The following is a 221,573-nucleotide window of genomic DNA, read 5'->3' as shown; positions in this document are numbered from 1 at the left end:
CGCTCGCTGAAGGCGCTGTTCAACACCGGACTGTTCCAGGACGTGACCATCCGCCGCGAGGGGGACCAGCTGGTGGTCCGCGTGGTGGAAAATCCGATCATCAACCGGATCGCCTTCGAGGGGAACAACCGCATCAAGGACGAGCAGCTGAACTCGGAAATCCAGCTGCGCCCCCGCACCGTCTACACCCGCTCCAAGGTCCAGTCCGACGTCAAGCGCCTGCTGGAGCTTTACCGCCGGTCGGGCCGCTTCGCCGCCACGGTGGAACCCAAGATCATTCAGCTGGAGCAGAACCGCGTCGATCTGGTCTACGAGATCAGCGAGGGCCAGCCCACCTATGTGCGTCGCATCGCCTTCGTCGGCAACAAGCGCTACGACCAGGACAAGCTGCGCGAGGTGCTGCAGACCAAGGAAGAGCGCTGGTACCGTTTCCTGAGCAGCGACGACACCTATGATCCCGACCGGGTGACCTATGACCGCGAATTGTTGCGCCGCTTCTACCTGAAGCGCGGCTTCGCCGATTTCCGGGTCAGCTCGGCCATCGCGGAGCTGACGCCGTCGCGGGAAGGCTTCTTCATCACCTATACCATCGACGAGGGCGAGCGCTACAAGTTCGGAACCTCGACCATCGACGCCAATCTGCGCGACCTGAAGCCCGAGGATCTCCAGCCGCTGCTGATCAGCGAGCCGGGCGAGTGGTACGACGCGGACCAGGTGGAAGACATCGTCCAGAAGCTGACCGACGCGGTGGGCACCAAGGGCTATGCCTTCGTGGACGTCAAGCCTCAGGTGCACCGCAATCGCGAAACGCAGACCATCGACATCACCTACAACATCCAGGAAGGCCCGCGCGTCTTCGTCGAGCGCATCGACATCTCCGGCAACGTCCGGACCCTGGACGAGGTGATCCGCCGCGAATTCCGGCTTGTCGAGGGCGATGCCTTCAATTCCGCCAAGCTGCGCCGCTCGCGCCAGCGCCTTAAGGACCTCAATTTCTTCGAGAAGGCCGAGGTCACCAACATCCCGTCCGATACCGCCCCGGATCGCACCATCATCAAGGTGGACGTCCAGGAGAAATCGACCGGCGAGCTGACCTTCGGCGTCGGCTGGGCCTCGTCGGCCGGACCGATCATCGAGGCGTCCCTGCGGGAACGCAATCTGCTGGGTCGTGGCCAGGACCTGCGTCTGGGCGCCGGCCTCGGCACCAAGCGCAGCAACCTCGACCTGTCCTTCACCGAGCCCTATTTCATGAATCGCGAGGTCTCGGCAGGCTTTGACGCCTTCATCATCGACCGCAAGCTGCAGCGTGAAAGCTCGTACGATTCCTCGTCCATCGGCGGCGACGTCCGGGCGGGCTACCGCCTGTCCGAGAACCTGCGCCAGGACTGGATGTACACCCTGAAGCAGGACACGGTGAAGGGCGTCAACAGTTCCTCCATCTACATCCAGGAGCAGATCGGCTCGAGGGTCAGTTCCGTCATCGGACAGACCCTGCTTTACGATCGCCGGGATTCCCGCATGGAACCCACCGAAGGCTACTTCATCCGTCTGGGAACGGAAGCGGCCGGTCTGGGTGGCGACGTGCGCTATCTGCGCGGCATGCTGAGCGCCGGACAGTACTACACCCTGACAGACAAGTGGGTTCTCGGCCTGACCTCCTCGGTCGGCTACATCCACGGCCTTGATCAGCGGGTGCGTATCACCGACCGGTTCTTCGTCGGCGGCGACAACCTGCGAGGCTTCGCCAATGGCGGTATCAGCCCCCGCGACAGCGGTACCGGCGATGCCCTGGGCGGCCTGTGGCAGGCGGTGGGGTCGGCGCAGATCAAGTTCCCCCTTGGCCTGCCCGAGGAGTTCGGCATTTCCGGCCAGGCCTTCACCGACGTGGGCACCATCGGCGAGACGGATACCCGCGACACCGTGTCGGTGAATCAGTCCAGTTCGATCCGTGTCGCTCCGGGCATGGGCGTTGGCTGGAAATCGCCCATGGGGCCGGTTTCCGTCGATCTGGCCTACCCGCTCATGCGGGAAAAGTTCGACAAGAGGGAATTCTTCCGGTTCAACTTCGGAACCAAGTTCTGACCGTGCTCGCGGACGCTTGGCGGGCTCAAGTGGAAGAGATGTCGTGAAGAACAGCGTGTCGCGCCGCCTTGCCCTGGCCGCTCGTCTGGCGTCGCTGTTGCCGATGGCGGCCCTGGCGCTGCTTTTGTCCGGTGGCCCCGCCCTGGCCCAGCGGGCCGGCGGGCTGCCCATGAGCCTGATCATCGTCGATATCCAGCAGGCTCAGCGGGAATCCATGCCGGGCAAGGCCCTGGCCGCCCAGCGCGACAAGTACCAGCAGAACTTCCAGGCCGAATTCAACGCCGCCCGCCAATCCCTGCAGCGCAGCGACCAGGATCTGGCCAAGCAGAAGGGCGCCATGCCGCAGGAAGCCTACGACCAGAAGGTCAAGGCTCTGGAGCTGCAGGTGGTGGCCTTTCAGAACCGGACCCAGATGGCGGTGCGCGCCCTGGAGAAATCCACGGATTCGGCCATGGCGGAGCTGATGAACGCCATTCTGACCATCACCGGCGAGATCGCCGCCGAGATGGGGGCCAATCTGGTCCTGCCCAAGCAGCAGGTGGTCCTGCACGAGCCGCGCATGGACGTCACCGCCCAGGTGATCGAGCGGCTGAACAAGCGGCTGCCGACCGTCAATTTCCCCGTTCCCGAGGTGGATTCCCCTCCGCCGTCGGAGCCCGCCCTCTCAAAGCCCGGCAAGAAGTGACATCATGGCCGATCCGCGTTTCTTTACCAAAGCCGGTCCCTTCACCCTCGCCCAGTTGGCCGAGTCGTCGGGGGCCGCACCGGCCGAGGGTTGCGACCCGGCGGCGGTCTTCACCGACGTGGCGTCGCTGGAACAGGCGGGCGGCGACACCGTCTCCTTCCTCGACAACCGCAAATATGTCGCCGCCTTCCAGGCCAGCAAGGCCGGGCTGTGCGTCGTGGCCCCCGAGATGGCCGAGAAGGCGCCGGCCGGAATGGCGCTGCTGCTGTCGCCCGATCCCTACCGCGCCTATGCCCGCATCGCCCAGGCCTTCTATCCCAATCCGGCGCCCGAACCCTGGGTGGCGCCCACCGCCTGGGTCGACACCTCCGCCAAGGTGGGGGAGGGGTGCCGCATCGAGCCCGGAGCGGTGATCGGCGCCCGGGCCGAGATCGGCGCCCGCTGCCGCATCGGCGCCAACGTGGTGATCGGCGCCGGCGTCGTGCTGGGCGACGATTGCACCATCGGCGCCAACGCCACCCTTTCCCACGCCCTGGTGGGCAACCGGGTCAACATCTATCCCGGCGCGCGCATCGGCCAGGACGGCTTCGGCTTCGCCATGGGGCCGCAGGGCCATCTGAAGGTGCCCCAGCTGGGCCGCGTGGTGATCGGCAACAACGTGGAAATCGGCGCCAATACCACCATCGACCGGGGCGCCGGGCCGGATACGGTGATCGGCGACGGCTGCATGATAGACAACCTCGTCCAGATTGGGCACAACGTGCAGCTGGGACGCGGTTGCGTCATCGTGGCGCAAGTGGGAATCTCGGGCTCGACCCGCATGGGCGACTTCGTCGCGGCGGGTGGCCAGGCCGGCATCACCGGCCATCTGAAGATCGGATCGGGCGCGCGCATCGCCGCCCAGGCCGGCGTGATGCGCGACATCGCGCCGGGCGAGACCGTCGGCGGCGCGCCCGCCGTGCCCATGGCGGACTGGCTGCGCCAGTCGGCCATCCTGGGCAAGATGGCGCGAAAGAAGGGTTAAGGTCAAAGGCAGGACGCGTGTAATGGATACCGCCAACAACGACCAGGCGACCGACCTGGGCAAGGTCATCGACATCAGCCGGATCATCCAGATGATTCCGCACCGCTATCCGTTCCTCATGGTGGACCGGGTGGTACAGGTGGTGGCCAATGAAAGCGCCGTGGGCATCAAGAACGTCACCATCAACGAGCCGTTCTTCCAGGGCCATTTCCCGTCGCGCCCGGTGTTCCCCGGCGTGCTGATCATCGAGTCCATGGCCCAGACGGCGGCCGTGCTGGTGGTCGAGACCCTGGGGGTCGAGGCCGAGGGCAAGCTGGTCTATTTCATGAGCGTCGAGAACTGCCGGTTCCGCAAGCCGGTCGGCCCCGGCGACCAGTTGATGATCCACGTCTTCAAGGAACGGTCGCGCGGCAACGTCTGGAAGTTCCGGGGCGAAGCCAAGGTCGATGGAACCCTTGTCGCCGAAGCCACCTATGCCGCCATGATCCTGGACGAGAAATGACCAACATCCATCCTTCGGCCGTCGTCGATTCCAAGGCGGAGATCGCCGAATCGGCGGTCATCGGCCCGTTCTGCGTGGTTGGCCCCGACGTCAGGCTGGGCGAATCGGTGGAACTGGTGTCCCATGTGGCGGTGGCGGGGCGCACCACCATCGGGGCGGGGACCCGCATCTTCCCCTTCGCCTCCATCGGCCACCGGCCCCAGGACCTCAAGTACAAGGGCGAGCCTTCGACCCTGGAGATCGGGGCCAACAACCAGATCCGCGAACACGTCACCATGAATCCCGGCACCGAGGGCGGCGGCATGCTGACCAAGGTGGGCGACAACTGCCTGTTCATGGCCAGCGCCCACGTGGCCCACGACTGCATCCTGGGCGACAACGTCATCATGGCCAACAACGCCACCCTGGCCGGCCATGTGACGGTGGGCGAGTACGCCTTCCTGGGCGGGCTGTCGGCGGTGCACCAGTTCGTGCGCATCGGCCGCCACGCCATGATCGGCGGAATGTCGGGAGTCGAGGCCGACGTCATCCCCTTCGGCATGGTGATCGGCAACCGCGCCTATCTCAACGGCCTGAACATCGTGGGGCTCAAGCGTCGCGGCTTCTCGCGCGACGACATCCACACGCTCCGCAATGCCTACCGCCTGATGTTCGCGCCGGAGGGCACGCTGGCCGAGCGGCTCACCGACGTGGAGGAGCAGTTCAAGGACCATCCGGTGGTGATGGAAATCGTCGCCTTCATCCGCTCGGATTCGTCGCGTTCCCTCAGCACGCCGAATGGCAGCTAAACTCGGCATCATCGCCGGCGGCGGCGATCTGCCCGGGCTGGTCGCCGCCGCCTGCCGCGCCCAGGGGCGCCCCTATCACGTCCTTGCCCTTTCCGGCCATGCCGATCCCACGGTGATCGGCGACGATTCGCCCCAGGACTGGATCCGTCTGGGCGAGGCGGGAACCGGTTTCGAGCGCCTGCGCCGGGCCGGTGTCGCCGAAGTGGTGATGATCGGCCCGGTCCGCCGTCCGTCCCTGCTGGAATTGGCTCCCGATTTCCGCACCGCCCGCTTCTTCGCCCGGGTGGGGCTGAAGGCCCTGGGCGACGATGGCCTGCTGCGCGCCGTCGCCGCCGAACTGGAAGGCGAGGGCTTCAAGGTGGTGGGGGTGGACGATGTGCTGTCCGACTGCCTCGCCATTCCCGGCCCCTACGGCACCCTGTCGCCCGACGAGCAGGCGAGCGCCGACATCGGGCGCGGCGTTCAGGTGGCGCGCGGCCTGGGAGCCCTCGACGTGGGACAGGCGGTGGTGGTGCAGCAAGGCATCGTGCTGGGGGTCGAGGCCATCGAGGGCACCGACAATCTGCTGCGCCGCTGCGGCCCCCTGGCCCGAGATGGCGTTGGCGGCGTGCTGGTCAAGCTGAAGAAGCCGGGCCAGGACCGCCGCATCGATCTGCCCACCATCGGGCTCACCACCCTGCGCGAGGCGGCCGCGTCGGGCCTGCGCGGCATCGCGGTGGAGGCGGGGGGCGCCCTGGTGCTGGGCCGCGGCTCCATGGCCGCCGAGGCCGATCGCCTGGGCCTGTTCGTGGTCGGCATCGAGTTGCCTCCATGCTGATCTATCTCATTGCCGGCGAGCCTTCCGGCGACCTGCTGGGCGGGCGGCTGATGGCGGCCTTGAAGGAACGGCTGGGCGACGGCGTGACCTTCGCCGGAATTGGCGGGGAAGGCATGCGGGCGGAGGGGCTGCAATCGCTGTTCCCCATGACCGAACTGTCGGTGATGGGGCTGGTGGAAGTCCTGCCCCGCATCCCAAGGATTCTCCGGCGGGTGGGAGAGACCCTTTCCGATATCGAAACGAAGCGGCCGGACGCCCTGATCACCATCGATTCCTGGGGGTTCAACGGCCGTATCCACTCTGGGCTGAAGAAGCGGGGCTCCTCCGTCCCGCGCATTCACTACGTGGCCCCCATGGTGTGGGCCTGGAAGTCGGGACGGACCAAGACCCTGGCCCGGGTGCTGGACCTGCTGCTCACCCTGTTGCCCAACGAGCCCGCCTGGTTCGAGAAGGAGGGGCTTCGCACCCTGCATGTGGGCCATCCGGTGATCGAGGGGCCGGCCGCCAGGGGCGACGGGGCGGCCTTCAGGGCCCGGCACGGCCTGGCGACGGACGCCCGGCTGCTCTGCGTCCTGCCGGGCAGCCGCCATTCCGAGACGGCCAAGTTACTGGGGCCGTTCGGCCAGACCATGGCGTTGCTGGCCCAGCGCTTTCCCGACCTGATCCTGGTGGTGCCCACCGTCGAGACCGTGGCCGAGGACGTGGGCCGCGCGGTCCAGTCATGGCCATTGCCCGCCATCGTGGTACGCGGACCGGAGAAATACGACGCCTTCGCCGCCTGCGACGCCGCCCTGGCCGCGTCGGGCACCGTGGCGCTGGAACTGGCCATGGCCCGGCTGCCGGCGGTGATCACCTACAAGGTCTCACCGCTGTCGGCCTTCATCGCCACCCGTTTCCTGGGCCTCAGCCTCAAATTCGTCACCCTCGTCAACATCCTGGTTGACGAGGCGGTGATGCCGGAACTGCTGCAGGACGATTGCCGCCCCGAAAGGCTGGCGGCGGCGGTGGAGCATCTGCTGACCGACGAGGCGGCCCGCGCCCTGCAGGCGGCCGGCGCCCGCCGCGCCCTGGAAAAGCTGGGTCTGGGTGGTGAAAGCCCGGGCCGGCGCGCCGCCGACGCGGTGATCGGGTTCATCAAGGCACGCAAGGAGCAAAGTCATGGCTGACTGGCGTTTTCTCCACACCATGATCCGGGTCGGCGACCTGGACCGCTCCATCGACTTCTATACCCGCCTGCTGGGCATGACGCTGCTGCGGCGCACCGATTACCCCGAGGGGCGCTTCACCCTGGCCTTCGTCGGCTATGGCGAGGAAGCCTCGAACACGGTGATCGAGCTGACCCACAACTGGGATACGGCCTCCTACGATCTGGGCGGCGGTTTCGGCCATCTGGCCCTGGGGGTGCCCGACATCTACAAGGCCTGCGCCGGTCTGGAGGCGGCAGGCGCCAGGATCGTGCGGGCGCCGGGTCCCATGAAGCACGGCTCGACCGTCATCGCCTTCGTCGAGGACCCGGACGGCTACAAGATCGAGCTGATTCAGAAGGGCTAGCTGAACGCCGCTTCCGGCTGGCTTTCGCGCACGATGTCGATCAGGCGCAGCAGGATGTCCGGCTCCTGGGCGCCGGCCAGGGCGTAGGCTCCGTCGAGAATCAGGCAGGGCACGCCGTTGACGCCCAGGCGATGGGCGCGGGCATTGTCGTTGAGCACCCCGACGGCATCGGCATCCGAGGACAGATAGGTGAGCAACGGGGCGCGCTCCAGCCCGAACGCGGCGCCGATATCGGCCAGGACCTCCAGATTGCCGATGTCCATTCCCTGACAGAAATAGGCCTGGTAGAGGGCCTCGACCACCTCGGCCTCCCGGCCCGACGAGCCGGCATAGCGGATCAGCCGGTGGGAGTTCAGCGAATTGGGCATGCGGGTGATGGAGTCGAAGTCGAACTCGATGCCCTCGCTCTTGCCGGCGGCGGCCACGGCGGCGTGGACCCGCTGGACGCGGGCGGTGCCGCCGAACTTGCGGTCGAGATAGACCTTGCGGTCGATGCCCTCCGGCGGCAGGTCGGGATTGAGCAGGAAGGGGCGCCAGATGATCCGGACCCGGTTTTCCGGACGCATGGCCAGGGCGCGCTCCAGCCGGCGCTTGCCCACATAGCACCACGGGCAGACGGTATCGAAGACGTACTCGATTCTCACCGCTTTCGCCTCAATCCAGCTTGGCCTGCACCCGGGCCAGCAGCGAGTCCAGCGTATCGGTAGTCTTGGCGTCGGTGCAAGCCACCTGAACCCAGACCTTGACCGGCTGATAGACCTCGCGCACCGCGAAATCGGTATAGGCCAGCACGCCGGCGATGCGATGCATCACCACCTCGGCCTCCACGGTGGGGGTGTCGGGCAGCACCACGCAGAACTGGTTCTTGGCGTAGAGCGCGGTCAGATCCTCGGCCCGCAGCAGGCCGGTGATCCACTGGCCCAGCTGTTGGGCCAGATGCTCGGCGGCGTCGTCGCCGAAATGGCTGCGCACCCCCTCGATATTGGGAATGTAGAAGAACACCACGGCCAGGTGGCGGTCATGGGTCTTGGCGATTTCCAGCCGTTCGCCCAGATAGGAATCGAGATAGGCCCGGCTGTAGACCCCGGTCAGCGGGTCGCGGGTCCGTTCGGTCAGGCTTTCGTACAGGGCGGCGCGGATGGACCAGCGCAATTGCTGGCGGCGCACCATGCTGAGCACCGAAGCCCGCAGGATTCCGGAATCCAAAGGCCGCGGCAGCACCCGGCTGGCGCCCCGGCGGTAGATCTCGGCCGCCGCGACGCCCTTGTCCACCACCACCACCATGGGCAGGTTGAACAGACGCGGATTGTTGCGGACCTGGGAGGCGAAGGCGAGATAGCCCTCGATCTCGCTGTCGGTGGTGACCACGGCGGCGTCGAAATTGCGGTGCTCCAGCAGGCTTTCGGCGTCGTAGAGATTGGCGCTGCTGATCACCTCGGCCGAGGCGCCGAGGATGGCGCCCACCCCGTCGCGGTCATGGCCGACCACCAGGATGCAGGGCCGGGTTCCGTCCTGCACCGTGGCCCTTTCGCGGGCGGTCACCCCGAACGCCTGGGCGGCACAGGCGCGGTGGCGCAGCTCGGCGTGCATGGTGGCGAGGCGGACCAGGGGACGCAGGCGCGACAGCAGTTCCACGTCGTCATCCTGCATGGAGATGGTGTCGTCCAGACCGGCGGCATAGGCCTTCTCCGCCGAGTCCGGCGTCACCTTGTCCACCAGCAGCACCATGGGAATGTCGGCCAGCAGGGCTTCATGCTTGAGAAAGGCGCCAAGGCCGATCGGATCCTCGCCCGCGTCGCCCACCAGGATCAGGTCCGGGTGTTCGTCGCGCGCCAATTGCAGCACTTGCTCGCGGCTGGCCGCATGCATGGCGTGATAGCCGTTGTGCGACAGACGCGCCAAGACCGCTTCGGCGGCCCCCGTATCGGCATGGGCTACGATGACGTTGGCCAGACGGATCATGGGGATTGAACCTTCGATTGCAGAATCATGCCCCAGCATAATACGGATCGCCGTCCGCCATAAGGGGGTATGACCTCGGTGTCGCGAGGACGGCGAAAGGATTGGCTTGACTCGCCGGCGAGGGGGAACGATCTCAATCTGGACGCATAGGGCAGGGGGACGACATGATGGCAGCCGACCGGACCTGGACGTCCAGCCAGGGCGTCGCCATGCCGCCGATCATCTATGGCACCGCCTGGAAGAAGGAGCGGACCGCCGGTCTGGTCGAACTGGCCCTTGCCCAGGGGTTCCGCGGCATCGACACCGCCTGCCAGCCCAGGCATTACGACGAGGCCGGGGTGGGGGCGGGGCTGGCCGCCGCCCTGGCCAAGGGCTTGCGCCGCGACGAGGTCTACCTCCAGACCAAGTTCACGCCCTTGGGCGGCCACGACCCCCAGCGCATTCCCTACGACCCCTCGGCGCCCCCCGGCGTCCAGGTGACGCAATCCTTCGAACGCTCGCGGATGAACCTTGGGGTGGACGTCCTGGACGGGCTGGTGCTGCATTCCCCCTTGCCCGATCCCGCCCAGTTCCGCGAGGTCTGGGCCGCCATGGAGGCCATCTTCGATTCCGGCGGCGCGCGGCAGCTGGGGATCAGCAATTGCTACGATCCCGAGGTTTTCCGCCACCTCTGCGAGACCTCCCGCGTCAAGCCGGCCATCGTGCAGAACCGCTTCTACGCCGCCACCGGCTTCGACCGCATCCTGCGGGATTATTGCCGCCGGCACGGTATCCTCTACCAGAGCTTCTGGACGCTGACCGCCAACCCCGACATCCTGGCCCACGACACGGTCCGGGCCCTGGCGGCCAGGCACCGCCGCACCACCGCCCAGATCTTCTTCCGCTTCCTCGGCCAGAGCGCCATCATCCCGCTCACCGGCACGTCCTCGGCCGACCACATGCGGGAAGACCTCCAGATCATGGATTTCGCGCTGGCTGAGGAGGAGTGCGACGCGGTGAGGGCCTTGCTCGGCTGATTCGTCCCCGCGCCCCGTGCCCGCCGGCATCTTGCTCTTCGCAAAGGTTGCCGCTGTCAACAGAAGGGCTGATACGGTAGTGTCACCGCGCGAATTGTAGCGTTTTGCCGAGCGAGAGGACCCATTGGTGCGACAGAAGACGGCCCTGATTACGGGCATTACCGGACAGGACGGTGCGTATCTGGCCGAATTGCTGCTTGAAAAAGGCTATGTGGTCCACGGCATCAAGCGCCGGTCCTCGTCCTTCAACACCGGGCGAATCGATCACCTCTATCAGGACCCCCACCAGGATGACGGGCGCTTCCGTCTTCATTACGGCGATCTGACCGATTCCACCAACCTGATCCGGATCATCCAGCAGGTTCAGCCCGACGAGATCTACAACCTGGCGGCCCAGAGTCACGTCCAGGTCAGCTTCGAGACGCCGGAATACACCGCCAATGCCGATGGGCTGGGCCCGCTGCGCATCCTGGAGGCTATCCGCATCCTCGGCATGGAGGAGCGGGTGCGCTTCTACCAGGCCTCCACCTCCGAGTTGTACGGCGGCATCGGCGCCGAGCCCCAGGACGAGGACACTCCCTTCTGTCCCCGCAGCCCCTATGCCGCCGCCAAGCTGTATGCCTACTGGATCTGCGTGAATTATCGCGAGGCCTATGGATTGCACGCCTCGAACGGCATCCTGTTCAACCATGAGAGCCCGATCCGCGGCGAAACCTTCGTCACCCGCAAGATCACGCGGGCGGTAGCCGCCATCCATCTCGGCCGACCGGAGCGGTTGTACCTGGGCAACCTGGACGCGCGCCGCGACTGGGGCCACGCCCGCGACTATGTTCGCGGCATGTGGCTGATGCTGCAGCAGCCCCGGGCGGATGATTACGTGCTGGCCACCGGCGAGGTCCACAGCGTGCGGGAGTTTGTTGAACTGGCTTTCGCCCGTGTGGGGCGCGGCATCGACTGGACGGGCTCGGGGATGGGGGAGAAGGGGCTGGACCGGGCCACCGGACAGGTGCTCGTCGAGATCGACCCCCGCTATTTCCGCCCCACCGAGGTCGACTACCTGCAGGGCAACCCGGCCAAGGCCCGCCGGGTGCTGGGCTGGACCCACGAGTGTTCGTTCGAGACCCTGGTGAGTGAAATGGTCGATGCCGACCTGGAAGAAGCGGCGGGAAGGATGGGCGGTCGTGGCTGATACGAGCTATTCCCTCGCCGGCAAACGGGTGTTCGTCGCCGGTCATGGTGGCATGGCCGGCGGAGCCATCGTCCGCCGTCTGGCGTCCGAGAATTGCGAGATCCTGACGGTCGGCCGCCGGCATCTGGACCTGCGCCGGCAGTCCGAGGTGGAAGCGTGGATGGACCGCCATCGCCCCCAGGCGGTCTTCGTGGCCGCCGCCACGGTGGGCGGCATCATCGCCAATTCCACCCGGCCGGCCGAGTTCCTTTACGATAACCTGGCCATCGAGACCAATCTGATCCATGCCGCCTATGGCTGCGGAGTGGAAAAGCTGATGTTTCTCGGCTCGTCCTGCATCTATCCGCGCATGGCGCCCCAGCCCATGACCGAGGAGGCGCTGCTCACGGGGCCGCTGGAGCCCACCAACGAGTGGTATGCCGTCGCCAAGATTGCCGGCATCAAGATGTGCCAGGCCTATCGCCGCCAGTACGGCTGCGACTTCATCTCGGCCATGCCCACCAACCTTTACGGCCTGGGCGACCGCTACGATGTCGTCCAGGGTCACGTGGCGGCCGCCCTGATCATGAAGATTCACGCCGCCAAGATGGCCCAGGCCCCCACGGTGGAACTGTTCGGCACCGGATCGCCCCTGCGGGAGTTCCTGTTTTCCGAGGACCTGGCCGATGGAGTGGTGTTCCTGATGAAGCACTATTCCGGCGAGGCTCACGTGAACCTGGGAACCGGACGCGAGATTTCCATCGCCGCCCTTGCCGAGATGATCGCCAAGACTATCGACTACCGGGGACGCTTCGTCTATGACACCAGCAAGCCGGACGGGGTGCCGCGCAAGCTCCTGGACGTCTCCCGCATGACCGCCATGGGCTGGACCGCGAGGACCGATATGGCCGAAGGGCTGCGCGAGGCCTATGCCTGGTACCTGGAGAACGTGGCCGGCGGCGCCTGAGGCCCCAGCCCCTCGCCAATCGCGATAACCGGGCTGAATACGGCGTGGCGCGCCAACCAGAGCTGTGGGAGGAGTACGAGGGCGTGGCCAAGCAGCCGAAATCCGTGGACGATCTGATGTCCGCCCGGTTCGAGACCATCCTGGTCGATGAATCCCAGGGAGTGAGGCTCCTGATTCCCGCCCTCGGCCTGTGCGCCGTCGGCCGCGATGCCGGAGCCGCGCTGGATGAATTGCGGCGCCGCAAGCGCGAATACTTCGAGACCATGATGGCCGCGGGCCGCGCCGATGCCATTCCCGCCCCGGCCGGGGGCGACGGGTGGCTCATGGCCCGGCCCCTGGCCCTGTTCGCGGCCAAGTCCGCCATCGCCGCCCTTGCCCTGGTGGTGGCCGTCTACTCCTCGCTGACCGTGGCTCAGAGCCGGCTGCGCCCGCTGGAGCGTGAACTGCGTCTGGCCGGCCAGGCTTTCTTCAAGGGCGTGGACGAAGGGGTGAGCGGCGTCGCCGATCCCCAGACCGAGAGCCAGAAGAAGACGGCGGCCAAGATCGAGGATGCGCTGACCCGGATGATCGCCACCATTGCCCGCGCCCAGGCCGTCGCGGTCCAGTCGGAAGCCGCCGCCAAGCCAGGGACGGCACGATGATGGGCCGCACTGCCATGTCCGACCGTTCCGGCTCGCGGGGGCGGGCCTGCGCGTCCCGGCGCAAGACGGAGATCCGCGACCACGCGGAACAGCACGCGGCGACCCGCGCCCAATGGGTGGATAAGGCCGAATATTTCCATGCGTCGGACCTGGCCTATCTCCGTTTCCTGATCCCGCCGGGAAAGCGGGTGCTCGATGTCGGTTGCGGCACCGGCGACCTGTTGGCGGCCCTCGAGCCCTCGGAAGGCGTGGGCATCGACCTCAGCCCGGCCATGGTGGAGCAGGCGCGGCAACGCCATCCCGGACTGGAATTCATCGTCGGCGACGCGGAGGACCCGGCCACCCTGGGTGAGCTTCAGGGCCGGGGCTTCGACTTCATCGTGCTTTCCGACACCATCGGGGCGCTGGAGGACTGCCAGTCCACCCTGGAAAGCCTGGCCGGGTTGTGCGACCGCGACACGCGGCTGGTGATCGCCTACCACTCCCAGGTCTGGGGGCCGCTGTTGCGCCTGATGGCGCGGCTCAGACTGAAGATGCCCCAGGTGATCCAGAACGAGCTGAATCCCGACGACATCAACCATCTGCTCGGCCTGGCCGGATTCGACGTGGTGAAGCAGGAGCGCCGCATGTTGATTCCGGCCCGCCTGGGTGGCCTGGGACCGTTCCTCAATTCCTGCCTGGACATGTTGCCCGGCCTTTCCGCCCTGTGCCTGCGCAACTACACGGTGGGGCGCGCGCTGGGCCCGGCGGCGCATCCTCCCCTGTCGGTCAGCGTGATCATCCCCTGCCGCAACGAGGCGGGAAACATCGAAGCCGCCATCCAGCGCCTGCCTCGCTTCGGCCGTGAGCTGGAGGTGATCTTCGTGGAAGGGCACAGCCGCGACGGCACCTGGGAGGAGATTCAGCGGGTGGCGGCCGCCCATGGTGACCGGCTCCCCATCCGCTACGCCCGCCAGGACGGCGTGGGCAAGGGAGACGCCGTGCGCAAGGGCTTCGACATGGCGACGGGCGAGGTGCTGATGATCCTCGACGCCGACCTTACGGTGCCGCCCGAGGACCTGCCCAAGTTCTACGACGCCCTGGTCTCGGGGCGGGGCAATTTCATCAACGGCACCCGGCTGGTCTATCCCATGGAGGATCAGGCCATGCGCTTCCTCAATCATCTGGCCAACCGCGCTTTCGCCCGCATCTTCTCGTGGCTGCTCAACCAACGCATCAGCGACACCCTGTGCGGCACCAAGGTACTTCTGAAAAGCCATTACGACCGCATCGTGGCGGGACGGGCCTATTTCGGAGAGTTCGACCCCTTCGGCGATTTCGACCTGATTTTCGGCGCCAGCCGGGCCAACCTGCGCATCATCGACATCCCGGTGCGCTACGACGCCCGCACCTATGGCGAGACCCAGATCTCACGCTTCCGCCACGGATTGCTGCTGCTGCGCATGGTGATCTTCGCCTTCCGCAAGCTGAAGCTGGTCTAGGCATGACCGCGGCCGAACGGGCTATCGACCGCCATCGCCGGGCCTGGTCCCGCAAGCCCGGGGTCCGGCACGTCTATGCCGATTACCATCGCCACATCCTGAAGGCGTGCAAGCCGGGCAGCATCGTCGAGATCGGCTGCGGCAGCGGTCATCTGGGCGGCTCGGCGCCCGGAATCATCGCCATGGACATCGAGCCCGGCCCCGACGTGGCGGTGGTGGCCGATGCCCACCAGCTGCCGCTCGCCGATGGAGCGGTGGACAATCTCGTGATGCTTGACGTGCTGCACCATCTGGCGCACCCCCGTCGCTTTCTGGCCGAGGCGGCACGGGTGCTGAAGCCGGGAGGGCGGCTGGTGCTGATCGAGCCGGCCATGACGCCTGGGTCCCGGCTGATGTTCGGCCTGTTCCACCATGAACCCTTCGACCTGGGTATGGATCCCCTGGGCGACGCCCCGGTCTGCGGTCCCGATTCCGAGGATGCCAACATGGCGGTGCCGCACCTGTTGTTCAAGACGGCGCCAGAGCGCCTCGAGGCCACGGTTCCCGGCCTGCGCCTCCAGACCACCCGGTTTCTCAGCCTGTGGGCCTATCCGCTGTCGGGAGGGTTCCAGACCTGGTCGCTGCTGCCCGGCTGGCTGGCCCGGCCGCTGCTGCGCCTGGAAGACCTCCTCATGCCCTGGCTGGGGCCGCTTGCCGCCTTTCGCCTGTTCATCGTCTGCGAGCGGACATGATCATTTCCACCGCCACCAAGATCGCCCTTGCCCGCTGGGTCAGCCGGGTGGTGCTGGCCGCGCGCGCGGCCGGCGGGGCCGGTAGCGAAACAATCGTCAGCCGGGGCGGCCTCCGCTGGTCCCTCGACCTCGCCGAGGGTATCGATTTCGCCATCTGGCTGCTGGGCGCCTTCGAGCCGGCCACCCAACGGGCTTATGGCGGCCTGCTGCCGTCGGGCGGCGTCGCCATCGACATCGGCGCCAATATCGGCGCCCACACGCTTCCCCTGGCCAGGGCCGCGGGGCCGGGCGGCAAGGTGCTGGCGGTGGAGCCGACGGCCATGGCCTATGACAAGCTGCGCCGCAATCTTGCCCTCAATCCCGCCCTGGCCGGGCGGGTCACCGCGGTGCAGGCCATGCTGGGAACCGGCGACACGGACGAAGTGCCGCCCGGCATTTTCGCCAGCTGGCCGCTCGAACCGCCGGCCGGGGGCCATCCCCGCCACCTGGGCGTGCGGGTGTCCACGGCGGGCGCGCGGGCCGTCAGCCTCGACGCCCTGGTGGCGGAACAGGAGCTGGAGCGGATCGACGTCATCAAGCTGGACGTGGACGGCTACGAATTCGAGGTGCTGCAGGGCGCCCGGGCCAGTCTAGCCCGCTTTCGCCCCACCATCGTCTTCGAATTGGCGCCTTACACCTTGGCGGAGCGGGGCGTGGAGCCCGAGGCCCCCATCGAGCTGCTGCGCGGGCTGGGCTATCGCTTCGCGGGGCTGGACGGAAGGCTTTGTGGCCGCGACGGGCTGAAGGTTCCCCCCGTTCCAGCCGGCAGCAGCGTCAACTTGCTGGCGCTGCCTTGACCGACGGAGCCTCGCCCGGCACCGGGAACGGCAGCTGGGGCGGCATGGCGGCCCGGTAATAGGGCCAGCAACGGCCGTCTTGGTAATACTCGACGGGCAGAACAGGCGCCCAGGCCAGTTGGCCCTCGCAGAAATGGGCCGCATCGAGATGGGGCGTCACGTAGGCCGTGCCTCCGAAGCGGGCATGGGAATCCGACGCCGCCACCCCCACCGTCAGAGCCACGGCCAGACCGCAGACCGCCAGGGCCGGCCGGCGCTCCCCGTCCTCCAGGTGCCGCCAGCCGGCCGCCACCGCCAGCAGGGCCGTCGGCACCACGAAGATCTCGTACCAGGGCGGCAGGCCGCGCAGGCGGAACAGCACCTCCTCGGCCACGGCCACCGACACCACGGCGGCAACCGCCAGGGCCTGGCGCCGCCGGCCCCTGGCCGTCAGCCACACCGTGAGGGCGCCCGCCAGCAGATAGGGCAATATCCGGGGGAGATTCCACTGTCCGGGCGCCAGGGCCAGGCCGGCCACCGTGCCGACCTGATCGGCCACGGCCCCCAGGAGCCGGCCATAGCCGCGGGCATTCTCGAAATTGCCGTCGTGGACGGTGGAATAGACCTTAAGCGCATCGAGAAAGGCCACCGCCGATCCCAGGTTGCTCAGGTCGCGGTGAAACAGGGAGAACAGCCAACCGCCGGCGAGACCGGCGGCCAGGGAGACGAAGGCCGTCACCAGTCCGTCTACCCCCAGACGGTGGCGGACGACGTAGGCCACCACGGCCAGCGCCACGTAGGCGCCCAGGGCCCAGGTATAAGCGGGAATGCCGCTGCTGCCCATCCGCTTCTCCGCGCCGATCCAGGCGTCGGTGGCCACTGGCAGGGCCAGCAGAACCCCAAGCGCCACCATCAGCACCAGGAGGGAGGGGGAAAGCCGTCGCATGCCGGGCGACGGCCCCTCGATCGTCAGGGCCACCACCGGCAACATGACCAGAGGAATGATCGCCTGCAGCTTGCACAGAACGGCGATCTCGGAAAAGGCGGCGGCGGCGGCCAGCCACAGCCCGGCGCGCGGCAAGGGACGACCGGCGGTGCACAGCAGGCAGGCCAGCGCCGACAGGCAAGCCAGGGCCGAGACCGCTTCGGGACGTAGTGCTATGGCGTGATAGCTGATGCCGTCGCTGGCGGCGATCACCAGGGCCAGCAGCGATGCCAGCACCAAATCGCCACTGAGCCGGCGCGCCCAGGCGACGAATCCGGCCACCACGGCCAGCGCCAGGACGATGGACAGGACCCGGCCGGCGAAGATGGTTCGCGCGAAAGCTTGAATCATGTGTCCCGGCTCTCCCCCCAGATCGGCCAGGCGGGCGGGAACGCCCGTCGCCAGATGGGCCAGCTTCAGCCACCACGAGAGCACCAGGGAATAGCCATACTGGGGATGGTCGAAAAAGCGCTGGGCCTTCCCGGCATTGAGCAGCAGGGCGTTGTAGGCGTAGTGGACGTCGCAGTCCCAGACCTGGGTGAAAGGCCGATGGATGCCGACGGCCAGAGCGAGTGAAACGACGAGGCCGGCGGCCATGGCCCACAATGCCGCGGAAACGGCCAGGGAAAATCGGTTCGTTTTCATTCCCGCCTTTGCCTCGTCACGGGAGCTGCAATCCATCCGGGCTCCCACATGTTCCGGTCTTGCCACCGGTACTCTACACAGGTCGCCGCAAGGCAACATGTCAAAGACTCTATCCCTGACGGTATTCTGGCCGGCATCGACCCCAACGCGGAGGCCTCGGTGTCTGCCGCATTTTGCACAAAAAAAATTTCAATAAGGTGCTGGCGGAAGGGGAGGGATTCGAACCCCCGGACCCCTTGCGAGGCCTGCGGTTTTCAAGACCGCTGCAATAGACCGCTCTGCCACCCTTCCGCTGCTGGTTTGATATCGTCCCCATGGCCCAAGCGCAAGGGGGGACGAAAGGCGGTGACATCGAGGCGGGACGGCGGCAACATGCCGTCCCATGTTCCTGCTGTCCAAACTCGTCGGTTTCGTCACAGATCCCGCCACCATCGTCCTGCTGCTGCTGCTGGCCGGCTGGTTGCTGACCCTGTCGCGGCGCTGGCTGCGGGCGGGGCGGGTGGTTCTCGGCGTCACGCTGCTGACGGTGACCGTTCTGTCGGTGGTCCCGGTGGACCGGTGGATCCTGGCCAGGATGGAGGATCGGTTCAAGGCGCCCGATTCCCTGCCGGACAAGGTGGACGGCATCATCGTGCTGGGCGGGGCGATCGCTTCGGATTTGAGCGCGGCGCGGGGGCAGGTGTCCATCGGCAGCGCCGTGACCCGCCTGACCGCGCTGATTCCCCTGGCGCGGCGCTACCCCGAGGCCCGGCTGGTGTTCAGCGGCGGCTCGGGCAGTCCCTTCAGCCAGGAGCATCGGGAAGCGGATTACGCCCGCATCTTCTACCGCGATATCGGCTTCGATGCGGATCGCATCATCTACGAGCGGGACGCGCGCAACACCCGCGAGAACGCCACGCTGTCCAAGGACCTGATACGGCCCAGGCCGGGCGAGACCTGGCTGCTGATCACCTCGGCCGGGCACATGCCGCGCGCCGTGGGCTGTTTCCGCGCCGTGGACTGGCCGGTAATCCCCATTCCCGTCGATTATTACACCTCCGGGCAATCCCTGCCCTGGTGGACGGAATTGCGCTTCAGCCCCGGCAAGGGGATTTCCGGCCTGGGACCCTTGATTCACGAGGGGCTGGGGTTGGTGATGTACCGCCTGCTGGGCTGGACCGACGCGCTGCTGCCCAAGCCTTGAGATTGCAGTCCTCGGCCAAAGTGTGGCACAACACCCGGATGCTTACCAGATTTGGGGTTAGGCGCATGGCTTGGGCGACGAAATCTTGGATGATGGCCGGATTGGCCGTGGCGTCCCTGGCGCTGGGTGGCTGCGCCGCTTCCGCCGAGGAGCCGGCCGCGCCGGCCGAGACCCAGGTGGCGGTGGCCGATGCCGGCTTCACCGGCTTCCTGGCCGGGGTGCGGGCCGAGGCCCTGGAAAAGGGCATCAGGCCCCAGACCCTGGACCTCGCCCTGTCCAACGTCACCCATATCGACCGGGTGATCGAGCTGGACCGCAAGCAGCCGGAATTCACCCTCTCCTTCAACGAGTATCTGGGCCGCATCGTCACGCCGGCCCGGGTGGAGGAGGGGCGCAGGAAGCTGGCCGAGAACAAGGCGCTGCTCACCGAGATCGAGCGCCGCTACGGCGTGCAGCCGCGCTTCGTGGTGGCGCTGTGGGGCATCGAGACCAATTTCGGCAAGAACACCGGCGGCATGTCGGTGGTGTCGTCGCTGGCGACCCTGGCCTATGACGGGCGGCGCTCCAAGTATTTCCGCACCGAGCTGATGAATGCGCTGACCATCCTCGACCAGGGGCACATTCTGCCCGCCAACATGATCGGCTCGTGGGCCGGGGCCATGGGGCAATGCCAGTTCATGCCGTCCACCTTCCTGAAATTCGCCGTGGACTGGGACGGCGACGGCAAGCGCAACATCTGGACCAACCGCTCCGACGCCCTGGCCTCGGCCGCCAATTACCTGTCGTCGGAAGGCTGGAAGGGCGACCAGACCTGGGGCCGCGCCGTCAGGCTGCCCGCCGATTTCCCGCGGAATCTGCTGGGCGCCGACACCCGCAAGAGCGTCAGGGAATGGGCGGCTCTCGGGGTGAAGGGAAGCGACGGCAAGCCGCTGCCCGCCCGCGACATCACCGCCTCCATCGTCCTGGCGGAAGGCGGCAAGGGGCCAGCCTTCCTGGTCTACGACAATTTCCGCACCATCATGAAGTGGAACCGCTCCACCTTCTTCGCCCTGGCGGCGGGGCATCTTGCGGACCGCATCGGTGGCAAGTAGACTACCACATCTTTGGCCGAGGCAGCGGGGAGGGGACTAGATGTCGCGGAAGACGCGCTTGGCGGCATTGCTGCTGTCCGGAACCCTGCTCTCGGGCTGCGCCGAGATGAACCTGTTCGGCCACATGGCCAAGTCGGTGGGCGGCGACACCCCGCCGCCGCCCTCGGCCTCGGCCGCCACCAACTACAAGGTGGGCAAGCCCTATCAGGTGGCGGGCGTCTGGTACTATCCCCAGGAAGACTTCGCCTATGACGAGACGGGCATCGCCTCGTGGTACGGCCCCAATTTCCACGCCAAGCTGACCGCCAACGGCGAGGTGTTCGACCAGAACGCCGTCACCGCCGCCCACAAGACGCTGCAGATGCCGTCCATCGCCCGGGTGACCAACCTGGAGAACGGCCGATCGATCATCGTGCGCATCAACGACCGCGGCCCCTTCGTCAACGGCCGGATCATCGACCTGTCCCGGCGATCGGCCCAGTTGCTGGGGATCGAGGGCAAGGGCACCGCCAAGGTCCGCGTCCAGGTCCTGCCCGAGGAAAGCCGGGTGCTGGCCGGCAAGCTGAAGCCCGACACCACCGGCAACGAGCCCAAGGTGGCGAGCGCCGCGCCGCGCGGCTCGGTGCAGGCGGAATCCCTGCCGCCGCCGCCCGGCGTCAGGAACGGCGACAACGGCCAGGTGGTGGTGGCTTCGTCGGCCCAGCCCCAGCAGCGCGGCATGACGCCCGAGGCGGTGGAACGCGAGATCGCCACCCAGGAGGTGAAATCGGTGCCGGTGCGCCCCACCTCCATCTATGTCCAGGCCGGCTCCTACGGCCGCCACGACAACGCCAACCGCATGGTGGCCCGCCTGTCCAAGGTGGGCAAGGCCCAGCTGCAGCAGGTCCAGCTTCAGGGCAAGACCCTGTTCCGTGTCCGCCTGGGGCCGGTGGCCAATGTGGAGGAGGCCGACCGCATCCTCGATTCCGTGGTCGCCGCGGGGGCGCAGGACGCCCGCGTGGTCGTCGATTAACAACGAAAAGGCCGATGTGATGCTCGCTTTGTTCCGCCGTTCGCTGGTCGCGGCCCTGTTGCTGCCGGCCCTGTCGCTTCCGGTCGCGTCGCGGTCGGCCGGGGCCCAGTCCATCGAGACCGCCGCCAAGCAGGCCATCATCGTCGATCACGCCAGCGGCCAGGTGCTGATGGAGAAGAACGCCGACGAGCTGATGGTGCCCAGCTCCATGAGCAAGCTGATGACCGTCTACATGGTCTTCGACAAGCTGAAGAGCGGGGCGTGGAAGCCCAGCGACCGCCTGCCGGTCAGCGAAACCGCCTGGAAGCGCCACTACAAGTCGGAAGGCTCGCTGATGTTCCTGCCGGTCAACTCCACGGCCACCGTCGAGGAATTGCTGAAGGGCGTGGTGATCCAGTCGGGCAACGACGCCTGTTCGGTGCTGGCCGAGGCCTATTCCGGCACCGAGGAGGCCTTCGCCGAGGAGGAGACCCGCAAGTCCCGCGAGATCGGCCTGACCCGCAGCACCTTCAAGAACGCCAGCGGCTGGCCCGAGCCCGGACACCTGATGACGGCCCGCGACCTGTCGGTGCTGTCGCGCCGCCTGATCGCCGATTTCCCCGAATATTATCCGCTGTTCAGTCAGATGGAATTCGTGTTCAACGGCATCAAGCAGGGCAACCGCAACCCGCTGCTCTACAACACGCCGGGCGCCGACGGGCTGAAGACCGGGCATACCGTCGCCGCCGGCTACGGCCTGGCCGCGTCCATCAAGCGGGGCAACCGCCGCATCATCATGGTGCTGAACGGCATGAGCTCCATGAAGGAGCGGGCCGAGGAATCGCGCCGCCTGACCGAATGGGCCTTCCGCGAGTGGGAAACCTATGCCCTGTTCAAGGCCGGCGACGAGGTGATTCCCGACGCCGAGGTCTGGCTGGGCCAGGCCGAGACCGTGCCCCTGCTGGCCAAGGGCAATCTGGAGGTCACCATGCAGCGGCGCAACCGCGCCGACATGAAGGTCACCACCATCTACAACGGCCCCATCGCCGCGCCCATCAAGGCCGGGCAGGAGGTGGGCAAGATCGTGGTCACCGCTCCGGGCATGGCGCCGGTGGAGCTGCCCATGGTGGCCGGAGCCGACGTGGAGAAGCTGGGCTTCGCCGGCCGCATGTCCACCGCCTTCAAGCGCATCATCTTCGGCAAGAAGGGATAGCCATCATGGAGACGGCCCGCGGACGCTTCATCACCTTGGAGGGGGGCGAGGGAGCGGGCAAGTCCACCCAGCTCCGCCTGCTGGCCGAGTCCTTGCGCGACGAAGGCCTGATGGTGGTCACCACCCGCGAGCCCGGCGGTTCGAGCGGCGCCGAGGCCATCCGCGCCCTGCTGGTCGAAGGCGACACCAACCGCTGGGACGGGGTGACCGAGGCGCTGCTCCATTTCGCCGCGCGGCGCGACCATCTGGTCAAGACCGTGTGGCCGGCGCTGGAACGCGGCGCCTGGGTGATCTCGGACCGCTTCGCCGATTCCACCCTGGCCTATCAGGGCTTCGGCCATGGCCTTGATCCGGACGTCATCGCCAGCCTCTACCGTGTCGCCGTGGGCCATTTCGCCCCCGACCTCACCCTGGTGCTCGACCTGCCGGTGGAGAAGGGGCTGGAGCGGGCCGGAACGCGGGGCGGGGCCGAGGACCGCTACGAGCGCATGGGTCTGGGCTTCCACCAGCGCCTGCGCCAGGGTTTCCTGGGCATAGCCGCCTCCAACCCCATGCGCTGCGCCGTGATCGATGCCACCCGCTCACCCGACGCGGTTCACGGCGACATCATGGCGACGGTGCGGGCGAGGCTGCCGGTGCCATGAGCGGAGCCCTGTGCATGCGGGCGGGACGCCCGCGCTCCTGGGAAAAGCGCCATTTCGGAGCGCGGGCGTCCCGCCCGCATACCCCATGACCGAGTCCCCCCATCCGCGCGAGACCGCCGACCTGTTCGGCCACGGAACGGCCGAGACGGCGCTGCTGGACGCCTGGAACTCGGGACGTCTGGCCCATGCCTGGCTCTTGTGCGGCCCCAAGGGCATCGGCAAGGCGACGCTCGCCTACCGTTTCGCCCGCTTCGTGCTGGCCGGGGGCGGCGAGGGCGGCGGGCTGTTCGGCGACGCGCCCGATAACCTGGACATCCGTCCCGGCCATCCGGTGTTCCGCCGTATCGCCGCCCAGGGCCACGCTGATCTGCAAGCCGTGGAGCGCGGCTGGGCCGACGACAAGAAGAGCAAGCTGCGATCCGAGATCGTGGTCGAGGACGTGCGCGGCATCGGCCACTTCATGTCGCTGACCCCGGCCGAGGGCGGCTGGCGGGTGGTGATCATCGATTCCGCCGACGAAATGAACCGCAACGCCGCCAACGCGGTGCTCAAGGTTCTGGAAGAGCCGCCGCGCAACGCCTTGATGTTGCTGGTATCCCATTCTCCAGGCCGCCTGCTGCCCACCATCCGCTCGCGCTGTCGCCGTTTGATGCTTCAGCCGCTGGGTGAAGACGTGGTGGCCGATTTGCTGACCCGCCAGCGGCCGGAATTGGGCCCCACCGAAGTCGCCGCCCTAGCCAGGCTGGGGGAGGGCAGCATCGGCAAGGCCCTGGCCCTGGCCGACGAAGGCGGGCTTGACCTCTACCGCGAGCTGCTGGAGCTGCTGAACGGCCTGCCGCGTCTGGACGTTCCCGCGCTCCATGTCTTCGGCGACAAGGTGGCGCGGCCCGAGAACGACGGATCGTTCCGTACCGTCACCGAACTGCTGGGCTGGTGGCTGGCCCGCCTGATCCGCGCCGGCGGACGCAAAGGCGCCGGTATGGCCGAGGTGGTGGCGGGCGAGAGTGCCCTGATGGAGCGCCTGTTGGCGGCGGCCAGCCTTGAACATTGGCTGGAGGTGTGGGAAAAGATCACCACCCTGTTCGCCCGCACCGAAGCGGTCCATCTCGACCGCAAGCAGGCCGTCCTCGGCGCCTTCATGGCGGTCGAGCGCCTCGCCCGCCAGGGTTCACGATAGCGGGCAACATCTTGATTTAGCGGAGCATTCCCATGACCGGGGCCGGGACCTTCTACGTCACCACGCCGATCTACTACGTCAACGACAAGCCCCATATCGGCCATGCCTACACCACGCTGGCCTGCGACGTGCTGGCGCGCTTCAAGCGCCTGGACGGCTTCGACGTCAAGTTCCTGACCGGTACCGACGAGCACGGCCAGAAGGTGGAGAAGTCGGCGGAAGCCTTCGGCATGACGCCTCAGGCCCTGGCCGACCAGAATTCGGCCAATTTCCGCGAACTGGCCCGCATCCTGGGCTGCACCAACGACGATTTCATCCGCACCACCGAGGAGCGCCACAAGGTGGCCTGCCAGGCGCTGTGGGACAGGCTGGTGGCCAAGGGCGACATCTATCTCGGCGCCTACGAGGGCTGGTACTCGGTGCGCGACGAGGCGTTCTACGCCGAGGACGAACTGGTCAAGGGGCCGGACGGGGCCAAGCTGGCGCCCACCGGCGCGCCGGTGGAATGGGTGAAGGAGCCCAGCTACTTCTTCCGCCTGTCGGCCTTCCAGGACCGCCTGCTCGAGTGGTACGAGGACAATCCCGATTGCGTGGCGCCCAATTCGCGCCGCAACGAGGTGATGAGCTTCGTGCGTGGCGGCCTCCAGGACCTCTCCGTCTCGCGCACCAGCTTCAAGTGGGGCGTTCCGGTGCCCGGCGACGATTCCCATATCATGTATGTCTGGCTGGACGCGCTGACCAACTACATCACGGCGCTGGGCTATCCCGACACCACGGGCGAGTACGCCAAGTATTGGCCCAGCGTCATCCACATGGTGGGCAAGGACATCGTCCGCTTCCACGCCGTCTACTGGCCGGCCTTCCTGATGGCCGCCGATCTGGCGCCGCCCCGCCGCGTCTTCGCCCATGGCTGGTGGACCAACGAGGGACAGAAGATCTCCAAGTCGCTGGGCAACGTCATCGACCCGCTGGAGCTGATCGAAACCTACGGCCTGGATCAGGTGCGCTATTTCCTGTTGCGCGAGGTGCCGTTCGGCAATGACGGCGATTTCTCCAAGCGTGCCATGATGGGCCGCATGAACAGCGAACTGGCCAATGATTACGGCAATCTGGTCCAGCGCTCGCTGTCCATGATCGGCAAGAATTGCGGCGGAGTGACGCCTGCCCACACGCCGGACACCGACGACGACAAGGCCATGCTGGGCGCGGCCTATGGCATGCTCGACAAGGTCCGCGACGCCATCGACCGCCAGATGTATCACGAGGCCATCGAGGCCATCTGGGTTGTCATCCGCGCCGGCAATGGCTATGTGGACAAGCAGGCGCCCTGGGCGCTGAAGAAGACCGATCCCGCCCGCATGGGCACGGTGCTGTGGGTGCTGGCCGAGACCATCCGCTCGGTGGCGCTGCTGACCCAGCCGTTCATGCCAACCGCTTCGGGGCGCATCCTCGACCAGCTGGCGGTGTCCGAGGCCGAGCGCGGCTTCGCCTTCTTCGGCCCCGACCATGCTCTGAAGGACGGGATCACCCTGCCGGCGCCCCAGGGCGTGTTCCCGCGCTATGTGGAAGAGGCTTCCGCCTGACATGCTGGTCGATTCGCATTGTCATCTGGATTTCCCCGACTTCGCCGACGATATCGACGGCGTGGTCGGCCGCGCCAAGGCCGCCGGAGTAGGGGTGCTGCTGACCATCGGCACCCACGTCACCCGCTATGAGCAGGTGGTCCGGGTGGCCGAGCGCTTCGACGACGTCTGGGCCAGCGTCGGCATCCACCCCCACGAGGCGGGGGTGGAGCCCTATGCCGATCTCGACACCCTGCTGCGTCTGGCCGAGCATCCCAAGGTGGTGGCGCTGGGCGAGACCGGCCTGGACTATTATTACGACAAAAGCCCGCGCGAGCGGCAGCGGGACTCGTTCCGTATCCATATCGAGGCCGCGCGCAGAACGGGTCTGCCGGTGATCGTCCATACCCGCGACGCCGACGACGATACCGGGGCGATCCTGGCCGAGGAGATGGGGAAGGGGGCCTTCACCGGGCTGGTCCATTGCTTCAGCTCCGGCCCGGACTTCGCTGAAAAGGCTGTGAAATTGGGCCTGTTCATCTCGGCGTCCGGTATCATGACCTTCAAGACCGCCGACATGCTGCGGGATACCCTGGCCGGGGTTCCGCTGGATCGTCTGCTGGTGGAGACCGACGCCCCCTATCTGGCGCCCATACCCTATCGCGGCAAGCGCAACGAACCGGCTTACGTGGCCCATACCGCCGCCCGGCTGGCCGAGGTCAAGGGCGTGACCATGGCCGAGCTGGAGGCCGCCACCACCGACAATTTCCACCGCCTGTTCACGAAAGTGGCGCGTCCATGAAGGTGACCGTCCTCGGCTGTGGCGGCGCCGCCGGCGTTCCGACCATCTCCGGGGGATGGGGCGCCTGTGATCCCACCAATCCGCGCAACCGCCGCCTGCGCTCCTCCATCCTGGTGGAGGAGGGGGAAACCCGCATCCTGGTGGACACCTCGCCCGATTTGCGCGACCAGCTGCTGGCGGCCGGAGTGCGCAGCGTCGATGCGGTGATCTACACCCACGACCATGCCGACCATCTGCACGGCATCGACGACCTGCGCGAAATCAACCGCGCTACCCGCCGCTGGCTGCCGGTCTGGGGCGATGAGGGAACACTGCGGACGGCGCGAAGCCGCTTTCCCTATGCCTTCGAACCGCTGGAGGACATGGGCGAATTCATCTACCGGCCGCTGCTGGAAGCCCACGAGATCTCCGGGCCGTTCCGCGTCGGCGGGATCGAGGTGATTCCCTTCGACCAGGACCACGGCTATTGCCGCACGCTCGGCCTGCGCTTCGGCGCCGTGGCCTACAGCACCGACGTGGTCGACCTGCCGGAAGAGTCCTTCGAGGCGCTGCAAGGCGTCGACACCTGGATCATCGGCTGCCTGGTGGATTATCCCCATCAGACCCACGCCCATGTGGCCAAGGCCCTGGAATGGATCGAGCGCGTCGCGCCACGCCGCGCCTACATCACCCATATGGGCTCGCGCCTGGATTACGAGGCGGTGCGCCGGGCCGTTCCGCCGCACGTGATCCCGGCCCATGACGGGCTGGTGATCGAGGTTTCCTGACCTGATATATTCGTCGTCATAATATACATTATGCGACAAATGGGCATGAGGATATGGAGGACGCCATGGCCGCCACCGACCGGATGATCCGCACCCTGAGCCTCTCCCTCGCCGCTGGCGCCACTCCCTCGGCCATCGCCGCGCTGAACCGCCCCGAGGGTCTGCTGGACTTGCGAAGCGATGAGTCCGGCCGTGCCGTCGTGGTCACCTACGATCTGCGCCACGTGACACTGGCGGCCCTGGCATCCAGGCTGGCAGCCAATGGCCTGGTCCTGTCCCAAGGCTGGCCCGCCCGCCTGCGCCGCCGCTGGCTGGCCTTCAAGGACGACAACCGACGGGATCAGGCCGCCATCGTCCATCGCTGCTGCAGCGCCCCTCCCGGCGAAGACTGAAACTCTTGCTGGTAATTTGACGCCTCATCACATACCATTGGCGCCATGACGACGCTTCAATCCATCACCGCCGCCATCGCTCCCAACGCCCGGCCCGAATGCCGGACAGCCTTCGCCAATGCCGATGGCCCGTTGGAGACCTACGGCATCACCACCGATCTGCGGCTTTGCCACTTCGTCGCCCAGATCCTGCACGAGACCAATGGTGGCACGGTGCTGGTGGAGAATCTCACCTACACCACCCAGGACCAGCTCCTGAAGATCTTCGGGGCCAACCACTCGGCCAAGATCACCGCCGACGAGGCCCCCGGCCTGCTGCGCAATCCCCAGGCCCTGGCCGAGCGGGTCTACGGCCTGGGCAATCCGGTGCTGTCCAAGCAATTGGGCAACACCCAGCCGGGCGACGGCTATCTTTTCCGCGGCCGTGGCGTCCTGCAGACCACCGGCCGCTACAACTACACCAAGGTGGCCCAGGAAACCGGCCTCGACTGCGTCAACAATCCCGACCTGATCATCCTTACCGAGAATCTGCTGTCGCCCGCCCTTTGCCACTGGCAGGCGGCCAACATCAATCCGCTGGCCGATGCCGACGACATCGTGGCCGTCACCAAGGCGGTCAACGGTGGCCTGAACGGCCTGGACGACCGCAAGGCCTGGTACGCCAAGGCCCGGGCCGCCGCCGGCGGTTCCCCCGGTCCCGCCGCTCCGGTTTCCGACCTTGCCCGCAGCCAGGCGGCGCTCAACAAGGCCGGAGCCGATCCCCGGCTGGTGGTGGACGGAAAGGACGGGCCGAACACCCGGCAGGCCATCAAGGCCTTCCAGGCGGCCCACGGATTGGTGGCGGACGGTGTCATCGGCCCCAAGACCATAGCCGCCCTCGCCCCCTTCATGGATTAGCCATCGGCAGGGTTTGCCCGGAGGCACCGCTCCGCCTATGCTGGCGGCGTCAGCCAATCCGAGGTCAGCCCCGCCCATGAGCATCGATCCACGTGCCCTGCAGCCCGCCCGCTTCATCCAGAGCGACGATCCCGCCATCGTCGCCTTCGCCCAAAAGGCCGCCCAGGGCGCTTCCAGCCGGTTGGACACCGCCATCCGGCTGTATTACGCGGTGCGCGACGGCGTCCTCTACGACCCCTATGTCCGCTTCAACGCGCCGGAGACCTATTCGGCGGCCGACGTGCTGGCCAAGGGCAGCGGCTTCTGCATCCCCAAGGCCGCGCTGCTGACCGCCTGCGCCCGCGCCGTGGGCATTCCCGCCCGTATCGGCTTCGCCGACGTGCGCAACCACCTGGCCACCCCCAAGCTGCTGGACAAGAACGGCAGCGACGTCTTCCGCTGGCACGCCTTCGCCGAGATCATGGCCGAGGACCAATGGGTCAAGGCCACACCGGCCTTCAATCTGGCGCTGTGCGAGAAGTTCGGCGTCCATCCCCTTGAATGGGATGGGAAAACCGATTCGGTCTTCCATCCCTTCGACAAGCAGGACCGCCGCCACATGGAATACGTGGCCCAGCATGGCAGCTTCTGGGACGTGCCGTTCGAGGAGATCACCGCCACCTACCGCCAGTATTGCCCGCTGATGATGGTGGACGATCCCTGGGGCACCGGCGCCGACTTCGCCGCCGAGGCCAAGTCCGGCCAATGAGCGAGAAACCCATCGACCGCCTGCTGGCCATCATGGCCCGGCTGCGTTCGCCGGAGGGCGGCTGCCCCTGGGACCTGGAGCAGAGCTTCGCCACCATCGCCCCCTACACCATCGAGGAAGCCTACGAGGTGGCCGAGGCCATCGAGCACGGCGACATGCCTCAGTTGAAGGACGAACTGGGCGATTTGCTGTTCCAGGTGGTGTTCTACGCCCAGATGGCCAAGGAAAGCGGCGATTTCGACTTCGACGCCATCGCGTCCTCCATCGCCGACAAGATGATCCGCCGCCATCCCCACGTCTTCGTCGAGAACGACGGCCGCGACAGCGCCGGTCAGGTGGAGGCCTGGGAGGAGACCAAGGCGCGCGAGCGCGCCGCCAAGGCCCTGGGCGGGGCCGAACCGGGGATTCTCGACGGGGTGGCCCGCACCCTGCCCCCCATGACCCGGGCCCTGAAGCTGCAGAGGCGCGCCGCCCGGGTGGGCTTCGACTGGGACCGGCCCGAGACCATCCTCGACAAGCTGGCCGAGGAAGCCCGTGAAATCGCCGAGGAAATCCGCGCGGACGCCCCCTTCGACCGGCTCGAGGACGAGATGGGCGACGTCCTGTTCGTCTGCGTCAACCTGGCCCGCAAGCTGGGCGTCGATCCCGAGCGCGCCCTGAAGCGGGCCAACACCAAGTTCGAGCGCCGTTTCCGCCACATCGAGACGGAATTGAAGGCGGCCGGGCGTTCGGCCGAGGCCGCCACCCTCGACGAGATGGAGGCGCTGTGGCAGGCTGCCAAGAGCTTGGAAAAGTCCGGAGGGCACGGTGGCGGGTGACTGGCTGAAGCGGATCGGCGTCCTGGCGGCTGTGCTGCTGCTGTCGTCGTGCTACATCCCCGACAAGTTCAGAAGCGAGCTGCGGCTGTCCAAGTACGGCGACTATTCGCTGACCTACAAGGGCGACCTGATGTTCGCCCCCATCCTGGACGATTACCGCAAGAACAAGGTCAAGCCCGAGGACGAGGCCGAGCGGCAGGAGAACATCCGCCGCGACCTCGCCCGCGACATCGCCTTCCGCAAGATCGAGGCCAAGGGCAAGGGCCGCTTCGCCGTGGAATACGAGCGGGTCGGCCGCCTGGGCAAGGTGCAGCTGACCTCGCTGATCCGCCGCGACGCCCGCCTGATCTCGCTGCGCTCCATGGAGAACGGCGCCATCGTCATCCGGGCCAACGCCATGAAGCCCTCGGACGCCCAGATCCTGGCCGAGTTGGGCCTCAACATGGAGGGCGAGTTCCGCGTCACCACCGACGGCAACGTGGTCAAGCACAACGCCACCCAGGTCAAGCCCTTCGGCACCGCCAAGGTCTATATCTGGAAGATCGAGAATCCGCTGTCCATCATGCCCGAACTGGTGATGATCCGCGACGTGGACCCCGCCCGCCCCCTTGCCCCCCGCCCCTCGGAGATCAACGAATAGCATGTGGAAGAACCGCACCGTCCTGGTCACCGGCGCCACCGCCGGCTTCGGCGCCGCCATCGCCCGGCGCTTCGCCGCCCATGGCGCCAATCTGGTGGTCTGCGGCCGCCGCGCCGAGCGGCTGGAGGCGCTGAAGGCCGAGCTGGGCGCCGCCGTGCCGGTCCATGCCGTCCCCCTGGACGTGCGCGACGGCGCCGCCGTTTCCGCCTTCGCCGCCGCCCTGCCCTGGCCGGTGGATGTGCTGGTCAACAACGCCGGGCTCGCCCTGGGGATGGAGCCCGCCCAGAACGCCGATCTCGACGACTGGGAGACCATGATCGACACCAACCTGAAGGGCCTGATGTACATGACCCGCGCCATTCTGCCCGGCATGGTGGAGCGCGACCGGGGCCATGTGATCAATCTGGGCTCGGTGGCCGGCACCTATCCATACGGCGGCGGCAACATGTACGGCGCCACCAAGGCGGCCGTCGCCCAGTTCTCGCTGAACCTCATCACCGATCTGGTCAAGACCCGGGTGCGGGTGACCAATATCGAGCCCGGCCTGTGCGGCGGCAGCGAATTCTCCCAGGTCCGCTTCCACGGCGATTCCGAGAAAGCCGCCAAGGTCTACGAGGGCACCCAGCCGCTGACCGCGGACGACATCGCCGAGGCGGTCTACTGGGCGGCGTCGCTTCCCGCCCACGTCAACATCAACCGCATCGAGATGATGCCGGTCTGCCAGGCCCCGGGCGGCCTGACGGTGCATCGGAGCCAATGAAACCGTCATGCTGAGCGGAGCGAAGCATCTTTCAGCGTGAGGCTGCCGCCACAGATGCCTGAAAGACCCTTCGCGATGCTCAGGGTGACAGCTTCCTGGATTTTTCCTCTGTGTCTCTGTGCCTCTGTGCCTCTGTGGTTCTCTCACCGGGTGCCGAATTCCCGACCGGCACCGATCAGCGCTCCCACGCCGATCTTCCAGGTATCCGAGAACATCTGGATCAGAGTGGTAACGTGGGGCGACAGGCCCAGGTCCGGGACCACGGCAAGGGTGACCGACGCCGCGCCGGAAGCCAGCGTGATCAATCCCACCAGAACCATGAAGCCAAGTTTGGGCATGGACGGAGTCCCCAACAAAAAATCCCTTCAGTGGCGAACCACTGAAGGGATCCTGTTCGAGAGACGGAAGGAAATGGAATAGGTAATCTTTGAAAAGATTACTCTACCCCCTCACCTCGGACGCCAGGCTGCGCTCCAGTTCGGCCATGCCGCCGGGCATGTCCACCTTGCCGCCGGCGACGCGCATGGCGGAGCCGAGCGCATGCAGGGTGCGGAACAGGTTGGGGGCGCGGGACTGCTCGCCCATCTGGCCGATGCGGACGATGGGCAGGCCGAAGGCGCCGGAGATTTCCACCTTGTGCACCTGGCTCATGATGTGGCGGACCTGATCGGCCGACACATGGGTGGGCAGTTCGATGCCCACCACCGAGTTGAGGCGCGAATCCTCCTCGATCAGCAGTTTGAGGCCCATGGCCTCGATGCCGTTCTGCAGCGCCTTGGAGCACTGGGCGTGACGGCGGAAGCGGCCCGGCAGGGTCTCCTCGCCGATCAGGCGCAGCGCCTCGTGCAGCGCCAGGATGCCCGACACCGGGGCGGTGTAGTGGTAGGAGTGGTTGTGCCAGAACTGATGCGCCAGACGGGCGTCCAGGCACCAGTGGGCCATGGGGGCGTTGCGCTTCTCGATGCGGGCGAAGGCCTCCTCCGAGAAGGCGATCAGCGACACGCCGGGAATGGAGGACAGGCCCTTCTGGCCGCCGGTGATGATGGCGTCCACCCGCCACTCGTCCATTTCCATGGGCATGGTGGACAGCGTACAGACGGCATCGACGATGTTGAGGCAGCCGTACTGCTTGCCCAGGCGGCAGATTTCCACCAGATCGCGGTTCCACACCGTGTTGGAGGTCTCGCCCTGCACCACGGTCAGAATCTGGAACTTGCCCGTCTTCAAGGCCTTTTCCACGTCCTCGGCGGCGATGGCGCGCTTGTCGGGGGCGTCGAGGCGGGTGACGTCGCCGCCCACCCGGTCGGCCATCTCGGCCAGACGGCGGGAAAACAGGCCGTTGCAGATGGACAGGACCTTGGTCCCCGGCTCCACCAGATTGGCGATGGCCATCTCCATGGCGGCCGAGGCCGGACCGGCGACGCCCATGACATGGGGCGAATCGGTCTGGAAGACGTAGCGGCCCATGGTCTTCACCTGTTCGATCACCGCGTTCATGGTGTCGCCCAGGTGGTTGATGATCAGCGAGTTGGCCATGGCCACCTTGACCGGAATCGGCACCGGTCCGGCGCCCATCATCAGCAGGGGCTCGTCGGGAAGGATGTTTTCCAGGGGGATGACGGTGGGGGGTGTGGGATATTTCATGTCAGTTCCTAAAGGCGGACCTAGCGCTATATCCGATTTTCAGGCGGCTGCCAATTCCGCCAGTTTGCCGATCACCTTGCGCAGGCCGATAATCCGCTCCTTGGGGTCCTCCCAGGCGCGCAGGAAGACAATCTTGTGGTCGGGGCGGATCCTGCAGGTGCCGGCCGACCGCGCGATGAACTGCACCAGGGCGGCCGGATTGGCGAAGACGTTGCCGCGCAAGCTGACCACGGCGCCCTTGGGCCCCGAATCCACCTTGTCGATGCCGGCCAGCTTGCACAGGGCCTTGATGGCCACCACCTCCAGCAGGTTCTCCACCTCGGGCGGCAGCTTGCCGAAGCGGTCGATCAGCTCGGCGGCCAGGGCCTCGATCTCGGCCTGATCGGACAGCGAGCCGATGCGGCGATAGAGCGACAGGCGCACCGACAGGTCGGCCACATAGGTCTCGGGGATCAGCACCGGGGTGCCGACGCCGATCTGGGGCGACCATTCCTCGGCCGCCTCCCCCCCCTGCCCGCCCTTGGCGGCGGCCACCGCCTCCTCCAGCAACTGCTGATAGAGTTCGATGCCCACCTCGCGGATATGGCCCGACTGCTCCTCGCCCAGCAGGTTGCCGGCGCCCCGGATGTCGAGATCATGGCTGGCCAGCTGGAAGCCGGCCCCCAGGGTATCCAGCGCCTGCATCACCTGCAGGCGCTTTTCCGCCGCCTTGGACAGCACCTTGTCGTTGGGCAGGGTGAAATAGGCGTAGCCGCGGGTCTTGGAGCGCCCCACCCGGCCGCGCAGCTGGTACAGCTGGCCCAGGCCGAACATGTCGGCCCGGTGGATGATCAGGGTGTTGACCGACGGCATGTCGATGCCGGATTCGATGATGTTGGTGGACAGCAGCACGTCGTACTGCTTGTCGCCGAAGGCCACCATCACCTCCTCTAGGTCGGCGGGGGCCAGACGGCCATGGGCGACGGCGGTCTTGACCTCGGGCACCAGCTTGGCGAGACGCTCGGCCACCCGGTCGATGTCGGCCAGGCGCGGGCAGACGTAGAACACCTGTCCGCCCCGGTAGCGCTCGCGCAGGATGGCTTCGCGCAGCACGACGGGATCGTAGGGCAGCACGAAGGTCCGCACGGCGAGGCGGTCCACCGGCGGCGTGGCGATGACGCTCATCTCCTTCACCCCCGACAGCGCCATCTGGAGCGTGCGGGGAATGGGGGTGGCGGTCAGCGTCAGCACGTGGACGTCGGATTTCAGCTGCTTCAGGCGCTCCTTGTGCGCCACGCCGAAATGCTGTTCCTCGTCGATGATCAACAGGCCCAGGCGCTTGAAGCCGATGCCCTTGGCGAGCAGCGCATGGGTGCCGACCACGATGTCCACCGAGCCGTCGGCCACGCCCGCCTTGACCTCGGAAGCCTTCTTGGCCGCCACCAGCCGCGACAATTGCTCGACGCGCACCGGCAGGCCGGCGAAACGCTCCTTGAAGGTGCGGTAATGCTGGCGGGCCAAGAGCGTGGTGGGCACCACCACCGCCACCTGAAGGCCCTGCAACGCCGCCACGAAGGCGACACGCAAGGCTACCTCGGTCTTGCCGAAGCCGACGTCGCCGCAGATCAGGCGGTCCATGGGCTTGCCGCTCGCCAGATCGGCGATGGAATCCTCGATGGCGCGCAGCTGGTCGTCGGTCTCGGCGAAGGGGAAGCGGGCGCAGAACTCGTCGTAGAGCCCTTCCGCCGGCACCAAGGCCTCGCCCTGGCGCATCTTGCGCTGGGCGGCGATGCCGATCAGCTGGTCGGCGATGTCCCTGATGCGCTTCTTGAGCTTGGCCTTCCGGGCCTGCCACGCCGTGCCGCCCAGCTTGTCCAGCGATACGCCGGCCTGCTCCGAGCCGAAGCGGGTCAGCACATCGATGTTTTCCACGGGCACGAACAGCTTGTCGCCGCCGTCATAGATCACCCGCAGGCAATCGTGGGGAGCGCCCGACACCTCGACGGCGACCAGACCGTCATAGCGGCCGATGCCGTGCTCCACATGCACCACCAGATCGCCCTCGGCCAGGGCCGAGGCCTCGGCGATGAACTGGGCGCCCTTCTTCTTCTTGCGGGCGGGCCGCGCCAGCCGGTCGCCCAGGATGTCCTGCTCGGTGACCACCGCCAGGGTCGCGGTGGTGAAACCGTGGTCGAGGCCGAGGACGGCCGCCGCCACCCTTCCCTTGTCCAGCGCCTGGGCCTCGGCCCAGCTGTCCACCGCCTGAATTCCCTTGACGCCGTGGTCCTTCAGCACCCCGGCGAGGCGATCGCGCGAGCCTTGGGTCCAGGCGGCGATCACCACCCGGCGCCCCGATTTGGCCTGCTCCTCGGCATGCTCGCGCACGCAGTCGTAGACGTTGGTGCCCGGCCGGGCCCGCATGTCGGCGAAATCGCGGCCCAGCCGCCCGCCGGCATCGGCCTCGGAATCCTCCACCGGATCGAAGGGCGACAGATGGAGGACGGGGCGCATGCCCAGCAGCCGGTCCCATTCCGGGCGCTCGAGATAGAGCCGCTCGGGCGGAATGGGATGGTAGACCATGCCGGATTCGGAAAGGCCGGAACCCGCCAGCCCGGCGCGGGCGTCGAAATATTCCAGCACCAAAGCGTGACGGGCGGCCAGCGCCTCGTCCGACTGGTGGTCGAGGACCACCGCCGCCTCGGGCACATAGGCGAACAAGGTGTCGAGGCCGTCGTGGAACAGCGGCAGCCAATGCTCCATGCCGTTGAACTTGATGCCCTCGGAAACGGCCTCGTACAGCGGGTCAGGCCCCTGCACCACCCCGAACATCTCGCGGTAGGCGGCGCGGAAACGGGCGATGGAGGCCTCGTCCAGGCCCAGTTCGGCCACCGGGCGGCAGACGAAGCCCTCCACATTGCCGGTGGTGCGCTGGCTCATGGGGTCGAAGGACCGCACGCTGTCGATCTCGTCGCCGAAGAAGTCGAGACGCAGCGGCTCGGTGGCGCCCGGCGGGAACAGATCGATGATGCCGCCCCGCACCGCGTATTCGCCGGGCTCCATCACCGTGTCGGCGCGCACGTAGCCGTTCTTGGACAGGAAGGCGGTCAGCCTGTCCATGGACAGGCGCGACCCCTTGCGGGCGTCGAGCGTCGCCTGGGCCAGGGACTCGCGGGGCGGCACGCGCTGCGCCAGGGCGGGAACGGTGGTCAGCACCACGAAGGCGCCCTTCACCCCATCGGCCAGACGGGCCAGGGTGTCGATGCGCCGCGCCACCACGTCCACGTTGGGCGAGACGCGGTCATAGGGCACGCAATCCCAGGCGGGGAATTCCAGCACCTGGAGCTCGGGGGCGAAGAAAGACAGCGCCTCGGCCACCCGGGCCATGCGGCCCTCGTCGCGGGCCACGTGCAGGATGCCGCCCTCGGCGCCGGCGGCCAGTTCGGCCAGCAGCAGGGCGTCGCGCCCTTCCGGCGCGCCGGCGACCTTGCGGCGCCCAGGCTCGGCGATAAGTTTATCCAGGTTTTTCAAATCGGTGCGGCTTCGCTTTGTACGAATTTCTTCATCATCGCCATCACGTCGTGGTCGAGATGTTCCGGCACCTCTTCCTTGCCGGTCACCCAATTGAACAGGTCGGTGTCGTTCTCGGCGATGAGGGATTCGAACCGCTCGGCCTGCTCGGCGGTCAAGGTTTCCAGATACTTGGCGGCGAAACCGCCGAACAGGATGTCGTTCTCGTTGGAGCCCATGTGGTGGGCGCGGAACATCAGGCGCTTCAGTCGATCTTGATCCATCGTATCCGGCATTGCGTCGGTTTCGGAGCCGACTAGGATATAGCCCCTCGCCGTCCGAATGTCAGCCCGCCATGCGCCCCCAGGTTCTGTTTCCCCTCTTCGCCCCGGTGACCAGCCTGCCCGGCATCGGTCCGCGCCTTGCGCCACTTTATGAGCGGCTGGTGGGCGGCAAGGTGCTGGACCTGCTGTGGCACCTGCCCACCGGCGTGATCGACCGTCGCTTCGCCCCCAAGGTGATGGAGGCGCCCCACGGCAAGGTCGCCACCCTGACACTCCGGGTGGACGCCCACTTCCCCTCCTCCTCGCCCAAACGCCCCTACCGGGTGCGCCTTAGCGACGAGACCGGCTTCCTCCATCTGGTGTTCTTCCATGGCCGCGAGGACTGGCTGAGGAAGCAATTGCCCGAGGGCGAGATCCGGGTGGTCAGCGGCCAGGTCGAGCATTTCAACAACGAGATCCAGATCAGCCACCCCGACCATATCGTGCCCCTGGACCAGATCGCCCAGGTCATGGCGGTCGAGCCGGTCTACGGCCTGACCGCCGGGCTGACGGGGCGCGCCGTGGCCAAGACGGTGGCGGCGGCGGTGGCCAAGGCCCCGGACTTGCCGGAATGGCAGGAGCCCCACTGGCTGGCGCGCCAGAACTGGCCCGACTGGCGCACCTCCCTTCATCAGCTCCATCATCCCGAGGACGAGCGGAGCGCCACCGGCGACACTCCGGCACGCCGGCGGCTGGCCTTCGACGAATTGCTGGCCAACCAGCTGGCTCTCGCCATGGTCCGCGCCCAGATGCGCAGGCTCAAGGGCCGCGCCCTGGTGGGCGACGGCAGCTTGCGGGCCAAGGTGATGGCGGCGCTTCCCTATACCTTGACCGGCGCCCAGAGCCGCTCGCTGGCCGAGATCGGCGCCGACATGGCGCAGCCCTTGCGCATGCTGCGTCTGCTCCAGGGTGACGTGGGCAGCGGCAAGACGGTGGTGGCGCTACTGGCCATGCTCACCGCCGTGGAGGCCGGCTGTCAGGCCGCCATGATGGCGCCCACCGAAATCCTCGCCCGCCAGCATTACGCCGGCATCGCGCCCTTGGCCGAGGCGGCGGGCCTCAAGGTCGCGCTGCTCACCGGGCGCGACAAGGGAAAGGCCCGCCAGGCGGTCCTCGACGGCCTGGCCTCGGGCGAGGTTCACATTTTGCTGGGCACCCACGCTTTGTTCCAGGAAGACGTGGCCTTCAAGGACCTGGCGCTCGCCGTGATCGACGAGCAGCACCGCTTCGGCGTGCATCAGCGGCTGGAACTGGCGGCCAAGGGACTGGCGGTGGACATGCTGGTGATGACCGCCACCCCCATTCCCCGCACCCTGCTGCTCACCGCCTATGGCGACATGGACGCGTCGCGCCTGGACGAGAAGCCGCCGGGACGCAAACCCATCGACACCCGCGTGGTGCCGCTGGCCCGCCTGGACGAGATGGTGGCCGGCATCGGCCGCGCCGTGGCCTCGGGGGCGCGGGCCTATTGGGTCTGCCCGCTGGTGGAGGAATCCGAGACTTCGGACCTTGCGGCGGCCGAGGAACGCCACCGCCATCTCTCCCAGGTGTTCGGCGAGCGGGTCGGCCTCGTCCACGGCAAGATGAAGCCCACCCTCAAGGACAAGGTGATGGCCGAGTTCGCCGCCGGAAGCCTGGACATCCTGGTGGCCACCACGGTGATCGAGGTGGGCGTCGACGTGCCCGACGCCAACATCATGGTCATCGAGCACGCCGAGCGCTTCGGCCTCGCCCAGCTGCACCAGCTGCGCGGCCGGGTGGGGCGCGGCACCAGGGAATCCCGCTGCCTGCTGCTTTACGGCCAGCCCTTGGGCGAAGTGGCCAAGGCGCGGCTCGAGATCATGCGCGCCACCGAGGACGGCTTCAGGATCGCCGAGGAGGATCTGCGCCTTCGGGGCGGCGGCGAGATGCTGGGCACCCGCCAGAGCGGCCTGCCGGAATTCCGCCTCGCCGACCTCGCCATCCACGGCGATCTGCTGGCCGCCGCCCGCGACGATGCCCGCCTGATCCTGGACAAGGACCCGGACCTGTCCACTCCGCGCGGCGAGGCGCTGCGCGTCCTGCTCTACCTGTTCGAGCGCGACGCGGCCGTGCGCACCCTGCGGTCGGGCTGAGGCGCGCCCCGGCGCCCCAGCCCATTCCCTCAGTTCCGGGTGAAGGCGTAGGTATTGCAGGTCTGGTTGCGGTAATAGCTGTAAAGCTGCAGCGGCATGCGGCTGACATTGCTGTGGGGGCCCGCCTGGGTCGTCGAGCAATAGGCCGTGATGGGCGTGCCGGGTGGCAGCGGCTGCGGATTGGCCAATTGCTGCGTATTGGCCGTGAAGCTGTAATTGACCGCCGCTCCCTTGGCATCGGGCACGGCGACGGTGATTTTGGTGCCCGGCAGGAAGGGGACGCCCGCGAAGCCCGAAGTCTTGCCGCCGCCATCGGGCGGGCAGATGGAAGGCGTGACGTTCTGCCACAGATACATGTCACCCAACCCGGTATCGAACAGCATGGTGCCGCAATAGGGGCCGAGAGCGGTACTCGAACCGGGAGGCGTGATGCTGAAGCAGCCGCTGGGCACCCCTGCCCCGTTGGCGGTGTCGTTGTCCAGGGGGTACCAGGTGACGCCCTGGGTATTCTGGGCGTTGAGGCCGACCACGATGCCATCGGGACGGAAGATGTAGCCGATGGTCTGCAGGCCGGAAATCTCGCCCAGGATGTTGGTGTTGGTCGGCACCTTGCCGTTGGTCATCACCATGGTCGGGGCCAGTTGCTGGAATCCCACTCCCATCATGCCGATACCGGCGCCGTTGCCGTTGGGCATCACCGCCTGGCATTGGCCCGCCTCGCAGGTTTCGGTGACGGCGTAGACCACCACCCCCTTGGCGACGGGCGGCGAGGCCATGCCGGGATTGACCACCACGTCGGCCTGGACCAGATAGCCCTGATAGCCGTTGCCGCTGCTGCCATAGCCATAGGCCAGCTTGCCCGACACCACGTTGGGGCCGGTCAGCACCACCGGCTGGCCGTTGGTGGGCCGGGGAAAGCCGCCCATGTAGAAATACGGCAGAATCAGCAGGTTGGAACCGGTATCCACCAGAACCGGCTGGGTGTCCCCGCCATTGACCTTGACCGCGAGGCGATAGCCGCCGAGGGCGGGATTGCCATCCAGAGTCTGCAGGGTGTAGGACGGGCCGCCCGCCGCCGGGGCGCAGGACTCGGCGGCCGTGGCGGCGGCTGCCGTCACGCCCAGCGCGACGGCAGCTATTGGAATGTACTTTGTATACATCTCATCCCCCAAAGTTGTGCTAAGACAACAGAGATCACTTCGTGGGGATAAAAATCAAGACGCATAGACCTTAAGGGTGTTACCCCATCAACTCTCCCCCCATCCCCATCAGCGCCAGCACGCCCAGGATGGCGAACAGGGCGGCGGCGACCAGGCGCACCAGCTTGAGCGGCAGTTTTCCGGCCATGGCGTTGCCCACGAACACGGCGGGCACGTCGGCGATCAGCATGCCGAGCGTGGTGCCGGTGGTCACCATGAGCAGATCGCCGAACCGCGCCCCCAGGGCCAATGTGGCGATCTGGGTCTTGTCGCCGATCTCCACCAGGAAGAAGGCGATGGTGGTGGCGACGAAGGCGCCGGCCTTCTCCCACATCTTCGGCTGGTCGTCCTCGTCCATCTTGTCGGGAACCAGGGTCCAGGCGGCCATGGCGATGAAGGACAGGCCAACGATCCAGCGCATCGTTTCGGGTCCGATCCACCGCGCCACCTCGATGCCGAGCCATGCCGCCAATCCGTGATTGGCGATGGTGGCGACGAAGATGCCGGCCACCACCGCCCAGGGCTTCCTGAACTTGGCGGCCAGCAACAGGGCGAGGAGCTGGGTCTTGTCGCCGATCTCGGCGGCGGTGACCACGGCGAGCGATACGAGCAGGGAATCCATCAGGGCACCATAGGGGGGATTGGGCGAAACACGACCGATGGCCCGGAATCCCGCCCAATCCCTGGGACGCACGAATTCCGAAGCCAAAGGTCTCGCCAAGCCCTTTCGGGCCGGACGCGCCAAGGGCCCAAAGGCCCTAGTCTGTTGACGCGCCCCCTTCTGATGACCGAAGGCGGCTACTCCCCAATGACGGGGCGGACCATACCCATGCCAGCCATGCCGGGCAAGGCCTTTATCCCCGATGCGAATCTCTCTAACATCCCGCCCCTGTTTCGGTGAACGTGGATCGGCCTGACATGAGCGGCTTCATCCGGGTGCGCGGCGCCCGCGAGCATAATCTGAAGAACATCGACGTGGACCTGCCCCGCGACAAGCTGGTGGTGATCACCGGCCTGTCGGGCTCGGGCAAGTCGTCGCTGGCCTTCGACACCATCTACGCCGAGGGCCAGCGCCGCTATGTGGAATCGCTGTCGGCCTATGCCCGCCAGTTCCTGGAACTGATGCAAAAGCCCGACGTGGAGAGCATCGAGGGCCTCTCGCCGGCCATCTCCATCGAGCAGAAGACCACCTCGAAGAATCCCCGCTCCACCGTGGGCACGGTGACCGAGATCTACGACTACATGCGCCTGCTGTGGGCGCGCGTCGGCGTGCCCCACTCGCCCGCCACCGGTCTGCCCATCGAAAGCCAGACGGTCAGCCAGATGGTCGATCGCGTCGAGGCCATGGAGGAAGGCACCCGCCTCTATCTGCTGGCCCCCTTCGTGCGCGGCCGCAAGGGCGAATACCGCAAGGACCTGCAGGAGCTGCAGAAGAAGGGCTTCCAGCGGGTCAAGGTGGACGGCACCCTGTACGAGATCGACGACGTCCCCACCCTGGACAAGAAGAAGAAGCACGACATCGAGGTGGTGGTGGACCGCCTGGTGGTGAAGCCGGGCCTCGGCAACCGGCTGGCCGATTCCATCGAGACGGCGCTGTCCCTGGCCGACGGCCTTTGTATCGCCGAGAACGCCGATACCGGCGAGCGCACCACCTTTTCCGCCAAGTTCGCCTGCCCGGTGTCGGGCTTCACCATCGAGGAGATCGAGCCGCGCCTGTTCTCGTTCAACAACCCCTTCGGCGCCTGCCCGTCCTGCGACGGCCTGGGAGTGAAGCTTTATTTCGATCCCGAACTGGTCGTTCCGAATCCTGCGCTTTCCTTGCGTGAAGGCGCCCTGGCGCCGTGGGCCGGTTCCACCTCGCAATACTACGTCCAGACCCTGCAGGGACTGGCCGAGCACTACCGCTTCAGCCTGGAAACGCCGTGGGAGAACCTGCCGGAACGGGTCCGGGAGGTGATTCTCCACGGTTCGGGTAACGAGGAGATCCGCATCGCCTACGAGGACGGCTTCCGGGGATACCATACCGAGAAGTCGTTCGAGGGCGTCATCCCCAACATGGCGCGCCGCTACCGCGAGACGGATTCGTCCTATGTGCGCGAGGAACTGTCGCGCTTCCAGGGCACCGCACCGTGCGAGGCCTGCAATGGGGCGCGTCTCAAGCCCGAGGCCCTGGCGGTCAAGGTGCACGGCCTTCACATCTCGGACTCCACCGAGTTCTCCATCCTGGCGGCGCGGGACTGGTTCGCCGACCTCCACAACCACCTGCGGCCCAAGGACCAGGAAATCGCCCGGCGCATTCTGCGCGAGATCAACGACCGCCTGGGCTTCCTGGTGGACGTGGGGCTGGAATACCTGACGCTGGGGCGCGGCTCGGGCTCGCTGTCGGGCGGAGAGAGCCAGCGCATCCGGCTGGCCAGCCAGATCGGCTCGGGGCTGACCGGCGTGCTCTACGTGCTGGACGAGCCCTCCATCGGCCTGCACCAGCGGGACAACGACCGCCTGCTGGCCACCCTGAAGCGCCTCAGGGACATCGGCAACACCGTCATCGTCGTCGAGCACGACGAGGACGCCATCCGCGCCGCCGATTACCTGGTGGACATGGGACCCGGTGCCGGCATCCACGGCGGCCGGGTGGTGTCGGAAGGCACGCCGGAACAGGTGATGGCCGATGCCAATTCCATGACCGGGCGCTACCTCACCGGCCTGGACCACATCCCTCTTCCCACCGAGCGCCGCAAGGGCAGCGGCAAGACCCTGTCCCTGATCGGGGCGCGCGGCAACAACCTCAAGGACGTGGACGTCCATATCCCGCTGGGAACGCTCACCTGCATCACCGGGGTTTCCGGCGGCGGCAAGTCCACCCTGGTGATCGAGACCCTGTACAAGGCCCTGGCCCGGCGCCTGATGGGCGCGCGCGAACAGCCCTCGCCCTTCGACCGCATCGACGGCATCGAGCATCTGGACAAGATCATCGACATCGACCAGAGCCCCATCGGCCGCACGCCGCGCTCCAACCCGGCCACCTATACCGGCGCCTTCTCGCCCATCCGCGACTGGTTCACCGAACTGCCCGAATCCAGGGTGCGCGGCTACAAGCCGGGGCGCTTCTCGTTCAACGTCAAGGGCGGCCGCTGCGAGGCCTGCCAGGGCGACGGCGTCATCAAGATCGAGATGCACTTCCTGCCCGACGTCTACGTCCAGTGCGACGTCTGCAAGGGCAAGCGCTACAACCGCGAGACCCTGGACATCACCTTCCGCGGCAAGAGCATCGCCGATGTTCTCGACATGACCGTCGAGGAGGCCGCCGATTTCTTCAAGGCGGTCCCCGCCATCCGCGACAAGATGATCACCCTGCAGCGGGTCGGCCTGGACTACATCCATCTCGGCCAGCAGGCCACCACGCTCTCGGGCGGCGAGGCCCAGCGCGTCAAGCTGGCCAAGGAACTGTCCAAGCGTTCCACCGGCCGGACGCTGTACATCCTGGACGAGCCCACCACCGGCCTGCATTTCGAGGACGTGCGCAAGCTGCTGGAGGTGATCCAGGCCCTGGTCGATCAGGGCAACACCGTGCTGGTCATCGAGCACAACCTGGAAGTCATCAAGACCGCCGACTGGATCGTCGATCTGGGGCCGGAAGGCGGCGATGGCGGCGGCCGCATCGTGGCGGCCGGGACTCCCGAAGACGTGGCGGCCTGCCGGGAAAGTTACACCGGTCATTACCTCGCCCCCATACTGGGGCGGAAATCAAGGAATGTATCATAACCCATTGGCGGAGGCTGATTTTTCGCCTCCTCTCAATCCTCCGTCGCAAAGACGTTACTTTAAGAAAAACCGGCCTTTCTCGATTCAGTTCACTGAGGCAATGATTCCTGGACTGGAGTCGCCTCCGGCCATTACTTATAAAGCTCTGGACAGCCGATTCTTTTCTTGCAACATTGGGATTCTGGATCGCAAGAAGAGTCCGTCCCATGAGGTTCATCCGCATCATCACGGCCCTCTCCGCCCTGGCGGCGGTGTCGGCCTGTGCCATGCCCGAACCCATGGCGCCGGCAACCACCGCGCCCCAGGCCACCGCCTCAACCCCGACCGTAACAGCGCCGCCTCCGCCCGCCGCCCCCGTGGCGACGGACGACGCGGCCCTGCCGCCGTCGCCGGTGGTGGTCCACTTCAATCATGGCAAGGCCGACATCACCGGCTCGACCATGCAGGTGCTGTGGGGACTGGCGCCGTCGCTGAAGGCGGCGGCGCCGGCGGTGATCCGTGTCCAGGGCTTCACCGATTCGTCGGGCAAGGCGGCCTACAACAAGATTCTGTCGGAGAAGCGGGCCCAGGCCGTGGCCGACCAGCTGCGCAAGCTGGGCGTCACCGCGCGGGTCGAGGTGGTGGGTCAGGGTATCGTCAAGGGCGGCCGAAAGGGGTCCAAGGATGCCGCCGCCCGCCGTGTGGAGATCAGCTGGGAGCCCGCGGCTCAGGCAAAGACCTCCGCCGCCTCCCCCGTTTCGCCCGATACCGTCAAGAGTCAGGCCGATCGTCAGGACCTGGGCGCCACCGGCATCGCCGGCGCCGCTCCGGCCACCGATGCGGCCGAAGCGGTGTCTTACGCCGGATTTACGCCGGCTTCCGGGTCGTCCCCGATCGCGGATTGGGCCGCGACGTTCGAGGCGACCGGGCCGCCGGCCATTCTTTCCTAGATATACGCGGCGATCTGAGCCCGGCGGCGGCGGAGCGCCTCCGCGTCCTCGGCCTTGACCTGGGGGGAAGCGGGCTGCGTCTCGGCGGTCTTGCTGCTTTTCATGATGGTTCCGTCCTTGGGGTGGAAGGCCGATCGCCTTCTGCCGAGGACAATGACCGCCGATCGTGGCGGCAAACGGGATGGAATCGGGGCATTTTCAAGGCAGCCCTACCAAAGCCCGCCTTTCCCCCTCACATGATTCAATGATACCGGCCGTCATTTGAACCGACTTGTCATCCTGACGACCGCAGGGAGGAAGGATCTTTCAACCCGCACCTTCTGCCGCCATCGCGTGAAAGATCCCTCGCCAAGGCTCGGGATGACATGAAGAGTCAGTTCCATGGGCGGACGGTATGACAGGCCCAGGAGGCCGCCATGACTCGTCGCTGCACGATCATCGCCGTCGGAATAGGACAAGGCGCCCGCGATCCGGGATGCGCCAAGGGGCCGGAAGTACTCAAACAATCAGGCGCATTCGACCGTCTGGCGATCCGCTCGCCCGATATTGCCTGGCATGACGTGCCGGTCGCCGTATCCCCCGCCTCGCCCGCCACGGTGGTCGCCCAGGCCTGTGAAGCCCTGGCCGGGGCGGTGGCCGGGGCCAGGAGCCAAGGCCGCTTTCCCATCGTCATCGGCGGCGACCATTCCATCGCCATGGGCACCTGGAGCGGTCTGCGCCGGGCGCTGGCGCCGCCGGGCCGGTTCGATCTGCTGTGGATCGACGCCCACATGGATTGCCACGATCCCTCCACCAGCCCGTCCGGCGCGTTGCACGGCATGCCCCTGGCCTGCCTGCTGGGCCGCTGCCACCCCCAGCTGGCCGGCGTGGCCTGCCCCGCCCCGCCGCTCACGCCCTCCCGGGTCACCCTGGTGGGGGTGCGCAGTTTCGAGCGGGAGGAGGATTCCTTCGCCCACCAGTCGGGGCTGCGGGTCATCCCCATGGAAGAAGTGGCCGCGCGGGGTCTTGCCGCCGCGCTCCCCCTGCCCGCCGGGCCGTTCGGCATCACGCTGGACCTGGACGCCATCGACCCCGGGGACGCTCCGGCGGTGGGCTCGCCGGTACCGGGCGGCATCCGCGCCGCCGAACTGCTGGAATGCTTGCGGCCGCTGCTGGCCTCGCCCCGCTGCCTTGCCTTCGAGATCGCCGAATACAGCCCGCCCCACGACGTGGCGGGCAAGACCGCCGCCCTGATGGAGGCCCTCCTCGCCATGGCGGTCCAACCGGGAGAACCGTCATGACCGCCACCATCGACCTCGAGGACAAATGGTGCGCCCGCAACTACCATCCGCTGCCGGTGGTGCTGGTCCGGGGCGAAGGCGCCCTGGTGTGGGACGAGACCGGGCGGCGCTACATCGACATGATGGGCGCCTATTCCGCCGTCAGCCACGGCCATGGCCACCCTCGGCTGGTCCGGGCGCTGACCGAGCAGGCGGGCAAGCTGGCGGTGATCTCGCGGGCCTTCCACACCGCGCCGCTGGGTCCCTTCGCCGAGCTGGCCTGCGCGCTGACCGGCATGGACCGGGCGCTGCCCATGAACACCGGGGCCGAGGCGGTGGAGACGGCGCTCAAGGCGGCGCGCAAATGGGCCCACACGGTCAAGGGCGTGCCGGAAGGCCAGGCCCGCATCATCGCCGCAAAGGGCAATTTCCACGGCCGCACCATCGCCATTGTCGGCATGTCCACGGTGGAGCAGTACCGCAAGGGCTTCGGCCCCTTCCCCGGCGGCTTCGATCTGGTGCCGTTCGGCGATGCGGACGCCCTGGACCGCGCCATCACCAGGGATACCGCCGCCTTCCTGGTGGAGCCCATCCAGGGCGAAGGCGGCATCATCGTGCCGCCGGACGGCTATCTCGCCCGCTGCCGCCAGATCTGCGACCGCCGGCGGGTGCTGCTGATCGCCGACGAGATCCAGACCGGACTCGGCCGCACCGGCCGCCTGCTGGCTTGCGAGCACGAGGGCGTCAAGCCCGACGCGGTGACCCTGGGCAAGGCGCTGGGCGGCGGCCTGCTGCCGGTATCGCTGCTGCTGGGCAAGGCGGAACTGATGGATGTGTTCCAGCCCGGCGACCACGGCTCCACCTTCGGCGGCAACCCCTTGGCGGCGGCGGTGGGGCGCGAGGCCCTGCGGGTGCTGGTGGACGAGGGGCTGGCCGAGCGCGCCGCCGAGCTCGGCCCCTGGCTGATGGAGCGTCTGCGCGCCCTCTCCAGTCCGCTGATCAGGGATATCCGGGGGCGTGGCCTGTTCATCGGCATCGAGTTCGATCCGGCCCGCGTCCAGGCCCGCAAGGTCTGCGACCGGCTGGCGGCCAAGGGCATCCTCACCAAGGACACCCACCGCAACACCATCCGCTTCGCGCCCCCCCTGGTGATCAGCCGCGAGCTGTTGGACGAGGCCGTGGGATGCCTGGGCGCGGTGCTGGCGGCGGCTTGACGTCGCGCCACCGTCCCGGCTCCAGGCCATCGAGCGTCCACTCCCCCACCGCCCAGCGGATCAGGCGCAGGGTGGGAAACCCGATGGCGGCCGTCATGCGGCGGACCTGACGGTTGCGACCCTCCCGAATGGTCAGCTCGATCCACGCGGTGGGAATGGCGGCGCGGTAACGGATGGGAGGATCGCGCGGCCACAGGTTTTCCGGCTCGGCCATGGCCCGCGCCCCGGCCGGCAGGGTCGGCCCGTCGTTGAGCAGCACGCCCCGGCGCAGCTTGTCCAGGTCGGCCTCGGACGGCACGCCCTCCACCTGGGCCCAATAGGTCTTGGCCAGCTTGTGCCTGGGATCGCTGATGCGCGCCGCCAGCGGGCCGGAATCGGTCAGCACCAGCAGGCCTTCCGAATCGCGGTCGAGCCGCCCGGCGGCATAGACCCCCGGCACGTCGATGTAATCCTTGAGCGTCGCCCGCCCGCCCTCCCGGTCGGTGAACTGGGTCAGCACGTCATAGGGCTTGTTGAAGACGATCAGCCGAGTCACAACACCGGTTCCACTCTTCCCGAAAGGCCCAGCAATGGCACGAGCGCCGTTTCCGCACAAGAAGCAGCCGCCGCCCCGGCGTCCCGAGCCGGACACCGAGAAGGTGGCCGGTCTGCCGGCGGTCAAGGCCCTGTTCGCCCACGACCCGGCCCGGGTCGAGCGGCTGTTCTACGACGAGCGCATGAAGGACGCGGCCGGCGAGATGTGCAAGGCCCTGGCGGCGGCGCGCAAGCCCTACCGCATGACGCCGACCGACGAGTTGACCAAAATCCTCGGCTCGCCGCTGCACGGCGGCATCATCGCCGTGACCCGGCCCAAGCCCCTGCGCCCCTTCGACCCGGCCGAGGCCCATCAATGGGCCAAGGACGGCAAGCCGCTGCTGGTGCTGGACGGCGTCGGCAACCCCCACAACCTGGGGGCCATCGCCCGGACCATGGCCTTTTTCGGCCTGGAGCGCCTTTTGATCTCCGACCATCCCGGCCAGGCCGGTCCGTCCGAGGCGGCGCTGCGCGTCTCGGAGGGCGGGCTGGAATGGGTCGAGGTGATCCGCGCCCAGAAATTCGTTGCGGCCCTGAAACGGCTTAGGGATTCCCACCGGATCGTCGGCACCGCCCTGGGGTCGGGCAAGCCGGTGGCCGAGCTGCTGAACCGCCCGGGCAAGCCGGTGGCCCTGATCCTCGGCAACGAGGAGGACGGCCTTCCCCCCGCCACTCTGGCGGCTTGCGACGACATCGTCACCCTGCCCGGCTCGGGCCGCGTCCAGTCGCTGAACGTGGCGGCCACCGCCGCCATCCTGATCCATGAACTGGCGAAGCCACGCCGCTAGGTCTATGCTTGCCGTTCAACACTTTCGGAGAGTTTCATGTCTTCCACCGTCCGCGCCTCCCACATCCTCCTGATGTACAAGGGCTCGTCCCGTTCCCAGGCCACCCGCTCCAAGGACGAGGCCCTGGCCGAAATCAACAGCATCAAGGACGAGATCGCCCAGGGCGCCGATTTCGGCCAGATGGCGCGGCAGTATTCCGATTGCCCCTCGAGCGAGGACGGCGGCGATCTGGGCGAGTTCCCCAAGGGCGCCATGGTGCCGGAATTCGAGGTGGCCGCTTTCGCCCTGAAGTCGGGCGAGGTTTCGGACGTGGTGGAGACCTCGTTCGGTTTCCATCTGATCCAGCGCACCGATTGATTCGGACCCCACCGATCCGGTTTTCCCGGAAACCCTTGGCCCGGCAACCGTAAGGGCTTAGGATTTCCGGGATGGACCACAGTCAAGGGGGGCAAGAATGATCGACGACGGGAACGAAATCAAAGCCGAGACCGTAACGGTCGCGACTCCCGCGACGGACCCCGTCGCCCGTCCGGCCCGCCCAATCCGCAAGAAGCCGGCGGCGGCCAAGCCGCTCGGCCCGGCCGCCCAGGCCCGGCACGACCTGGCGGAGATGCGCCACGACCCGGAAGCGGTGCGCCACGCCTTCGAGACCGGCGAATACCCCTACAAGAGCCGCATGGGCCGCGCCGAGTACGAGACCAAGAAGGCCGCGCTGCAGGCCGAACTGCTCAAAGTCCAGTTGTGGGCCCGCGACACCGGCCAGAAATTCGTGCTGCTGTTCGAAGGCCGCGACGCCGCCGGCAAGGGCGGCACCATCAAGCGCTTCATGGAGCACCTGAACCCCCGCGCCGCCCGGGTGGTCGCCCTGGAAAAACCCAGTGAGATCGAGCGCGGCCAGTGGTTCTTCCAGCGCTACATCCAGCACCTGCCCACCTCGGGCGAAATGGTGTTCTTCGACCGCTCCTGGTACAACCGGGCCGGCGTCGAGCGGGTGATGGGCTTTTGCACCCCCGCCGAATACCTGGAATTCATGCGCCAGACCCCCGAGGTGGAGCGCATGCTGGTCCGCTCGGGCATCAAGCTCTACAAATACTGGTTCTCGGTGACCCAGGACGAGCAGCTGCGCCGCTTCAAATCCCGCGAGCGCGACCCGTTGAAGCAATGGAAGCTGTCACCCATCGACAAGGCGTCGCTGGGCAAATGGGCCGACTATACCGAGGCCAAGGAGGCGATGTTCTTCTATACCGACACCGCCGACGCGCCCTGGACCATCGTCAAGTCCGACGACAAGAAGCGGGCGCGCCTCAACTGCATGCTCCACTTCCTCAACTCGCTGGACTATCCCGGCAAGGATCACAGTCTGGTCCATACTCCCGACCCGCTGATCGTCGGCAAGGGCGCCCACGTGGTCCATAAGAGCGAGCATATTCTGGGGGCGACCCTGAACCCGTAATTTGACAAGGGCGGCCGGCGCACCCATCTTGCGCCGGCAACCCCCGTCGAGGTCGAGGCCCATGGAACAATTTCTCGAGAAGCTGATCTTCCGCAGCCGCTGGATCATGGCCCCCTTCTATCTGGGGCTGGTGCTGGCGCTGGTGATGCTGCTGGTCAAGTTCTGCCAGGAATTGATCCATCTGGCGCCGCATGTGCTGGAGATGAACGAGAACCAGACCATCCTGATGGTTCTTTCCCTCATCGACATGTCGCTGGCCGGCAATCTGCTGTTGATGGTGATCTTTGCCGGTTACGAGAACTTCGTCTCGAAGATCGATACCGGCGACCACGAGGACAGGCCCGATTGGATGGGCAAGGTTGATTTCGGCGGACTGAAGCTCAAGCTGATCGCCTCCATCGTGGCCATTTCCGGCATCCATCTGCTCAAGGCGTTCATGAACGTCGAAAGCCAGGACAAGGAGAATCTGGCCTGGATGGTGGGCATCCACATGGCCTTCGTGTTCTCGGGCGTGCTGTTGGCCCTGATGGACCGCATCGTCGAAGGCCCCAATCCCCACCACTGACCATGCCCCGCGATTCCCCCGCCCAGGAGAGTCATGTCGCGTCCTGGAACGGGGATATCGAGTATTTCTGCGCCCGCTGCGGCGCCCCGGTGACCAAGGGGCGCTGGGAGATGGCCATCAACGGCGGGTTCGAGCACGTCTTCTTCAACCCCGCCGGCATCGTCTTTCGGGTGCTGTGCTTCAAGGAGGCGCCGGGCGCCGTCGCGCTGGGAGCGGCCAGCGGCCAGTTCACCTGGTTCAGGGGCTATCTCTGGCGATTATGCGCCTGCCGCGCCTGCGATTTGCACCTGGGCTGGCGCTACGAAGGGGCGGACGAGCCGCGCATCTTCTTCGGCCTGATCAAGGACAGCCTGACGACCCAAGCACCAGGGCGACCTCGTCCGGGGTGAGAGTCCGCCACTGCCCCTCGGGCAGATCTCCCAGGGACAGCCCGCCGATGGCGGCGCGGTGCAGGCGCTCCACATGGTTGCCCAGGGCCGCGAACATGCGCTTGACCTGATGGTAGCGCCCCTCGGTGATGGTGATGCGGGCCGTGCGCTCTCCCGTCACCACCAGTTCGGCCGGAGCCAGGGGCATGGTCTCGGACCGCAGCATCAGGGTGCCCGAGGCGAAAGCCGCCCCCTCCTCCCCGCTCAGCGGCCGGGCCAGGGTGACCTCGTAGGTCTTGGGCACGTGGCGCTTGGGCGAGGTGATGCGATGGGCCAGCTTCCCGTCGTCGGTCAGCAGCAAGAGGCCGGTGCTGTCGCGGTCCAGCCGCCCCACCGGCGCGATGATGGGATTGCGCCGCATGAAGCGCTCGGGCAGTAATTCATAGACGATGCGCCCGGGATCCGAGGTGGAGCAGGTGTAATCCTCGGGCTTGTGCAGCATCAGCACCAGACCGGCCGGCGGGTCCAGCTTCTCGCCGTCCACCCGGATGTCGCCATGCTCCGCCTTGGAGTCCTCGTCCAAGGGAGAGCCGTCGGCCAGGGTGACGCGTCCGGCCTTGATCATGGCCTTGACGTCCCGCTGGCTGCCATAGCCCAGATTGGCGACGAGGCGGATCAGTCTCATCTCACGCTCCCGACAAGCGGCCGGGACGGCCGCGCTCCACGCATTCATCGGTGCGCGGGCATCCTGCCCGCCCGTCCTTACCGGTCATGGCGGTTGCTCGCCAGATAGACCTTGAAGCCGTCGGCTTCCCGCAGCAGGGTCACCTCGCGGAAGCGGCGGCGCAGTTCGGCTTCGTAGGGCAGGTTGCGGTTGGCCACCAGCACGAACTTGCCGCGCCGGCGGATGGCCTTCCAGGCCGCCGTGATGAAGCCCTGGCCGATGGCGGGATCGGCCTTGCGCCCCTCGTGGAAGGGCGGATTGCTGACGATCCAGTCGTAGGGCTCGCATTTGGGCAGGCCGGCGCCCACGTCCAGCCAGTGGAACGCCGCCCGCTCGTCGCCGCCCAGATTGGTCCGGGCATCCTCCAGCGCCAGGGCTTCCGCCTCGAACAGGTCGATACCGGTGATGTCGGGGAAACGGCGTAGAATCTCGGCGGACAGGTATCCCCACCCCGCCCCAAGATCGGCGCCCCGTCCGGCCAATCCTTCGGGCAGGCAATCGAGCAGCAGGCGCGAGCCCGTATCCACATGGTCGCTGCTGAAGCAGCCGGCGCGGGCGATCAGGTCGCAGCCCTCCACCGGCCTGGGCTTCGCCGCCTCCAGCCATTCGGCCGGAGCCGTCTGGTCGCCCTTGACCATCCAGAAGGTGCGGGCCTGATGCTTGGACAGCGATCCGGCCAGGCCGAAGGCCCGCTCCGCCTCGCGCTCGTGGCTGGCCGCCCCCAGGGCGTTGGCGCCGCAGCACACCAGCACGCCGCCCGGCTGCAGCAGGTCCCAGGCCCGCGCCAGGTTGGCCCGGTTCTCGGCCTTGTGCTTGGTCAGCAGGACCAGCCCGGCGGGAAACTGGCCCTCCAGGCGGGCCACGGTCCGGAATCCGGCCTGGACCAGACGGTCGTGAACCGGCTTGAAGCCCTGCTCGCAGAGCAGACGCGGCTGCCAGCCGCCCCGCAGCGCCTCGTGAGGCTCGGCGCGCATCAGGAAGGCTTGCTCGGGCAAGGCCAGCAGGTCGCGCTCGAAGGGCAGCAGCAGGGCGTCGATGATCTTGGAATCGTTCATGGCGGGCGGTTTAGCATGCCGGGCATGTGGCCGTCGAGGCGTGCCGAGCGTTGACTTGGACACGGTGGCGGCCCATGGTGCGGCCCATGGCCCGCCAAGACACCATCGACGACGAGGACAAGGTCCGCCTGCTGCGCGCCCTGGCCTTCCAGATTCACCGCAAGCGTCCCGCCGAGGAGGCGCTGGGCGAATTGCTCGAGCAGGAATCCAAGGGCGGGCGGCGCCGTGCCTTCCGCGCCGGGGTCGATGCCCTGGCCGCCGAGGGCTTCACCGCCGCCATGGCGGCGCTGGGCCTGTTCGGCGACGACGCCCTGGTGCTGCTGGGCGTGCTGGCGGATTCGGGTGATCATCGCCTGCTGTCCAGCGGACTGGGCAAGATCGCCGACCTCATCGAATCGAGAAGCTGATTTTTGCGTGTCACCCTGAGGCGAAGCCGAAGGGCCTTTCAGGCACGGGCGGCAATCGCCTCGGACTGAAAGGTCCTTCGTTTCACTCAGGATGACATGATGCCTACTTGGACGGCGTGACGATCAGGCGCTCGACCGGCGTGTCGTTGGCGAAGTGCGACGTCACGATCTCGTCGATGTCTTCCAGGGTCTCGGTCTTGTACCAGATGCCCTGGGGATAGACCACCATCAGCGGGCCGGCCTTGCAGAAGCCCAGACAGCTGGACGAGGCGATGCTGACGCCCCGCTCCCACAGGTTCAGCTCGTTCATCTTCTCCGCCAGACGCTGGAAAAGCGGCTGACCGCCGCCCTTGGTGGTGCAGCAGCCGCGCGGATGGCCGTCGGGGCGGCGCTGGGTGCAGATGAAGGCGTGGTACTTGTTGGGGTAATGGGACACTGGGAACCTCCGTCACATTCCAATTTCGGTAATGGAATACCGCTTTCTCCGGCGCTTGACCAGAGGGGTCAGACCTTGACGTTGCGGCGCTTCAGTTCCTCGCCGGTGAACAGGTCGTAGCGGGTCAGGCAGGAATCCACCGACTTGCCGGTCAGTTCGCGCCACTTGTCCAGCGCTTCCTTGCGCGAGAACGGGCCGTGGATTTCCAGGGCGCGGCCCTCGATGACCTCCTGGAAGGTGGTGTCGGCGTATTCGCCGCCCATCACGTACCACTGGTCGGCGGCGCTGTCCTCGGTGCTGCGGATGAAGTAGCGGACCATGGCGTTGTCCACCGACTTGCCGGTCAGCGCCCGCCAGCAGATATGGGCCTCCTGCTCCTCGAAGGGGCCGAAGCGCTCCTCGGTGTGGCCGGGGGCGATGACGGTAAAGGAAGTGTCGGCATATTCGCCGCCGACGACGTAATAGGTCTTGGCCATGGGTATCTCTTTCCCACTCGAAGGGGTGGCTTCGGGCACGCTTATACCCCATCCATTGCTGGGAAGGAATGTCCTTTCGCCACGGGGCCTCCCGGCAGATTCTGCCGCCCTCTTCCGGAGGAAATGGCGGAAACGCTTGGCTCCGCTGTTGGCACGGCGGGTGCAAAGGGATCGGCGCACTCTCTCCTCGGAGAACGACCATGATCAGCCTGAATTCCGCCGCCTCGCACATCCTGCTCAACAAGAAGGAAGAGGCCGGCAACCATTCCATCGAGAAGTCGGGTTCGTCCTCGGCCCTGTCCACCTACGGCTACGGCCCGCTGGACCTTCCCGACGCCGAAAAGGAAGCCACCGCCGACGGCAGCGGCGCCAAGCCGGTATCGGGCACCTCCTCCATCTCGGCCATTTCCGGAGCCGGCGGCGCCCAGTTCCTGGCCCACATGGTGGCGTCCATGAATCCCATCCGGTAAAGCATCTGGACAAGAGGCGCCTTAGCCTCTATCTCCGTCGGCATGACCCGCACCGTTCACGTGATCGGCGGCGGGCTTGCCGGGTCGGAAGCCGCCTGGCAGCTCGCCCAGGCCGACATCCCCGTCATCCTCCACGAAATGCGCCCGGTGCGCACCACCCCGGCCCATCAGACCGATGGCCTGGCCGAGCTGGTGTGCTCCAACTCGTTGCGCTCGGACGATGCCGATTACAACGCCGTCGGCCTGCTGCACGAAGAGATGCGCCGGGCCGGCTCGCTGATCCTGCGAGAAGCCGACGCCCACAAGGTGCCGGCGGGCGGAGCCCTGGCGGTGGACCGCGATGGCTTTTCCCAGGGCGTCCAGGCGGCGCTCTCCTCCCATCCCCGCATCACCATTGTCCGCGAGGAAGTGGCCGGCCTGCCGCCCGAGGAGTGGGAGCAGGTGATCATCGCCACCGGCCCGCTGACCTCGCCCGCCATGGCCGAGGCGCTGAAGGGCGTGACGGGAGAGGACTCGCTGGCCTTCTTCGACGCCATCGCCCCCATCGTCACCAAGGACAGCATCGATTTTTCCAAGGCTTGGTTCCAGTCGCGCTACGACAAGGGCACCGGCTCGGACTACATCAACTGCCCGCTGGACAAGGACCAGTACTACGCCTTCATCGACGCCCTGATCAGCGGCGAGAAGGTGCCGTTCCACGATTGGGAGAAGGACACGCCCTATTTCGAGGGCTGCCTGCCCATCGAGGTGATGGCCGAGCGGGGCAAGGACACCCTGGCCTATGGCCCCATGAAGCCGGTGGGCCTGACCAATCCCAACGGCCCGAAGCCCTTTGCCGTGGTCCAGTTGCGCCAGGACAACGCGCTGGGCACCCTTTACAATCTGGTGGGCTTCCAGACCAAGCTGCGCCACGGCGAGCAGGCCCGCATCTTCCGCGCCATTCCCGGCCTGGAGAACGCCGAGTTCGCCCGCCTGGGCGGACTGCACCGCAACACCTTCGTCAACGGCCCGCGCGTGCTGGACCGCACGCTCAGGCTCAAGGCCCAGCCCCGGCTGCGTCTGGCCGGACAGGTGACGGGCTGCGAGGGCTATGTGGAAAGCTCGGCCATCGGCCTGCTGGCCGGCCTGTTCGCGGCGGCCGAGGCCCAGGGGCGCGAAATGCTCCGCCCGCCGGCCACCACCGCGCTGGGCGCCCTGCTCGCCCACGTCACCGGCGGCGGCGAGGAAGAAACCTACCAGCCCATGAACATCAATTTCGGCCTGTTCCCCCCGCCGCCCGAGCGCGACGAAAAGGGCCGCCGGGTCAAGGGCCGCGAGCGCAAGAAGCTCTATGCCGAGCGGGCGCGGGCGGCGCTGACGCCCTGGATCGATACGATTCGGAAATAAGTTTCCGCCCTATTTGCGCACCACCAGCGCCACGCCGATGGCGGTGGCGGCCATGCCGGCCAGGGCCAGGGGCGTCAGCACCTCGTCGAACAGCAGCCAGGCCAGCAAGGCGGTCACCGGCGGCACCAGATAGAAGAAGCTGGCCACCTTGGCCGCCTCGCCCAGGCGGATCAGGGTCATCAGCAGGCTGATGGCCCCCAGCGACAGCACCAGCACCAGCCAGCCCAGCGCCAGGACGAAGGACGGCGTCCACTGGATGACCATGGTCTCGGTGGCCACCGCCAACGGCCCCAGCACCGCCAGGGCGGCCAGATACTGGATCAGGGTGCCGGTACGCAGGTCCATGCCGGTGCAAAAGCGCTTCTGGTACAGGGTTCCCCCGGTGATGGCCAGCAGGGCGGCGATGGCGTAGGCCATGCCGTCCCAGCCGAAACCGTCGAAATTCACCCCCGTCAACCGGGTGGACAGCACCATGGCGACGCCCACCAGTCCGAGGGCGAGGCCCAGCCACTGGCGCGGTCCCACCGTCTCGCCCAGCAACGGCCCGACCACGGCGGCGGTCAGCAGCGGCTGCAGCCCGGCCACCAGGGCGACCATGCCGGATGGGACGCCGCGATGGATCGCTCCGAACACGCCGCCCAGATAGATGGCGTGAACCAGCAGGCCCGAGACCGCCAGATGCAGCCACAGCCGGGGGTCGGTGGGAAACCTGGCGCGGCTGGCCGCCACCACCGCCCCCAGCAGGGCGATGACGATGACGAAACGCAGCGCCAGGAAGGTGAAGGGCTCGGCATAGGGCAGGCCGTACTTGCCGCCGATGAAGCCGGTGCTCCACAACAGCACGAAGACGCCCGGCATGGCCTTGGTCCAGGCGTGCTCCCGCATGGCGTTCAGGTCTCGGCCTTGGGCGGTTCGGCCGGCGTTTCCGGTCGCTTGGGCGGCGCCTCGCCGCCGGTCCAGAACACCCAGGTGGAGGCCAGCCAGACCATCATGGAGATGAAGCCGGCCAGTTTGGGCGGGACGCCGAAATGCTTGGGCAGGACCAGCAGCAAGGTGATGCCGCCGACGAAGCCGCACGCCGTCCAGATGGCGCCGACCACGTGGCGCGGCAAACCCTTCTTCTTGGGAGACTCACTCATGGTTCAAGGCCTGACATCGATGTAGTTGACCACTTTCTTGATGCCCTCGCCTTCCCGGAGGCGGGCAATGGCCTTGTTGGCCTCCTCCTGCGAGCGGGCGCGGCCGATGACGTAAAGAGTGCCATGGGAATCCACGGTGGTGCGGAAATTCACGTCGGCCACCCCCTTGGTGCCGATCAGGCGTCCCTGGGCCTTGACGCCCATCTCCACCGTGTCGGCCCAGCTGGGCAGCGTCTTGCGCTTGGGGTCGTCCTTGGGCAGGTAGGTCACGTGCCAGTAGAGCTTCCGGACGCCCTCGACGCCGCGCACATCCTTCTGGAACTGGTCATACGTGGCCTTGTCGTCGAACAGGCCGGTGATCAGCAGGCGCTGCTCGTAGATCTCGGTGGAGGCCTTGATGGTGGCGTGCTTGGCCATGTAGCCGTTGACCTTGGTGACGATCACGTTGTCCTTGGCGATGTCGGCGGCCGAGCGCGCCTCGATGGCCCGGTCGATCAGGGTCTTGGGCGCGGTCAGCACGTCCATCAGCTGGGCCTGGGCCGGTGCGGCCAGCGCAAGGATGGTGGCTGCGGCAAGGGCGATACGGCGCATGGAGCGGTTCCGTTCCGGTGGTGTGACCAGCAAACATACAGGCCAAGACCAACTTCGCCAATCGGCTATTTGGCCGGTTGGGCTATCGCGCCGTCCCCTTCAGATGTTTGTGCACCGCCTGGCGCGAGATGCCCAGCTCCTTGCCGATGCGGGCCAGCGACCACTCGGGATTGGCCTCCTTCAGGGCGCGGGCGCGGTCCTTGGTGGATGGCGCCGCCCCCCGCGTGGCGAGTCCCTGGGACAGTGCCTCGAAATCGGCGGCGAGCACGGCATAGCCGCCGCAATCCTCCCCTCCCCGCTTGCTCCAATAATCCAGGCGGGCCGAGAAATCGGCGATGGTGGCTACCGGCAGATCCCGGCGCCAGGCCGATTCCACCAGATTGTGACGGGCGGCGCAGGCGGCGGGCAGCGTGGGAGCCGGGGAATCCGGCTCGGCCACCAGTTCCAGATGGCGCAGCCGCGTGTCCCAGCGCAGGCATTCGGCGCGGGCCGCCTCGATTCCGGTCGGCATGGGCGCGGCGGCGGCCACCGCCTTTTCCAGTTCGGCGGCGCTTTCGCAACCCGACGCGGCGGCGATGAACACCGCTTCGAATTCGGTGGGGCGCGACACCGCCTCGATGCCGCCGTAATGCGCGATCACCGCCGCCCGCTGGTCGATACGGCTCAGTTCGCGCAGCCGCGACAGCCTGACGGCCCGGATGATGCTGCCCGGCTTGGCCCCTTCCTCGTGCAGACGCAAGGCCTGCATGGCCGCTTCGGCGCCGTCGCCCTGGCGGGTGGCATACCGGCGCGCCAACACGTCGAGGCCGGCGGGGTAGCTGCCCCATTCCAGGTCGCAGAACGCCCGGGCCCGTTCCAGCGCCTCGTCCTGCTCGGCCTCGCTCTCGGACTCGTAAAGCGCCAGCATGCTTTCCAGGCGGTCGAGGGCCTTGTCCTCGCGCCCCTGGCTCATCAAGTCGAATAGGTCCATCGCCCCCTCGTCAACGCACGGGTTGACGGTGCTACGGCCCAGCCGGGCTGTCAAGACGGCGCGGCGTCAGGAATTGCGGGAAATCCGTTCCTGATACTCGGCGGCGACCTTGGCCACCACCGCCTTGATCAGGCTGGGGGGAGCCGTCAGCACCGAATAGCCCTCGCCGGCAAGGCAGGCGGTTACCGCGGCAAGGAGCGAACGAGGAATCATCATCGCCTCCGTCAAATCGACGGAAAGAGAAGCCAGTACACAAGTGTAGTTCTCGACATATAAATATTTGGTAAATCAATGACATTCATAAGCAGTGTCCACTATGCCGGAAGGAAGCGATCGGGCGTATAGTTGCCAGTGACAGACACGGGAGGATGACGATGAGCAACATCGAGCCCATCTCCGCCGAGGCCCAAATGATCCTCGCCGAGCTTCGCGGTCTGAGGGAAGAGATGGCGGCCATGCACCAGGAAACCCGCGCCACCCTGACCGCCCTGCGGGAAGTGTTCTCGGAAATCCGGCGGGTGGAGAGCACCGAAGCCGATATCGAGCAGGATCTGGAGGACGTGGCGCAGCGCCTGGGCACCGTGCTGGATGAGCGGCGGCTCTCCCTCACCTCCTGTTCGGTCTGCGGCTCGGACGTGGAGCGCCATGCCGCCGAGAACGGCGCCCTGCTGATCTGCAAGGCGTGCGGCCACACGGCCTTCGTCGATCGCCGCTCCGGCACCGAGCGCCGCAACATCACCCACAGCGCCGAGGAAGGGCCGCCCGATCAGGTACGGGACACCATCGCCTGGACCAATACCGAGACGTAAAAAACCCGCCGGGGGGAACCGGCGGGTTTTCGAGGTCTTGGTGGGTCCGCCGGGACTCGAACCCGGGACCTCTCGATTAAAAGTCGCTTGCTCTACCAACTGAGCTACGGACCCTGAAACGAAGGGCGCTCACCATAGGCAGATGAGCGCCGCTCGTCAACGACTGGAAAGGCTCTATTTCTTGACGTCGGCCAGCACCTGCATGCGGATCAGCTTATCGGGCTTGGAAACGATACCGTTATCGGCCGGATCACCGGCCTTGATGCGGTCCACGCTCTCCATGCCCTCGAGCACCCGGCCCACCGCCGTGTAGCGGCCATCCAGGCTGGGGGACGAGCCGAACATGATGAAGAACTGGGAATCGGCGCTGTCCGGGCTGGCCGAGCGGGCCATGCCCACCACGCCACGCACGAAGGGCTCGCCGGTGAACTCGGCCCGCAGCTTGACGCCGGATCCGCCGGTGCCGGTGCCGGTGGGGTCGCCGCCCTGGGCCATGAAGCCCGGGATGACGCGGTGGAACACCGTGCCGTCATAGAAGCCCTTGCGGACCAGTTCCTTGATGCGGGCCACGTGCTTGGGGGCCAGATCGGGGCGCAGTTCGATGGTCACCTTGCCGGTGGCCAGTTCCATGACCAGGGTATTCTCGGGATCGGCGGCCTGGGCCGGCTGGGCGACGGCCAGAATCAGGGCGGCGGCAGCAAAAAACAGACGCTTCAGCATGATCTCAACCCTCGGAATCGGCGGCGACGCGCAAGGAGAGGATGCAGTCGGGATCGCTGACCGCCCCGGTGCGCGGCGCGCCCTTCTTGATGTTGTCCACGAATTCCATGCCCTCGACCACCTGGCCCCAGATGGTGTACTGGCGATCCAGGTAGGACTGGGTGTCGAAGCAGATGAAGAACTGGGAATCGGCGCTGTCCGGCGACTGGGCGCGGGCCATGGAGCAGGTGCCGCGCACATGCTTGCCGCTGTTGAACTCGGCCTTCAGCTTGGTGCCGGAGCCGCCGGTGCCGGTGCCGAGCGGGCAGCCGGTCTGGGCCATGAAGCCGTCGATCACCCGATGGAACTTGATGCCGTCATAGAACTTGGCGCGGGCCAGTTCCTTGATGCGGGCGACGTGGTTGGGGGCGAGGTCGGGGCGCAGTTCGATGACGACGCGACCGTCCTTCAGGTCGAGATACAGGGTGTTCTCAAGGTCCACTTTGGTCTTCCTTAAGCCGAGAAGCCGAATTTGTCGTCGAGCCGCGCCTTGACGCGGGGGCTGACGAACTGGGAGATGTCGCCGCCCAGGCGGCCGATCTCCTTGACGAAACGCGACGAGATGAACTGGCAACGCTCCGACGCCATCAGGAAGATGGTCTCGATGTCGGAGGTCAGGCGGGCGTTCATGCCGGCCATCTGGAACTCATACTCGAAATCGGAAACGGCGCGCAGGCCCCGCACGATCAGATTGGCGCCGCACTTGGCGGTGAAATCCACCAGCAGGGTGTCGAAGGGGCGCACCTCGATGCTGACGCCCACGGATTGGGACAGCTCGGCCATTTCGGCCTCGGCCATGGCGACCCGTTCCTCCAGGGTGAACAGCGGCCCCTTGCCGGCGTTGACCGCCACGGCGACGATCAGATGATCGACCATGCGGGTGGCGCGGGCCACGATGTCCATGTGCCCGTTGGTGATGGGGTCGAAGGTCCCGGGATAAAGACCGACGCGCTTAGGCATCCTCGCCTCCCGCCATATCCTCGGCTTCATCCCCGGCTCCTTCGTCGGCCTCGTCGGGCTCGTCGCCATTGCTTCCGATATCGCACAGTCTGGCGGCGGATACCACCCGCTCGTTCTCGGCGGTGCGCAGCAGGGTGACGCCCTGAGTCTTGCGGCCGGCGATGCGGATGTCGTCCACCGGCATGCGGATCAGCTTGCCGCCGTCGCTCACCAGCATGATGTCATCCTCGTGGTTGACGGGGAACGACGCCACCACGGTGCCGGTCTTGGCGGTCATGTCCAGATTGGCGATGCCCGAGCCGCCACGGCCGGTGATGCGGTACTCGAAGGCCGAGGTGCGCTTGCCGAAACCGTTCTCGGTGACGGTGAGCACGAACTGCTGCTCGGCCCCCATCCTTTCCATCTGTTCGGCCGGCAGGTCCCCCTTGAGGAAGGCCTCGCGGGTCTCGGAATCATAGTCGGTGTGGCGCAGGATGGACATGGAGATGACCTCGTCGTCCCCGTCCAGCCGGATACCGCGCACGCCGGTGGAATCGCGGCTCTTGAACTCGCGCACCTCCTGGACCGGGAAGCGGATGGCCTTGCCCAGATGGGTGGCCAGCAGCACGTCGTCGGTTTCGGCGGAACAGGTCTGCACCGAGATCAGGCGCTCGCCCTCGCCCAGCTTCATGGCGATCTTGCCGTTGGCGCGCACCTCGGTGAAGTCGGACAGCGGATTGCGCCGCACGTCGCCCTTGGAGGTGACGAACATGACGTGCAGGTCGCCCCAGGTGGTCTCGTCCTCGGGCAGCGGCATGACGGTCGAGATGGTCTCGCCCTCGTCCAGCGGCAGCAGGTTGACCATGGCCTTGCCGCGCGCCTGGGGATTGCCCAGGGGCAGGCGGTAGACCTTCAGCTTGTAGGCGATGCCGGTGGACGAGAAGAACAGCACCGGGGTGTGGGTGTTGGCCACGAACACCTCGGACAGGAAGTCCTCGTCCTTGATGTTCATGCCCGAACGGCCCTTGCCGCCGCGCTTCTGGGCGCGATAGGCCGAGACCGGCACCCGCTTGATGTAGCCGGTGTTGGTCACCGTCACCACCATGTCCTCGCGGGCGATGAGGTCCTCGATGTCGGCCTCGAACTCGTTTTCCTCGATGGTGGTGCGGCGCGGCGTGGCGAACTGCTCGCGGATTTCCAGCAATTCGCCCTTCATCACCTCGAACAGGCGGGGGCGCGACGACAGGATCAGCAGGTAGGCCTCGATCTGATGGCCGATCTCGCGCAGCTCGTCGCCGATCTTGTCGCGCTCGAGCCCCGTCAGGCGGTGCAGGCGCAGGTCCAGGATGGCCTTGGCCTGGATTTCGGACAGGCGATAGCAGCCGTTCTCGTCGATGACGCGGCCGGGCTCGTCGATCAGGCGGATCAGCGGCTCCACGTCGCCCACCGGCCAGGCCCGGGTCATCAGCTTCTCGCGCGCCTCGGAAGGATCGGGGGCGGCGCGGATCAGGCGGATCACCTCGTCGATATTGGCCACGGCGATGGCCAGGCCGGCCAACACGTGGGCGCGGTCGCGGGCCTTGCCCAGCTCGAAGATGGTGCGCCGGGTGATCACCTCCTCGCGGAAGGCGATGAAGGCCTTGATGATGTCCCTGAGCGTCATCATCTCGGGCCGGCCGCCATTGAGCGCCAGCGAGTTGACGCCGAAGCTGGTCTGCAGCGGCGTGAAGCGGTAGAGCTGGGCCAGCACCACGTCGGCGATGGCGTCGCGCTTGATCTCGATCACCACCCGCACGCCGTCGCGGTCGGATTCGTCCCTGAGATCGGAAATGCCCTCGAGCTTCTTGTCGCGCACCAGCTCGGCGATCTGCTCGAGCATTCGGGCCTTGTTCACCTGATAGGGAATCTCGGTGACGACGATGGCGTCCCGGTCCTTGCGGATTTCCTCGATGTGGACGCGGCCGCGCATCACCACCGAGCCGCGCCCGGTCAACTGGGCGGCGCGGATGCCGGAGCGGCCGAGAATGGTGCCGCCGGTGGGGAAGTCGGGACCGGGCACCAGCTCCATCAGCCGCTCGGCCGTCACCTCGGGATCGTCGATATAGGCGCAGCAGGCGTCGATCACCTCGCCCAGATTGTGGGGCGGAATGTTGGTGGCCATGCCCACCGCGATACCGCCGGCGCCGTTGACCAGCAGGTTGGGATAGCGGGCGGGCAGCACCGTGGGTTCATGGGTGGATTCGTCGTAATTGGCCTGGAAATCGACGGTTTCCTTGTCGATGTCCTCGAGCAGGGAATGGGCCGAGCGGGCCAGGCGGGCCTCGGTATAGCGCATGGCCGCCGGCGGGTCGCCGTCCATGGAGCCGAAATTGCCCTGCCCGTCCACCAGGGGCAGGCGCATGGAGAAGTTCTGCGCCATGCGCACCATGGCGTCGTAGATGGCCGAATCGCCGTGGGGGTGATACTTACCCATGACGTCGCCGACGATGCGCGCCGATTTGCGGAAGGGCTTGTTGAAGTGGTAGCCCGCCTCGTTCATGGCGAACAGGATGCGGCGGTGGACCGGCTTCAGCCCGTCGCGGACGTCGGGAAGCGCGCGGCTCACGATCACGCTCATGGCGTAATCGAGATAGGAGCGCTTCATCTCGTCTTCGATGGTGACCGGAGTGATATCGAATTGCGGCGACGCGGGAGGCGTGGTCAACGAAATTTTCCCATCGGTTTCAAAAAGGAACCAGAACTTGGGGTGGACACAGGTCCACGCGGGCGCACGCTACCAGATATCGTGTCTCGCGACAACCCGAGGGTATGGAGCGCGGGTATTGAAGTGAAACCGCCGCCCCTCTCTGGCATAATGGCCCCCGGCGCTGCTTGCCATCGGGATGGAGCATGAAGCACGAAATCTCAGCCGCCCAGGTGGTTTCGGCCCGGGCCTCCGACACCGGCGACGCCATCCGCGTCGTGCTGGCCGACGAATCCGGCGAGGAACACGTGGTGATCCTGCCGCTGGACCAGCTGACCCTGCTGTCGGCCTGGCTTGAGCAGGCCGGGCGGATTCCGGCCGAGGAAGCCTCCCTGCCCTCGGCCGCTCCCGCCTCGGCCGTTCCCGCCCAGTCGGTGGAGCGCTGGACCATCCAGCCCGAGGCCGATGACGAGCACATCGTGCTGGGCTTCAAGCTGGCCAAGGGCGCCGAGATGAGCCTGCGCATGCACAGAAGCGGCGTCGCCGCCTATGCCAAGGCGCTGACCTCCATGCTGGGCCGCCTGCTGCCCGCGCCGCCGACCAAGGCCAAGCATTAGGCCTTCCGCGCGCCGGTTCCATGCAATATGATCCGCGCCACGTTTTTCCAAGGGGAGCCACGAACGCCATGGCTGGCAGCGTCAACAAGGTCATTCTGGTCGGCAATCTGGGCCGCGATCCCGAGGTGCGCACCTCGCAGGACGGCTCGAAGATCGTCAACCTGAACATCGCCACCTCCGAGACCTGGAAGGATCGCGGCACCGGCGAGCGCAAGGAGAAGACCGAGTGGCACCGGGTGGTGATCTTCAATCCCAACCTGGCCGACATCGCCGAGCGCTACCTGAGGAAGGGCTCCAGCGTCTATGTCGAGGGCGCTCTCCAGACCCGCAAGTGGACCGACCAGTCCGGCCAGGAAAAGTACTCCACCGAGGTGGTGATCGGCCGCTTCAAGGGCGAGCTGACCCTGCTGGGCGGCCGTGACGGCGGCGGTGGCGGCGGTGGCTATGGCGGCGGCGGCGGTGGTGGTGGCTACGACGATGCTCCGCGCCAGGGTGGCGGCAATGCCGGCGGCGGCTCGCGCCAGCAGGGCGGCGGCCAGTCCTGGGAACCCCCGGCCGATCTGGACGACGAAATCCCGTTCTGATCCGGGGCGTTGCCGGCTTTCATCGGGGGGACGCCATGACGGAACGCGCCGAGTGCCTGTACGATTCCCTTTGGTCGGAGCGGCTGGATTTCCTGCGTTCGGTCGTCGCTTCGGGTGAGACGGAACGCACGCGGGCGGTCAATGCCCTTCTGCGGCAGATCGACGCGACCATTCCCGTCCAGAAATACCTGGACGATGGCGGCAGGCCGATTCAGATGCCCGCCAACGCCTTTGGCGGAAACTTCTGCACCTATATCGGGGTGCACGGTGATCTGGCCATGTCGCCCGCCTTCCTGCGCGGAAGCCTGCCCGCCGACTGGATTTTCCGCACCCTCGCCGCCGAGTCCTTCGACCATGTCTGCGAGTTGGGGGCCGGCTGGGGCTATAACCTTTTCGATCTCCACGATCTGGGCCTCGACCGCCGGATCGGCCTGTTCGCCGGCGAGTACACCGATTCCGGCGTGGCGATGATCGAGACCCTGGCGGCATTGGCTCCCAAGCTGCCGCTCCAGGCCTTTCACATGGACTTCACCGATCCCGATCCGCGGGCCTGGCCGGTGCCCAAGACGGGACGGACGCTGTTCTACACCAACCACGCCATCGAACAGGTCCCCGCCATCGGCAGCGCCTTCATTCAGGGCATCGTCGAAACCTATCCCGATTGCGCCGTCATCCATTTCGAACCCATCGGGCATCAAATTCCCGAGGAACAGGGGTCGTTCAGGATGAAGGCCCAATACGAATGGTTCCGGAAGAGCAACTGGAACATGGACCTGTACGAGTCCATCCGCAAGGCGCAGCTTCTGCGGAAGATCGACGTCGCCTATCTGTTCGTGAACTATTACGGCCGCGATCCTCAGAACCTGTGCTCGATCATCCGCTGGAAGCCGAGATGAGGCCGGGACGCGGTGGCCGGAACCGGCCACCGCGTCGTGCCGCCATCAGCGTTCGTGGAACGACTGCTGAATCTGGGTGAAGATCGGCTTCAGCATGTATTGCAGCAACGTCTTGTCGCCGGTGATGATTTCCGCCGTCACCGACATGCCGGGCTGGATGGTGTAGCGGCCCGGCGTCAGGCCGACGTAATTGTTCTTGAGGTCGATCACGCCCTTGAAGAAGGGATTGCCCTTCTCGTCGGCGAAGCTGGAGGCGGAAATCTTGGTGAGCGTCCCGTCCACCGCGCCGTAGCGGGCGAAGTCGTAGGTGGTGACCTTGACCCGCACCGGCTGGCCGATCTTCAGATGGCCCACGTCCTTGGTGTTGATCTTGGCGTCCACCTTCATCTGGTTCTCGACGGGAACCACCTCGCAGACGTTGCCGCCGGCCTGGATGACGGCGCCCTGGTTCTTGACGGTCAGCCCCTTGACCAGGCCGCGCACCGGCGCGACGATTTCCAGGCGCTTCACCCGGTCCTCGAGACGGCCGATGCTTTCCTGCACCTGGGCCAGTTCGTTGATGGTGGTGCCCAGATCGTCCATGGTCGCCTTCTGCAGCGAGGACCTGTTGTCCATCAGCCGGTTTTCCACTTCGGCCAGGGCCTCTCGGGCGGTGACCTCCTGACCGATCAGGCGGGCCAGTTCGCCCTGGACTCGTGACAGCTCGCGCTTGGTGTCCAGGTAGACCACCCGGGAGACCAGCCCCTTGGCGACCAGTTCCTGGCGCATGTTCATCTCTTCCTGCAGCGGCCCCAGCTGCTCGCGCAGAGAGCGTTCCTGGGATTCCAGCAGGCGCAGGTCGGAACGCTTCTGCTCCATCTGCGACAGGATGACCGAGCGCGAGGTGTCGCGGGCCTGGGACTGGCTGTTGAAAATGGCCAGATTGTCGGCGATCAGCCGCTCGTAGCCCTGGGGCATGTGGGAGAAGTCGGGCTGGCGCTCCTCGGCCAGGGCGCGCAGGCGTTCGGCCTTGATCAGCAAGGTGGCTTCGCGGGCCCTGGTCTGCTCCAGGTCCGAGATGGCCTGGGCCGGATTGAGCCGGATGATGGGCGCCCCCGCCTCCACCAGATCGCCGTCGCGGGCGACGATGTCCTGGACGATGCCGCCTTCCAGATGCTGAACCGCCTGGACCTGACCCGAGGGAATGATCTGGCCCTCGGCGGTGGCGATTTCCGGAACGTCGGTCAGCGCCGCCCAGACCACGAAGGCGGCGGTGGTGGCGCTGGCCAGCATCATGGTGAAGCGGACGAGGCCCGAAGTGCCGCTCTCCTCCAGCACCAGGGCCTGGGCCAGGTGCCGCGATTGCCGGTTGGACAGCTTGATCACCGGCTTGGCGGGTCCGGCGGCCTGGGGCACCTTGTCGGGCTGGGGAACGTTGACGAGGTTCTGGCCCTGATTTGGATTGGGATTGGGATTCGTGCTCATGTCAGATCAGGTCCGGCGGTATGCGGGCCCGGACTTCCTCGGCCGGGCCGGCGAGACGCAGATAGCCGCCATCGAACACCAGGATCCGGTCGGCGGCCCGCAGATGGCTGGGGCGATGGGTGACCATGAAGATGGTGGACTGGCCGCGGAAATTCTCGACGGATTGCATGAAGGTACGGTCGCCCTCGAAATCAAGGCCGTTGACCGGCTCGTCGAACAGCATGATCGGGCTGCGCTTGAGATAGCCCCTGGCCAGGGACAGCTTCTGGACGAAACTGGTGGGCAGGTGCTCGGACGCGCCCTCGCCGATGCGGGTCTCCAGGCCACGCGGCAGGCCCATGATTTCCTCCCACACGTCGGCCTGGTCGCAGGCCCAGCGGATGTCGGCGTCGGTGGCGGTGGGATGGGCCAGCCGCAGGTTCTGGGCCACCGTTCCGAAGAACAGGTTGCAGGTCTGCGGCACGTAGGAAATCATGTGCCGCATCTCGATGGGGTCGATCTGGCGGATGTCGGTGGCGTCGATCTTCACCGCGCCGGCCTGGGGAGCGTAAAGGCCGAGCAGGACCTTGAGGATGGTGGACTTGCCCGAGCCGTTGCGCCCCGTCACGCACACCACCTCGCCCGGCTCCACCTCGAAGGAGACGCCCACCAGGGCGGGGTCGGACTCGTTGTTGTAGCGCAACGACACCCGGGAAAAGACCACCCGGCCCTTGATGTTCTTCAGGGGCGCCACGATGGCCTTGGGGTCGCGCTCCGGCTTGATGCCCATCAGGCCGTCGATCTGGCGGATGGACCCCCTCACCTGCTCGACCCGCTGCAGCATGGTGAAGCCGGTCTGCAGCGGCGACAGAACCCGCCACACCAGCATCATGGCGGCGATCAGGCCGCCGATGGACAGCGCCCCGTCGATGACGCCCAGCACGCCGACCATGATGGTGGCCAGGCCCGACGAGATGATCAGGATGTTGGACCCGGTGCTGATGGCCACGGCGAACATGCCGTTCTTGAATCCGCCCATGGCGGCGCGGGCCGACATCTCGCGGTAGCGCTTGACCCAGGTGTGCTCGGCGGCGGCCAGCTTGACGGCGCGCATCTTGCCCAGCGCCTCCACCAGGAATTCCTGGCGGCGCGAGCCGGCGCGCGACGCGATGCCCACGTTCTTGCGCACCACCGGCATCACCGCCCAGCCGCCGATCAGGAACAGGATGGTGCCCACCACCGGCACCAGGGCGATCACCCCACCCAGCAGGGCGATGACGGTGAAGTAGAAGATGGCGAAGGGCAGTTCCATGAACACCGTGGCCAGGGGGCCGGTGAAGAACTCGCGCACCGATTCGAAGTCCTTGATGCGCGCCACCTGGGCGCCGATGGTGGCGCGCTCGGTGAAGCCGGGCGGCAGCGCCAGGATGTGCTGGAAGATGTTGTTGCCCATGATGTTGTCGAGCCTGGCGCCGACGAAGGCCAGGATGCGGGCGCGGACCTCGCGCAGCACCGCGTCGGCGGCCAGCGCCATGGTCACCCCGATGGAGAGCGACACCAGCATGGAATAGGATTCGGCGCCGATCACCTTGTCGTAGACCGACATGGTGAACAGCGGCGTGCCCAGCGAGAAGACGTTGAGCACGAAGGTGACGAAGAAGGCCTGCCAGTAGAGCGGGCGGAACCGCTCCAGCACGCTCTTGAACCAGCTGGCCGGCTTGGCGGCGCCGGCATCGCCCCCCAGGTTGGTGAAGAAGTAGGCGGTGCCCTTGATGCCTTGGGTGTCGATCTTGGTGGTGATGCCCTGGGCGCTGTCGAACACCTCGGCCTCGCCGTCCTCGGCGATCTTCTTCACCACCAGGGCGTGGCTCGTATCGGGCAGGAACAGGCAGGGCAGCAGGCGGGAATCGATGATCTCCAGGTCCAGGCGCTCGGGCCGGCTGGAAAAGTTCAACGTCGCCATCACGTTGCGCAGGCCGGTGAGATCCAGGTCGTTGGCGAAGTGCGGCAGGGATTCGGCCACGTGGCGCGGATCGCCCTTCCAGCCCAGCGACTTCAGCAGGGGCAGCAGGCAGGCCGCCAGGTCCGAGGCGGCGGAAAAGCCGCCCAGCGCGTTCTGGGCCAGCTGCTGCTCGTACTGCTCGATGGCCTGCTGGTTGGGCTTGCGCGACGACAGGCTGTTGGTGGCGGCGACCGTCATGCCGGCCCTCCCTGGGGCAGCAATCCGGCGGGCGCCTCGGGCAGGGGCGGACGCTCCTCGCGCGGGGGCTTGGCGAGCAGGGTCCCATCCTTCAGATCGAACACCCGGTCGGCCAGCTTGACCAGGGACGGACGCGGCGTGACCAGCACCAGGGTGCGCTTGCCCTTGGCCCGCTCCAGCCAGACGCGCAGGAAATTGTCGCCGGTGGTGTCCACCGCGGTGTTGGCCTCGTCGAACAGGACGACGCGCGGATTGTTGACCAGGGCGCGGGCGATGGCGATGCGCTGCTTGATGCCGCGCGGCAGGGAATCATAGGCGCCGTCGCCCACCGGCGTGTCGTAGCCGAGCGCCATGGTCGCCACCACCTCGTCCAGGCCGAGCAGCGCGGCGGTCTCCACCGCCACGTCGTCGAATTCCTTGCGGAACATGGTGATGTTCTGAAGGATCGTTCCCTGGAACAGCACGCCCATCTGCGGCAGGAAGGCGATGTGGTCGCGCACGCTCTGGGGCTCGAACATGGTCATGGGCTGGCCATCCACCAGCACCTGCCCCGTGGTCGGCTTGATGGCGCCCTGCATGAGGGTCAGCAGGGTGGTCTTGCCGCTGCCGTTGCCCCCCGAGATGGCGATGCACTCGCCCTCGCCGATCTTGATGGAGGCGTCGCGGATGATCACCGGCAGCTTCTCGCCGTAGCGGAAGCTGCAATCCACCAGTTCCAGCCCGCCCTTGCAGGCGGTCATCTTGGGCAGGCCCTTCTCGGATTCCGGCTTCAGCTTGAACAGTTCGGTCAGACGGTGGCGGGCCAGCATGAAGGACTGGAAGCGGGTCCACACCCCCAGCGCCTTCTGGATGGGGGCCATGGCGCGGCCGGCCAGCATGGAACAGGCCGCCAGGCCGCCGGTGGTCATCTCGCCGTTCAGCACCACCAGGGCGCCGAACATGGCGACGCAGACGGTGGTCGCCTGGGAGAAGAACGACGAAAGGCCCATGGCGGTCGAGGAATTGAGCGCCACCTGATAGGCGCCCTCGGCGCAGGTCTCCTGCAGGCGCTCGTAGCGGCGCACCATCTGCGCCTCCATGGCGAAGGCCTTGACGCTGTGGATGCCGCCCAGCACCTCGATGATGAAGTTGAAGCGCCGGTCGTCGGCGGTCATGCGCTTTTGCAGCGCGCCGCGCAGCTTGCCGCCCAGGACGACGGCCGAGATGCAGAACAGCACCAGGATGGTGATGGGCACGAAGACCAGGGCGCCGCCCATCATGGCCACCAGGCTGAGATAGAGAACCGCGAACGGCAGGTCGAGCAGGGTCAGCATGGCCTGGCCGGCGTAGAATTCGCGCACCGTCGCCAGGGAGTTCATGCGCTCCAGATGGGCGCCCGACCCATCCTTCTCGAACTCGTCGACGCCGGCCATCACCAGATGGTTGAGCGCGGTGCAGCCGGCATTGTGCTCGAACTTGGCCCCGACCCAGCCGGTGATCCAGGAACGGCAGAAATTGAGGGCGGATTCCAGCAGCAGGGCGGCGAACACCGCCCCCATCAGGAACACCATGGTGCCCACCGACTTGTTGGGCAGGATGCGGTCGTAGACCTGCAGCAGGGCCATGGGCAGGGCAAGGCCCAGCACGTTCAGGAACAGCGAGGCCACCGCCAGATCGAACAGGTTGCTCTTCAGGGTCGACAGCGAGGCGATGCTGAAAGCCGGCGGCTCGGCGCTTCCGGCTCCGGCATGGGAAGGCCCGGAACCGGGCGCGGCAGCCCCCTCGGGCCTCGCGGCCACGGGGTCACTCATCCGTAAGCGTCACGGGCTGCAAGCTTGTGCTCCCTCGCCACCAACAAAATCAGCCGCCCCTGCCCCGTCGGCAAGCGGGAGAATAGCGCTCCGGGTCCGTAATAACCACAAGATATTGGATATAAGCTGGCGCAAGGGCTGGTTTTCCCGCCATGAGGAGCATTATGATGGAGGCACTGCGCAAAGCCTCCCAGAGCGAGAACGGGTCCTTGAACGAACATGCCGAAACGCCCCTGCCGGCCAGCATCGAAACGATCGAGAGATTAATCGCGATCGATACTACAAGTTATAAGACTAATTTACAGTTAATCGATCTGGTGGAGGAAATCCTTTCCGGTCTTGGAGCGTCCGTGCGGAGGACTTGGGACGAATCTCGAAACAAAGCGAATATCTTTGCCACGATTGGCCCCGAAGATGTCCCTGGAATAGTTCTGTCTGGCCATACCGACGTGGTCCCGGTGGATGGCCAGGACTGGTCCGCCGACCCGTTCCGCCTGCGTCGGGCCGATGGCAAGCTGTACGGTCGGGGCACCGCCGACATGAAGAGCTTCATCGCCATCTGCTTGGCCCTCGCCCCCGACTTCGCCGCCGCGCCGCTGAAGATGCCGGTGCATTTCGCCTTTTCCTACGACGAGGAGGTGGGCTGCGTCGGCGTCCGCCGCCTGATCGACGATCTGGCCCATCTGGCGGTGCGTCCCCTTCTCTGCATCGTCGGCGAACCCACCGGGATGAAGGCGGTGATCGGCCACAAGGGCAAGAAGAGCGTGCGGTGCCACGTGGAAGGGCACGAATGCCACTCCGCCCTCAACCACCTGGGGGTCAACGCCGTGGAGATCGCGGCGGAAATGGTCGTCAGGCTGCGCGCCATGCAACGGCGCATCCGCGAGACCGGCCCCTTCGACCACGGCTACCAGCCGCCCTACACCACCGTGCACACCGGCACCATGCAGGGCGGCACGGCGTTGAACATCGTGCCCAAATCCTGCTCGTTCGAGTTCGAGATCCGCAACCTGCCCGATCACGACCCCGAGGAGCTGATGGCCGAGGTGCGGGGGTGGGCCCAGGATCTGGTGCCCGAGATGCTGGGCGTCAGCGAGGCCAGCGGCATCACGCTCGACGAGCACAACTCGACGCCGGGCCTGGGGATGGACGAGATGGACGCGGCGGTCCGTCTGGTCTGCGCCCTCTCGGGCTCCAACCAGACCAGCAAGGTGGCCTTCACCACCGAGGCGGGATTGTTCCAGCAGGCCGGCATTCCGGCGGTGGTCTGCGGCCCCGGCGACATCGCCCAGGCCCACCGCCCGGACGAGTTCATCACCATCGAACAGGTGGCCAAGTGCGAGACCTTCCTGCGGCGCCTGCTGGCCCATATGTGCTGAGGCAGGAGGGCTACTCGATCACCGCCCGCAGCGATGTCCAGGTCCCCGGGGTGGGGGCCAGCAACAGACAGCCCTCCTCCGCCCGTGGACGGTAGGGCTTTCCGCTGGTCAGGGAGGCGTGGCCCCCCGACTCGGCGTGAATCAGCACCCCGGCCGCATGGTCCCAGGGCATCAGACGGTGGTAATGGGCGAAGTGCAGCTTGCCCGTTACCAGATCGATATAATCATGGGCGGCGCTGCCCTTGCGCATGGTCTTGGCCACCAGGGCCGAAAGGCGGCCGGATCGCTTCACCGAACCGGTAAGCTCGGCCAAGGGGGCGGACGGCAGCACGGCAAGGCGCTCCGCCCCCAGCCAGGCCCCCGCCCCAAGCTCGGCGGTCACCAGGCGCCGGCCCAGGGGATCGAGAATCCATCCCGCCACCGTCACCCCGTCCCGCACCAGGGCGACGATCACGGCGAAACGGGGATTGCCCTTGGCGAAATTGGCGGTGCCGTCCACCGGATCGATGATCCAGACATGCCCCTCGCCCTCCAGGACCCGCAGCAGGGCGGGATCGGCGGCCACCGCCTCCTCGCCCACCACGGCGGAACCGGGAATCAGGTCGCGCAGCCGCCGGGTCATCACCCGTTCGGCCTCGGTATCGGCCTCGGTGACCAGTTCGCCCGGCCGCTTCTCGCGGATCTGCCCGGCGGACAGATGGTTGAAGCGGGGCAGGATTTCCTCGTCCGCCGCCTCGGAGATGATGGAAGCCACCTTGTCGAAATCCATCATGCCCCCCTGCTCCCGGCCTTGCGCTGGTGAAAGCGCTTGATGTCGGCGGGGTCGAGCTTGACCCGCATGAAGGCCTGCGCCTCGTCGTCGCGCCGCGCCACCACCTCGCCGTGACTGTAAAGCCAGGCGATGGAGGCGCCATCGGACAGCGGCAGCGCCACGTCGAGGGTTTCCCGCGCCGCCCCCAGGCGGCGGTCCAGCTCGGCCAGCAGGTCGTCCACCCCCTCGCCGGTCACCGCCGACAGCGCCATGGCGCCATGGCGGCGCTTGGCCTGGTTGAGCACTTCCTCGCGGCCATGCTCGTCCAGCAGGTCGATCTTGTTCAGCGCCTCCACCAGCCCGCGATCCACCACCTCGGACAGCCCCAGCTCGCGGAGCACGGTGTCCACGTCGGCGGCCTGGGCCTCGGTGTCGGGATGGGAGACGTCGCGCACATGCACCACCACGTCGGCCTCCAGCACCTCCTCCAGGGTGGCGCGGAAGGCGGCGACCAGCTCGTGCGGCAGGTCGGAGATGAAGCCAACCGTATCCGACAGGATGATCTTGCGCCCCGACGGCAGCACCAGGGTGCGCATGGTGGGGTCGAGCGTGGCGAACAGCATGTCCTTGGCCATGACCTCGGCCCGGGTCAGCTGGTTGAACAGCGTGGATTTGCCGGCATTGGTGTAGCCCACCAGGGCGACGATGGGATAAGGCACCTTGCGCCGCGCCTTGCGGTGCAGTTCGCGGGTGCGCTTGACGTCGTCCAGCTCGCGCTCCAGCTTGACGATGCGCTCGCCGATCATGCGGCGGTCGGCCTCGATCTGGGTCTCGCCTGGACCGCCCAGGAAGCCGAAGCCGCCCCGCTGGCGCTCCAGGTGGGTCCACGACCGCACCAGACGCGAGCGCTGATAGCTAAGCGCCGCCAGTTCCACCTGCAGCGTGCCCTCGCGGGTGCGCGCCCGGGCGCCGAAAATCTCGAGAATCAGGCCGGTGCGGTCGATGACCTTGCCACGCTGTTCAACCAGCTGACCCGGGCCGAGGTCATGGCCAAGGACATGCTGTTCGCCACGCTCGACCCCACCATGCGCACCCTGGTGCTGCCGCTCGGGGCGCAAGATCATCCTGTCGGATACGGTTGGCTTCATCTCCGACCTGCCGCACGAGCTGGTCGCCGCCTTCCGCGCCACCCTGGAGGAGGTGCTGGAGGCCGACGTGGTGGTGCATGTGCGCGACGTCTCACCATCCCGACACCGAGGCCCGGCCGCCGACGTGGACACCGTGCTCCGCGAGCTGGGGCTGTCCGAGGTGGTGGATCGCGGGCTGGTGGAGGCGCTGAACAAGATCGACCTGCTGGACGAGCATGGCCGCGAGGAAGTGCTCAACCAGGCCAAGCGCCGCCATGGCGCCATGGCGCTGTCGGCGGTGACCGGCGAGGGGGTGGACGACCTGCTGGCCGAGCTGGACCGCCGCCTGGGGGCGGCGCGGGAAACCCTCGACGTGGCGCTGCCGCTGTCCGATGGCGCCTCCATCGCCTGGCTTTACAGTCACGGCGAGGTGGTGGCGCGGCGCGACGACGAGGCGCAGGCCTTCATGCGGGTCAAGCTCGACCCCGCCGACATCAAGCGCTTTCACCAGCGCAAGGCCGGGAGCAGGGGGGCATGATGGATTTCGACAAGGTGGCTTCCATCATCTCCGAGGCGGCGGACGAGGAAATCCTGCCCCGCTTCAACCATCTGTCCGCCGGGCAGATCCGCGAGAAGCGGCCGGGCGAACTGGTCACCGAGGCCGATACCGAGGCCGAACGGGTGATGACCCGGCGGCTGCGCGACCTGATTCCCGGTTCCGCCGTGGTGGGCGAGGAGGCGGTGGCCGCCGATCCCGCCCTGCTGCGGGTCCTGGAGGGCGAGGGGCATGTCTGGATCATCGATCCGGTGGACGGCACCGCCAATTTCGCCAAGGGCAATCCCCGTTTCGCCGTGATCGTCGCCCTGGTGCGGGACGGGGTGACGGTGGCGGGATGGATTCTCGATCCCCTGGGCCGGCGCCTGGTGACCGCCGAGCTTGGGGCGGGGGCCTGGCTGGGGGCGGAGCGCCTTGCCGTGCTGCCGTCCGCCCCCTTGGCCGAGCTTACCGGTTCGGTGAAGCGATCCGGCCGCCTTTCGGCCCTGGTGGCCAAGACCATGCGCAAGGGCAGCGCCGCCCATGATTATATCGATCTGGTAACGGGCAAGCTGCACTTCGCCCATTACCACCGTCTGATGCCCTGGGACCATGCGGCCGGGGTGCTGATTCACGCCGAGTCGGGGGGCCACGCCTCCCTGACCAGCGGAAAGCCCTACCGTCCACGGGCGGAGGAGGGCTGTCTGTTGCTGGCCCCCACCCCGGGGACCTGGACATCGCTGCGGGCGGTGATCGAGTAGCCCTCCTGCCTCAGCACATATGGGCCAGCAGGCGCCGCAGGAAGGTCTCGCACTTGGCCACCTGTTCGATGGTGATGAACTCGTCCGGGCGGTGGGCCTGGGCGATGTCGCCGGGGCCGCAGACCACCGCCGGAATGCCGGCCTGCTGGAACAATCCCGCCTCGGTGGTGAAGGCCACCTTGCTGGTCTGGTTGGAGCCCGAGAGGGCGCAGACCAGACGGACCGCCGCGTCCATCTCGTCCATCCCCAGGCCCGGCGTCGAGTTGTGCTCGTCGAGCGTGATGCCGCTGGCCTCGCTGACGCCCAGCATCTCGGGCACCAGATCCTGGGCCCACCCCCGCACCTCGGCCATCAGCTCCTCGGGGTCGTGATCGGGCAGGTTGCGGATCTCGAACTCGAACGAGCAGGATTTGGGCACGATGTTCAACGCCGTGCCGCCCTGCATGGTGCCGGTGTGCACGGTGGTGTAGGGCGGCTGGTAGCCGTGGTCGAAGGGGCCGGTCTCGCGGATGCGCCGTTGCATGGCGCGCAGCCTGACGACCATTTCCGCCGCGATCTCCACGGCGTTGACCCCCAGGTGGTTGAGGGCGGAGTGGCATTCGTGCCCTTCCACGTGGCACCGCACGCTCTTCTTGCCCTTGTGGCCGATCACCGCCTTCATCCCGGTGGGTTCGCCGACGATGCAGAGAAGGGGACGCACCGCCAGATGGGCCAGATCGTCGATCAGGCGGCGGACGCCGACGCAGCCCACCTCCTCGTCGTAGGAAAAGGCGAAATGCACCGGCATCTTCAGCGGCGCGGCGGCGAAGTCGGGGGCGAGGGCCAAGCAGATGGCGATGAAGCTCTTCATGTCGGCGGTGCCCCGACCGTACAGCTTGCCATCGGCCCGACGCAGGCGGAACGGGTCGGCGGACCAGTCCTGGCCATCCACCGGGACCACGTCGGTATGGCCAGACAGAACTATTCCAGGGACATCTTCGGGGCCAATCGTGGCAAAGATATTCGCTTTGTTTCGAGATTCGTCCCAAGTCCTCCGCACGGACGCTCCAAGACCGGAAAGGATTTCCTCCACCAGATCGATTAACTGTAAATTAGTCTTATAACTTGTAGTATCGATCGCGATTAATCTCTCGATCGTTTCGATGCTGGCCGGCAGGGGCGTTTCGGCATGTTCGTTCAAGGACCCGTTCTCGCTCTGGGAGGCTTTGCGCAGTGCCTCCATCATAATGCTCCTCATGGCGGGAAAACCAGCCCTTGCGCCAGCTTATATCCAATATCTTGTGGTTATTACGGACCCGGAGCGCTATTCTCCCGCTTGCCGACGGGGCAGGGGCGGCTGATTTTGTTGGTGGCGAGGGAGCACAAGCTTGCAGCCCGTGACGCTTACGGATGAGTGACCCCGTGGCCGCGAGGCCCGAGGGGGCTGCCGCGCCCGGTTCCGGGCCTTCCCATGCCGGAGCCGGAAGCGCCAGCCGCCGGCTTTCAGCATCGCCTCGCTGTCGACCCTGAAGAGCAACCTGTTCGATCTGGCGGTGGCCTCGCTGTTCCTGAACGTGCTGGGCCTTGCCCTGCCCATGGCCCTGCTGCAGGTCTACGACCGCATCCTGCCCAACAAGTCGGTGGGCACCATGGTGTTCCTGATGGGGGCGGTGTTCGCCGCCCTGCTGCTGGAATCCGCCCTCAATTTCTGCCGTTCCTGGATCACCGGCTGGGTCGGGGCCAAGTTCGAGCACAATGCCGGCTGCACCGCGCTCAACCATCTGGTGATGGCCGGCGTCGACGAGTTCGAGAAGGATGGGTCGGGCGCCCATCTGGAGCGCATGAACTCCCTGGCGACGGTGCGCGAATTCGACGCCTGGCCACCAGGCTGAGATAGAGAACCGCGAACGGCAGGTCGAGCAGGGTCAGCATGGCCTGGCCGGCGTAGAATTCGCGCACCGTCGCCAGGGAGTTCATGCGCTCCAGATGGGCGCCCGACCGCATCCTTCTCGAACTCGTCGACGCCGGCCATCACCAGATGGTTGAGCGCGGTGCAGCCGGCATTGTGCTCGAACTTGGCCCCGACCCAGCCGGTGATCCAGGAACGGCAGAAATTGAGGGCGGATTCCAGCAGCAGGGCGGCGAACACCGCCCCCATCAGGAACACCATGGTGCCCACCGACTTGTTGGGCAGGATGCGGTCGTAGACCTGCAGCAGGGCCATGGGCAGGGCAAGGCCCAGCACGTTCAGGAACAGCGAGGCCACCGCCAGATCGAACAGGTTGCTCTTCAGGGTCGACAGCGAGGCGATGCTGAAAGCCGGCGGCTCGGCGCTTCCGGCTCCGGCATGGGAAGGCCCGGAACCGGGCGCGGCAGCCCCCTCGGGCCTCGCGGCCACGGGGTCACTCATCCGTAAGCGTCACGGGCTGCAAGCTTGTGCTCCCTCGCCACCAACAAAATCAGCCGCCCCTGCCCCGTCGGCAAGCGGGAGAATAGCGCTCCGGGTCCGTAATAACCACAAGATATTGGATATAAGCTGGCGCAAGGGCTGGTTTTCCCGCCATGAGGAGCATTATGATGGAGGCACTGCGCAAAGCCTCCCAGAGCGAGAACGGGTCCTTGAACGAACATGCCGAAACGCCCCTGCCGGCCAGCATCGAAACGATCGAGAGATTAATCGCGATCGATACTACAAGTTATAAGACTAATTTACAGTTAATCGATCTGGTGGAGGAAATCCTTTCCGGTCTTGGAGCGTCCGTGCGGAGGACTTGGGACGAATCTCGAAACAAAGCGAATATCTTTGCCACGATTGGCCCCGAAGATGTCCCTGGAATAGTTCTGTCTGGCCATACCGACGTGGTCCCGGTGGATGGCCAGGACTGGTCCGCCGACCCGTTCCGCCTGCGTCGGGCCGATGGCAAGCTGTACGGTCGGGGCACCGCCGACATGAAGAGCTTCATCGCCATCTGCTTGGCCCTCGCCCCCGACTTCGCCGCCGCGCCGCTGAAGATGCCGGTGCATTTCGCCTTTTCCTACGACGAGGAGGTGGGCTGCGTCGGCGTCCGCCGCCTGATCGACGATCTGGCCCATCTGGCGGTGCGTCCCCTTCTCTGCATCGTCGGCGAACCCACCGGGATGAAGGCGGTGATCGGCCACAAGGGCAAGAAGAGCGTGCGGTGCCACGTGGAAGGGCACGAATGCCACTCCGCCCTCAACCACCTGGGGGTCAACGCCGTGGAGATCGCGGCGGAAATGGTCGTCAGGCTGCGCGCCATGCAACGGCGCATCCGCGAGACCGGCCCCTTCGACCACGGCTACCAGCCGCCCTACACCACCGTGCACACCGGCACCATGCAGGGCGGCACGGCGTTGAACATCGTGCCCAAATCCTGCTCGTTCGAGTTCGAGATCCGCAACCTGCCCGATCACGACCCCGAGGAGCTGATGGCCGAGGTGCGGGGGTGGGCCCAGGATCTGGTGCCCGAGATGCTGGGCGTCAGCGAGGCCAGCGGCATCACGCTCGACGAGCACAACTCGACGCCGGGCCTGGGGATGGACGAGATGGACGCGGCGGTCCGTCTGGTCTGCGCCCTCTCGGGCTCCAACCAGACCAGCAAGGTGGCCTTCACCACCGAGGCGGGATTGTTCCAGCAGGCCGGCATTCCGGCGGTGGTCTGCGGCCCCGGCGACATCGCCCAGGCCCACCGCCCGGACGAGTTCATCACCATCGAACAGGTGGCCAAGTGCGAGACCTTCCTGCGGCGCCTGCTGGCCCATATGTGCTGAGGCAGGAGGGCTACTCGATCACCGCCCGCAGCGATGTCCAGGTCCCCGGGGTGGGGGCCAGCAACAGACAGCCCTCCTCCGCCCGTGGACGGTAGGGCTTTCCGCTGGTCAGGGAGGCGTGGCCCCCCGACTCGGCGTGAATCAGCACCCCGGCCGCATGGTCCCAGGGCATCAGACGGTGGTAATGGGCGAAGTGCAGCTTGCCCGTTACCAGATCGATATAATCATGGGCGGCGCTGCCCTTGCGCATGGTCTTGGCCACCAGGGCCGAAAGGCGGCCGGATCGCTTCACCGAACCGGTAAGCTCGGCCAAGGGGGCGGACGGCAGCACGGCAAGGCGCTCCGCCCCCAGCCAGGCCCCCGCCCCAAGCTCGGCGGTCACCAGGCGCCGGCCCAGGGGATCGAGAATCCATCCCGCCACCGTCACCCCGTCCCGCACCAGGGCGACGATCACGGCGAAACGGGGATTGCCCTTGGCGAAATTGGCGGTGCCGTCCACCGGATCGATGATCCAGACATGCCCCTCGCCCTCCAGGACCCGCAGCAGGGCGGGATCGGCGGCCACCGCCTCCTCGCCCACCACGGCGGAACCGGGAATCAGGTCGCGCAGCCGCCGGGTCATCACCCGTTCGGCCTCGGTATCGGCCTCGGTGACCAGTTCGCCCGGCCGCTTCTCGCGGATCTGCCCGGCGGACAGATGGTTGAAGCGGGGCAGGATTTCCTCGTCCGCCGCCTCGGAGATGATGGAAGCCACCTTGTCGAAATCCATCATGCCCCCCTGCTCCCGGCCTTGCGCTGGTGAAAGCGCTTGATGTCGGCGGGGTCGAGCTTGACCCGCATGAAGGCCTGCGCCTCGTCGTCGCGCCGCGCCACCACCTCGCCGTGACTGTAAAGCCAGGCGATGGAGGCGCCATCGGACAGCGGCAGCGCCACGTCGAGGGTTTCCCGCGCCGCCCCCAGGCGGCGGTCCAGCTCGGCCAGCAGGTCGTCCACCCCCTCGCCGGTCACCGCCGACAGCGCCATGGCGCCATGGCGGCGCTTGGCCTGGTTGAGCACTTCCTCGCGGCCATGCTCGTCCAGCAGGTCGATCTTGTTCAGCGCCTCCACCAGCCCGCGATCCACCACCTCGGACAGCCCCAGCTCGCGGAGCACGGTGTCCACGTCGGCGGCCTGGGCCTCGGTGTCGGGATGGGAGACGTCGCGCACATGCACCACCACGTCGGCCTCCAGCACCTCCTCCAGGGTGGCGCGGAAGGCGGCGACCAGCTCGTGCGGCAGGTCGGAGATGAAGCCAACCGTATCCGACAGGATGATCTTGCGCCCCGACGGCAGCACCAGGGTGCGCATGGTGGGGTCGAGCGTGGCGAACAGCATGTCCTTGGCCATGACCTCGGCCCGGGTCAGCTGGTTGAACAGCGTGGATTTGCCGGCATTGGTGTAGCCCACCAGGGCGACGATGGGATAAGGCACCTTGCGCCGCGCCTTGCGGTGCAGTTCGCGGGTGCGCTTGACGTCGTCCAGCTCGCGCTCCAGCTTGACGATGCGCTCGCCGATCATGCGGCGGTCGGCCTCGATCTGGGTCTCGCCTGGACCGCCCAGGAAGCCGAAGCCGCCCCGCTGGCGCTCCAGGTGGGTCCACGACCGCACCAGACGCGAGCGCTGATAGCTAAGCGCCGCCAGTTCCACCTGCAGCGTGCCCTCGCGGGTGCGCGCCCGGGCGCCGAAAATCTCGAGAATCAGGCCGGTGCGGTCGATGACCTTGCACCCCCAGGCCTTTTCCAGGTTGCGCTGCTGCACCGGCGACAGATGGCCGTCGACCACCGCCAGATCGATCTCGCGCTCCTTGACCAGTTCGGCCAGACGCTCCACCGCGCCCTTGCCCATCAGGGTGGCCGGGCGCACCTTGGCGACGTTGACCGCCTCGGCGGCGACGATGTGGAGATCGATGGCCCCGGCCAGCCCGACCGCTTCGGCCAGACGGGCTTCGGGCAGCCGCGTGCCCTCCCCGCCCTTGAAGGCGGGGTGGATCACCATGGCGCGGCTGGGCGCCGCCTGCGTGGAACCGGTTTCTCCCACCTATTCTTCGCCGTTTTCCTTGACCGGAGGCTCGAACAGGGAGATGGGGGTCGAAGGCATCACCGTCGAGATGGCGTGCTTGTACACCAGCTGGGTATGACCGTCCCGGCGCAGCAACACCGAGAAGTTGTCGAACCAGGTGACGATACCCTGAAGCTTCACGCCGTTGACCAGGAAGATGGTGACGGGCGTCTTGTTCTTGCGGATGTAGTTGAGGAACACATCCTGCACATTCTGGGATTTTTCGGCGGACATGATTGGAATCCGTTCTTATTGGCCGATCTTGATTATTGGAGTGCGGCTGGGCACCTACCCCGTTGAACCCTTGTCGTTACCACCATTTCCAACAGATGGGAACCTATAGTTCTCGGACAAGATGGGCGAGGTCCATGCAGGCCCGCAGGAAGCGGGCCGGCGGATGGGCGAACTCCCCTTCGGATAGGGATTGGGGCCGCATCACGATGGGCGTGCACCCGGCGTTGACGGCGCAGTGGGTGTCGATGGGCGAATCGCCCACGAACCACACGTCGCGCCCGGCCCCGATGCCGGTTCCCTCCAGGGCGAGATGAACCGGAGCGGCGGCAGGCTTGTCGGCCTCGGCGTCGTCGGCGCCGACCAGACGGACGAAATGGCCGCTCCAGCCCATGATCTCGGCTTCCTTGCGCAGGAAGCCGCCACGCTTGTTGCTGACCACCGCCAGCACCAGCCCCTCGGCCCGAAGCGCGCCCAGCATCTCGGCGGCGCCGGGCAGCGGGTGGAGGTAATCCAGGTGAATGGACTCGAAGCTCCTGGTGAAGACGTCGCGGGCCTCGGGCCAGCGCTCGCCGAACATGGCGGGAAAGGAATCGCGCATGGAGGCCGCCACCCGTTCCCGCGTCTCGTCCAGACTCCATTCCGGCATGCCGAAATGGCGGAAGGTCATGTTGTAGGATTCCTGGATGCACACCCAGGAATCCACCAGGGTGTTGTCCCAGTCGAAAATCACCGCCGTGGGGCGGACCAGCGGCAATCCGGGCATCAGAAGTATTCCAGCCGGACCGAGAACATCTTCTCGACCTTCTTCACCGCGTCGGCGGTGGCGAACAGGATGACGCGGTCGCCGGGATGGATCACCGTGCTGCCCCGGGGGCTGACCACCTTGCCGTCGTGGACCACGGCACCCAGCAAAACGCCGGCGGGCAGCTTGACGTCCCTGAGCGGCTTGCCCACCAGGGACGAGGTTTCCAGGGCGTCGGCCTCGATCAGTTCGCCGAATCCCTCGTGCAGGGAGTGGACGGCGTGGATGCGGCCCCGGCGCACATGCTGGAGAATGTTGGAGACGGTGATGGCGCGGGGATTGACCGCCACGTCGATGCCCAAGGGCGCCACCAGCGGGTTGTAGGTGGTCTTGTTGATCAGGGCCATGGTGCGGCGGCAGCCGTAGCGCTTGGCCAGCAGCCCCGACAGGATGTTGGTCTCGTCGTCGTTGGTGACCGCCACCACCGCCTCGGCGGCGCCCACCGAGGCCTCCTCCAGGATTTCCGGGTCGAGCGCGTCGCCGTGAATCACCACGGTGTGGCCCACCGACTTGGCGACGGCCTCGGCGCGTTCCTTGTTGGACTCGATCACCTTGATGGAGGTGCCGGGCCGCGCCGCCTCCAGCTGCTGGGCCAGGAACAGGCCGATATTGCCGCCGCCGAAGATGACGATGCGCCGCGCCTCCTGGTCCTCGCGGCCGAAGGCGGTGAGCGCCCGGTCCACATGGGCCGTATCGACGACGAAATAGACCTCGTCCCCCTCCATCATCTGATCCTCGGAGGTGGGAACGATGGCCTTGCCGTCCCTGACGATGCCGATGATGACGATGGCGAGGTCGGGGAACAGCACGGTCAGCTGCCGGAGCGGCGTGTTGATCAGCGGGCAGTTCCCGGTGCAGCGCACCCCGATCAGGCGCACCTTGTCGCCCACCAGGGGAATCACGTCGATGGCGCCGGGCACCTGCAGGCGCCGGGTGATGGCGCGGGCCACCTCGATCTCGGGGCTGATGATCACGTCGATGGGCAGATGCTCGCGCGAGAACAGATTGGCCCAGAGGGGGGCCAGGTAGCTCTGGCTGCGTACCCGGGCGATCTTGGTCGGTACGTTGAACAGCGAGTGCGCCACCTGGCAGGCCACCATGTTGACCTCGTCGGCGGCGGTCACCGCGATGATCATGTCGGCGTCGCCGGCGCCCGCCTGTTCCAGCACCGCCGGATGGGAGGCGAAGCCCAGCACCACCTGGACGTCCAGGGTGTCGCTGACCTTGCGGATCAGTTCGGGGCGCTGGTCGATGATGGTGACGTCGTTGTTCTCGCCCGCCAGATAGTGGGCGATGTTGAAGCCGACCTGGCCGGCGCCGCAGACTATGACCTTCATTTCTTTTCGTCCGTGTTGACGCCAAGCAGCTTGAGCTTGCGGTGAAGGGCGGAACGTTCCATGCCGACGAAGGCGGCGGTGCGCGAGATGTTGCCGGCGAAGCGGTTGACCTGGGCCAGCAGGTATTCCCGCTCGAACAGCTCGCGCGCCTCGCGCAGCGGCAGGGTCATGATTTCGCTCGATTTCTCCCAGCGCAGCACCGCCGGGGTGATGGCGCCGATCTCGCCCGGCAGCATGTCGGCGCGGATGGGCTCCCTGGCATCGCCCGGCGCCATGATCAGCAGCCAGTCCATGACGTTCCTCAGCTGGCGCACGTTGCCCGGCCAGTCATAGGCCTGCAGCGCCGCCATGGCGTCCTCGCCCACCATCCGGGGCTGCACGCCGGCCCCGGCGGCGGCCAGGGCCATGAAATGCCGCGCCAGGGCGGGAATGTCCTCGCGCCGGTCCCGCAGGCTGGGCATCTTCACCGGCACCACGTTGAGGCGGTAGTACAGGTCCTCGCGGAAATGGCCGGCATTCATCTCCGATTGCAGGTCGCGGTTGGTGGTGGCGATGACGCGCACGTCCACCTCGACCCGCTTGCCGCCGCCCACCCGCTCGAACATCTGGTCCTGCAGCACGCGGACGATCTTGCCCTGGGTCTCCAGCGGCATGTCGGCCACCTCGTCCAGCAGCAGGGTGCCGCCGTGGGCCTGTTCGAAGGTACCGATCTTGCGGGGGGTGTCGGGACCATCCAGGCCGTGCTCGGTGCCGAACAGCTCCATCTCCATGCGGTCGGGGTGCATGGCGGCGCAGTTCAAGACCACGAACGGCCCTTCGGCCCGGCGCGAGCGGGCGTGAATCTGCCGCGCCACCACTTCCTTGCCCGAACCGGCCGGGCCGGTGATCAGCACCCGGGAATTGGTGGGCGCCACCTTGTCGATGGCCTGGCGCACCTGAAGGATGCCGAGGGCGTTGCCGACCAGATCGCCGGCCGAGCCCGAGCGCAGGCGCAGTTCCTCGTTCTCGCGCCGCAGGCGGGCGGCCTCGATGGCGCGTTCCACCACCAGCAGCAGGCGGTCGGCCTTGAACGGCTTCTCGATGAAGTCGTAGGCGCCCTGCTTGATGGCCTGCACGGCGGTCTCGATGTTGCCGTGGCCGGAAATCATCACCACCGGCACTTCCGGATGGTCGCGCTTGACGGCGTCCAGCACCTCCAGCCCGTCCAGGCGCGAGCCCTGCAGCCAGATGTCCTGGATCACCAGATTGGGACGGCGGGCGCGGATGCCCTCCAGGGCCTCGTCCGCATTGGCGGCCTCGCGGGTGTTGTGCCCCTCGTCCTCGAGGATGCCGGCGATCAAGGCGCGGATATCGGCCTCGTCATCGACGATCAGGATGTCATGCGCCATGGGTTACCGTGGTATCGCCGTTTGCCTGGGATTGTTGCGGCTGTTCGGAAAGCGGAAAGACCAATCCGATCCGAGCGCCTCCCCCAGGCGCGTCCTCAAGATACAGATCACCGCCGTGGTCTTCCATGATCTTCTTGACGATGGCCAGCCCCAGCCCGGTTCCCTTGGTCCGCGTGGTGACGTAGGGCTCGGTGAGGCGTTCGCGGTTCTCGGTGGGCAGGCCCTTGCCGTTGTCCTCCACCGTCACCACCAGCCGGTCCGCCTCGACGGCGAGGCTGAGCGCCACCCGGCCGGGGGGCGCCTCGGGGTCGTCGCGGCCCTGGATGGCCTCCACCGCGTTTTTCAGGAGATTGGTCAGCGCCTGGCCGATCAGGCGGCCGTCGCACAGCACCGGAACCTTGCCGTCGGGCAGGTGATGAACGAACTCCACGCCGGGATTGCCGGTCTTTTGCAGGAACACCGCCTGACGGCAGATGTCGTTCAGGTCGTCGGGCCTGATCTGCGGCGCCGGCATGCGGGCGAAGGACGAGAACTCGTCCACCATGCGTCCGATGTCGCCCACCTGGCGGACGATGGTTTCCACCAGATTGACGTATGTCTCAGGATCGCTCTGTATCTCCTTGAGATATTTACGTTTCAGGCGCTCTGCGGACAGCTGGATCGGAGTCAGCGGGTTCTTGATCTCGTGGGCGATGCGCCGGGCTACGTCGGCCCAGGCGGCCTTGCGCTGGGCCGAGACCAGCTCGGTGATGTCGTCGAAGGTGACCACGTAGCCGATGATTTCGGCATCGAGGCGCTCGGCGGCGACGCGCACCAGCAGCATGCGGGTACGGCCCCCCGGCGTGGACAGGCGCACCTCGCGCTGAATCAGCCTGTCGGGCCGGCGGACGGCTTCGTCCAGGGGCTCGGCCAGATCGGGGATGACGTCCCGGATATCCTCGCCCGCCCGCTCGTCGAGGTTGATGCCGATCAGTTCGCCCGCCGAGCGGTTGGGCAGATGGATCCGCCCCGAGGCGTCCAGGCCGATGACGCCGGACGACACGCCGGCCAGCACCGTCTCGGTGAAGCGGCGGCGCTCGTCCAGCTCGCGGTTGGCGTCCACCAGGTCCTGGCGCTGGCTGGACAGCTGGTGGGTCATGCGGTTGAAGGCGCGCGACAGCACGCCGATCTCGTCGGCGGCATCCTCGGCCACCCGGGCGTCGAGATCGCCGGATCGCACCTTCTCGGCGGCGTCGATCAGGCGGCCGATGGGGGTGGCCAGCTTCACCGCCATGGACAGGCCGACCCAGATGGCGGTCAGCACCAGCAGCAGCGCCACCAGGGCGAAAATCAGCGAGAAGGCGCGTTCCAGCCCCGACAGGCGGCCTTCCAGGCGCTCGTACTGGGTCACCGCCTCGGTGGTCTGGGCCATGTAGCCGATCACCTTGGGATCGACGAAGCGGCCGACGTAAAGGAAGGTGTCGCCGAACAGCCCCTGCAGCTGCACCAGGGCCTTGACCCGGTCCTCGCCGGAGCCGGACAGCACCACCACGTCGCCGCCCCGGGCCTTGTCCAGCGCCCAGGCCGGAATCTGGTCGATGCTGGCCTCCACCGCGAAGATCAGGCCCGAGCGGGCCAGGATGTTGCCGCGGGTATCGAACACGATGGCCTCGGTCAGGCCGCGGATGGCCGCCTGGGTGCCGACGAACTGGCCGAAATGCTGGGGCGAGCGCAGCAGCAGCGGCCCCTCGCGGTTGATGTCGTTGGCCATGGCCAGGGCATCGCCGCCGATGATGCGCTTGTGCTCCTCGAGATAGGCGTGCGCCACCTCCAGCGAGGCCTGCAGCGCCGTGCGCACCCGGTCCGAGAACCAGCTTTCCACCCCGTACTTGAAGAAGGCGGTGGACCCCACGCTCATCAGCACCGAGGGGGTCACCGCCACCAGGGCGAACAGCGTGATGAAGCGCAGATGCAGCCTGGAGCCCGAAGCGCCCCGCCGCCGGGCCTTCAGCACGTCGAGGACGCGAAAGCCCACCACGCCGCCCAGCGCGGCCAGCAGCACGCCATCGGTGGCCAGCAGCGACAGCACGATGCGGGGATCGGGACCGGTGGGACCGCCGCCACCGCCGCCCATGGCCCAGACGGTGGCGACGATGGCGGGAATGGAGGCGAAGGTCAGCCCATAGGCCAGACGGCGGGCCAGATCGACCCGGCGCGCCCAGTGGCGTATGCGGCGACCGAAGGCCATTTACTTCAGGCCGCGGCTGATCTGGATGTCCAGGTCCCTGATCTTCTTGCGCAAGGTGTTGCGGTTGACGCCCAGCAGGTGGGCGGCCTTGATCTGGTTGCCCCGCGTCGCCTCCAGCGCGATGGTCACCAGCGGACGCTCCACCTCGCGCAGCACCCGGTCATAGACTCCGGCGGGCGGCAGGTTGTCGCCGTGATTGCCAAAATACTCGCGCAGGTGCCGCTCGACCGTGGCCGACAGCCCCTCGCCCTCCACGCCGCCGGCGATGGAATCGGCATGGGGGGTGCCGCCGACCAGTTCCTGCTCGATGACCTCGATGCCGATCACTTCCTGGGAATAGAGGGCGGCGAGACGGCGGACCAGGTTTTCCAGCTCGCGCACGTTGCCCGGCCAGCGGTGCTTGCGCAGCCGCTCCATGGCCTGGGAATCGATGGTCTTGGACGGCAGACCCTCTGACCCGGCCTGGGCCAGGAAATGGCGGATCAGCTCGGGGATGTCCTCGGACCGCTCGCGCAGCGGCGGCAGGCGGATGGGCACCACGTTGAGGCGGTAGAACAGGTCCTCGCGGAACAGGCCCTGGCGGATCAGCTGGGTCAGGTCGCGGTGGGTGGCGGCGACGATGCGCACGTTGGCGCGGATGGGCGTGCGTCCGCCCACCGTGGTGTACTCGCCCTCCTGCAGCACGCGCAGCAGGCGGGTCTGGGCCTCGGGCGGCATGTCGCCGATCTCGTCCAGGAACAGGGTGCCGCCCTCGGCCTGCTCGAAGCGGCCGGCGGCCCGCTGGGTGGCGCCGGTGAAGGCGCCCTTCTCGTGGCCGAACAGCTCGCTCTCGATCAGCTCGCGCGGGATGGCGGCCATGTTGATGGCCACGAAGGGACCGTTGCGGCGCTTGCCGTAATCGTGGAGCGCGCGGGCCACCAGTTCCTTGCCGGTGCCCGATTCGCCGGTGATCATCACCGACAGGTCGGTGCTCATCAGCCGCGCCAGGGTGCGGTAGATCTCCTGCATGGCGGGCGAGCGGCCGATGAGGGGCAGCTTCTCCTCGTCCTCGCCTCCCGCCGCCTCGCTGGGGGCGGCGCGGGGCGTCGACAGCGCCCGGCCCACCACGTTGACCAGTTCCTTCAGGTCGAAGGGCTTGGGCAGGTACTCGAAGGCGCCGCGCTGGGTGGCCTTGACCGCCGTCAGCAGGGTGTTCTGGGCGCTCATGACGATGATGCGCAGCTCGGGCCGGATCTTCTTGATGCGCGGCAGCAGGTCCAGGCCGCTCTCGTCCGGCATCACCACGTCGGTGATGACCAGATCGCCCTCGCCTTCCGACACCCAGCGCCACAGGGTCGAGGCGTTGCCGGTGGTGCGCACCTCGTAGCCGGCGCGGCCCAAGGCCTGGGACAGGACGGTGCGGATGCCCCGGTCGTCGTCGGCCACCAGGATGGTGGCGGTGGTGGTGGTGGTCATGGTGCTCACTTGCCGTCCCCATCCTGGACCATGGGCAGCATCACCCGGAAAATGGTCCGCCTTGGCACGCTGTCGAATTCGATCACGCCGCCGTGATCGCCGATGATCTTGGCCACCAGGGCGAGGCCCAGGCCGCTGCCCGACGTCTTGGTGGTGACGAAGGCGTCGAACAGGTTGGGCTTCAGATCCTCGGGGATGCCGGGGCCGTTGTCCTGGATGCTGACCACCAGCGGCAGGTGGCGCCGTGTCTCGCTGCCCGGCAGGGCCAGGCGCACGCCGTGCTGGTAGCCGGTGGCGAGGATGATCTCGCCGCCCTCCTCCGGGACCGCCTCGGCGGCGTTCTTGACCAGATTGAGGAAGACCTGGACCAGCTGGTCGCGGTCGCCGAGGACCGGCGGCAGCGACGGGTCGTAATTCTCGATGATCCGCACCTGGCGGGCGAAACCGGCCTCGGCGATGCGGCGCACGTGCTCCAGCACCCGGTGGATGTTGACGGCGCCGCGCTCCACCGAGGGATTGTCGGAGAACGCCTCCATGCGATCGACCAGCGCCACGATGCGGTCGGCCTCGTCGCAGATGAGGCGGGTCAGCACCCGGTCCTCCTCGACGGCGTTCTGCTCCAGCAGCTGGGCGGCGCCACGGATGCCCGACAGCGGGTTCTTGACCTCGTGGGCCAGGATGGCCGCCATGGCGGTTACCGAGCGGGCCGCGTTGCGGCTGGTCAGCTGGGCGCCGATCTTGAGAGCGATGGACTGTTCGTGCAGGCTGATCACCACGGCGCCCGCCGTCTCGGTGACGGGCGAGACCTGGACGGTGACGGTGCGGTGCCCGGTGCGCGGCGTGTCCAGCGTCACGCCGTGCTCGGCCACCGAGATGTTGCCGTCGCGGGCCTGGGCCACCAGGGACAGGATGGGCGAATCGGGGGGCAGGAAGTCGGTGGCGGGATGGCCGATCAGATAAGCGGCGCCGCAGGCGAACAGCTGCTCGGCGGCGCCGTTGGCGTAGCGGATGCGGTTCTCGGCATCCAGCGCCACCACGGCGGCCCCCAGGGCGCTCAGCACGGTATTGGCGTCGAAGGTGGAACTGGACAGTCCGCGCTTCAGGGCCGCGACGATGGGAATGGGCATCAGGCGGCGGCCTTTTCCAGCAGGGGGGCGTAGAAGTCGGCGATGATCCGGCGCATGGCCTCCGGGTCGCCGGTGCGGTTGATCTCGGCGCGGAACTCGGCCGAACCCGGCAGCCCCTTGGAATACCAGCCCATGTGCTTGCGGGCGATGCGCACCCCCGGTTCGGAGCCGTAATGGACCAGCATGGCGTCCAGATGGCCGAGGATGATCTCCATCTGCTCGGCCAGGGTGGGGTCGGGGCGCCGCTCGCCGGTGGCGAGGTAATGGGCCACCTGCCCCGGCAGCCAGGGCCGGCCATAGGTGCCGCGCCCGATCATCACGCCATCGGCCCCGGACTGTTCCAGCATGCTCACCGCGTCGTCGATGCTCTCCACGTCGCCGTTGCCGATCACCGGAATGCTGACGGCGCGCTTGACCTCGCCGATGAAGGCCCAGTCGGCCCGGCCGCTGTACATCTGGTTGCGGGTGCGGCCGTGGACGGTGACCATGCGGATGCCGCATTCCTCGGCCACCCGCGCCAGGCTGGGGGCGTTGCGGCTGTTCATGTCCCAGCCGGTGCGCATCTTCAGCGTCACCGGAATGTCCACCGCCCTGACCACGGCGGTCATGATGCGCGCCGCCAGATTCTCGTTGCGCATCAGGGCCGAGCCCGCCTCGCCCTTCAGGGCGACCTTCTTCACCGGGCAGCCCATGTTGATGTCGATGATGGCGGCGCCCAGATCCTGGTTCAGCCGGGCGGCCTCGGCCATCACCTTGGGCTCGCAGCCGGCCAGCTGCACCGACATGGGGAATTCCTCGGCGGTGTGTTGCGCCATCTGCATGGTCTGGCGGTTCTGGCGGATCATGGCCTGGCTGGCGATCATCTCGGAGACGACCAGACCGGCCCCCAGGCGCTTGACCAGACGGCGGTTGGGCATGTCGGTGACGCCGGCCATGGGGGCCAGGATGACCGGATTGTCCAGGGTCACGTTTCCGATGGAAACGGTCGTGCGAGTGTGCTGTGCCATGGCTGCGTATTTATTATGCAGACGCCGCACAATGCAACGGCAAATGCTGCCTGCAAAAAAAGCAATTCAGTGGGTGACGAGAACCTGTGTCACGAATTTGACCCCGGGATAGGCCAGGGTGAGCAGCAGATAGGACAGCAGCACCACCCGGGCGGCCACCCGGCCGCGCACGCCGCAGACCCGATGGCCGATCAGCAGCAGGCCGATCAGGGCGAAGGCCAGCAGCGACAGCAGGGTCTTGTGCGACAGGATCAGCACTGTGCCGGTCTCGAAATACTGGGTGGCCATGCCGGTGGCCAGCCCCAGGCCCAGCACCGCCTCCGACGCCAGCAGCAGGCGGCCGGCCAGGGTCTCGCCGTCGGCGACGCTGGGCAGCATGCGGGTGAGCGTGGTGGGCGCCTTGCGCTTCAGGGCGCGTTCCTGCAGGAAGGTGGCCAGCGAGGCCACCGCCGCCAGGGTCAGCAGGGCATAGGTCAGCACCGAAACGACGATGTGCAGGTCCAGCCAGGCGGCGGGCACCGGCGCGCCGCTGAGCGGCATGGGCGCCTCCACCCATTGGACCAGCGAGGCCAGCAGACCCAGCGCCGCCAGGAACGGCATCAGCAGCGGCGCCAGCCGCCAGCCCTGGGATGTGGCATGGGCGAGGCCGGCGAACAGCAGGGCGGTGGCGGCGATGGACACCCACAGGGCGACGGACAGGCTGGTCTGCCAGTGCGCCCCCATCACCGAGAAGGCCGCCAGGGCCGGTCCGGCGACCGCCAGGGCCAGGCACAGGCGGAACTGGGCGCTCCGCCCCTCGCCGGCGCGAAGGGCCACCAGCGCGGCGGGCAGCAGGGCCACGAGGGCAAGGATGTTGAGGACCTGGGACAGCATGGGCGGACTATATCATCCTTTGCGGCGGCGCAAAGGGGTGACAGCACGCATCCGCTCGCATAGTCTGTCGCCCCACGTTTTCTGGAGAGCGATGATGGCCAAGACGGTTGTGCTGGTGGTGGCGGCGGGGCGCGGACGGCGGTTCGGCGGCGACCTGCCCAAGCAGTACCACGACCTGGCCGGACGCATGGTGCTGCGCCACACCCTGGCGGCCTTCGCCACCAATCCCGAGATCGGCGCGGTGCGCGCCGTCATCCATCCCGACGACCGCCAGCTCTACGACATGGCCGCCGCCGGCCTCAACCTGCTCGAGCCCGTGCATGGCGGCGAGACCCGCCAGGACAGCGTGCGCCTCGGCCTCGACAGCCTGAGGGACCTCGCCCCGGCCAAGGTGCTGATTCACGACGGGGCGCGCCCGTTCATCGACCACGGCACCATCGGCCGCGTCATCCGCGCCCTGGACCGCCATCCGGGCGCCCTGCCCGTGGTGCCGGTGGCCGATACCCTGAAGCGGGGCAAGGACGGCTTCGTCGCCGATACCGTGGACCGCTCCAGCCTGTTCCGCGCCCAGACGCCCCAGGGCTTCCGCTACGCCGAGATCGTCGCCGCCCATCACGCCGTGATCGGCAACGAACTCACCGACGACGCCGCCGTGGCGGAAAAGGCCGGACTGGCGGTGGAGCTGGTGGCGGGCGCCGAGGACAACGTCAAGATCACCACCAGCGCCGACCTGGAGCGGGCGCGGCGCCTGTTCGATGGCGCCGGCGAGGTGCGCTCGGCCTCGGGCTACGATGTCCACCGCTTCGACCCGGCCAAGAAGACCGTCTGGCTGTGCGGAATCGAGATCCCCCACGATGCCGGCCTGGAGGGCCATTCCGACGCCGACGTGGCGCTGCACGCGCTCACCGACGCCGTGCTGGGCGCCATCGCCGCCGGCGACATCGGCCACCACTTCCCGCCCACCGATCCCAAGTGGAAGGGCGCCGCCTCGGACCAGTTCCTGGCCCATGCCGGCTCGCTGGTCACCGCCAAGGGCGGTCGCATCGTCAACCTGGACGTCACCATCATCTGCGAGCGCCCCAAGGTGGGGCCGCACCGCGCCGCCATGGCGGCGCGCGTGGCGGAAATCCTCGGCATTTCCCAGGACCGGGTCAGCGTCAAGGCCACCACCACCGAAGGCCTGGGCTTCACCGGCCGCAAGGAAGGCATCGCCGCCCAGGCCATGGCGTCGGTCTGGCTGCCGCGCTAGCTCAGTCGCCCGTCTCGGTCCTGATCCAGTCGAGATAGGCCGGATTGCCCGCTTCGATGGGCAGGGCGACCACGCAGGGGCAGGCATAGGAGTGCAGCTCCCGCACCCGGTGAATGACCTTGTCCACCAGTTCGCCCCGGGTCTTGCACACCAGGACGGCCTCGGAGTCCTCGCAGACCTTGCCCTCCCACCAGTAGACCGAGGTGACGCCGTCCATCACGTTGGCGCAGGCGACCAGACGCTCGGCCACCAGGGCGCGGGCCAGGGCCAGGGCCGCCTCGCGGTCGGGGGCGGTGATGTAAATCATGTTGGTCGTCAATGAGTTGTCCCCCATGGATCAGAAAAGCGGGGCGCGCCCTTTGGCCAACCGGGCGCGCCCCACGAGTCTGTGCAGGTCATCCCGGAAGAGGAGATCGAGCCGGGAGCCCTCACCGGTCCGGTACCACGGCACCGCCAACCGATGTCACGCATATATGAATTGGGTAAACGGATTTCGATACCCCCACGTGACAAATCCGCCTCCGCTCAACTTCTTTCGTAGGTGCCGGTCGCGGCGACCAGTATCCGGTCGATGAATTCAGCCGCCTGCTCATTGCCATCGGCCGAGGCAACCATCTGTTCAGAAAGAGAAAACAACTTTTGAAGTTGAGAGTCCAGGTCCCCGATCATCGCCTCCGGGGACACCGCCAGCGCCCTGGTATGGGCCGCCAGCCAGTGGTCCATGGCGGGCGATTCCGGCCAGTCGGGACGGGCGGTGTAGAGAACCGGAATTCCCGACAGACCGGCCTCGGTGAAGGTGCCGTAGCCCGGCTTGGTGACGATGACGTCCACCGAGGCCGCCAGGTCGGAAAACGGCAGCCCCAGGCTCCGCCACGGCCGGATGTCGTCGCGGCCGGGGGGACAGTCCTGGGCGCTGACCCAGGTCCAGCCGTCCAGGCGCGGCCACTTGTCCATGGGCAGGTCGTGGTCGATGCCGCCGAAGGCCACCAGTCCGACCCTGCCCTGCCCCATTCCGGCCAGTTCGCGCCGCCGGTTCACTCCCCGCCGCGCCACCGTGCCGATGTCGACCACGTTGCCGAGGCTGGGCATGTCCATGGCCGGTGTGACCCGCAGGAAGGCCCGGGCGGCGTGGTAGGACTCCCGTATCTCGGACCAGACGGCGTCCGCTTCCGGCCGGTCGCCCAGATAGTGGCGGTAGATGTCGGCCCAATTCAGCGAACTGAGCGCCACCGCCGGAATGCCGGCCCGGGCGGCGGCGGCCAGGGTGACGTAGGGCACGTTGGCCAGGACCACGTCGGGGCGGGCCTCGCGAAGACGGGCCGCCTCGGCCTCGACCACCCGGCCGAAATCGGCATGCCGGCCGAGATAGGCCGTCGCCGAGGCGTCGAGATCCACCCGGGTGGCCGACAGCATCTTCAGCCCGAAATCGGGAATCTCGGCCACATACTCGAAATCGGGACCATAGCGCTCTTCCAGGAACGCCCTCGGCACCCCGGTCTGGATGGTCAGGCGCAGACCGGGCCGACGGCGGCGCAGGGCTTCGACCACCGGTGCCGTCATGGCGGCGTGGCCGTAACCGTGGGGCGAGAGGGCCAGCCAGAGATGGCTGGAAGCGGATGGACGCGGCATGGCCTGGATTCATCTGGACGGGTGGAACGGCACGCACCATATCCGTTTCCGGCTTGCCGCGCGAGCCCGGCCGGGGCTACCCTTTCACTCGCGCAACATTCGCCCAGACGCAAGGACAGCCGCCATGAACCTCGCCACCCGCTATCTCGGCCTCGACCTGAAGAATCCCCTGGTGGTCTCCGCCTCGCCGTTGGCGCTGGATCTCGGCAATTCCCGGCGGCTCGAGGATTGCGGCGCGGCGGCCATCGTGCTGCCCTCCATCTTCCAGGAAGACATCGAGAACGAGATCGACGAGATCGAACGCCTGGTGTGCGAGGGCAATTCCGAGGCGTACTCCTACTTCCCCGCCAACATCAGCGCCAATGTGGGCCCCAAGAACTATCTCGACCTGATCCGCCGCACCCGGGAAGCGGTGGACATTCCGGTGATCGCCAGCCTGAACGGCACGACGCGGACCGGCTGGACCGAGTACGCCAAGCAGGCCGAACAGGCGGGCGCCAACGCCGTCGAGCTGAACGTCTATCTGCTGCCCACCGACATCGACCTGACCGGATCCGAGGTTGAGGCCCGCTATCTCGCCATCCTGGACGCGGTCAAGGAGACGGTGTCCATTCCCGTCTCCATGAAGCTCAGCCCCTATTTCAGCTCGCCGGGCAACATGGTGAAGGTTCTGGATCAGGCCGGGGTGGACGGCGTGGTGCTGTTCAACCGCTTCTACCAGCCCGACATCGACCTGGAGGAGCTGAAGCTGGTCCGCGACCTCAAGCTCAGCCACAAGGGCGAGATCCGCCTGCCCCTGCTGTGGATCGCCACCCTGGCCGGCAGGATCAAGGCCTCCATCGCCGCCAGTTCCGGCGTGCAGACCGCCGCCGAGGTGGTGAAGTACCTGTTCGTCGGCGCCGACGTGGTGATGACCACCTCGGCCCTGATGCGCCACGGCGTCGAGTACATGAAGACCCTGCACGACGGCCTGGTCGCCGAACTGAAGGAACGCGAGGCCGAGTCCGTCGCCGACATCCGCGGCCGCATGAGCCGGGGCGCCACCAAGGACCTGGCCGCCTTCGACCGCGTCAACTATATCCGCATCCTCAGGGGCGGCGCCTACAACGCGTGATCGCCCCTTCCGGGTTCAGGGCAGGGCGGCCCGGCCGTTTCGGCTGGGCGGTCGTCGCCCTGCCCACCCTGCGGCGTGACTGATCAGACGGCGAAGGGTTCGGGCGGCAATCCGGAACGAAAGCGTTCGACCATCCGGGTATAGGCCTTCTCCAGGTTGGCGGTGAAGATGTCCGAGCGGAACAGCGGCGAGCCGGTGCGGCTGGCCTCGAGCCGTGCCCTGATCTCCCTCATCCGCTCGGGCTCGCGCGCCAGACGAACCGCCAAGGCCTTGTATTCCGCGGCGGATCGGGTAACCAGATCCGGCAGGCCTAGGGTGTTCAGAAGGCTTGCGGCCCCCCGCCCCACGAAGCTTTGCCCCGTCTGGGTGAGGACCGGCAGCCCCGACCACAGGGCGTCGCTGGCGGTGGTGATCGCGTTGAACGGCTGGGTATCGAGGAAGAGGTCGGCCAGACGATGCCGGGCCAGATGCTCGGCGAAATCGATCTTCTGGGCGAAGATCAGCCGATCGGGATCGATGCCGCGGGCGGCGATTTCCCGGCTCATGTTGTCGCGGCTGGCGTCGCCGCGCTCCAGCAGCCACAGCACGCCATGGGGCACGTCGCGCAGGATGTCGGCCCAGATGTCGAACATTTCCGCCCGGAACTTGAACGGATTGTTGATACAGCAATAGACGAAGGCGTCTTCCGGCAATCCATACCCGCTTCGCGACCGGGCCGGTTCTCCCACGGGCTGAAGGTCGCCGAACGGCAGGAAGCTGTCGGGCATGTGGACCAGCCGCTCGGCGAAGGAGTCCTGCTCGGCCATGGGGGCCACCACGGCATCGGCGATGATGTAGTCCAGCCAGTCCACCCCCATCGTGGCGGGAAAGCCCAGGAAGTTGACCTGGACCGGAGCCGGGCGGCAGGCCAGGATTTCCGGACGGCAATTCCTGGTGAAGCCGCTCAGGTCCACCAGGATATGGATTCCGTCGGCATGGATGCGCCGGGCGGCATCGCCCGAACCGACCTCGCGCAAGTCGGTGAAGTTGTCGAATGCCGCTTCCAGACGCCGACGCATGTCGCTGCCATCGTCGGGCCCCAGGGAATAGGCGAAGCTTTCAAAGCGCGAACGGTCATGCCGCTCGTAAATTCCGGCGCTCAGAAAGGCGACGGGATGATCGTGGAAATCGGCCGAGAGATAGCCGACCTTGATCCGCGCTCCCCCGGCGGTGCGGTCGCGCGGCGGCAGCGACACCCCCCGAATGGCGGCGGCGCGGTCCTGGCAAACCATCCGTCCCCACAGATTCCCGCAGCGCCGCTGTTCCTCCCCCGTCGCGGGGATGGACAGGAAGACCAGGGGATCGATGCCGGGAACGCCTTCGGCCACCATCCGGCGGCACCGCTCCTCCTCGGCCGCGAGCCCCGGCCAGTCGCACTGGATCTTGCGCAGGTGCACCAGCTCGCTCAGGGCATCGGCATTCTCCGGCATCAGTTCCACCGCCCGCCGGTAATCGTCCAGAGCCTCGTCGAAACGATCCACGTCCAGCAGCAGCTTGCCGCGATTGAGGTGGGCCACGCCATTGCCCGGCTGCAGTTCGATCACCTGGGCATACTTCTCCAGGGCTGCATCCACGTGTCCCATACGGCGCAGGACGACGCCCAGGTTGAGGTAGGCAGAAGCATGCTCGGGATCGCGGGCGGTCGCGCGGTCGTATGCCTCGGCCGCCTCGGGGAAGACGCCGAGATCGTGCAGCGCCCGACCGAGATTGTAGGGGTGTGCCGGATTGGCGCCGTCAAACTCCTCGGCCCGACGGAAGCATTCCGCCGCCTCCTCGGTACGGCCAAGTTGGGCCAGGGCTACCCCCTTGTCGCCGTACACATCGGCAAGGGCGGGCTCCAGGACCAGAAGGCGCGACCATGCCTCGACCGCCTCCTCCCAACGGCCGAGAGCCATCAGCAGCCCTCCACGATTGCCATGGGCCTTGACCATGGCGGGAGCCACGGCGACGGCCCTGTTGAAGGCCTCCAACGCCTCCAGATCCTCAGCGGCGGCGCGGCAGGCCAGACCGAGGTTGCACCAGGCATCGGCGTTTTCGGGGGCCAGGGCCAGCCCCTTGCGGAACTGTTCGATGGACTCCCTGTGCAGTCCCTGGGCGAAATACAGCAATGCGAGACCGAAACGATGGTCGCCCTGTCCCGGTTCCATGTCGCACAGCCGCAGGAATTCGGCCTCGGCCTCCTTGGCGCGGCCGGCGGCCTGCAGCACCAGGGCCAGATTGCGGCCGATGCGGGTGTCCTCGGGGGCGAGGCAGGAGGCCCGCTTCAACAGATCCACGGATTCGCCGACCCGCCGGCTCTGGGCCATCAACACGCCCAGGGCGTACATCGCCTCCGTATGGTCGGGCCGGGCCGCCAGGACACGGCGATAGAAGGATTCCGCGTCGGCGAGCTTCCCCGCCCGATGGGCCGCCTGGCCCTGCGCCAGAATGTCCTCGATCATCGCGCTTCCCCCCTGATGGAAGAACGGCCCGGCTCATCATCATGAGCCGGGCCGTCGAACTTTGGTCGGAGCGACAGGATTCGAACCTGCGACCCCCAGTCCCCCAGACTGATGCGCTACCGGGCTGCGCTACGCTCCGACCACGGTGGCCGAGGCCACCGAAACCTGTGTTCCCGGGCGGCAAACCGCCCCGGGAGGGGGAAAAACCGGCGGGGTGTGCCGGGAGAGGGGCGCACTATAGTCAGGCCATCCGGCCAACGCAACCCAGTTCTTCAAGGATTTTTAGCGTCCCCGCAACAGGGCCCGCAATTGCTCCAGCTCGGCCAGGATGTCCTCCAGCTCGTGGCGCAGATTGGGGCTCAGAGGCCCCTGCGCCGCCGGAAGATCGTCATTGCCGCCCACGATGGCGCGGATGGCGGCCTGGCGGGCCTCGTCCTCCTCCACCATCAGGCCGTCGCCCTCCTCGTCCTCGTCCTCGTCGTGCTCCTCGGGATGATCGAGGCCCAGCGACAGTTCGGGCTCGGCGGCGCGGGCCGGCATCGGGGCCTGGGGCTCCCTGGCCCCGCCCTCCTTCAGCAGCTTCTGCACACCCTTGATGGTGTAGCCTTCGCTGTAGAGCAGATCACGAATGCGGCGCAGCAGCGCCACGTCGTCGGGACGGTAGTAACGGCGACCGCCGCCGCGCTTCAGCGGCTTGACCTGGGGGAACTTGCCTTCCCAGAACCGGAGCACGTGCTGGGGAACGTCGAGGTCGTCGGCGACCTCGCTGATGGTACGGAACGCCGCCTCGGACTTGCCGTTGCGCCGGACCGCATTCTCCTCCCCGTCATCGCCGGTCATTTGGTGCCGCTACGCTTGGCGGACATGCCGTCGTTGATCTTCTTCTTCAACAGCTGCGACGGCCGGAACACCAGAACGCGCCGGGGGGTGATGGGCACCTCCTCGCCGGTCTTGGGGTTGCGGCCGATGCGCTGGCCCTTGGAGCGGACCGAGAAGCTGCCGAACGACGAAATCTTCACCGCGTCGCCCTGGGCCAGGGCTCCAGCGATCTCGTCCAGCACCGCTTCCAGCAGATCGGCGGATTCGTTGCGCGACAGCCCCACCTCCTGGTAGACGGCCTCGCTCAGTTGCGCCCGCGTAATGGTCTTGTCAGTCATGACGCCCCAGCCGATGAAGGAATCCGAAAAGCTGAAGCGACCCTAGCCCCTTACGAGAAAGCAGTCAATATCAGAGGGATGCGGGAAGGCGTTCAACAGCCATGCAAGATATCTCAGCCCTCAGGCGCCGGGCGCTTCGCTTGGCTTTCGCGGCATGAGCCGCGCGGCCCCTTGGGCCTGGCCGACGGGCGCGACGCCCGCAGGCATTACATCCGCACCAGGGCGGAGCCCCAGGTGAATCCGCCGCCCATGGCTTCCAGCAGCACCAGCTGGCCGGGCTTGATCCGCCCGTCGCCCACCGCCTCGGTCAACGCCAGGGGGATGGACGCCGCCGAGGTGTTGGCGTGCTTTTCCACGGTCATCACCATCTTGTCCAGCGGGAAGCCCAGCTTCTTGGCGGTGCCTTCGATGATGCGGCGGTTGGCCTGGTGCGGCACCACCCAGTCGATGTCCGAGGCCTTGAGGTCGTTGGCCGACAGGGCTTCACCCACCACCGAGGCGAGGTTGATCACCGCGTGGCGGAAGACCTCCTTGCCCTCCATGTGGACATGGCCGACGGTCTGGGTGCTGGACGGGCCGCCATCCACGTAGAGCAGGTCGTAATGGCTGCCATCGGAATGGAGATGGGTGGACAGGATGCCGCGGTCGGCGCTGCCGCCCTTGCCGCGATTGGCGCGCAGCACCACCGCGCCGGCGCCGTCGCCGAACAGCACGCAGGTGGCGCGGTCGTTCCAGTCGAGGATGCGCGAGAAGGTCTCGGCGCCGATCACCAGGGCGGTCTGCACCTGACCGGACTTGATGAAGTTGTCGGCCACCGACAGGGCGTAGACGAAGCCCGAGCACACCGCCTGGATGTCGAAGGCGGCGCCGTGCTTCATGCCGATGCGTTGCTGCACCTTGGTGGCGGTGGCGGGAAAGGTGTTGTCCGGGGTGGCGGTGGCCAGCACGATCAGGTCCACGGCCGAGCCGGAAATGCCGGCGGCCTCGAGCGCGCGGATGGCGGCGCTGGTGGCCAGATCCGAGGTGGTCTCGCCCTCGGCGGCGATGTGGCGCTGGCGAATGCCCGAGCGCTCGACGATCCATTCGTCCGAGGTGTCCACCTTGGCGGCCAGTTCGGCATTGGTGACGCAACGGGCCGGAAGGTAGGAACCGCAGCCGACGATCTGGGAACGCACGATCATGATCAATCAGTTCCTCGTCACCGGGTTCCGGCGGCCAGTTGCGACAGCGACGCCTCGGTCGGCTTCAGGCGGTCGAATTCCTTGCGGATACGGTCATTGAAGCCATGGGTCACCAGTTCCACCGCCACGCCCACCGCATTGGCGAAGCCGAAGGCGTCGGTGCCCCCGTGGCTCTTCACGGCGATGCCGTTGAGCCCCAGGAACATGGCACCGTTGTAGCGGCGGGGATCGGTCCGGACCTTGACCTTGTTGATGGCGTGCCCGGCCAGGAGATAGCCGATCTTGGCCAGCAGCGAGCTCTTGAAGGCTTCCTTGAGGAAGGTGGAGTAGAGCTTCACCGTGCCCTCGGCGGTCTTCAGCGCGATATTGCCGGTAAAGCCGTCGGTGACCACCACGTCCACGGCGCCGCCGCAGATGTCGTTGCCCTCGACGAAGCCACGGAAATCGATGGGGAGGTGATATTCCCGCAAGGTGGCGGCGGCGGCCTTGACCGCGTCGTTGCCCTTCATGTCCTCGGCGCCCACGTTCAAGAGGCCGATGGAGGGCTTGTCCAGTCCCAGCACATGGCGGGCGTAGACCTCGCCCATCACCGCGAACTCGACCAGATTGTTCGAGTTGCAGTCCACGTTGGCGCCCAGGTCGAGCATCAGGGTCTCGCCCCGGATGGTCGGGAACATGCCGGCGATGGCCGGCCGGTCGATTCCCGGCAGGGTGCGCAGCACGAACTTGGACACCGCCATCAGCGCGCCGGTATTGCCGGCCGAGACGACGCCCGCCGCCTCGCCCTTCTGCACGGCATCCACCGCCAGCCACATGCTGGACTTGCGCCCGGTGCGCAGCACCTGACTGGGCTTGGCCTCCATGGAGACCGCCTCGTCGGTGTGATGGATGGTGCAGACGCCCTTGATCTCGGGAAAACGCGCCAGCAGCGGTTCGAGCCGCGCGGAATCCCCGAACATCAGGTAGCGAACATGGGGGAGGCGCTCGTGAGCCATGCGCACCCCTTCCACGACCATGTCGGGGGCGGCATCGCCCCCCATGGCATCAATGGAGATGGTGACAGCAGCGCTCACCGACCCGCACTCCCCTGCCTAGCCAGTAAAGGGTCGGCTTAGGCTTCCGCCTGGGCGACAACCTCACGGCCGTCATAGTGGCCGCACGAACCACAGACGTGGTGCGGCAGCTTCACTTCACCGCAGTTCGGGCACTCGGCGCCGGTCACGTTGACCAGGGCGTGGTGAGCGCGACGCATGTCGCGGCGGGACTTGGAGGTCTTCTTCTTCGGAACGGCCATAGTATCTACTCGCTTCAACCCGGAATGGGAAAGGGTGGTTTATTAGCCAAAAAGGCGACGGGTAGCAAGGGGATGCTGACCCCCCTCACCTTTTTTGTTTGAGCGAGGCCAGGACGGCGAAGGGATTCGCCTTGGGCTCCGGGGCCTCCTCCCTGTCCTCGGGCGCCTCGAACTCGGCTCCCGCCGCCCGTGGGAACGGATCGATGCCCAGCGCCAGATGCTCGACCATCACGGCCCCCAGGTCAATGGCGCCGTCGATGATGGGATCGGGCGGGTCGGCCTCGTGGAAGTCGATCTCGATCTCGTCGCCCTCCTCCCCGTCCTCGTCCCCGGGCGGACCGAAGGTCAGCGAAATCTCTTCGTCCACCACGGTTTCGACCGGGGCCAGGGTGACCCCGCAGGACTGGACCACCCGCGCCGTCAACCGGCCATTGACACGGATCAGGCCGGTCTTTCCCATGGGGGAAAGCTGGAAATCGGCGGCCATTTCAGTGACTTCGCGCAAATCCAGCCAGCGGGCGATGGCGTCCCGCTCGGCGGCGGCGGGCTCCACGTGCAGACGGCTGCCCCGGGCGGGAATCCTGTCTACCGCCACGGCATGGGCAAAGGGCAGGCTGTCGTCGTCGGTCATGAACCACCCTCCGGCGCCTTGAACACCACCTGCCCGGCCAGCAGGGCGGCGGCCCCCTGCCCGGCGAGGAAGTCCGACTGGGCCACAAGATAGGCGGCCACGCCCTCCACCGCCCCGGCGTCCAGTTCGCCCTCGACCGTGCCGTAGAGATTGCGGCGCAAGGCCTCGGCCAACCCGGCGCCGCCGGCGGCAAGGGCGTCGTCATAGGCGGCGGCGCGGCCGTAGAAGGCCCGGGCCATCTGCTTGATCCGTTTGCCCACCGACATGTCGCTGACCCCCAGCTCGCGCAGGTTCTGGTCCATGTCGGCGAACATCAGGTCGAACAGGGCCTGGGCCACCTCGCGGGCCTCGTCTCCCCCCTCCGCCGCCGCCACCTGGCGCAGGCGGCGCATGACCAGGAAGGCATGCAGCACGATCAGATCGAACCGCCCGTCCAGGGTGTCGGGGACGGCGAAACGCAGGTAGAAATCCGGCAGGCGGGCCTGATTGATCACCGCGACGTAGAGGTCGTGGGCGATCTGCTCGCGGCGCCGGCGCTCTTTGAGTTTGCGAAAAGGCATCTTCGGGTTCCGAAGCCTCGCCCCGAACGGGGAGACGGCGTTGACAAGGCGGCGATGGGGGGTGCAATGTGCCCCCACATTGGCCAATCGGGCCGCCTGTCGTCAATGCCCCGGCGTCGTAGCGAATGAAAAAGACATCGTCTCCCCCTCGTTCCCTCCTTGCCGCCTGTCTGGTCGTGGCGGCAACCGCCTGCACGCCCATCGTCGAGGTGCGCGGCAACCTGCCGCCGCCCGAGCAGCTGGCCCAGATCAAGATCGGCACCAGCACCCGCGACGACGTCCAGGCCCTGCTGGGTACGCCGTCCAACATCACCCCGTTCGGCGAGGAAAGCTGGCACTACATCTCCGCCGTCACCGAGCGCGAGGCGTTCTTCGAGCCGGTCACCAAGGAGCGCAAGGTGGTGACCGTGGTGTTCGACCGGTCCGGAACCGTGCGGGCCATCGACAATCGCGGCCTGGAGGACGGCAAGAGCGTCGTTCCCGCCGGCCGGGAAACCCCCACCGCCGGCAAGGAGCTGACCATCCTGCAGCAGCTGATGGGCAATGTGGGCCGCTTCTCCAAGCCGTCCGGCGACAAGAAGTAGCCTGAATTCCCCTCCCCCGGGCCCGCGCCCGGTCCCGGCCAATCCGGGCAGCAAAAAACCCCGGTCGTTTCCGACCGGGGTTTTCCGTTTCAGCCTGATGTCGGCTGGTCTTCGGTCTTAGTGACCGGCGACCATGGCCAGCAGCAGGATGGCGACGATGTTGATGATCTTGATCATCGGGTTGACGGCGGGGCCGGCGGTGTCCTTGTAGGGATCGCCGACGGTGTCGCCGGTCACCGCCGCCTTGTGGGCGTCGGAACCCTTGCCACCATGATGGCCGTCCTCGATGTACTTCTTGGCGTTATCCCAAGCGCCGCCGCCCGAGGTCATCGAGATGGCGACGAACAGGCCGGTCACGATGGTGCCCAGCAGCATGGCGCCCATGGCGGTGAAGGCGGCCTTCTGGTCGGCCACGGCCAGGATGACGAAGTACAGGACGATCGGCGACAGCACGGGCAGCATCGAGGGGACGATCATCTCCTTGATGGCGGCCTTGGTCAGCATGTCCACGGCGCGACCGTAGTCGGGCTTGGCGGTGCCTTCCATGATGCCGGGGATTTCCTTGAACTGGCGGCGGACTTCCACCACCACCGAGCCGGCGGCGCGACCCACCGCCTGCATGCCCATGGCACCGAACAGGTAGGGCAGCAGACCGCCGAGGAACAGGCCGACCACCACATAGGGATCCTCGAGGCTGAACGTAATGTTCAGGTTCGGGAAGTAGTGCTTGAGGTCCTCGGTATAGGCGGCGAACAGCACCAGCGAGGCCAGACCGGCCGAACCGATGGCGTAGCCCTTGGTGACGGCCTTGGTGGTGTTGCCGACGGCGTCGAGAGCGTCGGTGGTCTTGCGGACCTCCTTGGGCAGCTCGGCCATCTCGGCGATGCCGCCGGCGTTGTCGGTCACCGGGCCATAGGCGTCCAGCGCGACGATCATGCCGGCCAGGGCCAGCATGGTGGTGGCGGCGATGGAGATGCCGAACAGGCCGGCGATCTTGTAGGTCACGATGATGGCGATGGAGATGACGATCACCGGAAGCGCGCAGGCTTCCATGGAAACCGCCAGACCCTGGATCACGTTGGTGCCGTGGCCGGTGGTCGAGGCCTGGGCCACCGACTTGACCGGACGGTAATCGGTGCCGGTGTAGTACTCGGTGATCCACACCAGCAGGCCGGTGACGACCAGACCGACCATGGCGCAGATGAACAGGCCCATGCCGGAGATGGTGATGCTGCCAGCCTGGAAGGTGGCACCGAAGCCGCCCAGCGTGGTGTTGATGATCACGGCGATCAGCACGGCGGACAGGATGCCGGTGACGATCAGGCCCTTGTACAGAGCCTTCATGATGTTGTTGGTGGCGTCGAGCTTCACGAAGAAGGTGCCGACGATGGAGGCGAAGATGCACACGCCGCAGATGACCAGCGGCAGCAGCATCATCTGCTCCTGGGCGGCGCCCGTGAAGAAGATGGAGCCCAGCAGCATGGTGCCGACCACGGTCACCGCGTAGGTCTCGAACAGGTCGGCGGCCATGCCGGCGCAGTCGCCGACGTTGTCGCCCACGTTGTCGGCGATCACGGCCGGGTTGCGGGGATCATCCTCGGGGATGCCCGCCTCGACCTTGCCCACCAGATCGGCGCCCACGTCGGCGCCCTTGGTGAAGATGCCGCCGCCCAGACGGGCGAAGATGGAGATCAGCGAGGCGCCGAACGACAGGGCCACCAGGGCCTCGAGCAGGCCGCGCGGATCGATGCCGACGCTCTTCAGGATCATGTAGTACCCGGCGACGCCGATCAGGCCGAGACCGACCACCAGCAGACCGGTGATGGCGCCCGACTTGAAGGCCACGTCCAGGGCCTGCTGCATGCCACCCGAACGGGCGGCCTCGGCGGTGCGGACGTTGGCGCGAACGGAGACGTTCATGCCCACGTAGCCGGCGACGCCCGAGAGCACCGCGCCGATGACGAAGCCGACGGCCTGATAGATGCCCAGGCGGGCGGCCAGGATGATGGCGACGACGCCGCCGACCATGGCGATGGTGGTGTACTGCCGGTTGAGGTAGGCGGCGGCGCCTTCCTGCACGGCAGCGGCAATTTCCTGCATCCGGGCGGTGCCGGCCGAGGTCGCCATCACCGACTTGATGGCGTAGACCCCGTACAGCAGCGCCAGAACGCCGCATGCGATCACGAAGAGAGTGGTCATTGTGGTTCGAGTCCCCTGATGAATCTTCTTGACGCCGCCGGACCACGGAAGTCCGGCCACGGAGACCGGGTTCAGAAGGGGGCGACGGAAGCGTGGAGAAACTGCCAGAAGAACCTCGCGGATGCAATAAAATGCTCGCATCACGGTGATATTCTGGAATTATTGCGATGAAATTTCACCGCTCGGGGCAATTTCGGCACCGGCCATCCATCTTTGCCGGGCCTCTCCCGCACCAATGGGCAGGGTCCCTTCGCCCTTGGAACTAGCCGAAGGGGTGGAGACTATTTCAGGTTGGGATTCTCGACGACCACGTCCTTGACGTAGACTCCGCCCAGTGTCTTCTCCGCCGCCATGGTCAGGCGGCGGCGGATGGCGGGCACGTCCAGCGGCTGGCCTTCCCTGACCGTGACGCCGAGATAGGAAATCATCTCGGCGAGGTAGGCGTTCTGCAGCCGCGGCAAATTCTTGGCGACGATTTCCTTGTTCTTGGGATCGACCTCCAGGCGGACGATCATTTCCGCCTGCTTCTTGACCTCGCGGTCCTGAATCACCGGCACGATCAGCAGGCCGAAATCCACGTAGGCGGGCGGCGGCGGCGGCGGCGGCGCGGCCGGTTCCTTGTTCATCATGGGCGCGGTGATGCCCAGCTTGGCCAGCGGATCGATGCCCCAGAAATAAAGGCCGCCGATGACCGCGCCGATCAGCATCAGCAATGCCACCACCATGAAGATCAACCGGACCAAATCCTAATCCCCCGCCTGGAAATGGCGCCAGCCGCCCCGGCCGACGGCGATTTCCCCGCCATCCGCGCCGGTCACCGTGACCTTGCCCGCCTCGCCCGCCATCACCGTGCCGATGGGGGTGAGACTCACCCCCAGGTCCGCCGACAGGCGCATGATGGTCTCGTCCGCCCCGGACGGCGCGGTGAACAGCACCTCGTAATCATCGCCTCCCGCCAGCACCGAGGCAAGCAGGGACTGGTCCCGGCCCAGCGCGGCGGCGGCGGCGGGCGACAGCGGCACCTTCGCCGCCTCGATGCGCGCTGCCAGCCCCGAGGCCCGGCACAGATGCCCCAGATCCTGGACCAGCCCGTCCGACACATCCATGGCGCCATGGGCCAGCCCGACCAGCCGGGGGCCGAGGCCGACCCGGGGCTGGGGCAGGCGGTAGCGCCCGGCCAGAAACTCGAGATGGGCGGCGGACAGCCCCGGCAGCTGGCCACGGATGGCCTTCAGCCCCAGGGCGCCGTCGCCGATGGTGCCCGACACCCAGATGGTGTCCCCCTCCCCGGCCCCCGAGCGCCTGAGGCCCCGCCCCGCCTTCACCCGTCCCAGGGCGGTCAGCGTCAGGGTCAGCGGCCCCGGCGTGGACACGGTGTCGCCGCCGATCAGATGGACACCGTATCCCCTGACATCTTCCGCCAGGCCGGCGCCGAACCGTCGCAGCCAGTCGCCGTCCACATCGCGGGGAAAGGCGGCGGACAGCATGAGGAGCCGGGGCTCGGCCCCCTTGGCGGCCAGATCGGAGAGATTGACCCGGATCAGCTTGCGCGCCACCGAATCGGGCGGGTCGTCGGGCAGGAAATGCACGCCGGCCACCATGGAATCCATGGTGGCGACGGTATCGAAGCCGGGTTCGGCGGCAATGAAGGCGGCGTCGTCGGTGAGCCCCAGGGCTCCGGGATAACCGGCGGCCAGCGGAGCGAACAATTCGGCGATCAGCCCGAACTCATCAGGCGCGCCGCCGGTCATGCTCATCCACCCTTGCCCATTTCGGCGCCCCTGAGCGTCTGGGCGAGACGGTCGAGCACCGCGTTGACCAGCCCCGGTTCGGGACCGGAATAAAAAGCGTGGGCCACATCGACCCATTCGGAGATGCAGACCCGGGCCGGAGTCTGCGGCCGCGCCGACAATTCCCAGGCGCCGGCGCGGATGATGGCGCGCAGCACCGCTTCCAGACGGTCCACGGTCCAGTCGGAAGACAGCGCCCGGCCCACATGGCCGTCGATGTCCTCCATCTGGGCGGACACGCCGCGCACCACCTGATTGAGCAGCGAGGAATCGGGATCGGCCATGCGCCCCTTGGGCTCGGCGGCGCGGCGGTCCTTGGCGTCCTGCAGGGCGCGCTCGGTGTCGGTCCCGGTCATCTCCATCTGGTAGAGAACCTGGACGGCGGCAAGGCGCGCGGCGCTGCGCTTCGCCACCGAGGGATTGGGATTGTTCATTGCATTAGCCCCTCAAGCGCCGGGCGCGCGCCTCCGCGCGCTTGGCTCCTCCGCTTCCTGCCTTCGCTTCGCTCCGGCATCGCTCCGGAGCGCTCAACGCGCCCGCGCTCCCTGCGGTCGCTCATAGGCCCAGTTCTTTCTTCACGGCCATCATGCGCAGGCAGGCCCGCGCCGCCTGTCCCCCCAGATTCTTGCGCGCCGGATCGGAGCGCGCCAGGGCCTGGGCCTCGTTGTGGACGGTCAGCACGCCGTTGCCCAGGGCCAGGTCGTAGGCCATGGACAGATCGGCGATGCCCCGCATGCACTCGGTGCCCACGTGGTGATAATGATCGGATTCGCCCCGGATGGCGCAGCCCAGGGTGATGAAGCCATCGTAGCGGGCCTTGTCGTTGCCCTGCTCCGCGGCGGTCAGCACCAGTTTGAGCGCGGCGGGCAACTCGAAGATGCCCGGCACCACCAGCAGGTCGTGGGCCACCCCGGCCTTGTCCAGCTCGGCACGCGCCCCGGCCAGCAGGCCGTCGGCGATATGGTCGTAGAAGCGGGCCTCGATGATGAGAACCTTCGCCATTTTGAGGACTCTCCTAAAGTCAGCCGACCGGAATCGGCCGCTGCTCCACCACCTTCATGCCATAGCCTTCCAGGCCGACGATGGAGCGCTTGGTGTTGGACAGCAGAATCATTTCATGCACGCCGAGATCCAGCAGGATCTGGGCGCCGACGCCGTAATCGCGCAAGGCCGGAGCCGGCGGACGCCGCTCGAGATGGGCGCGGACCATGTCGGACAGGCTGGTGGGGCGCGGCTCGCGGATCAGCACGATGACGCCCGAACCATGGGCGGCGATCATTTCCATGGCGGAATGGAGCTCGCCGGCCTTGCCCGAGCCCTGGTCGCCCAGCACGTCGTCCAGCACGTTGACGGCATGGACGCGAACCATCACCGGCCCCTCGGCGTTCAGGTCGCCCTTGACCAGGGCGATGTGCTCGGCATAGGCCACCGTGTTGGTGTAGACCATCATCTTCCAGTCGCCGCCCCACTTGGAATGGAACGGCGCCTCCACCTCGCGCGCCACGATCTTGTCGTTGCGGCGGCGATAGGCGATCAGATCGGCGATGGTGGCGATCTTCAGACCGTGATGCCGGGCGAACTTCACCAGGTCCGGCATGCGGGCCATGGTGCCGTCGTCGTTCATGATCTCGCAGATCACGCCGGACGGGTTGAGCCCGGCCAGACGCGAGATGTCCACCGCCGCCTCGGTATGGCCGGCGCGCACCAGCACGCCGCCGTCGCGGGCCATCAGCGGAAAGACGTGGCCCGGCGTGACGATGTCGTAGCGGGTCTTCCCGGTGTCGATGGCCACCTGGATGGTCCGCGCCCGGTCGGCGGCGGAAATGCCGGTGGTGACGCCCTCGCGGGCCTCGATGGAGACGGTGAAGGCGGTCTCCATGCGGGTGCCGTTGTCGGCGCTCATGGGCTTCAGGCCCAGATGCTCGCAGCGGCCCCGGGTCAGCGACAGGCAGATCAGCCCGCGCCCGAAACGGGCCATGAAATTGATGGCCTCGGCATTGGCCATCTCGGCGGGGATGACCAGATCACCCTCGTTCTCGCGGTCCTCGTCGTCCACCAGGATGAACATGCGGCCCTGGCGGGCCTCCTCGATGATGTCCTCGATGGACGACAGGTAGGCGTGATATTCGGAAACCAAGGCGCTAGTCCTTTTGCAGGAGGCGCGCAACATAGCGCGCCAGCATGTCGATTTCCATATTCACCTCGTCGCCGGGACGATAGGTGCCGAAGGTGGTCACCGCCTGGGTATGGGGAATGACGTTGATGCCGAAACGGCGGCCGTCAACCTCGTTGACGGTGAGCGACACGCCGTCCAGGGCGACCGAGCCCTTGGGCGCGACGAAACAGGCCAGCTCGGCCGGGCTTTCGAAGGTGAAACGCAGGGATTCGTTCTCGGGACGGATGTCCACCACCCTGGCGACGCCGTCCACATGGCCGGAAACGATGTGGCCGCCCAGTTCGTCGCCCACCTTCAGCGCCCGCTCCAGGTTGACCCTGGAGCCTTCCTTCCAGCCGCCCAGGGTGGTCTTGGACAGGGTCTCGGCCGAGGCTTCCACCGCGTGCCAGTCCGGCCCCACCTCGATGATGGTCAGGCACACGCCGTTATGGGCGATGGAAGCGCCGATGGCGATGGTGCTGGTGTCGTAGCCGCTGGCGATCTCGAAGCGGGCTTCCCGCCCCTCGCCGCGAACGATACGGCGCACCACGCCGAGATCGGTGACGATGCCGGTGAACATGGGGAACCTCTCTAGAGACGAATATAGGTTTCCATCACGTCGTCGCCCACCGGGCGGATCTCGACGCGTTCGAAATGGGGGGTCTGGGCCAGATGGTCGATGCCGAACGACACGGCGGCCGGCAGGCCGTCGCCGCCCATCAGGCGGGGAGCGCGGAACCACACCAGCCGGTCCACCAGCCCGGCGCGCAGCAGCGCGGCGGACAGATGGGCGCCGCCTTCCACCAGGACGCGGGTGACGCCGCTTTCGCCCAGCGCCTGCAGCGCCAGTTCCAGATCGATGGCGCCGTCGGGTCCGGCCGAGACCTCGACCACGTCCACTCCGGCATCCTCATAGGCCTCGCGGCGATCCTCGTCGCAATCCTCCAGCGTCAGCAGCCAGGTGGGGACGTCGTTGGCGGTGGATACCAGACGGCTGGTCAGCGGCAGGCGGAGCCGCCCGTCCACCACCACGCGCACCGGCGAGCGCTCCACCAGTCCGGGCAGGCGGCAGGTCAGGTCGGGATCGTCGTGGAGCGCGGTGCCGCTGCCCACCATGATGGCGTCGGTCTCGGCGCGCAGCAGATGGGCTGCCGCGCGGGCCTGCTCGCCGGTGATCCAGCGGCTTTCGCCGCTATGGGTGGCGATGCGGCCGTCCAGGGTGGTGGCCAGCTTCAGGGTGACCAGGGGGCGGCCGGTATTGATGCGCAGGAAGAAGCCGGCGTTCAGTTCGGCGGCCTCGGCGTGCAGCACTCCCTCGGTCACCGGAATGCCCGCCACCCGCAGGCGGTCGATGCCCTTGCCCGCCACCCGGGAATCGGGGTCCTGCACCGCCACCACCACCCGCGACACCCCGGCGGCGACCAGGGCGTCGGCGCAGGGCGCGGTCTTGCCGTGATGGGCGCAGGGTTCCAGGGTGACGTAGACGGTGGCGCCCTGCGCCGCTCTTCCGGCCATGGCCAGGGCCTCGGTCTCGGCGTGGGGACGGCCGCCGGGCTGGGTCCAGCCGCGTCCGACCACCCTTCCGTCACGCACGATGACGCAGCCGACCGCCGGATTGGGCCAAACGGTGCCCAGCCCGCGCCGGGCCAGCGCCAGGGCGGCCCGCATGTGGCCGAGGTCGATCTCGGCTTGGGTGCGATCAGTCGTGGCGGCTGACAACCATCTTCCCCAGGAAATCCTCGAAGTCCTTGGCTTCGCGGAAGTTGCGGTACACCGAGGCGTAGCGGACATAGGCGACCTTGTCGAGGTCCATCAGCACCTCCATCACCAGTTCGCCGATGAATTTGGACGGAACCTCGTTCTCCCCCATGCTTTCCAGGCGGCGATGGATGCCGTTGACGATGCGTTCGATCTGCTCGTCGTCCACGGGCCGCTTGCGCAACGCGATGCGCAGCGATTTCAGCACCTTGTCGCGGTCGAAGGGCGAGCGCGAGCCGTCCTTCTTGATCACCACCAGATCGCGGATCTGCACCCGCTCGAAGGTGGTGAAGCGCGAGCCGCATTCCGGGCACGAGCGCCGCCGCCGGATGGCCGAGTTATCCTCGGTCGGCCGCGAATCCTTCACCTGGGTATCGTCGTGACCGCAAAAGGGACACCGCATGATCTTTCCCCCCGGGAAAACGGCGGGGGCTTCCCTGGCCCCCGCCCTTCTTCATTATGAATAGATCGGGAAACGCTTGCACAGCTCCGTCACCTCGGCCCGCGCCCGCGCCTCGGCCGCCGAGTTGTCCTCGGGATTGGCGGCCAGACCGTCCAGCACGTCGCCGATCAGCTCGCCCACCTTCTTGAATTCCTCGACGCCGAAGCCGCGCGTGGTCGCCGCCGGGGTGCCCAGACGCACGCCCGAGGTGATGGTCGGCTTCTCGGGATCGAAGGGGATGCCGTTCTTGTTGCAGGTCATGCCGGCGTGTTCCAGGCTGGCCTCGGCCGCCTTGCCGGTCAGCTTCTTCGGCCGCAGGTCCACCAGCATCAGGTGGGAATCGGTGCCGCCCGACACGATGTCCAGGCCGCGCCGCACCAGGGTGTCGGCCAGGGCGCGGGCGTTGTCCACCACCTGCTTGGCGTAGAGCTTGAATTCGGGGCGCAGCGCCTCGCCGAAGGCCACCGCCTTGCCGGCGATGACGTGCATCAGCGGGCCGCCCTGGATGCCCGGGAAGATGGCCGAGTTGATCTTCTTGCCGATCTCGGCGTCGTTGGACAGGATCATGCCGCCGCGCGGACCGCGCAGGGTCTTGTGGGTGGTGGTGGTCACCACGTGGGCGAAGGGCAGCGGATTGGGATACACCCCGCCCGCCACCAGGCCGGCGAAATGCGCCATGTCCACCATGAAGAAGGCGCCCACCTCGTCGGCGATCTTGCGGAAGCGGGCGAAGTCGATGGTGCGGGGATAGGCCGAACCGCCGGCGATGATCAGCTTCGGCTTGTGGGTGCGGGCCAGCTCCTCCACCTCGGCGAAGTCGATCTGGGCGTCCTGCTTGCGCACGCCGTACTGGATGGCCTTGAACCACTTGCCCGACTGGTTGGGGGCGGCGCCGTGGGTCAGGTGGCCGCCGGCGGCGAGGCTCATGCCCATGATGGTGTCGCCGGGCTGCAGGAGCGCCATGAACACGCCCTGATTGGCCTGGGAGCCCGAGCTGGGCTGCACGTTGGCGTAGGAGCAGCCGAAGATCTGGCAGGCGCGCGAGATGGCCAGGCTTTCGGCGACGTCCACGAACTCGCAGCCGCCGTAATAGCGCTTGCCGGGATAGCCCTCGGCGTACTTGTTGGTCATCACCGAGCCCTGGGCCTCGAGCACCGCGCGCGAAACGATGTTCTCGGAGGCGATCAGCTCGATCTGGTCCTGCTGGCGCTTCAGCTCCTGGGTGATGGCCGCGAAGACCTCGGGATCACGCTCGGCGAGCGGAGTGCGGAAAAAGGCATCGGTGGAGACGCTGGACATCGGATCTCTCTTCAGGTCGGCGGGTTAGGACAGCTTGGCGACCCGCCTTGCGTGGCGGCCGCCCTCGAATTCGGTCTCGAGGAAAATCTTCAGGCAATCGCGCGCCACCTCGGGACCGGTGGTGCGCCCGCCCATCACCAGGACGTTGGCGTCGTTATGCTGGCGGCACATGCGCGCTCCGAAGGCATCGTGCACCAGGGCGGCGCGCACATGGGCGAAACGGTTGGCGGCGATGGAGATGCCGATGCCGGTGCCGCACAGCAGAACGCCGCGCTCGGCCCGGCCGTCCTTCAGCGCCTCGGCCATCTTCACCGCGAAATCGGGGTAGTCCACCGAATCGGGGCCATCGGTGCCCAGGTCGAGCACCGACCAGCCGGAGGCGGCCAGGTCCCGGACCAGCATTTCCTTCATCTCGACACCGCCGTGATCGCAGGCAATGGCTATGGTTTTCGCACTCATCGATACCCTACCCCGGCGATCCATGTTCGAATGGGCTAGATACCATATGTCGGACCGCCTTGCCAATGCGCCACAAGCTTATGGGGCATGCCCGATCATGACACGGCATGACGGCGATGATTGTTCCAAAAGCATCATGAATGGGCGTTGCGGCAATAGAATCCCTCGATTCCATACAGACTATCGGCGTAAACCCCCATCCATCGGGATGATGATTATTGAAAGTGAGATCAATCCCAAGAACTCATTATTCACCAGATTCAATTTCCAATTGACAGTGAAGTCCCGCCATGCATTCATTGATTCAATTACGTCAACAAACTGCGGTCGGACAGACAAATGAGCGACATCAACCCGGACAAGACCAATCGTGACGACCTGCTGCGCATGGCCGTCGATGTGGTTGCCGCCTATGTGGGAAAGAATCCGGTGCCGGCTGGACAATTGCCGGAACTGATCAATACGGTCTACGGATCGCTCTCATCCCTTGAAGGCGGCCAGCCGGAAACGAAGTCCGAGGCGCCGAAACCCGCCATCGCCGTCAAGAAGTCGGTGACCCCCGACTACATCATCTGTCTCGAGGACGGCAAGAAGCTGAAGATGCTGAAGCGGCATCTGCGCACCACCTACAACATGACTCCGGACGAGTACCGGATGAAGTGGGGCCTGCCGCCCGACTATCCCATGGTCGCCCCCAACTACGCCGCCCAGCGCTCCGACTTCGCCAAGAAGATCGGCCTGGGCCGCAAGGCCGGCGAGACCGCCGACAAGCCGACCCGCCGCGGCCGCCGTTAAGGCGCCCGGGATTGAAATACAAACGGCGCGGTGCCCGGGGCATCGCGCCGTTTTCATTTTCACCTTGGCCGAAAAAACGCGAGGCCTAATACCAAACTGCGATGAGCGTGACTCATCGCAGTTTGGATAGGCCCAAAGGGCCGCGCCGCTTATGCGGCGGGAGCCCAGCCGCCACAGGTGGCGCCCGGCGATTGAGGGCGATGCACTGATCGGTTCCGATCAGTGCATCTTGGTATAAGGCCAATCGACATTCAGGCGGACAGGCCGGGAAATGGGCCACAGATGAACACGGATTCCCGCTACGCGGGAATGACGACGTCTTGGGACGAGTTTTTCCGTGGCCTGCTAGGCCTCGCCGATGGCGGCCAGGTAGAGATCGAGGATCTGCTGCTCCTCCTCGCGCTCCTGGCGGTCGCGCTTTCTCAGCGCCACGATCTTGCGGATGATCTTGGTGTCGAAGCCCTGGGACTTGCACTGGGCGTAGACGTCCTTGATGTCGGCGGCCAGCGCCTTCTTTTCCTCTTCCAGCCGCTCGATGCGGTCGATGAACTGCCGCAGCGCCTCGGCCGCGATGCCGCCGATCTGACTGGTGTTCTGGTCGTCGCTCATGGACAGGCTCCCTGCTCGAAATCGGCCCAGACCATAGCCAAGCCCCCGAGAGGTTTCAATAGACCTCGGCGCGGTAGAGGTCCTCGTCGGCCAGGACACCCTCCAGCGCCCCGGCCAGAATGGCGGCCCAACGGGCGCAGCCGGCCTCGTCGGCCACCAGATCCTGGCGGATTTCGAACGAGACGTTGGGCAGCCCCGCCGCGCCGGCATGGGTGTCCAGCGTGTAGTTGATCTCGCGGCCCGAATAGGGCTGGTTGTCGCCCACCACCAGATCGCCGCGCGACCTCAGGGCCTTCAGGACCGGGGCGGCCATGCGGGGGTCGCGGTTCCACAGCACGCCCACGTGCCAGCGGCGCGGCATCCGCCCCCGGATGCAGGGGGTGAACGTGTGGACGGCCATGACCGCCGGCGCCGTGCCGTGCCGCCACAGATGGGCGATGCGGTCGCCGATCTCGTTATGATAAGGCCAGAACCATGAACGGGCGCGGCTGTCGGCCTCGGCCTCGTCCACCCGTTCGTTGCCCGGCACCCTCACCCCGCAGGTCAGGGCGGGAATGGAGGACGGATCACCGGGCTGGCGGTTGCAGTCGATGACCAGACGGCTGATTCCGGCCAGCACCGCCGGGCAGCCCAGGGCCTCGGCCAGCAGGACCGCCACCCGGGCGGCACCGATGTCCCAGGCCACGTGGCTGGTCCGCTCGGGCTCGCTCATCCCCAGATCGCCCAGGGCGGGGGGGATGGCCGGCGATGCATGGTCGCACACCAGCAGGGCACGTGAACCCGCCCGTCCTTCGACGGCGTGGAAGGGAACGGGCGTTCCATGGGGATCGGGAATGAACTTCAGCATGGACAGGAGTATAACTTCGAAAATTCGAAAAAAAACGTTTCACGAGCTGTTGACAGTCTCTCCTGGTTTCCGTATTTTCCCGGCCTCGCGCTTGCGAACCCAAGTGACGTCGTTTCGGCGACAATTACGCTTTAGGAAGTCGGACCATGAAGATTCGTAACTCGCTGAAGTCGGCCAAGCTGCGCGACAAGAATTGCCGCATCGTTCGCCGCAAGGGCCGGGTCTACGTCATCAACAAGACGAACCCCCGCTTCAAGGCTCGCCAGGGCTAAGGTCCGGCAGGCCGGTCGGCGCCCTCACAGGCTCGGATCGAAGCAAACCGCGCTCCCCCACCGGGAGCGCGGTTTTCTTTTTGCCGGAAGTGCGGCCGAGACGGCCGCTGGCACCTGTCCTGGAGCGCGGGCATCCTGCCCGCATCATGGCTCCTACACCGCCGCCACCGCCCGGGCGGCCTCGTCGAAGGCGGCTTCCAGGGCGGGAAGGATGGCCAGGGCGCGGACCAGGTCGTCGTTGGCGGCGGCGCTTTCCGCCTCGGCGCACAGCTTGGCGAAGCGGAAGGCCCCGGCGCTGTTGCCCGCCCCCTTGGCCGAGTGGGCCGCCTCGCGCGCCGCCACGGCGTCACCGGCTTGCAGGGCGCCGCCCAGCTCGGCCACCAGCGGCCGGGTGGTGTCCACGAACAGGGCCAGCAGATCGCGCACCTCGTCGCCGATATCGCCGAAGATCTGCCGCATGGGGGTCAGATCGAGAACCGGCGGCAGGCCGGGTTCCTCGGCGGGCACCACCGGGGCCGGCAGGGCGACCGCCGCCCGGCCGCCATCCGAACGCCGCTGGCGCAACCCCACGGCCACCGGCAGGAGGCGGCGGATGGTGGCGTCCAGCTGGGCGAGGTCGATGGGCTTGGCCAGGAAGGCGTTCATGCCGCAATCCAGGCAGCGCCGCGCCGTTCCGGCCAGGGCGTCGGCGGTCAGCGCCACGATGGGCAGCAGGTGACCGGTCTCCACCTCCCATTCGCGGATGCGCTGGGTCAGTTCGTAGCCGTCCATCTCGGGCATGTGGCAATCGGTGAGCAGCAGGCCGTAATCGCGGATCTGCATGCGCTCCCAGGCCTCGGCGCCGTTGCCCACCACCTCGATGGCATAGCCCAGGCGCTCCATCAGGTGGCGGATCACCACCTTGTTGGTGGGGTTGTCCTCGGCCACCAGGATCAGGGCGCCGGCGCTGGCGGCCTCTTCCATGGTGGGCGGCTGCCATCCCTCCTCGATCCCCTCGCCTTCGGCGGAATCGTCCTCGGCCGAGGCGCGGCCCACGGCGGCGGCGACGCTGCGCCACAGCTGGCGGCGGCGCACCGGCTTGGGCAGGGCGGCGAACAGCCCGGCGGCCTTGATCTCGGCGGCGACGCTGGCGAAGGCGTCCTGGGCCACCAGCATGACCACCTTCAGTTCCAGGTCCGGCCCGGCGGCGGTCATCAGGGCGCCGGCCACCCCCATGCGCAGGCGGAAGTCCTGGCCGCCGTCCAGCAGGGCGACGTCGTAGGTCCAGCCCGCCAGGGCGGCGGCGCGCACCGCGGCCACCGCGCTTTCGGTTCCCACCACCACCGCCACCTGGGCGCCGAGATGGCCGAGATACTGGCGCAGGCACTCCGCCGCCACCGGTCCCTCGGCCAGCACCAGGACGGCGATTCCCGACAGGTCCGGCCCGGCCTCCATGGGGGCGTCGGCCTCGACGGGCTGCAGCGGCACCTGGAACCAGAAGGTGGAGCCCTGGCCGATATTGCTGCGCACCCCGATGTCGCCCTCCATCATGGCCACCAGGCGGCGGCAGATGGACAGGCCCAGCCCGGTGCCGCCATAGCGCCGGGAAATGGTGATGTCGGCCTGCATGAAGGGCTCGAACAGCCGGGCCTGCTGCTCGGCGTCCAGGCCGATGCCGGTATCGGTGATGGAGAATTCCAGGCGCAGCGGCCGTTCACGCGGATCGACGGCGCGAACCGAGATGCGCACGTAGCCCTTGTCGGTGAACTTGATGGCGTTGCCGGCCAGGTTGGTGATGATCTGCCGCAGGCGCACGGGATCGCCCACCACCCGGTCGGCCAGGGTGGGATCGACGAAGGTGATCAGGCTGATGCCCTTTTCCTGGGCGCGGATGGTCAAGAGGTCGGCCACCCCTTCCACCAGATCGGCCACCGACAGCTCCACCAGTTCCAGCTGCAGCTTGCCGGCCTCGATCTTGGAGAAATCCAGGATGTCGTTGATGATGGTGAGCAGCGCCGTGGCGGAATCGCGGATGACCCGGGCCATTTCCCGCTGCTCGGCGGGCAGCGGCATGTCTTCCAGAAGTTGGGCCATGGTCAGCACCCCGTTCATGGGGGTGCGGATCTCGTGGCTCATGGTGGCGAGGAACAGCGACTTGGCCTGGCTGGCCTCCTCGGCCACCTTCTTGGCCTCGGCCAGGGCGGCCTCCTCCTCCTTGTGCCTTGTGATGTCGGTGGACGACGCGATCACCGCCGGCTCGCCGTCCATCTCGATCTCGGCGGCCGACAGCATGGCCCAGAACTCGTGGCCGTCGCTGGCCCGCATGCGGCACTCGAAGCCGCTGACGAAGCCGCGCTTCCTCACCAGTTCCACCAGCCGGGTCCGGTTCTCCGGGTCGGCGTAGCACGAGGTGACCGAGGTGCCCAGGGCGCGGGACTTGGGCACCCGGTACAGCTCGGACCAGCGGGGATTGACCAGCAGGATGGCGTTGTCGGATACCCGCGAGATGGCGAGCGCCAGGGGCGAGGTGTCGAGAATGCGGCGCAGGCGCCGCTCGCTCTCGATCAGCGCCTCGGACGATTCCTGCAGCTTGGCCATGGCGTCGCGGAACACCGCCAGTTCGGCGGCCATGTCGCTGATCTCGTCGTTGCCCTGGCCGGGAATGGGCGCCTGGAAGTCGCCCTCGACGATGGCGTGCATGGACGACGCCAGACCGGCCAGACGCGCCACCACGCTGCGCCCCAGATACAGCCAGATGAACAGCAGCGGCCCGAAAAAGGTCAGCATGGCCACCACCAGCATGGTGGTCCGCCCGCTGGACACCGCCGCCTCGGTGCGGCGCTCGTTCTCGGCGGCCTCGGCCTCGGCCGCCGACACCAGCCGGCCCACCGAGGACGAGGTGCGGGCCACCAGATCGCGGCCCTCGTCATTGGCGGCGGCCAGACGGGCGATGGTCAGCATCTGCAGGGTGCGCAGTTCGAAGACGTTTTCCGGCCCTGTCCCCAGCGCGAGGACGCGCCGCGTCAGCTCGCGGGTGCGCTGGTTCCTGGCGCCGGTGGCATCCACCAGTTCGGCCAGCGAGCGCACCTGCTCCTCGTAGGCGCCGCGCAGGTCGCCGACCTTCTCCAGATTGGCGGCCACCACCGCCTCGCGCAGGTAGTTGGAGGCCAGCACCACGGTGGCCAGGGCGGGATCGCCCGCCAGCCCGCCCATGGCGCGGTGAACCTCCACGTCCAGCTGGCTGATGATCTCGGCCTGGACCCGGCTGCGCTCGGCCAGCTGCAGGCGCTTGTCCACCAGGATGTTGCGGTCCACCACGTTGTCGGCGAAGGCGGCGATCATGGACCGCAATTCCTCGACCCGGCCGGTATCGGCGATGGAACCGGCCAGGTGGTCCACCAGGGCCAGCAGGCGCTCGGTCTGCTGCTGCAGGGCGACGAAATTGCTTTGGCGCTGGAACTGGGATTGCGAGCCGTCCAGCGCCGGAGCGGCGGCGGCCAGCCGGGCGGTGGCCTCGGACAGCTTCAGCGCGTTGGACAGCGCCGGCAGGTTGGTGCGCGTCACGGCGGCCAGCAGGCGCTCGATCTCGGAATAGCTGAACCAGGTGAGCAGGCTGGCCACCATGATCATGCCGGCCACGGTGCCCACCGCCACCACCAGCTTGGCGCGGATGCCGAATCGCCAGCGGCCGCCGGACCGCTCGTCCAGCGCCGTGATCCTGTCGTCGGCAGACACCCCCGGCACGCGCCGCTCTCCCCTTGCAACCCGGCGAGCATAATGCCCCAGACAACACCGGCATGGAAAGCCGCTAGGCGGCAATGCTAGTCTGCGGCGCCATGAAAGCGTCGAAGAAGAAGACCAAGCCCGCCGATCCCGCCCGCGTCCTGGCCGAAGCCCTGCGCCTGGCCGAGGGGCAGTTGCTGGACGAAGCCGCCGCCATCCTGGAAAAGGCCGACGGCCACCCCGAATGCGACTACCGCCGCGCCGGATTGCTGCTGGCCCGGGGACGCGCCGCCGAGGCGGAAGCGCTGTTCCGCCGGGTGCTGGCCATGGTGCCCGGCCATCTGGACACCATGGTGGGGCTGGCCGGCGCCCTGGTCGAGCAGGGCCGCGCCGCCGAGGCGGTGCCCCTGCTGGAGCCCGCCGCCGCCGTGCAGCCGCAATCGGGCCGCATCCACTATCTGCTGGGCATCGCGCTGGACGAGGCCGGACGGGCCGAAGCCGCCGCTCCCCACCTAGCCCGGGCCCGCGCCCTGGTCATCGCGCCCGCCGAGCGCCGCCAGCTGGTGCCCTACGAGCTGTACGTCCAGCTCAGCCGCCGCTGCAACCTGCGCTGCACCATGTGCGGCTGGGAGATCTGGAAGGACAATTCCGGCTTCATGGAGGACGACGTCTTCGAGCGGGTCATCGCCGAGGGCAAGGCGTGCGGCATCACCACCATGCACATCCTGGCCGGCCAGGGCGAGCCGTTCCTCCACCCCCGGGTGTTCGAGATGCTGGAGCGCGCCGTGGCCGAGGGGTTCCAGGTGGGCATCGTCACCAACGGCACCCCGTTCACTCCGGACAAGATCGCCCGCCTGGCCAAGGTGGGGCTGGCCTACCTGCAGTTCTCGTTCGCCGGCTGGGACGCCGAAAGCTACGAGAGCGTCTATGTGGGCTCGAAGTTCGAACGCACGCTGGCCAACCTCAAGGCCATCCACAAGGCCCTGAAGGACACCCCGACCCGTTTCGCCGTCAAGGCGGTGGCGCTGGGCGAGTGGGAGGAGAACCTGCGCCGGACCAAGGCCTTCCTCGCCTCGCAGGGCATCACCGACGTGTGGACGGTGCCGGCCAACAATTTCGGCGGCTCCGTCCAGTGCGGCACCTTCCACGAGCGCCACGGCATCTGGTCGCTGAAGGAGATCGGCCACCACCGGCTGATGCCCTGCCGCCTGTTCCTCAAGGCGGTGGGCGTGTTCTGCGACGGCACGGTCACCGCCTGCGGCTGCTACGATTCCAACGCCCAGCTGAGGATCGGCAACATCATGGAGCAGGGCCTGGGCGACATCCGCCGCGGCCCGGCCTATGGCGCCATCCTCGACGCCTTCCGCAAAGGCGACGTCCGCCACGTCCCCATGTGCGGCAAGTGCGACGACCCGTTCGGCTGAGGTACGGCAAGCGGGCAGGATGCCCGCGCTCCGTGATACGCCGCCTTTGCTTGGAGCGCTCAGACCACGCCGCCCGGCGACATGGGGAGGGTGAAAAGGAAGGTGGTGCCGTTGGAACCGTCGGACTCCACCCAGATGCGCCCGCCCGCCGCCTCGACGATCTTGCGGGCAATGGCCAGGCCGATGCCGGTGCCGCCATAGGCGGTCCCGGAATGCAGGCGCTCGAGGGCCACGAACACCCGCTCGTGATAGCTGGCTTCGATGCCGATGCCGTTGTCCGCGATCCGGAACTGCCAGCCGTCCACATGGGACTGGGCGCCCACCGACAGGCGCAGCGGCCGGTCGGCATGCCGGAAGCGCACCGCGTTCTCGATCAGGATCTCGAACAGGTCATCCAGGTATTTCTGGGGGATGCCGACCCGGGGCAACATGCCCCGCTCGACCGAGACGGGGCCGATGGCCTCCACGTCGATGAAGCGGTTGAGCGCGGCGGCCAGGGCCGATTCCGACGAGGCCGTCCCGCCGGTCACCGGCTGGCGCTCGATGGCCAGATAGGCCTGGACGTCGCGCAGCATCTCCACCAGCCGCTTGGCGGCATGGATGATCAGCTGGGCCGGCTGCTGGGCACCGGATTCCGGGATGTCCTCGATCCGCTGCAGCAGCACCTGGGCCTGCAGCCGCATCTGCCGGGCCGGCTCCTGCAGATGGTGGGCCAGCACGAAGGAGAACCGCTCCAGATCCTCGCTGTAGTGGGCCACGTCGTCATAGGCCTTGGCCAGCGCGGCGCGGGCCTCTTCCTGCTGGGTGATGTCGCGCTGCACCCCGACCCAATGGGTCACCGCGCCATCGGCGCCATGGACCGGCGACAGCGACAGCTGGTTCCAGAACAAGGTGCCGTCGGCCCGCTGGTTGCGAAGCACCACCGACGCCGCCTCACCGTCCGCCAGGGCGGCGCGGATGTCGTCCAGCCCCTCCTGCCCGGGATCGAAAGCGTGCAGGAAACGGGCATTGCGGCCCAGGGCGCTCTGGGCGGTGTAGCCGGTAATCCGCTCGAAGGCGGGATTGACGTAGATCAGCGGCAGGTCGCTGGCCCCGGCGTCGGCGATGGTCACGCCGTTGGAGACGTTGGACAACACCAGGTCGGACAACCTGAGGCGGGCCTCGTCACGCCCGCGGTTGCGCAGCATCACCGCCATGGCTGCGGTTAGAATCAGCACGATCAGGGTAACGACGGCCACCGGCCAGGCGATGGTCTCGGCACTGTGCCGCCAGCTCTGCAGGGCGGTGTCGAGGGAGATGCCGACGCTGACCACCAGCGGCCAGGACAGGGTGGTGCGGTAGCTGTTGATCCAGATGACGCCGTCGCCGCCCGAGCCGGTGAAGGTCCCCATCTCGGACTCCTTCAGGTGGCGGGCGAACAGGGGATTGTCGCCGCCGGAATCCTGGTGGACGTCGTTGGCTCCGCCCGCCCCGGCCAGCATCAGCCCGTCGAAGCGCCACAAATGGGCGTGGGCCCCGGATTCCGCCTCGATCCCCTCGAAACTGGCGACGAAATATTCGGGATTGAGCGCACCGATCACCAGCCCCTGCACCGAACCGTCGCGGGCGCGGATGACGCGGCTCACCGGAATGCTCCGAAGGCCGGACGCCCGGCTGCCTCCGCCGATGAAGCGTCCATCCACCGGAACGCCGATCACCAGGGGACGCGGCAGGCGGGCATGCTCGGCCAGCAGGGCGGTGACGTCGAGCTGGCGATTGTCACCCTGGTTGGCGGAATCGAACAGGACCGCCCCGTCAACCCGCACCACCAGGATCTGGCGCAGATAGGGAATGAAGGTCAGGCGCTGGGACACGACCGCCCGCAGGTCGGGACGCGGCCCGGAAAGCCCCTGTTCCGAGGCCAGCTCCGCAACCGAGGCCAGGGTGACGTCGACGGAATTGATGGAACGCTCCACGGATTCCGTCAGGCTGCGCGCCAGATTGCGGGTGACCGCCTCAGCTCCGCTGATGGCCTCCTGCCGCCCCGTCCACAAACCCAGGGCGGTGGCGACGGCCACCAGAAGCGCCATGCCCACTCCGAACACCACCACGGCGCCGATCAGCCGATGGGAAAAGACCGGCCGTACCCGCACGCTGCCCAGGACCACCGGAGCGCGGTCCGGCGGAGAAGGTATCGCGTTGTCCGTCCGGTTAGCTTGCATGACCTAGGTGAAATAGCATAATACGTCCGTATCTGGAGGACAAAAATGCATATCCTGATCCGACTTTTCGCCGTTCTTTCCGTGATCTGCATGGGAAGCCAGGCCATCGCCGCGCCGGCCGGCGGCCGGCTCGCCAAGATCCGCCAGAGCGGCGAGGTCAGGGTCTGCATCTGGCCCGACTACTATTCCATCTCGTACCGCAACACCCGGACCGGCACGCTGGAGGGAATCGACATCGACATGGCCCGGGAACTGGCCAGGGACCTGGGGGTACAGGTTCGCTTCGTCGATTCCTCGTTCAAGACCCTGGTCGAAGACCTGCTGTCGGACAAGTGCGACATTTCCATGCACGCCGTGGCCATTACCCCCAGCCGCCAGGAGAAGCTGGCCTTCACCCGCCCCCATCTGCGCAGCGGCATCTTCGCCATCACCACCAAGACCCATCCGGTGATCCGGGACTGGGGCGACATGGACCGCGACGGCATCGTGGTGGCGGCGGCGGCGGGCACCTTCATGGTGGAGGTGATGAAGTCCGAGCTGAAGCAGGCCCGGCTGCTCGAGGTCGCCACCCCCGAGGCCCGCGAGCAGGAGGTGATGAGCGGCCGCGCCGACCTGTTCGTCACCGACTATCCCTTCAGCCGCAAGATGCTGGCCCGCCACGACTGGGCCAGATTGCTGTCCCCGCCCAAGCCGCTGGCCCCCAGCCCCTACGCCTACGCCGTGGCGCCGGACGACGCGGAATGGCTGGCGGTGGCGGATGCCTTCGTCGGCCGCGCCAAGGCCGATGGCCGCCTGCTGGCCGCCGCCAAGGCCAACGGCCTGGAGGCCATCGTCGACCTCAAGTAGCGATAGCGCTTATACCGGCCGTCATTTGACCTGACGTGTCATCCTGACGACCGCAGGGAGGAAGGATCTTTCAGCCGCAAGCGGCTGCCGCCATGGCGTGAAAGATCCCTTGGCTTCGCTCGGGATGACAGGAGGAGTCGGTTCTTTCGGCGGATGGTATTAGAGAGCGATACCCGCCTTCTCCAGCCGCTCGATCAGGTCCATCTCGGGCTCGGGGGGCAAGGCCACCAGCGGCGGGCGCACCCGGCGCCAGCCGTAATCGCCGGTGCGCCGCGCCGTCAGGGCCTTCAGCGCGGCGATCAGCGGCATGCCCTCCATGATGGCGCGGAAGCCTTCCAGATCCTTCTGCAGCGCCTCGGCCCCGGGCTCGCGCCAGCGCCGCCACAGATCCAGCATGGCCGGGCCGTGGATATTGGCGTTGGCGCTGATGCACCCCGCCCCTCCGGCCCGCATGACGGGCAGGATCAGCCGCTCGGTCCCGGCGAACACCTTGAAGCCGGGAAAGGCCCGGCACATGCTTTCCATGTTGGCGAGGTCGCCAGACGAATCCTTGATCCCCGCCACGATTCCGGGATAGGCGGCCAGCAGCCGCGCGATCAAGGCGTGGGTGATGGGGACCTGGCTCTGCTGCGGGAAATGGTAGAGATAGACCCTGAGGCGTGAATCGCCCACCCGCTCGATCACCTCGGCGAAGGCGGCGAACAGCCCGTCCTCGCTGGGATTCTTGTAGTAGAAGGGCGGCAGCATCAGCACGCCGCCACAGCCCGCCTCGACGGCATGGCGGGTCAGCGCCACCGAATCCGACAGGGCGCAGCAGCCGGTTCCCGGCATCATCCGGCCCATGTCCAGTCCGGCGTCCCCCAGGGCGTCCAGCAACTCGGCCTTTTCCGGGACGCTGAGCGAGTTGCCCTCGCTGGTGGTGCCGAACGGCGCCAGCCCCAGACCCTGGCCCATCAGGTGCTCGGCCAGCCGGATGAAGCGCTCGACATCGGGCACCAGCTCGACGTCGTAGGGAGTCAGAATGGGGGCGAGAACGCCGTCAAGCGCGTCGGGATTGCTCATGATCGCCTTCCGCTGTCTACTGGTGCGGCCATTGAGCCCGGAAAGGGAAACAGAGTCCAGTGACGACCATCCTGCGCCGCATGTTCGAGGCGGCGGTCGAGGCGGCCCGTCCGTCCGTCTGCCTGCCGCCCTTCCTGCCCGCCCCGCCGCCGGGCCGCACCCTGGTGATCGGCGCCGGCAAGGCCGCCGCCGCCATGGCCCGCGCCGTGGAGGACCATTGGCCGGGGCCGCTGTCCGGGCTGGTGGTCACCCGCTACGGCCATTCGGTGCCCACAAGGCGCGTCGAGGTGGCCGAGGCCGCCCATCCGGTCCCCGACACGGCCGGCGAAGCGGCGGCGGGACGCATGATCGAACTGCTGAAGGGCGTCGGCCCCGATGATCTGGTGCTGTGCCTGATCTCGGGCGGCGGTTCGGCCCTGCTGGCCCGCCCCGCGCCCGGCATCGCCCTGGCCGAGAAGCAGGCGCTGACGCAAGCGCTGCTGCGCTCGGGCGCCGCCATCGGCGAGATCAATTGCGTGCGCAAGCATCTGTCGGCGGTCAAGGGCGGCCGCCTCGCCGCCCTGGCCGCGCCGGCCCGGCTGGTGACGCTGGCCATCTCGGACGTGCCCGGCGACGATCCGTCGGTGATCGCGTCGGGCCCCACCGTCGCCGACCCCACCACCCAGGCAGAGGCGCGGGCGATCCTGGCCCGGTACGGCATCCTCCCCTCGCCCGCCATCGCCGCCCGGCTCGACGATCCGGTCGCCGAGACGCCCAAGGAGCTGCCGGGCGGCGAATACCACCTGATCGCCACGCCGCAGCGCTCGCTGGAGGCCGCCGCCCTGGTGGCGGCGCGGGCCGGCTATTATCCCCTGCTGCTGGGCGATTCCCTGGAGGGCGAAGCCCGCGAGATGGCCAAGGTCATGGCCGGCATGGTCAAATCCATCCGCGCCCACCAGCAGCCGGTCCCCGCGCCCGCGGTGATCCTGTCGGGCGGCGAGGCCACCGTCACCCTGCGTGGCCAGGGCAAGGGCGGCCCCAACGCCGAATTCGCCCTGGCGCTCGCCCTGGCGCTGAAGGACTGTGCCGGGGTCGATGCCATCGCCTGCGACACCGACGGCATCGACGGCTCCGAGGACAATGCCGGCGCCGTCATCACCCCCGATACGCTGGAGCGGGCCAAGGGCCTGGGACTTCATCCGGGATCTCATCTGGCTGAAAATGATTCATACGGATTTTTCAAGGCGTTGGGAGACCTTGTTGAGATCGGCCCCACACTGACCAACGTCAACGATTTCCGGGCGATCCTGGTGCGATGAGCGACAACGTCCCCTGTCATGCTGAGCGACGCGAAGCATCTTTCAGCCCCGCGACCCGACGCTCTCGGGTGAAAGGCCCTTCGCCTGCGGCTCAGGGTGACACATCATGATGACCCTGCCCTTCGACGCCTCCCTGGCCCTGAAGCTGGCGCCGCTCTACCTGCTGGTGGGGGTCGGCTTCCTGCTGGGCCGCTTCGGCGAGGTCAAGGGCCAGGATCTGGGCCGCCTCGCTTTGTTCGTGCTGTCGCCCGCCGTGGTATTCAAGGGCTTCGTCACCGCCGACCTCAAGGGCGCCCTGCTGGCCCTGCCCTTCGCGGTGTTCGGCCTGTGCTCGGCGGTGGCGCTGATCACCGCGCCGGTGGCCGGGCGTTGCTGGCGTGACGGGCGCGAACGCATCGCAAGTTTCACCGGCGGCACCGGCAACACCGGCTTCTTCGGCATTCCCGCCTGCCTCGCCCTGGTGGGGCCCGAGTCCCTGCCCTATGTGGTGATGGTGTCGTTCGGCGCCACCGCCTACGAGAACTCGGTGGGCTTCTATACCGTGGCCAGGGCGGAGGCTTCGGTGGGCGGTGCCGTCCTGCGGGTGCTGAAATATCCCGGCCTGCACGCCTGCTGGCTGGGGGCCGCCCTCAATCTGAGCGGCACCAGGGTGCCGGTTCCGGTGATGCAGGCGGTGGACCTGCTGTCGGGCGGCTTCGTGCCGGTGGGAATGATGATCGTCGGGCTGGGGCTGGCCCGAATCGGAAGCCTGCGCCTCGACCTGGGCTTCACCGCCTTCACCTTCGCGGTCAAGTTCGCGGTGTGGCCGGCGCTCGCCCTGGCCTTCATCTGGGCGGACCGGTCCTGGCTCCACGTCTTCGGCCGGGTCGGGCACCAGGTGCTGCTGATCGAATCCCTGGTGCCGCTGGCCGCCGTCACCGTGGTGCACGCCAGCTTGCGCAACATCCACCCCGACCGCGCCGCCATCGCGGTGGCAGCCAGCACCCTGTTCGCCCTGGTGTGGCTGCCGGTGGTGTTCAGCCGGGTATTCTAGACCTTCTGGACGATCACCCCGTACCAACCCATTCCGTCATAGGTCTCGTAGCCGGGGGTGCGGGCGTAGCCGACCATCACGCCGGTGGGATCGATGTAATGCCCCCGCTCGCCCCGTTCGGTGCGCAAGGGAAAGACCTCGCTCAACACACCGGTGCGGTCCGAGGCGGCGATCACCCGGTGCCGCGAATCCAGCAGGAGGCAACGCGAGCGGGCCTTGTCCTCGGGGGCCAGCCGCACGCTGTCGACGATGCCCTGGGCCTGGGCTTCCCAGTCGAAGAAGATGCCCAGCGCCCCGATGGGCCGCCCGTCGGCCTCGCCACCCTCGCGGATGGCGGTGGCGTAGGTGGCCACCATGGCGTTGCCCAGTCCCGGCGCCCGGGCCACGTCGGCCACGGCGAAGGCGCCGCCGTTGGCGGTGGCCATGGCGTCCCGGAACCAGGCCTCGCCCGAGACATCGGTTCCCACCGCGTTCGCATAGCGGCCGCGCCGCCCGTTGGCCACCACCCTGCCCCGGGAATCGGCCACCCACAGATCGAGATAGACGGTGTACGAATCCAGGATGACGCCCAGGCGGCGGCTGGTGTGCTCGGCCACCGCCGGCTCGTCGGCGCGCCCGGCGCAGGCCACGACCGCCGCGTCGGTGGCCCACCAGCGCACGTCGCACGAACGCTCGTACAGATTGCGGTCCATGACCTCGATGGTGTTGTGGGCGAGATCGGCCAGACGCTCGCCGCGCACCTGGCGCACCTGGGAGGCGAGGCTTTCGCCGAATTGCGACAACTCGCCGAGGCGCCCGCGCAATTCCCCCTGCAATGCATCGGTCAGCAGGGCGATCTCGTTGGAGATGGCCTTGACCTCGTCGGCCACCACCGCGAAGCCCCGCCCGGCCGAGCCGACCCGGTGGGCCTCGATGGTGGCGTTGAGCGCCAGCATCTTCGAACGCCGCGTGATGCCGTTGATCCGCATGATCTTGTCATCGGCCACCGAGGCCACGCCACCCGTCAACTGAAGCAATTGCTCGATCATCAATGACTCCCGAATTACACCGTCCGGGAAGGATCAACGCAACCCCCATGCCAGTCGCCGGGAGCTGCCAAACCTTGATTTTCATCAAAGTTGCCCAGGAAATTTGCACCAAACTGGTCCGACCACCGCCCAAGAATCAGGCAAATAGGTGGTTTCACCGAGGCTCGATCACCATCCTCTGCCCATGCACCGGCCGGCGGTAGACGTCCCGCACCTCCTTGACCTTGAGCGAGGCCTCGAACATGCGGGGATCGCAGGCATTGTCGGCGAACATGTCCCAGTGGCAGGGAATGGCCTGGGCCGGTCCCACCCGGCGCACCAGTTCCGCCGCCTCCCAGTGGGAAAGATTGGCGTAGCCACCGTTGATGGGCAGGCAAACCGCATCGGGCTCGTGCCTGGCCCCCGCCTCCGCCAGCAGATCGCACCAGGCGGTGTCGCCGGTGATCCACAGGCCGGGTCCACCGTCAACCCGGATGACGAAGCCCATATGGGTGAGGTCGCCGGCATCGGTGGGCAGGGCGAAGGTGCCGGTGATCCGCAAATCCCCCAGGCCGATCTCGTGATTGGGCCAGGTCAGGCTCCGCTGGCTTTCGCTCACCTTGGCGGCGGCGAACACCGCCTGGGTGTCGCCCGGCCCGGCGAAGGCCTTGACCCGGCCGCTGCACGCGCAGGGACACAGGGTGTCGGGATCGGCGTGATCCCGGTGCGAATGGGTGCAGAGCAGCAGATCGGCCTCCAGGTCCCCGGGAGCCAGCGGAATCGGCACCTGGCGGTCCAGGTCGAGGCCACGTCGCGACGGATGGCAGGAATTGGAGAGATAGGGATCGACGGCCAGCACCCGTCCCGCCGGCGATTTGACCATCCAGCCGTTCTGGCCGAGGAACCACAGGGCAAGGGTGCCCCTGTCCACCTTGGCCGCCGCGATTTCCGCCATCAAACCGGTCATGATCCGTCCATTCTGGTAATTGGTTGACCACCGAAGCTCCCGGGCTCAAGAATACCGCTCCGCCCCGCCGAACGCCACAGGAGCCCGCCCGGACATGACTTCGCTGCCGATCATCCTGGTGGTGGACGACGAGAAGCAGTCCCAGGAGGCGCTGCGCCGGGTGCTGTCCGACGAATTCCAGGTGCTGACCGCCTCCACCGCCGAGGAGGCGGAGGGATTGCTGGAGCAGGAAATGGTCCACGCCATCCTGTGCGACCAGCGCATGCCGGGAATCCAGGGGGTGGAATTCCTCAAGACGGTACGCGACCGCTGGCCCGATCCGGTGCGCATGATCATCTCGGGCTATTCCGAGGCCGAGGACATCATCGCCGGCGTCAACGAGGCCGGCATCTACCAGTACATCACCAAGCCCTGGGAACCGGACGAACTGGTCGAGACCCTGCACGGGGCGCTCCGGCTCTACGATCTCCAGCGCGAAAGCGCCCAGGCCAGCCTGGACCTCAAGGTCCCCCAGGCGGCGCTGCGGAAATCCATCGCCCGAAAGACCGGCACGCTCAAGCGCCAGCATCATTTCGACGGCATCATCCATGCCCCCGATTCGCCGCTGGCCCAGGTCATCGAGATGGCGCGCAAGGTGTCGTCCTTCGACATCTCGGTGCTGATCACCGGCGAGTCCGGCACCGGCAAGGAATTGCTGGCCCGCGCCATCCACTACAATTCCCCACGCGGCAACAAGCCCTTCGTGGTGGAGAATTGCGGCGCGCTGCCCGACCAGCTGCTGGAATCCGAGCTGTTCGGCTGCAAGAAGGGCGCCTTCACCGGCGCCTACGAGGACCGCATCGGCCTGTTCGAGCAGGCCTCGGGCGGCACCATCTTCCTGGACGAGATCGGCGAGACCTCGCCCGCCTTCCAGGTCAAGCTGCTGCGCGTGCTGCAGGAAGGCGAGATCCGCCCGCTGGGGGCGCGCCTCACCCGCAAGGTGGACGTGCGCGTCATCGCCGCCACCAACCGCAATCTGGAGGAGGAAGTGCGCGGCGGCCACTTCCGCCGCGACCTGTTCTACCGCCTGGCCGCCTTCCCCATCCACCTGCCCCCCTTGCGCGAACGCCCCATGGACGTGCCGCTGCTGGCGGAACGGCTGCTGGGCGACACCGCCAAGGGCTTCGGGCGGCCCAACCTGCGCTTCGGCATGGACGCCATGGCCCAGATGCGGGGCTACGACTGGCCGGGCAACGTGCGCGAGCTGCAGAACGAGATCCAGCGCATGGTCGCCCTGGCCGAGGGCGGCGTGATGGGACCGGACCTGCTCAGCCCCCGTCTGCGGGCCCGGGTCTGCCCCGCCGGCCGCGCCCTGGCCGATCATGGCGAGCCCGGCTCGCTCAAGGAGCAGGTGGAGGCGCTGGAATCCCGCCTGCTGGCCGAATCCCTGAGCCGGCACCGCTGGAACATCACCCGGGTGGCCGAGGAGACCGGCCTGTCCCGCGTCGGACTGCGTGCCAAGCTGCGGCGCTACGGCCTGGAACGGGAGGGGTGATGGTCAATTACAGCGACCCCCGCCCCTCCTCGGCCTACGACTTCGCCGGCGGCTACGATCCCGACATGGCCGCCGCCCAGGAAACCGCCTGGATCGAGGTCATCCGCAAGATGGAGGAGGTCTATTCCGACCTCATCTCCTACGAGGTGGAGCTGGAGGAGAAGAACACCGCCCTGGAGGAGGCCCAGCGCTTCATCAATTCGGTGCTGTCGGCGGTCTCCGACATCCTGATCGTCTGCGATCAGTCGGGGCGCATCCAGCAGGTCAACCTCGCCTTCATCCAGCTGACCGGCCTTGCCGAGGTGGACCTCTACGAACGTCCCCTGGACGAGTTGCTGGCCGAGGGCACCGGCAACCTGCGCCTGTTCAGCTGGATCGATTCGGTGGAAAGCCGCGACCGCGAGGTGCGCTTCCGCTCGGCCGATGGCGGGCTGACCGATCCGGTGGCGCTTTCTTGCGCCACCCGCCTCGACCATCGCGGCCTGCCGGCCGGCATCGTGCTCACCGGGCGTCCGGTGGGCGAGTTGCGCCGCGCCTACGAGGCCCTGAAGACCGCCCAGGCCCAGCTGATCCAGCAGGAAAAGATGGCGTCGCTGGGCCGCCTGATCGCCGGGGTGGCGCACGAGCTGAACAACCCCATCAGCTTCGTCTACGGCAACGTCCACGCCCTGTCCAAGTACTCGGCCCGCATTTCATCGTATCTGGACGCCATCCATGGCGGCTGCGACGAGGCGGAGCGGGAGAAGCTGCGGGCCAGCTTGCGCATCGACGCCACCCTGGCCGATCTGCCCGGCCTGATGGAGGGCACCGCCGAGGGCGCCCAGCGGGTGGCCGACATCGTGCGCAGCCTGAAGCGCCTGTCGTTCTCGGCCGGGGCCAAGCCGGAAGTCTTCGATCTGGGCGAGGTGGTGGCCAAGGCGGTGCAGTGGTCGGCCTCGGGCAAGAAGGGGGTGGCCGCCGTCGATCTCGATCTGCCGGAATGCCTGAACGTCCGGGGCAATCCCGGCCAGTTGCACCAGGTCATCGTCAATCTGATCGAGAACGCCCAGGACGCGGTCGCCAGCCGCCCGGACGGACGCATCCGGGTGACGGCCAAGGCCGAAGCCGGCGGCGTCACCCTGGTCATCGAGGACAACGGCCCCGGCATCCCCCCCGACATCGCCACCAAGGTGTTCGACCCCTTCTTCACCACCAAGCCGGTGGGCAAGGGAACGGGCTTGGGTTTATGGATTTCTTACGGCATCATCCGCGACCACGGCGGAACGCTGGACGCCGGCACCTCGGCCCTGGGCGGCGCCCGCTTCACCATCGGCCTGCCCGCCGCCGAATAGAACACAGGAGTCAGGGATTGCCCCCAAGGCGTCGGAACAGAACTGGCGGAGCCCTCACCAACGCCCTGCTCCTTTTCACCTCGGTCGTGCTGTTCCTCGGATTGGCCGAGGCCGCCGCCTGGATGGTCAGCCCGCCGCCCAAGCCCGGCCTGCCCAAGGGCATGTTCGACGTGGCGCCGGACGGCTACTGGCGCATGAGTCCAGGCTTCCAGGGCATCATGGACAACCGCGTCGATTTCACCAACGCGCTCGCCACCGCCGATTCGGAGGGCCGGCGCATCGTGCCCGCCGCCCCGAAATCGGCGGAACGCCGCCTGCTGGTCCTGGGCGACAGCCAGGCCTTCGGCCACGGACTGTCCGATGCCGAGTCCTGGCCCAACCGGCTGCAGGAGGAGCTGAATCGCCGGGCTATGGACGTGGCGGTGAGCAATCTCGCCGTGCCGGCCATCAACATCGACCAGTATCTGGTCCGGATGCGGGTGATGGCCCCCACTCTGACCCCGAACGACACCGTGCTGGTGGCGCTGAGCTGGAACGACGTCATCACGCCGCCTTCGGCCCAGGCTTCCAACCGCATCGTCGAAGGCTATCTGGTCAGCGGCGCGGCGGGCGGCGACGAATCCGGCGCCAAGGCGCGGGTAAGGTTCTACGACTTCACCGGCGTGCTGGTTCCCCAGTTCCAGGACGTCAAGAGCTTCCTCGACGCCCTCAGCCAGTCCTCGGCCCTGGTCGGGGCGCTCTACCCCAGGGCCAAGGCGATTTATTACCGCCTCCGTTCCCACTCTCCGGTCACCGATCTGGTCGCCGCCGGCGTGCCCGAGGCCAATTTCCTGATGATCCGCCAGATGTCGGATATCGCCGCGGCGCGGGGTAGCCGCTTCGTGGTGCTGCTGCTGCCCGAACGCATGTTCTTCGAGGACGAGGCCTTCGCAATCTATTCCGCCCGGGGACGCGACTTCCCCACCGCCGACTACCAGAACGCCCTGATCAGCCCACATTGCCGCGAATGGGCCATCACCTGCCTCAACGCCTTTCCCCTGCTGCACGACCATCACCGCGAAAGGCTGGTCTTCCCGGTGGACGGCCACTACAACGCCCGGGGCGCGGCGCTGATCGGAGGATGGCTGGCCGGCGAGCTGTACTGATTGCGCGCCGCCGCCGGCCTCTCTATCCTGCCGCCATGCCACGCGATAAAGCCGCCATCACCCTTTGCGCCGACGATTACGGGCTGGCCCCGGGCCTCGGCGTCGCCATCCGCGCCCTGATCGAACAGGGACGCCTGCAGGCCACCGGCTGCATGACCGGGTCGGCCTTCTGGCCCGACGAGGCCAGGCTGCTCAAGCCGCTGGACGGTCGCGCAGGGTTCGGCGTCCACCTCACGCTCACCGACCACCGGCCGCTGGGCGAAATGCCGTCCCTGGCCCCCGACGGGCGGCTGCCCCCCATCGGCGCCATGGTCAAGCGCGCCGTCGCCCGCCGCCTGGACCGGGCCGAGATCGCCGCCGAGCTGGAGCGGCAGGTGGACGCCTTCGAGGCCCATATGGGCCGCCCGCCCGATTTCCTCGACGGCCATCACCACGTGCACCAGCTGCCCGTCGTCCGCGACGTGGTGGTGGATCTGTGGCGCCGCCGCCTGAAGCCCCGGGGCGGCTGGGTGCGGTCGTGCTGGGAAAGCCCGCTGGCCATCGCCCGGCGGGGCATCGATCCCGTCCGCGCCACCATCATCGCCCTGCTGGGCATCGGCCTGCGGCGACGGATGCGGGCCGAGGGCATTCCGCACAACCACGGCTTCCGGGGCGTCTACGACTTCTCCGGCAAGGTTCCCTATGCCGAGCTGTTCCGCGTCTTCACCGACAGGCCGGGGCCGGGAACCCTGGTGATGTGCCATCCCGGCCTGGTGGACGAGGCCTTGCGCGCCTGCGAGTGGCTGACCGACCAGCGCGAGGTGGAGTGGCGCTTCCTGGAATCCGACGCCTGCGCCCTGTCGCTGGCCGATCGCGGCATCACCCTGGCGGCCCGGCCGGACCGTCGATGATGCCGACGGCGGGAATGCGGCCGGGACGGCCGCGCTCCAGGACATGCCGCCCATTTCGGAGCGCGGGCTTCCCGCCCGCGCGGCCGGGCGGAACCAAGGCATGAGCCCCTCCTCCGCCAGCCTGCGGCTGGGAGCCTATTACGCCGCCCTGTTCGTGGCGGTCGGCATCCACATCCCGTTCTGGCCCCTGTGGCTGCAGGACCGGGGCCTGTCGGCCTCGGAGATCGGCTGGGTGGCCGCCGCCGGCTATCTGACCCGCATCCTGGCCAGCCCGGTGATCGGCCATCTGGCCGACCACGGCGGCGAGCGCCGGCGGCTGATGATCCGTCTGGCGGTGGCCGCCGGGCTGATCTGGCTGCTGTTCCCCCTGATGGACGGCTTCTGGCCCATCCTGATCCTCAGCGTGATCGCCATCTTCCCCTTCACCGGGCTGGTGCCCCTGGGCGATACCCTGGCCATGATGGTGGTGGGCCGCCATAACCTGGATTACGGCCGCGCCCGGCTGTGGGGGTCGCTGGCCTTCATCGCCGCCGCCACCCTGCTGGGCAAGGCGCTGGAATCCTGGCCGGTGGCGGTGCTGCCCTGGCTGATGAGCGCCGCGCTGCTGCTGACCGCCGCCTCGTGCCTCGGCCTGCCCGACCTCAAGGTGCCCCGCCACGAGGGCAGGCCGCCCTCGCTGCGTCCGGTCCTGCTCAATCCGCTGTTCCTGCTGTTCCTGGGGACGGCGGCGCTCAACCAGATGGCCCACACCGTCTATTACGCCTTCGCCACCATCCACTGGAAGGCGGCGGGCCTGTCGGACATGGCCATCGGCCTGTTGTGGTCGGAAGGGGTGGTGGCCGAAATCGTCCTGTTCGCCGTCAGCAACAAGGTGGTGGCCCGCTGCGGCCCCGCCGCCCTGCTGCTGTTCGCGGCCTTGGGAGGCGTCGCGCGCTGGCTGGTGCTGGGGTCCACCGCCTCGCTGGCGCCGGTGGCCCTGGCCCAGCTGCTGCACGCCGCCACCTTCGGCTGCGCCCATCTGGGCGCCATCCACTTCATCGCCCGCGCCGTGCCTCAGGGACTGGCGGCCCGCACCCAGGGCATCTTCGTCGCCATCGCCGTGGGGCTGGCGCCCGGCCTGATCACGCCGTTCAGCGGCCGGCTCTATGAAAGCCTGGGCGGCGGCTCGTATCTGGTCATGGCCGCGCTTTCCGCCCTGTCGGCCCTGCTGGCCTGGGGCCTGATGCGGCGCTGGAGACCGGCGCAACAGATCATCGCCTGAAACGCTTTCCTCGCGGGGAACCCCTGCTGTAGGATCGAGGCGGGGAAGTTCAGTGGCGAGTCATTGGGGATGAGCGGAAAAGACAAAACGGTCGCGCAGATGTCGCGATCCGAGCTGATGGATTTGCTGAAGCGTTTCGCCGGCCTGCCGCCGCCTTCGGGTTACGACCAGGACGACTGGGACGACTGGCTGGTGGCGTCCGTGCTGCAGCGCTGCCGCCGCGATGCCGGCGATGACGACGCCGGCGCCGCCAACGCCATCAGGATGCTGGCGCCGCTCAAGTTCTTTCCCCAGCTCCTGCCCCATCTGGAAGACCAGCTGGGCCGCGGCCTGACCGCCGAGGAACTGGAACCCGCCGTCGCCCTACGGAAGAAGAAATAGCTTCCACACGATCCCCGACAGCCCGGCGGCCAGCAGGGTCGGCATCATGCCGATGCCCAGGCGAAGCATGGCGATGGCGGCGGCCAGGGCGAGACCCAGGGCCGCCGGGTCCAGGCTGGCCGGGTCAGGGGCGAACAGGCGCAACGGCCCCACCCGCCGCTCCTCCACCACGCCGAACAGCACGTGCAGGGCGAACCACAGGCCGAGATTGAAGATCACCCCCACCACGGCGGCGGTGATGGCCGCCAGGGCCCCGGACAGCGCCTGATAGCCGCGCAGGACCTCCACATAGGGGGCGCCGCCCAGAATCCACAGGAAGCAGGGCATGAAGGTGACCCAGACGGTCAGCGTCGCGCCCAGGACTCCCCCCAGCCAGGGATCGAGGCCGCCGGGATTGCGGAATCCGGCCAGGAAGCCGACGAACTGGTTGACCAGGATCAGCGGCCCCGGCGTGGTCTCGGCCAGACCCAGACCATCCAGCATCTCGGGCGCCGCCAGCCAGCCATGCACCTCCACCGCCTGCTGCGCCACATAGGCCAGCACGGCATAGGCGCCGCCGAAGGTCACCACCGCCATCTTGGAAAAGAACAGGCCGATGGCGCCGAAGGCGCCGCCGCCCCAGGCCATGGCCGCCGCCACCGGGGCCAGCCACAGGATCAGGCAGACCGCCGCCGTCAGGATGGCGCGGCGCCGGTCGGGAAGCGTGTGCCGGGCTCCCTGGTCGATGGCCCGGTCGGCGGCGCCCTGTGGCCCGGCCGGGGCGCCGGCCGGCAGGAACGCCGGCCGCCCCGCCCTGGCCGCCATGAAGCCCCACGCTCCCGCCGCCAGCACGATCAGCGGAAACGGCAGATCCCCCAGGAAGATCCCCAGAAAGGCAACCACCGCGATGGCGATCTTCTCGGCCGAGCGGAGCGCCCGGCGGCCGATGCGCAGCACCGCCTCGATCACCACCGCCAGCACCGCCGGCTTGATGCCGTAGAACAGCCCCTCGACCAGGGGCACCTGATGGAAACCGGCATACAGCGCCGCAAGCCCCATCATCACCAGGAAGCCGGGCAGCACGAACAGGGTGCCGGCCACCACGCCGCCGAGCGTCCGGTGCAGCAGCCAGCCGATATAGGTGGCCAGTTGCTGGGCCTCGGGTCCCGGCAGCAGCATGCAGAAGTTCAGGGCATGAAGAAAGCGGGCCTCGCCCACCCACTTCTTCTCCTCCACCAGGATGCGATGCATGGTGGCGATCTGTCCGGCGGGGCCGCCGAAGCTGAGCAGGCCGACCCGCAGCCAGACCCCCAGTGCCTCGGCGAACCGGGGATGAGGGATGTCAGCCTGAGAGGGCGGCATGGCTGGCGGGCGCTCCGGTCATGAAGATTTCCGCCAGTTCGGCGCTCATGGGTTTGGCGATGTAATAGCCCTGGATCTCGTCGCATTCCTGGGCCGCGAGTATGGACATCTGCTCCATGTCCTCGATGCCTTCCGCCACCACCTTCAACCCCAGGGAATGGGCGATGCCGATGATGGAGGACACCAGCATCATGTCGCGGGAATCCCGGGCGATGTCGCGCACGAACGAACGGTCGATCTTCAAGGTGTTGACCGGCAGGCGCTTCAGATAGCTGAGCGAGGAATAGCCGGTGCCGAAATCGTCGATGGCCAGCCGGACGCCCAAGGCGCGCAGCCGCTGCATCACCTCGCGCTGGTCCACCGCCAGATCGATGACGAAACTTTCGGTGATCTCCAGTTCCAGATGATCGGCGGGAAAGCCGGTCTCGGTCAGCACCCGGCTGACCTGATCGGGAAGATCGTCAACCGAGAAGTTGACGCCGGACAGGTTGACGGCCATGGTCACGTCATGCCCCCGGTCCAGCCAGATCCGGCCCTGGCGGCAGGCCTGGCGCATCACCAGCAGGTCGATACGGTCGACCAGGTGCATTTCCTCGGCCAGGGGGATGAAATCCAGCGGCGGAATCATCCCCAGCTGGGGATGCTCCCAGCGGACCAGGGCCTCGAAGCCGGACACCCGGTTGGCGGCAAGGGATTTCTTCGGCTGGTAGTGAACGTGGAACTGCCCCTCGTCCACCGCCTGGCGGAGCGCCATTTCCAGTTGGAGACGATGCTCCTCGCGCCGGGTCATCTCGGCCGAATAGAAGTTGAAGCGCCCCTTGCCCGCCGCCTTGGCCTGATACATGGCGGTGTCGGCATGCTTCAGCAGTTCCTCGCCGCTCTGGCCGTCGGTGGGGAACAGGCTGATGCCGATGCTGGTTCCGATGAACACCTCGCGGCCCTCGATGGAGATGGGCAGCCGCAAGGCGGCCAGAATCTTGTCGGCGACCAGGGCGGCGTCGCCGGACGAGGAAATCTCGTCCAGAATCACGGTGAATTCGTCGCCACCCAGCCGCGAGATGGTATCGGTCATGCGCACGCAGCCGCGCAGCCGGACGGCCACCTCCTTCAGCAGTTCGTCACCGGCCCGGTGCCCCATGGTGTCGTTGACCTTCTTGAAGCCGTCGAGGTCGAGGAACAGCAGCGCCGCCTGCCGGTCATGGCGGAGCGCGTGAACCACGGCGCGCTCCAGCCGGTCCTGGAACAGCACCCGGTTGGGAAGGTCGGTCAGAACGTCGTAATGGGCGAGGCGCAGGATGTGGCGCTGGGCCTCCACCTGCTCGGTGATGTCGCTGAAACTGCCGATGAAGTAACGGATGGCGCCGGCCTCGTCGTAAACCGCGACGATGCTTTCCCAGGCGACGAAGACCTGACCGTCCTTGCGCCGGTTCCAGATCTCGCCCTGCCAGCGGCCGTCGCGGTAGATGGCCTGCCACATCTCCTTGTAGAAATCGGCATCGTGATGATCGGAGCGGATGATGCGGGGATTGCCGCCGATCACCTCGGCCTCGCCATAGCCGGTCAGTTCGGTGAACATGGGGTTGATCCGCAGGATCCGCCCCCGGGGATCGGTGATGATGGTCGCTTCCAGGGCGTTGCGGAACACATGGGCCGCCAGACGGGTCTCCTCGTCGGCCAGGGCCTTTTCCCGCAACCGCCGGCCGGTGCGCCGCCCGATCAGGCCGATACCGGCCACCCCCACCAGCCAGAATCCGCCATGGGAGACCGCCAGGGCGCGGATGGCCTGATTCTCGACCTCGAGATAGGGCTCCATGGGAACCGAGACCCCCACGGCGCCCCGCACCGAGCCGTTGGGAAAGCCCAGGTGGCCGTGGCATTTCTGGCAGCTCTCCTCCATCACGAACGGCCTGATCAGCCGCAGATGGGGCTTGCCGTCCAGGGCCGAGACCTCCAGCTTCTCGTCGATCCGGCCGGCCGAGAACTGGCGGATAGCCTCGGCCTCCCAGGGATCGGCCTCGTTGTAGGGATTGAGGGTGACGATGCCGACGATGCGGCCCTTGATGCCGTAATCCTCGCCGTAATCGGCCATCATCTCGCGCAGCATGTAGGCCGGATTCATCAGGGTCAGCATCCGCCCGTCATTGGCGATGATGTCGCGGTCGGGAAGATGGGACATCCAGGGACTGGGGGGCGTCTTTTCCGACGGCTCGACGTACACGCCGCCATGGCCCGACGCCCAGCGCCGGTAGGCCAGATCCTTGTTGAAGGCGGATCGGGCGGTATTCAGGGCCAGTTCGAAGGTGGTGTCCTTCTGATGGCTGACGTTCCACCACAGCGACAGCCCCAGCAGCACGGTCCAAAGCACCACCGCGCCGGCGCCATAACGGATCACCAGATCGAAGATCCGCCGGCTTTCGGCCGCCGGAAGCGCCCCGATTCCATCGTCGGGGGTCTGGGCTGGCGCATCGGCGCGCATTCCGCCGCGTCCTCCTCGTCGTCTTTGCTGCCTGGCCACCATTGTTCAATGGCGCCCCGGCAATCACAAGGCTGAACGCAGTACAAAGCCTGAATTTTCTTGAATTCGGCCTATCCAGCAAGTGGGGTGTCGCGACCGCTCCCATTGTGATACATCTGATAGGAGAGACGATCGGAAGTCTGGGAAACCCCATGGCCGATGACCCTATCGCGACACCACTGAAAATCGGCGTCATCGTCAGACCGCCCGAAACCAGCGCGCCGGATTCCATGGAGGGCTTCGCCCGCATTCTCCAGGGGCAGGGCTTTCTGGTCCGGGGGCTGATCCAGCGCAATTCCGCCTCGCCCGGGGCTTGCGCCTGCGCCATGACCCTGGTGGACCTGGACAACGGCGAGGAATTCCGCATCAGCCAGAACCTGGGCAGCGGCGCCACCTGCTGCCGGGTCGACACCCAGGCGGTGGCCGAGGCCAGTTCCGTGCTGCGCCGGGCCATGGAGGCCGAAACCGACCTCTTGATCGTCAACAAGTTCGGCAAGCTGGAAGCTCAGGGCCGCGGCCTGATCGACGAAATCCTGGCCGCGGTCAGCCGGGGCATTCCCCTGCTGACCTCGGTGGAGACGCCGCTTCTCGAGCACTGGCGGGACTTCACCGGCGGCCTGGCGGAGGAACTGAGCCCGGGCTGCGGCGCCCTGATGCGCTGGTGGGACAATGTCCGGCCGCGCGGCGTGCCGCGCTCGTCACGGCTGTTGCGGGCCGCCCAGGAAGCCGACGCCTAAACCACCCGGACGTTCTTGAACTGCCAGGGGTCCGAGGTGTCCAGATCCTCGGCGAACAGCGCGGCCCGCCCGTCCAGCGGCGTCCAGTCGGTGTAGACCCCGACCACCGGGCCGAGATAGGGCCGGGCGATCTCCAGGATGCGCTGGAAATCGATCTCGTCGGGCTCGACCACGCCCCGCATGGGGTTCTCCAGCGCCCAGATCATGCCGGCCAGCACCGTGGCGGTGACCTGCAGGCTGGTGGCGCTGTTGTGGGGCGCCAGTTCGCGCGCCTCGGCAATGGACAGCTGCGAGCCGTACCAATAGGCGCCCTTGGCATGGCCGGCGATCAGCACGCCAAGCTCGTCGATGCCGCTGACCAGTTCCTTGACCATCAGGCGCTGCCTGGACTGCATGGTCCAGTTCTTGCCGGCCAGTTCGTGCAGCGACAGCACGGCGGCGTCGCAGGGATGGTAGGCGTAATGCACCGTCGGGCGATAGACCACCCGGTCTTCCGCCTTCACCGTGAAGTAATCGGCGATGGAGATGGATTCGTTGTGGGTGATGAGGAAGCCGTGGAAGGCGCCTTCCACCGGCGTCCAGGTGCGCACCTTCTGGCTGGCCCCCGGCTTCATCAGGTAGATGGCCGCGTCGCCGCCGAATTCATGGCGGCGGCCGTCGGCGGGCATCTCCTTCTCGTGGGTGCCCCAGCCCAGCTCGGCCGGCTGGCAGCCCTCGCCGACGAAGCCGTCGATGGACCAGGTGTTGACGAATTCGTCGGGCTGCTTGGGGGTCGAGCCCTGCTGGGTGTCGCGCTCGGCGATGTGGATGACCTTGACGCCGAGGCGCGCCGCCAGTTCGGCCCAGCCCCGGCGGTCCTTGGGAGCGTCGCCACCCAGGCCGGTGTCGGCGGCGATGTTCAAGAGCGCCTGCTTGACGAAATGGGAGACCAGGCCGGGATTGGCGCCGTGGGTGACCAGCGCCGTGGGCGCCGGGCCGTCGACCCTGAGGCGCAGCATCTCCTCGCGCAGCGCGTAATTGGTGCGCAAGCTGGGCGACAGGCTGGGATCGGTGTAGCCGCCGGCCCAGGGTTCGATGCAGGTGTCCTGATACAGCGCGCCGAGATCGCGGCACAGCTCGACCAGCGCGGTCGACGACACATCCACCGAAAGATTCAGCAGGAAGTCGCCCTTGCGCAGCATGGGAGTCAGACGGTCGCGGAAATCGTCCTTGGTCAGCGGCTTGTTGATGAATTGGATGCCGTATTCGGCGGCGACCTCGCGGCCGCGTTCGCAAGCGGTGATGATGGTGATTTGGGCCGGTTCGATCTCGATATGGCGCAGGATGAGGGGCAGAATGCCCTGGCCGATGCTGCCGCAGCCGATGATGACCAAACGGCCCCTGAAGACAATGGTGCGCATAGCGGTACTCCCCTTACCTCGGTTTGGCCCGGCCTTGAATCCGGGACCTGTTTCCATCAACAACGCTCCTGCCCACGGGCTCCGCCAGGAGCCCGCGTTCGACGACAACGGCGGCAAGCGACCGGACCCCCGGCCGCGATACCGCCGTCACATACTGGTACAGATTTCCGGGATGAAGCCCATCTTGTGGGTCACGAACATGTCCACCTCCCTTTCGGGCGCCGCCAAAGAACCCGGCGGCTCTTCCAAAAAGGACGCGTCCGACGTTGCATAACCGACGAGGGCCATAGGCACGTACGTGTGCGTCACTGTGGGCTATATACCCCCCCTGATACCGCGATGCAATACCCGATACCCTATTCCGCCGCCCGGGCCCGGGCCAGCCCGTCGCGGACGTGGCCGAGGAAGGCCGCCTGGGCGCTGGAGACGAAGGAATCCCGGCGCCGGATGAACACGGTCTCCACCATGGATTCGTCGGGCGGCAGGGTATGGACGCCCACCTCCCGGCCAGGCCATACCCGTTCCACCATGCGCCGGGGCAGCAGGGTGATGCCCATGCCGGCGGCGACGCAGCCGAAGATGGCCTCCAGCGTGCCGAATTCCAGCAGCCGCAGCCCCACCACGCCGCGCCGGGCCAGGACGTCCTCCAGCCGCTGGCGGTAGGAGCAGCCGGAACGCAGAACCACGATGCGCAAGCCCGCCAGTCCGGCCGACCAGTCCAACCGTCCGACGGCCGGCGCGGTCAGCACCACCAGTTCCTCGCGGAACACCGTCTCCTCCACCAGATCGGGATGATTGACCGGCCCGGCGACGAAAGCGCCTTCGAGGCGGCGCTCCAGCACCTGCTCGACGGATTCGCGGGTGGTGCCGCCCCGGATGGACAGGTCCACCCCCGGCCAGCGCTCGACGAAGGTGGTGAGCAGCGGCGCCAGGTGCATGGACAGCGTGGTTTCCAGCGATCCGATCACCAGATCGCCGGCGGGCTCGCCCGTGTCGCCCACCGCGCGGCGGGCATCCCGGAGCAGGCTGATCACCTGAAGCGCATAGGGCATCAGCCGCCGCCCCGCCGCCGTCAGGGTCACGCCCCGCGCATGGCGCTCGAACAACTCGGCGCCCAGTTGCTCCTCGAGCATGCGGATACGGGCGGTGACGTTGGACTGCACGGTGTTCAGCTCGGCCGCCGCGCGGCTCATGCCGCCCAGGCGGGCCACCGCCTCGAACACCCGAAGATCTCCGGCATCCATGACGCACCTCCATCTGGAAATGAGATGGATATTATCACATCAAATCGCTTCTGGTGAATGGGAAGGAGGCATAGGGTGGTGACGGTAGCGGTTCGTAGTTCCTTCCCGTCATGGCCGGGCACGACCCGGCCATCCACGCGGAACCGCAAAGGCGGCGGTATGGATGCCCGGATCAAGTCCGGGCATGACGACGGAGGAGAAGCCATGGAAAAGGTTGGGTCATTGGGCTCTCGCCCTCATCACCCGGTAGGGTGGTAAGAATTCTCGACGTGACGGCGATCTGATGCGGCGCCGACCAGCAGGGGAGAGAAGTGATGGACTATTTCGTCGGTTTGGATGTGTCGGTGCGGACGACGAGTGTGTGCGTGATGACCGAGACCGGAAGAATCGTTCAGGAAGGCAAGGTCGAAAGCGAACCCGAGGCGCTGATCCAGTTCCTTGATGTGCCCGGCAGGCGGTACATCCGTGTCGGCGTCGAGGCAGGCCCGCTTTGCCAATGGCTGTACGCGGGCTTGGCAAAGGCTGGCCTGCCGGTCATCTGCATCGAGACGCGGCATGCGCAGGCGGTGCTCAAGGCGCAGATCAACAAGACCGACCGCAACGACGCCCGCGGCATCGCACAGATGATGCGTGTCGGCCTTTATCGGCCCGTGCATGTGAAGACCCTGGCGAGCCAGCAGATCAGGACGTTGCTCAACGGTCGGCGCTTTCTCCAGGCGCGGATTCTGGACGTCGAGAACAGCATCCGGGGGCTGCTGCGTAATTTCGGCATGAAAGTCGGCGTCATTAGTCGTGCCCGTTACGACGCGCGGATCCGCGAGCTGATTGACGGCGACCCTACGCTGGCGGCGGTGATCGAACCCATGCTCATCGTCCGGCGCGTCACCCGTGAGCAATTCGCGGCTCTTCATCGGAAAATGTTGGAACTGGTCCGCGCCGATGAGGATTGCCGGTTGTTAATGAGCGCACCTGGGGTTGGGCCGGTGGTCGCGATGACCTACCGGGCAGCCATTGATGAGCCGGCCCGCTTCCAGCGTTCACGAGCCGTTGGTGCACATTTCGGCTTGGTTCCTCGAACGCACCAATCCGGCGAGATCGACCGCCGGGGCCGGATCAGCAAGAACGGCGATGAAACATTGCGATCGACGCTCTTCGAGGCGGCCTTGGTGCTGCTGCGCCCGAATTCGAAGCCATCAGCGCTCAAGGCATGGGGCCTGCGGATTGCCAAACGCCGAGGCATGGCCAGGGCGATGGTTGCCGTCGCACGCAAACTGGCGGTGATTCTTCACCGCATGTGGATCGATCGCACAGAGTTCTGCTGGAAGGCCGAAGCCACTGTCTGAGCTATTGCGTCCGTCGTAATTTAGGATCTGCCGCGAGGCGGAGCGAAGTCCCTCCGGGGACCGAGGGTCGGTGAGATCGAGGGCGGTTTGAAGCGCCAAATAGCGACTTCGCGAAAAAGCTTGAGCCACCACTCTTCGGACCTAACCATGAAGCGGCCAACGCGCCGACTTCGGAGAGAAGCCAGAGACCTGGCGGGACAATGCTCTCCAATAAGGCAGATGGAGACAAGAAGGTGCTTGACTCATGAACGCCCAATAGAGAAGCGCCCCATGCCCCATCCCGGCCCCTGGCGATCCACCGTCTCGGCCTTGTGCGCCAATCTGGTGGGAATCGGCCTGGCCCGCTTCGCCTATTCGCCGCTGATCCCCGCCCTGGTGGCGGAGGGGTGGTTCTCCGCCTCGGCGGCGGCCTATCTCGGGGCGGCCAATCTGGCCGGCTATCTGGCCGGCGCGCTGTCGGCCCGTTTCCTGGGACGGCGGATGGGACCGGCCCCGGCGCTGAAGGCCATGATGGCGGTCATCGCCCTCTCGTTCCTGCTCTGCGCCCATCCCTTGCCCTTCGCCTGGTTCTTCGTCTGGCGCTTCGCCTCCGGCTTCGCGGGCGGCGTGATCATGGTGCTGGCCGCCACCCTGGTGCTGCCCCATGTGCCGGAATCACGGCGCGGGCTGGCCGGCGGGCTGATCTTCGCCGGCGTGGGACTGGGCGCCGTCGCCTCGTCCCTCCTGCTGCCGCCCTTGCTGGCCCGGGGCATGGCCGTGACCTGGATCGTCCTCGGCCTCCTCTGCCTGGCCTTCACCCTGGTGGCGTGGCGTGGCTGGCCCGAGGATTCCGTGCCGCCCGCCGGCCATCGGGTTCCCCTGCCCCTTGATCCCCGCCTGCGCGCCCTGATGGGTGTCTACGCCCTGAACGCCTTCGGGCTGGTGCCGCACATGGTGTTCCTGGTGGATCTGGTGGCGCGCGGCCTGGGCCAGGGAATCGAGCGCGGCGCCGCCATCTGGCTGCTGTTCGGCCTGGGGGCGTCCGTGGGGCCGGTGGCGCTCGGCCGCCTCGGCGACCGCTTCGGCTTCGGCCGGGTATTGCGGGCGGCCCTGGTCACCCAGGCACTGGTGGTCGGCGTGGCCTCAACCACCAGTGAAGTTGGCTGGCTCGGCCTGTCGGCCTTCCTCATGGGCGGCTTCACCCCCGGCGTGGTGCCGGTGGTGCTCGGCCGCGTGCGGGAATTGCTGCCCGGCGATCATGGCGCCCAGCGCGCCGCCTGGAGCCGCACCACCGCCGCCTTCGCCCTGGGGCAGGCGGCGGGGGCCTACGGCCTCGCCTGGGTGTTCTCGGCCGGAGGCGGCTATGGCACGCTGTTCGCCCTGGGAGCCGCCGCCCTGGTCCTGGCCCTGGTGCTGGAACTGGCGGTCAGGCCCCGGAACGTTTCAGCGCCCGCTTGAAGGCGCGGTCGCGCTTGATGGCCGCCTCGCGCCTGAGCGCGTCGCCATGGGCCAGCGGCCCTTCCAGATGGACGAGGCGCCAGGGGCCGCGCCCCCGGGTGAACTTGGCCCCCTCGCCCGCGTTGTGGCGGGCAAGACGATCGACGGCGTCCAGCGCGATGCCGGTATAGGCCACACCGGCGCCGTTGAGCAGAACGTAAACGAACCAGTCCTTCATCGCCGGCCCTTTACCGATCAAGGATCAGCTTGGCGCCCAAGGCCACGAACACGCCGCCGGCCAGCCGGTCGAGCCACAGCCCGGCCTTGCCGTGGCGGCCCAGCCAGCCGCCCAGCGAGCCGGCGAACCAGCCGATGAGCCCGAACAGCAGGCAGGCCTGGAGGGTGAACAGCACGCCCAGCTGCGCCGTCTGCCAGCCCGCCCCGCCCTGGTCGGCATTCACGAACTGGGGCAGGAAGGCCAGGAAGAACAGGATCACCTTGGGATTGATGGCGTTGGCCACCAGACCGCGCCGGAACAGCACGCCCAGGGGCTCGTTGCCCGACACATTGCCGTCGATGCGCATGGCCCCGGAGGACCGCAGCGCCCCGATGCCCAGCCACACCAGATAGGCCCCGCCCGCCAGCTTGAGCCCCGTGAACAGCAGGGGCGAGGCGGCGATGGCGGCGCTGATCCCCAAGGCCGCCAGGGCGGTGTGGCTGAGACAGCCCAGCGCGCAGCCCAGGCCGAAGGCCATGCCCTGGCGGCGGCCGCGCGACAGCCCCAGCGACAGGATCATCAGATTGTCGGGACCCGGCGACAGCGTGACCAGCACGGCCGCCGCCAGGAAGCCCAGGATCTGGGAAGGATCGAGAATCTCCATACAGTTTCCCCTGTGTCTCCCCTCGGCTGTCACCCTGAGGCGAAGCCGAAGGGTCTTTCAGGCAGGCACGGCAACCGCTTCAGGTTGAAAGATCCTTCGCTACGCTCAGGATGACAGGCCCCCGCAAAGTCTGCCCTACAAATCCCTGAGGCGGAAGCGCTGGATCTTGCCGGTCTGGGTCTTGGGCAGGAACTCCACGAACCTGACGTCGCGCGGGTATTTGTAGGGGGCGATAGAGGCCTTGACGAAGTTCTGGATCTCCTCGGCCAGCACCTCGCCGGCCTGGGAGGGGTTCTCCAGCACGATGCAGGCCCGCACGATGGTGCCGCGCGTCTCGTCGGGCACGCCGACCACGGCGCATTCCGACACCTTGGGGTGTTCGAGGATGGCGCGCTCCACCTCCTGGGCCGAGATGTTGTAGCCCGACGACACGATCATGTCGTCCGAGCGGTCCACGTACCAGAACCAGCCGTCCCCGTCCTGCTCCATGATGTCGCCGGTGACGTTCCAGCCGTTCCTGACGAAGGCCGCCTGGCGGGCCTGGTCGTCGAGATAGCGGCAGCCGGTGGGGCCGCGCACCGCCAGACGCCCCTTGGAGCCCGGCGGCAGCGGATTGAAGTCGTCGTCCAGGATGCAGGCGGTGTAGCCGTCGGCGGGATAGCCGGTGGCGCCGGGCTTGGCCACGTCCGGCGACTGGCAGATGAAATGGGTCAGCATCTCGGTCATGCCGATGCCGTTGACCAGCTTCACCCCGGTGCGGTCCAGCCAGTCGTCGTAGAGCTTGGGCCGCAGATGCTCGCCGGCCGAGGACGCCTTTCTCAGCGACGAGATGTCGTATCTGTCCACCATCCCCAGCATGGCGTGGAAGGCGGTGGGCACGGCGTAAAGGCTGGTGGCGCGGTGGCGCTGGATACCGTCCAGGATCAGCTCGGGCGTCGGCTTGGGCACCAGAACGGCGGTGGCGCGGTAGCGCAGCGGGTACATCATGAACGCCGCCTTGCCGTAGGTGAAGGCGATGGAAGGCGAGCCGATGACGATCTCGTCGGGCTCCAGGGTATGGCGGCGGGGCCAGCAATCGCACGACGCCAGGATGTCGCGGTGAAAGTGCATGGCGCCCTTGGGATTGCCGGTGGTTCCCGAGGTGAAGGTGATCAGTGCCACATCGTCGGCCGCCGTGTCCACATTGGCGAAGCCGGCGGGCTTGGCTTCCGCCCGGCGATCGAGATCGGCGTCGGACTCCCTGCCCTCGCCCAGGGGCGTGAAATAGGCGACGTGGCGCAGCTCCGCCATCTTCCGGCGGGTCAGCTCCATCTCCTCGGCCAGGTCCAGCTCGCACAGCGCCACGTGGATACGGGCCTTCTCGACGATGAAGGAGAGCTCCTTGGCGCGCAGCAGCGGCATGGTGGTGACGCAGATTCCCCCCGCTTTCAGCACCGCCAGCCAGCAGGCCACCAGCATGGGCGTGTTGGCCGAGCGCAGCAGCACCCGATTGCCCGGCACCAGCCCGAAATCCTCGGTCAGCACCCGGGCGATGCGCTCGGCCCGGTCCAGCAGGTGGGCATAACTCCACGTCCCCTCGGCGTAATGGAACACCGGCTTGGCCCCGAACCCGGCGGCCACGGCGGTGTCGATCAGGGCGGCGGCGGCGTTGATGCGGTCGGGATAATGGGACAGATGCGGCGCCGAATAGTCGAACACCGGCCACAGGTCCGGCGGAGGCAGCAGCTCGCGGGCGAAGCGGTCCACATGGGCACTGGGCACGCCCCCGGGAGCACCACTGGACAAGCGCATAGAATCCTCCACCGACTGAATGTTCATTCAGGTGAATGATTATTCATTCAGTGGCGGAGGTCAAGGGGGATGCGATATCCGGGTAAGGATGCGGGCGGGACGCCCGCGCTCCATGGAAATGCCCTGATGTCGGAGCGCGGGCGTCCCGCCCGCATCTACCTCAGCTTGCCGATCAACCGTCCCCGCGCCGCCGGCAGTTCCCCATGGCGCGGGGCCAGGACATGGCGTTGCAGGAAGAAGCCGGTCATCTCCAACCCCTGGCGGATGGCGGCCGAATCCCCCTCCCCGCCTTCCACCAGGAAGGCCGGCAGGACGAACAGCTTGTCGCGGTAGGGCTCCCCCGCCGCCCTGGAGACGGCGCGTCCGGTCTTGGGGCTGACCCAGGCGAGGTCGTGAGTCTGCCCCGTGGCGGCGCAAGCCGTCAGGTCGAGGCCGAAGCCCAGGTCGCGCAGCAGCGCCAGCTCGAAATGGACGTAGACGCTGGGCCAGGACTCGGCCTCCAGGGCGTGCAGCAGGGCGGCCAGGGCGGCATGGCAGGCGGGATGGGGCTGGCGTTCGGGCAAAGCCGCCTCCACCAGTGCGCAGGCGGCGCCCAGGGCGGCGAGGCGCGCCCCGTCATCGAGAAAGGCGGCGGCATGGGCGTGCAGCAGTTCCAGCTTGTAATTGCCCAATTGCTCGGGCAGGCGGCCCGACCACGTAGCGCGCACCGTATTGCCGGGCTGCAGGATGGGGCGGTTGGTCTTGCCCTGGCCGCCATGGACCAGGCCGGCGTGGCGGCCATGGGCGCGGGTCAGCAGGGAGGCGACGGCGCCGGTCTCGCCATGGCGGCGCACCGCCAGGACGATGGCGTCGTCATCCCATTCCATTCCAGCTCCACACGAACAGGGCCACGCCGCCGGCGGCGAGGCCCAAGGCCAGGGCGGCCAGCAGCTTCTGGCGGGTCGAGATGGCGGGGACGTCCTCGTCCTCCAGGCTCCAGGCGCCCCGGGTGAAGCGGTGGACCAGCAGGCCCAGCAGCGCCAAGGCCCCCACCCACATCAGGGTAATGGCGATGGCGCGGGGGCTCATGCCACTCTCCGCCTGTCACCCTGAGCGCAGCGAAGGGTCTTTCAGACCATGGCGGCTGAAAGATGCTTCGCTGGCGCTCAGCATGACAGGAACGGATCGATCATCGCTCATGAATCGAAATCCAGGCCGATCTCGGAGTAATGGCCGCGCTTTTCCGACCAGTCCTCGCGCACCTTGATGTGGATGAACAGGTGGACACGGCGCTCCAGCAGCTCTTCCAGTTCCTGGCGGGCGCTGGCGCCGATGGCCTTGATCTGGCGGCCGCCCTTGCCCAGCACGATGGGCTTCTGGCTTTCGCGCTCGACGTAGATCACCTGATCGATGCGGGCCGAGCCGTCCTCCTTCTCCTCCCACTTCTCCGTCTCGACGTAGAGGGAGTACGGCAGTTCCTGGTAAAGGGCCAGGAAGGCCTTCTCGCGGGTGATCTCGGCGGCCAGCAGGCGCTGCGGCAGGTCGGAGACCTGGTCCTCGGGGAACATCCACGGCCCCGGCGCCACCATCTTGCCCAGATGGGCCAGCAGATCGCCGATGCCGTCACCCTTGAGCGCGCTGATCATGAAGACGTTGGTGAAGATGCCCTCGGCATCCAGCTGGGCGGTGAGGCCCAGCAGCTTCTCGCGCTTGACCAGATCCACCTTGTTCAGCACCAGGATGGCCTGACGGTTGGCCTGCTTCAACTTCTCGACGATGCCCCTGGTCTCGTCGTCATAGCCGCGCGACGCGTCCACCAGCAGGCAGATGTGGTCGGCGTCGGTGGCGCCGCTCCAGGCGGCGGCCACCATGGCGCGCTCCAGGCGCTTCTTCGGCTGGAAGATGCCGGGGGTGTCCACCAGCACCACCTGGGCGTCATCCACCATGGCGATGCCCATCACCCGGAAGCGGGTGGTCTGCACCTTGGGCGAGACGATGGACACCTTGGTGCCCACCAGGGCGTTGACCAGGGTGGACTTGCCGGCATTGGGAGCGCCGACCACCGCCACGAAGCCGCAGCGCTGACCGGTTTCGGGAACATCATTCATTTCATCACCTGTTGCAGCAGCAATCCGGCCGCCGCCTGTTCCGCCACCCGCTTCGACGCGCCGCGACCGATGGCCGAGCCTACACCCTCGACGCCGACCTCCATCAGGAAAATCGGCTCGTGCGGGGGGCCTTCCTGGCCGAGAATCCGATAGAAGGGCAACGGCAGCCCGCGGCCCTGCGCCCATTCCTGCAGCGCGGTCTTGGCATCCTTGGGCGGGGCCAGCGCCTCCTCCATCAGGGGCTCCCAGCGCGACCGCACGAAGGACGCCGCCACGGCAAAGCCGGCATCGGCGTAGAGGGCGCCGATCACCGCCTCGCAGGCATCGGCCAGGATGCCGGGATTGGTCCGTCCGCCGGCCTCGTCCTCGCCCCGGGCCAGCACCAGATGGCGGCCCAGATTGATCTGGTTGGCCACCCGCGCCACCGCCTCGCGCCGCACCAGAGCGGCATGGCGGCGCGCCAGGGCGCCCTCGGCCTCGTCGGGAAAGCGGGTGAACAGCATCTCGGCCACCACGAGGCCCAGGACGCGGTCGCCCAGAAACTCCAGGCGCTCGTAAGGGTCCGAGGTCTTGCCGCGCCGTCCCTGCTGCATGCTGGGATGGGTCAGGGCCTGGGAAAGAAGCTCGGGCCGCGTGAAGGCGTGGCCCAGCACCGCGTGAAGCTCGGCGGCGGCCGTGGCCATCACCTACTCGATCCCCTGCAGCAGGCGGGAATAGCGGATGGCCCAGGGCCAGCGCCAGACTTCCCACAAGGCCGCGCTTCCGTCGCCCGAGAAGAACAGGATCTCGGCCCGGCCGACGAAATTCTCGGCGGGAACGAAACCCACCTCGGACAGGAAGCGGGAATCCGCCGAATTGTCGCGGTTGTCGCCCATCATGAAGTAATGACCCGGCGGCACCACGTATTCCATGGTGTTGTCGGCGGGGCCGTTGTCGCCCAGGAACTCGATGATCTTGTGCTTGCGGCCGCCCGGCAGCGTCTCGACGTATTGCGGCGCGCGCAGGATGTTGCCGTCACGATCGCGCTCGACGAAATCCTCGATCCGCTTTCTGTCCACGGCGGTGCCGTTGATGAAGAGGATGCCGGCCTTGACCTGGATGCGGTCGCCGGGCAGGCCGACCACCCGCTTGATGTAGTCGATCTTGTTCTCGGGCGGCTTCTTGAAGACGATGACGTCGCCGCGCTCCGGACTCCGCTCCATGATCCGCCCGCCGCCCGGCCCCACGCCGAAGGGCATGGAATAGCGGGAATAGCCGTAGGCGTATTTGGAGACGAACAGATAGTCGCCCACCAGCAGGCTGGGGATCATGGACCCCGACGGAATGTTGAAGGGCTCGAAGGCCAGGGTGCGGACACCTCCGGCGATCAGCATGGCATAGACGATGGTGCGGATCGTCTCGCCCATTCCGCCCGACTTGCCTTTAGACATGAATTGAGCCGCTTATCCCATTGAAATTCATGACGTCAGCCTTGAACGAGGCATACGGCGTCGCCGAGATCAAGCCAGCCTATGGCCCGGCTGTCAAGCAGGCAGGGCCTCGATGATCACCACGGCCTGGGCCAGGGGGTATTCGTCAGTAAGCGTAAGGTGCAGTTGGGCCCGCATTCCGGACGGAATCCGCCGGGCCAGAAGCGCCGCCGCGCCGCCGCTCAGATGGAGACAGGGCCGCCCGTCGCCGTCATTGGTCACCTCGATGTCGCGCCAGCCCACCCCGTTTTTTCCCAGCGCCTTGACCAGCGCCTCCTTGGCGGCGAAACGCTTGGCATAGGCCCCGGAGCGGGCCTGCCCCACCCGCCGCTCGGCGGTGGCCTTTTCCGCCTCGGTGAAGACCTTGGCGATGAAGCGCGCGCCGAACCGCTCGAGGCTGTCCTCGATGCGGCGGATGTCCACCAGGTCGTTGCCCAGGCCGATGATCATTGGCGCTTCACTCCCGTGGCGGCGATCCTAGAATCCGGTTACCCTGCCCGCAACAATACAAATCGGCGCAGGGATGACGGACATGGACATCAACCTCTTCATGCAGGGATACAAGACGGCCTGGGAACAGCGTGACCCGGCCAGGTTCGCCGCCCTTTTCCACCCCGACGGGCGCTACCACAACACCCCGTTCCAGGTCCAGGCCGGCGCCGCCGAACTGGCCGAGTACTGGAAGCGGGTGCAGCTTCAGGAAGACGTCCGGGTCACCTACGAGATCCTGGCCAGTCACGACGGCGGCGGCATCGCCCACTGGCACGTCACCTATCAGGTAGCCTCCGAGGAGCTGTTCCAGATCTGGGCCAAGTCCACCGGCACCGGCCTGCCCAACCGCAAGCCCGGCGACCCGCTGCCCCGCATGGTGCTGGACGGCATTCTCCAGGCCAGCTTCGCCGACGGCCTGTGCCGCGAGGCGCGCCTCTGGTGGCACAGCATGCCGCAGGCGAATTAAGGCGAATCCGTGGGGAGGCGATGATGGTAGACACCACATGGCAGCAAAAATTCGAGATCGGCCATCCCCGGATCGATTTCGAGCACCGCATCTTTCTCGATCTGATCGAGCAATTCGCGCAGCAGGCAGAATCCGGGGCGACGGCCAAGCGGCTGCTCAGAACCTGCGCGGAGCTCTACAAATACGCGGATTTCCACTTCTTCAGCGAGGAAGGGCTGATGGAGGAGATCGAGTGGCCGGAGACCGCCGCCCATAAGGCCCTTCACCGCGACCTGCTGAAGCAGCTCCACGACTACATCGATTCCGTCTCGGTGGATCAGATCCGCACCAGCGAGATGGTCGCCTTCCTGATGCAATGGTTCGTCAGCCACACCGGGACCGAGGACCGCAAGCTGGCACACCTTCTGCCGTCCGTTTCGCCGTACAAGGCGACGGGCTGAATAGGGGGGCTTAAGCCCCCCTCGCCTCGTCCATCAGGCGGCGCATGTGGCGGATGGAGGCGTCGAGGCCGACGAAGATGGCCTCGCCCACCAGGAAGTGGCCGATGTTCAGTTCCATGATGGAGGAAATGGCCGCCACCGGCTTGACGGTGTCGTAGCTGAGGCCATGGCCGGCATGGCATTCCAGGCCGATGGCCTGGGCATGGGCCGCCGCCGCCTTGATACGGGCGAATTCACGGTCGCGCTCGGCCCCCTCGGCCTCGCAATAGGCGCCGGTATGCAGCTCGATCACCGGCGCGCCCAGGGCCTTGGAGGCGTCCAGTTGGGCCGCGTTGGCCTCGATGAACATGGAGACGCGGATACCGGCGTCGAGCAGGCGCCCCACCAGCGGCTTCAGGGACTCGAACTGCCCCACCACGTCCAGGCCGCCCTCGGTGGTACGCTCCTCGCGCCGCTCGGGCACGATGCAGGCGGCGTGCGGCCGGTGGCGAAGGGCGATGGCCACCATCTCCTCGGTGGCCGCCATCTCGAAATTGAGCGGCAGCGTGATCTCGTTGGCCAGCCGCTCCATGTCGCGGTCGGAGATGTGGCGCCTGTCCTCGCGCAGATGGGCGGTGATGCCGTCTGCGCCCGCCGCCGCCGCCATGTGGGCGGCCCGCACCGGGTCGGGATGATGCCCGCCACGGGCGTTGCGGATGGTGGCGACGTGGTCGATGTTGACGCCGAGACGCAGGCGGGTCATGTCCTCATAACTCCATTTGAGAAGAACACAGATAGAAATAACGCCTTCCGGATACGATCATGGATATAAGGGCGCCATGATCATCCGTGTCTATGAACCGCCGCGTGCCGCCGCCCCCTTGCGCCAGCCCTTGATCATGTCCCGGTACCACTTGCCGGAATTCTTGATCGTGCGCTTCTGGGTGTCGAAATCCACGTGGTAGAGGCCGAAGCGCGGGCCGTAGCCCGAGCCCCACTCGAAATTGTCGAGAAGCGCCCAGACGAAATAGCCGCGCACGTCGGCGCCTTCGGCCACCGCGTCCAGCATGGCCTGCTGGTACTCGCGGAAATAGGCGAGACGATGGGTATCGTCGACCACGCCGTTCTCGTCCGGCGTATCGCTGCCCGCGCCGCCGCCGCAGCCGTTCTCGGTGACGTAGACCGGCAACTTGTACCGCCGGGTCAGCGTCAGCAGCTCGTCCCTGAACACCTCGGGAAAGATGGGCCAGCCCACTTCCGGGTGGTTGGCGGATTCCGGCGGCGCCCCCCAGCCGTAGCCCCAGGTGGTGGCCGGGTCGGCCTTGGCGTAGATGGGGCCGTAATGATTGAGGCCCATCCAGTCGGTGGGACGGCAGATGCGGGCCAGATCGCCGGCCTGGACATAGGGTTCCACGTCGCGGGCCATGATCTCGGGGTAATGGCCCAGATGCTGCGGATCGCAGAACACCCCGTTCCAGTGGGCGTCCAGCAGGTCGGCCGCCGCCTGGTTCTCGGCCAGCCCGCCCTCGGGCCGCACGATCTGGCGGTTGTGGATGGCGCCGATGGAGACGTCCCTCACAAGGTCGCGCAGCACGTCCACCCCCATGCCGTGGGCCAGGTTGACGTGGTGGATGGCCTTCATGTGGGCGGCGCGGTCGGTCACCCCGGGGGCCGCCCAGTCGATGGCGTAGCCGAACATGGTGAAGACCGAGAATTCGTTGAAGGTGGCGAAGTGCTTGACCCGGTCGCCGTAGCGCCTGGCCGCCAGCACGGCGTAATCGGCGAACCAGCCGGCGCAGTCGCGGTTGGTCCAGCCGCCCAGGTCGTCCAGCGCCTGGGGCAGGTCCCAGTGGTAGAGGCAGACCCAGGGGGTTATCCCCGCTTCCAGCACCCCGTCGATCAGGCGGTCGTAGAAGTCGAGGCCCTTCTGGTTGACCTGTCCCTTGCCCTTGGGCAGCAGGCGCGGCCAGGCCAGGGAAAAGCGGTAGGCGTCGACGCCCAGATCCTTGATCAGGCCCACATCCTCGGGCCAGCGGTGGTAATGATCGCAGGCCACGTCGGCGTTGGCCCCGGTCCACACGCCGCCAGCCAAGCGGCAGCGGGTATCCCAGATGCTGGGGCCGCGCCCGTCCTCCTTGGTGGCGCCCTCCACCTGGAAGGCCGAGGTGGAAACCCCCCAGACGAAATCGGGCCGCAGGCCGGCCATCTTCTTCTTTTTCCCGGCGCCCATGCTCCCCTCCCGGATGGCTGGCTGATCCCGGAAAATCTTCCCACCCTAGCGGGACGCCGTCAAGAAAGCGTCCCGCCCCATTCCCACGGCCAGACCGGCCACCACGGCCAGCTGCAGCAGCAGCACCAGCAACCCCGCATCCACCGGATGGGCAAGGCTGAGGGCGGCGTTGGACAGCGCCGCCGCCGCCAGACCGCCCAGCAGCAATTCCAGCCGCCGGCGCAACCCGGCGCCCCGCAGCACCATGGCCACCATGGCGATGGTCGGCAGCCCCATCATCATCGCGATGTCGGGCAGGCAGTCCAGATGGGGGGCGGCCAGCAGCTCCGCCTCGGCCTGTCCGCTCAGTTCCAGCAGGCATTGCCGCCCCAGGCTGGCCAGCCACAGGCCCAACGGCACCAGCGGCACCAGCCCCCAGGCCCGCGACCGCCCCGGCACCCCCAGCGCCAGCCCGGCCCAAGCGGCGGCGGCGGCGGTGGCCAGACTGGCGGCGACGCGCAGCAGGAACACCGGCTCGGCCAGACGCTGGGCGAGGTCGTCGCGCAGCCCCATGGACAGCACGACCACCGCCACCGCCGGCAGGGCCAGGGCGAACCACGCGGCCAGCCGCGCGGCGGGTGTCCGCAGGGGTCGCACGGGCGTTGCCTGGGCGGCAAGGCGGGCGATCAGGTCCTCGGTCCTCATCCCTCCTCCTCCTTTCCGGTCAGCTTGGCCCGCAAGGTCTTGATGCCGCGATGAACCGCCACCTTCAGCGCCCCCACCGACATGCCGGTGGCCGCCGCCGCCTCCTTGAGCGAGCGCTCCTCCAATTTCAGCAGGCGGACGGCGCGGCGCTGGCCCTCGGGCAGGGTATCCAGGGCGCGGGCCAGCAATTGCGGGTCGCCCGGCCCCTCCTCCGCCGCCGGAGCCGCCACCTCGGGCAGGCCGCGCTCGAAACCGCATTCCGGCGCCTCGCGCGCCGCCCGGCGGGCGTGGCGCCGCGCCGCGTCGGCGACCCGGTATTGCACGATGGCCAGCAGCCAGGGCAGGAACGGGCGGGCGGCATCATAGGTGTGGCGCACCGCGTGCAGCGACAGCAGCACCTCCTGCACGATGTCCTCGGCATCGGGACCGCGCCAGCGCCTGGCCACCGCCCGGCGGATGATGGGGGCCGCCTCGGACAGCAGGGCGCCGTAGGCCCGCCCGTCGCCGGCCTGGGCCGCCCGCATCAGATCCCGCAGATGGTCGTCTTCCGTCCGCACGCGCCGCTCCCGTGTCCCGGCGCAGGATGCACCGGATGGGCTGGTGGGACAACAGGCGGCGATCGAGGTCACGGTCATGCCCGGACCTTCGCCGCGGGCCGCCGAAAGGTTACGGGGCCTTCGCCACCACCTCGATGGAACCGATCATCTTGGTATGGCTGAGGCCGCAATACTCGGCGCATTGCAGGCGCACCCGGCCCGAAGCCGGGGTGGTCAGGCCGACCACGCGGGCCTGACCGGGGGTCAGCAGCACCTCGGCCTCGCCGATGGCCGCCGAATGGACGGTGTCCTCGGCCAGCAGATGCAGACGGTAGGTCTTGCCCGGCTCCAGCTCCAAAGCGGGGCTGAATTCCCAGCGCCTGGCCAGCATGGGGATGTCGGAGCCGGCGGGTGGGCGCACCACCGGGATGCCGTCGACGCTCTGGCCGGTGCCATGGGCGGCCAGCAAGGCGAGATGGCGGCCGTGGAACTCGCTCAGGTCGGCCTTGTAGCTTTCCGACGGCAGAACGTCGAGGCCGCCGGTGCGGCCCATCAGCCAGCCCAGGGCCAGGATGGCGGTGGCGACCAGCAAGGCGAGCGGCGCGAAGCCCTTAAGCATGGCCGTCCTCCTCGCCCCGCTTGAGCAGGCGGGTCAATGCCATCCACACGAAAATGATGCCGCCCAGCACCGCCAGTCCGGTTCCCATGCCCACCACCCCCATGGAAACCTTCTTCCACAGGGTGTCGAGCCCCTGGTCCACGCCGGTGGTCTTGCGCGGCACCCCGGCGGCGCCGGCCAGGAAGAAGCCCAGCGCATGGACCAGCTGGCCCCAGCCGTAGAGATGGAACTGCAGGCGCACGCCCCTCCCCGTCCCGATCCTGCGTCCCAGGGCGGGCAGCACGTTGAGCAGCACCACCCCCATCAGCCCCAGCTGCACTCCGCCGATGACGGCGTGGTAGTGGGATGGCGTCCGGGTGTCGGCCACGCCGAGGAAGAAGCCGGCGAAACCACCGATGGCGAAGACGAACAGCGACAGCGCCAGGGACAGGAAGGCGGGCGAGCGCCAGTCGCGCGGGCCCTGGACGATTTTCCAGGCCAGCCCCAGTCCCATCACCAGCGGCGGGAGCGGAAGCCCCACCCACAGCAGGCGGGTGAAGACCTGCCGGTGTTCGAGACCCAGAACATCGCCGCCCACGGCATAGATCAGCGGCGAGACCACCGCGAACAGGGCCAGCGCCGCGAAGCAGGCCCGGCCCAGGCCGGCGGGCACCGGCCCGGCGCCGAAATGCTTTTCCGACAGGGCCTGCCAGGCGATCATCAGGATCATGGTGTTGACCAGCTGCAGCACGTGGCCACCGCCCCAGAACACCCGCTCGTTGAACAGATCGGCATCGGTCCCGGCCGGAATCAGCGCCCAGGCGATCAGGAAACAGGCCAGGGCGGCGAAATACGCCAGACCGGCCGAGGCGATGCCGAACGGCACCACCCTATGGCTCTTCAGCACCGGCAACAGCCGCAGGCAGGCGAGCGCCACGCCGGCGGCGTGAACGCCGAGCCCGATATAGAACAGGGGATGCCCGACCACCGGGACGTAATTGTTGAGCGAGGGCTCGCCCTGATCGGCCAAAGCGGGGATCAGCAGCAGCAGAACGCCCAGGGCGCCGAGGATCAGCGCCACGCGGCCCAGGACATCGCCCTTGGGGCAAGGCGGCGCCGCCATGGCCGACAGCGCGCCCAGCGCCGCCAGGAACCACACCTCGAAGGACAGCACCACATGGGTGACCAGGGCGCGGTAGAAGAAATGCGGCCCCCAGGGCAACCAGTCCTGCACCTTGGGGGTGCGCGACAGGCCGAGCGCCAGGGCCAGCAGCCCGGCGATGGCCAGCGACCCGATGGCCAGCAGCGCCCAGCCGCGCAATTCGGCCCGGCGCGCCGTGGACAGGCCGTCCATTCTCCAGGAATGATCCATCACGCTCTTGCCCCGCTTCCTCCTCCGTCATCCCGGATAGCGCGATGACGGAGGTTAGACGTCACTTGAACTCGAACTTGCCGTTTTCCTCGTCGAAATCGACCACGAAAACCTGCCGGGGCGCAAGGTCCACGGTGACCTCGGCCACCTGGTCGAAGACGTTGGGGTCGTTGCCGTCGCGCATGCGGGCGGTGATGACGTGCCGCCCGGCCGAGATCTCGCGCGAATCGTAGAAGCGCGAGCGGCCGTCGCCCGACAGGCCGGCGGGCTTGGCGGTCTGGGCGAACACCTTCACGCCGTCGATATCCATCTCGAGCGTCACGGAATTGCGCTCGCGGCCGCAGGAGGTCTTGGCCCGCATGTTGGGCGGCAGCTTGGCCAGCTCCTCGGCCGAGCGCTCCTTGCACTCGCCCACCTTCTGCCCGGCATGGGTCATGGACAGCTTCAGCAGGGCCTTGCTCGGATCATGATGCCGGTACACCGGATTGGAGGCGAAATAGGCGATCATCAGGGCAAAGGCGGTGTAGGCCACGGCCTGGCCGGCGATGTAACGGGGCTTGATCATTCCGCCACCCTCCTTCTGGTGGATTCGGGACGCTCGACGGGCGGCAGCTCCTCCAGCGCCACCCTGAACTCGGCCAGTTCGGCCATCAGGGCCCGGGTCTCGGTGCTGGCGGCCCAGAACAGGCGCACCCGGTCGCGCGACACGGCGCCGCGCAGCTTGGGCACCCGCTGGCCGTTCATGCGCAGCTCGGTCCATTCCGGGCCAAGGCGGTAGAAGCACTCGCCGGGGCGGCAGGCGGTCACCAGCACGCCGTCGGCCAGATCCTTGTTCAGCACGTAATCGATCAGCGACGGCGGCATCATGCCGGTGCAATGCAGCGGCAGAACGCCCACCGACGGTCCCTTGAGGTGATCGAGCACCGCCCCGTGCTCGCAGCCGATGATCAGGACACGGTTCTTGCCCACCAGCCCATGGGTGCGGGCGGACACCCGCTTCACCATCAGGTCGAAGGTGAAATCGGGAATGTCGATGGCGGTCGGGCGCTGCTCGCCCTTATGGGGCAGGAAGGGATTGGTCTTGTTGCACGACGCCATGCACATGCCGCAGCTGGTGCACAGATCGGGCTGGACCACGGCCACCTTGGCGTGCCCGGTGGCGTCGGGGGTGCGCGGACGCAGCACCACGGCGCCGAACGGGCAGTCCGAGGCGCAATTGCCGCAGGCGTTGCAGATGTCGGGGGTGACCACGGCCGCCGCGCGGCGCTTGCGGCGGAACGCCATCCACGGCATCAGCGACAGGAACAGCGACGCGCCGATGGACACCGCCCAGGTGATCAGCGGCCCCTTGGCGTCGAACAGCGGATACAGCGCCATGAAGTACCAGTCGGGATTGAGGTCGCCGATGGCCTTGCCGAGGTCGGCCGGCGGATGGCTCTGGGCGGGATGCAGCAGCGACAGCGCCACCAGCATGATCGACGAGCCGATGACCAGCGGCTTGGGCGGATTGGTCTTGGCGTTATTGATGCGCAGGATGTGCACCCACATGGCCATCAGCAGGAACAGCGGCACGGCGATGTGGATGAAGATCAGCAGGGTGAAGAAACGGTCGGTGAGCGCGCCGGGATTGAGGAAGTTGCGCGCGATGCTCTGGCCGAAGATGCCGAGGTAATCCATCCACTCGGCGGTGCCGATGGCCAGGTACTGGGCCAGTTCGTCCCACACCAGCCAATAGCCGGTGATGCCGGAGCTGAACACCATCCAGATCAGCGGCACGCCGGTGAACCAGGCGAACCAGCGGGCGCCGTGATAGCGGTCCAGGCACCATTCGCGCACCAGATGCAGCATCATGGTCAGCACCATGGCGTCCGAGCCGTAACGGTGCAGCGAGCGGATCAGGCCGCCCCAGTACCATTGCTCGCGCGAGATGTACTCGATGGAGCTCCAGGCACGCACGGCACTGGTGTCGTAGGGAACGAAAAGGTACAGCCCCGTGGCGCCCACGATCCAGAAGAAGTACCACGACATGGCGCCCAGGCAGTACATGGGGTTGGACTCGCGCCCCACCAGCATGTCCCAGCCGCTTTCGAGGCGGAAGAGGCCCGCTCTGACGGCGGATTTGATTGGATTAGACAAGGCGAAATTTCCTTTTCGTTTCCATTTTCTTGCCCCCTCGACGGGTGCGGGCGGGACTCATCACGATGCCCGGCGGCGGCTGTCACGCCACATGCGGATGGTCATCCAGATGATGGTCAGCACGGCGAGGAAACCCGAGCCGATGCTGAAGAAGATGCCGAAATCAAAGCGATAGGCATCGGAGTGAGGGTCGTAGACGGTGCAGAAGAAGCGCACCCGGTCACTGATCGACTGCAGCGAGGTCAGCGCCGCCGCCCGGCCCAGAACCAGATCCTTGAGCGGCTCGACCAGCAGCGGCAGCTCGAAATTCTCGCCATAGACCTGGCGATAGATGCGGCCCTCCTTGTCCAGGACCGTGGTCTGGGCGATATGGTCGAACCCGCGCGAGGTCACGTACCAGGTAAAGCCCAGCTCGGCCGACAGGGCCTCCATGGTGGCGTGGTTGCCGGCCAGGAAGGTCCAGTTCTCCAGGTCGATGCCCTGCTGACGGGCGTACATCTTCAGATTGGCCGGGGTGTCGCGCACCGTGTCGAAGCCGATGGACAGCACCTGGAAGCTGTCGTCGCCCAGCGCCTTGCGCGCGCCCGACACCGCCTTGGCCACGTTCTGGGTGGTCACCGGGCAGGTGTGGTCGCAGGCGGTGTAGATCATGCTGATCACCACCGGCCGCCCCCGGAACTGGGTGATGTCCACCGTGCGGCCGTCCTGATCGGTCAACTGGTGGGAGCCCACCACGTTGCCCTCGGCGGCGCGCGAACGCTTCAGCGCCTCTTCCGCCGTGGCGGAAACGGTGGGCGCCGCTTGGGCCTGGACGCTGGCCGAAACCAAAGCCCCCAGAAGCATCAGGACTTTTGCATGTATCATGGCGGTGTTCTACCCCGCCAGCAGCGGCTCAACCATGACGGCGGTCAAGAGCAGGACCAGCTGGATCAGCGAGGCGAAGAAATTGCCCATGGCGGCCTTGCGGCCCGGGCGCATGACCAGCAGCACGCTCTTGTAGAGGAACCACACGCCGCCCAGGATCGCCGCCCCCATGTAGAGCGGACCGGCCCCGAAGAAGTAGGGCAGCAGCGACGACGCCACCAGGGCCACCGTGTTGGCCAGGATGATCCAGTTGGTCTCGGATTCCGGCTTGACCACCGGCAGCATGGGAATGCCGGCGGCGGCGTAATCGTCCTTGAGCGCGGTCGCCAGGCTCCAGAAATGGGGCGGCGTCCACAGGAACAGGATCAGGGCCAGGACCAGCGACTGGGGGCTGAGGGTGGGCACCGCCACGGCGGCGCCGGCCAGCACGGCGAAGCTGCCGGACAGACCGCCGATGACGATGTTCCAGGCGGTGCGGCGCTTCAGCCAGACGGTGTAGACGATGCCGTAGACGAAGGCACCGAGAAAGACGTGCAGCGCCGCCCAGGCATTGGCGGCGAAGGCGGCCAGGGCCACCGCGGCGACGGTCAGCGCCAGCAGCCCCAGGGGCCACAGCGGACCGGCGGCGAACTGGCCGGAGGCGAAGGGACGGTTGCGGGTGCGGTTCATCATCGGATCGATGTCGCGCTCCCAGTAATGGTTGAAGGCGCCGGCGGCGGCGGCCGACAGCAGCACGGCCACGGCCACGGCCACGACCTGGGAGGTCTCGGGAACGGCGCTCGGGGTGACCAGGGCTCCGGCGATGGCCGCCAGGGCGCAGAACACGCCGATGCGCAGCTTGAACACCGATGCCAGGACTTTGAGGTTCGCCGTCATCACCCTCTCCCTACCCTTTCAAAAATAACACCTCGGAGGGAAACGGGCGGGACCCGAGGGTCCCGCCCGCCTTTGACCCTAACGACTGGATCAGCTCATGATCCAGGTGCTGGCCAGATACTTCCAGTTGACGAAGTAGTAGAGCACGAACATCGTCAGGAAGAGCAGCGCCAGGGCGAAGGTGCCCGGGACGGCCACGTGCTCGGCATTGCCGTAGGAGGCGACCGGCGAGGGAGCCGGAGCCGGAGCGGCCGAGTGGACCACCGGCTTGCCGAACAGCACCGAGGCGACGATGATCAGGACGAACAGCGCGCCGCCGATCACCGCGACCACCGCCGACACGCCCACGATGCCCATCATGAGGAAGGCAGCGGGAGCATGAGCGAAGGCGTGCGGAGCGTCCGAGAAGGCCATGTCCCAGTGACGACGGGACACGCCCAGCGTACCGGCACCCATCATGAACAGGGAGAACACGCCCATGCCCAGGCCGAACAGGTACGGCTGGAGCTTGGCCAGGCCCGGAGCGACCAGTTCGCGACCGAACAGGACCGGGACCAGGAAGTACGTGATCGCCATGAACGCCAGCGTCGTACCGGCCGCCACGGTGGCGTGGAAGTGGCCGGGCACGTAGATGGTGTTGTGGATCATGATGTTGATCTGTTCCACGCCCATGGTGACACCGGAGATGCCGCCGAGGAAGCCGAACAGGATCAGGGACAGGAACATGCCCGAGAACACGGGATTGCCCCAGGGAGCCTTCCGCAGCCATTCGAACATGCCGTTGTTGAAGCCCCTGCGGCGCTGAGCCGCCTCGATGCAGCCCGGGACGGTCAGGCCGTGGATCATCGAGCCCAGCACGGCGAGGTACATGCCGTACGAGGTGTTGAAGATCTTATAGGCGGACGACAGGCCGGGCTCCACCAGCAGGTGGTGGGCCGAAGCGATCTGCAGGAAGAAGATGTAGGTCAGGTAGGCGCAGCGGCTGACCTTCTCGGACAGCGGCTTGGCGCCGAACAGGATCGCGGCGATGGCGTACCACACGGCGATGTGGGCGGCCACGTTGATCTGCTGCGACGAGTGGCCCATGCCCCACCACACGACCTTGTACATCAAGGGGTCGATGTGGCTGATCAGCCCGACCGACCACAGGAAGGTCGGGATCAGGATGATGGCGCCGGAGGCGATGGTGTAGATGGCGATGATGCACGCCGTCAGGGCACCGAAGGTGACCAGCGGAATGGAGCCCTCATAGGTCTTCTCGGCCTTGGCCACCACCAGGGTGCCCAGGAAGATGAAGCAGGCGATCAGGGCACCCACGGCGAACAGGATCAGACCCACGTAGAACAGCGGATCGGCCTGCATCGGCACGTAGGAGGTCATCATCACGCTGGAATTGCCCTCGAGGACCTTCCAGTTGGTGATGGCGGCGCCCAGAACCATCAGGGCATACGACACCCAGCCCATCTTGGGCGTGGCCAGTCGGGTTTGCAGCAGGATGGACGAGGCGAAGTACATCAGGGCAACTTCGAAGAAGATGCACCAGACGATCAGGATGTCGATACCGTGCGCGGTCAGCGCCAGGTAGAACAGGTCGGCCGGCAGCAGGTGCACGGTCGGCCAGCGGGTCAAAGCGACGAGAAGGCCGAACAGACCTCCGACGGCCAGCACCACGATGGCGGTGACCGCATTGATCTTGATCAGCTTCTCTGCTTCGTCATGGATCTTGAGACCCGTGAAGCCGCAGGTTCTGAATACGGGCTTGGCAACCATTTGCGCTCCCCCTCGATTACTTACCAGCCACGACTCGGATTTTTCCGAGCATGGTGTGGTGGCCGATACCGCAATACTCGTTGCAGATGATGCCGAAATCGCCGGCGTCGGTCGGGGTGATGGTCACCACCTCGTCGATGCCGGGATGGACCTGCAGATTGATATTGGCGGGCTGCACGGAGAAGCCATGCTGCCAGTCAATGGACGAGAGGTGCAGGCGGTAGGACTTGCCCTTCTCGAGTTCGAGAACCGGGTACCATTCCCACAGACGGGCCAGCAGGTACACGTCCGAACCGGCCGGGGGACGAACCACCGGGGTCTTGGCGTGGCCTTCCTCGCCCACCTTGTACTTCTCGACGAAAGCGTCCACGCGGGCCTGATACACATCCGGCTGGATGCGATAGGCTTCGTTGGACATGTTCTGGGTGCCCTTGAGGTGCCACAGCGGCATCATGGCGAACATGATGAGCGCCCAGGTGAGCGCGATGAGCACCCAGACGACCTCGGTCTTCTCGACGGGCTCATTGAACCAGATTTTTTGCTCCGGAGGAGTAATAGACATTATATTAGTCCTCCCTTACTTGGCGATCGGCAGCTGGGCGACTTCCATGATCCCCCAGATCGTGTAGGAAACCGTCGGCACTACCACACCGATAAAGAGGAGCAGGAACGGATTGTCCAGGATGCGCTGCATCACCGGAATCTGCTCCTCCTCCTTGCCTTCGATTGAATTGGACATCGATCGAACTCCCTTGGCATTTCCGAAAAAAACTCCGGACGACCGGACCATGAACCTCTCATTACGGAAAGTTCATCTCCTTGACTTTGGTAAAGTCAGGTCAGGACAAACGCCTTGGGCGACTACATTTTTTACGGGATTCCAGGCACCGGAAAGCCGGCGTCAGATGCGCCGGCGCAGGTCGTGGATGGCCCACAGACACAGGGTGAGCAGCACCATCGCGCCCATCTGGTGAGCCGAGGCCAGCGAGATGGGCACCACCAGGACCAGGGTCCCGATTCCGAGCCCGACCTGGATCAGGGCCATGATCCCCACCGCGTGGATCAGCCCCGGAATCTGGGCGCCCAGCCGCGACCGGGCCCGGTACCAGCCGATCAGGGCCACCGCGATGGTGATCTCGGCCAGGGTGCGGTGACCGAACTGCACGGTCTTGATGTCCTCGAACAGGGAGTGGAACCCGTCGGGGAACAGATCCTTGGGGATGATCGCCCCATCCATCAGCGGCCAGGTATTGTAGATCAGACCCGCCTTCAAACCGGCCACCAGGCCGCCGAACAGCAGGGTGACCACCACCAGGGCGGTCAGCCAGTACAGCCAGGACAGCACGCCGCCGGCCTCGCCGTGCAGGCGGCGGGGCGCGGGCCGGTGATCGGCCAGGATGTCGAGCGCCAGCCAGAACATCCAGGCGTGAATCAGGAAGGCCAGGGCCAGATGGGCGGTCAGGCGGTAATGGGAAACGGCGGGATTGTCCACCAGACCGCTCTTGACCATGAACCAGCCCATTCCCCCCTGGGCGGCGCCCAGCAGGAACACGCCGAGCAGGCGCGGAATCATCGACCTGCCGATACGCCCGGAAAAAGCCAGCCACAGGAACGGCACGAAGAAGACGATGCCGATCAGCCGGCCCCAGACCCGATGGATGTACTCGAGCCAGAAGATGCCCTTGAAATCCGCCAGGCTCATGCCGGCGTTGACCTTGATGTATTCGGGGGTCTGCTTGTACTTGTCGAAGAACAGCTGCCAGTCCGCCTCGTTGAGAGGGGGGATGATGCCGCGGATGGGCTCCCACTCCACCATGGACAGACCGGAATGGGTGAGCCGGGTCAGACCGCCCAGCAACACCATCACCGCCACCATGAAGCAACAGGCCAGCAGCCAGACCGCCACGTCGCGGTGAGCGCCGTTGGAAAGGTCGGAACGGCCGAAGGATCGCGACAGGGTGGTCATCTTCTCCCCCTTCCTTGGATGCTACTTGGCCAGCACGGGATGGGACGGCAGGGCCAGCAATTCGCGCACCACGTCGATGACGCCCGGCCCCGACCAGTCGGCCTCGCCCTCCATGCGGGCGGTCTCCTCGCCCTTGGCGTTGACCAGCAGGGCGGTGGGCATGCCGCGCACCTTCAGCGCCTTGGACAGCGAGCCGTCGGGGTCGAGGATCACCGGCATGTCGGTGATGCCGCGCTCCTCCAGGAACTTCCTGGCCACCGGGGCGCCTTCCTTGTCCACGTTGACGGTCAGCACCTGGATGCCCGCCGCCTCGGCGATGGGCTTGAACTTGGCGAACAGCGGCAGCTCGCGGACGCAGGGAATGCACCACGACGCCCAGAAGTTCACCACGGTGGGCTTGGCCAGGCGCTCGTGGAACGGCTTGGTCACGCCCTCCATGTCGGTGGTCATGGGGTTTTCCAGCGGGATGGCGTAGTCCGGCCGGCGCATGGATTCCTTCACCAGGACGGGCGTGGGCTGCGGCTTGCGGATCTGCATGGACGTGCCCGCCACCATGGCGAGGATCAGCGACAGGGCCACCAGGATGAGAATGCGGTCGGACATGCTTTACCTTCCAAAATACGGTCCGGAGTAGACCACGGAGACGGCGGGGAGGAACTTGCTTTTGGTCAAGCCCTCCTCCCCCGCCCCTAATCCGTCAGGATGGGGTCGGGAATGGTGGCGACCATGGCGCGGCGATAGGCCATCTGGGCGGGCGCCGCCAGGGCGGCCAGCGGGTTGTCCTCGTCGGAGAGCACCGGCGCCCCGGCCAGCAGCGGCGAGGTCCCGTCCACCAGGCGCAGCGAGCCCAGGGAGGCGGCCATCTGCTCGGCCATGTGGGCCGGCACCCGGCCCGCCTCGATGCGCAGCCCGGCCAGGCGGTCCAGGGTGTCGGGCCGCCGCGCCGCGAACAGGAAGCCGTTGGTCACCGGCCGGGACGGCGGCCGGGCCTGCTCCACCAGGGCGACCCGGCCGAACACCTCGGTCAGGGTGGCGAGGATGGCCCCGGTGGGCTCCATGTGGCGGGAATCGAGGAAGCTGTTGATGGCCACCACGCCGCCCTCGCCCAGGCAGCGGCGGATGTCGGCGAAGAACTCGCGGGTCAGCAGGTGCTCGGGGATGCCGTCGCCCGAGAACAGATCGACGAAGACGATGTCGTTGTCGGGGGAACAGCCGCGCACCTGGGTGCGGGCGTCGGCGAACACCAGCCGGGTGGCCGGGCCGGGGCGGTAGCCGAAATGGTCCCGCGCCGCCTCATAGGCGCGGTGGTTGATCTCCACCACCTCGACGGCGGCGCCGCGCGCCTCGAAGGCGGCGGGAATCACCCCGGCCCCCAGGCCGAGAACCAGAACCTTGCGGGCGGCGGGCGCCAGATGGGCGGCGCCCGCCTCGAGAAAGTGGGTGAATTGCAGCGCCGGGCGCCCCTGGGAATCGAAGCCGTTCTGCGCCAGTCCGTCGTTGAACAGAATCCGCAGCAGGCCCGGCCCCTCGCCCAGTTCCACCACCTTCAGCACCCCGAAGGCGGACGGATAGGCGGCGACGGTGCGCCACGGCCGGTCCTCGCCGTCGCGGGCGGCCCGGCCGCTCCGCCCGGCGGGATCGACGGCGGCCAGGGCCAGGGCGGCGGCCAGCCCGGCCAGGGCCAGCACCAGCCCCCTGCCCTTTCCCGCCCCCAGGGCGCCCAGCAGGCACAGGGTCACCGCGATGGACAGGATGGAATGACGGCCGGAGAGATGGGGAATCAGGGCGAAGGCGGCCACCAGAACACCCGCCACCGAACCGATGGTGCTGATGAAGAACACCCATCCCGCCCCGGCGTCGGCCTCGCCGTGCAGGGGGCGCTCCAGGGCCACCAGCAGGGGATTGAGCGCCGACAGCAGCACCAGCGGCACCGCCAGCAGCAGGATCGAGGCGAGGAACGCCCCTCCCACCAGACTCAGCTGGGCCAGCGGCCCGAGGCAGACCGGATAGAGCAGGACGGCGACCACCAGCCAGACGCCCGACAGGCCGGGAGCGAGATAATAGGCGGCGCGGATCTCGGCGGTGGAACGCCCCCGGCAGAACAATCCGCCCCAATAATAGCCGAGCGCCAGGCACAGCAGGGTCACCGACAGGATGCCGGTCCAGATCAGCAGGCTGACCCCGAAGAACGGCGTCATCACCCGGGACGCGATCAGTTGCAGGCACAGGATCGCCGCCCCCGTGATCACGATGGTCGCCCGCGCCATTCCTCGCCCCCTCCGTCGCCATGGGTCGGCGGGACTATGGCAAATTGCCGGTGAACAAACCACCCTTGCGGCCGTCGGCAACCATCCTAAATCTATCCGCGCCGGATGCCTATGAAGGGTCCGGACCGGTCCATCAGGACGGACCAGACCGTGACATTGCTTCGCAAAGGAGAATGGAACCATGTTGAGCTACGATTTCTCGCCCCTGCTGCGCACCGCCATCGGCTTCGAACGCCTGGCCCGTCAGGCCGAGGCGGCCGCCCGCTCCGACGCCGACGCCGCCTACCCGCCCTACAACATCGAGACGGCCGGCGAAGACCATTACCGCATCACCCTGGCCGTGGCGGGTTTCTCCTCCCGTGAACTGGACATCGAGACGCTGGACAACGTGCTGACCATCACGGGCCGGAAAGCGGAGGAGGAAGGGAACAACACCAGCTATCTGCACCGGGGCATCGCCGCGCGCGGGTTCTCCCGCCGCTTCTCCCTGGCCGACCACGTCCGGGTGACGGGAGCCAACCTGGCCGATGGCCTGCTCACCATCGATCTGGTGCGCGAGATTCCCGAGGCCATGAAGCCCCGCCGCATCGAGATCGCCGGCGAAGCGCCCACCAGCCTGCTGGCCAAGGCCAAGAAGCTGATCGAAGGCCCCGGCAGGAAGGACGCCGCCTGACCTTGTCGCGGCAACGGATCGGGCGCTTCGGCGCCCGGTCTACCAGTTGATATTGGATTCCCGGACAAGCATCTTTATGGCCGGGCGGGAGAACAGGTAGCCCTGGAACAGATGGATGCCCTGGGTGCGCAGATAGTTCACGTCCTCGCGCCGCTCCACCCCCTCGGCCACCAGGGACAGGCCCAGCATTTCCGCGGTCTTCACCAATCCGCTGACGATGGCCTGACGTGGCCGGTCCTCGTCGATGCCGTTCACCAGGCAACGGTCGATCTTGATGCAGTCGGGCTGAAAATCGGCCAGCAGCGCCAATCCGGCGTAACCGGCGCCGAAATCGTCGAGCGCCGTCATGAAACCGTGACGGCGATAGGTCTCGATGATGGATTTCAGGTGGTTGCGGTCGATGATCCGCTCGTTCTCGGTAAACTCGAAGGTGATCAGATTGCGGGGAAAGTTACATTTTTCCGCCGCCTCCAGGGTCAGACGCAGGCATGACTCGGGATGATAGACGGCGTTGGGCAGGAAATTGATGTTGAGCCGCCGGTCCAGACCCAAGCTGGCCGCCGTCTCGATGGCCTTGACCCGACAGGCCTGATCGAAGGCGTATCGGTTCTTGTCGTTGACCTCGGCCAGGATGGTGGCAGCCCCCTGGCCGTTGGGTCCGCGCACCAGGGCTTCGTAGCCGTAGATGGCCCTGGCCTTAACATCCACCACCGCCTGGAACGCCATGACGAAGGAGAACTGCGAGCCATCGCCACAGGCGCCCACGCAGCCTTCGCCCCGGTCTGATCGTGCCATGATTCAATCTCCTCATGCGCTCAAGGTTATTAACACAGCCGTCCATCGTCGAATATGCCAACGCGCCATAGACTTATGATATAATCACTGAAACCTGTGAGGGGGGATTCGTTGACGCGTTTTGCCGAGGGCATTGGGCAAGGGGTGATGGCGTTCCTGATCGCGGCGGGGCTGGCGGCTCCCATGTCGGCGCAAGCCGACGACGTCCTGCGCTTTTCCACCGGCATGATCGCCCCCTGGACCAATGCGTCCGGCACCGGATTTCACCAGCGCCTGATCCACGCCCTGATGAACGAGACGGGCCGGTCGGCGGAACTGGAGGTTATTCCGGCCTCGTCACGGGCGCTGAAGCTGGCCGATGACGGGATCATCGACGGGCTGGCGGGGCGGGTGGCGGGACTGGACAAGGAATATTCCAACCTGGTCGCCGTTCCCGAACGCATGTTCGTCAACGATTTCGTGGCCTGCGCCTCACCCGGCGGCAAGCTTCCCGCCGACTGGGCCGCCGTCGCGCCGTTCTCCGTCGCCTACGTCATCGGCTGGCAGATCTTCGAACACAATCTGCCACAGGTACGGGAACTGACCACCGTAAAGGATTCCGCCCAGCTGCTCGGCCTGCTCAAGGCCGGTCGGGTGGAGCTGATCCTGCACGAACGCTGGCAGGTTCTGTGGCTGGCCCGCGAGGCGGGACTCCCGCTGGTCTGCGCCGAGCCGCCGCTCGCCAGGGTGCCCATGTTCATCTACCTGCACCGGCGCCATGCCGGCCTGGCCCCTAGCGTTGCCGGAATCCTGCGCCGGATGAAGGCCGACGGATCCTACGACGCCATCGCCCGCCAGACTTTCGGCGGGCTTGGCCCCACGGTGACGGAGGTCAAATGACCTTCGCGAGCGCCCTCGCGCGGAAAGGCAGCGTCGCCCACCGGCTGATCCTCCGCCTGGGCGGCGTGGGACTGGCCCTGGCCATCGCCATGGCGACGGGGCTGGTCACCGCCGACTACCACATCACCACCCATCGGGCGGAGGAGCGCTTCCAGCAGATCGAAGCCGGCTATCTGGCCAGCGTGGGGGAAAACGTCTGGCTGCAGGACCGTGAACGGCTGGGCCAGCTGGTGGCGGGGATCGGCCAGTTCCCCTATGTCCAGCTGGTCCGCGTCACCGACGAGGCCGGAGCCGTGCTGGCGGAAAGTGGCAGCCGCGACGATGCCGACGAACTGTCACGGTCCTTTCCCCTGACCCGCCTCTTTTCGGGACGCGAACTGAACATCGGCCAACTCGAGGTCTCGGTGAGCAAGCCGAGGATGCTCACCCCCGTCTACCAGCGGGCCGGCTTGCTGTTCCTGGCCAACCTCGCCCTGATGGCCGGCATCCTGGCCGCCCTCTACTGGCAGGTCTACCGGCTGATCGCCCAGCCCCTGGCCCACATGGCGGCCCATGTGCGCCATATGAACCTCGACAAGGCGGATTGGGCCACCCCCCTGGACAGCCCCCATGACGAGTTGAAGGATCTGGCGACCGCCTATGCCGAGATGCGCCATGTCATCGAGCGGGGTTACCATGCGCTGCAGGCGCGGGAAGAGCATCTGCGCCTTCTGTTCGACAATTCCCCGGTTTCGCTGTGGGAAGAGGATTTCTCGGAGGTCAGGAAGGCGATCGATTCCCTGTGCCGGCCGACCGGCGGATTGGGTGCCCACCTCGCCCTGCATCCTGATTTCATCGACCGCTGCGCCGCCCTGGTCAGGGTGGTCAACGTCAACGCCGCCACCCTGGCCCTGCACAAGGCGCCAAGCCGGGAGGCCCTGCTCGGCAATCTGGAAAAGACCTTCACCCCGGCGTCACGCCAGGCCTTCGCCCGCCAGCTCGTGGCCATCTGGAACGGCGAGACCCGGCTTTCGGTGGAAGGCGAGGTCAGGACCCTGGACGGCGAGCCACGGGTGGTGGTGGTGCACTGGCAGGTCACGCCCGGCCATGAGGAGCGGCTGGACCGGGTCCTGGTGGCGCTGGAAAACGTCACCGAGCGCAAGGCGGCCGAACAGGCCCTGGCGGCCTCCATGGACAAGCTGATCAGCACCAACCGCGAGCTGGAACGGATCACCGAGATCGCCGCCCACGACCTGCAGGAACCGGTGCGCGGCATCGTCAGCTTCAGCCAGTTGCTGGAACGCCGCATCGGCCCCACCCTGGACGGGGAAGCCCGCGACCTGCTGGACTACCTGAAAACCGCGGGCCACCGGATGCAGGACCAGGTCAGGGGCCTCCTCGCCTATGCCCAGACGGCGCCTCTCGGCACGGCCATTCAGCCCGTCGATCTGGCGGACGGCCTGGGCCGGGCGCTGGAGGAACTGGCGGAGGAGATCGCTCGCCGCTCCGCCTCGGTCTCGGCCGGCCCCCTGCCCCGGGTCATGGGCGATGCCCAGTTGCTCGAGGATCTGTTCATCCGGCTGATCGACAACGGCCTGAAATTCACCCGGGCGGAATCCTCTCCCCGTATCGAGATTACCGCCGCCATCGACGACCGCATGGTCACCGTGGCGGTGGCCGATCACGGCATCGGCATCCTGCCCTCCTATGCCGACGACGTGTTCCAGGTATTCCGGCGCCTCCACGGTCCCGACCAGTTTCCCGGCATCGGCATCGGTCTGGCCATCTGCCGCAAGATCGTCGAGCGCCTGGGCGGACGCATCTGGATCGACACCACGGTCATCGAGGGCTGCACCATCCGCTTCACCCTGCCGAAGGCGCCATAGGAAAAGGGCGCCGCCCTCGCGGACGGCGCCCTCCGTCGAAAGAACCGGCTTTTCCTGTCATCCCGAGCGAAGCCGAGGGATCTTTCACGCCATGGCGGCAGCCGCATGCAGCTGAAAGATCCTTCCTCCCTGCGGTCATCAGGATGACAGGCCGGTATTACAGCCCCCAGCCGTTGGCCTGTTCCCGGGCCGACAGCGAGAAGGCGTTCTCGATGTAGCGCAGCAGGTCGGCGACGCTTTCGTCCACGCTCTTGCCCTCGGTGGCGAGCGTCAGCTCCGGCAGGGCCGGCGCCTCGTAGGCGGAGCCGATACCGGTGAAGTAGCTGATCTCGCCGGCCCGGGCCTTCTTGTACAGGCCCTTGGGGTCGCGGCGCTCGCACTCGTCGATTCCGGTGGCGACGTAGACCTCGTGGAAGGCGTCGGGGTTGATGGCGCGCACCTTCTCGCGGTCGGCGCGGAAGGGCGAGATGAACGAGGTCACCACCACCATGCCGGCCTCGGCGAACAGGTTGGCCACCTCGCCCACCCGGCGGATGTTCTCGGCGCGGTCCGTGTCGGAAAAGCCCAGGTCGCCGCACAGGCCGGTGCGCACGTTGTCGCCGTCCAGCACGGTGGCCTGCCAGCCCTTGAGGAACAGCTGGCGCTCCACCTCCATGGCGATGGTGGACTTGCCGGCACCCGACAGGCCGGTCAGCCACACCACGCCGCCGCGATGGCCGTTGGCGATGGCCCGGGTCTCGGCGTCCACCTTGTGGGGAACCTCGGTGACGTGGGTGGAGCGCGACCGCCCCTCCTCGGCGGGAGTCTCGGCGATGACGCCGCCGCCGACGATGTCGAAGCCTTCCACCAGCACGAAGCGGCCCAGGCGGGGATTGTCCACGAACGAGTCATGGGCGATGGGCGACTTGGCGCGGAACACCACCTCGGCGACGGCGTTGCGCGCCACCTCGGTGCCCTGGTGGTTGGCCAGGTCTTCCACGTCGATGACCCGCTCGATGGCCACCACGTCCACCACGTGCTCGGCGGTGGCCAGCTTCAGCTTATAGCGCGAGCCCACCTTGAGCGGTCCCCGGCCCAGCCAGAAGACGCGGGCCTTGAGGTCGTGGGACTGGTAGGGGGTGTGATGCTCCAGGCTGGCGACGTTGCCGCGCTCGACGAAGATCTGCTCGTCCAGGGTGATGCCCACCGACTGGCCGGCCCCGGCGGAGACCGCCGCCACGGTGTTGCCCCAGGTCTCGATGGTGGCGATCTTGGCCATCTTGCCCGACGGCGAGAACACCAGGGTGTCGCCCACCTTGAGGCGGCCGGATTCGATGCGCCCGGCGATGATGCGACGCTCGTCGAACTTGTAGACGTCCTGCACCGGCAGGCGCAGCGGCAGGTCGGTCAGCGGCTTGGCCGGCTCGAACAGGTCCAGCGCGCCCAGCACGCTGGGCCCCTCGTACCAGGGGGTCTCGGCGGCCGTCTCGGCGATGTTGGCGCCCGAACGGGCGGCCACCGGGATGACGTAGGTGGGCTCGACGCCAATGGAGTTGAGATAGGCGACGATCTCGGCCTTCACCTCGTTGAAGCGCTCTTCCGAGAAATCCACCAGATCCATCTTGTTGACCGCCACGGCGATCTGCCGGAGGCCCAGCAGGTGCAGCAGGTAGCCATGGCGGCGCGACTGTTCCTGCACGCCCTCGTGGGCGTCGATGACCAGCACGGCGGCCTCGGCGGAGGCGGCGCCCGACACCATGTTCTTCAGGAATTCCTTGTGCCCGGGCGCGTCGATGATGACGTAGGGCCGGTGCGCGGTCTTGAAGCGGATCTGGGCGGTGTCGATGGTGATGCCCTGGTCGCGCTCGGCCTGCAGCGCGTCCATGACGAAGGCCCATTCGAAGGGCATGCCGCGCTTGTCGCAGACTTCGCGCAGGTACTCGACCTTGCCCTCGGGCAGGGCGCCGGTCTCGTTGAGGATGCGGCCCACCAGGGTGGACTTGCCGTGGTCCACGTGGCCGACCACCACGATCTTCATGGGAGACGCGCTCTGGGACACGGAGACCTCGGGGCTGACTTTCAGGGCGGTTGCGGTGTTGCTCATGATCTGTACGTCCCCTCGCTCACATATAGCCGCCGGCGCGCAGACGCTCGAAGGCGTCCTCGGATTCCTTGTCCTGGGCGCGGCCCGAACGCTCGGAAATCTTGGTGGTCTCCAGTTCCTCGATGATCTCGGCCACCGTGGTGGCGGTGGAGGCCACCGAGCCGGTGCAGGGCGCGCAGCCGAGCGAGCGATAACGCCGCCCGTCCTTGGCGAAATAGAGATCGACCATGGGGATGTTCTCGCGCTCGATATAGCGCCACACGTCGAGCTCGGACCACGCCAGCAGCGGATGGATGCGCAGATGGGTGCCGGGCGCGAAATCGGTCTTGAACTGGTCCCAGAACTCGGGGGGCTGGTCCTTGAAATCCCATTCCGCCGACTGGTTGCGCGGGCTGAACACGCGCTCCTTGGCCCGCGTGCCCTCCTCGTCGCGACGGATGCCGGCGATGACGCCGGTGAAGCCGTGCTTGGCCAGCAGGGCCTTCAGCCCCTCGGTCTTCAAGGCGGTGCAGCACTCGACGCGGCCCTTGTGGGGCCCCATGCCGGCGGCCAGGGCCTCGGTGTTCTCGCCGACGATCAGCGGCAGGTTCCATTCCTTGGCGACACGGTCGCGGAACTCGATCATCTCGGGAATCTTGTTGTGGGTGTCCACGTGCAGCACGGGGAACGGCACATGGCCGAAGAAGGCCTTGCGGGCCAGCCACAGCATCACGTTGGAATCCTTGCCGATCGACCACAGCATGGCGATCTTGTCGAGGCGGTTGAAGGCCTCGCGCAGGATGTAGATGGATTGGCTCTCCAAGGCGTCGAGATCGTTCATGATCATCTTCTGTTGTCTTTCCGCGTTCAGATTCCCGCGCCGTCAAGGCCCAGGGACATGGTATGAATGCCGCACTCGCTTTTGCCCCTTCCGGCCCAGCGCCCGGCGCGGGGCGACTGGCCGGGCTCCACCGGACGGGTGCACGGCCAGCAGCCGATGGAACGGTAGTTACTCGCCACCAGCGGGTGGCGCGGCAGATCGTGGGCGACGAAATGGGCCTCGATGGCCTCGGCGCTCCAGGTGGCCAGCGGGCTGACCTTGAGCACGCCGCCACCGTCGGACAGGGTGGCGAGGGTTTCCCGCTCGGCGCCGTGGGCGCGCTTGCGGCCGTCCACCAGGGCGTCATAGCCGGCGACGGCGCGGGCCAGGGGCCGCACCTTGCGCAGCTCGCAGCAGCGGTCCTCGTCGGTCCGCCACAGATCGGCCGCTTCCTTCAGTTCCTCGTCGCTGGGACGCACCACCACCACATTGGTGAGGCCCAGGCGGCGCTCCAGCTGGGTGCGGTACTCGATGGTCTCGTCGAACAGCTCGTCGGTGTCGAGGAAGATCACCGGCGTGGCCGGGTCCACCCCCGCCACCAGATCGAGCAGCACCGCCGATTCCGCCCCGAAGGACGAGGTCACGGCGACGCGCCCGGCCAGTTCGCCCCCGATCAGGGCGGCAAGCAACTCCTTGCCGTCCAGATGGCCGTACTTGGCGATCAGGTGGTCGATGTCCAGCGACATCAGGCCACCACCGCCAGGACCGAGGCCAGATCGCCCACCTCGGCCACCACCGGCGCCTTGGGCCTGGTGACCAGCACGCCGACGGTGTCGATGAAATAGGCCACCGCCTCGCGATAGGTGCCGGCCTCGCCGGTGACCAGGGCGGAGGTACGCTCGGCCAGCACCGATTCGAAGGCGTTGACGGCTTCGACGGTCGCCGCCGGCGACGAGCGGAACAGGGCGAACACGCCTTCCGAATCCTGGTCGTCCTCGGTCGCCACGCCATGGCTGGCCAGCAGCAGGCGCAGCGCGTAGACGGTGGCCTCCTCGCCGGCCTTCAGCGCCTCGGGCCAGCGGCCGGAGGCAAGGAAGCGGTCCAGGTTGATCAGTCCGTCATCGGCCAGATCGGTGTAGTAGGTGGTGCTGACCTGGGGAGCGGCGCACTCGCCCTTGGCCTTGGGCGGGCCGACGAACACGTCGGCATCACCCCAATCGGTGAACAGGTCGTCGCCCTCGCCCGCCGCCAGCGGCGCCAGGATGGCGTTGATGCCGTCCTTGCCCAGACGCTCGGCCCAGGCACGGACACCCTCGCCCTTGGCGCGGGCGGCCCTGATCTCGGGGCGCAGCAGCGCGACGGCCTGATTGGCGAGGCGGGCGGGAACGATGGGGCCTTCCAGCCCCACCTGGCCGGCATAGGCGTCGCCGCCGAAATGCAGCTGGTAATGGGGAGCGGGCTTGCCGTCGATCTTCTTGCCCATGCCGTGCAGGCCGATATCGGCCACATGGTGCAGGCCGCAGGAATTCTGGCAGCCGGACACGTGCACCGAGACACCCTTGGCGTCGGCGACGCCGCGCGCCTCCTTCTCCACCTGGATGCCGAAGCTCTGGGAATTGGTGATGCCGATGCGGCAGGTGGTGGTGCCGGGGCACGACACCACGTCGGGCACGTCCTCGGCCGCCTCGGGGATGTCGAAGCCCAGGGCGCGGACCCGGGCGGTCACCTCGGCGACCTTGTCGGGAGCCACGTCGATGAAGGCCAGCTTCTGGTCGCGGGTGGTGGACAGGCGGGTCACGCCGGCCGCGACGGCGATGTCGTAAAGGGCGTCCAGCTGGTCCGAATCGACGATGCCGAGCGGAATGTAGACCACCAGCGCCACCTTGCCGTCATGGCCGGGCACCACGCCGACGGGCGTGCGGGCGACGGGAGCCTCGACGGGCCGGCGCCAGGACAGGGGCTGCCAGGGGCGCTGCTGCAGGCTGCGCAGCCGCTCGAACTCCTCCTGGAACAGGGCGGTGAACTTCTCGGCCCCGAAGCGCTTCAGCACGAACTTCAGGCGCGCCATGGCGCGGTCGCGGCGGTTGGAATAGCGCTGGTGCAGGCGGGCGGTGGTCTCGATGACGGTGGGCAGGTCCTCCTCGGCGACGAAGGACAGAACCTCGACCGCCATGATCGGCTGGCCGCCCAGGCCGCCGCCGGCCAGAATCTTGAAGCCCTTCCTGCCGCCCTGCTCCACCGCCACGAAGCCCAGGTCGTGGATGGGCGAGGCGCCGCAATCGGTGGCGCAGCCCGACACGGTGAACTTCATCTTGCGCGGCATGTGCTGGACCAGGGGATGGCGCAGCCAGGTGCGGGCCAGCTGGTCGGCCACCTTGCCGGCGTCCACCAGCTCGCGGCCGCAGGCGCCGGCCAGGGCGCACGACGTCATGTTGCGCAGCGTGTTGCCGCAGGCCTCGCGGGTGGTGATGCCGTCGGCGTTGAGCACGTCCAGCATGTCGGCGGTGCGCTCCAGCGGCACGTAATACAGCTGGAAATCCTGCCGGGTGGTGATGTGGGCCGGACCCTTGGCGAATTCGCGGTTGACGGTGGCCAGGGTCTTCAGCCATGGGGTCGGCACCACACCGCCGGGGATCTTGATGCGGACCATCTGGACGCCGGCCTGCTTCTGACCGTAGACGCCGTGGCGCAGACGGAAGGCGGTGAAGCGCTCCGCGTCCCATTCGCCGCTCTGGTGGCGCTGCAGTCCCTGCCGGTATTCCGCCAGATCCGACGAGCGAACCAGGGGCTCGATGGCGGAGAGGTCGGCGTGGGTGGCGTCCTTCATGACAGGCCCTCTTGCTATTGCACACTTAAAAAAGTGTATGTCTGTTGTGAACTACGATGTACTCCACATTTTACACAGAGGTCAACATTTTTCTGTGTACATTAGTTCTATTATGCACTAGAGTTTATGTAGTTTTGCATCCGGAGCCCTTCATGACCAACACCCCCGCCCTCGGCTACGCCGGGGAAATCTCGCCCTCCGACGCCTGGGAACGCCTGGCCTCGGACCCCTCGGCCCGAATCATCGACGTCCGCACCCAGGCCGAATGGTCCTTCGTCGGCGTCCCCGACCTGTCGCCGGTGGGCAAGCAGGTGCTGCTGGTCTCGTGGCAGGTCTTCCCCACCATGGCCCGCAACGACGCCTTCGCCGCCCAGGTCGAAGCCCATGGAGTGAAGAAGGACGACACCCTGCTGCTGCTGTGCCGCTCGGGCGTGCGCTCGCGCGCCGCCGCCGAACTGCTGACCCAGCTGGGCTATACCGCCGCATGGAACGTCACCGACGGATTCGAGGGGCCACACGATTCCGCCAAGCACCGCGGCGCGGTGGCGGGATGGAAGGCCTCCGGCCTGCCCTGGGCCCAGGGCTGACGAGTTGTGACAAATCCGGGCGGCAGCATTGTTGCCCGTTGACACCCGGACCAATTGGATCGATATCGAGTCGTGTGGGAGGGCTTCGGTCCCTCCCCCAACGATATGGTTCGCCCGCCTTTCGGGCTAGAGGTCATACGGTGTTGTCGTCGCGCCCGCTGCTTTTCTCCTTGACCATGGGTCTGGCCGTCCTCGGCTGGGAACCGGGCGCGCAGGCCCAATCCTCCGCCGAGACCCAGCGGCGCATCGAAGCGGCCATCGCCTCGGCCCCCCTGGCCGAGCCCGCGCAGGAAGCCCGGGCGCTGCGCGACTTCTATCGCGGGCGCCAGGGACAGGCCGCCTGGAGTGACGGCAAAGCCGACGCCCTGCTGCGCGATGCCCGCGCCCTGGCGGCCGCCCAGGGCCTGGACGCCGCCACCTATGCCGTGCCGAGCCCGGGAAGCGAGCTGGACACCGACGTCCTGATCAGCGCCACGCTGCTGCGCTTCGGGCGCGATCTGTCCATCGGCGCGGTGCTGCCCGCCCGCAACGTCGGCGGCTTCGGCGCCGAGACGCGGGGCGAGTTCGACGGAATCCGCTTCCTCAAGGCCCTGGCCGAGGGCAAGCCCCTGGCCGAGCAGATCGACGCCATCTCCCCCCAATATGTCGGCTACGTCCGCCTGCGCGAAGGGCTGGAAAAGGCCCGCGCCATCGCCGCCGCCGGCGGCTGGCCCACCCTGCCGCCCGGCGACAAGCTGGTGCCGGGCGAGACCGACGAGCGTATCCCGGTCCTGCGCCGCCGGCTGATCGCCTCGGGCGACCTGGGCGAAGGCTTCGCCGACGGCAAGACCTATGACGGACCGCTGGTGGAGGCGGTCAAACGCTTCCAGGCGCGCCACGGCCTCGACCCCGACGGCACGGTCGGCGGCAAGACCCAGGCCCACCTCAACGTGCCCGCCGACGCCCGCGCCCGCCAGATCGCCGTCAACCTGGAGCGCTGGCGCTGGATGCCCCGCGCGTTCGGACGCCACCACATCGCCGTCAACATCGCCGCCCAGCAGCTGGAAGTGGTCGACAACGGCGGCATCGTCATGTCCATGCGGGTGGTGGTGGGCGACGTCAAGCATCCCACCCCCAGCATGAACACCACGGTCAGCTCGGTGGTGCTCAATCCCCCCTGGCGGGTGCCCAGCTCCATCGCCAACAAGGAAATCCTGCCCAAGCTGCGCAAGGACCCCAACTATCTCGCCACCAGCAACCTGCAGATCGTCGATTTCCCCGAGGACGCCACGGGCACGGCGGGCGACGGCATCGACTGGAACGCCATCGGCAAGAAGTTCCCCTATCGCCTGCGCCAGCCGCCGGGCCCCGACAACGCCCTGGGCCAGCTGAAATTCAACCTGACCGATTCCGACGACATCTACATGCACGACACCAACAACCGGAAGGTCTTCAGCCGCTCGTACCGGGCGCTGTCCCACGGTTGCGTCCGGCTGGAACGCCCCGTCGACCTGGGCGAGCTGCTGCTGGGGGCGCGCTGGCAGGGCAAGCTGGCCGAGAATCTCGCCGCCAACCCCTCCACCCGCACCCTGAAGCTGGAGCGGACCACCCCGGTCTACATGATGTATTGGACCGCCTGGGCCGACGAGAACGGCACCCTTCACTTCCGTGACGACCTCTACGGCCACGACCGGCGCCTGATGACCGCCCTGGACCGCGCCCGCGCCCCGGCGCACCGCCCGGTCACCGGCCGGACCGCCGGAGCGTCCTGACCATTGGATACCTACCCGAGGGTGGGACCAAGGGGTAGTTGACTCCTGCCCGCACCGAGATGGTAATAAGGTCCCCACCCGAGAGGGAGAGACTCGGGGACAGGGACGGAGGGGGAATGTTCGATAAGGCGAAAAGCCGGCGTGGCTTCCTTGGGCTCGGCCTCGGCGCCGCCGCCACCCTGGTGGTCGGCACCCCGGTCGAGGCCGCCGTTCGCCGCCTGCCCGAGCGCCACATCCATCTCTACAACACCCATACCGGCGAAAGCTTGAAGTCGGTGTACTGGGCCGAAGGCCACTACCAGACCAAGTCCATCGCCCAGATCAGCCGCTTCCTGCGCGATCACCGCAACAACCAGATCCACCCCATCGACCCCAAGCTGCTGGACATGATGAATTCGGTTCAGCGCAAGGTGGGGGCCAAGGGCCCGATCCACATCATCTGCGGCTACCGTTCGCCCGCCACCAACGCCATCATGGCCTCGCTCAGCGACGGCGTCGCCACCCAGTCCCTGCACACCCAGGGCAAGGCGGTGGATATCCGCCTGCCCGGCCACGCCACCAAGCATGTGGGCCGCGCCGCCCTGTCGCTGAAGGCCGGCGGCGTCGGCATCTATCCCGCCTCGGATTTCGTCCACATCGACACCGGCCGCGTGCGGACCTGGTAGGACGGGAATGCGGCCGGGACGGCCGCGCTCCACCCGGGCCGCGCCCCGGAGCGCGGGCATCCTGCCCGCATCGGAACGTCACTTCCCCTTGCGTCCCTCGAGCAGCGGCTTGATGCTTTCCACCGCCTGGACCACCTTGTCCGGCGGCACCTTGCGCAGGTCGAAGCCGAACCAGCCCTTGGGCAGTTCGAACACCTGAGGGTCCACCGCCCCCACCCTGACGTCCGCCAGGGTCATCTCCACTGGCGAATCGTCTCCTCCGGCATTGCTCAGCAGCCCCACCGCCTTGACCACGATCCCGTCGCGGGTGGTCCAGATGTCGCCGGCGAAGCCGCCTTTCGGCCCTTCGGCCCGGGTTTTCCAGCGGGTGGCCTTGAGACCGGCGACCGTCTCGTCCTTGAGGCGGGTCCGGCTGACCGTCCAGGATTCCAGACCGCCCACCATGCCGGCGGCGGCCTGGAGCGACAGCCCCACGTACCACTTTCCCGACAGGCCCAGGAGAGCGACGGAATCGGCCTTGCGGTCGATCAGGATTCCCTGGCCGCCGCCGGCGGTTGCCACCTCGCGCCGCTCGTACCCTGGCATGTGCCAGACCCGGCCGTGATAGGTGCCCTTGGACGAGGTAACCGAAAAGGCGGCGCTGTAGGACACCGGCACGTCCAGCAGGTCGAGGGCGAACTCGGCGGCCAGCGCGGCGCTGCTCCAGACGAAGGTCAGTATGAAGGCGATGATCGGGCGCACGGGATCCTCGTTGATGCTCGGCCGCGCAGCAAAGCACGAGCCGCCCTTGGGCTCAAGGGGCTGCACAATCCGGTTGCGCCGCCCCCCGGGCACCGTATCATCGTCGGGGGAAGCAGGGAGAGGGCGGTGATGTCCCAGGGCAACGACACCAATACCGGCCGGCGCAGGATGGATCAGGCCGCCAATCTGCTGGTCCGGGCCACCGAGGCGCTGCTGCAGGCCTCCGACGAGTTGGAGCTGCTGGAGCAGATCTGCCTGATCGGCGCCGAGGCCGGCCACCGGCTGGCCTGGATCGGCTATGCCGGCCCAGCGCCGGAGCGCAAGGTCACGGTGATGGCCAGCGCCGGCCAGGCCGTCGATTACCTGAGCGAAATCACCGTCAGCTGGAACGACGACGAATATGGCCGAGGCCCCACCGGCATCGCCATCCGCAGCGGCCAACCCTATGTGGTCGCCGACACCCGCACCGATCCGATCTTCGCGCCGTGGAGCGAGAAGGCGGAACGCCATGGCTTTCGCTCCAGCCTCGCCCTGCCGGTGGGCGAAGGGGACAAGCGCATCGGCGCCGTGATGTTCTACGCCGCCCAACCCAACATGTTCGACGCCCAGGTGGTCGGCATGCTGATGGGGGTGGCGCGCAACCTGTCCCATGGAATCGCCACGCTGCGCATGCGCAGCCGCCACCAGCAGATCGCCCGGGAGCTGGCCGAGAGCGAGCAGCGCTACCGCTCCCTGGTGGAACTGGCCCCCGACGCCATCGTCGTCCATGGCCACGGCTCGATCCTGTTCGCCAACCAGGCGGCCATCCACGCCTTCGGCGCCAGCTCCCGGGCGCCCCTCGCCGGCCGCTCGGTGCTGGACCTGGTTCATCCCGACAGCCGCGGCGACGCCCTGGAACGGCTGGACTCGCCGCCGCCCGGCCACATCCTCAATCACTACCGCCTGCTGCGACTGGACGGCACCCCCTTCGAGGCCGAGGTCCTGGCCTGTTCCATCTCGTTCCGGGGCCTGCCCGCCCGCCTGCTGGTGGTCCGCGACATCAGCGAGCGGACCCGGGTGCAGGAGACCCTGCTGCAGACCGCCAAGCTGGCCACCCTGGGCGAGATGGCCGCCGGCCTCGTCCATGAACTGTCCCAGCCGCTCAACATCATCCGCCTGACCGCCGAGGGCGCCCTGATGCTGATCGAGCGCGGCAAGGCCAGCCAGGACTTCCAGACCCAGCAATTCACCATGATCGCCGAGCAATGCGAACGCACCGCCGAGATCATCGACGACATCCGCATCTTCTCGCGCCGCGACACCACCCCCATCCAGGTGTTCGACGCCGCGCTGGCGGTGCGCTCGGCCATCGAGGTCCTGGACGGCCAGTTCCGTCCCGACGGCATCTGCGTCCGCCACGAGCTGCCCTCCGCCCCGCTGCCGGTGCGGGGCCGGCGCATCCAGCTGGAGCAGGTGATGATGAACCTGCTCAACAACGCCCATCACGCGTTGCGCGATTCCAAGGACACAATGCCTGCGGATTGGGCGGGCGAGATATCGGTGCGCGCGGCCCGCCGGGACGACCAGGTGGAAATCGTCATCGCCGACAACGGCCCCGGCATTTCGGACGCCATGAAGGAGCATCTGTTCGAGCCGTTCTTCACCACCAAGGAGGCGGGACGCGGCACCGGCCTCGGCCTGTCGGTCAGCCATGGCCTGATCACCGCCATGCAAGGCTGCCTGGTCCTGCGGGAGAGCCCGGTCGGAGCCTGCTTCGCCATCACCCTGCCGCTCGACCTGGATGCCGCCGGCCCCCTCCCCCTGCCCTCGCTGTCGCCCGCCCTGATGCAGGCGGGATCGGGGCAGGCCGGGTCGGGCGATGCCCACATCCTGGTGGTGGACGACGAGGCCACCGCCGCCCAGACCCTGGCCCGCTACCTGCGGGAACTGGGCTACCGGGTCAGCATCGCCGGCACCGGAATCGAGGCCTGGACGCTGTTTTCCGAGGATCCCGCCGACGTGGTGATCACCGACCTGCGCATGCCGGCCGGCAACGGCGAGCAGCTGGTGGAGAAGCTGCGCGATTACGACCCGCTGCTGCCCATCGTCATCGTCACCGGGCACCTGGGCGCCACCGAGCGGGTGGCCGCCAACCTGGAAGACGACCGCTGCGCGGTCCTCAAGAAGCCGGTGGCCCTGGGACAGTTGGGAGAACTGGTCACCATCTTCCTGCAGCCGCCCACCTAGTAATTTTTTCGGTGTCGCCTTGTGACGCCATTGTTTGTTCCAAAAAGCTTGTTTATACTTTCGAGTAGGTTGGGGGCCCTTACGGGGCAAGGGTGATCGATATTGGGAGCGGGACTCATGCAAATCCTGGTGGCCGACGACCACAAGCTGGTCCGCGACGGATTGAGGCCTTTTCTGCAGGAACTCGATCCTGGCGTGGAGATTCTGGACGCCGCCACCCTGGGCGAGGCCATCAAGGTCATCGAGGACAAGCCGGGTATCGGGCTGGTGCTGCTCGACCTGATGATGCCCGGCATGGACGGTCTTTCCGGTCTGCAGCAGATCAAGACCCGTATTCCGGAAACCCCGGTGGTGATCGTCTCGGGCTATTCCACCCGCGACCACGTGGTGTCCGCCGTGCAGGCCGGAGCCGCCGGCTTCATCCCCAAGACGGTCAGCGGCACCGCCATGGTCAACGCGCTGCGACTGGTGCTGTCGGGCGAGAAATACCTGCCGTCCAGCACCTTCTTCGAGGACCCCGGCAACCAGTCCATCACCCCGGTGGCCGCCAAGCCGGCCGGCGCCCCGCCGCCCTTCGACCGCCTGTCCCGGCGCGAGGGCGAGATCCTCGCCCAGCTGGTCGAGGGCCGCACCAACAAGGAAATCGCCATCGCCCTGTCGCTGCAGGAGATCACCATCAAGGTCCACCTGCGCAACGTCTACCGCAAGATCGGCGCCGCCAACCGCGCCCAGGCGGTCCGCATCGCCCTGCAATCGGGCTGGGTGATGCCGGAAGTCATCAACTGAGCTGAGAAGCCTATCCCGGCAACCCCCGCCGCGCCCGGTCGGCGGCGGCGACGGCCGATTCCGCGTTCTCGCCGGGCTGCAGCACGTGGTAGCCGGAAAACAGCGCGAAGCTGTGGACGTCGCCCTGCCAGTAGAAGGGCTGCTGGTTGATGCGCTCCATGATGTCGCGCACCTTGTCGCGGGCCGCCGCCAGTTCTGTTCCCGACAGCAGCAGGGCGAAATCGCTGCCGCCCATCAGCCCCACCGGATCGGAGGAGCGAAGCGAGCCCACCAGATGGGCGGCGACGTGGCGCAACGCCCCATCACCGGCGGACAGCCCCTGAATCTGGCGCAAGTGCTCGATTCCCGCCACGTGCAGCAATACCAGGGTACCCGAACCGTGACCGGTGCTGAGCAAAGCCTCCAGCTCACGGATGAAGCCGCGACGGTTGAGCGCCGGCACCACCGGATCGCGCTCGGCCAGGCCTTCCAGGAAGGCCTGGCGGCGGCGGGACTGGGATTCCATCCAGCGCAGACGGTCGGCCTCGCCCAAAAGGCCGGTCACCGCCTTCAGCACCGCCGGCGTGATCGCGGCGTCGGGCAGCCCCAGGATCGAGGCCACGTCGGCGACGCTGTGCTGGATATGGGGCGGGTCGTTGGGCGGATAGGGCGAAGGGGGGTGATGACCCGGGTGATGGGAATCCCGGTCAAGGGCGTATTCGTTGACATGCCCGACGGAATAGACCGGCTCGCTGCGAAACTGGTTGGCCATGCCTCCCCCTACGGGAAGTACGATTTCAAGGCATGGTAGCACAGGGACAAGAAGCCTGTCCGAAATTTCAGCAATACGTCCTTGCGTCCAGGGCGCGTCTGCATATAATTCCGCCCTTTCTCTTCCCGAGGCAGGGCAGGAACACAGCATGGGCAAAGCAGCCCCTCCCCAGGTCGGCATCATCATGGGCAGCCAGTCGGACTGGGAGACCATGCGCCACGCCGCCCAGGCGCTCTCCGACCTCGGCATCGCCTTCGAGACCCGGGTGGTCTCGGCCCATCGCACGCCCAAGCGCCTCTACGACTATGCCACTTCGGCCAAGGGTCGCGGCCTGAAGGTGATCATCGCCGGCGCCGGCGGCGCCGCCCATCTGCCGGGCATGGCCGCCGCCATGACCACGCTGCCGGTGTTCGGCGTGCCGGTGGAGAGCAAGGCGCTGAAGGGCATGGACTCGCTTTTGTCCATCGTCCAGATGCCCGGCGGCATTCCGGTGGGCACCCTGGCCATCGGAAGAGCGGGCGCCACCAACGCCGCCCTGCTGGCCGGCGCGGTGATCGCCCTGATGAATCCCGAGGTCGACGCCGCCCTGGAAGCCTGGCGCGCCCGCCAGACCGATTCCGTGGCCGAGGCCCCGGTGGACCCCGATTCTTCCGACCTGATCCGCCCGTGAGCAAGGATCCCGCGTCGTCGCCGCTGCCGCCGGGCAGCACCATCGGCATCATCGGCGGCGGCCAGCTGGGCCGCATGGCCGCCCTGGCGGCGGCGCGGCTGGGCTATCGCGTCCACATCTTCACGCCCGAGACCGATTCCCCCGCCGCCCAGGTGAGCGACGCCGCCACCATCGCCGGCTACGACGACCAGGACGCCATCGAACGCTTCGTGCGCTCGGTGGACGTGGTGACCTTCGAGTTCGAGAACATTCCGGCGGAAAGCGTGCGGCACATGGCCGAGCACGTGCCGGTGCGCCCCTGCTGGAGCGTGCTGGAGGTGGCGCAGGACCGCGTCAACGAGAAGCGCTTCTTCAACTCCATCAGCATCGAGACCGCCCCCTGGCGGGCGGTGAGCAATCTGGACGAGCTGCGCCGGGCCATCGACGAGATCGGGCGGCCCGCCGTGCTGAAGACCGCCCGGCTGGGCTATGACGGCAAGGGCCAGGTCAGGATCGGCCCCGACACCGACCCGGCGGAAGCCTGGGCGGCGCTGGGCAAGGGCCTGGACGAGGCCGGCCAGGGCGTGCTGGAAGGCTTCATCGACTTCCTGGGCGAAATCTCGGTGATCGTGGCGCGCGGCACGGACGGCGAATGGGCCGCCTTCGATCCGGTGTGGAACGTCCACCGCCACCACATTCTCGACACCACCACCGTGCCCGCCCCCATCGCGCCCTCGCTGACCGGCCAAGCGGTGGACATCGCGCACCGCGCCGCCGAGGCGCTGGGCGTGGTCGGGCTGCTGGCGGTGGAGATGTTCGTCACTCCCGACGGCCTGCTGGCCAACGAGATGGCGCCCCGGCCGCACAATTCCGGCCACTGGACCATGGACGCCTGCGTCACCGACCAGTTCGAGCAGTTCGTCCGCGCCGTCTGCGGCCTGCCGCTGGGGACCCCGGACCGCCATTCCGACGCCGAGATGAAGAACCTGATCGGCGACGACGTGAACCAGTGGCTGGACATCCTGAAGGACCCCGGGGCGCGGCTGCATCTCTACGGCAAGGCCGAGGCCCGGGCCGGACGCAAGATGGGGCACGTCAACCGCATCAGGCCCCGTTCCGACCGGTCATGACCACTCCGGCGATGACGATTTCGTAACCAAGCGATTTCGACGTTGACCCTGGCCCTGTATTGCCGGATTTTTACTGCCGGTTATCATCCCTTCGATCTATGAGATTGCCTTGGAAGAGCTGGTCGTCCACGTCCTTACCGAGTACGGATACCTGCTCTATCCGCTCATCACCGCCTGGACCTTCGTCGAGGGCGAGACGGTGGTGCTCGTCACCGGCGTGCTGGCCTCGGAAGGCCGCTTCAACATCAGCGTGGAATTGCTGGCCCTGTCGGCCCTGACGGGAAGCTTCTTCGGCGACCAGCTCTACTACTACATCGGCCGCAAGTACGGCGCGCCGCTGCTCAAGCGCTGGCCCAGCCTGACGGGGCGCATCGACTGGGCCTTCGAGGCGGTCAACCGCAGCCCGGCCATCTTCATCCTGTCGTTCCGCTGGATCTATGGGGTGCGCAACGTGGCGCCCTTCATCGTCGGCATCGCCGGGGTACCGCGCGTCAAGTATCTGGTGCTCAACTTCATCGCCGCGGCCATCTGGGCCCACTCCTTCGCCTGGGGCGGCTATTTCATGGGCCGCAAGCTCGAGGAATGGCTGGGCGAGAGCAAGTGGTTCGTGCTGGGCGGCTTCATTCTGGCCATGGTCGCCTTCGGGGTGTTCGGCGCCATGCGCGGCCGCAGCCAACGCCCCGCAAAGCCGGCCGAGGAACCGTCCGAGCCCGTTCAGTAACGGGTGGCGGTGTTCAGCGAATTACGGGCTTCCTGGAAGCGCACCCGGCGCAGCTGATACTCGGCGACCCGGGCCTTGCGGTAGGCTTCGGCGATGCGGCTGGCCTCGTCGCGCGCCGCCTGGGCGTTTTCCCGCCAGGCCTTGCGCATTTCCTCCACCTGGGCGTTGCCCGGCACCTGCCGCAAGGGCGGCGCCGACGGCACCGGCTTGACCCGCGCCGAAGCCACCTGGGTGCCGCCGCCGGTATTGGCGGGGGCGTTCCACACCTTCATCAGGCGTTCGCGATAGGCGGCGGCCAGATGGGGGGTCTGGGAATGGTAGTAGGACGCCGCCGTCGGCCAGTGGTTGGTGGCGCCGAACAGCCCCTTCAGGAAGCGGGCGGCATAGGCCACGTTGGTGGCCGGGTCGAAGGCCTCGTCCAGATTGGCGAAAGCGTTGGGGTGGTGGCGCAGGTTGACCTGCATGCACCCCACGTCGATGTTCTGCACGCCCCGGGCCTTCAGGCGCTTCACCTCGGCGATGGCCTCGGCCTTGCTGGGCAAATATCGCCCCTGCCCCTCGGCCATCACCGTCCACGGCCAGGCAATAACTGCCTTGTGCTGGGCGTTGTAGCGGCCGGATTCCACGATGGAGATGGAATGGAGAAGCGCGGTGGGAATGCCGTAAAGGCGCTCCTGGGTGGCGGTCTCGGCGGCGCACAAACCCTCGTTGGCCACCGTGGGGACGGCATGGGCGGGAACCGCCGACACGGCCAGTGCCGCGCCCAATCCCACCATCCATGCCATGCGCCGAACCGTCATCACGCTCTCCCGGAGCCTCGAGGCTCCACGCATTCTTGCATACCCCATGCCAGGATTTCCACGATTCCCGCCGCGAAGTGGTCATACCTGTGTTGCAGCCACCAATGGGCGAAAAGGGGCGATTCGGCGGGATTCCGCCGCTTTTTGCCTTGCGCCGCCTCGGTCTCGCCGATATATATTGCACTGCAGCAAAGGACAGTCCTCGGACCCCTTTTCTGCTTTCTTGGACGTTTCCTCCCAAAACTCAAGCCGCTGGGGCAACCCAGCGGTTTTTTTTGATTTTTCAAGGGGTTCGCATATATCGACAAATGCTAATCCCCCACCCTTTCCCCCACATTCTCCCCCACGAATCTGCCCCATTTCCTGGGAGAAATCACTAATACCCGAGCAAGTAGCCCATCAACTACGTATGATGCCACCCCGCACTTGCGTTAGATGACATCATCGACCATCAAAAACTCTTCACATTCAAAGCACTTTAGACGATTTGAGAGGGTGATAACAAATGTAATGCCACCACAGTGTGGGCATGGCCGGGCGTAATCGTCAGGATCGCGTTCAAATTCTTTTTGGTGAGTATCGATTTGTGATTCTTGAATGGTGCTCATGATGTCTCCTTGATAAACAGTTTGCCGTGAACTATTTATCAAAGATTCATGATTTCGCTGCAAATGCAGGATGGCTGTCTATATCAGTGCAAATCAGATGCTCGCGTTGCTGCATTTGCAGCATCACAAGCTGATTTGACCATGAAATAATCTGATTTGTTACTGAACCATGCGGTGACCTGGGTGACCCTATAGGCAAAGGCGACCTCAAGGTGCTTCTTGGATAGCGATCCGCCGCCAGGATCGGTCATCCGCGTATGGCCTGCACACGCGAGCAAAGATTGTTGAAGAATGGCAAAGCCCTCTTCATCAACCTCATAGGTTCGCCTCCATGGGAAAATCTCACCAATCGTTTCAAGGCGACGGTCAATGTCCTGCTGTGGGTCGTAGGTTCTGGTGTTCATGATGGATACCTCACTTTCGGAGGTATTTATCCTGCGGGTGCAGTCTGGTGGCCGAGCGTCGGGGTATCCTGGCGTTGAGGCGAAGGGGGCAGCCAGTCTCTGGGGATTGTCCGCTTCTCCGACTCCACCATGCTTCAGGTTGCGTTCGTTCGGATCGCCACGCTGCACCGCAAAAGATCGTTGCAGCGTTAATTTTTATTTAACCCGAACCTATTCGGAGGTATGATTTATACGCCATTAGTATGATGGCAACCCGTGTAGGGCGGGGAGGGAGTCCGAGATGTGCGACACCTTAGCCGAAGCACCCATGGCGATCAGGGAGGCCGTAATTCCGATCCTGTATGAGATGGAATTTCCCAACATGATGGCCTGTTACGGCTACTTGCTGGAACGCGGTACGAATCGCGGTGTGTTAACAGGCATTCGGCAATGGATAAACGAGAAATGCCATTTCTGTGATGTCTGTGGCCGACTGGAGAATCCGCCAAGTTAGGTGCTTGGCAGCGATCACCCGACTAAATCATGAACAGGCTATCAAGGGCCTTGAACAGGTCATCCGCGAAGTTCGGGCCTTTGAAAATGACGGGAACCTTCTTCGGCAACAGCGTCAACACATCTGCGTCCCGATCCAGGCTGGTAATGACAGCGACTGCAATGTTGCGGGTTGAGGGCATAGCCGACAACCCTATCGCCAGATCGATTCCGTCCAACCCCGGCATGACTGCCGAGATGATGATGAGGTCTGGTTTCGTCTGAACCACCATCGACAACGCCAAGACGGTATCGGGGACCACCGAGGTTCTGTAGCCACATTGGCGAAGTTCACGTTCAACGAAATGCGACTGTGCCCCATGGGGAGCAACCAGCATCACTTCGATGCGTCTGATCTCGATATCATCCAGCGTTGAAGCAAGTTTTTGTGGGAGTCGGGAGAAATCGGGCTGGATTTCTGTGCCGCGACTACCAACCTGTTTAGATAACTCATCGATATAGGTTTCGAGATCGGCCCAGATTCGCGGAGGCAGCGTTTCAGGGGCGTCCGCAAGATATTCGTCGAGCTTGTGGGCCATAGCACAGAGGGCGTTCAAGCCAAATCCTGCCGCCTGTCCACGCAGATACAGGGCGAGCCGCCGAAAGTTTCCAATCAGTTCCGAGCGGGTGATCCGGTCATGGCGGCCGTTATCCAGAACGAATTCAAGGGCACGAAGCCGCTCCATGGCGTCATCGAAAAATTCGTCTCGAATTTCATCGAAAACCGCAAACTGGTCGTGTCCACTTTCTCGGCTCATTGTGCCCCCAATTTCACAATGTCTACGGTTTGTCATCGCTCAGAACCCTATCGAAATTCATAAACGGATGCGATACCTTTGTATAAGTGACTTAACATTCGCTCATCCCCTCAGTATGATCATCAGGCCGCATTTATATTCCATTCGATCTGGGAGAGGTGTCAGAGATGACGGGTAACCGTAAAACTCCATCAGGTCGTGAACGAACGTTTTCTCATGACGAACTGATCGTCAGCAAGACCGATCCCAAAGGAAGGCTGACCTACGTCAACGATGTGTTTTTGACAGTCAGCGGCTATGCCGAATCTGAGGTGATGGGAAAGCCACATTCGATCATACGGCACCCAGAAATGCCGCGATGTGTCTTCAAACTGCTTTGGGACACCATTGTCGATGGCCGAGAGATATTCGCATATGTGAACAACATGGCGAAGAATGGCGACAACTACTGGGTATTCGCCCATGTCACCCCGAACCTCGACGCTGCCGGTCAGATCATCGGATATCACTCCAATCGACGGGTACCCGAGAAGGCCGCATTGGAGACGATCAAGCCACTTTACCGTTCGCTGTTGGAAGAAGAACGCCGCCATCCAGATTCAAAGGTCGGGCTTGAGCGATCATGGAAAATGCTGAACGACGCCGTGGCAACGGCAGGCTTCGATAGCTATGACCGCTTCATCTTCAACATCACACCAGAAAATTGATCAGAGGCCGCCACATGGAATTGACCCTCGGCTCATATGCCCGAACCTTATCCCTTGGGATGCTGGTTCCTTCGGCGATCTGCTTACTGGCGGGAATATTCGGGCTGCTTGGTGGTTCGAGTATCGCCCTTTGGGTCGTGATTGTCGCATCCCTGCTTGGAGTTGTCGGAGGCATCAAGATCGGCGGTTCTGCTCAAAGAATGGCAGGTGATCTTTCCACCGCGATCCACGTGCTTGGCCGGTCCTCCAGCGGTGACCTCAATGCTCGAATCCTGGCCGTCAATGGAAGCGATGGCATTGGAGCCCTGCAACAGAACATCAACCGATTGCTGGACCTCGCCGAAGCCTTTGGAAAAGAGGCATTCGCCGCAGTCGAGTCCGCCAATCATGGTCGGTATTACCGCCGAATCATCACCACGGGTTTGCGTGGGGATTTTGTTCTGTATGCCAAGACCATCAACCAAGCTCTGAAGCGAATGGAAGCCAGGGACGCTGAGTTCATCGCCTTTGCCAACAATCAGGTAAAGCCGGTGGTAAACGCCGTGGCAGCCGCTGCCACAGAACTGGAAGCATCTTCGGGGGCCATGTCGGCACAGTCCACCGACACCAGCCATCAAGCCATGACGGTTGCCGCAGCGGCGGAACAAGCCTCGGTCAACGTCCAGGCCGTGGCCTCTGCCGTGGAGGAGTTCTCTGCCTCCATTAAGGAGATCAGTGCCCAGGTCCATCGTGCTGCCGCCGTAGCCTCGGAAGCCGCAGGAGTTGCGTCTCGTACCGATACGACGGTTCATGGCCTCAGTGATGCCGCCCAACGAATTGGTGCCATTGTCAGCTTGATCAATGACATCGCCGCCCAGACAAATCTTTTGGCTCTCAACGCCACCATCGAAGCGGCTCGTGCCGGTGATGCCGGGAAGGGCTTTGCCGTGGTGGCGAACGAGGTCAAAAACTTGGCAAACCAAACGGCCAGGGCAACCGAAGACATCACCTCCCAGGTGGCACATATCCAGGAGGTCGCCGCCGAAGCGATCAAGGCGATCCAGGAAATCACTCGAACCGTATCCCAGATCGAGGAAACATCGTCCGCCGTGGCCGGTGCCGTTGAAGAGCAAAATGCGGTCACCGTGGAAATCGCACGTAATGTCGCGGAAGCTGCAACCGGAACGTCCGCAGTATCCTCTGCGATCATCACGGTTCAAGCGACTGCCGCAGAAGCTACCGAATCCGCTGGTCAGGTTGCTGATGCTGCATCGGAATTGTCACGGCAGTCTGAAAATCTGAGCCGCGAGGTGGATGGTTTTATTGCCCGAATTGGCGGGCGGTAATCAGCGGAGTTCATGGAGATTTTGCTGAATGACGGAAGCGTGCCAAATCGCTGGGTGGTCAGACGCTTTCTCTGTAGGGAATGCTGCGATTGACAGCGATCACAAGGCATTCTTTGAAATTGCCAATTTGCTCAAGTGCGTCGATTTAGATGCAGCGGAAAGCAAATTCGTAATCGATAGTGCATTGGCGATGCTCGAAGAATATGTTGCAGGGCACTTTCTTCGTGAAGAAAAGGCCATGGCTAAAATTGGTTTTCAACACTTTGACGATCATCGTGCAAAGCACTTTGCCTTCAATCGCAAAATTAATGAGGTTATCAGGTTGTATCGTGGCGGACGTTTGTCCGTTGCGGAGAAACTGCACGATCTTGTCCTTAAGTGGCTTGCAAGTCACATTATGAATGAGGACATGAAGTTCAGGTCACTGCTGACTGATGACGACGTTGATCAGAGGCCGCTTGCGTATCTTGCTCTCGACGCTCTTGAGAATGAAGAGCCTGAAAAAGTGGGAGTTCCTACTGTCATCGTGCCTGCCAAGGTGAAGATAGATTACGCTAAAATAACGGCATTAATTTGCGTTCCAAGCAGCACAATTCGATCTGGAATTAGATTCACACTAAATGAGATTGGTATTTCAAACATAGAGGAGTCAAATAACTTTATTGCCCTTGATGAATCATGCAGAAATGGCGGCTTCCAGATTGTTATCATGGATGCTGCGGTTGATGGAAATGATTCGACGTATTTCATTCGCCAAATCCGCTCTATACAAACAAATTGCGATCCATTCGTATTGACGGTATTGATCCTTTCATCAAGGGATGAAGTGGCGGTTCGTAGTGCCATGTCTTCAGGAACTGATTCTGTGCTTCTTATTCCATTCTCATCCGGCCAATTGAGAGATCAGATAATTGGGCATGTGGAGCGGCGGAAGCCTTTTATCGTCACCCAAGATTATATTGGACCTGAACGCAGAAATGAGAATCGTCCTGGCTGTGCCTCAGCCCCACAAATCATAGTTCCGAATCCGGTCGAGGCGTTAGGGCGAGGCATTCCGATGGAGCAGTATGAATCCAAAAAAAGTGAAGCCATCCAAGTTATCGTAAATTACCGTTTAAAAAGTCTTGCTGGAGCCATAATTTTTGAATGTAACTCTTTGGCGGCTGGCGTGCGTGACGGACTGGCTACAAATGAAAGCACTTTTCGCAGCTTAACAAAGCTTGAAAATATTGCTGATGAGGTGGCAGAGAAAATTCGAAAATTTTCTGGAGCCAAATCCTACTCAGTTGAGACCTTCCGAGATAGATGTCGGGAATTGAAGGGTGTGGTGGATAAAATCGCCTACGCTGATGTGGAGGAACTTTCAGCATCTGGCAGGAAGGTGTCAGAAAGCTATGTGTCACGCTGAATTATTAAAATACGACCGGAATAAATACGAATGACAATTGTAGCATCAGAGCCGGCCTGGGAAATTCGGACAGGGCGTTAAGTGGATTTCCTGCCTGACAGCGGCGATGATACCGCGAGTTCAGGAGGCAAGATGACGAAGCGGACGAGACGGAATCACACACCGGCTTTCAAGGCGAAGGTGGCCTTGGCTGCGATCAAGGGCGACAAGACGCTGGCGGAGTTGGCACAGCAGTTTGATGTGCACCCGAACCAGATCACGACCTGGCGAGGCCAATTGCTGGAGGGGGCGGCGGGAGTATTCGGCGCCGGCCCGTCCGAGGCCTCGGCGGCCCCGGCGGTGGATCTGAAAGAGTTGCATGCCAAGATCGGTCAGTTGGCGCTGGAAAACGATTTTTTGTCCGGCGCGCTCACCAAGGCCGGCATGTTGAGCGCAAAGCGATGATCGACCGTGACCACGATCTACCGCTGACCCGGCAGGCCCAGGTTCTCCGGCTCAGCCGCAGCAGTCTCTATTATCAACCGCAGGCGGTGTCGGCGGAGGATCTGTCGATCATGGGCCGGATCGACAAGTTGCACCTGGAGTTCCCCTTCGCCGGCAGCCGGATGTTGCGCGATTTCCTGCGGGCCGAAGGCTTCAAGATCGGCCGCTGTCGCGTCATCACCCTGATGCGGCGGATGGGGGTGGAGGCGCTGTATCGCCGGCCCAACACCTCGAAGCCAGCCTCCGGCCATAAGATTCATCCCTACCTGCTGCGGGGGATGAAGATCGAGCGGCCCAATCAGGTCTGGGCCATGGACATCACCTACATTCCCATGGCACGGGGCTTCGTCTACCTCGCCGTGGTGCTCGACTGGTACAGCCGGCGGGTTCTGTCCTGGCGGGTGTCGATCACCATGGAGGTGGATTTCTGCCTCGAAGCGGTCGAGGCGGCTCTGGCCAAGTACGGCAAGCCGGAGATTTTCAACACCGACCAAGGCAGCCAATTTACAAGCGCCGCCTTCACCGGTCTGCTGCGCGACAACGGCGTCGCCATCAGCATGGACGGTCGAGGGGCATGGCGGGACAACGTCTTCGTCGAGCGGTTGTGGCGCTCGGTCAAATACGAGGAGGTCTACCTTCGGGCCTACGACAGCGTCAGCGAAGCGCGGGCATCCATTGGCCGCTATCTCGACTTCTACAATGGACGGAGACCGCATTCGAGCTTGGGACGGCAGACGCCGGACCGGGCCTACTTTGACAAACTGCCCCAGGCGGTGGCAGCATGATTTTTGCCGCCGATGGGTGGCCTCATTCCAGTCGGGCTACGCCCTCCCTGCATGAGGCCACCCATCGGCATATCGCGACAGAAACCGGCAGGAGATCCACTTAGCCGACGACCAAATCTGTCCGAACAAACCCGGCCACCTCTATGGGATGGTCTGCGGCGATTGCCACTGGCCGTGAAGATATCGATGAGCAACACCAAAAAATCATAGATTTTCTTAAAATACTTGGGGCTACTTCGAGTGCGGAATATGAAAGAAAGGCTGTGGATGACGTTCTTAATGGTCTTTCAAATTATGTAAAAATGCATTTTATGCACGAAGAGACTCTCATGGACTCCTTTGATTATGACGAGAGAGATAAGCACAAGCGGATTCATTCTGGCTTCGTTGAAAAGCTTGACAGAATAAAACGTGATGATTTTCATAATGGCGGCGGAAGCGAGAAACTGTTCTATATAATATACAATTGGCTTGTTACGCATATTGTTAGCATTGACCGCGTCATGATCGCCAAGATGAATGGTGAATATGATGCTAATGGTGGTGGCGACCCTGTTCTTAAACAAACTGGCCTCGTAATTGAAAATACCTACGAGTTGGCCGCAAAAATTATGAACGTTAACTTGCAAACAAGTGCAGTGGCCGATAAAAAACGGAAGTCTGCATTGCTTCGTGATATTTCGAAATCTACAGAGAGGCTGATTAACCTTATGGAACTTGCTGATTCCAGGGTGCAGGTAAGTGGATGCTCTAATTTTCAGCTTAAACGGTTGGGCGAGATACGGCATGCACTGACGAAAAGTGCGGATTCTCTGGCCGTGACGGCTGCAAAAAAAATCATACGGCTTTGCGGTGATATTTTGTCCGGCAAGCAGGGCATCCCCCTTGGAATCGGGGACATCTTGCGGCGGCAAATGGGCCGGGTGGCAAGCTTGACTGCGGTAATCGGTGGATTGGACGCTATGAGTTCCACCGCAAAGTCCGCAGCAATCGAGGCAAACGAGGTAGCCGGGAAAATCTTGGAAATGGAACTCGGATCAGCCGCGTCTTTGCAGGACTTTGATATTGTCGAAAAATAGCTTGCCCCAGCAGAATCCCATTATTGAGACGTTCACAAAAATGTGGTCACAAGATTGTGGTGCTGTTGCCGGATAAAATTGCCGGAATGCTCATGGTTCCATATCTGCTTTGGGTCGGCTTTGCATCGGCTTTAAATATTGGGTTCTGGAGCCTAAATTAATAACCTTTTGCAAATGAAAGTTCTTGTTATGAACTCATCCGCCATTGCCCCAATAGGTTTATTGGTAATATCTAATATTTTTATGACTTTTGCATGGTATGGGCATTTAAAATTCACAGACAGAGCTTTGTGGATTGCTATTGTTGTTAGCTGGCTTATCGCATTTGTGGAGTATTGCTTTGCAGTTCCTGCGAACAGAATCGGCCATGGAACCTATTCGACCGCAGAGCTAAAAACGATGCAGGAGGTTATTACCCTCACCGTGTTTGCCGGTTTCTCCGTCTTGTACCTGGGGGAGCGACTGACCATAAATCATGCCATCGGCTTTGCCCTGATCTGTGCAGGTGCGTTCTTTGTATTCAAGAGCCCGATCCAGGTGTAATTCGGAGGTATAAAATAATACGGCATCGTTGTTGAACGCTTCCACTCCGACGAAGAATGGCCAGCCCATGTCGGTTTCTCGGACATACAGTTGCGTTTGAAGTAATCCGAGGTCATGGCGTCCAATTATGCTGATGGTCAGTCAGTTTCGAACCCGCTCCACCCAGCCTGGGTCTTCAGGGTATTTTTCCAATAATTTCTGCATCCGCATGATCGCAAATGCGGCAACGTCATCACAATGCTGAATTTTCGCTCCATCATTTTTAATATATCGCATGTCGCGTAATCCGACTTCTGCATAGGTTTGAATGTAACGCGATTCCGACATCACTACGCCATGGGGGATATATCCTCTGGACGATGAAAACCATAGGTCATGGTCATTTAGCCATTGCGTGGATATTTCGGCATAACTACTGATCTTTCTCTCCAGGTTTGAGCAGTATTCACCGCGATCATGGAGGTTCATACCGTTGCTGTCCCGTCCAAGGACAGCCGTTTGCTCCCGGTGCCAGTATCCTGGGGTGTTGATCTCGTCATATGTGAGTGGCGGCGGCGAGGGCTTCGAGCCGATGGAATAATAACTGGGCAGGTTGGGATCGCGTTGATACACGGGCGGGGGAGCCGCCATCACCACACCGTCCTTACCCTTGTCCGTCGAATAGAAGACGCCTTCCTGGGCGTTTGCGGCAAATGTCGCGGTGAACAGCAAGCTGACTGATAGCATGATGGCTCTTGAATGCATAATGCCCTCCAAGCAATCATGAATACGCGTCAATTCCATTATAACTGTATAAATACATTTATCAATATGCGGGGTGTGTTATGAGATTAAACGATTTTACAATTTCGCCAGAGGATGCTGTTTCTGTTTCACCAGGAAGAATGCCGCCGGTTTATGATGAAACCCTCATCAGATTTGAGGTAATGGCCGTCCTTGACCTACTCCGAGGTGCTTTACATGACGCTCAACGTCTGCTCGACTTGATTGACCGAGTTCCAACATCGCGTTTGTGACCGTCAACCGCAGCAACCATTTGTCCATCATCACGAAGAATCCGGTCTGCGAATTTTACGATGAGCCTGTTTGGCATCGCTCCGGGCCGTAGCTCCATGATCAGTTCCATGGCTTCTGCCGCAGGTAGATGCAGGCATGCCAGTAAGAATCCGGCGGCGGTTGAGCGGGATATTCCGGCCCAGCAATGGCACAAAACCCGACCACCGCTGGGTATCTCACGACCAAAATCGAAGATGGCCTGGGCATGGTCCACGCTGGGGTATTCGTTCCGTCCCTGTCGATCAAGAGACCTTCCGACGGCTCCCCCCATGGCATGCAGGTCGAAAAATCTGAGGCTCAGCACCTTGATCAAACCAGGGAAGACCAGTGGGTCATGATCGTCCTCCCCAGGGTCCAAGATTGAGATGACGTGCGTTGGGCCGAAGGCTTCCAACTCGTCACCAAGCTCATCCAGCCCGCAGATGGTCATTGCGAAGGGCAATTTTGTCTTGGTCATGATGCTCCCCCTGTTCATGGCCGTGAACAATATCAGGTTTGAATGTGTTGGCCAATTTGGGCGGTCGAAATAAGTTCACATCCATGAAGGTATTCGCTGCTGGGATAAATACACCTGCAACAGCAGGAGTCGTTCATGCGAAAATTAGAAGAGATATATAAAGAGTTTCATTCGTTGGGAATTGTAACTTCTGGTCGCGAATTTGGTGAATGGTTAAACAGAAGCGAAAGCTACCTTAGTAGTTCAAAATCAAGAGGCAGACGAATTTCGACAGAAGCACTTTTGGCGTTGGTTTCAAATGTGTCTGAGGTAATTGATTCAACGAACGAAGCATCAGTTCTTTGTTCCGATGAAATTCAGATCAAGGAACTGCAAGAAGGTGTCAAGGCACTCAAGATTCTGGAAAATGAAGCATGGACCGAAATATGGCGTCGGGTGAGGTGATGGGGGATGTGGCAGGAAGCACCTCCCCCTGCCACACCACACCATGATCACGCAGCTTCCGGCGTAGTAGCTGGTATCGGCTTTGGTGTCGGACGACGCCAAACCCATCGCATCTTCGACCCTATTCGCATGACGATTCCCCCCGGCTTGGTGGTGAGGGTCTTGATTAGGGTGAATTTTCCATTGACGTCCATCGCCATCAAATCCACCTCGATCCGACCTGGGCTGGGGATCGACATAACCAAATACGGCACGCAAGCAGTATCGTCCTGACCAAGCAAGGTCCAAGTGCCACAGCGACCCTTGGGCTTGGTGATAACTGGGCTGAAATAGGTTCTGGCATTCAGGCTGATAGCTTTTGTGTATATTTTATATATATCCACAAATGATGTCTTTGATTTGTAGGTTCCATCGATCAGCTTGCAGAGGTCATCGTAGCTGCTGAATTTGACAGCGTACTCAATGCCATCAATTTCGATAAGTCCGCTGAACTGATACCGTGAACTGAATGCCAGTGATTTGTGTCCTTTTTTCGGGATATCTCTTGGTTCTTCCCGAAATACGCAAAAATAGTCGATTTCAAACATGGTTATGATGTGTCCTTTGTTTCTGGTTCTCTCCTGAGTTAGTCTATATTGTTGACTAAAAAGTTAGACCTAGTCTATGTTGGTATCCAATATAGACTAAGTCGCACTTTAGATAATCACGGATTAGCCATATCCAACACCGACAACTCACTCCTTTCGTCTGTCCAAGACCAAGACGCCTGCGGCGTCATGACAAAATGAACAACTCATTTCCTTCGTTGGTCCCAAAACCAAGACGCCTTCGGCGTCATCATGGATTTCAACTCATGTAGTTCAGGTCCAACACCGACAACTCGTTCCCTTCGTTCGTCACAACTCCACCCTGCCCCCGGCAGGGGATCAGATCGACTACGCCTATGGCGGCTCATGCCGTTTCATATGGAGTAGCCGAAGGCGTTTCATGGCCTCGACGAAGCCATTTTCGAATCGGCTAACATGAATCGGCAATTTGTTTGTTATTTGCTGATGGCAAGTAGTCCAATGAATATCCATCTTATGAACATCATGATGCATGGCTGATTAATCCAGACATTTACTGAACGTGGATTGTTATCATCTCAATGTGACGTCAGATGCGTTCACATGCCATGCCTAACGATTTCCGGCGAAGTCCAGAATTGATTCGACGATGCCGCAACGCATCGCTGTGTGTCTATATGTGTGATTTATTTAATTAGCATCATGTGGCCGTGCGGCCATGTCGCGAAATATATTTATGTGGCTACCTTGGCCTTTATTAATTACGGCCTTATCATGCTTTCAAGGTTAATGCATGGAGGCTATTATGTTGCAGCTTAAGTTTTCCGACGAAAAGAAGATTCTGGTTTCCGAAGCCCGGAAAAAGACCCCCCGGCAGGTTGTGCTGGATGGCATACAGAATCAGGTCGAACTGCTGAAAAATCCCGGCTACACGGTCGAACGGGTTCGCTACAGCAAGAGTGCTGAAAACGGCAATGCCCGTCAGAGCATCAGTCGTCCGCCCCAGGCTTGGTTCTGGCGGTCGGCCACTGGCGACAACCTGCTGCTGGAAATCAGGTATGGTCGCACCGTGGTCGAACTCCAGGGACAGGGGATGGCTAACACCGTGATTGCGGGCAAGACCAACGCCGATGCAATCAAACTGCTGGAACAGATCGCTACTGCCGTAAAGAATGGTGAACTCGATGAACCTCTGGAAGCGGCCAAGATCAAGGCGAGGCACCGTCGCAACAAGGTCGAGTAGCCGGGTACATCGGATCGCGTTACCGGGGCAGGTTGATCACCAACCTGCCCCGGATGATTTTAGTTAAGAAACGCAGCCACAATCTGGTGCTTCATAGCGGCGATACCATCGAACGGTGTTTTCTTATTTGTCGCATATTTTTATCGACGGCATGAGTTCGAGCAGCTTATCACGGAATATAGCCTGCCATCCTCTTGGGTATAAGTTTCTATCTTTGTGGTTTTTCCTAAATTCAGTGGCGTAGTCTATCGCCTGAAACAGCTTGTCATATGGCAATGCCGTTACCAGTTCTGCATTTTTGTTCATCGATTGGTGGAATTTCATTTTTATATATACAATGTCGTCACTAACGACGTCGGCGACAATGAAATTTAGTTTTGCCTTTCTATATGTATCCGTCTTGCGAGTTTGCTTTATCCCGTAGGCAGCCCCAACGCCAATAGAGATAATTTTACCATTTGTTATATATGAAATTTCACCGCCCAAATTATCGCGAACGAAGCTCAATGCGTTTCGTAGCGTGACAGATCTAACAACTATCACAACCTTCATTTTTCATCCTTTCGCAAAAGCCGTATTGCGGCTATCTGCGATAGGATCGAATATGCGGTTGAAGATTGGCAATAAACAAATGCATAATATAAAAGCGATGTAATTATATGTAAATCTATGTAGATAGAAAATGTTGCGGTGATTAGATTAAGTTGACCAGCCGCCGCTGCGAATCCGAATCGGACTCGATGTAACGGGCCGTCATCGCCAGACTGCGATGTCCTGCAAGTTGTTGGACATCACGCAAAGAACCACCGGCCTGTCCAACCTTTCGGGCCGCGTTGGTGACGAACGTACGGCGACCGCTATGGCTGCTACATCCAAGGAACCCAAGTCTGCTATAGAGACGAGCGAACCAAGCAACGATGGTGTTGGGCGACATGCCGACGCCACGCTCGCTGTATATAATCGGTGCGTCGGTGCCGCGAATTCCTCGTCCATGCAGATCGACCAGGGCGGCCCGCAATTCGCGATTCAATGGGATTGACCGACCCGACGCCCGTTTTGTGGCTTTGTCCTCCAGGTGGATGACATCCCCGATCTGACCTTCGGCGGTCAGTACCATCGACCATGTGATCATGGCGATCTCTTTGGCCCGAAATCCGCCTTTCACGCTGAGTAGGAACATGACCCGATCACGGACGCCATGACGGGTTGATCCGAGGTGAAGCAAAACGGTCGAGATTTGGGTCGCTGTAAGAACCTTCGCCTGCTTGCCTGCCATGATCGCCAACTCATCATAAAATTATAGCAGTAGATAACTTTAAAGCGAGTATAACAGGATCAAATTAATCGGCCAAGGCCACCACATTGAAAAATATGGAGTAAATAGCAACTCGCTATAAAATACCTATTTCATGGCGAGTTCGTATTCTGTCAATTTTGTTTTGATTGGATTATTGGTCTTGGGCAAAAGCTCTGGTGCTGAAGTGCACATCATCGACGCGACTTCATGCGACCAGGATCATCTGGTCATCGTCACGTTGCCATGAACTTCCGAACCGGCGGCCCAATGGGGTGATGCCAACTGCATCGGCCAGTTCGTTCGAGAAGATCAGCAATTCGGCACCGACCTTGCCGGTTCCATAGGTCCAGGAAGCAGCGACCATTGCGAACCCTTCATAGAGACGACGTACTGCCGGGGCGTCGTTATATGACAACAGCCAGCACCCTGGTCGCGACCGAAGGACATCAGCCAGCCGACGATGGTCGAAATCCCTATGGGCATCACCTTTGAATCCATAGAGTGTGGCCTTCGCAGGGGGTAGAAGGTAGGGCGGATCGGCGTATACGAAGGTGCCGGGGTGCCGCGATAGGCTGGTTGCGAAGTCGGCCTCCTCGACGATGATGTTAGGGATCGCGGTTCTTGCCAGTTTGTCGATGGATGACAGGGTGAACCGATTGTCGGTGCCGGAATATCCACCGCTGAAGGTTAGGCCGCTGAACGATGATCGATTGAGTGCGAAGAATGCGGCGGCCTGGGTCACCGGGTCGGGGATGTCGAAGTACGACTGCTGGAACCGATAGAACCCATCCCGATCCAATGGATGATATTGGCGGGCAGCATCGGCGACAGCACCTGCATCAATCCCAATCTGCTGCCAGCAGTTCACCAGTGGTTCAAACAGATCGTATCCATGCACTCGGATGCCGCGTTGACCCAGGTCCAGTTCGACGGCACCACCCCCGAGGAAGGGAGAGCAAACTTCATCCACGTCATCAGGGATGAAGGAAATAATTGCCTGCTTGCCTCTCTCTTTGCCACCTGGATATCGAAAAATTGCCATCAAATGTCACCATCAAACTGGTATTTATCAGTTTGATGGCGTGATTCTGTTTTTAAACCGCGTGAATGCCACGCATGAAAAAACCCCGGCGAATTTCTCCGCCGGGGCTAATTTGTGAATTGGCCAATTACTTCTTTTTGCGGCCTATGCCTTTTTTTTCGGCGGCTACTTTATCAAGTTCGGAACGCTCGTTGATCAACTTGACCAACTTTTCGTCGCCGCCATTGGCCGCATCGATCAGCCCCTGGAAAAGTGCTTTAAGATCGGCAAGGTTCGCAGCTTCAAACCACTCCGTGTCGTTAATGGTCAGCGGTGACCGCAGAATTTTGAAACGGTAAGCGTCACCGGACTTGGTGAACCAAGCAGTGCGTGAGTTGATCTCACCACCGTCGATGGCAGCTTGGACCATTTCTATTTGTTCCCGCACCTTTTTAATAAACCGCGTAACGGGGGTGCTTTTTGAAGCGGCAGGGACGCGGGTCGGTGCAGGTGCTGCCTTCAACTTGTCGAGAAAAGACATGAGTTAACTCCTAGATGCGGCATTCATAATGGACGCGAATCTCGTGACGCACTTTAACGCAGCCAAGGCATTCGAAACAAGCGGCGACTATGTATCTGATTTTTGCCCACACATCTTGTTTAGCAAGCAGCGGCGAGGCGTAAAATCTGATCAACCGCTTCAGCTATGCCGATATCACGGTTAAGGACAATCAGATTTCCCATATTTTTCAATTTGTTTCTGGCCGCAACGCGGCGTTTTCCGTCCAGTACCTTGTTGATATCTCGCATCGCAAGAACGAGATATACGGGCAACAATCGTTGTCAGAGGCTTATGGCGGATGCCGATAAGGTTTAACTTGGCCTAACCCACGCGTCAAACTGTTCATAGTTTTCGTCAAGCCACTGATCATAAGCATAATGCGTTGTTGGCACTCCATCGTCATACTCAACAATGTCTTTATATTTGCCAAGCGGCTTGCATCCGCCGACTTTCTTCTTTTTGTAGACGACTCCTTCCCACATAGAATTAGTGGCAATTAGTTTATTGAAATAATCATTAGCTTCGGATTTGCGGGTGAACATATGAAACGCACTGATATAGCGATTATCGCTATCTGGTCCCCGCATGCCACTATGGACGAACCAAGTCCGGTTCTCGCCGCCTGGAACGGCAACCGTGGTGTAGGCATCGGCAAGTGCGTCAATCGCTTCCTGAGTGGTCGGGATTGGGGGGGCGTAGATCGCATCGTCGGCACAGACCGCCGCCGCCGCCGCTTCCGCTTCGGTGGCTTCCGTATCGGCTTCCTGGTGGTAGCCATCCGACCCAACGTCATCAGCCGGAACAGGTTCACCACCTGACGGCGGCGGATCGTCAGAGCCGGCCTGGGAAATTCGGACAGGGCGTTAAGTGGATTTCCTGCCTGACAGCGGCGATGATACCGCGAGTTCAGGAGGCAAGATGACGAAGCGGACGAGACGGAATCACACACCGGCTTTCAAGGCGAAGGTGGCCTTGGCTGCGATCAAGGGCGACAAGACGCTGGCGGAGTTGGCACAGCAGTTTGATGTGCACCCGAACCAGATCACGACCTGGCGAGGCCAATTGCTGGAGGGGGCGGCGGGAGTATTCGGCGCCGGCCCGTCCGAGGCCTCGGCGGCCCCGGCGGTGGATCTGAAAGAGTTGCATGCCAAGATCGGTCAGTTGGCGCTGGAAAACGATTTTTTGTCCGGCGCGCTCACCAAGGCCGGCATGTTGAGCGCAAAGCGATGATCGACCGTGACCACGATCTACCGCTGACCCGGCAGGCCCAGGTTCTCCGGCTCAGCCGCAGCAGTCTCTATTATCAACCGCAGGCGGTGTCGGCGGAGGATCTGTCGATCATGGGCCGGATCGACAAGTTGCACCTGGAGTTCCCCTTCGCCGGCAGCCGGATGTTGCGCGATTTCCTGCGGGCCGAAGGCTTCAAGATCGGCCGCTGTCGCGTCATCACCCTGATGCGGCGGATGGGGGTGGAGGCGCTGTATCGCCGGCCCAACACCTCGAAGCCAGCCTCCGGCCATAAGATTCATCCCTACCTGCTGCGGGGGATGAAGATCGAGCGGCCCAATCAGGTCTGGGCCATGGACATCACCTACATTCCCATGGCACGGGGCTTCGTCTACCTCGCCGTGGTGCTCGACTGGTACAGCCGGCGGGTTCTGTCCTGGCGGGTGTCGATCACCATGGAGGTGGATTTCTGCCTCGAAGCGGTCGAGGCGGCTCTGGCCAAGTACGGCAAGCCGGAGATTTTCAACACCGACCAAGGCAGCCAATTTACAAGCGCCGCCTTCACCGTAACCGTCCTCTGACGGCTGCCTTGTGCGGCGGGGCGAGTTGAGGCCAAGTGCCAAGCATTATGGTGACTTTAATGCGTGGCACGATGACCCAGGTCGAGGTGATCACGTCGGTTCAGCGCCGTCGGCGTTGGAGTGCGGCGGACAAGCAGCAGATGGTGGCGGAGTCGGCGATGCCGGGCCGGACAGTGTCCAGCGTGGCCCGGCGCCATGGGATCGCGCCACAGCAGTTGTTCACTTGGCGGCGGGAGTTGCTGGCGGCCGCTACTGGGATCGCTGATGGTGGTTTTCTGGCGATCGCGGTTTCGGAGCCCCCGGCTGTGGTGCCGGACGATAGCGGGCGGATTGAAATCGTGCTGCCCACTGGCGTGATGGTCCGGGTGGGGCCGGAGGTGGCGACCGAGCCGTTACGCCGGGTACTGGCGGCGCTGGGATGATCGTGCCGCCGACGTCGACGCGGGTGTGGTTGGCTTCCGGGCACACCGACATGCGCAAAGGTTTTGACGGGCTGGCGATGCTGGTGCAGGCGAAGCTGTCTCGCGATCCCTTCGGCGGCCAGGTCTTCGTGTTCCGGGGGCGGCGGGGCGATCTGATCAAGGTGTTGTGGTGGGACGGCCAAGGTCTTTGCCTATTTTCCAAGCGTCTGGAGAAGGGCCGCTTCGTCTGGCCGTCGCCGGCGGACGGCATCGTCGGGCTGACTCCGGCGCAACTCGGCATGCTGCTGGAGGGGATCGACTGGAGGATGCCGATCCGCACCTGGAAGCCGCAATCGGCGGGGTGAGTCATTCCCGCCACACCCGGCGGGAATCCTCACAAAATGAGGGGCTGGCGCTGGTCGGAATCTGCTTCTGACGGTAGAATCGACGGCATGGTTCCAGACGCCCTGCCCACCGATATCGTCGCGCTACAGGCCATCATCGCCACCCAGGCGGATGCGTTGGCCGCCGCCCAGGCCGGCCTGATGAGCAAGACGCTGGAGGTGGAGAAGCTGCGGATCGAGCTGGCCCGTTTGCGCCGGATGCAGTTCGGCCGCTCGTCGGAGAAAATCAGCCGCGCCGCCGATCAGTTGGAGCTGATGCTGGAGGAGGTCGAATCGAGTGCCGCCGCCGCCTTGGCGCCAGCCGAGGACGGTGCGAGCGACGGCCCCGCGCCGAAGCGCAATCGTGCCCGGCGGCCGCTGCCGCCACACCTGCCGCGCACCGAGGTGGTCCACGATAGCGCCTGTACCTGCCCTTCCTGCGGCGGAGCGATGCGCAAGGTCGGCGAAGACGTCACCGAGATCCTCGATTACGTCCCCGGCCGCTTTCAGGTGATCCGCCACATCCGGCCCGCCTATTCCTGCCGAGCCTGCGAGGGCATGGTCCAGGCGCCGATGCCCTCGATGCCGATCGAGCGCGGTCTGCCCTCCGCCGCCTTGCTGGCCCATGTGCTGGTGTCTAAATACTGCGATCACCTGCCGCTCTACCGCCAATCGGGGATCTATGCCCGCGATGGCGTCGATCTCGACCGTGGACTCCTGGCCGAGTGGGTCGGCAAGGCCGCCACCCTGGTCCGTCCCCTGGTGGACGCGGCCGAGGCCCATGCCATGGCCGGCGGCCAGATCCATGGTGACGACACGCCGGTGCCCGTGCTGGCGCCGGGGATCGGCAAGACCAAAACCGGCCGATTATGGGCGTATCTGCGCGACGAGCGGCCCTGGGATGGACCGGCTCCACCCGCCGTGGCCTACCGCTACAGTCCAGACCGCAAGGGCGAGCGTCCACAGAAGCATCTCGCCGGTTTCCGTGGCCACCTCCATGCCGATGGCTATGCCGGCTTCGGCGAGTTGTACCTGGCCAAGGAGGGCAAACCACCGCCAGTGACGGAGGTCGCCTGCTGGGCGCATGTACGCCGCAAATTCCACGATGTCCATGTCGCCACCACGGCACCGATCGCCGCGGAGGCGCTGGAACGTATCGGTCGCCTGTTCGCCGTCGAGCGCGCCATTGTCGGCATCCCACCCGACCAGCGTCGCGCCATCCGACAGGTCGAGGCCTGTCCCATCATGGGAGATCTGGCAGGCTACCTCGACGCCAGCCTGACCCGCATCTCCGGCAAAAGCGAGTTGGCCGCCGCCATCCGCTATGCCCGCTCGCGCTGGTCAGCGCTCACCCGCTATCTCGACGATGGCCACCTGGAGATCAGCAACAACGCCGCCGAACGGGCGATGCGCCCGCTGGCACTGGGCCGAAAAAAGCCTCTTCGACGTTGGAAGTGGAATTGCGCCGGTTCCGGCGTGAGCGCCCTGCCTACCTGTAGCTGAATATCCCCTTGTTCGATTAATCCGCTGACCATCCCCTCGTCCCGACCTGCCGTCTGGCAGGCCATCGAGCGGAGCGGTGGTCAGGGATGGCCGCAGGCCACCGCGTCAGCGGCGTGGGACGCGTCCTTGACCGGCGTGAGCACGATGGCACTCTGCGGTGGTCTGGGAGGAGAGGAGATCGACGTGGACGCCAATACGATCATGGCTTTGGGGCTGGGCGTTTCCCCGCCGTGGAAACTGGTCGAGCAGCGACTGGACACGACGGTTCATCCGCACGTGCTGCACCTGGAGATTGCGGTCGATCGCGGCACCATGTTTGCCTGTCCCCAGTGTGGCCGAGCCTGCAAGGCGCACGACTTCGCGGAGTTCACCTGGCGGCACCTCAACTTCTTCCAGCACCATTGCCACATCACCGCCAAGGTGCCGCGCACCGACTGTCCGGAGCATGGTGTGCTTCGGATCGGCGTGCCGTGGGCGAGAGAAGGCAGTCAGTTCACTCTGCTGTTCGAGCAGGTGGCGCTGGTTCTGGTCCGCGAGATGCCGGTGCTGGCGGCGGCTCGCATCATCGAGGTCACTGACAACCGTCTATGGCGGATCGTTCATCATTATGTCCGCAAGGCGGTGGAGCGCCTCGACCTGTCCAAGCTCGCCGCCGTCGGCCTTGATGAAACCGCCGCCAAGCGCGGCCATACCTATGTCACCGTGTTCATCGATCTCGACCGCAAGGACAAGCCGGTGGTCTTCGTCACCCCCGGCCGGGGCAAGGAGACCGTCACCCGGTTCAAGGCGTTCATGATGGACCATGGCGGCCAGCCGGGCCGCGTCGTCGAGGTGGTCTGCGACATGAGCCCCGCCTTCATCGCCGCCATCGGGGAAACCTTCCCCAACGCCGCCGTCACCGTGGACTGGTTCCATGTGGTCCAGTTGTTCACCAAGGCCCTCGACGAGGTCCGACGCGCCGAAGCCAGGAGCAACAAGCTGCCCAAGGCGCTGCGCTGGGCCATCCTGAAGAAGGCCGACGGCAAGATGACCGAGGCACAGGCAGAGGCTCTGGCCGAACTGGAAGCCTCCGACCTGTTGACCGCCATCGCATGGCGGCTCAAGGAGAAACTCCGCTGGGTGCGCAAGGCCGACACCGTCCAGGCTGCCCGCTGGCGGATCACCAACTTTCTGCGCCATGCACTCGAGGTGATCGGCGACAACACCATCCTCGATCCCGTCCGCAAGGCGTTGGGAACCGTCGAGCACCACCGCCAACGCATCCTCGAACGCTGGACATCAACCCACAGCAACGCCCGACTGGAGGGCTTCAACGGCCTCTTCCAGGCGGCACGCGCTCGCGCCAGGGGCTACCGCAATACCACAACCTTCGCGACCATGATCTACCTGATCGCCGCCCCACTCGGGGATCTCTTCAAATCCATTTGAGGCGTCGAAGAACCCGAAAAAACTGGTTGTTCGCCGGCTCCGATGCCGGCGGCGACCGCGCCGCCGCCATCTACACTCTGACCGAGACCGCCAAGCTCAACGGCCTCGACCCGGAGGCCTATCTGCGCGATGTTCTGACGCGGATTGCCGACCACCCGGTAAACCGCATCGCCGCCCTGCTGCCCTGGAACATCGCACCATGACCGAGATTGCCCGCCTCAAGATCCAACTCGATGACATGGACCTGCCCGTGATCCGGCGGATCGAAGTGCCACTCACCATGCGTCTGGCGGATCTGCACCTTGTCATCCAGATCGCCATGGGCTGGGAAAACTATCACCTCTACGAATTCCGCGTCGGCCGCGCCGTCGCCTATGGCATTCCCGACCCGGATTGGCCGGACTCAAACACCCTCTCCGCCAAAACGGCGACCCTGGCCGATCTCCTCCTCCACCTCAAACGGAACAAAACATTCCAATACGTTTACGATTTCGGCGACGATTGGATGCATACGGTGAAACTCGAAGCTCTCGCCGAAGCCGATCCCGAGGTCAGCTATCCCCGCTTGCTGGACGCCCAAGGCGCCTGCCCGCCAGAAGACTGCGGCGGGCCCTGGGGCTACGCCCATTACCTCGAAGTCATCGCCGATCCCGACCATGAAGACCATGACAACATGATCGAATGGCGCGGCCCCGGATTTGATCCATCGACCATCGACGAAGCCGCTATCCGCAAGGAATTCACCAAGTTTGCCAATCGGCGTAAGCGGAAACCCAAGGCAACGCCGTAGCCGTCAGAGGACGGTTACCCTTCACCGGTCTGCTGCGCGACAACGGCGTCGCCATCAGCATGGACGGTCGAGGGGCATGGCGGGACAACGTCTTCGTCGAGCGGTTGTGGCGCTCGGTCAAATACGAGGAGGTCTACCTTCGGGCCTACGACAGCGTCAGCGAAGCGCGGGCATCCATTGGCCGCTATCTCGACTTCTACAATGGACGGAGACCGCATTCGAGCTTGGGACGGCAGACGCCGGACCGGGCCTACTTTGACAAACTGCCCCAGGCGGTGGCAGCATGATTTTTGCCGCCGATGGGTGGCCTCATTCCAGTCGGGCTACGCCCTCCCTGCATGAGGCCACCCATCGGCATATCGCGACAGAAACCGGCAGGAGATCCACTTAGCCGACGACCAAATCTGTCCGAACAAACCCGGCCACCTCTTTCCTCCCTGCTTTCGGGGGCAAGCAAAGCAAGCCAATGCTCCGCATCCCGAACGTAATCGGACCCTATGCCGAACAGGTTATCCAGGACATCTGAGCTTTCCCACCGGTCATCCGTGACGTGATACGTATAGTGTCCCAAATTTGCAATTCGCTGTGCCTCATGCAGCGTCTCCTTGCTCTCAATCAGCATCTGCATGTCGTGCTTCTGGCGGTTCCACGCCCGGTGCAGTGTCAAGGATAGGGCGATTACCGCAGAGGCAAATGCGAGAACAAGTCCGGCAATAATTGTCGCTTGCTGACGCCAATCGGCGAGTGCGTTCTCACGAGAAAGCCCAACATTGACGAGGAAACCATATTTTTCACTGCGTCTATATGAGTAGGTACGTATAAATGTGTCGGGACCGGTCCCATCACTGCTATAGGTTCCCTCGTTCATGTTGATGGATAGCATTTCCTCAAATGGCTTTGATATTTTAGAATCGCCGATTGCAATTGGGTTTTGTTTTTCATAAGTGCTGCGTGCAATAAGCCCAAGATTATCGTCACGCAACGCAATCGATCCGCCACCTTCCATTTTGATTTTATCAAAAATTTCCTGTACACGATCTGTAAATATAACGGCAAACACAATCCCTTTAAATTCTCGGTTACGGTTTTCAATTTTTCTTGAAAACACCCAAATCCATTTTTTATTAACCTTCCCAAAAACAGGCTTGCTTATAAATATGCTCTGCCCTTTAGAGCTTAATTGCTTCAAGAAGTAGTCTCGATCAGCAATGCTTGGTGTCGGATTCGATATGCCAACTCCATAGACCACATCTCCACGCTCATTTGATGCCCATAGATGGTCTATTAATGGCAGTCGGCTTTGCTGTCGGTATAGTATCTCTGTAATCTCTCTGTCAGAAAATTTTTCACTAGATGTGTTCTCGCCAATATCATCCGCAACCGCTTGCAAAGCCACATCAATGGTATCAATTTGCCCATCTATAGTCAGGACTATTGTTTGGGCAAGATTTTGAGTGGCGGCAGCGATTCGAAATTCTGCTTGTTCACGCATTTTTATTAATGCGACAAAAGCAATGGTAATTACCAAGAAAATAGGGGCAATTACGCCGCCAACTAGAATCGCTTTGCCGCGATGAGGGGTGATTGTTGGCACTGTTTGCTGCTGAGTCGCCATGGGCCATGCAGATTCAAGATACGAAAGCCCATTATCCTAATGGTATGGTGCGTAAACGGGAAGCTGCTTGATCAAGTCACACTTCCATCGTGCCTTCTGGGTGATGGTCTGAATGCCTCAATCGCTACTGCTGGTTCCCATCTTTCCAAGGAAATCGCCAAAATCCTTGGCCTCACGGAAGTTCCGGTAGACCGAGGCGTACCGCAAATAGGCGACCTGATCGAGTTCCATCAGCACGTCCATCACCAGTTCACCGATGAGCTTGGACGGAACCTCGTTTTCCCCCAAGCTCTCAAGGCGGCGGTAGATGCCATTGGCAATCCGTTCGATCTGATCATCTTCGACAGGGCGTTTCCTCAGGGCGATCTGAAGCGACTTGACCACTTTCTCCCGGTCGAAGGTCGAGCGTGATCCGTCCTTTTTGACCACGACCAGATCACGGATTTGAACCCGTTCGAAGGTGGTGAACCGTGATCCACACCCTGGACAAGCTCTGCGGCGACGGATGGCCGCATTGTCGTCGGTCGGGCGTGAATCCTTCACCTGGGTATCCTCCTGGCCGCAAAATGGGCATCGCATTGGATCGCCTCCCCCCTGTCAATATCCAGACCAATCATTCAGGAAATGGCGACCGCCAGCAAGAATGGTGGCATGGGCAGTCGTGCATATCGGCATTGGATTTGCGACGACTTGTAACAACATGGGAACCCGGTGGCACTTAGGATTGACCCCACGGACATAGCTCAACCATACTTTTGATAGAACTTTTGATGGCGGAAATTGGAACCGGCTGATATCCGAAATGTCTGAAAATTGGGCCAGCCAGCAAGTTGAACATAGCGGCATCAGCGGCTTGCTGATGCTCGCCAGTTCTCCAGAATGCCGCCACATCATCCAGTCGATCATCGAGCACCTTCCGTGCGGCGTGACACTGTTCGATCAGAACCTGGAGATGGTTGCCTGCAATGGCTTGTTCAGACGGCTGTTGGATTTCCCTGACCAATTGTTTGAAGGCAGCCTGCCCTCCATGAAATCCCTGGCCATGTTCAACGCACGACGCGGTGAATACGGTCCAGGTGACCCGGATGAACTCGCTGGGCAGGTTGTCCAGAGAGCCATGGCGATGAAGCCACACCAGTTCGAGCGTGTTCGGCCTGATGGAACCATTCTGGAGATTTCAGGCCAGCCACTGCCGAGCGGCGGATTCATCACGCTGTACACTGACATCACTGAACGACGTGAAGCCGAGGAAACCCTTCGTGACAAGGAGGGGCTGCTGCGGCTGATTTTCGACAATTCCAGTGTGGCCATTTTCACCATCGATTCCAGTGGCCGGATTGGTGCGGCCAACCAACGGATGGCGGAAATGTTTATGATCCAATCGGAGTCGCTGATTGGTATGGAATACGTCGATCTGGTCGATCCCGTAGAGCAGGAAGCAGCCCGAAAGAATATGGCGGATCATCTGCTCCAGGACAGGCCCAACGTCAACTTGGAGCGGCATTATTGGCGGTCGAATGGTACCGCATTTTGGGGGCAACTGACGGCCCGTCATATGCCTGCTTATAGGGATGGTCGTGCCGGTCTGGTGTGCGTTGTTTCTGACATCACAGAACGCAAGATCGCGGAACAGCATCTGGCCGAACGTAGCCACGAACTCGAAGTTCTAAACCAGGAACTCTCCAAAACCGTTGCGGCCCTTGCTGCATCGAATGCCGAACTTGTTGCCGCCCGAGAAGAACTGGAGCACTTGGCCCGGCATGACACTCTGACCGGGGCTTGGAGCCGCATCAGAATCGAAGAATCTGCCCAACAGGAAATGCTCCGAAATTCGCGATATGGTCACCCTGTTTCATTGATCTTTATCGATCTGGACCACTTCAAGAGGGTCAATGACGGCTATGGCCATGCTGTAGGCGATGAAGTTCTGAAGACATTTTGTGACATCGCCCAAAAGTGCATGCGTTCCACCGATCTGCTCGGTCGTTGGGGCGGTGAGGAATTCGTGATCGTCACCCCAAACAGTGGACTAATGATCGCAATCCTGCTTGCCGAACGAATCCGTAAGGCGGTTATGGCCTTCGATTTTCCTGGTGTTGGGCATGTTACCGCCAGCTTTGGTGTCGCCGAATACCGTGAAGATGAAACATGGGAATCTTGGCTATGCCGGTCTGATGCAGCCCTTTACGCGGCAAAGGAAGGTGGGAGGAACCGAGTCGTAACCGATGCCTGCGAGGCTGATGAAGCCGATGAGGCAGAGCTTCTCGATCTCTCGTTTCTACGTCTGGTCTGGAGGAGCACCTACGAGTCCGGCCATGCTTTGCTCGATACGCAGCACCGAAATCTATTCGAACACGCAAATAATTTGCTGACAGCGGTCATCGGAGAGCGACCAACCGATGAGGTGGCACCTCAGATCGAAGCACTTGTTGCGGACCTTCTGGATCATTTCCGGGATGAAGAAGCAGTTTTCCGCTCGATAGGATATTCCGGTGCTGATGAACATGCCCAAACCCACCAGGGTCTAATCGACCGTGCCGGGGAATTGGTGGCAAATTTCACATCCGGCGAACTGGCCTTGGGCGACCTGTTCAATTTTCTGGCCTATGACGTGGTGGCAAAGCACATGCTGTCCGAAGATCGAAAGTTCTTTGGGCACATCCAGGCAGTTCGCGACATGGCGGTATAATTTCGGGCAGGCAGGTTGGGCGACAATGGCGATATTCAGGCGAAAAACTCCCCCCATCCAAGTCGGGGATCGGTACATGAAGGCCAACGACCAGACCCGGAAAGTCTGGGAGGTTTCCCGACTTTGGACGGCCGTTGATGGTGTTCCGCATGCCCGGATGGTGAACCGGCACGAGACGATTATGGTGTCGATTCGCACCCTGGAAGACCCGGAGTACTTTGTGGCTGTGCCTGTGATTCGGAACGAGCCGTAAAGCAGGTCGGCGGTGGAGAACTGGTGAGAACTCCACCGCCGGATCGTGCTGGATGGATCAGGTTTACGGGGGTGATCTATCCAGATGTGGCCGCATCGGGGGGATGCCACCAGAAAAGGTTATCGTATTCGGCTTATGCCATCAAGGCGGAGATGATGAACGTAAATCCGACCATGGACACTGCATCGATTACTGTATCGGCAATCGGCATCACCGAAGTGAAGAATGCCGGTAAGCTACGTGCCTTGGCTGATGTTGAGGTCGTCTTTGATGGCATCGAGATGATCATCCAAGGAGTCAAGGTGAGGGCTGATGACAAAAGTACCGAGGTTTCCTTGCCAACATATCGGGCACCAGATGGCTCATGGAGGGCCGCAATAATTCTGCCTGATGAAATCAAGGATGCCATTTCGGATACGGTGATTGCTGCGGGATTGGAGGCAGGAATCCTCCGGGTGAAGGAGGAGTCCGTTGGGGATCGGTGCACAATGGAAGGTGCTAAATCTCCGGACCATTTTGCTTGAGGTTGATGAAAGATATAAATCTTTGGTAGCATTTGATCGGCGTGAAGGCGGAGGACGGCCATGATTGTTGCAAACACAGGCTGGCCTGATCTCGAACTCCTAAAAGCTGCCCCGATTCTGATCTGGCGTGCAGGTCTCGATGCCAAATGCAATTGGTTCAACCCCGCATGGCTCGCCTATACCGGCAGGACAATGGAGCAAGAGATGGGGAACGGATGGGCGGAAGGTGTCCATCCTGATGATTTTGATCGCTGCTTGAAAATTTATCTTGATGCCTTCGCACTTCGTCAGCCGTTCGACATGGAATACCGCATCAAGCGTGCCTGTGGCGAATACGGTTGGATCGTAGATTACGGAATCCCAATTCAAAACCAGTCCGGCGAATTTCTCGGGTATGTCGGCTATTGTTTTGATGTCTCTGTCAGACAGGAGAGCGAAGAAAAACTGGGAATTGCCTGTAAGGATTTGGCGGCATCCAACGCTGAACTTGAGCAATTTGCCTACGTCGCATCCCATGATCTTCGTGAGCCACTCCGTATGATCAGCAGCTATGTTGACCTGATTGAACGCCGCTACGGACATCACTTTGACGCAGATGGGCATGAATTTATTGGCTTCGTCCGCGACGGTGCCCGGCGAATGGATGCGATGGTTCTGGACCTGCTTGCATTCTCCAGAATTGATAGACAGGGAGAACCACTGGTTCCGATGCGGATCGGTGATGCCATTTCCCGTGCCGTGAGAAATCTTGGGACAGCCATTTCCGAGTGTGATGCACACGTGGTCGTCGATGTGAATGCTTCGCTCATGGTGGTTGGGGATGGCCACCAATTAGATCGGCTTTTCCAAAACCTAATTGGGAATGCCATCAAATATCGAACAGAGGGGATAAGACCCCACATCGCCGTAGATGTTCGCCTCGATAATGGGAAGGCGGTCTTCTCTGTTCAAGATAATGGTATCGGGATCGCACCAGAATACTTCGACCGAATTTTTCTGCTTTTCAAGCGACTTCATACCCGAGAGGTATACGAGGGAACAGGGATCGGTCTTTCTGTCTGCAAGAAGATTGTCGAGCGGCACGGGGGCGAGATTTGGGTCGAGCAATCACCTTCAGGCGGCTCGACTTTCCTGTTTACCTTGCCGACGCCTGAGTGAATCCGTTTGATAAATGATGGCTGTTAGTCATTCCGTTTTTGTTTGGTAGGGAGGGGCACATGAACAAGTCCGAATTGATCGCCGCCGTCGCCGATGGTGCCAACATGACCAAGGCCGACGCGGCAAGTGCTATCGACGCCGTATTCGAAGCCATCACCGCCGCCATGAAATCGGGCGATGACGTGCGTCTTGTTGGCTTCGGGTCTTTCTCGGTTTCTGCCCGTCCTGCACGTGAAGGCAGGAATCCGCAAACTGGCAAGACCCTCACCATCGCGGCCAGCAAGTCTGCCATATTCACCGCCGGAAAGAGCCTCAAGGACACCATCAATGGCCGATGACATCAAGGCTCTGACCACCAAGATCGTGGCCGCCTACCTGGGCAGCAACACCTTGGCGGTCACAGAAATTCCGAACCTGATCAAGTCCGTTTATTCGTCTTTGAAAGCAACCATCACACCGGTTGCAGCACCGACTGAAACCCAGAAGCCTGCCGTATCGATTAAAAGGTCGGTAACGGAGGAATCTGTGATCTGCCTTGAATGTGGAAGTCATCAAAAATTGATGAAGCGTCACCTGAATCGGGGGCATGGATTATCCATAGAGGGATACCGCATGAAGTGGGATTTGCCTGCTGATTATCCCATGGTTGCTCCAAACTATGCTGCTCACCGATCAAGAATGGCCGTAAAATTTGGGCTTGGAATTTCTCGGCATAAACCAAAATCAGAAACGATTCCCGATGCCAGTAGCGACACGGGCGTCGCTCATGACGCGGCTCCTGCTCATGTTTATCCGACATCAAGATGGGCGAAGCCATCCTCGTAAGGAAAAGACCACCATGCCGCCACGTAAGAGTTCCAAACCCGCAATCGCCCCCGAGCCTGCCAAGGTCGCCAAGAAGGCTGGTCGGTCCACCAGAGGACGCTTGGACGACGGCAGTGCCAATCCCATTGATGTCCATGTTGGTGCCCGCATTCGGCTTCGCCGGACCCTGCTTGGAATGAGCCAGGAAAAACTGGGAGAATGCCTGGGGCTGACCTTCCAGCAGGTCCAGAAGTACGAACGTGGAGCCAATCGGGTCGGAGCATCCAGGCTGTTCGATCTATCCCGTGTTCTGGATGTCCGGGTTGGCTACTTTTTTGAGGAAATCTCTTCGACTGCCCAGGCAGCATCGCCGGTCGAGGTGATCCGGGGCAATGTCACCAAGGCAATCGATGTCGCTGACGACAATCCCATGACAAAGCGGGAAACCCTCGAATTGGTACGGGCCTATTTCAGCATCAGTGACCCCAAGGTCCGGGATCAGGTTCTGTCGATGGCGAAGGCTTTGGGTGGTGCCAATTAGTATGGTTAGATTATTACACGGGAAAAACTATTTTTTCGATCTCTTGCTTTAAATGGCTTACGGGTATCCCCTTCTTATAGCGTTCATCCGCCGACTTAGACATAGACCAACCTCCCAAGGTCTTTAACATTGAGTCTTCCATGACTTGTTCAGCCCGCTGGGCGAAATTATGCCGAAATGAATGCAATGTATGCTGTGGCGATTTGACCGGGGCCAAGATTTCATCAATCTGACTTGCCAGAGATGTTAGATAGTTTCCGCTCTTAATTTTTGTCGCATCAAATATCTTCGACTTCCCCCCTGCCCTTCTGGACTCCACGTAATCAAGAAACCCACGCTCAATTGCCCGAGAGTGTATCGGGACAAATCGCGGCTTCTTATTTTTCACAGTCTTTGACAAGGCTATAAGATGCGACACCCGAATGCTTGGAGACACATTGAAGCACCACACCCCATCCTCTTGAACAACATCAGTTACATCAAGTTGTGCCAGTTCGTTTCCACGCATCCCATGATACAATGCGAGATACGGCAACCAGCCAATCCCATCAAAGTTATATTTACAGTTAAATAGCTTGACCAACATTTCGTCTGGAAAAGCCTCCCGGATTGATTGATACCCACTGTCATTCAACTTAATTCTTTCAGCAGGATTCAATGGAACCCAACCATTCACCCTAAAAAACTCAAAAACCGTCCCCATGTTTGTTAGATATTTGTTTATTGTTGAAATTTTCAAAACACCAAGGCCCTGAATAGCATCAAGCAAGTCATCCTCACCGATTTCATCTTTCTCAGATTCGGACCTTATCTCATCAACCTCCCTCCTAATAATTTTTGAAATATCTTCATATGTCATCCCAAAAAATGCTGGATTCTCTTTTGCATTTGCTGGCAAATAACGGATTATCTCACGGACTCTAATGATATCATCGCGGTTGATGTAGGCGACATTTGTATTGCCCCCGAGAGTCTCCAAAATAACGTCGCATATTGTGCTATAATTTGTGATATTCGACGTTGCCAATTCTTGCCGCTCAGGATTGCTTTTAAATTTTTCAATTGCGTCTTTAAGAGAGACGATTTTGGCAAGTGGGGCAGCCCTATCGGGGTTTGAATCAATAAAATTGCCAGCCGCAATGATGGCGGGATTAAAGTTTAAACTAACCATCATCTCCCGCACCGCCGAACGGGCCGCAGCAATGGCAAGATCGTGGAACTTATTACGTAGCTGAGGAGAAAGTTCAACGTATTGGGTTGCTTCGAAATTAGCGATCAAGTCATCAACCGTGCCGCCAATTTTACCGGTTTTAAATTGTATCGAAAGCCCACCCAAGATGTCGTCAACCCCCATCTCGGAAACTCGACGCCTTGGTGGCTTGGTTCTTTTCCATGCCTCCTCAATGGCCTTTTCGATGGTTAGATGAATGCCCGTATAACCGAGCAATGCACGAGATTGTTCGCTGGTACTAAATGACTTTCGAACCCGTCGGCCGAGGAGCCTCCCCTCAAACTCCACCAGCCCGCGTATCTTTTGGTCAAAATCTCTCTCGTAATGATATACGCCTCGAATTTTGACCAGATAAGGTATTTTTCCTTGGCGGATTCCAGAGGCCACAGCACTTTCCCCCACGTTTCCCCCCACACTATCCCCCAATAATTGGCGTATATCAAGGAATTCAATGGGTTGGTTTAGCCGCAGCTTTCCTCCCTAAACTCAA

Annotated in this window: 223 protein-coding genes, 3 tRNA genes, 4 pseudogenes and 1 riboswitch (1 of these 231 only partly in view); of the genes and pseudogenes, 109 read left to right on the top strand and 121 right to left on the bottom strand. The window is 65.4% G+C overall.

Annotation, left to right across the window (positions count from 1 at the left end; all coding sequences use genetic code 11):
* The 8 genes in view from bamA to gloA are tightly spaced (at most 43 nt apart) and all read left to right on the top strand, a layout consistent with a single transcriptional unit that may run on beyond the window.
* Positions 1-2,082, top strand: partial view of an outer membrane protein assembly factor BamA gene (gene bamA / locus ACV4UZ_RS02835; RefSeq protein ID WP_491599420.1) — the 3' portion only. It extends 186 nt beyond the left edge of the window; only the last 2,082 of its 2,268 coding nucleotides appear in the window; its start codon lies off the left edge, out of view; the stop codon is at positions 2,080-2,082.
* 43 nt (positions 2,083-2,125) lie between these two features.
* Positions 2,126-2,767 carry an OmpH family outer membrane protein gene (locus ACV4UZ_RS02830; protein WP_491599419.1) on the top strand — a complete coding sequence of 214 codons (642 nt, stop codon included), beginning with the start codon at positions 2,126-2,128 and terminating at the stop codon, positions 2,765-2,767.
* A gap of 4 nt (positions 2,768-2,771) precedes the next feature.
* Complete coding sequence (gene lpxD / locus ACV4UZ_RS02825; protein WP_491599418.1) at positions 2,772-3,791, top strand: UDP-3-O-(3-hydroxymyristoyl)glucosamine N-acyltransferase; 1,020 nt, start codon at positions 2,772-2,774, stop codon at positions 3,789-3,791.
* Positions 3,792-3,813: 22 nt separating this feature from the next.
* Complete coding sequence (gene fabZ / locus ACV4UZ_RS02820; RefSeq protein WP_491599417.1) at positions 3,814-4,293, top strand: 3-hydroxyacyl-ACP dehydratase FabZ; 480 nt, start codon at positions 3,814-3,816, stop codon at positions 4,291-4,293.
* Positions 4,290-5,081 carry an acyl-ACP--UDP-N-acetylglucosamine O-acyltransferase gene (gene lpxA, locus ACV4UZ_RS02815; RefSeq protein ID WP_491599416.1) on the top strand — a complete coding sequence of 264 codons (792 nt, stop codon included), beginning with the start codon at positions 4,290-4,292 and terminating at the stop codon, positions 5,079-5,081. Before fabZ ends, lpxA begins: the two co-directional genes overlap by 4 nt.
* On the top strand, positions 5,071-5,898 hold the full coding sequence (locus ACV4UZ_RS02810) for an LpxI family protein (RefSeq protein WP_491599415.1): 828 nt from the start codon (positions 5,071-5,073) through the stop codon (positions 5,896-5,898). Before lpxA ends, ACV4UZ_RS02810 begins: the two co-directional genes overlap by 11 nt.
* Positions 5,892-7,064 (top strand): lipid-A-disaccharide synthase, encoded by a 1,173-nt coding sequence (lpxB, locus tag ACV4UZ_RS02805; RefSeq protein ID WP_491599414.1) that lies wholly within the window; start codon positions 5,892-5,894, stop codon positions 7,062-7,064. The genes ACV4UZ_RS02810 and lpxB overlap by 7 nt, the downstream gene beginning before the upstream one ends.
* Positions 7,057-7,449 carry a lactoylglutathione lyase gene (gene gloA / locus ACV4UZ_RS02800; protein ID WP_491599413.1) on the top strand — a complete coding sequence of 131 codons (393 nt, stop codon included), beginning with the start codon at positions 7,057-7,059 and terminating at the stop codon, positions 7,447-7,449. Before lpxB ends, gloA begins: the two co-directional genes overlap by 8 nt.
* Here gloA and ACV4UZ_RS02795 read toward each other — a convergent pair.
* Together ACV4UZ_RS02795 and ACV4UZ_RS02790 are read right to left on the bottom strand one after the other, a co-directional pair.
* Positions 7,446-8,093 (bottom strand): DsbA family oxidoreductase, encoded by a 648-nt coding sequence (locus tag ACV4UZ_RS02795; protein ID WP_491599412.1) that lies wholly within the window; start codon positions 8,091-8,093, stop codon positions 7,446-7,448. The two genes, gloA and ACV4UZ_RS02795, sit on opposite strands and share 4 nt — an antisense overlap.
* Positions 8,094-8,103: 10 nt before the next feature.
* Positions 8,104-9,411, bottom strand: a complete 1,308-nt coding sequence (locus ACV4UZ_RS02790; protein ID WP_491599411.1) for a diguanylate cyclase domain-containing protein — start codon at positions 9,409-9,411, stop codon at positions 8,104-8,106.
* Positions 9,412-9,575: 164 nt separating this feature from the next.
* Here ACV4UZ_RS02790 and ACV4UZ_RS02785 point away from each other — a divergent pair, with 164 nt between their 5' ends.
* The 7 genes from ACV4UZ_RS02785 (at position 9,576) to ACV4UZ_RS02755 (ending at position 16,251) form a co-directional block, all read left to right on the top strand.
* Positions 9,576-10,427, top strand: a complete 852-nt coding sequence (locus ACV4UZ_RS02785) for an aldo/keto reductase family protein (RefSeq protein WP_491599410.1) — start codon at positions 9,576-9,578, stop codon at positions 10,425-10,427.
* A 127-nt stretch (positions 10,428-10,554) separates the two neighbouring features.
* Complete coding sequence (gene gmd / locus ACV4UZ_RS02780) at positions 10,555-11,616, top strand: GDP-mannose 4,6-dehydratase (RefSeq protein WP_491599409.1); 1,062 nt, start codon at positions 10,555-10,557, stop codon at positions 11,614-11,616.
* Positions 11,570-12,562, top strand: coding sequence for a GDP-L-fucose synthase family protein (locus ACV4UZ_RS02775; protein ID WP_491599408.1), 993 nt, complete (start codon positions 11,570-11,572; stop codon positions 12,560-12,562). Before gmd ends, ACV4UZ_RS02775 begins: the two co-directional genes overlap by 47 nt.
* Before the next feature lie 44 nt (positions 12,563-12,606).
* Complete coding sequence (locus ACV4UZ_RS02770; protein ID WP_491599407.1) at positions 12,607-13,203, top strand: hypothetical protein; 597 nt, start codon at positions 12,607-12,609, stop codon at positions 13,201-13,203.
* The gene (locus ACV4UZ_RS02765) at positions 13,200-14,684 is read left to right on the top strand and encodes a glycosyltransferase (RefSeq protein ID WP_491599406.1); all 1,485 of its coding nucleotides are present in this window, start codon (positions 13,200-13,202) and stop codon (positions 14,682-14,684) included. The genes ACV4UZ_RS02770 and ACV4UZ_RS02765 overlap by 4 nt, the downstream gene beginning before the upstream one ends.
* A gap of 2 nt (positions 14,685-14,686) precedes the next feature.
* Positions 14,687-15,415, top strand: a complete 729-nt coding sequence (locus ACV4UZ_RS02760) for a class I SAM-dependent methyltransferase (protein WP_491599405.1) — start codon at positions 14,687-14,689, stop codon at positions 15,413-15,415.
* Positions 15,412-16,251, top strand: coding sequence for an FkbM family methyltransferase (locus ACV4UZ_RS02755; RefSeq protein WP_491599404.1), 840 nt, complete (start codon positions 15,412-15,414; stop codon positions 16,249-16,251). Before ACV4UZ_RS02760 ends, ACV4UZ_RS02755 begins: the two co-directional genes overlap by 4 nt.
* On the opposite strand, the gene ACV4UZ_RS02750 is transcribed toward ACV4UZ_RS02755, so the two are convergent.
* The gene (locus tag ACV4UZ_RS02750) at positions 16,229-17,860 is read right to left on the bottom strand and encodes a hypothetical protein (protein WP_491599403.1); all 1,632 of its coding nucleotides are present in this window, start codon (positions 17,858-17,860) and stop codon (positions 16,229-16,231) included. The genes ACV4UZ_RS02755 and ACV4UZ_RS02750 overlap by 23 nt on opposite strands.
* A gap of 201 nt (positions 17,861-18,061) precedes the next feature.
* Positions 18,062-18,151: transfer RNA gene (locus ACV4UZ_RS02745), tRNA-Ser, on the bottom strand.
* Between the two features lie 91 nt (positions 18,152-18,242).
* Here ACV4UZ_RS02745 and ACV4UZ_RS02740 point away from each other — a divergent pair.
* From ACV4UZ_RS02740 to ACV4UZ_RS02670, 15 genes are all read left to right on the top strand, one after another.
* Positions 18,243-19,043 carry a YdcF family protein gene (locus ACV4UZ_RS02740; protein WP_491599402.1) on the top strand — a complete coding sequence of 267 codons (801 nt, stop codon included), beginning with the start codon at positions 18,243-18,245 and terminating at the stop codon, positions 19,041-19,043.
* A gap of 89 nt (positions 19,044-19,132) precedes the next feature.
* Positions 19,133-20,134, top strand: a complete 1,002-nt coding sequence (locus ACV4UZ_RS02735; RefSeq protein ID WP_491599401.1) for a lytic murein transglycosylase — start codon at positions 19,133-19,135, stop codon at positions 20,132-20,134.
* Positions 20,135-20,174: 40 nt separating this feature from the next.
* The gene (locus ACV4UZ_RS02730) at positions 20,175-21,146 is read left to right on the top strand and encodes a septal ring lytic transglycosylase RlpA family protein (protein WP_491599400.1); all 972 of its coding nucleotides are present in this window, start codon (positions 20,175-20,177) and stop codon (positions 21,144-21,146) included.
* Positions 21,147-21,165: 19 nt separating this feature from the next.
* Positions 21,166-22,338 carry a D-alanyl-D-alanine carboxypeptidase family protein gene (locus ACV4UZ_RS02725; RefSeq protein WP_491599399.1) on the top strand — a complete coding sequence of 391 codons (1,173 nt, stop codon included), beginning with the start codon at positions 21,166-21,168 and terminating at the stop codon, positions 22,336-22,338.
* A gap of 5 nt (positions 22,339-22,343) precedes the next feature.
* Complete coding sequence (gene tmk / locus ACV4UZ_RS02720; RefSeq protein WP_491599398.1) at positions 22,344-22,982, top strand: dTMP kinase; 639 nt, start codon at positions 22,344-22,346, stop codon at positions 22,980-22,982.
* Positions 22,983-23,067: 85 nt separating this feature from the next.
* Positions 23,068-24,159 carry a DNA polymerase III subunit delta' gene (locus ACV4UZ_RS02715; protein WP_491599397.1) on the top strand — a complete coding sequence of 364 codons (1,092 nt, stop codon included), beginning with the start codon at positions 23,068-23,070 and terminating at the stop codon, positions 24,157-24,159.
* A 32-nt stretch (positions 24,160-24,191) separates the two neighbouring features.
* Positions 24,192-25,742: a methionine--tRNA ligase gene (metG, locus tag ACV4UZ_RS02710; RefSeq protein ID WP_491599396.1), complete on the top strand. Its 1,551-nt coding sequence runs from the start codon at positions 24,192-24,194 to the stop codon at positions 25,740-25,742.
* A gap of 1 nt (position 25,743) precedes the next feature.
* On the top strand, positions 25,744-26,523 hold the full coding sequence (locus ACV4UZ_RS02705) for a TatD family hydrolase (RefSeq protein ID WP_491599395.1): 780 nt from the start codon (positions 25,744-25,746) through the stop codon (positions 26,521-26,523).
* Entirely contained in the window at positions 26,520-27,290 is a 771-nt protein-coding gene (locus ACV4UZ_RS02700) for an MBL fold metallo-hydrolase (RefSeq protein ID WP_491599394.1), read from the top strand. Before ACV4UZ_RS02705 ends, ACV4UZ_RS02700 begins: the two co-directional genes overlap by 4 nt.
* 53 nt (positions 27,291-27,343) lie before the next feature.
* Positions 27,344-27,682, top strand: coding sequence for a hypothetical protein (locus ACV4UZ_RS02695; RefSeq protein ID WP_491599393.1), 339 nt, complete (start codon positions 27,344-27,346; stop codon positions 27,680-27,682).
* Positions 27,683-27,727: 45 nt separating this feature from the next.
* Entirely contained in the window at positions 27,728-28,579 is an 852-nt protein-coding gene (locus ACV4UZ_RS02690) for a peptidoglycan-binding protein (RefSeq protein ID WP_491599392.1), read from the top strand.
* A gap of 76 nt (positions 28,580-28,655) precedes the next feature.
* Complete coding sequence (locus tag ACV4UZ_RS02685; protein WP_491599391.1) at positions 28,656-29,327, top strand: transglutaminase-like domain-containing protein; 672 nt, start codon at positions 28,656-28,658, stop codon at positions 29,325-29,327.
* Positions 29,324-30,145, top strand: a complete 822-nt coding sequence (mazG, locus tag ACV4UZ_RS02680; RefSeq protein WP_491599390.1) for a nucleoside triphosphate pyrophosphohydrolase — start codon at positions 29,324-29,326, stop codon at positions 30,143-30,145. The genes ACV4UZ_RS02685 and mazG overlap by 4 nt, the downstream gene beginning before the upstream one ends.
* Positions 30,135-30,785: a hypothetical protein gene (locus ACV4UZ_RS02675; RefSeq protein WP_491599389.1), complete on the top strand. Its 651-nt coding sequence runs from the start codon at positions 30,135-30,137 to the stop codon at positions 30,783-30,785. Before mazG ends, ACV4UZ_RS02675 begins: the two co-directional genes overlap by 11 nt.
* Before the next feature lies 1 nt (position 30,786).
* Entirely contained in the window at positions 30,787-31,545 is a 759-nt protein-coding gene (locus tag ACV4UZ_RS02670; protein ID WP_491599388.1) for an SDR family oxidoreductase, read from the top strand.
* A gap of 143 nt (positions 31,546-31,688) precedes the next feature.
* On the opposite strand, the gene ACV4UZ_RS02665 is transcribed toward ACV4UZ_RS02670, so the two are convergent.
* The 4 genes from ACV4UZ_RS02665 to ACV4UZ_RS02650 all read right to left on the bottom strand — a co-directional run bounded on the left by ACV4UZ_RS02665 (position 31,689) and on the right by ACV4UZ_RS02650 (position 36,959).
* A complete protein-coding gene (locus ACV4UZ_RS02665; protein WP_491599387.1) occupies positions 31,689-31,883 on the bottom strand; it encodes a hypothetical protein in 195 nt (64 codons plus the stop codon).
* A gap of 103 nt (positions 31,884-31,986) precedes the next feature.
* Positions 31,987-33,189, bottom strand: a complete 1,203-nt coding sequence (locus ACV4UZ_RS02660) for a pyridoxal-phosphate-dependent aminotransferase family protein (RefSeq protein ID WP_491599386.1) — start codon at positions 33,187-33,189, stop codon at positions 31,987-31,989.
* 39 nt (positions 33,190-33,228) lie between these two features.
* Positions 33,229-36,696, bottom strand: a complete 3,468-nt coding sequence (gene mfd, locus ACV4UZ_RS02655; RefSeq protein ID WP_491599385.1) for a transcription-repair coupling factor — start codon at positions 36,694-36,696, stop codon at positions 33,229-33,231.
* Positions 36,693-36,959, bottom strand: coding sequence for an FAD assembly factor SdhE (locus ACV4UZ_RS02650; RefSeq protein ID WP_491599384.1), 267 nt, complete (start codon positions 36,957-36,959; stop codon positions 36,693-36,695). The genes mfd and ACV4UZ_RS02650 overlap by 4 nt, the downstream gene beginning before the upstream one ends.
* A gap of 71 nt (positions 36,960-37,030) precedes the next feature.
* Between ACV4UZ_RS02650 and recG the strand changes: the two genes are divergently transcribed.
* The gene (gene recG / locus ACV4UZ_RS02645; protein ID WP_491599383.1) at positions 37,031-39,112 is read left to right on the top strand and encodes an ATP-dependent DNA helicase RecG; all 2,082 of its coding nucleotides are present in this window, start codon (positions 37,031-37,033) and stop codon (positions 39,110-39,112) included.
* A gap of 29 nt (positions 39,113-39,141) precedes the next feature.
* Here the strand turns inward: recG and ACV4UZ_RS02640 are convergent, their stop codons facing one another.
* Together ACV4UZ_RS02640 and ACV4UZ_RS02635 are read right to left on the bottom strand one after the other, a co-directional pair.
* A complete protein-coding gene (locus ACV4UZ_RS02640; protein ID WP_491599382.1) occupies positions 39,142-40,272 on the bottom strand; it encodes a hypothetical protein in 1,131 nt (376 codons plus the stop codon).
* Positions 40,273-40,351: 79 nt separating this feature from the next.
* Positions 40,352-40,933 (bottom strand): TMEM165/GDT1 family protein, encoded by a 582-nt coding sequence (locus ACV4UZ_RS02635; protein WP_491599381.1) that lies wholly within the window; start codon positions 40,931-40,933, stop codon positions 40,352-40,354.
* Between the two features lie 17 nt (positions 40,934-40,950).
* Positions 40,951-41,130, bottom strand: a riboswitch (yybP-ykoY riboswitch).
* Positions 41,131-41,229: 99 nt separating this feature from the next.
* Between ACV4UZ_RS02635 and uvrA the strand changes: the two genes are divergently transcribed.
* The 4 genes from uvrA (at position 41,230) to rocD (ending at position 47,475) form a co-directional block, all read left to right on the top strand.
* Positions 41,230-44,073 (top strand): excinuclease ABC subunit UvrA, encoded by a 2,844-nt coding sequence (gene uvrA / locus ACV4UZ_RS02630; RefSeq protein WP_491599380.1) that lies wholly within the window; start codon positions 41,230-41,232, stop codon positions 44,071-44,073.
* A gap of 206 nt (positions 44,074-44,279) precedes the next feature.
* Positions 44,280-45,002 (top strand): OmpA family protein, encoded by a 723-nt coding sequence (locus ACV4UZ_RS02625; RefSeq protein WP_491599379.1) that lies wholly within the window; start codon positions 44,280-44,282, stop codon positions 45,000-45,002.
* 416 nt (positions 45,003-45,418) lie between these two features.
* Entirely contained in the window at positions 45,419-46,282 is an 864-nt protein-coding gene (locus ACV4UZ_RS02620; RefSeq protein ID WP_491599378.1) for an arginase, read from the top strand.
* A complete protein-coding gene (gene rocD / locus ACV4UZ_RS02615; protein WP_491599377.1) occupies positions 46,279-47,475 on the top strand; it encodes an ornithine--oxo-acid transaminase in 1,197 nt (398 codons plus the stop codon). Before ACV4UZ_RS02620 ends, rocD begins: the two co-directional genes overlap by 4 nt.
* Here rocD and ACV4UZ_RS02610 read toward each other — a convergent pair.
* On the bottom strand, positions 47,414-48,010 hold the full coding sequence (locus ACV4UZ_RS02610; RefSeq protein WP_491599376.1) for an rRNA large subunit pseudouridine synthase E: 597 nt from the start codon (positions 48,008-48,010) through the stop codon (positions 47,414-47,416). The two genes, rocD and ACV4UZ_RS02610, sit on opposite strands and share 62 nt — an antisense overlap.
* Positions 48,011-48,044: 34 nt before the next feature.
* Here ACV4UZ_RS02610 and ACV4UZ_RS02605 point away from each other — a divergent pair, with 34 nt between their 5' ends.
* From ACV4UZ_RS02605 to ACV4UZ_RS02585, 5 genes are all read left to right on the top strand, one after another.
* Positions 48,045-48,836 carry a TrmH family RNA methyltransferase gene (locus tag ACV4UZ_RS02605; RefSeq protein WP_491599375.1) on the top strand — a complete coding sequence of 264 codons (792 nt, stop codon included), beginning with the start codon at positions 48,045-48,047 and terminating at the stop codon, positions 48,834-48,836.
* A 36-nt stretch (positions 48,837-48,872) separates the two neighbouring features.
* Entirely contained in the window at positions 48,873-49,193 is a 321-nt protein-coding gene (locus ACV4UZ_RS02600) for a peptidylprolyl isomerase (RefSeq protein ID WP_491599374.1), read from the top strand.
* A gap of 97 nt (positions 49,194-49,290) precedes the next feature.
* Entirely contained in the window at positions 49,291-50,289 is a 999-nt protein-coding gene (gene ppk2, locus ACV4UZ_RS02595) for a polyphosphate kinase 2 (protein WP_491599373.1), read from the top strand.
* Between the two features lie 61 nt (positions 50,290-50,350).
* Positions 50,351-50,854, top strand: a complete 504-nt coding sequence (locus ACV4UZ_RS02590) for a TIGR00645 family protein (RefSeq protein WP_491599372.1) — start codon at positions 50,351-50,353, stop codon at positions 50,852-50,854.
* Between the two features lie 2 nt (positions 50,855-50,856).
* Positions 50,857-51,243: a cereblon family protein gene (locus tag ACV4UZ_RS02585; RefSeq protein ID WP_491599371.1), complete on the top strand. Its 387-nt coding sequence runs from the start codon at positions 50,857-50,859 to the stop codon at positions 51,241-51,243.
* On the opposite strand, the gene ACV4UZ_RS02580 is transcribed toward ACV4UZ_RS02585, so the two are convergent.
* Positions 51,194-51,907 carry a pseudouridine synthase gene (locus ACV4UZ_RS02580; protein ID WP_491599370.1) on the bottom strand — a complete coding sequence of 238 codons (714 nt, stop codon included), beginning with the start codon at positions 51,905-51,907 and terminating at the stop codon, positions 51,194-51,196. The two genes, ACV4UZ_RS02585 and ACV4UZ_RS02580, sit on opposite strands and share 50 nt — an antisense overlap.
* Positions 51,908-51,984: 77 nt before the next feature.
* Positions 51,985-53,001: a class I SAM-dependent methyltransferase gene (locus ACV4UZ_RS02575; protein WP_491599369.1), complete on the bottom strand. Its 1,017-nt coding sequence runs from the start codon at positions 52,999-53,001 to the stop codon at positions 51,985-51,987.
* 86 nt (positions 53,002-53,087) lie between these two features.
* On the opposite strand from ACV4UZ_RS02575, the gene ACV4UZ_RS02570 reads away from it, so the two are divergent.
* Entirely contained in the window at positions 53,088-53,408 is a 321-nt protein-coding gene (locus tag ACV4UZ_RS02570) for a hypothetical protein (RefSeq protein ID WP_491599368.1), read from the top strand.
* Between the two features lie 103 nt (positions 53,409-53,511).
* Here the strand turns inward: ACV4UZ_RS02570 and ACV4UZ_RS02565 are convergent, their stop codons facing one another.
* Positions 53,512-53,844 (bottom strand): (2Fe-2S) ferredoxin domain-containing protein, encoded by a 333-nt coding sequence (locus tag ACV4UZ_RS02565; protein ID WP_491599367.1) that lies wholly within the window; start codon positions 53,842-53,844, stop codon positions 53,512-53,514.
* Between the two features lie 68 nt (positions 53,845-53,912).
* Positions 53,913-54,320: a DUF4170 domain-containing protein gene (locus ACV4UZ_RS02560; RefSeq protein WP_491599366.1), complete on the bottom strand. Its 408-nt coding sequence runs from the start codon at positions 54,318-54,320 to the stop codon at positions 53,913-53,915.
* Positions 54,321-54,520: 200 nt separating this feature from the next.
* Between ACV4UZ_RS02560 and ACV4UZ_RS02555 the strand changes: the two genes are divergently transcribed.
* Both ACV4UZ_RS02555 and trmFO read left to right on the top strand, forming a co-directional pair.
* Complete coding sequence (locus ACV4UZ_RS02555; RefSeq protein ID WP_491599365.1) at positions 54,521-54,790, top strand: hypothetical protein; 270 nt, start codon at positions 54,521-54,523, stop codon at positions 54,788-54,790.
* Between the two features lie 42 nt (positions 54,791-54,832).
* Positions 54,833-56,176 (top strand): methylenetetrahydrofolate--tRNA-(uracil(54)-C(5))-methyltransferase (FADH(2)-oxidizing) TrmFO, encoded by a 1,344-nt coding sequence (gene trmFO, locus ACV4UZ_RS02550; RefSeq protein ID WP_491599364.1) that lies wholly within the window; start codon positions 54,833-54,835, stop codon positions 56,174-56,176.
* 9 nt (positions 56,177-56,185) lie between these two features.
* Here the strand turns inward: trmFO and ACV4UZ_RS02545 are convergent, their stop codons facing one another.
* The 5 genes from ACV4UZ_RS02545 to ACV4UZ_RS02525 form a co-directional block, all read right to left on the bottom strand.
* The gene (locus ACV4UZ_RS02545; protein ID WP_491599363.1) at positions 56,186-57,061 is read right to left on the bottom strand and encodes a DMT family transporter; all 876 of its coding nucleotides are present in this window, start codon (positions 57,059-57,061) and stop codon (positions 56,186-56,188) included.
* 5 nt (positions 57,062-57,066) lie between these two features.
* A complete protein-coding gene (locus ACV4UZ_RS02540) occupies positions 57,067-57,315 on the bottom strand; it encodes a hypothetical protein (protein ID WP_491599362.1) in 249 nt (82 codons plus the stop codon).
* A 3-nt stretch (positions 57,316-57,318) separates the two neighbouring features.
* Positions 57,319-57,906: a BON domain-containing protein gene (locus ACV4UZ_RS02535; protein WP_491599361.1), complete on the bottom strand. Its 588-nt coding sequence runs from the start codon at positions 57,904-57,906 to the stop codon at positions 57,319-57,321.
* Positions 57,907-57,988: 82 nt separating this feature from the next.
* Positions 57,989-58,876, bottom strand: a complete 888-nt coding sequence (locus ACV4UZ_RS02530; RefSeq protein ID WP_491599360.1) for a hypothetical protein — start codon at positions 58,874-58,876, stop codon at positions 57,989-57,991.
* Between the two features lie 66 nt (positions 58,877-58,942).
* Complete coding sequence (locus ACV4UZ_RS02525) at positions 58,943-59,092, bottom strand: hypothetical protein (RefSeq protein WP_491599359.1); 150 nt, start codon at positions 59,090-59,092, stop codon at positions 58,943-58,945.
* A 158-nt stretch (positions 59,093-59,250) separates the two neighbouring features.
* Between ACV4UZ_RS02525 and ACV4UZ_RS02520 the strand changes: the two genes are divergently transcribed.
* Positions 59,251-59,685: a transposase family protein gene (locus ACV4UZ_RS02520; RefSeq protein ID WP_491599358.1), complete on the top strand. Its 435-nt coding sequence runs from the start codon at positions 59,251-59,253 to the stop codon at positions 59,683-59,685.
* Between the two features lie 38 nt (positions 59,686-59,723).
* Here ACV4UZ_RS02520 and ACV4UZ_RS02515 read toward each other — a convergent pair.
* The 5 genes from ACV4UZ_RS02515 to gyrA form a co-directional block, all read right to left on the bottom strand.
* Positions 59,724-59,799, bottom strand: a tRNA-Lys gene (locus tag ACV4UZ_RS02515).
* Positions 59,800-59,859: 60 nt separating this feature from the next.
* On the bottom strand, positions 59,860-60,405 hold the full coding sequence (locus tag ACV4UZ_RS02510) for a peptidylprolyl isomerase (RefSeq protein WP_491599357.1): 546 nt from the start codon (positions 60,403-60,405) through the stop codon (positions 59,860-59,862).
* 4 nt (positions 60,406-60,409) lie between these two features.
* Positions 60,410-60,886 (bottom strand): peptidylprolyl isomerase, encoded by a 477-nt coding sequence (locus ACV4UZ_RS02505; RefSeq protein ID WP_491599356.1) that lies wholly within the window; start codon positions 60,884-60,886, stop codon positions 60,410-60,412.
* An 11-nt stretch (positions 60,887-60,897) separates the two neighbouring features.
* A complete protein-coding gene (gene coaD, locus ACV4UZ_RS02500; protein WP_491599355.1) occupies positions 60,898-61,404 on the bottom strand; it encodes a pantetheine-phosphate adenylyltransferase in 507 nt (168 codons plus the stop codon).
* Positions 61,397-64,087 carry a DNA gyrase subunit A gene (gene gyrA, locus ACV4UZ_RS02495; protein WP_491599354.1) on the bottom strand — a complete coding sequence of 897 codons (2,691 nt, stop codon included), beginning with the start codon at positions 64,085-64,087 and terminating at the stop codon, positions 61,397-61,399. Before gyrA ends, coaD begins: the two co-directional genes overlap by 8 nt.
* A gap of 185 nt (positions 64,088-64,272) precedes the next feature.
* Between gyrA and ACV4UZ_RS02490 the strand changes: the two genes are divergently transcribed.
* The 3 genes from ACV4UZ_RS02490 (at position 64,273) to ACV4UZ_RS02480 (ending at position 66,163) form a co-directional block, all read left to right on the top strand.
* Entirely contained in the window at positions 64,273-64,683 is a 411-nt protein-coding gene (locus ACV4UZ_RS02490; RefSeq protein ID WP_491599353.1) for a hypothetical protein, read from the top strand.
* A gap of 68 nt (positions 64,684-64,751) precedes the next feature.
* Entirely contained in the window at positions 64,752-65,267 is a 516-nt protein-coding gene (gene ssb / locus ACV4UZ_RS02485) for a single-stranded DNA-binding protein (RefSeq protein ID WP_491599352.1), read from the top strand.
* 35 nt (positions 65,268-65,302) lie between these two features.
* Positions 65,303-66,163: a hypothetical protein gene (locus tag ACV4UZ_RS02480; protein WP_491599351.1), complete on the top strand. Its 861-nt coding sequence runs from the start codon at positions 65,303-65,305 to the stop codon at positions 66,161-66,163.
* A 45-nt stretch (positions 66,164-66,208) separates the two neighbouring features.
* Here ACV4UZ_RS02480 and ACV4UZ_RS02475 read toward each other — a convergent pair whose 3' ends face one another.
* Genes ACV4UZ_RS02475 through ACV4UZ_RS02465 form a run of 3 tightly spaced genes read right to left on the bottom strand, consistent with a single transcriptional unit; the run spans position 66,209 to position 71,584 of the window.
* Entirely contained in the window at positions 66,209-67,627 is a 1,419-nt protein-coding gene (locus tag ACV4UZ_RS02475) for an HlyD family type I secretion periplasmic adaptor subunit (protein ID WP_491599350.1), read from the bottom strand.
* Position 67,628: 1 nt separating this feature from the next.
* Positions 67,629-69,806 carry a peptidase domain-containing ABC transporter gene (locus ACV4UZ_RS02470; protein WP_491599349.1) on the bottom strand — a complete coding sequence of 726 codons (2,178 nt, stop codon included), beginning with the start codon at positions 69,804-69,806 and terminating at the stop codon, positions 67,629-67,631.
* Positions 69,803-71,584: a peptidase domain-containing ABC transporter gene (locus ACV4UZ_RS02465; protein WP_491599348.1), complete on the bottom strand. Its 1,782-nt coding sequence runs from the start codon at positions 71,582-71,584 to the stop codon at positions 69,803-69,805. The genes ACV4UZ_RS02470 and ACV4UZ_RS02465 overlap by 4 nt, the downstream gene beginning before the upstream one ends.
* A 221-nt stretch (positions 71,585-71,805) precedes the next feature.
* Here ACV4UZ_RS02465 and argE (ACV4UZ_RS02460) point away from each other — a divergent pair, with 221 nt between their 5' ends.
* Positions 71,806-72,975: an acetylornithine deacetylase gene (gene argE, locus ACV4UZ_RS02460; protein ID WP_491599343.1), complete on the top strand. Its 1,170-nt coding sequence runs from the start codon at positions 71,806-71,808 to the stop codon at positions 72,973-72,975.
* A 10-nt stretch (positions 72,976-72,985) separates the two neighbouring features.
* Here argE (ACV4UZ_RS02460) and ACV4UZ_RS02455 read toward each other — a convergent pair whose 3' ends face one another.
* Both ACV4UZ_RS02455 and hflX (ACV4UZ_RS02450) read right to left on the bottom strand, forming a co-directional pair.
* Positions 72,986-73,747 (bottom strand): inositol monophosphatase family protein, encoded by a 762-nt coding sequence (locus ACV4UZ_RS02455; RefSeq protein WP_491599342.1) that lies wholly within the window; start codon positions 73,745-73,747, stop codon positions 72,986-72,988.
* Positions 73,744-74,874: a GTPase HflX gene (hflX, locus tag ACV4UZ_RS02450; RefSeq protein ID WP_491599347.1), complete on the bottom strand. Its 1,131-nt coding sequence runs from the start codon at positions 74,872-74,874 to the stop codon at positions 73,744-73,746. The genes ACV4UZ_RS02455 and hflX (ACV4UZ_RS02450) overlap by 4 nt, the downstream gene beginning before the upstream one ends.
* A gap of 52 nt (positions 74,875-74,926) precedes the next feature.
* Between hflX (ACV4UZ_RS02450) and ACV4UZ_RS02445 the strand changes: the two genes are divergently transcribed.
* Positions 74,927-75,391 carry a hypothetical protein gene (locus ACV4UZ_RS02445; RefSeq protein ID WP_491599346.1) on the top strand — a complete coding sequence of 155 codons (465 nt, stop codon included), beginning with the start codon at positions 74,927-74,929 and terminating at the stop codon, positions 75,389-75,391.
* Positions 75,388-76,149, top strand: a complete 762-nt coding sequence (locus tag ACV4UZ_RS02440) for an inositol monophosphatase family protein (RefSeq protein ID WP_491599342.1) — start codon at positions 75,388-75,390, stop codon at positions 76,147-76,149. The genes ACV4UZ_RS02445 and ACV4UZ_RS02440 overlap by 4 nt, the downstream gene beginning before the upstream one ends.
* Before the next feature lie 10 nt (positions 76,150-76,159).
* Here the strand turns inward: ACV4UZ_RS02440 and argE (ACV4UZ_RS02435) are convergent, their stop codons facing one another.
* On the bottom strand, positions 76,160-77,329 hold the full coding sequence (argE, locus tag ACV4UZ_RS02435; RefSeq protein ID WP_491599343.1) for an acetylornithine deacetylase: 1,170 nt from the start codon (positions 77,327-77,329) through the stop codon (positions 76,160-76,162).
* Positions 77,330-77,681: 352 nt separating this feature from the next.
* Between argE (ACV4UZ_RS02435) and ACV4UZ_RS02430 the strand changes: the two genes are divergently transcribed.
* The 3 genes from ACV4UZ_RS02430 (at position 77,682) to argE (ACV4UZ_RS02420) (ending at position 79,917) form a co-directional block, all read left to right on the top strand.
* Positions 77,682-78,020, top strand: a complete 339-nt coding sequence (locus ACV4UZ_RS02430; protein ID WP_491599345.1) for a 6TM ABC transporter family protein — start codon at positions 77,682-77,684, stop codon at positions 78,018-78,020.
* Positions 78,021-78,103: 83 nt separating this feature from the next.
* On the top strand, positions 78,104-78,544 hold the full coding sequence (locus ACV4UZ_RS02425) for a hypothetical protein (protein WP_491599344.1): 441 nt from the start codon (positions 78,104-78,106) through the stop codon (positions 78,542-78,544).
* 203 nt (positions 78,545-78,747) lie between these two features.
* On the top strand, positions 78,748-79,917 hold the full coding sequence (argE, locus tag ACV4UZ_RS02420) for an acetylornithine deacetylase (RefSeq protein WP_491599343.1): 1,170 nt from the start codon (positions 78,748-78,750) through the stop codon (positions 79,915-79,917).
* 10 nt (positions 79,918-79,927) lie between these two features.
* On the opposite strand, the gene ACV4UZ_RS02415 is transcribed toward argE (ACV4UZ_RS02420), so the two are convergent.
* The 11 genes from ACV4UZ_RS02415 to ACV4UZ_RS02365 form a co-directional block, all read right to left on the bottom strand.
* Complete coding sequence (locus tag ACV4UZ_RS02415) at positions 79,928-80,689, bottom strand: inositol monophosphatase family protein (protein ID WP_491599342.1); 762 nt, start codon at positions 80,687-80,689, stop codon at positions 79,928-79,930.
* On the bottom strand, positions 80,686-81,993 hold the full coding sequence (gene hflX / locus ACV4UZ_RS02410; RefSeq protein WP_491599341.1) for a GTPase HflX: 1,308 nt from the start codon (positions 81,991-81,993) through the stop codon (positions 80,686-80,688). The genes ACV4UZ_RS02415 and hflX (ACV4UZ_RS02410) overlap by 4 nt, the downstream gene beginning before the upstream one ends.
* A complete protein-coding gene (gene hfq, locus ACV4UZ_RS02405) occupies positions 81,994-82,248 on the bottom strand; it encodes an RNA chaperone Hfq (RefSeq protein WP_491599340.1) in 255 nt (84 codons plus the stop codon).
* 103 nt (positions 82,249-82,351) lie between these two features.
* Positions 82,352-83,011 carry an HAD family hydrolase gene (locus tag ACV4UZ_RS02400; protein WP_491599339.1) on the bottom strand — a complete coding sequence of 220 codons (660 nt, stop codon included), beginning with the start codon at positions 83,009-83,011 and terminating at the stop codon, positions 82,352-82,354.
* On the bottom strand, positions 83,011-84,387 hold the full coding sequence (trkA, locus tag ACV4UZ_RS02395) for a Trk system potassium transporter TrkA (protein WP_491599338.1): 1,377 nt from the start codon (positions 84,385-84,387) through the stop codon (positions 83,011-83,013). Before trkA ends, ACV4UZ_RS02400 begins: the two co-directional genes overlap by 1 nt.
* On the bottom strand, positions 84,384-85,775 hold the full coding sequence (ntrX, locus tag ACV4UZ_RS02390; protein WP_491599337.1) for a nitrogen assimilation response regulator NtrX: 1,392 nt from the start codon (positions 85,773-85,775) through the stop codon (positions 84,384-84,386). The genes trkA and ntrX overlap by 4 nt, the downstream gene beginning before the upstream one ends.
* Positions 85,765-88,002 carry a sensor histidine kinase NtrY-like gene (locus ACV4UZ_RS02385; protein WP_491599336.1) on the bottom strand — a complete coding sequence of 746 codons (2,238 nt, stop codon included), beginning with the start codon at positions 88,000-88,002 and terminating at the stop codon, positions 85,765-85,767. The genes ntrX and ACV4UZ_RS02385 overlap by 11 nt, the downstream gene beginning before the upstream one ends.
* Positions 88,003-89,457: a nitrogen regulation protein NR(I) gene (ntrC, locus tag ACV4UZ_RS02380; RefSeq protein ID WP_491599538.1), complete on the bottom strand. Its 1,455-nt coding sequence runs from the start codon at positions 89,455-89,457 to the stop codon at positions 88,003-88,005.
* Between the two features lie 5 nt (positions 89,458-89,462).
* Positions 89,463-90,584 carry a two-component system sensor histidine kinase NtrB gene (locus ACV4UZ_RS02375; RefSeq protein WP_491599335.1) on the bottom strand — a complete coding sequence of 374 codons (1,122 nt, stop codon included), beginning with the start codon at positions 90,582-90,584 and terminating at the stop codon, positions 89,463-89,465.
* On the bottom strand, positions 90,584-91,591 hold the full coding sequence (gene dusB, locus ACV4UZ_RS02370; RefSeq protein WP_491599334.1) for a tRNA dihydrouridine synthase DusB: 1,008 nt from the start codon (positions 91,589-91,591) through the stop codon (positions 90,584-90,586). Before dusB ends, ACV4UZ_RS02375 begins: the two co-directional genes overlap by 1 nt.
* Before the next feature lie 66 nt (positions 91,592-91,657).
* Entirely contained in the window at positions 91,658-92,464 is an 807-nt protein-coding gene (locus ACV4UZ_RS02365) for a cytochrome C assembly family protein (RefSeq protein ID WP_491599333.1), read from the bottom strand.
* A gap of 94 nt (positions 92,465-92,558) precedes the next feature.
* Here ACV4UZ_RS02365 and ACV4UZ_RS02360 point away from each other — a divergent pair, with 94 nt between their 5' ends.
* Complete coding sequence (locus ACV4UZ_RS02360; protein ID WP_491599332.1) at positions 92,559-93,713, top strand: bifunctional 2-C-methyl-D-erythritol 4-phosphate cytidylyltransferase/2-C-methyl-D-erythritol 2,4-cyclodiphosphate synthase; 1,155 nt, start codon at positions 92,559-92,561, stop codon at positions 93,711-93,713.
* 1 nt (position 93,714) lies between these two features.
* Here ACV4UZ_RS02360 and cutA read toward each other — a convergent pair whose 3' ends face one another.
* Together cutA and ACV4UZ_RS02350 are read right to left on the bottom strand one after the other, a co-directional pair.
* A complete protein-coding gene (gene cutA, locus ACV4UZ_RS02355; RefSeq protein ID WP_491599331.1) occupies positions 93,715-94,032 on the bottom strand; it encodes a divalent-cation tolerance protein CutA in 318 nt (105 codons plus the stop codon).
* A 206-nt stretch (positions 94,033-94,238) separates the two neighbouring features.
* Positions 94,239-95,342, bottom strand: coding sequence for a hypothetical protein (locus ACV4UZ_RS02350; RefSeq protein WP_491599330.1), 1,104 nt, complete (start codon positions 95,340-95,342; stop codon positions 94,239-94,241).
* A gap of 124 nt (positions 95,343-95,466) precedes the next feature.
* Between ACV4UZ_RS02350 and ACV4UZ_RS02345 the strand changes: the two genes are divergently transcribed.
* The gene (locus ACV4UZ_RS02345) at positions 95,467-96,456 is read left to right on the top strand and encodes a dihydroorotate dehydrogenase-like protein (protein WP_491599329.1); all 990 of its coding nucleotides are present in this window, start codon (positions 95,467-95,469) and stop codon (positions 96,454-96,456) included.
* An 83-nt stretch (positions 96,457-96,539) separates the two neighbouring features.
* Here the strand turns inward: ACV4UZ_RS02345 and ACV4UZ_RS02340 are convergent, their stop codons facing one another.
* The 9 genes from ACV4UZ_RS02340 to ACV4UZ_RS02300 all read right to left on the bottom strand — a co-directional run bounded on the left by ACV4UZ_RS02340 (position 96,540) and on the right by ACV4UZ_RS02300 (position 103,759).
* Positions 96,540-98,936, bottom strand: coding sequence for a tetratricopeptide repeat protein (locus ACV4UZ_RS02340; protein ID WP_491599328.1), 2,397 nt, complete (start codon positions 98,934-98,936; stop codon positions 96,540-96,542).
* A gap of 62 nt (positions 98,937-98,998) precedes the next feature.
* Positions 98,999-99,075 (bottom strand) — tRNA-Pro (locus ACV4UZ_RS02335).
* A gap of 143 nt (positions 99,076-99,218) precedes the next feature.
* Complete coding sequence (locus tag ACV4UZ_RS02330) at positions 99,219-99,776, bottom strand: MerR family transcriptional regulator (RefSeq protein WP_491599327.1); 558 nt, start codon at positions 99,774-99,776, stop codon at positions 99,219-99,221.
* Positions 99,773-100,093, bottom strand: coding sequence for an integration host factor subunit alpha (locus ACV4UZ_RS02325; protein ID WP_491599326.1), 321 nt, complete (start codon positions 100,091-100,093; stop codon positions 99,773-99,775). The genes ACV4UZ_RS02330 and ACV4UZ_RS02325 overlap by 4 nt, the downstream gene beginning before the upstream one ends.
* 206 nt (positions 100,094-100,299) lie before the next feature.
* Positions 100,300-101,274 carry a beta-ketoacyl-ACP synthase III gene (locus tag ACV4UZ_RS02320; protein ID WP_491599325.1) on the bottom strand — a complete coding sequence of 325 codons (975 nt, stop codon included), beginning with the start codon at positions 101,272-101,274 and terminating at the stop codon, positions 100,300-100,302.
* Between the two features lie 17 nt (positions 101,275-101,291).
* Positions 101,292-102,347 carry a phosphate acyltransferase PlsX gene (gene plsX, locus ACV4UZ_RS02315; RefSeq protein WP_491599324.1) on the bottom strand — a complete coding sequence of 352 codons (1,056 nt, stop codon included), beginning with the start codon at positions 102,345-102,347 and terminating at the stop codon, positions 101,292-101,294.
* 38 nt (positions 102,348-102,385) lie between these two features.
* On the bottom strand, positions 102,386-102,568 hold the full coding sequence (gene rpmF, locus ACV4UZ_RS02310) for a 50S ribosomal protein L32 (protein WP_009869122.1): 183 nt from the start codon (positions 102,566-102,568) through the stop codon (positions 102,386-102,388).
* Between the two features lie 85 nt (positions 102,569-102,653).
* Complete coding sequence (locus ACV4UZ_RS02305; protein WP_491599323.1) at positions 102,654-103,199, bottom strand: YceD family protein; 546 nt, start codon at positions 103,197-103,199, stop codon at positions 102,654-102,656.
* On the bottom strand, positions 103,196-103,759 hold the full coding sequence (locus ACV4UZ_RS02300) for a ubiquinol-cytochrome C chaperone family protein (protein ID WP_491599322.1): 564 nt from the start codon (positions 103,757-103,759) through the stop codon (positions 103,196-103,198). Before ACV4UZ_RS02300 ends, ACV4UZ_RS02305 begins: the two co-directional genes overlap by 4 nt.
* A 125-nt stretch (positions 103,760-103,884) precedes the next feature.
* Here ACV4UZ_RS02300 and ACV4UZ_RS02295 point away from each other — a divergent pair, with 125 nt between their 5' ends.
* Positions 103,885-104,343 (top strand): outer membrane protein assembly factor BamE, encoded by a 459-nt coding sequence (locus ACV4UZ_RS02295; protein WP_491599321.1) that lies wholly within the window; start codon positions 103,885-103,887, stop codon positions 104,341-104,343.
* A 117-nt stretch (positions 104,344-104,460) separates the two neighbouring features.
* Here ACV4UZ_RS02295 and ACV4UZ_RS02290 read toward each other — a convergent pair whose 3' ends face one another.
* From ACV4UZ_RS02290 to rpiB, 11 genes are all read right to left on the bottom strand, one after another.
* Complete coding sequence (locus tag ACV4UZ_RS02290; RefSeq protein WP_491599320.1) at positions 104,461-106,542, bottom strand: sodium-translocating pyrophosphatase; 2,082 nt, start codon at positions 106,540-106,542, stop codon at positions 104,461-104,463.
* A 281-nt stretch (positions 106,543-106,823) separates the two neighbouring features.
* A complete protein-coding gene (locus ACV4UZ_RS02285; protein WP_491599319.1) occupies positions 106,824-107,285 on the bottom strand; it encodes a flagellar basal body-associated protein FliL in 462 nt (153 codons plus the stop codon).
* A gap of 3 nt (positions 107,286-107,288) precedes the next feature.
* The gene (thiL, locus tag ACV4UZ_RS02280) at positions 107,289-108,299 is read right to left on the bottom strand and encodes a thiamine-phosphate kinase (protein WP_491599318.1); all 1,011 of its coding nucleotides are present in this window, start codon (positions 108,297-108,299) and stop codon (positions 107,289-107,291) included.
* Complete coding sequence (gene nusB / locus ACV4UZ_RS02275) at positions 108,296-108,766, bottom strand: transcription antitermination factor NusB (RefSeq protein WP_491599317.1); 471 nt, start codon at positions 108,764-108,766, stop codon at positions 108,296-108,298. Before nusB ends, thiL begins: the two co-directional genes overlap by 4 nt.
* Before the next feature lie 121 nt (positions 108,767-108,887).
* The gene (ribH, locus tag ACV4UZ_RS02270) at positions 108,888-109,334 is read right to left on the bottom strand and encodes a 6,7-dimethyl-8-ribityllumazine synthase (RefSeq protein ID WP_491599316.1); all 447 of its coding nucleotides are present in this window, start codon (positions 109,332-109,334) and stop codon (positions 108,888-108,890) included.
* A gap of 19 nt (positions 109,335-109,353) precedes the next feature.
* On the bottom strand, positions 109,354-110,502 hold the full coding sequence (gene ribB, locus ACV4UZ_RS02265; RefSeq protein WP_491599315.1) for a 3,4-dihydroxy-2-butanone-4-phosphate synthase: 1,149 nt from the start codon (positions 110,500-110,502) through the stop codon (positions 109,354-109,356).
* Positions 110,474-111,067 carry a riboflavin synthase gene (locus ACV4UZ_RS02260; protein ID WP_491599314.1) on the bottom strand — a complete coding sequence of 198 codons (594 nt, stop codon included), beginning with the start codon at positions 111,065-111,067 and terminating at the stop codon, positions 110,474-110,476. Before ACV4UZ_RS02260 ends, ribB begins: the two co-directional genes overlap by 29 nt.
* An 11-nt stretch (positions 111,068-111,078) precedes the next feature.
* Positions 111,079-112,155: a bifunctional diaminohydroxyphosphoribosylaminopyrimidine deaminase/5-amino-6-(5-phosphoribosylamino)uracil reductase RibD gene (gene ribD, locus ACV4UZ_RS02255; protein WP_491599537.1), complete on the bottom strand. Its 1,077-nt coding sequence runs from the start codon at positions 112,153-112,155 to the stop codon at positions 111,079-111,081.
* 31 nt (positions 112,156-112,186) lie between these two features.
* Positions 112,187-112,648: a transcriptional regulator NrdR gene (nrdR, locus tag ACV4UZ_RS02250; RefSeq protein WP_491599313.1), complete on the bottom strand. Its 462-nt coding sequence runs from the start codon at positions 112,646-112,648 to the stop codon at positions 112,187-112,189.
* A 54-nt stretch (positions 112,649-112,702) separates the two neighbouring features.
* A complete protein-coding gene (gene glyA / locus ACV4UZ_RS02245; RefSeq protein ID WP_491599312.1) occupies positions 112,703-113,986 on the bottom strand; it encodes a serine hydroxymethyltransferase in 1,284 nt (427 codons plus the stop codon).
* Between the two features lie 24 nt (positions 113,987-114,010).
* Positions 114,011-114,445, bottom strand: a complete 435-nt coding sequence (gene rpiB / locus ACV4UZ_RS02240) for a ribose 5-phosphate isomerase B (protein ID WP_491599311.1) — start codon at positions 114,443-114,445, stop codon at positions 114,011-114,013.
* Between the two features lie 339 nt (positions 114,446-114,784).
* On the opposite strand from rpiB, the gene ACV4UZ_RS02235 reads away from it, so the two are divergent.
* Positions 114,785-115,240 carry a Ros/MucR family transcriptional regulator gene (locus ACV4UZ_RS02235; protein ID WP_491599310.1) on the top strand — a complete coding sequence of 152 codons (456 nt, stop codon included), beginning with the start codon at positions 114,785-114,787 and terminating at the stop codon, positions 115,238-115,240.
* Between the two features lie 345 nt (positions 115,241-115,585).
* Here ACV4UZ_RS02235 and ACV4UZ_RS02230 read toward each other — a convergent pair whose 3' ends face one another.
* The gene (locus ACV4UZ_RS02230; protein ID WP_068434578.1) at positions 115,586-115,849 is read right to left on the bottom strand and encodes a DUF2312 domain-containing protein; all 264 of its coding nucleotides are present in this window, start codon (positions 115,847-115,849) and stop codon (positions 115,586-115,588) included.
* Between the two features lie 55 nt (positions 115,850-115,904).
* Positions 115,905-116,696 carry an N-formylglutamate amidohydrolase gene (locus ACV4UZ_RS02225; protein WP_491599309.1) on the bottom strand — a complete coding sequence of 264 codons (792 nt, stop codon included), beginning with the start codon at positions 116,694-116,696 and terminating at the stop codon, positions 115,905-115,907.
* A 146-nt stretch (positions 116,697-116,842) separates the two neighbouring features.
* On the opposite strand from ACV4UZ_RS02225, the gene ykgO reads away from it, so the two are divergent.
* Positions 116,843-116,968: a type B 50S ribosomal protein L36 gene (gene ykgO, locus ACV4UZ_RS02220; RefSeq protein WP_008614494.1), complete on the top strand. Its 126-nt coding sequence runs from the start codon at positions 116,843-116,845 to the stop codon at positions 116,966-116,968.
* A gap of 153 nt (positions 116,969-117,121) precedes the next feature.
* Here ykgO and ACV4UZ_RS02215 read toward each other — a convergent pair whose 3' ends face one another.
* Positions 117,122-120,691, bottom strand: coding sequence for an ATP-binding protein (locus ACV4UZ_RS02215; RefSeq protein WP_491599308.1), 3,570 nt, complete (start codon positions 120,689-120,691; stop codon positions 117,122-117,124).
* A 92-nt stretch (positions 120,692-120,783) separates the two neighbouring features.
* Between ACV4UZ_RS02215 and ACV4UZ_RS02210 the strand changes: the two genes are divergently transcribed.
* Positions 120,784-122,094, top strand: coding sequence for a radical SAM/SPASM domain-containing protein (locus ACV4UZ_RS02210; RefSeq protein WP_491599307.1), 1,311 nt, complete (start codon positions 120,784-120,786; stop codon positions 122,092-122,094).
* A 59-nt stretch (positions 122,095-122,153) separates the two neighbouring features.
* Here the strand turns inward: ACV4UZ_RS02210 and ACV4UZ_RS02205 are convergent, their stop codons facing one another.
* On the bottom strand, positions 122,154-124,241 hold the full coding sequence (locus ACV4UZ_RS02205) for a sensor histidine kinase (RefSeq protein ID WP_491599306.1): 2,088 nt from the start codon (positions 124,239-124,241) through the stop codon (positions 122,154-122,156).
* Positions 124,242-124,340: 99 nt separating this feature from the next.
* Here ACV4UZ_RS02205 and ACV4UZ_RS02200 point away from each other — a divergent pair, with 99 nt between their 5' ends.
* Positions 124,341-125,141, top strand: a complete 801-nt coding sequence (locus ACV4UZ_RS02200; RefSeq protein WP_491599305.1) for a substrate-binding periplasmic protein — start codon at positions 124,341-124,343, stop codon at positions 125,139-125,141.
* A gap of 159 nt (positions 125,142-125,300) precedes the next feature.
* On the opposite strand, the gene ACV4UZ_RS02195 is transcribed toward ACV4UZ_RS02200, so the two are convergent.
* Positions 125,301-126,203 (bottom strand): dihydrodipicolinate synthase family protein, encoded by a 903-nt coding sequence (locus ACV4UZ_RS02195; RefSeq protein WP_491599304.1) that lies wholly within the window; start codon positions 126,201-126,203, stop codon positions 125,301-125,303.
* An 80-nt stretch (positions 126,204-126,283) separates the two neighbouring features.
* On the opposite strand from ACV4UZ_RS02195, the gene ACV4UZ_RS02190 reads away from it, so the two are divergent.
* Together ACV4UZ_RS02190 and ACV4UZ_RS02185 are read left to right on the top strand one after the other, a co-directional pair.
* Positions 126,284-127,501 (top strand): glycerate kinase type-2 family protein, encoded by a 1,218-nt coding sequence (locus ACV4UZ_RS02190; RefSeq protein WP_491599536.1) that lies wholly within the window; start codon positions 126,284-126,286, stop codon positions 127,499-127,501.
* Positions 127,502-127,607: 106 nt separating this feature from the next.
* Entirely contained in the window at positions 127,608-128,534 is a 927-nt protein-coding gene (locus tag ACV4UZ_RS02185; protein WP_491599303.1) for an AEC family transporter, read from the top strand.
* Here the strand turns inward: ACV4UZ_RS02185 and ACV4UZ_RS02180 are convergent.
* Positions 128,531-129,562: a methyl-accepting chemotaxis protein gene (locus ACV4UZ_RS02180; protein WP_491599302.1), complete on the bottom strand. Its 1,032-nt coding sequence runs from the start codon at positions 129,560-129,562 to the stop codon at positions 128,531-128,533. The two genes, ACV4UZ_RS02185 and ACV4UZ_RS02180, sit on opposite strands and share 4 nt — an antisense overlap.
* Before the next feature lie 154 nt (positions 129,563-129,716).
* Positions 129,717-130,508 (bottom strand): MBL fold metallo-hydrolase, encoded by a 792-nt coding sequence (locus ACV4UZ_RS02175; protein ID WP_491599301.1) that lies wholly within the window; start codon positions 130,506-130,508, stop codon positions 129,717-129,719.
* A gap of 94 nt (positions 130,509-130,602) precedes the next feature.
* On the opposite strand from ACV4UZ_RS02175, the gene ACV4UZ_RS02170 reads away from it, so the two are divergent.
* The 6 genes from ACV4UZ_RS02170 (at position 130,603) to ACV4UZ_RS02145 (ending at position 137,050) form a co-directional block, all read left to right on the top strand.
* Entirely contained in the window at positions 130,603-132,042 is a 1,440-nt protein-coding gene (locus ACV4UZ_RS02170; RefSeq protein ID WP_491599300.1) for a sigma-54-dependent transcriptional regulator, read from the top strand.
* Complete coding sequence (locus ACV4UZ_RS02165) at positions 132,042-133,373, top strand: sensor histidine kinase (RefSeq protein ID WP_491599299.1); 1,332 nt, start codon at positions 132,042-132,044, stop codon at positions 133,371-133,373. Before ACV4UZ_RS02170 ends, ACV4UZ_RS02165 begins: the two co-directional genes overlap by 1 nt.
* 17 nt (positions 133,374-133,390) lie before the next feature.
* Positions 133,391-134,518: an SGNH/GDSL hydrolase family protein gene (locus ACV4UZ_RS02160; protein WP_491599298.1), complete on the top strand. Its 1,128-nt coding sequence runs from the start codon at positions 133,391-133,393 to the stop codon at positions 134,516-134,518.
* A 35-nt stretch (positions 134,519-134,553) separates the two neighbouring features.
* Positions 134,554-135,408, top strand: a complete 855-nt coding sequence (locus tag ACV4UZ_RS02155; protein ID WP_491599297.1) for a ChbG/HpnK family deacetylase — start codon at positions 134,554-134,556, stop codon at positions 135,406-135,408.
* Positions 135,409-135,508: 100 nt separating this feature from the next.
* Positions 135,509-136,669: an MFS transporter gene (locus ACV4UZ_RS02150; protein ID WP_491599296.1), complete on the top strand. Its 1,161-nt coding sequence runs from the start codon at positions 135,509-135,511 to the stop codon at positions 136,667-136,669.
* Positions 136,670-136,738: 69 nt separating this feature from the next.
* Positions 136,739-137,050, top strand: coding sequence for an acyltransferase (locus ACV4UZ_RS02145; protein WP_491599295.1), 312 nt, complete (start codon positions 136,739-136,741; stop codon positions 137,048-137,050).
* On the opposite strand, the gene chrA is transcribed toward ACV4UZ_RS02145, so the two are convergent.
* Together chrA and ACV4UZ_RS02135 are read right to left on the bottom strand one after the other, a co-directional pair.
* A complete protein-coding gene (chrA, locus tag ACV4UZ_RS02140) occupies positions 137,033-138,391 on the bottom strand; it encodes a chromate efflux transporter (RefSeq protein WP_491599294.1) in 1,359 nt (452 codons plus the stop codon). The genes ACV4UZ_RS02145 and chrA overlap by 18 nt on opposite strands.
* Positions 138,372-140,867 (bottom strand): EAL domain-containing protein, encoded by a 2,496-nt coding sequence (locus ACV4UZ_RS02135; protein ID WP_491599293.1) that lies wholly within the window; start codon positions 140,865-140,867, stop codon positions 138,372-138,374. Before ACV4UZ_RS02135 ends, chrA begins: the two co-directional genes overlap by 20 nt.
* Positions 140,868-141,058: 191 nt before the next feature.
* On the opposite strand from ACV4UZ_RS02135, the gene ACV4UZ_RS02130 reads away from it, so the two are divergent.
* Positions 141,059-141,643 carry a DUF2478 domain-containing protein gene (locus ACV4UZ_RS02130; protein ID WP_491599292.1) on the top strand — a complete coding sequence of 195 codons (585 nt, stop codon included), beginning with the start codon at positions 141,059-141,061 and terminating at the stop codon, positions 141,641-141,643.
* On the opposite strand, the gene ACV4UZ_RS02125 is transcribed toward ACV4UZ_RS02130, so the two are convergent.
* Together ACV4UZ_RS02125 and ACV4UZ_RS02120 are read right to left on the bottom strand one after the other, a co-directional pair.
* Positions 141,640-143,043, bottom strand: coding sequence for a homospermidine synthase (locus ACV4UZ_RS02125; RefSeq protein ID WP_491599291.1), 1,404 nt, complete (start codon positions 143,041-143,043; stop codon positions 141,640-141,642). The genes ACV4UZ_RS02130 and ACV4UZ_RS02125 overlap by 4 nt on opposite strands.
* Before the next feature lie 356 nt (positions 143,044-143,399).
* Positions 143,400-144,287, bottom strand: coding sequence for a LysR family transcriptional regulator (locus ACV4UZ_RS02120; RefSeq protein WP_491599290.1), 888 nt, complete (start codon positions 144,285-144,287; stop codon positions 143,400-143,402).
* Positions 144,288-144,601: 314 nt separating this feature from the next.
* Between ACV4UZ_RS02120 and ACV4UZ_RS02115 the strand changes: the two genes are divergently transcribed.
* Positions 144,602-145,630, top strand: a complete 1,029-nt coding sequence (locus ACV4UZ_RS02115; protein ID WP_491599289.1) for an IS110 family RNA-guided transposase — start codon at positions 144,602-144,604, stop codon at positions 145,628-145,630.
* A gap of 270 nt (positions 145,631-145,900) precedes the next feature.
* Entirely contained in the window at positions 145,901-147,067 is a 1,167-nt protein-coding gene (locus tag ACV4UZ_RS02110; protein ID WP_491599288.1) for a YbfB/YjiJ family MFS transporter, read from the top strand.
* On the opposite strand, the gene ACV4UZ_RS02105 is transcribed toward ACV4UZ_RS02110, so the two are convergent.
* The 9 genes from ACV4UZ_RS02105 to acpS form a co-directional block, all read right to left on the bottom strand.
* Positions 147,036-147,284, bottom strand: coding sequence for a GIY-YIG nuclease family protein (locus ACV4UZ_RS02105; RefSeq protein WP_491599287.1), 249 nt, complete (start codon positions 147,282-147,284; stop codon positions 147,036-147,038). The genes ACV4UZ_RS02110 and ACV4UZ_RS02105 overlap by 32 nt on opposite strands.
* 10 nt (positions 147,285-147,294) lie before the next feature.
* A complete protein-coding gene (locus ACV4UZ_RS02100) occupies positions 147,295-147,927 on the bottom strand; it encodes a LysE family translocator (protein ID WP_491599286.1) in 633 nt (210 codons plus the stop codon).
* Between the two features lie 135 nt (positions 147,928-148,062).
* The gene (locus tag ACV4UZ_RS02095) at positions 148,063-149,718 is read right to left on the bottom strand and encodes an AMP-binding protein (protein ID WP_491599285.1); all 1,656 of its coding nucleotides are present in this window, start codon (positions 149,716-149,718) and stop codon (positions 148,063-148,065) included.
* Between the two features lie 155 nt (positions 149,719-149,873).
* The gene (gene recO / locus ACV4UZ_RS02090; protein WP_491599284.1) at positions 149,874-150,584 is read right to left on the bottom strand and encodes a DNA repair protein RecO; all 711 of its coding nucleotides are present in this window, start codon (positions 150,582-150,584) and stop codon (positions 149,874-149,876) included.
* Positions 150,571-150,786: a hypothetical protein gene (locus tag ACV4UZ_RS02085; RefSeq protein ID WP_491599283.1), complete on the bottom strand. Its 216-nt coding sequence runs from the start codon at positions 150,784-150,786 to the stop codon at positions 150,571-150,573. Before ACV4UZ_RS02085 ends, recO begins: the two co-directional genes overlap by 14 nt.
* A gap of 107 nt (positions 150,787-150,893) precedes the next feature.
* On the bottom strand, positions 150,894-151,805 hold the full coding sequence (gene era, locus ACV4UZ_RS02080; RefSeq protein ID WP_491599282.1) for a GTPase Era: 912 nt from the start codon (positions 151,803-151,805) through the stop codon (positions 150,894-150,896).
* Positions 151,802-152,488, bottom strand: a complete 687-nt coding sequence (gene rnc, locus ACV4UZ_RS02075) for a ribonuclease III (RefSeq protein ID WP_491599281.1) — start codon at positions 152,486-152,488, stop codon at positions 151,802-151,804. Before rnc ends, era begins: the two co-directional genes overlap by 4 nt.
* A gap of 3 nt (positions 152,489-152,491) precedes the next feature.
* Positions 152,492-153,235, bottom strand: a complete 744-nt coding sequence (gene lepB / locus ACV4UZ_RS02070) for a signal peptidase I (RefSeq protein WP_491599280.1) — start codon at positions 153,233-153,235, stop codon at positions 152,492-152,494.
* 93 nt (positions 153,236-153,328) lie between these two features.
* Complete coding sequence (gene acpS, locus ACV4UZ_RS02065) at positions 153,329-153,724, bottom strand: holo-ACP synthase (protein WP_491599279.1); 396 nt, start codon at positions 153,722-153,724, stop codon at positions 153,329-153,331.
* Between the two features lie 82 nt (positions 153,725-153,806).
* On the opposite strand from acpS, the gene ACV4UZ_RS02060 reads away from it, so the two are divergent.
* Both ACV4UZ_RS02060 and ACV4UZ_RS02055 read left to right on the top strand, forming a co-directional pair.
* Positions 153,807-154,232 carry a nuclear transport factor 2 family protein gene (locus ACV4UZ_RS02060; RefSeq protein WP_491599278.1) on the top strand — a complete coding sequence of 142 codons (426 nt, stop codon included), beginning with the start codon at positions 153,807-153,809 and terminating at the stop codon, positions 154,230-154,232.
* Entirely contained in the window at positions 154,205-154,672 is a 468-nt protein-coding gene (locus ACV4UZ_RS02055) for a bacteriohemerythrin (protein WP_491599277.1), read from the top strand. Before ACV4UZ_RS02060 ends, ACV4UZ_RS02055 begins: the two co-directional genes overlap by 28 nt.
* Before the next feature lie 10 nt (positions 154,673-154,682).
* Here ACV4UZ_RS02055 and ACV4UZ_RS02050 read toward each other — a convergent pair whose 3' ends face one another.
* The 16 genes from ACV4UZ_RS02050 to ACV4UZ_RS01975 form a co-directional block, all read right to left on the bottom strand.
* The gene (locus ACV4UZ_RS02050; protein WP_491599276.1) at positions 154,683-155,414 is read right to left on the bottom strand and encodes a pyridoxine 5'-phosphate synthase; all 732 of its coding nucleotides are present in this window, start codon (positions 155,412-155,414) and stop codon (positions 154,683-154,685) included.
* Positions 155,415-155,504: 90 nt separating this feature from the next.
* On the bottom strand, positions 155,505-156,881 hold the full coding sequence (locus ACV4UZ_RS02045; RefSeq protein ID WP_491599275.1) for a GH1 family beta-glucosidase: 1,377 nt from the start codon (positions 156,879-156,881) through the stop codon (positions 155,505-155,507).
* 45 nt (positions 156,882-156,926) lie between these two features.
* Positions 156,927-157,565 carry an NrsF family protein gene (locus ACV4UZ_RS02040; protein ID WP_491599274.1) on the bottom strand — a complete coding sequence of 213 codons (639 nt, stop codon included), beginning with the start codon at positions 157,563-157,565 and terminating at the stop codon, positions 156,927-156,929.
* Positions 157,562-158,200 carry a sigma-70 family RNA polymerase sigma factor gene (locus tag ACV4UZ_RS02035; protein WP_491599273.1) on the bottom strand — a complete coding sequence of 213 codons (639 nt, stop codon included), beginning with the start codon at positions 158,198-158,200 and terminating at the stop codon, positions 157,562-157,564. Before ACV4UZ_RS02035 ends, ACV4UZ_RS02040 begins: the two co-directional genes overlap by 4 nt.
* Positions 158,201-158,231: 31 nt before the next feature.
* Entirely contained in the window at positions 158,232-158,720 is a 489-nt protein-coding gene (locus tag ACV4UZ_RS02030) for a cupredoxin domain-containing protein (RefSeq protein ID WP_491599272.1), read from the bottom strand.
* Positions 158,713-160,053, bottom strand: a complete 1,341-nt coding sequence (locus ACV4UZ_RS02025) for a cbb3-type cytochrome c oxidase subunit I (protein WP_491599271.1) — start codon at positions 160,051-160,053, stop codon at positions 158,713-158,715. The genes ACV4UZ_RS02030 and ACV4UZ_RS02025 overlap by 8 nt, the downstream gene beginning before the upstream one ends.
* Before the next feature lie 79 nt (positions 160,054-160,132).
* Positions 160,133-160,636, bottom strand: coding sequence for a hypothetical protein (locus ACV4UZ_RS02020; protein ID WP_491599270.1), 504 nt, complete (start codon positions 160,634-160,636; stop codon positions 160,133-160,135).
* Complete coding sequence (locus ACV4UZ_RS02015) at positions 160,633-162,207, bottom strand: hydrogenase iron-sulfur subunit (RefSeq protein ID WP_491599269.1); 1,575 nt, start codon at positions 162,205-162,207, stop codon at positions 160,633-160,635. The genes ACV4UZ_RS02020 and ACV4UZ_RS02015 overlap by 4 nt, the downstream gene beginning before the upstream one ends.
* 60 nt (positions 162,208-162,267) lie before the next feature.
* On the bottom strand, positions 162,268-163,050 hold the full coding sequence (locus ACV4UZ_RS02010; RefSeq protein WP_491599268.1) for an SCO family protein: 783 nt from the start codon (positions 163,048-163,050) through the stop codon (positions 162,268-162,270).
* Between the two features lie 30 nt (positions 163,051-163,080).
* Positions 163,081-163,947 (bottom strand): heme o synthase, encoded by an 867-nt coding sequence (gene cyoE, locus ACV4UZ_RS02005; protein ID WP_491599267.1) that lies wholly within the window; start codon positions 163,945-163,947, stop codon positions 163,081-163,083.
* Positions 163,948-164,037: 90 nt separating this feature from the next.
* Entirely contained in the window at positions 164,038-165,717 is a 1,680-nt protein-coding gene (locus ACV4UZ_RS02000) for a cbb3-type cytochrome c oxidase subunit I (RefSeq protein WP_491599266.1), read from the bottom strand.
* A gap of 16 nt (positions 165,718-165,733) precedes the next feature.
* Positions 165,734-166,279 carry a cytochrome C oxidase subunit II gene (locus ACV4UZ_RS01995; RefSeq protein ID WP_491599265.1) on the bottom strand — a complete coding sequence of 182 codons (546 nt, stop codon included), beginning with the start codon at positions 166,277-166,279 and terminating at the stop codon, positions 165,734-165,736.
* 15 nt (positions 166,280-166,294) lie between these two features.
* Positions 166,295-166,456, bottom strand: a complete 162-nt coding sequence (locus tag ACV4UZ_RS01990; protein WP_011384618.1) for a hypothetical protein — start codon at positions 166,454-166,456, stop codon at positions 166,295-166,297.
* A gap of 162 nt (positions 166,457-166,618) precedes the next feature.
* Positions 166,619-167,683 (bottom strand): COX15/CtaA family protein, encoded by a 1,065-nt coding sequence (locus ACV4UZ_RS01985; protein WP_491599264.1) that lies wholly within the window; start codon positions 167,681-167,683, stop codon positions 166,619-166,621.
* Positions 167,684-167,704: 21 nt separating this feature from the next.
* Complete coding sequence (locus tag ACV4UZ_RS01980) at positions 167,705-168,286, bottom strand: TlpA family protein disulfide reductase (protein ID WP_491599263.1); 582 nt, start codon at positions 168,284-168,286, stop codon at positions 167,705-167,707.
* Positions 168,287-168,372: 86 nt separating this feature from the next.
* Complete coding sequence (locus ACV4UZ_RS01975; RefSeq protein WP_491599262.1) at positions 168,373-169,950, bottom strand: fused MFS/spermidine synthase; 1,578 nt, start codon at positions 169,948-169,950, stop codon at positions 168,373-168,375.
* Between the two features lie 181 nt (positions 169,951-170,131).
* On the opposite strand from ACV4UZ_RS01975, the gene ACV4UZ_RS01970 reads away from it, so the two are divergent.
* Positions 170,132-170,623: an Hsp20 family protein gene (locus ACV4UZ_RS01970; RefSeq protein ID WP_491599261.1), complete on the top strand. Its 492-nt coding sequence runs from the start codon at positions 170,132-170,134 to the stop codon at positions 170,621-170,623.
* A 39-nt stretch (positions 170,624-170,662) separates the two neighbouring features.
* Here the strand turns inward: ACV4UZ_RS01970 and ACV4UZ_RS01965 are convergent, their stop codons facing one another.
* Positions 170,663-171,418, bottom strand: coding sequence for an EAL domain-containing protein (locus ACV4UZ_RS01965; RefSeq protein WP_491599260.1), 756 nt, complete (start codon positions 171,416-171,418; stop codon positions 170,663-170,665).
* Positions 171,419-171,565: 147 nt separating this feature from the next.
* Here ACV4UZ_RS01965 and ACV4UZ_RS01960 point away from each other — a divergent pair, with 147 nt between their 5' ends.
* Complete coding sequence (locus ACV4UZ_RS01960) at positions 171,566-172,297, top strand: substrate-binding periplasmic protein (protein WP_491599259.1); 732 nt, start codon at positions 171,566-171,568, stop codon at positions 172,295-172,297.
* Positions 172,294-174,162, top strand: a complete 1,869-nt coding sequence (locus ACV4UZ_RS01955; RefSeq protein ID WP_491599258.1) for an ATP-binding protein — start codon at positions 172,294-172,296, stop codon at positions 174,160-174,162. The genes ACV4UZ_RS01960 and ACV4UZ_RS01955 overlap by 4 nt, the downstream gene beginning before the upstream one ends.
* Before the next feature lie 157 nt (positions 174,163-174,319).
* Here ACV4UZ_RS01955 and cysC read toward each other — a convergent pair whose 3' ends face one another.
* Genes cysC through ACV4UZ_RS01935 form a run of 4 tightly spaced genes read right to left on the bottom strand, consistent with a single transcriptional unit; the run spans position 174,320 to position 179,871 of the window.
* Entirely contained in the window at positions 174,320-176,245 is a 1,926-nt protein-coding gene (cysC, locus tag ACV4UZ_RS01950; RefSeq protein ID WP_491599257.1) for an adenylyl-sulfate kinase, read from the bottom strand.
* A gap of 19 nt (positions 176,246-176,264) precedes the next feature.
* Positions 176,265-177,065, bottom strand: a complete 801-nt coding sequence (gene cysD, locus ACV4UZ_RS01945; protein WP_491599256.1) for a sulfate adenylyltransferase subunit CysD — start codon at positions 177,063-177,065, stop codon at positions 176,265-176,267.
* Between the two features lie 26 nt (positions 177,066-177,091).
* Positions 177,092-177,790, bottom strand: coding sequence for a phosphoadenylyl-sulfate reductase (locus ACV4UZ_RS01940; RefSeq protein WP_491599255.1), 699 nt, complete (start codon positions 177,788-177,790; stop codon positions 177,092-177,094).
* On the bottom strand, positions 177,790-179,871 hold the full coding sequence (locus ACV4UZ_RS01935) for a nitrite/sulfite reductase (RefSeq protein WP_491599254.1): 2,082 nt from the start codon (positions 179,869-179,871) through the stop codon (positions 177,790-177,792). The genes ACV4UZ_RS01940 and ACV4UZ_RS01935 overlap by 1 nt, the downstream gene beginning before the upstream one ends.
* A gap of 152 nt (positions 179,872-180,023) precedes the next feature.
* On the opposite strand from ACV4UZ_RS01935, the gene ACV4UZ_RS01930 reads away from it, so the two are divergent.
* The 3 genes from ACV4UZ_RS01930 (at position 180,024) to mepK (ending at position 182,874) form a co-directional block, all read left to right on the top strand.
* Positions 180,024-180,458 carry a rhodanese-like domain-containing protein gene (locus tag ACV4UZ_RS01930; RefSeq protein WP_491599253.1) on the top strand — a complete coding sequence of 145 codons (435 nt, stop codon included), beginning with the start codon at positions 180,024-180,026 and terminating at the stop codon, positions 180,456-180,458.
* Between the two features lie 176 nt (positions 180,459-180,634).
* On the top strand, positions 180,635-182,209 hold the full coding sequence (locus ACV4UZ_RS01925; protein WP_491599252.1) for a L,D-transpeptidase family protein: 1,575 nt from the start codon (positions 180,635-180,637) through the stop codon (positions 182,207-182,209).
* A 116-nt stretch (positions 182,210-182,325) separates the two neighbouring features.
* Positions 182,326-182,874: a peptidoglycan L,D-endopeptidase MepK gene (gene mepK, locus ACV4UZ_RS01920; protein ID WP_491599251.1), complete on the top strand. Its 549-nt coding sequence runs from the start codon at positions 182,326-182,328 to the stop codon at positions 182,872-182,874.
* 78 nt (positions 182,875-182,952) lie between these two features.
* Here mepK and ACV4UZ_RS01915 read toward each other — a convergent pair whose 3' ends face one another.
* Positions 182,953-183,615, bottom strand: a complete 663-nt coding sequence (locus tag ACV4UZ_RS01915; protein ID WP_491599250.1) for a hypothetical protein — start codon at positions 183,613-183,615, stop codon at positions 182,953-182,955.
* A 129-nt stretch (positions 183,616-183,744) separates the two neighbouring features.
* Between ACV4UZ_RS01915 and ACV4UZ_RS01910 the strand changes: the two genes are divergently transcribed.
* On the top strand, positions 183,745-185,841 hold the full coding sequence (locus tag ACV4UZ_RS01910) for an ATP-binding protein (RefSeq protein WP_491599249.1): 2,097 nt from the start codon (positions 183,745-183,747) through the stop codon (positions 185,839-185,841).
* Between the two features lie 117 nt (positions 185,842-185,958).
* A complete protein-coding gene (locus ACV4UZ_RS01905) occupies positions 185,959-186,627 on the top strand; it encodes a response regulator transcription factor (RefSeq protein ID WP_491599248.1) in 669 nt (222 codons plus the stop codon).
* A gap of 10 nt (positions 186,628-186,637) precedes the next feature.
* Here ACV4UZ_RS01905 and ACV4UZ_RS01900 read toward each other — a convergent pair whose 3' ends face one another.
* Positions 186,638-187,378, bottom strand: coding sequence for a GGDEF domain-containing protein (locus ACV4UZ_RS01900; RefSeq protein WP_491599247.1), 741 nt, complete (start codon positions 187,376-187,378; stop codon positions 186,638-186,640).
* 148 nt (positions 187,379-187,526) lie between these two features.
* Here ACV4UZ_RS01900 and purE point away from each other — a divergent pair, with 148 nt between their 5' ends.
* The 3 genes from purE to ACV4UZ_RS01885 all read left to right on the top strand — a co-directional run bounded on the left by purE (position 187,527) and on the right by ACV4UZ_RS01885 (position 189,878).
* Positions 187,527-188,048, top strand: a complete 522-nt coding sequence (gene purE, locus ACV4UZ_RS01895; protein WP_491599246.1) for a 5-(carboxyamino)imidazole ribonucleotide mutase — start codon at positions 187,527-187,529, stop codon at positions 188,046-188,048.
* Entirely contained in the window at positions 188,045-189,157 is a 1,113-nt protein-coding gene (locus tag ACV4UZ_RS01890; protein ID WP_491599245.1) for a 5-(carboxyamino)imidazole ribonucleotide synthase, read from the top strand. The genes purE and ACV4UZ_RS01890 overlap by 4 nt, the downstream gene beginning before the upstream one ends.
* A 109-nt stretch (positions 189,158-189,266) precedes the next feature.
* Positions 189,267-189,878: a DedA family protein gene (locus ACV4UZ_RS01885; RefSeq protein WP_491599244.1), complete on the top strand. Its 612-nt coding sequence runs from the start codon at positions 189,267-189,269 to the stop codon at positions 189,876-189,878.
* On the opposite strand, the gene ACV4UZ_RS01880 is transcribed toward ACV4UZ_RS01885, so the two are convergent.
* The 4 genes from ACV4UZ_RS01880 to ACV4UZ_RS01865 form a co-directional block, all read right to left on the bottom strand.
* Complete coding sequence (locus tag ACV4UZ_RS01880) at positions 189,872-190,678, bottom strand: transglycosylase SLT domain-containing protein (protein ID WP_491599243.1); 807 nt, start codon at positions 190,676-190,678, stop codon at positions 189,872-189,874. The two genes, ACV4UZ_RS01885 and ACV4UZ_RS01880, sit on opposite strands and share 7 nt — an antisense overlap.
* Positions 190,679-191,109: 431 nt before the next feature.
* Positions 191,110-191,286: a hypothetical protein gene (locus ACV4UZ_RS01875; RefSeq protein WP_491599242.1), complete on the bottom strand. Its 177-nt coding sequence runs from the start codon at positions 191,284-191,286 to the stop codon at positions 191,110-191,112.
* Between the two features lie 83 nt (positions 191,287-191,369).
* On the bottom strand, positions 191,370-191,690 hold the full coding sequence (locus ACV4UZ_RS01870) for a hypothetical protein (RefSeq protein WP_491599241.1): 321 nt from the start codon (positions 191,688-191,690) through the stop codon (positions 191,370-191,372).
* Positions 191,691-192,205: 515 nt separating this feature from the next.
* The gene (locus ACV4UZ_RS01865; protein ID WP_491599240.1) at positions 192,206-192,979 is read right to left on the bottom strand and encodes an Hpt domain-containing protein; all 774 of its coding nucleotides are present in this window, start codon (positions 192,977-192,979) and stop codon (positions 192,206-192,208) included.
* A 167-nt stretch (positions 192,980-193,146) separates the two neighbouring features.
* On the opposite strand from ACV4UZ_RS01865, the gene ACV4UZ_RS01860 reads away from it, so the two are divergent.
* The 7 genes from ACV4UZ_RS01860 (at position 193,147) to ACV4UZ_RS01830 (ending at position 199,309) form a co-directional block, all read left to right on the top strand.
* Entirely contained in the window at positions 193,147-193,686 is a 540-nt protein-coding gene (locus tag ACV4UZ_RS01860) for a PAS domain-containing protein (RefSeq protein WP_491599239.1), read from the top strand.
* 14 nt (positions 193,687-193,700) lie between these two features.
* Positions 193,701-195,011 carry a methyl-accepting chemotaxis protein gene (locus tag ACV4UZ_RS01855; protein WP_491599238.1) on the top strand — a complete coding sequence of 437 codons (1,311 nt, stop codon included), beginning with the start codon at positions 193,701-193,703 and terminating at the stop codon, positions 195,009-195,011.
* A gap of 28 nt (positions 195,012-195,039) precedes the next feature.
* Positions 195,040-196,419 carry a bacteriohemerythrin gene (locus tag ACV4UZ_RS01850; RefSeq protein ID WP_491599237.1) on the top strand — a complete coding sequence of 460 codons (1,380 nt, stop codon included), beginning with the start codon at positions 195,040-195,042 and terminating at the stop codon, positions 196,417-196,419.
* Between the two features lie 132 nt (positions 196,420-196,551).
* A protein-coding gene (locus ACV4UZ_RS01845) for an IS3 family transposase (RefSeq protein ID WP_491599535.1) occupies positions 196,552-197,687 on the top strand; the annotation gives its coding sequence in 2 pieces (ribosomal slippage) (positions 196,552-196,819 and positions 196,819-197,687; 1,137 coding nt in all).
* A gap of 143 nt (positions 197,688-197,830) precedes the next feature.
* Positions 197,831-198,766 carry a bacteriohemerythrin gene (locus ACV4UZ_RS01840; protein ID WP_491599236.1) on the top strand — a complete coding sequence of 312 codons (936 nt, stop codon included), beginning with the start codon at positions 197,831-197,833 and terminating at the stop codon, positions 198,764-198,766.
* 56 nt (positions 198,767-198,822) lie between these two features.
* Positions 198,823-198,927 carry a tryptophan-rich sensory protein gene (locus tag ACV4UZ_RS01835; protein ID WP_491599534.1) on the top strand — a complete coding sequence of 35 codons (105 nt, stop codon included), beginning with the start codon at positions 198,823-198,825 and terminating at the stop codon, positions 198,925-198,927.
* Positions 198,928-198,955: 28 nt separating this feature from the next.
* Positions 198,956-199,309, top strand: a complete 354-nt coding sequence (locus ACV4UZ_RS01830; RefSeq protein WP_040477247.1) for a DMT family protein — start codon at positions 198,956-198,958, stop codon at positions 199,307-199,309.
* Between the two features lie 141 nt (positions 199,310-199,450).
* On the opposite strand, the gene ACV4UZ_RS01825 is transcribed toward ACV4UZ_RS01830, so the two are convergent.
* Both ACV4UZ_RS01825 and ACV4UZ_RS01820 read right to left on the bottom strand, forming a co-directional pair.
* Positions 199,451-200,053: a hypothetical protein gene (locus ACV4UZ_RS01825; protein ID WP_491599235.1), complete on the bottom strand. Its 603-nt coding sequence runs from the start codon at positions 200,051-200,053 to the stop codon at positions 199,451-199,453.
* Positions 200,054-200,276: 223 nt separating this feature from the next.
* Positions 200,277-200,822 carry a tyrosine phosphatase family protein gene (locus tag ACV4UZ_RS01820; RefSeq protein ID WP_491599234.1) on the bottom strand — a complete coding sequence of 182 codons (546 nt, stop codon included), beginning with the start codon at positions 200,820-200,822 and terminating at the stop codon, positions 200,277-200,279.
* A 135-nt stretch (positions 200,823-200,957) separates the two neighbouring features.
* Between ACV4UZ_RS01820 and ACV4UZ_RS01815 the strand changes: the two genes are divergently transcribed.
* A complete protein-coding gene (locus ACV4UZ_RS01815) occupies positions 200,958-201,266 on the top strand; it encodes a DUF6626 family protein (protein WP_491599233.1) in 309 nt (102 codons plus the stop codon).
* Between the two features lie 47 nt (positions 201,267-201,313).
* Here the strand turns inward: ACV4UZ_RS01815 and ACV4UZ_RS01810 are convergent, their stop codons facing one another.
* Complete coding sequence (locus ACV4UZ_RS01810) at positions 201,314-201,853, bottom strand: hypothetical protein (RefSeq protein ID WP_491599232.1); 540 nt, start codon at positions 201,851-201,853, stop codon at positions 201,314-201,316.
* 784 nt (positions 201,854-202,637) lie between these two features.
* On the opposite strand from ACV4UZ_RS01810, the gene ACV4UZ_RS01805 reads away from it, so the two are divergent.
* On the top strand, positions 202,638-203,075 hold the full coding sequence (locus ACV4UZ_RS01805) for a hypothetical protein (RefSeq protein ID WP_491599231.1): 438 nt from the start codon (positions 202,638-202,640) through the stop codon (positions 203,073-203,075).
* Between the two features lie 123 nt (positions 203,076-203,198).
* Here the strand turns inward: ACV4UZ_RS01805 and ACV4UZ_RS01800 are convergent, their stop codons facing one another.
* From ACV4UZ_RS01800 to ACV4UZ_RS01785, 4 genes are all read right to left on the bottom strand, one after another.
* Positions 203,199-203,627, bottom strand: a complete 429-nt coding sequence (locus ACV4UZ_RS01800; protein WP_491599230.1) for a hypothetical protein — start codon at positions 203,625-203,627, stop codon at positions 203,199-203,201.
* A 142-nt stretch (positions 203,628-203,769) separates the two neighbouring features.
* On the bottom strand, positions 203,770-204,351 hold the full coding sequence (locus ACV4UZ_RS01795; protein WP_491599229.1) for a tyrosine-type recombinase/integrase: 582 nt from the start codon (positions 204,349-204,351) through the stop codon (positions 203,770-203,772).
* Positions 204,352-204,577: 226 nt separating this feature from the next.
* A complete protein-coding gene (locus ACV4UZ_RS01790; protein WP_491599228.1) occupies positions 204,578-205,414 on the bottom strand; it encodes a DNA adenine methylase in 837 nt (278 codons plus the stop codon).
* A 127-nt stretch (positions 205,415-205,541) separates the two neighbouring features.
* Positions 205,542-205,934, bottom strand: coding sequence for a hypothetical protein (locus tag ACV4UZ_RS01785; RefSeq protein WP_491599227.1), 393 nt, complete (start codon positions 205,932-205,934; stop codon positions 205,542-205,544).
* Positions 205,935-206,497: 563 nt separating this feature from the next.
* Here ACV4UZ_RS01785 and ACV4UZ_RS01780 point away from each other — a divergent pair.
* From ACV4UZ_RS01780 to ACV4UZ_RS01740, 9 genes and pseudogenes are all read left to right on the top strand, one after another.
* Positions 206,498-206,773 carry a hypothetical protein gene (locus ACV4UZ_RS01780; protein ID WP_491599226.1) on the top strand — a complete coding sequence of 92 codons (276 nt, stop codon included), beginning with the start codon at positions 206,498-206,500 and terminating at the stop codon, positions 206,771-206,773.
* Positions 206,774-206,873: 100 nt separating this feature from the next.
* Positions 206,874-207,748: pseudogene (locus ACV4UZ_RS01775) on the top strand (IS3 family transposase); the annotation flags it as partial.
* An 86-nt stretch (positions 207,749-207,834) separates the two neighbouring features.
* Positions 207,835-208,185 carry an IS66-like element accessory protein TnpA gene (tnpA, locus tag ACV4UZ_RS01770; protein WP_158303983.1) on the top strand — a complete coding sequence of 117 codons (351 nt, stop codon included), beginning with the start codon at positions 207,835-207,837 and terminating at the stop codon, positions 208,183-208,185.
* Positions 208,182-208,529: an IS66 family insertion sequence element accessory protein TnpB gene (gene tnpB / locus ACV4UZ_RS01765; protein ID WP_043744949.1), complete on the top strand. Its 348-nt coding sequence runs from the start codon at positions 208,182-208,184 to the stop codon at positions 208,527-208,529. Before tnpA ends, tnpB begins: the two co-directional genes overlap by 4 nt.
* 87 nt (positions 208,530-208,616) lie before the next feature.
* Positions 208,617-210,020: pseudogene (gene tnpC / locus ACV4UZ_RS01760) on the top strand (IS66 family transposase); the annotation flags it as partial.
* A gap of 213 nt (positions 210,021-210,233) precedes the next feature.
* Complete coding sequence (locus tag ACV4UZ_RS01755) at positions 210,234-211,478, top strand: ISL3 family transposase (protein WP_491599533.1); 1,245 nt, start codon at positions 210,234-210,236, stop codon at positions 211,476-211,478.
* Between the two features lie 14 nt (positions 211,479-211,492).
* Positions 211,493-211,681: pseudogene (locus ACV4UZ_RS01750) on the top strand (transposase domain-containing protein); the annotation flags it as partial.
* Entirely contained in the window at positions 211,678-212,268 is a 591-nt protein-coding gene (locus ACV4UZ_RS01745; protein ID WP_011385681.1) for a plasmid pRiA4b ORF-3 family protein, read from the top strand. The pseudogene ACV4UZ_RS01750 and the gene ACV4UZ_RS01745, both read left to right, overlap by 4 nt.
* A 20-nt stretch (positions 212,269-212,288) precedes the next feature.
* Positions 212,289-212,555 (top strand): annotated as a pseudogene (locus tag ACV4UZ_RS01740) (integrase core domain-containing protein); the annotation flags it as partial.
* Here the strand turns inward: ACV4UZ_RS01740 and ACV4UZ_RS01735 are convergent.
* The gene (locus ACV4UZ_RS01735; RefSeq protein WP_491599225.1) at positions 212,519-213,883 is read right to left on the bottom strand and encodes a hypothetical protein; all 1,365 of its coding nucleotides are present in this window, start codon (positions 213,881-213,883) and stop codon (positions 212,519-212,521) included. The pseudogene ACV4UZ_RS01740 and the gene ACV4UZ_RS01735 sit on opposite strands and share 37 nt — an antisense overlap.
* Before the next feature lie 117 nt (positions 213,884-214,000).
* Entirely contained in the window at positions 214,001-214,462 is a 462-nt protein-coding gene (gene nrdR / locus ACV4UZ_RS01730; RefSeq protein ID WP_491599224.1) for a transcriptional regulator NrdR, read from the bottom strand.
* Between the two features lie 223 nt (positions 214,463-214,685).
* Between nrdR (ACV4UZ_RS01730) and ACV4UZ_RS01725 the strand changes: the two genes are divergently transcribed.
* The 7 genes from ACV4UZ_RS01725 (at position 214,686) to ACV4UZ_RS01695 (ending at position 219,852) form a co-directional block, all read left to right on the top strand.
* Entirely contained in the window at positions 214,686-216,572 is a 1,887-nt protein-coding gene (locus ACV4UZ_RS01725) for a diguanylate cyclase (protein ID WP_491599223.1), read from the top strand.
* A 76-nt stretch (positions 216,573-216,648) separates the two neighbouring features.
* Complete coding sequence (locus ACV4UZ_RS01720) at positions 216,649-216,825, top strand: hypothetical protein (protein ID WP_491599222.1); 177 nt, start codon at positions 216,649-216,651, stop codon at positions 216,823-216,825.
* A gap of 23 nt (positions 216,826-216,848) precedes the next feature.
* Positions 216,849-217,349: a hypothetical protein gene (locus ACV4UZ_RS01715; RefSeq protein ID WP_237051465.1), complete on the top strand. Its 501-nt coding sequence runs from the start codon at positions 216,849-216,851 to the stop codon at positions 217,347-217,349.
* A 60-nt stretch (positions 217,350-217,409) separates the two neighbouring features.
* The gene (locus ACV4UZ_RS01710) at positions 217,410-218,507 is read left to right on the top strand and encodes a sensor histidine kinase (protein ID WP_491599221.1); all 1,098 of its coding nucleotides are present in this window, start codon (positions 217,410-217,412) and stop codon (positions 218,505-218,507) included.
* A 59-nt stretch (positions 218,508-218,566) separates the two neighbouring features.
* Entirely contained in the window at positions 218,567-218,845 is a 279-nt protein-coding gene (locus ACV4UZ_RS01705) for an HU family DNA-binding protein (RefSeq protein WP_491599220.1), read from the top strand.
* On the top strand, positions 218,835-219,332 hold the full coding sequence (locus tag ACV4UZ_RS01700; protein ID WP_491599219.1) for a Ros/MucR family transcriptional regulator: 498 nt from the start codon (positions 218,835-218,837) through the stop codon (positions 219,330-219,332). Before ACV4UZ_RS01705 ends, ACV4UZ_RS01700 begins: the two co-directional genes overlap by 11 nt.
* A gap of 13 nt (positions 219,333-219,345) precedes the next feature.
* Entirely contained in the window at positions 219,346-219,852 is a 507-nt protein-coding gene (locus ACV4UZ_RS01695) for a helix-turn-helix domain-containing protein (protein ID WP_491599218.1), read from the top strand.
* 13 nt (positions 219,853-219,865) lie between these two features.
* Here ACV4UZ_RS01695 and ACV4UZ_RS01690 read toward each other — a convergent pair whose 3' ends face one another.
* The gene (locus ACV4UZ_RS01690; protein WP_148207389.1) at positions 219,866-221,470 is read right to left on the bottom strand and encodes a tyrosine-type recombinase/integrase; all 1,605 of its coding nucleotides are present in this window, start codon (positions 221,468-221,470) and stop codon (positions 219,866-219,868) included.
* Positions 221,471-221,573 lie beyond the last annotated feature (103 nt).

The sequence above is a fragment of the Paramagnetospirillum sp. genome, assembly GCF_058402745.1.
Note: the sequence above shows the minus strand (reverse complement) of the source record. Positions and strands in the feature narration are given on the sequence as shown.

Excerpts from the sequence above, each read along its gene's own strand:
- ACV4UZ_RS02235 (WP_491599310.1), top strand. The coding sequence starts at position 114,785 with ATGAGCGACATCAACCCGGACAAGACCAATCGTGACGACCTGCTGCGC.
- ACV4UZ_RS02320 (WP_491599325.1), bottom strand. The coding sequence starts at position 101,274 with ATGATCGTGCGTTCCCAGATCGTCGGCTGCGGTTCCTACCTTCCGGCC.
- fabZ (WP_491599417.1), top strand. The coding sequence starts at position 3,814 with ATGGATACCGCCAACAACGACCAGGCGACCGACCTGGGCAAGGTCATC.
- ACV4UZ_RS01980 (WP_491599263.1), bottom strand. The coding sequence starts at position 168,286 with ATGTCCGACCGCATTCTCATCCTGGTGGCCCTGTCGCTGATCCTCGCC.
- ACV4UZ_RS01810 (WP_491599232.1), bottom strand. The coding sequence starts at position 201,853 with ATGTTTGAAATCGACTATTTTTGCGTATTTCGGGAAGAACCAAGAGAT.
- ntrC (WP_491599538.1), bottom strand. The coding sequence starts at position 89,457 with ATGACCACCACCACCACCGCCACCATCCTGGTGGCCGACGACGACCGG.
- ppk2 (WP_491599373.1), top strand. The coding sequence starts at position 49,291 with ATGATCGACGACGGGAACGAAATCAAAGCCGAGACCGTAACGGTCGCG.
- purE (WP_491599246.1), top strand. The coding sequence starts at position 187,527 with ATGGGCAAAGCAGCCCCTCCCCAGGTCGGCATCATCATGGGCAGCCAG.
- ACV4UZ_RS02025 (WP_491599271.1), bottom strand. The coding sequence starts at position 160,053 with ATGGACGGCCTGTCCACGGCGCGCCGGGCCGAATTGCGCGGCTGGGCG.
- ACV4UZ_RS01990 (WP_011384618.1), bottom strand. The coding sequence starts at position 166,456 with ATGTCCAATTCAATCGAAGGCAAGGAGGAGGAGCAGATTCCGGTGATG.
- ACV4UZ_RS02760 (WP_491599405.1), top strand. The coding sequence starts at position 14,687 with ATGACCGCGGCCGAACGGGCTATCGACCGCCATCGCCGGGCCTGGTCC.
- ACV4UZ_RS01900 (WP_491599247.1), bottom strand. The coding sequence starts at position 187,378 with ATGGCCAACCAGTTTCGCAGCGAGCCGGTCTATTCCGTCGGGCATGTC.
- ACV4UZ_RS02400 (WP_491599339.1), bottom strand. The coding sequence starts at position 83,011 with ATGCCCGGATTGCCGCTGGTCCGCCCCACGGCGGTGATTTTCGACTGG.
- ACV4UZ_RS01700 (WP_491599219.1), top strand. The coding sequence starts at position 218,835 with ATGGCCGATGACATCAAGGCTCTGACCACCAAGATCGTGGCCGCCTAC.
- ACV4UZ_RS02185 (WP_491599303.1), top strand. The coding sequence starts at position 127,608 with ATGATGACCCTGCCCTTCGACGCCTCCCTGGCCCTGAAGCTGGCGCCG.
- lpxD (WP_491599418.1), top strand. The coding sequence starts at position 2,772 with ATGGCCGATCCGCGTTTCTTTACCAAAGCCGGTCCCTTCACCCTCGCC.
- coaD (WP_491599355.1), bottom strand. The coding sequence starts at position 61,404 with ATGCCTAAGCGCGTCGGTCTTTATCCCGGGACCTTCGACCCCATCACC.
- ACV4UZ_RS02540 (WP_491599362.1), bottom strand. The coding sequence starts at position 57,315 with ATGAGTGAGTCTCCCAAGAAGAAGGGTTTGCCGCGCCACGTGGTCGGC.
- ACV4UZ_RS02480 (WP_491599351.1), top strand. The coding sequence starts at position 65,303 with ATGACGGAACGCGCCGAGTGCCTGTACGATTCCCTTTGGTCGGAGCGG.
- thiL (WP_491599318.1), bottom strand. The coding sequence starts at position 108,299 with ATGAGCATGACCGGCGGCGCGCCTGATGAGTTCGGGCTGATCGCCGAA.
- ACV4UZ_RS02340 (WP_491599328.1), bottom strand. The coding sequence starts at position 98,936 with ATGATCGAGGACATTCTGGCGCAGGGCCAGGCGGCCCATCGGGCGGGG.
- ACV4UZ_RS01975 (WP_491599262.1), bottom strand. The coding sequence starts at position 169,950 with ATGGCGCGGGCGACCATCGTGATCACGGGGGCGGCGATCCTGTGCCTG.
- ACV4UZ_RS02475 (WP_491599350.1), bottom strand. The coding sequence starts at position 67,627 with ATGAGCACGAATCCCAATCCCAATCCAAATCAGGGCCAGAACCTCGTC.
- rpmF (WP_009869122.1), bottom strand. The coding sequence starts at position 102,568 with ATGGCCGTTCCGAAGAAGAAGACCTCCAAGTCCCGCCGCGACATGCGT.
- ACV4UZ_RS01860 (WP_491599239.1), top strand. The coding sequence starts at position 193,147 with ATGACGGGTAACCGTAAAACTCCATCAGGTCGTGAACGAACGTTTTCT.
- ACV4UZ_RS02560 (WP_491599366.1), bottom strand. The coding sequence starts at position 54,320 with ATGGCCAAGACCTATTACGTCGTCGGCGGCGAATATGCCGACACTTCC.
- ACV4UZ_RS01710 (WP_491599221.1), top strand. The coding sequence starts at position 217,410 with ATGATTGTTGCAAACACAGGCTGGCCTGATCTCGAACTCCTAAAAGCT.
- ACV4UZ_RS02730 (WP_491599400.1), top strand. The coding sequence starts at position 20,175 with ATGTCGCGGAAGACGCGCTTGGCGGCATTGCTGCTGTCCGGAACCCTG.
- ACV4UZ_RS02670 (WP_491599388.1), top strand. The coding sequence starts at position 30,787 with ATGTGGAAGAACCGCACCGTCCTGGTCACCGGCGCCACCGCCGGCTTC.
- ACV4UZ_RS02035 (WP_491599273.1), bottom strand. The coding sequence starts at position 158,200 with ATGACCGTGACCTCGATCGCCGCCTGTTGTCCCACCAGCCCATCCGGT.
- ACV4UZ_RS02640 (WP_491599382.1), bottom strand. The coding sequence starts at position 40,272 with ATGTATACAAAGTACATTCCAATAGCTGCCGTCGCGCTGGGCGTGACG.
- ACV4UZ_RS02535 (WP_491599361.1), bottom strand. The coding sequence starts at position 57,906 with ATGCGCCGTATCGCCCTTGCCGCAGCCACCATCCTTGCGCTGGCCGCA.
- ACV4UZ_RS02050 (WP_491599276.1), bottom strand. The coding sequence starts at position 155,414 with ATGACCCGCCTGCGTCTCGGCGTCAACATCGACCACGTCGCCACCATC.
- recG (WP_491599383.1), top strand. The coding sequence starts at position 37,031 with ATGCGCCCCCAGGTTCTGTTTCCCCTCTTCGCCCCGGTGACCAGCCTG.
- ACV4UZ_RS01910 (WP_491599249.1), top strand. The coding sequence starts at position 183,745 with ATGTCCCAGGGCAACGACACCAATACCGGCCGGCGCAGGATGGATCAG.
- ACV4UZ_RS02785 (WP_491599410.1), top strand. The coding sequence starts at position 9,576 with ATGATGGCAGCCGACCGGACCTGGACGTCCAGCCAGGGCGTCGCCATG.
- ACV4UZ_RS02130 (WP_491599292.1), top strand. The coding sequence starts at position 141,059 with ATGGCCGATGACCCTATCGCGACACCACTGAAAATCGGCGTCATCGTC.
- lpxB (WP_491599414.1), top strand. The coding sequence starts at position 5,892 with ATGCTGATCTATCTCATTGCCGGCGAGCCTTCCGGCGACCTGCTGGGC.
- ACV4UZ_RS02300 (WP_491599322.1), bottom strand. The coding sequence starts at position 103,759 with ATGCCTTTTCGCAAACTCAAAGAGCGCCGGCGCCGCGAGCAGATCGCC.
- rnc (WP_491599281.1), bottom strand. The coding sequence starts at position 152,488 with ATGGCCACGGCCGCCGCCGAGCTTCACGCGGTGCTGGGCCACGCCTTC.
- ACV4UZ_RS02345 (WP_491599329.1), top strand. The coding sequence starts at position 95,467 with ATGAACCTCGCCACCCGCTATCTCGGCCTCGACCTGAAGAATCCCCTG.
- ACV4UZ_RS02625 (WP_491599379.1), top strand. The coding sequence starts at position 44,280 with ATGAGGTTCATCCGCATCATCACGGCCCTCTCCGCCCTGGCGGCGGTG.
- hfq (WP_491599340.1), bottom strand. The coding sequence starts at position 82,248 with ATGTCCGCCGAAAAATCCCAGAATGTGCAGGATGTGTTCCTCAACTAC.
- ACV4UZ_RS02570 (WP_491599368.1), top strand. The coding sequence starts at position 53,088 with ATGGCCCGCCAAGACACCATCGACGACGAGGACAAGGTCCGCCTGCTG.
- ACV4UZ_RS01995 (WP_491599265.1), bottom strand. The coding sequence starts at position 166,279 with ATGTCTATTACTCCTCCGGAGCAAAAAATCTGGTTCAATGAGCCCGTC.
- ACV4UZ_RS02360 (WP_491599332.1), top strand. The coding sequence starts at position 92,559 with ATGGCCAAGACGGTTGTGCTGGTGGTGGCGGCGGGGCGCGGACGGCGG.
- ACV4UZ_RS02620 (WP_491599378.1), top strand. The coding sequence starts at position 45,419 with ATGACTCGTCGCTGCACGATCATCGCCGTCGGAATAGGACAAGGCGCC.
- ACV4UZ_RS02225 (WP_491599309.1), bottom strand. The coding sequence starts at position 116,696 with ATGCTGAAGTTCATTCCCGATCCCCATGGAACGCCCGTTCCCTTCCAC.
- ACV4UZ_RS02810 (WP_491599415.1), top strand. The coding sequence starts at position 5,071 with ATGGCAGCTAAACTCGGCATCATCGCCGGCGGCGGCGATCTGCCCGGG.
- ACV4UZ_RS02180 (WP_491599302.1), bottom strand. The coding sequence starts at position 129,562 with ATGATCGAGCAATTGCTTCAGTTGACGGGTGGCGTGGCCTCGGTGGCC.
- ACV4UZ_RS01785 (WP_491599227.1), bottom strand. The coding sequence starts at position 205,934 with ATGTCTTTTCTCGACAAGTTGAAGGCAGCACCTGCACCGACCCGCGTC.
- ACV4UZ_RS01780 (WP_491599226.1), top strand. The coding sequence starts at position 206,498 with ATGAAACGCACTGATATAGCGATTATCGCTATCTGGTCCCCGCATGCC.
- ACV4UZ_RS01825 (WP_491599235.1), bottom strand. The coding sequence starts at position 200,053 with ATGCATTCAAGAGCCATCATGCTATCAGTCAGCTTGCTGTTCACCGCG.
- ykgO (WP_008614494.1), top strand. The coding sequence starts at position 116,843 with ATGAAGATTCGTAACTCGCTGAAGTCGGCCAAGCTGCGCGACAAGAAT.
- ACV4UZ_RS02000 (WP_491599266.1), bottom strand. The coding sequence starts at position 165,717 with ATGGTTGCCAAGCCCGTATTCAGAACCTGCGGCTTCACGGGTCTCAAG.
- ACV4UZ_RS02210 (WP_491599307.1), top strand. The coding sequence starts at position 120,784 with ATGAAAGCGTCGAAGAAGAAGACCAAGCCCGCCGATCCCGCCCGCGTC.
- nusB (WP_491599317.1), bottom strand. The coding sequence starts at position 108,766 with ATGAACAATCCCAATCCCTCGGTGGCGAAGCGCAGCGCCGCGCGCCTT.
- ACV4UZ_RS02120 (WP_491599290.1), bottom strand. The coding sequence starts at position 144,287 with ATGGATGCCGGAGATCTTCGGGTGTTCGAGGCGGTGGCCCGCCTGGGC.
- ACV4UZ_RS02585 (WP_491599371.1), top strand. The coding sequence starts at position 50,857 with ATGCCCCGCGATTCCCCCGCCCAGGAGAGTCATGTCGCGTCCTGGAAC.
- ACV4UZ_RS02665 (WP_491599387.1), bottom strand. The coding sequence starts at position 31,883 with ATGCCCAAACTTGGCTTCATGGTTCTGGTGGGATTGATCACGCTGGCT.
- ACV4UZ_RS01830 (WP_040477247.1), top strand. The coding sequence starts at position 198,956 with ATGAACTCATCCGCCATTGCCCCAATAGGTTTATTGGTAATATCTAAT.
- ACV4UZ_RS02365 (WP_491599333.1), bottom strand. The coding sequence starts at position 92,464 with ATGCTGTCCCAGGTCCTCAACATCCTTGCCCTCGTGGCCCTGCTGCCC.
- ACV4UZ_RS02145 (WP_491599295.1), top strand. The coding sequence starts at position 136,739 with ATGAGCGGAAAAGACAAAACGGTCGCGCAGATGTCGCGATCCGAGCTG.
- ACV4UZ_RS01875 (WP_491599242.1), bottom strand. The coding sequence starts at position 191,286 with ATGAGCACCATTCAAGAATCACAAATCGATACTCACCAAAAAGAATTT.
- ACV4UZ_RS01985 (WP_491599264.1), bottom strand. The coding sequence starts at position 167,683 with ATGACCACCCTGTCGCGATCCTTCGGCCGTTCCGACCTTTCCAACGGC.
- uvrA (WP_491599380.1), top strand. The coding sequence starts at position 41,230 with ATGAGCGGCTTCATCCGGGTGCGCGGCGCCCGCGAGCATAATCTGAAG.
- ACV4UZ_RS02415 (WP_491599342.1), bottom strand. The coding sequence starts at position 80,689 with ATGATGGATTTCGACAAGGTGGCTTCCATCATCTCCGAGGCGGCGGAC.
- ACV4UZ_RS02170 (WP_491599300.1), top strand. The coding sequence starts at position 130,603 with ATGACTTCGCTGCCGATCATCCTGGTGGTGGACGACGAGAAGCAGTCC.
- ACV4UZ_RS01795 (WP_491599229.1), bottom strand. The coding sequence starts at position 204,351 with ATGGCAGGCAAGCAGGCGAAGGTTCTTACAGCGACCCAAATCTCGACC.
- ACV4UZ_RS01850 (WP_491599237.1), top strand. The coding sequence starts at position 195,040 with ATGACGGAAGCGTGCCAAATCGCTGGGTGGTCAGACGCTTTCTCTGTA.
- rpiB (WP_491599311.1), bottom strand. The coding sequence starts at position 114,445 with ATGAGTGCGAAAACCATAGCCATTGCCTGCGATCACGGCGGTGTCGAG.
- ACV4UZ_RS01940 (WP_491599255.1), bottom strand. The coding sequence starts at position 177,790 with ATGTCGCTGGACATCGACCACCTGATCGCCAAGTACGGCCATCTGGAC.
- ACV4UZ_RS02155 (WP_491599297.1), top strand. The coding sequence starts at position 134,554 with ATGCCACGCGATAAAGCCGCCATCACCCTTTGCGCCGACGATTACGGG.
- ACV4UZ_RS02200 (WP_491599305.1), top strand. The coding sequence starts at position 124,341 with ATGCATATCCTGATCCGACTTTTCGCCGTTCTTTCCGTGATCTGCATG.
- ntrX (WP_491599337.1), bottom strand. The coding sequence starts at position 85,775 with ATGGCGCATGACATCCTGATCGTCGATGACGAGGCCGATATCCGCGCC.
- ACV4UZ_RS02030 (WP_491599272.1), bottom strand. The coding sequence starts at position 158,720 with ATGCTTAAGGGCTTCGCGCCGCTCGCCTTGCTGGTCGCCACCGCCATC.
- hflX (WP_491599347.1), bottom strand. The coding sequence starts at position 74,874 with ATGAAGCCAACCGTATCCGACAGGATGATCTTGCGCCCCGAGCGGCAG.
- ACV4UZ_RS02470 (WP_491599349.1), bottom strand. The coding sequence starts at position 69,806 with ATGACGGTCGCCGCCACCAACAGCCTGTCGTCGCGCAAGCCCAACCAG.
- ACV4UZ_RS02190 (WP_491599536.1), top strand. The coding sequence starts at position 126,284 with ATGTTCGAGGCGGCGGTCGAGGCGGCCCGTCCGTCCGTCTGCCTGCCG.
- ACV4UZ_RS02375 (WP_491599335.1), bottom strand. The coding sequence starts at position 90,584 with ATGCCCATTCCCATCGTCGCGGCCCTGAAGCGCGGACTGTCCAGTTCC.
- mepK (WP_491599251.1), top strand. The coding sequence starts at position 182,326 with ATGTTCGATAAGGCGAAAAGCCGGCGTGGCTTCCTTGGGCTCGGCCTC.
- ACV4UZ_RS02095 (WP_491599285.1), bottom strand. The coding sequence starts at position 149,718 with ATGCGCTTGTCCAGTGGTGCTCCCGGGGGCGTGCCCAGTGCCCATGTG.
- trmFO (WP_491599364.1), top strand. The coding sequence starts at position 54,833 with ATGACCCGCACCGTTCACGTGATCGGCGGCGGGCTTGCCGGGTCGGAA.
- ACV4UZ_RS01960 (WP_491599259.1), top strand. The coding sequence starts at position 171,566 with ATGGCGTTCCTGATCGCGGCGGGGCTGGCGGCTCCCATGTCGGCGCAA.
- ACV4UZ_RS01935 (WP_491599254.1), bottom strand. The coding sequence starts at position 179,871 with ATGAAGGACGCCACCCACGCCGACCTCTCCGCCATCGAGCCCCTGGTT.
- trkA (WP_491599338.1), bottom strand. The coding sequence starts at position 84,387 with ATGAAGGTCATAGTCTGCGGCGCCGGCCAGGTCGGCTTCAACATCGCC.
- ACV4UZ_RS01695 (WP_491599218.1), top strand. The coding sequence starts at position 219,346 with ATGCCGCCACGTAAGAGTTCCAAACCCGCAATCGCCCCCGAGCCTGCC.
- ACV4UZ_RS01745 (WP_011385681.1), top strand. The coding sequence starts at position 211,678 with ATGACCGAGATTGCCCGCCTCAAGATCCAACTCGATGACATGGACCTG.
- ACV4UZ_RS02455 (WP_491599342.1), bottom strand. The coding sequence starts at position 73,747 with ATGATGGATTTCGACAAGGTGGCTTCCATCATCTCCGAGGCGGCGGAC.
- mazG (WP_491599390.1), top strand. The coding sequence starts at position 29,324 with ATGAGCGAGAAACCCATCGACCGCCTGCTGGCCATCATGGCCCGGCTG.
- ribH (WP_491599316.1), bottom strand. The coding sequence starts at position 109,334 with ATGGCGAAGGTTCTCATCATCGAGGCCCGCTTCTACGACCATATCGCC.
- ACV4UZ_RS01705 (WP_491599220.1), top strand. The coding sequence starts at position 218,567 with ATGAACAAGTCCGAATTGATCGCCGCCGTCGCCGATGGTGCCAACATG.
- ACV4UZ_RS02600 (WP_491599374.1), top strand. The coding sequence starts at position 48,873 with ATGTCTTCCACCGTCCGCGCCTCCCACATCCTCCTGATGTACAAGGGC.
- ACV4UZ_RS01815 (WP_491599233.1), top strand. The coding sequence starts at position 200,958 with ATGCGAAAATTAGAAGAGATATATAAAGAGTTTCATTCGTTGGGAATT.
- ACV4UZ_RS02010 (WP_491599268.1), bottom strand. The coding sequence starts at position 163,050 with ATGCTTCTGGGGGCTTTGGTTTCGGCCAGCGTCCAGGCCCAAGCGGCG.
- ACV4UZ_RS02695 (WP_491599393.1), top strand. The coding sequence starts at position 27,344 with ATGGAGGACGCCATGGCCGCCACCGACCGGATGATCCGCACCCTGAGC.
- ACV4UZ_RS02635 (WP_491599381.1), bottom strand. The coding sequence starts at position 40,933 with ATGGATTCCCTGCTCGTATCGCTCGCCGTGGTCACCGCCGCCGAGATC.
- glyA (WP_491599312.1), bottom strand. The coding sequence starts at position 113,986 with ATGTCCAGCGTCTCCACCGATGCCTTTTTCCGCACTCCGCTCGCCGAG.
- ACV4UZ_RS02765 (WP_491599406.1), top strand. The coding sequence starts at position 13,200 with ATGATGGGCCGCACTGCCATGTCCGACCGTTCCGGCTCGCGGGGGCGG.
- ACV4UZ_RS02725 (WP_491599399.1), top strand. The coding sequence starts at position 21,166 with ATGCTCGCTTTGTTCCGCCGTTCGCTGGTCGCGGCCCTGTTGCTGCCG.
- ACV4UZ_RS02100 (WP_491599286.1), bottom strand. The coding sequence starts at position 147,927 with ATGGAGATTCTCGATCCTTCCCAGATCCTGGGCTTCCTGGCGGCGGCC.
- chrA (WP_491599294.1), bottom strand. The coding sequence starts at position 138,391 with ATGCCGCCCTCTCAGGCTGACATCCCTCATCCCCGGTTCGCCGAGGCA.
- tmk (WP_491599398.1), top strand. The coding sequence starts at position 22,344 with ATGGAGACGGCCCGCGGACGCTTCATCACCTTGGAGGGGGGCGAGGGA.
- ACV4UZ_RS02575 (WP_491599369.1), bottom strand. The coding sequence starts at position 53,001 with ATGAACGATTCCAAGATCATCGACGCCCTGCTGCTGCCCTTCGAGCGC.
- acpS (WP_491599279.1), bottom strand. The coding sequence starts at position 153,724 with ATGATCATCGGCCTGGGCAACGACCTGGTGGACATCCGCCGCATCGAG.
- ACV4UZ_RS02260 (WP_491599314.1), bottom strand. The coding sequence starts at position 111,067 with ATGTTCACCGGCATCGTCACCGATCTCGGCGTGGTGCGCCGTATCGTT.
- ribD (WP_491599537.1), bottom strand. The coding sequence starts at position 112,155 with ATGCGGGCCGCCCTGGCGCTGGCCCGGCGCGGGCTGGGCACCGTTTGG.
- ACV4UZ_RS02545 (WP_491599363.1), bottom strand. The coding sequence starts at position 57,061 with ATGCGGGAGCACGCCTGGACCAAGGCCATGCCGGGCGTCTTCGTGCTG.
- ACV4UZ_RS02580 (WP_491599370.1), bottom strand. The coding sequence starts at position 51,907 with ATGAGACTGATCCGCCTCGTCGCCAATCTGGGCTATGGCAGCCAGCGG.
- recO (WP_491599284.1), bottom strand. The coding sequence starts at position 150,584 with ATGGAATGGGATGACGACGCCATCGTCCTGGCGGTGCGCCGCCATGGC.
- ACV4UZ_RS02775 (WP_491599408.1), top strand. The coding sequence starts at position 11,570 with ATGCCGACCTGGAAGAAGCGGCGGGAAGGATGGGCGGTCGTGGCTGAT.
- ACV4UZ_RS02165 (WP_491599299.1), top strand. The coding sequence starts at position 132,042 with ATGGTCAATTACAGCGACCCCCGCCCCTCCTCGGCCTACGACTTCGCC.
- ACV4UZ_RS01905 (WP_491599248.1), top strand. The coding sequence starts at position 185,959 with ATGCAAATCCTGGTGGCCGACGACCACAAGCTGGTCCGCGACGGATTG.
- ACV4UZ_RS02735 (WP_491599401.1), top strand. The coding sequence starts at position 19,133 with ATGATGGCCGGATTGGCCGTGGCGTCCCTGGCGCTGGGTGGCTGCGCC.
- ACV4UZ_RS02290 (WP_491599320.1), bottom strand. The coding sequence starts at position 106,542 with ATGACCACTCTCTTCGTGATCGCATGCGGCGTTCTGGCGCTGCTGTAC.
- ACV4UZ_RS02520 (WP_491599358.1), top strand. The coding sequence starts at position 59,251 with ATGAGCAACATCGAGCCCATCTCCGCCGAGGCCCAAATGATCCTCGCC.
- ACV4UZ_RS02230 (WP_068434578.1), bottom strand. The coding sequence starts at position 115,849 with ATGAGCGACGACCAGAACACCAGTCAGATCGGCGGCATCGCGGCCGAG.
- ACV4UZ_RS02020 (WP_491599270.1), bottom strand. The coding sequence starts at position 160,636 with ATGATCAAGCCCCGTTACATCGCCGGCCAGGCCGTGGCCTACACCGCC.
- ACV4UZ_RS02045 (WP_491599275.1), bottom strand. The coding sequence starts at position 156,881 with ATGGGCGCCGGGAAAAAGAAGAAGATGGCCGGCCTGCGGCCCGATTTC.
- ACV4UZ_RS02440 (WP_491599342.1), top strand. The coding sequence starts at position 75,388 with ATGATGGATTTCGACAAGGTGGCTTCCATCATCTCCGAGGCGGCGGAC.
- tnpA (WP_158303983.1), top strand. The coding sequence starts at position 207,835 with ATGACCCAGGTCGAGGTGATCACGTCGGTTCAGCGCCGTCGGCGTTGG.
- ACV4UZ_RS01865 (WP_491599240.1), bottom strand. The coding sequence starts at position 192,979 with ATGAGCCGAGAAAGTGGACACGACCAGTTTGCGGTTTTCGATGAAATT.
- ACV4UZ_RS02685 (WP_491599391.1), top strand. The coding sequence starts at position 28,656 with ATGAGCATCGATCCACGTGCCCTGCAGCCCGCCCGCTTCATCCAGAGC.
- ACV4UZ_RS01840 (WP_491599236.1), top strand. The coding sequence starts at position 197,831 with ATGGGATGGTCTGCGGCGATTGCCACTGGCCGTGAAGATATCGATGAG.
- ssb (WP_491599352.1), top strand. The coding sequence starts at position 64,752 with ATGGCTGGCAGCGTCAACAAGGTCATTCTGGTCGGCAATCTGGGCCGC.
- ACV4UZ_RS02750 (WP_491599403.1), bottom strand. The coding sequence starts at position 17,860 with ATGAAAACGAACCGATTTTCCCTGGCCGTTTCCGCGGCATTGTGGGCC.
- ACV4UZ_RS02385 (WP_491599336.1), bottom strand. The coding sequence starts at position 88,002 with ATGGCCTTCGGTCGCCGCATACGCCACTGGGCGCGCCGGGTCGATCTG.
- ACV4UZ_RS01800 (WP_491599230.1), bottom strand. The coding sequence starts at position 203,627 with ATGAAGGTTGTGATAGTTGTTAGATCTGTCACGCTACGAAACGCATTG.
- cysD (WP_491599256.1), bottom strand. The coding sequence starts at position 177,065 with ATGAACGATCTCGACGCCTTGGAGAGCCAATCCATCTACATCCTGCGC.
- ACV4UZ_RS02525 (WP_491599359.1), bottom strand. The coding sequence starts at position 59,092 with ATGATGATTCCTCGTTCGCTCCTTGCCGCGGTAACCGCCTGCCTTGCC.
- ACV4UZ_RS01930 (WP_491599253.1), top strand. The coding sequence starts at position 180,024 with ATGACCAACACCCCCGCCCTCGGCTACGCCGGGGAAATCTCGCCCTCC.
- ACV4UZ_RS01790 (WP_491599228.1), bottom strand. The coding sequence starts at position 205,414 with ATGGCAATTTTTCGATATCCAGGTGGCAAAGAGAGAGGCAAGCAGGCA.
- ACV4UZ_RS02305 (WP_491599323.1), bottom strand. The coding sequence starts at position 103,199 with ATGACCGACGACGACAGCCTGCCCTTTGCCCATGCCGTGGCGGTAGAC.
- rocD (WP_491599377.1), top strand. The coding sequence starts at position 46,279 with ATGACCGCCACCATCGACCTCGAGGACAAATGGTGCGCCCGCAACTAC.
- ACV4UZ_RS02715 (WP_491599397.1), top strand. The coding sequence starts at position 23,068 with ATGACCGAGTCCCCCCATCCGCGCGAGACCGCCGACCTGTTCGGCCAC.
- ACV4UZ_RS02175 (WP_491599301.1), bottom strand. The coding sequence starts at position 130,508 with ATGACCGGTTTGATGGCGGAAATCGCGGCGGCCAAGGTGGACAGGGGC.
- ACV4UZ_RS02330 (WP_491599327.1), bottom strand. The coding sequence starts at position 99,776 with ATGACCGGCGATGACGGGGAGGAGAATGCGGTCCGGCGCAACGGCAAG.
- ACV4UZ_RS01855 (WP_491599238.1), top strand. The coding sequence starts at position 193,701 with ATGGAATTGACCCTCGGCTCATATGCCCGAACCTTATCCCTTGGGATG.
- ACV4UZ_RS02125 (WP_491599291.1), bottom strand. The coding sequence starts at position 143,043 with ATGCGCACCATTGTCTTCAGGGGCCGTTTGGTCATCATCGGCTGCGGC.
- ACV4UZ_RS01880 (WP_491599243.1), bottom strand. The coding sequence starts at position 190,678 with ATGACGGTTCGGCGCATGGCATGGATGGTGGGATTGGGCGCGGCACTG.
- ACV4UZ_RS02740 (WP_491599402.1), top strand. The coding sequence starts at position 18,243 with ATGTTCCTGCTGTCCAAACTCGTCGGTTTCGTCACAGATCCCGCCACC.
- cyoE (WP_491599267.1), bottom strand. The coding sequence starts at position 163,947 with ATGACGGCGAACCTCAAAGTCCTGGCATCGGTGTTCAAGCTGCGCATC.
- ACV4UZ_RS01970 (WP_491599261.1), top strand. The coding sequence starts at position 170,132 with ATGTTGAGCTACGATTTCTCGCCCCTGCTGCGCACCGCCATCGGCTTC.
- lepB (WP_491599280.1), bottom strand. The coding sequence starts at position 153,235 with ATGTCTAAAGGCAAGTCGGGCGGAATGGGCGAGACGATCCGCACCATC.
- ACV4UZ_RS02705 (WP_491599395.1), top strand. The coding sequence starts at position 25,744 with ATGCTGGTCGATTCGCATTGTCATCTGGATTTCCCCGACTTCGCCGAC.
- ACV4UZ_RS02790 (WP_491599411.1), bottom strand. The coding sequence starts at position 9,411 with ATGATCCGTCTGGCCAACGTCATCGTAGCCCATGCCGATACGGGGGCC.
- ACV4UZ_RS01965 (WP_491599260.1), bottom strand. The coding sequence starts at position 171,418 with ATGGCACGATCAGACCGGGGCGAAGGCTGCGTGGGCGCCTGTGGCGAT.
- ACV4UZ_RS02530 (WP_491599360.1), bottom strand. The coding sequence starts at position 58,876 with ATGGACCTATTCGACTTGATGAGCCAGGGGCGCGAGGACAAGGCCCTC.
- ACV4UZ_RS02425 (WP_491599344.1), top strand. The coding sequence starts at position 78,104 with ATGCGCTCCAGATGGGCGCCCGACCGCATCCTTCTCGAACTCGTCGAC.
- gloA (WP_491599413.1), top strand. The coding sequence starts at position 7,057 with ATGGCTGACTGGCGTTTTCTCCACACCATGATCCGGGTCGGCGACCTG.
- cysC (WP_491599257.1), bottom strand. The coding sequence starts at position 176,245 with ATGAGCAACACCGCAACCGCCCTGAAAGTCAGCCCCGAGGTCTCCGTG.
- nrdR (WP_491599313.1), bottom strand. The coding sequence starts at position 112,648 with ATGCGGTGTCCCTTTTGCGGTCACGACGATACCCAGGTGAAGGATTCG.
- nrdR (WP_491599224.1), bottom strand. The coding sequence starts at position 214,462 with ATGCGATGCCCATTTTGCGGCCAGGAGGATACCCAGGTGAAGGATTCA.
- ACV4UZ_RS02650 (WP_491599384.1), bottom strand. The coding sequence starts at position 36,959 with ATGGATCAAGATCGACTGAAGCGCCTGATGTTCCGCGCCCACCACATG.
- era (WP_491599282.1), bottom strand. The coding sequence starts at position 151,805 with ATGAATGATGTTCCCGAAACCGGTCAGCGCTGCGGCTTCGTGGCGGTG.
- ACV4UZ_RS02085 (WP_491599283.1), bottom strand. The coding sequence starts at position 150,786 with ATGAGCCCCCGCGCCATCGCCATTACCCTGATGTGGGTGGGGGCCTTG.
- ACV4UZ_RS02110 (WP_491599288.1), top strand. The coding sequence starts at position 145,901 with ATGCCCCATCCCGGCCCCTGGCGATCCACCGTCTCGGCCTTGTGCGCC.
- lpxA (WP_491599416.1), top strand. The coding sequence starts at position 4,290 with ATGACCAACATCCATCCTTCGGCCGTCGTCGATTCCAAGGCGGAGATC.
- ACV4UZ_RS01805 (WP_491599231.1), top strand. The coding sequence starts at position 202,638 with ATGTTGCAGCTTAAGTTTTCCGACGAAAAGAAGATTCTGGTTTCCGAA.
- ACV4UZ_RS01720 (WP_491599222.1), top strand. The coding sequence starts at position 216,649 with ATGAAGGCCAACGACCAGACCCGGAAAGTCTGGGAGGTTTCCCGACTT.
- ACV4UZ_RS01925 (WP_491599252.1), top strand. The coding sequence starts at position 180,635 with ATGGGTCTGGCCGTCCTCGGCTGGGAACCGGGCGCGCAGGCCCAATCC.
- ACV4UZ_RS02325 (WP_491599326.1), bottom strand. The coding sequence starts at position 100,093 with ATGACTGACAAGACCATTACGCGGGCGCAACTGAGCGAGGCCGTCTAC.
- ACV4UZ_RS02590 (WP_491599372.1), top strand. The coding sequence starts at position 50,351 with ATGGAACAATTTCTCGAGAAGCTGATCTTCCGCAGCCGCTGGATCATG.
- ACV4UZ_RS02105 (WP_491599287.1), bottom strand. The coding sequence starts at position 147,284 with ATGAAGGACTGGTTCGTTTACGTTCTGCTCAACGGCGCCGGTGTGGCC.
- ACV4UZ_RS02490 (WP_491599353.1), top strand. The coding sequence starts at position 64,273 with ATGAAGCACGAAATCTCAGCCGCCCAGGTGGTTTCGGCCCGGGCCTCC.
- ACV4UZ_RS02115 (WP_491599289.1), top strand. The coding sequence starts at position 144,602 with ATGGACTATTTCGTCGGTTTGGATGTGTCGGTGCGGACGACGAGTGTG.
- ACV4UZ_RS02555 (WP_491599365.1), top strand. The coding sequence starts at position 54,521 with ATGATCAGCCTGAATTCCGCCGCCTCGCACATCCTGCTCAACAAGAAG.
- ACV4UZ_RS02350 (WP_491599330.1), bottom strand. The coding sequence starts at position 95,342 with ATGCCGCGTCCATCCGCTTCCAGCCATCTCTGGCTGGCCCTCTCGCCC.
- ACV4UZ_RS01725 (WP_491599223.1), top strand. The coding sequence starts at position 214,686 with ATGTCTGAAAATTGGGCCAGCCAGCAAGTTGAACATAGCGGCATCAGC.
- ACV4UZ_RS02060 (WP_491599278.1), top strand. The coding sequence starts at position 153,807 with ATGGACATCAACCTCTTCATGCAGGGATACAAGACGGCCTGGGAACAG.
- ACV4UZ_RS01955 (WP_491599258.1), top strand. The coding sequence starts at position 172,294 with ATGACCTTCGCGAGCGCCCTCGCGCGGAAAGGCAGCGTCGCCCACCGG.
- ACV4UZ_RS02510 (WP_491599357.1), bottom strand. The coding sequence starts at position 60,405 with ATGCTGAAGCGTCTGTTTTTTGCTGCCGCCGCCCTGATTCTGGCCGTC.
- ACV4UZ_RS01820 (WP_491599234.1), bottom strand. The coding sequence starts at position 200,822 with ATGACCAAGACAAAATTGCCCTTCGCAATGACCATCTGCGGGCTGGAT.
- tnpB (WP_043744949.1), top strand. The coding sequence starts at position 208,182 with ATGATCGTGCCGCCGACGTCGACGCGGGTGTGGTTGGCTTCCGGGCAC.
- ribB (WP_491599315.1), bottom strand. The coding sequence starts at position 110,502 with ATGTTGCGCGCCTCCTGCAAAAGGACTAGCGCCTTGGTTTCCGAATAT.
- ACV4UZ_RS01735 (WP_491599225.1), bottom strand. The coding sequence starts at position 213,883 with ATGGCGACTCAGCAGCAAACAGTGCCAACAATCACCCCTCATCGCGGC.
- ACV4UZ_RS02660 (WP_491599386.1), bottom strand. The coding sequence starts at position 33,189 with ATGAAATATCCCACACCCCCCACCGTCATCCCCCTGGAAAACATCCTT.
- metG (WP_491599396.1), top strand. The coding sequence starts at position 24,192 with ATGACCGGGGCCGGGACCTTCTACGTCACCACGCCGATCTACTACGTC.
- dusB (WP_491599334.1), bottom strand. The coding sequence starts at position 91,591 with ATGGCACAGCACACTCGCACGACCGTTTCCATCGGAAACGTGACCCTG.
- ACV4UZ_RS02040 (WP_491599274.1), bottom strand. The coding sequence starts at position 157,565 with ATGAGGACCGAGGACCTGATCGCCCGCCTTGCCGCCCAGGCAACGCCC.
- ACV4UZ_RS02150 (WP_491599296.1), top strand. The coding sequence starts at position 135,509 with ATGAGCCCCTCCTCCGCCAGCCTGCGGCTGGGAGCCTATTACGCCGCC.
- ACV4UZ_RS02690 (WP_491599392.1), top strand. The coding sequence starts at position 27,728 with ATGACGACGCTTCAATCCATCACCGCCGCCATCGCTCCCAACGCCCGG.
- ACV4UZ_RS02195 (WP_491599304.1), bottom strand. The coding sequence starts at position 126,203 with ATGAGCAATCCCGACGCGCTTGACGGCGTTCTCGCCCCCATTCTGACT.
- ACV4UZ_RS01870 (WP_491599241.1), bottom strand. The coding sequence starts at position 191,690 with ATGAACACCAGAACCTACGACCCACAGCAGGACATTGACCGTCGCCTT.
- ACV4UZ_RS02755 (WP_491599404.1), top strand. The coding sequence starts at position 15,412 with ATGATCATTTCCACCGCCACCAAGATCGCCCTTGCCCGCTGGGTCAGC.
- ACV4UZ_RS02135 (WP_491599293.1), bottom strand. The coding sequence starts at position 140,867 with ATGCGCGCCGATGCGCCAGCCCAGACCCCCGACGATGGAATCGGGGCG.
- ACV4UZ_RS02295 (WP_491599321.1), top strand. The coding sequence starts at position 103,885 with ATGAAAAAGACATCGTCTCCCCCTCGTTCCCTCCTTGCCGCCTGTCTG.
- ACV4UZ_RS02605 (WP_491599375.1), top strand. The coding sequence starts at position 48,045 with ATGGCACGAGCGCCGTTTCCGCACAAGAAGCAGCCGCCGCCCCGGCGT.
- ACV4UZ_RS02700 (WP_491599394.1), top strand. The coding sequence starts at position 26,520 with ATGAAGGTGACCGTCCTCGGCTGTGGCGGCGCCGCCGGCGTTCCGACC.